Source organism: Blautia sp. St.27G3, assembly GCF_059728505.1.
Window position 1 is genome coordinate 807,399 of the sequence record NZ_BAAGFO010000001.1, and the last position, 230,686, is coordinate 1,038,084.

Below are 230,686 nucleotides of genomic sequence, written 5' to 3' on the forward strand. Positions count from 1 at the left end.
GACAAGAGCCATATGAAATCGTTCCTGCATCATCCGCGCAACTGTAGATTTGCCTGCTCCCATAAAACCAATTAAAAATATATTCTGCCGCATTCTGCCTCCTGCATTAAGCTTAAAGTTGTGCCGCCGCAATCTGAAATTCCTTTTCTACGACAGCCTTTTATAACAATAGCCGCAAACCCGCTTTCCGGATCTGCGACTATTTTTGCTTCATTTATTTTACTTCTTTCTTTTTCGCGGATGTTGCACTCTCTGTCTGTACCTCTTCCGTCTCTGTTTCTTCTGTCTTCGCCTCAGTAGACGCTTCTGTTCCTGCCTCAGTCTTAGCCTCGGATATTGCCTCTGTTTCTTCCTCAACTGATGTTTCCGGCTCCTCTTCCGGCAATACCAGGTGATAGTCAAAGGTGATCTTAGCCAGAACTTCGCTGTCAACCGATACGTCTCCGTCTTCCGTCCATTCGGTATAAAGTTCAGAGATACGGTCATTCTTGCGCTGATTTACAATATTCGTCTTTGCATTATCTGTGGCCTCGCGATCAAGCTGTGAAACAAGCTTCACTACATAATATCCGCTTGCTGTCTCAATTGGTTCTTCTACCAGTGTATCATCGGCCAGCCCGTCTGTCGCTGTCACAAGCTCTGTCAGGGAATAATCAGCGCCAAACGTCGTTGTATTTGCTGTCTTACCCATTTCGGTTGCGGTTTCTTCAAAGTCCCCGCCCGCCTTGATTTTCTCAATCATTTCCGCTGCATGTACGCGAGCCCTTTCCTTCGCTGCCGCCGTCTCCGGATCTTCAGTCTCGGTCTCAGCCTCGGTAGCTACTTCCGTCTCGTTTTCTGTTGAAGCATCCGTATCATCAGCCTTGGTCTGTGCTTCAGTCTCGCCATCTGCAGATGCTGTCACGGCCTTTTCTGTCTCGCCTGCTTCAGTTTCCGTCTCTCCAGCCTCGGTCTCAGTCTCAGATGCTGTCTGCGTCTTTGTTGCATTATTTTCGGTCAGAGCTGCTGTCTGTACCTCGGTCTCCGTTTCTGAACCTGTCTGGGCTTCTGTTGTTGCTTCCGTAACTTTTTCTGTAGTGTCCTCAGCGCTTTCCTGCTCCGTTACTGCTTCGGATTCTGTTTCAGATTCCGGTGTAAACAGTACATACTGCACCTTTCTCTGCGCTGCCTCTTCATCGGACACCTCTGTATCGACGTCCGCACACATTTCACGCTCTACCCGTGACTGAATCGTGATCAGTTCCAGATAACGTTCTGCAATTTCCTGCGTAACGCCCATTTCTTTCAGCACTTCTTCTTCGTTCGCCGCAATAAACCCTGCTGCCGCTGCTTTGATCTTTTCTTTGTCTTCATCAGATACCGAAACATTGTAATCACTCATCTTCTGCTCTGCCAGCAGCGCATGCGTCATCTCTGTCGCAAGCTGATTTTTCAGATCCATTCCGATCGTAGTTCCCATTCCGGTCAAATCCTGGTTAAACGGATCTGTAAGTCCGAATGACATATACATGGATTCATATCCTGCCTGATTATAACGTACCGCAAGATTCAACACACCTGCCGAAACCGTAGCATCATTCACCGTAACAGCAGCAGCCTCCGCATCAAAATTGTCCTTTTTGGAGCAGCCCGCAACAGATGTCAGCGCAAGACCGGCGCTCAATCCCAAAACGGCTGCTTTCTTTAAACCTTTTCTCATGATATCCTCCATTCTTCGCCCCGTATATGGTGCAAACAGGTAAATATGCCCTGGTTTCTGGCAGAATTCTCCTGTATTAAATTCATTTTATCATTATATCCGTTTTTTCTGCATCCTGCAACTACTTTATTTCTGTACTGCCCCCTGTTTCTTTGATTCCCAGAAGACCTTGGGACTTACCATTCTGACCTTCCTTCGGCGCTTCTCGCAGATGCACATACCGCCTTTTGCCTCTGTGATTGTCACTGGCTCAGCGTCCGGACTGCCTCCACCAGCTCCTTCACCAGCTGTATCACCGTCTCGCTATCCTTTTTTGTAGTTTTCGGACGCTGATAAAGGAAATACGGAACCGTATCCACTTTGAACTTCAGCCTGCCTTTATACGCTTTGAGCAGACCATCGATCCTGGTCGTATCAATCCGGGCTTTCTCAAACATCGTTATTTTGATTTCGTCCCCCTTCTGCGTCAGCTCGGTCACATAGGCCTCATGCGCCAGTGCGCGCAGCCGGGCAATCATCAGAAGATTCTGCACACAGCGCGGCGGTTCACCAAAACGGTCCATCAGCTCTTCCAGCATATCGTCGTATTCCTCTTCTGTCCGAATTCCGGCAATCCGCTTGTAAATATCAAGCTTTTGATATTCATTTTTAATATAGCGCTCCGGAATAAAGGCATCCACATCCATATCGACCACCGTCTCATACGCTTCCTCAGCCACCGTCTGCCCCTGTAACTCTCTGACGGATTCATTCAAAAGCTTGCAATACAGATCATAGCCTACGGATTCCATATGCCCATGCTGCTCACTGCCCAGCAGATTTCCGGCGCCGCGAATTTCAAGATCCCGCATTGCAATTTTAAAACCGCTTCCCAGCTCTGTAAATTCCCGAATCGCTGAGAGCCGTTTTTCCGCAATCTCCTTGAGCATTTTGTTGCGCCGGTACATTAAAAATGCATACGCCGTCCGGTTCGACCGACCGACACGACCTCGAAGCTGATACAGCTGCGACAGCCCCATCGTATCGGCATCATGAATGATCATTGTATTGACGTTTGAAATATCAAGCCCTGTCTCAATAATCGTCGTCGTCACAAGCACATCAATATCACCGTTGATAAAGTCATACATAATTCCTTCCAGTTCCCGCTCCTTCATCTGACCGTGCGCAAACGCCACCTGCGCCTGCGGAACGAGACGGGCAATCGTATTCGTCATATCCACGATGGAATTCACTTTGTTGTAAACGTAATACACCTGTCCGCCGCGAGACAGCTCGCGGCTGATTGCCTCACGCACCATCTCCTCGTTGTATTCCATAACGTAGGTCTGAATCGGCACACGCTCCTGCGGCGCTTCCTCCAGCACGCTCATATCCCGTATCCCGACAAGACTCATATGCAGCGTTCGCGGAATTGGAGTCGCTGTAAGCGTCATAACGTCAATATCGCTTTTCAGCTGCTTAAGCTTCTCCTTGTGCGTCACACCAAAACGCTGCTCCTCATCAATGATCAGAAGGCCGAGATTTTTATACTCCACATCCTTCGAAAGAAGCCTGTGCGTACCGACCACGATGTCGACCATGCCCTTTTTCAGATCAGTAACCGTCTTTTTCTGCTCCGCAGCTGTGCGGAACCGACACATGAGGTCAACCCGCACCGGAAAATCTTTCATTCTCTGCGCAAACGTATTGTAATGCTGCTGCGCCAGGATCGTTGTCGGAACCAGATAAGCCACCTGTTTTCCATCCTGAACTGCCTTAAAAGCAGCCCGGATGGCAATTTCTGTCTTGCCGTAACCGACGTCCCCGCAGATCAGGCGATCCATAATCTTATGACTCTGCATATCCTGCTTGACCGCCTCGATTGCAAGCAGCTGATCCTCTGTCTCCTCAAATGGAAACATCTCCTCAAACTCCCGCTGCCATACGGTATCTTCACTGTAAACAAAGCCTTCTTTTCTCTGTCTTCTTGCATATAGTGCCACCAAATCCTGCGCAATCACACGAACTGCACTGCGCACACGAGATTTCGTCCGGTTCCACTCCTGCGTTCCCAGCTTATTGAGCTTCGGCGGCTTTGCATCGCTGTCCGCATATTTCTGAATCACATCCAGCTGCGTTGCCGGGACAAACAGACTGCTGCCTCCCGCATACTCAATCTTCATGTAATCCTTTGTAATGTGGTCAACTTCTACCTTTTCAATCCCTTTGTACACGCCAAGTCCGTGATTTTCATGCACAACAAAATCCCCGACTGAAAGCTCCGTAAAGCTCGCAATGTGCTTTCCCTCATAACGCTTACGTTTCTTCTTTTTCTTCTGTTCCTGTCCAAAAATATCGCTCTCGGCAATGACAACAAATTTAATCAGAGGATATTCATAACCCTTTTTGATATTGCCGCACGTGATCAGAATCTCGCCAGGCTGCACATCACGCTCGGGATTTTCCGTGTAATAACTGCTCAGTCCCTCCTGCATCAGATCTCCGGCCAGACGGTTTCCCCTCGTCCTAGAAGCAGACATCAAAATCACGCGGTATCCCTCCCGCTTCCACTGCTTCAGATCTTTCACCAGAAATTCAAAACTATTGTTGTAGGGATTCACAGAACGCACGGTGAGGCTGAATTTTCCTGATACTGAAAAAGGCGCGCGGGCATTTTCCAGCGTACACAGCCCCACTGCATTTCTGCGACAGAGCGCAGCCACTGTTTCCTGGCAGGAAAATAAAAGCCCCGCCTGTCCGGGAAGCACATATCCTTTTTCCAGTCTGTGCTGCATACTTTCCCGAAATTCCAGTTCCGCCGCATCACCCGATTCCAGAAGACGGTTTGGCTCATCCAAGAAAAAAAGCGTGGTTTCCGGGTCAAAATAGTCCAGAAAGCTCGTCTTTTCCTGCACAAAATAATCAATAAACCCTTCCATGGAAAGCGGCTCTCCAAGTTCCTCAATCTGATCCCGGCAATCCTGCAAAAGACTCCGTATCCGTGCAGCCTCTTCCGTCTTTCTTTCCTTACGGAAGATTTTTTCAGACTGCTCCGCCTCTTTTGCGATCCATTCCAGCGCTTTTTCTCTTTGCTCCTCGTCCGGAATCAACTCTGCCGCCGGATAAATCCGCACAAATGCAAGATTCTCGATGGAGCGCTGGCTCTGTACGTCAAAACTACGCAGAGAGTCCACTTCCTCTCCCCACATCTCAACACGGATTGGATTTTCTTCCGTCAGCGGAAATATATCAATGATACCCCCTCGCACGGCAAACTGTCCCGGGCCTTCTACCTGCCCTGTCCGTTCATAGCCAAACAGAACCAGATCTTTTTTCAGCTTCTCGATATCCAGCTCGCAGCCGCTTTCAATGACCATGATATGCTTCATCCAGTCCGCAAAAGCTACCAGGTGATTCATACACGCGGCCATCGTGGTCACAACTGTAACCTGCTGCTTTTCCAGCAGCGCCTTGAGCACTGCGATGCGCTGTTGTTCCAGAAGATTGCTGTGAATATCAGCCTGAAAAAAAATCAGATCCTTTGGCGGAAAATAAAGAATCTCATGGTCAAAAAATTTGAAATTTTCGAATATTTCTTTTGCACGCAAATCATTGTGCGCAATAATAACCGTTGCAAACCGCTTCCCGATCAGCTTCATACGCCGCAGCTGTTCGCCTGCACAGTAAATAAAATGAGGTTTCTGAGAATCAATGCAGCCGGTAACCTGGAGCATTCCACGGTTGCCGGCCAGCCTCTGGCTTATCTCTTCAAATTCCCCCAGCTGCTGCATGGGAGTTAAAAATGCATTCATATAAGAGGTCCTTTTCTTTTTATGTTGAATTCATTCATAACCTGTTCTGTTTCTTCCGTCACAAGACGTGCAGCTGCCATGGCTGCCCGCGAAAACGCGTCTTCCATCTCATCCCGTTCCGCCTTTGAAAAACGGCTCAGCACATAGTCAGCCAGATCAAATCCGGCCGGTTTCTCCCCGACTCCGATTTTGACACGCTTAAATGTCTCTGTTCCAAGATGGCTGATGATACTTTTGATTCCGTTATGGCCTCCGGCGCTTCCTTTCTTGCGGATACGCAACTGTCCCGGCGCAAGGCTGATATCGTCATACAGAACAATGAGTTCCTCTGTCACATCTATTTTATAGAAATCACATGCTGCCCGGATGCTCTCCCCGCTTAAATTCATGTAAGTCTGCGGCTTTAACAGAAGTACCTTCTGTCCTTCAATCACACCGGTGCCGCAAAGCGCCTGAAACTTTTTTGTGATGAGATCAATCCTGTATTTTTCTGCCAGACGCTCCACTGTCTCAAAGCCGGCATTATGTCTCGTGCCAGCATATTTGCTCCCCGGATTGCCAAGTCCTGCTATGATGTACATACTATTCTCTCCGTTCTGTCTGTAATTAAAAAACCGCCGTACTGCCTGCATAACGGTACTGTCGTCCCCGGAGTATCTCCCCGATTTCCACAGTCTCATGCCTGGCTCCCGCCCAGCCATTCCACGACCTTCTCAAAATGCATGGAATGCGACGCTTTTATCAGAATCGTATCATCCTTCTTCACCAGCCCCGGCAGCTCCCGCAAAAGCTGCTGCAAACTGTCCATTTGAATGACCTGTATTTTGGAATTTACCCTGGAAATCCCGTCTGCCAGCTCTGTCATCAAAGTACCGACACAGATACAGCAGTCAATATCCAGACTTCCGGCAAATTCACCGACCTCCCGATGCAGCGCACGCTCTTCTGGCCCAAGCTCCGCCATATCGCCAAGAATCGCAACCTTCCGGCCCAGACCATCCTGCAAAACCTCAAGTGACGCTTTCATGGAGACCGGATTGGCATTATAACAGTCGTCAATTATCGTATAGTCCTCTGTATGCACAATGTGGAACCTGCCGCTTACCGGCTGCAGGCTCTCAATCCCGGCGCGAATCTGTGCGGTCGTCAGCCCGTAGTGCAATCCAACCGCCGTACCTGCCAGCGCATTCAGGACCATATGCATACCCGGTACGGGAATCTGGGCGGTAAAGCTGCCCTTTTCTGTATGAATCTGGCAGGAAATCCCGTCAAATCCCTTTTTCTCAATCCGGTCCGCATATACCGCATTCTCTTTTCCAAATCCAAAAAACACCGGACAAATCCCTTTGACCTGCGTCAGTTCTGACAGCTTATCATCTTCTCCATTTAATATAATATGCCCATCCGGACGAAGAAAATCAAAAATTTCTGATTTTGCCCGCAGCACACCGTCCCTGTCCCCCAGAAATTCCAGGTGACACTGCCCGATATTTGTGATCACACACGTATCCGGCTTCGCAATTTTTGCCAGGCGGTGCATCTCACCAAAATTGCTGATGCCCATCTCAAGAACGGCAATTTCATCCTCCTCGCAAAGCCGGAAAACCGTCAAAGGAAGTCCCAGCTCATTGTTAAAATTGCCGGCCGTTTTCAGCACACGGTATTTCTGTGAAAGCACAGCAGCGATCATTTCCTTCGTGCTTGTTTTTCCGACACTGCCTGTAATCCCCACGACCGGAATCTGCAGCTGCTCCAGATATTCTTGTGCAATCGCTTTTAATGCCTCAAGCGTAGATTCCACCAGAATATAATTGCCTTCTGCATTCGAAAGCTCCTTCTCTGAAAGCACGCAGAGCGCTCCCTTTTCAAACACGGCCGGGATAAAATCATGGCCGTCCACCCGCGCGCCTTTGATTGCCGCGAACAGGCCTCCCGGCTCCGCCTTCCTGCTGTCTGTCGTAATAGCGCTTACCTCCCGCTGCGCATCCTCTGCCCTGCCCACGTACGAACCCGCACAAACCTCGGCAATACGCTGCAATGTCAATCCCTTCATATCTCTTTCCTCTCGTCCTGTTCTTATTTTTGATGTTTCCGCAATCCTTCCATCAACTCTGATGCTTCATTGATACCTCAATCAGCAGCTCGCACAGATCTGCAAAGCTCATCCCAAGCGCTGCCGCTTCCTGCGGAAGGAGGCTCGTCGGCGTCATACCCGGCAGCGTATTTGCCTCAAGGCAGTACAGATCTCCGTCTTTCCCCATCATAAAATCCATCCGCGCGTAGCATTGCAGTTTCAGCGCATGGTACGCCATCTCCGCATACCGCTGCATCCGGGCTGTCGTCTGCTCATCGAGCTGCGCCGGGCACGTCTCGATCGTCGAGCCAGCCTGGTATTTGTTTGTATAATCATAAAATCCCACCAAGGGTGCAATTTCGATAACCGGATAGGCCTTTCCTTCCACAACGCCTACCGAAAACTCTCTTCCTTCGATATACTGCTCCACAACAACTTCTTCTTCATATCCAAAAGCCATTTCCAGCGCTTCAGAATATTCCTGCTGTGTATGTACAATCGCCACGCCTACGCTCGAACCTCCGCAGCACGGTTTCACCACGCAGGGCAGCCCCACCCCATTTTCTAAAGCTGGCAGCCTTTCCTGCGTCCGGCTCAACACGATCCCTTTTGCAGTCGGGATTCCATCCTGCGCAAACAGCTTTCGCGAAAGCCCCTTATCCATGGCAACGGCGCTCCCAAGATGGCCCGATCCCGTATACCGGATTCCCATCAGATCAAAAAACGCCTGCACCGTTCCGCCTTCTCCGTCTTCCCCATGAAGCGCCATAAACACAAGCTCCGCTTCCTGGCAAAGTTCCAGTACCCCTGGTCCAAAAAACTGTCTTCTGACCTTTTTCATTTCCGGAATTTTATCATTGAAGCCACGCATATATGCCGCTGCTTCGTCCACATCATACCTTTGTGCTGACCAGATATCCGCCGCTTCTTTTCCCTCTGTATGTGAATTACTCTGCGCTTCGACTTTTTCTCCTGTCTCTGCCGTCCGGACCGTATTCCCGGGCATTCCCTGTACTCCGCAGTAAACATCCACCAGAACTGCCTGATGTCCCTTTTCCCTCAGCGCCTTGCAGACCATCGTCCCTGATGTAATTGAAACCTCACGTTCTGTGCTGATTCCTCCTGCCAAAACTACTATTTTCATTCGAAATGCCCTCCTGAAATCCTTATAAATATTCTTATTCCGCCAGATAGAAACTCTGTCCCGTCACCAGATAACGGTCTCATCGTTCCCGCTCCCTGACCACTCATCCTGAATCGTAATCGGAAACTCCGAACCGGACTGTGAAATCCCGTCCCCTGCATTTCCTGAACCAGATCCCCCGATCTCCGTCATTCCTGAATTTGTTCCACCGATATCGATGATCTCTGAATCAGTTCCGCCGATATCCATGCTCCCTGAATCGGTTCCACCGATATTTGTCATTCCTGAATCAGTTCCGCCAAGATCTACGTTCCCTAAATCCGTTCCTGAAATAACTACATTCCCGTCTCCTGCCGTGCTTCCTGCTCCTGTCTGCCCGTAATCATAACTCGTTTCGGAGCTGTAGCAGATGATCGGGGTGCCGACCTCGATATTCTGGTAAATAATTGCCGCCTGCGCGGTCGGCGTATTGATACAGCCATGGGAACCGCTCCACATGTAAATATCGCCGCCATATGTACTGCGCCACGAGTCCGCATCATGAATTCCGACACCTCCGTAAAACGGCATCCAGTAATCGACCGGCGTCTTGTAATCCTCCCCAACCAGCGTTGCATCCTCTTCTTTGCCCACCAGACAGAATACTCCTTCCGGCGAGGCCGTTCCTGCACTCACATTGCCGGTAACGACCGACGTCTCCACTAGCAGCGCACCATCCTTATAATACCACATTCTCTGATTTGTGTAATCAATTTCTACATATGTATTTCCAATATCATTCGCTCCGCGACTCCATGCACCTTCCAGCCAAACCGGAACGCGCTGCGCACTTGTTCCGGTCAGAAGCTGCTGATACAGCGCTTCTGTCTCTGCTTCGCGGTCCATCTGCCAGCCATACGTGCGGGATTCCGGATAAACCGTCTCGCCATTGGAAGTCACAAATGGCAGAAAAGCCCCAATCGTATCATACTGATCTGCCAGCTGATTCACCCAGGCTGCAACCGCCTCCCGGTTAAATACAGGCTGTTTGTTTTCATCCAGTGAAAACCATGACGCCACAGTCTCCGCTTCGAGTGTTTCTGTAACTCCTCCACCCATCTGATACGTGATTGTAATGGTACTGTAACGGTTATAAAGATCTGCCTCTGTCTTCAGACTCTTGTCATCTGCCCGTACGGCCGGCTTTACGTAGCAATCTGTGGCCACAAGATCAACCGTCTTTCCTCCGTTTTTTACCGTATTTTTCAAAAGATCCTCGACCTTCCCGTGGTCAAGCTGACTTCCTTCCTGCTCCGGCACAATCACATACGTACCGCTCTCCTCGCGGGTCAGATAGGCATTTTTCGGCGCAGCCTCTTCACCTGCCTGCATACATGCAAGAGCCTTTGCCGCCCCAATCAGCTTCGCCTCATCGTAGGTAACAGAAGCTTGCATCACATACTCACTTCCACTGCCAAACGAAGCCGGAAGCCATGCAAAAAAATTCTGTTTATCCAGAAAACCCTGCACCTCTCCTTTGGAGACAAACTGATATCCGATCTCGTCTCCCTCGATAATCTCAACCGTGCCGTCCTTTGTCCGGACCTTCACGCTGTAATCCTCCGCCTGATCTGCAATCAGCCCCTCGGCTTCCTGAACCGTCAGATCTGACACATCTATCCCATTGATGGTCGTATGTTCAAAAAAATGGGTCCGGTAATGTATCCCTATGGCAGTATATGCACCCACGGCGCCTAGGATTAAAATAATTATAATTGCCACAATCGCTGCTGTTCGTTTTCTCATAGGTCAGTTCTCCCCTTCGCTCTCCTGCTTGTCGTATTTTCTATCTCCAGTCTAAAGCAAAGAGGCTGGAAATAAAAGAAAGTCCCGGTTAAAACAATCTTGCTTTTTTCTTAAAAACGAACAGCGGCACACTGTTTTTCTAAATAATTCCAGCCCTGTCGCCTGGCCAGTCCCCTTTTTCTGCAACCAGTACAACGGCCGAGGTTCCCTGCAAACGCACGGACACTATCCCCGAATAAACAGGATAAATCGCCGGTTCCTCCGTAAATCCTTCCGGCCCGGTCGCAAATACGCGGCGCATAACCTGCTGTTTTGTCACTCCGATCTCCCACACTGGAACCCGGATTTCCTCCTCATACGGGTTATTATTAAAAATCACAGCAATCTGGCTCTCGCGGCTGAAGCGTCCGTACGCGAGACAGTTGTAGGACCCATACAGAAATTTCAGAGAACCATTCGTAAACACCGGGTAGCGTTTATGCAGTGCAATCACCCGTTTGTGAAAGGCAAGCATCTGCTGATCCTCCTGTCCCCATGGATAGGTCCGGCGATTATCCGGATCGGTAAAGCCACATACTCCGGCCTCATCTCCATAATATACCGTCGGTGCTCCCGGCCAAGTCATCTGCATCACAACAGCCTCACGCATAACCTCCGGATGGATTCCATCTTTCGCAGCACTGCCTCCCAAAGTTTCCACTCTGCCGACTCTGCCATTTGTCCTTGTCAAAAATCTGGAATGGTCATGATTCGAAAGCTCATTCATCGCCACCTGCTGCGAAGGCGCCATCATGCAGGCCATATGGTATTTCATGGCTCCGATGAAACTGTCTGCATTTCCAAGCATCCCCTCCCGGAACTCATCGCTGTGCTTTTCCATACCTGTAAAAAACCAGGTCAGCGGCTCCATAAAAGCATCGTAATTCATCACCGTATCCCACTGATCTCCGCGTAGCCATCCCGACGCGTCTCCATAATGCTCAGCCAGAATGATTGCATCCGGATTTGCCTCCTTCACAGCTCTGCGGAATTTTCTCCAGAACTCATGATTGTATTCCAGCGAAAAGCCAAGATCCGCCGCCACATCAAGTCTCCATCCATCGACATTGTACGGCGGCGATACCCATTTTTTTGCAATTCTCAGAATATATTCTTCCAGCTTCGGAGAATCCTCATAGTTCAGCTTTGGCAGTGTATCATGTCCCCACCAGCCGTCATAAAACGGATTATACGGCCACTCGTGTTCATTCTGAAACCGGAAAAAGCTCCGGTACGGACTGTCTGCCGAGACGTAAGCTCCCTTCTCATAACCGTTCTGGTTCTCATAAATACGCTCCCGATCCATCCATTTATTAAATGAACCACAGTGGTTAAACACCCCGTCCAGAATAACCCGCATCCCTCTTTTATGCAGCTCTTCGACCAGGGATATAAAGAGCTCATTGCTGGCTTCCAGATTATCCAGCCCAGTCACACGGTTAATATAGCGCGTCGCCTGCCGGTTATCATGTTCCCCGTCGCGCACAAGCGCACCCGCATCCCTGACAATCTTTCCAAAATGCGGATCAATATAATCATAGTCCTGAATATCGTATTTGTGATTGGACGGCGAGACAAACAAAGGATTAAAATATACCACATCAATCCCGAGTTCCTGAAGATAATCAAGCTTATCCATAACCCCCTGAAGATCTCCCCCGTAAAATTCACGGACGCCCATAGCAGCGGGAAGCTTATTCCAGTCCTGCACCTGTGTTGTATAGTCTCCGATGTAGACATACTCTTTATCCAGCACATCGTTTCCCGTATCTCCGTTGCAGAAACGATCTGTAAAAATCTGATACATGACCGCTCCCTTTGCCCATTTCGGAGTGGCAAACCCCGGGGCGATACAAAACGATTTGCTCTGCTGCAAATCCCGTGACACCCCGCATTTATTATAGAAGCATCGAAACTGCCCGTTCTGGATTTCAAAATAATAATAAATCGGTTCCGTTCCTGCTTCCATCTCAATCATATAATAATCAAAACGACTCTCACAGAACTCTAACGTCATCTCCTTTTTCAGCGCACCGCTGATAAAATAGACACAGTCCACATTGTCCTTCTGCGTCCGGAGACGGATTCTGATCCGGTCGCCGGGCTTTGGTTCCATTGGCGTCACATAATTTTCCGTCTCATCACTGAACAACGCATTCATATTAAAAACAGGGCGCATCAGCATCGCATAGCGCAGCTTTTTCATGACAGTTTTTGTCTTCTGGTCCATACATACCTCCCCGGGCAGACAGAGCTGTCCCAAAAATCTCCATATATTCTACGCTATTTTCAAGCTTTGTACAACCCAGCATTTTTCACCTGACTTCACTAATTTTTCTCTCTCATAATTACATATTACGACAGACCGCTTCCCTGAACTGATTTTTGTGCTACAGGGAAAACCCTTTACTGCAATAGAAAACGATAACATGAAAAAAGGATATCGAATATGGAATACTTTTTTTAGAAAGGCCATATCCGAAATCCTTTATTTTTCATGCAGCAGCTTCAGTTCTTACAAAAACAAATAAAATTTATCTTCGTTTCAACACGCTTGCATAGTCCGACTGCGGTCCGCCAAATACATAGCGCAGATACGCGACGGAATTCTTTGCGTCCTCGTCGAGCTGTGCATCAGATGCCCCTCCGCTCAGATCGCGCCATATTTTAATATCATTGCCTACGCCTCCGCCGCTCTTTACAAACGGCTCCATTACCACATTTTTATCGTAACCGATGGCCCGCAGCGCCATACCGATCTCATACCATGGGAAGCCTCCCTTTCCAGGCACGCGTCGGTTGTTCTCTCCCACATGGAAATGCCCCAGCTTATCGCCTGCCAGCAAAATCGCTTCCACCATGCTGTCCTCTTCAATGTTCATATGGAATGTATCCAGCATAATTTTTACAGCGTCCACGTCAACCTCTTCCACAAATCTGCGGCACTCTGCACACGTGTTCAGCAGATACCCTTCAAAACGGTTTAATACTTCCAGACAGTAATCAACGCCGCATTCACCTGCAATCTGGCCTACTTTGCGGACATTTTCCACGCTTCTGCGCCAATCTCCTTGCTTGTCAATCGGCTTTGAATAATCGACTGGCCAGTAGGAGTAGATACCCCCGCCTAGGGTATGAATATCCAGAACCTCAAGTTTTTTCAGAATATCTGTGTAAAATGCAAGCGCATGCGCTACAACAGCAGGATCACTGCTTGCCAGGTTCTCCTGTGCATTCGGCCCATATCCTGCGGTGAGTGTCACGCCCGAATCCTCCGCCATCTTTCGCAGTTCCGTAAGCTCCTGCGGCGAAATCTGCTTCAGCATCGCACAGGAAATTTCCAGAATATCAAATCCAAGCTCTTTTACCTTCGGAATATACTTTTTCTGGTCCACACCCCATTCCTGCTCCCAGTATGCAAAATAAATACCATATTTCATCGTATAATTCCTCCATTCTCATTTTTAGAATTCCTTGCTGAAATGATTGCTTCTGAAATCATTTCAACACATTTCCATACAAAATGCAATGGAAACTTAAAATGCTGCAGTTTTCTTGATCCGAAACCGCAGCATCTGTCTTTATCTTTTCACACCCCTGAGTTTAAGAAACTTATTCCTCCACCAGACAAATTTTTCCGTTAATCCTCATTTTTTCTATGATCCCCATCCAGTTCTCCTTCCCACAGATAATCGGAATCCTCGATCGGCAGACGTTTTTCCATTGGAAGAATCTCCTCAAACGGTCTGTGCGGCTCTGTCTGATACCAGTATGCGGTGGATGACCAGTCGTCGCTGCGATGATTTGCGTGTCCATGCTCAATCGTCACACGAATTGATTTTTCAAACATGACCGGATCTGCAATATGATAACGATAATAGCTGATCTTGCCCTTCCAGTTATCCTTTCCGCCCAGAATCAGCCCATGGTATGGCGCGCAGTATTCCTGTGTCGGGCACCAGGCCATGTTCACATAGTCCTCTGTTCCGGTCCCGTGAAGCCTTGGCGGCCACAGCTCTCCGTCGATGAACATCATATCGTCGCCCTCGCCCGGCCAGTCCCAGAGTGCGTTTTTGTGAAGGTTGTGGATGTTGATATTACAGCCCACGTAGTGGCCTCTTCCTTCGGCCTCCATGATGACATAATTCTCATCCCCGGTCATATTGACGCCGCCGAAGCACCATTCTCTGTGCGTCTCAAAGTTCTTCTCCGGCTGCCCCTGTGTCGGAAACTCCCTGTGCCATTTCGCATGAAAGCGCAGCATTTCCTCCGGAAGGCTTTGGTACGCTTCATAATCCACATAATAGTAAAACAGAAGCTCCCGGTCGCTCTCATTCGTGATCGTCATACGCGCTCCATCCGAAAATGGCATTGGAAACCAGCAGTTAAAGCCCTTACCGTCCTCCGGACTCATCTGCAGCGGCTCGCTGACGAAATTTTTGCTCATTGCATGGCCCATACCGAAGAAATCGCCGACAGGCGCCAGGACGCTCGGCTCCTTCTCGCCATCCCAATAAAAACGCAGCACTGATTTTCTCAGGTAATATTTTACCTCCTCCGGTTCGTGTGCAAGCGTACACCAAAAATGCGTGATACATCCGCACCCGGGTACATCAAAAAATATAAATGTCTCTCCTGGCTGAATATGAATCCTGTCATCATTCCCACCTGTTCTGTCATAACTCGATTCCCTCATCCTTTTTGCATCCCTTGCCAGCGCAATTGTCGCAAGCGACGCAGGTGTGTTCGTATTACTCATCCTCTTCTCCTCCTTCATTGATTCCATAAATTTTGATTCGTTTATCCTTTGATTCCTGACGTCTTAATCCCATCCGTAATGTATCTCTGGAACACGAAAAACAGTATAATAATCGGCAATGCCGAGATACAGGAAGCGGCCAAGACAAGATTCCAGTCTACCGCATTTCCGGTCTTAAAATTCGCAATCGCGATCTGTACCAGCCATATTTTCTTATCCTGCGCCACAATCAAGGGCCACAGGTAATTATTCCAGTTTGTTAGGAAAAACGAGACGGCCAGTGTCACGGAGATCGGCTTTGCCAGTGGCAGTACGATACGACGGAACACGCCGAAATAAGACGCACCGTCTATGTATCCCGACTCTTCCAGCTCTTTGGGGATTCCCAGAAAAAACTGATGGAACAGGAAAATACCATACGCATGTGGAATCATGGGAATGATGACACCCCACAGATTATTCACAAGGCCCATTTTCTTTATCATAATAAAAAGCGGGATCATCAAAACAGAAAACGGCACCATCATGGTACTCAAAATCCAGCTGAAAATCAGCTTTCTTCCGCGAAATTCCAGCCGTGCAATTGCATAACCGGCCATTGCGTGGAAAAACAGTGCAACTACCGTAACGATCGTCGCTACAAAAAATGAATTGCCAATATACGTTCCGAAACTTTCCTTGCTGAAAACTGTCTTGAAGTTATCGAGCGTCAGGGACGAAAGCGGCGGAAAAATATTCATGCCAAAGATGTCCTCCGGCTGCTTTAGCGCGCTGATCACCAGCAGATAAATGGGAAATGCGATAATTACTGCAAGCACCAGAGCCAGAGCAATCAGAATCGCCTGTCGTATTCTTTTTTTCCTCATACTCTCACCCTACCTTTCCTTCTTTCTTGTCAGTACCATCTGCAAAACAGTCAGCACCATAATCAGCAGGAACAGCACAAACGCAAGCGAGGACGCATAGCCCATCTCGTACGTGGAAAAGGCCTCTTTGTAAATATAGAGCACGGATGTCGTCGTCGCACTTGCCGGTCCTCCCTCTGTCATAACCCTGATCTGGTCAAATGCCTGGAACGAAGAAATTGTGCACGTAATCAGCACAAAAATCGTCGTTTCTTTGATCAACGGCAGCGTAATGGAAAAGAATTTTTTCACTGGTCCGGCACCGTCTAGCTCAGCCGACTCATAATAGTCCCTCGGAACATCCTTGATCGCAGACAGAAACAAAATCGTATTATAGCCAAGCACAAGCCATACGCTTACCGCCACAATCGAAGGCAGCGCCTGCGTCGGCGAGGCCAGAAATCTCTGTTTTTCAATACCTGCAAACACGAGAATCTGATTCAGAAATCCCTGCATGGGATTATAGATAAAGGACCATACGATACCGGCAATAACCGTGGAAATCGCATAAGGCAGGAAAAACATGGTCCGGAAAAACGTCTGAACCTTTTTGTGCAGCGCACTCAGCAGATTCGCCATCATCAACGCCATGAGAAAAACACACGGCACGTACATGAACGCATATTTCGCAGTCACAATCAGACTCTTGCGAAACATCCGATCCTTGAACATTTTAAAATAATTTCCAAAACCAATAAAATCCATGTCAGACAGCCCGGTCCAGCTGTGCAGACTGATATAAAACGCATAAACAATCGGAATAAATACAAAAACCAGCAGTCCAAGCACGTCAGGCAGCAGCATTCCGTATGCGGTCAATACCTCTCTGCGCTTTTTGGGACTGATCTGTTTTTTCTTCTTCATAAAATGGTTTCCCTCCTTTTTTAACACCGGAATTTTCTTTGAAAAAGGGACGCCCGGAGCAACCCCGAATGTCCCTTTCTCATTCTCCTGCGTCAATCAGTTTTACAGTGCCCCGTCATATGTGCTGAGGAAATCATTTACTTCTTCTTCTGCAATTGCAATCGCATCCTCTACGCTGATGCTGGTATCAAAATAAACCGTTTGCAGCAAATCCTGCAACGTATCAGAAATCTCTGCCGGAAGTCTCAGCTCCGGAATCTCTGTTCCGAGAATATTATCCGTAAATACGCCCTTCAGACCTTCATGGTAGAATTCTTCATGGTCAGCGGTTACTGATTTTCTCGGTGAATAAGCGAATTTCACTTCTGTGCACCATCTAGCTGTTTTGGAATTATCCTCTGAACCAAACATCCATACCACAAACTTTGCCGCTTCCTCTGCATAATCGGAATTGGCATTTGCACAGAGCTTCCATCCACCTGCAACCGTTGTCGGTGTGCCGCCTTCGCTTACCGGAATCGGTACTACGCCAATCTTTTCTTCCATTTCCGGATATCTGTTTTTAATCTGTGAAATTCCCCAGGTTCCCATCAGCTGCATTGCCGTCTCGCCCTCACACAGCATTCCGATATCTGTGTTGCTTCGGCTCGGGTTGATATTTGCATAGCCTTCTTCAAACATTTTACGTTTCAGTTCAAAATTTTCGATTACGCCCGGCTCGTTCAGTGCAAGCTTGCCATCCTTAAATACTTCGTTTCCGGTCATCCACAGGAATGGGTACCACTCAAAGAGCTGATGTCCGCCCTTTACCGTTTCCATCGTGTAACCATATCTCGTATCTGTCGTGAGCGCTGCAGCTGCATCATACAGCTCCGCCCAGGTAGTCGGCGGTTCAATACCAGCTTCAGCCAGTACTTCCTTGTTGTAATACAATCCAACCTGCTCCAGCTCATACGGGAGAGCCAGAATCTCGCCGTTTACCGTACACGCATCAATGGCAGGCTCCAGAAAATCATCCAGAACTGCAGGATCAATATAATCATTGAGTGACTGCATGGTACCTGCGCTCGCATATTTCAGGAACATTCCCGGATATGAATAGAAAATATCCGGGCCTTCGCCTGATGCAAATGCGGTTGCAAGTTTTGCACCACGATAATCATCCTGCGGCATCTGCTCCAGTACGATTTCCACTTCATCCTGAAGTTCATTGTACTCTGCTATACAATCCTCAAAAAACTCCAACTCCAGATTCTCACTGAATACTGCGAATTTCAGCTGCTTTTTCTCACCTTCAGCCTGAACACTCACACACGGAACCAACATCGCTGCACATAACAACAGACTTATCGCTTTTCTTTTCATACACTTCCTCCATATTCTTTGTACTCATTTGAATTGGATGAGAACTGGCGCCTTTTCACTTCATCCCTTTCGGATAACTTTATTATACGGTACAAAAACCCTGAATTCCATTTCAAATACCTTATATTTATTATAATGATCCTACTTTTTTGTCAATATCCACAAAAGAAACCAAAATTAAAAAGAGAAACTATCATATTACACGGCAGTTTCTCCTCTTCCTTTTCTATTCTTTGTCTATTTTTTATTCTGACATCTTTCGTATTCTTCCAGCGATCGTATGCAACAACCCTGTAATTTTCTGTTTCTGACATGTATCAGTGCACCGTATCGGATTCCGTTAGGCATTTTCTGTACTCCATGGGGGTAAGTCCGACCTTTTTCTTGAAAGCTGTCACAAAATACTGTGAGTTCTGATATCCGACAAGTTCCGCAATCCGGTAAATCTTCTGATTGGAATGCAGCAAGAGCTCCTTCGCCTTCTCCAGCCGAAGCTGTCCCAGATAATCCGTAAAATTCATGCCTGTTTTCTGTTTAAAATAGTTGCCAAGATAACCTACGGACAGATTTACATGCTCCGCCACATCCTCTAAAGAAAGATTCTGATTATAATTTTTCTGAATATAACTCAGAATCTGATCAAGATAAAACGAATTCATTTTCCGTTCCGCAGCAGAAGCCGTCTCCTGCGCCATCTGCCGCAAATTATCTTTCCAGAACTCCAGAATCTCCTCAAAATGATTCACCTCTTCAATATTTCTGACAAAATCTAAAAGCACCTTTGCCCTGCTCCGTTCCATTCCCAGTTCTTCTGAAAGCATATCAATTCGTTTCTGTAAAAGCAGCAAATGCCGTTTCAAAAGCAGAATATGGCAGGCATTTTCCCTATAATAGCCAAGCAGCGTTTCTGTCATCTGCTCCGTGCGCTTTGCATTCCCAAGCCGGATTGCTCCAAGCAGACGATCACATACCTCATCCGGGAAAACCAGCCTTTCACTTCCGGCCACCTTTTCACTGAAATACAGTCTCTGCTTTTTGTTATAAATATGCTGCTTTACTGCATCGAGCGCCTGAAAATACATTTTTCGGAATTCCAGGCATCCCTCCATTTTCCGACTGATACCAAGATAGACGGCCCCTCCCAGATCTTTTTCCAGCTCCCTAAGCGCTGTTCTCAGCGCAGTTTCCTCCGGTTCCGTATTCCATGCAAAGACAATCTGATACTCAAAACATGTAAAGATATATTCCGGAACAGGCAGCCCGGCCTGCTCCGCCAACTTTTGTGGCTCAATCCCTGCCCGGCACACTGCTGGTATATCGCCCAGATCAAAAATGCCCACGCGGTACGTTCCTTTCCGGTCATACAGACCAAGCGCTTTCAGATGCTTTTCCTCCGCTTCTTTCTCACCGCTTCGAATCAGATGAAAGAAACAGTTGTCCTCCATACTCTCTGCTTTTGTAATACGGCTGTTTTTTCTTCTCTCAAAAACTCCGTCCAGCGCCTCATACAGTTTTTCCGGCCGTAGTGGTTTCAGCAGAAAATCAAACACCTGATACTGCAATGCCTTTTTCGCATACTCAAAATCACCGTACCCGCTCAGAATGATGAAGTCCAGATTGTGATACCGATGCTTGAGATAATAGATCAATTCCAGCCCATCCTGTTTCGGCATACAGATATCCGTCACGATCACATCCGGAATTGCCTTTTCCAGAAATCCAATGACGCCCTCTGCATCCGCACAGCTTCCCATAAGCTCATACTTGTCCGGATATGCCTCAATCAATCCGGAAACGCCACGCCGCACCTTCGGTTCATCATCCACGACCAATACTTTTAACATCCTTCTACCCCCAAACTATACTTACAGCGAAAGAGAGGTTTTCGGAAAACGAAGCATCACCGTTGTACCCTTTCCTTTTTCACTGTATATCTGCAGACCGTACTCTTCTCCGTACAAAAGTCTGAGTCTTTGATTAATATTGCTGATTCCCACGCGGTCACTGTCCATGGAAAGAATGTAAGAAATCCGTTCTTCCGATATGCCAACTCCGTTATCTTCAATGCATATCACGGCCTCATCATCATCCAGTGTCCCCCTCACCTCCAGCGAAGCCTCATTTACATTCTGTTCAAAACCATGTACAATGCAGTTTTCCACAATCGGCTGAAGCAGCATCTTAAACGTACGATACGGATAAATCCGCTTGTCAATCTCAAAACTGCAAAACTTTGCTTCATACCGTTCCTCGTAAATATTCAGATAATTACGAATACAGCTGAGTTCCTCCTCCAGTGTGACAACACTCTCCTTTTTACTGATGGAATAGCGGAGAATATCCGAAAAAGAGGCGATCAATCGACAGATATCGGGGGCCGGAACTGCCATTGCCATCCACTGCACAGTATCCAGCGTATTGTAAATAAAATGCGGATTGATCTGCGCATTCAAAACCTGCATCTGGTATTCTTTTTCTTTTTTGTTCATTACAGCAGTCTTCTCAATAAAACGTTCCAGCCTGTCATTCATCTCATTAAAACTGCGGTAAAGCAGTCCGATCTCATCCTCCTGATTTGTGGAAAGCTGTACACGCACAAGCTCATTCTCCGGTGCATTCATAGCAGCCGCAAGCTTCTGAATCGGATGGAGCATGTAGTGCTGTATAATGTACGCGCCCAGCACTGTTGCCAGCAAAAGCAGTATCAGCTCTACTGCAATCAGCAGTAGCACCCAATTTGCTGCCTTCAGTACCTCTGCCTTGCTCTTCATAGAGATATAATTCCACCCATTATACTCGGACCGCATTCTTGTGACAATGCACGTATCGTCCCGATAGCGCTGCTCACTGTATGGCTTATCTGCTGACTGCACACACGCAAAAAAGTCCAAGTCCAAAGTTGCCGGAAATGTCTCGTGATTACTCCAGATGATGTTCCCGGCATCATCTGTGATCAAATACGTCGTCAGATCGTTTTTCTGACCAAGCAATTCAAAAAGCTCATCAAAAAATGAAACATTGATATTTAATACGAGAATCCCGAGCGGCTTCCATGCAGATGATTCTAGATCTTTCACAAGAACGCCGCATGACAGATAACGGTAGATGTTTCTGCTCGTGGTAATCATAAAAGTCGGTATCCAGGTAATGGCCCCGTTTTTCAACTGAATCTGTTCTTCCCATGCCGGATTCTCTTTATACATTGACATGTACCTTTCCGTCGTCGTAGCATCCTGTCTGAAATTCTCACCGTCTTTGGCAAAAAAATACGTGGAAGCAATCTTTTCATTGTCGCTGACAATATCACGGAAATACTTTGTAATCTCAACATAATCAAGCAGGCTTCTTTCTTCGCGCGCAGTACGAAGCCTTCTGGCACAGTCTTCATTCTGATAAAAACGATAAATTACTTTTTCGTATTCCTTCAGTTGAAGTTCCGTTGTCTTTAGAATATTCCCTAGCTCATTCGACTGATTGCTGTACTCCTTCTCACGCCAGTTTCCGCTAACCTTCGTATAAATCCAGGCCGACAACAGACACGCAGGAATCAATGTAAAAACCATCAGAATCAGAAAAAGCTTCCTTTTTATGGAAAGTGTCCGAAATTTCATGCCTTTTCCTCCCTGATTCCTTATTTTTGACCGAAAAATAAATATCTTCTTTTCATTATACAATCATTTTTTATAAAAGTACAGTCTGCCTTGTGTTCAACTTCCGCAATTTCTATTCCTATAAATTCAGTCATAACCACTCGCGAAACAGGGATTTCTGTTTACTTTGACACAACGAAAAGAAGCAGTCGCACGCGACTGCTTCTTTTGGAGAAGGTATTTCTCAAATTGGGGTGTAGCAAAAACTATATAATGTATTGGGGGGTTTTACGATAATTATATTACCATAGTATGCCAATTAAGTGTGCATAAACTTCACAAAAAATGCCTTTCGTTTTTGTGCACATTTACACCCTGCTGCATTCCATACATAAATTTCCATCAGCATATTTTCTCCTATCTGCTGAAAAAGCTGCCATGCCTCTTTATGCTGTAAACAGAGTCTCAAATTCCTCACGTCCGATCTTCTCTTTCTCGATCAGAAGCTTCGCACACGCATGCAACACTGACTCATGTTCAGATATCATTGTCTTTGCTTTTGCATAAGCATCGTCAATGATGCGTTTTACCTCCTGATCAATCTGCGAAGCAATTTCCTCCCCGTAGGAACGTGTATGGGCCAGATCACGTCCAATAAAAACTTCATTGTCATCATTGTCATAATTAATCAGGCCAATGCGTTCTGACATACCAAACTTTGTGACCATCGCACGTGCCACTCCGGTCGCCTGCTTGATATCCTGCGACGCGCCTGTCGTCACATCACCAATTACAAGCTCCTCTGCCACACGGCCTCCAAGGCTCACAATGATATCCTGCAACATCCGGCCTTTCGTATTAAACATCTCATCTTTTTCCGGCAACGGCATTGTATACCCAGCTGCACCGCGCCCTGTCGGAATAATGGAAATCGTATGAACAGGCCCCACATCTGGCAGAAGATGAAACAGAATTGCATGACCCGCTTCATGGTACGCTGTAATCCGTTTTTCTTTTTCTGAAATGACCTTGCTTTTTTTCTCAGCGCCGATTCCAACTTTGATAAACGCACGGTTGATATCAGACTGTCTGATATAAGCTCGCTGCTCCCGGGCTGCCAGAATTGCCGCCTCATTCATGAGGTTTTCCAGGTCTGCTCCGGTAAACCCTGCTGTCGTCCGCGATATCTCCTCCAGATCAACGTCGTCCGCAAGCGGCTTTCCGTTTGCGTAGATCTGAAGAATCTCCTCGCGCCCTTTGACATCCGGCCGTCCCACTGCTACCTGGCGGTCAAAACGTCCCGGCCGCAGAATTGCCGGGTCGAGAATATCAACACGGTTCGTCGCTGCCATGACAATGGTACCTTCGTTCACACCGAAACCATCCATCTCCACAAGAAGCTGATTCAGTGTCTGTTCCCGCTCATCGTGGCCTCCTCCCATACCGGTACCCCTGCGTCTTGCAACTGCATCAATCTCGTCAATAAATATAATACACGGATGGTGCTTTTTCGCTTCCTCAAACAAATCCCGCACACGGGAAGCGCCAACGCCGACAAACATCTCCACAAAATCAGAACCGGAAATACTGAAAAACGGAACTCCTGCCTCACCTGCGACCGCCTTCGCCAGCAGCGTTTTACCAGTTCCTGGAGGGCCCACCAGAATTACACCCTTCGGTATCCTTGCGCCCACCTGAAGAAACCTTGCAGGCTCTTTCAAAAAAGAAACAATCTCCTCCAATTCTTCCTTTTCTTCCTGCAGTCCTGCCACATCCTTAAAAGTCACGCGTCCAGCCGCCATACTCATCAGCCTGGCGCGGCTTTTTCCGAAATTCATCATCCTAGCATTACTGCCTCCAGCCTGACGATTCATCATACTGAAAACGAAAAACATCAGCAGGCAGATGAGCAGAATCGGAAGAATCGACGTCAGAAATACGCTGTCCCGCGTCACATCGCTGACTTCCATACTCACAGACGGATACGCTTTTAAAAGCTCCTGCACCGCCCTGACATCCGTAACATTTACACTCTTCACCTCTCCCGATGTGGTGGTTACCCGCAGTACGCCAGTAGGCACCTCCCGGTTCTGTGTAATCGCAACCTTTACTACCTTGCCTTTTTCAAGAGCTTCTTCCAGCTGACTGTTGTTCCATGCCTGACTTGCCTCAAGCCGGTCACGAAACGTCGTTACCAATAGGAAGATCACCAGAATCGCTGCGAGATAAAAAACAATTCCCCTAAAATTCCTGTTCAATTCCTGTCTCCTTTCGCATTACCTTTCCCTTTTCTCATATTCTAGTATTCCCTCTGTCTTGTTCTTTTTCCGTTTTTCCTCTACTGCTTCCGCCTTTCTTCCCGCAACCTTTTACACGTTTTCTAGTCTTCGACAAATTCTACAATACCGATAAACGGGAGATTGCGGTATTTCTGCGCATAGTCCAGGCCATATCCCACAACAAATTCATCCGGAATATTGAAACACGTATAATCCACTGCCACCTCTGTCACCCGACGCTCCGGCTTGTCAAGCAGCGTACAAAGCCGCAGAGATTTCGGATTTCTTTTTTGAAGAATCTCAAGAAGGTAACTTAAGGTACGCCCGGAATCCACGATATCTTCCACTACAAGCACGTCTTTACCGTCCAGTGGTTCATCCAGGTCTTTGATAATTTTCACCACGCCGCTGGATTTCGTATCATTTCCATAACTTGTCACAGACATAAAATCCATGGTCACCGGAACGGTAATCCGTTTGGCCAGTTCGCACATAAAAAAGACGCTGCCCTTCAGCACACAAATCAGATGTACCTCCCGGCCCGCATAATCGCTGCTGATTTGCTTTGCAACCTCAGCAATTCGTGCATTTACGTCCTGTTCCTGCAAAAAAATCTTTACTTTCTCTTTCATTTCCTTTTCTCCTTCAACTGTATTTTGATCACTTTTTCTGTTGTTTTTGTAACTTTCGCCGCCTCGCTGATCCGGTAACCTGCCACCCAAAGCACATGCGAACCGTCTGCGAGAAGCCAGAGCCGATCTCTTTGCTCTCTCGGGACTTTACAGTCGATCAGGTAATCCTTCAGTTTCTTTTTTCCACCCTGCCTGTTTACGACCAGATAATCCCCTTTACGCCTCGTGCGAAACACAATAGTATCTTTTATTGTATCATATGAAAGCCATTTCGTATACTTTTTTTCTTCGATAATCTCCTGTTCAGAAACACGGTTCTTCTGTGAAAACGCTATGCCGACCTCCCAGTCCGGCGTATCATAAGTGCCGGCAGACGTAAGCGCAAATTCCTGCTGATATGCACATCCGTCATTCTCCTTACCATTCAGCTCCGCGCAGCACCCAGCGTCTTTGCCCTGGTCCTTCTGCACTCTGTTTTCTTTTCGATCGCCCCTTCTGACAAAACAGAGTTTTTCATTCTCCCGCACCGCCCGTATTCCGCCCGGCAAACAGAGTTCTTTTCCGCAATCCATACGTGCAAGCGCCATGAGCGCCTCTATATGTACTGCCCCGATATCCCTCTGTCCTTCGCAAAGCTCCAGCACTCTTTTCAAAAGTTCCTGCTGAATCAGTGCATCTTCCTCAAAAAAGACTGGAAGCCGTACACTCCATTTTATGGTTTGACCGTGCGTCTCCTGCACAATACAAGCCTGTTCCGCCCTGAGCGTCACCCGGTCCAGATATTCCTGCACCTGCAAAAGACGTCCCGCAGCCTGAGCGATATGAGCCGTAGCCTGCCTGTTCAGTTCCCGCTCCATTTGCGGCAAAACGGAGAGCCGAATCCTGTTTCTTGTATATTCCTGTTCCAGATTCGTCCGGTCTGTGCGCCAGGAAATGCCTGCGGCGCAAAGAATCTGTTCAATCTCCTTTCGCTCCAGATATAAAAGCGGACGAACAATATTTCCCCGTACCGGACGAATCCCGCAAAGTCCTCTTAAGGAGCTTCCCCTTGCCAGATGGTGCAGAACCGTCTCCGCCTGGTCATTCTGATTGTGCGCCACTGCGATGCGCTGCGCCCCTTCTTCCTGCCTGATCTCCTCAAAAATTCGGTATCGCTCCAAACGCCCTGCCTCTTCCTCTGAAATCCCCTGCGTTGCAGCAAGCTCACGTACCCTGATCCGCACAGTACGGCACAAAATTCCCCATTCCCGGCATAATTCCTCCACAAAACGCGCATCTTCAAGACTCTCCTCCCCCCGTAGCCCATGCTCCACATGCACCACAGTACATTCAAACGGAATCTTTTTCTGAAATTCTTTCAGCGCGTACAAAAGGCAGACTGAGTCTGCCCCGCCGGAAACTGCCGTGATCACACGTGAACCTGCTTCTATCATATGATACGCTTCTATGGTCTCAAAGATTCTGCGCATTCTGTACCCCTTCCTCTTTCGTACCGTTCTTTTATTTTTCCCAGATGCTCCCGACAAGAATCGTCATATCGTCCCTTGCCCGAAGCTCCTGCATCAGATACACCTTTTCCATCAGCCTGCGCGCATGTTCTTTTGCATTGCGCGTCGCGGTTCTGCCAATCAGCTCCACCATCTGCTGCTCCCGGTTCTCCTCCGGTAACGCTTCCAGCACACCGTCCGTCATCATAATAATCGTGCTGCCGGAATCGAGCTGTCTGTGCATACTCTCATAATCTGACTGCTGCATCACACCTGCCGGAAAAGCACTTCCGCCGATCACTTCAATCTCATCGCCTCGCCGAATAAACGTCGATACAGCGCCTGATTTCATGATATCACATGTTGCATTATATAAATCAACCATACATAAGTCAATCGTTGAAAACATTTGCTGATAATTTTGAAGCAACATACATGAATTAATCATCCGCACCGCTGTCTCCTGCGGAAATCCAGCATCCAGAAACTGTTCCAGAAGTTCAATGACCTTTTCACTCTCCTGGCATGCTCCGGCACCGGACCCCATTCCATCCGCAAGACTCATAACCACCTTTCCCGTATCCTTCTGCAAAAATGCATAATTATCCCCGGACACCATTTCTCCTGCTTTTGTAATCCTTGAAATCCCACAGAAAATCTGAAACCGTGTGTCCGGCACAAAATGAAAGCTGGCCATCTGTTCTCCCACCGCTGCCTGACAGTTCCACGCCGGTCTCATTTTCTGTCCGCAGCATCCGGAAAGCACCTCTGCAACTGTCTTTGCCGACACACACGTATGCTTTTTTGCCCGCAAAAACAGATAAATCTCTGTCCGTTCCCCCTCACACGCAAAGACCCGGACACTTTCCACCTCAACACTGAGATATTTCAATTCACGGCGCAGCCTTTTCCCAATTCGCTGTTCCTGTTCCGGTGAGTTCGAAAACCCTGACGCTACCTGGCGCAGAAGTTCTGCTGTCTGGAAGATCTGCTCTCCGGCCGCCATTCTCTGCTCCATCATGCGATTGCTCCACATCAGATTAATCCTGGCCTGTCCATATTCTTCATGCAACGATTGCATAATCGGTTCGGTTCTTCCACAGCGTTCCCGCAGCATAGCCTCCAGTTCCTCTGATATAACACCGTCATATTCCAGCTCAGCCGCCATCTCATACAAAATGCGACAGCTCTGAAAATAATCCCCTCCCCAGCATTTTCCAGCCTTTCCACAGTACGCACAGACCCGTTCCCGTACACGGTCAAAAATAAGTTCCAGGTCCGCATCCCCTAACCGCTCTTTTTGGCAGGGCATTTTCTGAAACAGCTTTGACAAACCATAGAACGCTTCTGCGTATCGTTCCAGCTGTTCTTTTTCCGGCACCGGATACATACTGGTCTCCATTTTGTTCTGCCGTGTCATCTCCCTGTTCCCCAAAAGATGCGGCCTGCCTCCCGACAGCAGCGCCGATGCAAATAAATCTCCCATATCAGTTCCTCCCCTTACTCTGTCACTCTATGCCTCACGGCTTATTGACTACTATATATCATTTGCGATGCGAGATCTGTCAAAATCAATCGAGGCTGTAACAAAAGTGTGGATTGCAAAAAATAAAGCTGCTGTGTACAGATAAACTTATCTGTTCCACAACAGCCTTCTTTCGAAGTATATACTTACACTCGGAATCATCCGTGATATTTTTAACAGCAAATTGCAGCTCCTTATCCTTCCGCTACGAATAAAATCTCATCACTGTACACAAGTCCCAGCTTGTCTCTGGCTACCATTTCAATGTATTCCGGAGAATTCACATAATCCTTCAGCTTTGTGATCTCCTCCGCACGTAATTCTTCGTCTCTTTTCTGCTGCTCTAACTCAGCCTTGCGGGCCTCATATTTTTCATTTTGCGCACTTAAATTCTGACTTTGCACAAGCAAACTAAGCAGCAGTACCATAACGACTGCTGCAATCGCAACCATTCCCCTACGGTTGCTTCTGCTTGGCCGTCCCCTTCTTCCTGCCATAGCGTTTTCCCCTTATTCTTTCATCAACTTCCTTTTTCGATTTTTTCTTTTTCTTATCTTCCTTTAATGAGTTATTTCCCTTTTTTCCCCTAAAAATATTGTAAACTCTTTTCCAAACAAATTCAATCAGTTTTTTCCAAAAGGCACAGATTTTTGTCAGCGGTTTTGACAATATCCGACACCCAAATGAGATGACGCGCGCTCCCCCACGCAACATCCCGGCAAGTACACCAACCACCAGAGCACTCAGCGAAACATGATACAAAACAGCTCCGATCACAATTCCGACCGCCACATAGCCACGAATTACCCCATCTGTCCAGAAAAAAGTAAGACAAAAGGTAAAAAATGCCGCAACAAGCCAAAACAGAAAATCTTCCACTGAAACTGCCACCGTGCTGTGATGAAATGCCCGCCGCAGCGCCCGCAACACATCATACCCGAGTGTCAGGATCACACCATGCAGAACCGAAAGAAAAAATACGAGCGTCTCCTGGCGGATGACATCGCTCATCATCGGAACATCCTCTTGAGCATACTGCCCTTTTTCGCAGGACTCTGTCCGGAATATACCGCACTCTCGATCTCGCCTTCCAGCTCTACCTCCCCTTGGTCCAGCAAAAGTCGGCCGACATGCATATCCTTTCCCTTCAGAGTAAGCATTCCCTGCTCTGTCTCCAATACAACACAGCCATCGTCAAAAGAAACAACATCCGTAACTCCTGTCACGCTCCCCTGTTTTCGGTCCTTCCACATGATACTGTGCGGTTTTAAATTTTTCTTTTCTTCCATGCCACGCTCCGCAGTCTTTCCATTACTCTATTGTATGAATCCTCCGGGCGCCATATGACTGGTTCCCGTCAAATATTCCTCATACAATCCTGCCATCTGTGACACAGACGATGCACTACAAATAACGGTACATTTCAGATGCAGCCTCTTTTTTGACGGTCTCCTGCACATTCAACACTTCTACTTTCACTGCCTTACTTCCAAACTGAATTTCAATCTGGTCTCCTGCTTTCACTGCAACCGATGCCTTGGCAGGCTTTCCGTTCACCAGAACACGTCCAGCGTCACATGCTTCGTTTGCCACTGTGCGACGTTTAATCAAACGTGATACTTTTAAATATTTATCGAGACGCATTGACACTCCTTTCCTCTGTTCCCCGCCCATTACACACGACAAAGGAATAAATTTCCATGCGCACCTTTGCGCAAAAGAACCCCCGGAACTTCCTGTGAAATCCTGGGGGCTTTATTACAAATCTTGTAATCACTGAATATTCTGAATTAGTTTAATTCATCCTTCAGAGCTTTTCCTGCTTTGAATTTCGGTGTCTTGGAAGCTTTGATCTGCATTGCCTCGCCTGTCAGCGGGTTTCTTCCCTCTCTTGCCGCACGCTCAGATACTTCAAATGTTCCGAATCCAACAAGCTGTACCTTCTCGCCATTTTTCAGCTGCTCTGTAATAACGTCAGTAAAAGCCTTCAGCGCTTTCTCTGCATCTTTCTTGGATAATTCTGTCTTTTCTGCAATAGCAGCCACTAATTCTGTCTTATTCATTGTAGTTTCCTCCTCTGGATTTAATCTGCAATGTACAGTTCGATTCCTGTACAAAACCAAATGCAGATTCTGTATTCTGAATCTTTTCCATATAAATATGGCCCTGCTAATATTTATATAATGTTATTCTTTGTTTGTCAAGGTTTTCCTTGCTTTTTCCCCGTGCCCTTTGCATGGGAACAAAGATGCGCAATTGCCCACGAAGCGGCTGTGCCAAAAGCCTCTTTTTCGGCCCGTATTTCCTCCAGTGTTTTGCTCTTTTTCTCCGCTCGTTTGATCTCTTCCCACAGTCCCGGAACCTCCCCGGCACATACAGGCATAGCAGAATCTGACGCGAATCGCTCCTCTTCCGTGTGACTTGCACTTTGCGCCGGCACAGACGAATTGTCCTTCGCACTTCCGAATACATGTGGATGACGGCGGATCATTTTTTGGGAAACACCGGCTATCACGTCTTCTATGGAAAACAGTCCCTTTTCCTGTGCAATCTGTGAAAGAAGCGCCACCTGAAGAAGCACATCCCCCAACTCTTCACAGAGGTTTTCCGCTTTTCCGGAACTGTAATAGAGATCAATTCCGGCCAGAGCCTCGGTCATTTCATTTACCATACATGGTTTCAGACTCCCAAAGGTCTGCTCCCGGTCCCACGGACATCCCTGTTCTCCCCGCAAAGTCGCAATAATCTGACAAAAATCCGCAAACAGCCCTGCCGCATCGCGGCTGGCACTGTTTTTCATTTCCTTTTTTTCCCGCATCTCCATAAAATATCCCTGTCACGAAAACCTTTCACCTGAAATTCAGAAATATCTTTCCCGAAAAGGCTGTACATGAATCGTATCTTACAGCATTTTCTGAATCATTTCCAGCACCTGTTCGCCGAGCGCTGCCGATTTTTCTTCCGCATCTGCAAGGGAATTTCCCTTGATTCCGTAATAGAACTTTACCTTCGGCTCTGTTCCGGACGGACGAACACACAGCCACGCATCGTCAGACAGATCATAGTAAAGTACATTCGAGGACGGAAGTCCGGTCGGCTTCACTTCACCCGTCTGCATATCGCGGATGGTATCTGCTTTGTAATCACGCGCAGATAAAACCTGATAACCACCGATCTCTGTCAGCGGGTTTTTGCGCAGTGTCTCGAGAATCTCCTGAATCTTCTTGAGTCCTTCGATTCCCTTCAAAGTAATCGTCTTAATATCATCCTTATAGTATCCGTGCCGCTCATACAGATCCAGCATTGCATCCCAGAGCGTCTTGCCCTGCGCCTTGTAAAATGCAGCGGCTTCAGCCAGCGCCATGCTCGCTACAATCGCATCCTTATCCCGCGCATGCGTACCGATCAGACAACCATAGCTCTCCTCGAATCCAAACAGGTACGTTCCTCTTCCCCCATTCTCAAATCCAAGAATCTGCTGTCCGATATATTTGAAACCAGTGAGAACCTCGATCAGGCCTGTCCCATAATATTTTGCAATGGCATCTGCCATATTCGTTGTAACGATCGTCTTAATCAGAACGCCGTCCTCCGGCAGCCCCTGCAACGCTTTTCGCTGTCCGATCTCATAGTCAGCCAGCAGACAGCCGGACATGTTGCCGGTCAGCGTATGGTATTCGCCTGTTTTGGAATCTTTCACGAGCACACCCAGCCGGTCTGCATCCGGGTCCGTAGCAAGAATCAGATCTGCATCAACCTCTTTCGCCAGCTTCAGGCCAAGCGTAAATGCTTCCTCTGACTCCGGATTCGGATAACCGACCGTCGGGAAATCTCCATCCGGAAGCTCCTGCTCCGGAACAACGTATACATGTTCAAAGCCAAGCTCCTTCAGCACACGGCGCACCGGGATATTTCCTGTTCCGTGAAGCGGAGTATAAACAATTCTGAGATTTTTACTCTCCTCGCGGATCGTCTCCGGATGAAGCACCAGCTTTTTCAGGCTCTCTATAAAAGCGTCGTCAAGCTTTTCGCCGATCACTTCGTAAAGGCCTGCTGCCTCCGCTTCTTCTTTAGTCATTGTCTTTGCCGCAGTATAGTCCGTGATCGCCTTTACCTCTGCCATAATTCCGGTATCATGCGGCGGCGTAATCTGGGCGCCGTCCTCCCAGTAAACTTTGTAGCCATTATATTCAGGCGGATTATGGCTGGCTGTGATGTTGATTCCTGCGATACAGCCAAGTGTCCGTACTGCAAAAGAAAGCTCCGGTGTCGGACGCAGGGACTCAAATACGTAAGCCTTGATTCCGTTTGCCGCCAGGGTAAGCGCCGCAAAATCTGCAAACTCCGGCGACATTCTTCTGGAATCGTATGCAACTGCCACGCCCTTTGCCTGACCGCCTGCCTGAATGATATAATTGGCAAGCCCCTGTGTAGCCTTCTGTACCACATACTGATTCATGCGGTTTGTCCCTGCGCCTATAATCCCGCGAAGACCTGCTGTACCAAACTCCAGCTCTGTATAAAACCGCTCTTTTATCTCATTATCATCATGCTCAATGGCTTTCAGTTCTGCTTTTGTCGCTTCGTCAAAGTAAGGGTTAGAAAGCCATTCTTCATAAGCTTTTCTGTAGTCCTCCATAGTTGCCCTCCTGTATTTTTAGATTCAAATTTATGTACATGATAGCACGAAAAACAGGAAAAAGAAACTACTTTTCCAGAAGCCTCACAAATTTGTTCTTCTGCTCTTCCTGACGGTTCAGATTCTCCAGCTTTTCCAGGAAACGCCCGGACACCCATGCTTTATTGCTTCCATAATAATGATTTGCCAGCTTACGGAATTTCTCCGGATACAGCATCCGGATATACAGAAGCTGACGCTCCTGACGCGGAATTGGCCGAACCTGCGCATAATATTCCAGCATGCGCATGCCAAGTCTCTGATTCCAGTCATGTTTTTCCAGAATTTTTCTCATGAACCGGTAAAGATCATTGATCTGATAATCAAAACGGCAGCACTCAAAATTCGTTGTCGCAATGTCGTAGCCCGACATCAGTACGTGATGATGGTTATAATCGCCGTGGCAGACACCCGGATATTTCTGCAAAGCAGCATTCCCGTATTCAGAGAGCGCATCTGCCTTTTGTTCTGCCTCCGCAGCCTGCTCATAATACTGTGAAAAATAATTCAGAAACAACCGCTCAAAATCCTGCTTGGCATTTTTTTTGCGGATAAATGTTCTGATTTTGCGCAGTTCTGCATTTTGTGCCCGGATCTCTTCTGTCGGCGCTGTCGCTGTAAAGTTTTTGCGAAACTCACAGTCCTCACCAAGCTGCATCAGACGATGCAACCGCGCAAGATTTGTAACCGCTGCCAGAATCTCGTTTTCATTTGAGGTATCACATTCCCTTCCCACATACCATTCTTTCACCACATATTTATTCTGTTCCCAGTCCCTGGAAATCAGAGCGCCTTCACGGTTCGGAAGGATCTTATCTACCTTTTCATATCCACCCTCACGGATTTTTTCCATGATACAATTCTGGAACAGCGCTTTATTTTCAGAGCCCGTATAATCACACAAAATCCGAAGCCCCTGCGGTGTCTCACAAATATAGGAACCACGTCCGCGCCTTGTGCTAAGAATCTCAAGATCATACTGCTCCAGTATTTTTAAAGCTCTGTCATTCATACTGCTCCCCCGTTTCTACACGGCCCGGATTCGGATGGATGGGCCGCGTTCTCTCTATCTTATGTACAGGGATTCCAAAATATAACAGCAGAACCATGACACAAAACAGGGCCGCCACACAGTTTTTACACTGTGCAGCCGCCCCATTACAGTTGTAGAAACTCCGGCAGCTCCGATACCGTTTCACACAGCATGGTTGCCCCGGCGCTTACAAGCTCCTCACGCGAGCCATACCCATAAAGCACGCCAATACACGGGATTCCATGCTCTGCCGCGCCGTATACATCGTACTTGCGGTCACCGACCATAACCATCTCATCTTTATGCTCTAAGCCGATCTGCGAAATGGCACACGCGATCACCTGCCCCTTCTGAACAATTCTTCCGTCCAGAGTTGCCCCGCAGATCAATTCAAAATACTGCGCAAGCCCGAAAAGCTCCATGATTTGTTTCGTATAAACCTCCGGCTTGGACGTAGCCAGAATCAGATGCCTCCCGGCCTTCTTCAATGCATCCAGCACCTCCGGAATACCTTCATATACACGATTTTCTTTCCATCCTGTCACACTGAAACGCTCCCGGTAGCACGCTGTCAACTTCAGCGCTTCTTCCTCTGACACGTGATAACAGTTCTTGTAAGAATCCATAAGCGGCGGACCAACAAACGCTTTCAGTTTCTCCCTGTCACTTTCCTGAATTCCGCATTTTTCTAAACTGTAAAGCACGCAATTAATAATCCCCTCCGCCGAGTCTGTCAAAGTCCCGTCCAGATCAAATAAAATATAATGATATGTCTTCACACATACTCCTTTCCCAACAAAACTGGTTCCGTCCTCTTTCCACAAAAGTTCAATCACATATCACAGCTGAAACAGAATCCCTGCCGCAGCTGCCAGCAAAAACCATACCACAGGGTGCAGCTTTTTCGTTTTCTTCCATTGCATCAGTATAAAAATAATTACGCACAGCGCGCCGCTTTTGTAATTGAACACGGAACCGCCCGCCTCTTCTGTAAACAGGGAGACCTGAATCAGCTGGATCACAGCTACTGCAATCAGTGCCGTCACAGCTGGACGGATACCGGCAAATACAGCTTTTACAATACGGTTTTCCTGAAACCCATCCAAAAATTTTGCAATCAGTATAATAATAACCACACTTGGAAACACAAGAGACAGTGTGGAAACCAATCCACCAAACAGTCCCAGAGACCGGAAACCAGCGTAGGTTGCCATGTTTATTCCGATCGGGCCCGGCGTGCTTTCGCTGATCGCTATCATATCGCTGAGTTCCTGCATCGTAAACCACGGATATTTTTCTGCCATATCCATGAGAAACGGAATTGTGGCCGGTCCGCCTCCAATTGCAAACAGCCCGGTCTTAAAAAACTCAAAGATCAAAAGCAATGCCTGATTCATTTTGCACCTCCGATCACCCGGTCGCAGAGAACTCCAACCGCCCCGGCCAGCACAATAATAAGTACGGTAGGAAGCTTCGTGAAAAATGCGAGCAGAAACGTTCCTGCACAGACAGCGATACAAAACGGATTTACAAGGCTTTTTTTAGCCAGCATATAGACCGTATTCAGCATCAGACCGCAGACTCCGCCGCGGATTCCCACCAGCGCATGCTGTACAAGCGGCTCGCCAATCAATGCCTGCAAAAATACTGCTACTACTGTAATAATCAGAAGCGAAGGGCTCACCATGCCAAGCGTCGCGATAATCCCTCCGGAAATCCCCTTCCTTTTATACCCTACAAAGGTCGCGGTGTTTACCGCAATAATCCCTGGCGTACACTGACCAATCGCATAACAATCCAGCAGTGTATTCTCCGTAATCCAGCTCCTTTTTTCCACCAGCTCATATTTCAGCATCGGAAGCATGGCCAGACCGCCGCCAAAGGTCAGAATTCCAATGCGAAAAAAGGAAATATAAAGCTCCCACAATGCTTTCATACTCTCTCATCCTCCTCATCCCCAAATTATGTATTTTCCATGTTTTACCGGAGACATCCGTTTTTTCATTTCGCAATGACCTGAAACTACAGAGACTGCTTATTAATTTTAGCTGCCAGGACCCCTGCGCCAAATCCATTGTCAATGTTCACCACACTCACACCGCTTGCACAGGAATTCAGCATGGACAGCAGCGCTGCCAGGCCGCCAAAATTTGCGCCATATCCAACGCTCGTCGGCACGCCGATCACTGGACAGGAGACAAGCCCTCCAATCACGCTCACCAGTGCTCCCTCCATTCCGGCCACTGCTATGATGACCTTTGCATCCTCCAGAAGTGGAAGCCGGTGCAGCAACCGGTGGATTCCGGCCACGCCGACATCATAAATGCGCTCCACGTAATTCCCATACAACTCTGCTGTCACTGCTGCCTCCTCCGCCACCGGCATATCGCTGGTCCCAGCGGCAACCACAGCAATTTTTCCAAGCTTTGGTACCTCCTTGCGCCCCACAATTCCAATCCGCGCAACCGCATCATAATCCAGTTCCAGCCGTTCCCGCACCCAGTCTGCTTTTTCCTGAGACAGACGTGTAATCATGATATTGTCTGTCTTCCGCTCCTTCATGGCCGAAGCGATTCCCAAAATCTGTTCAGCTGTCTTCCCTTCTCCGTAAATCACTTCCGGCATGCCCTGCCGGATGCTGCGATGCAGATCAATATCCGCATAATTTCCAACCAGCATTTCTGGCTGAAGGTCCACATTTTTCATTGCTTCTTCAGAAGTCAGCGTTCCCGCCTCAACCTGCCGGAATAACTCGTAGATTTCTTTTTGCTCCATTTCCACCACTCCAATATTCTTGTTTTGACTCAATTTATCGGACTTTCTGATACGCAATCCGGGGGCTTCCCGTCTCTGTATAAACGCGGCCGCACCGTTCAAACCCATTTTTCTCTAAAACGTGCTGCATCACGCGATTGTCATCATGCGTATCCATGCGCAGATTTCCGCATCTGGCAAAGCCCCATTGCAGACAAAAGGAACCGGCGCCCTTTACTCTGCCCCTGGAAGCAATCCGGTGGATGACGCCGTACGCCGCTTCGTTTTTCCATACGCCGTCTTCAATCCTTTGATACATCGGATCATCTCCCTCAAAATAAAGAAATACTGTCTCTATTTCCCCGTCTACCTCAGCGACGTAACTGATGCCGCGCCCAATATCCTCCCGAATCAGCTCCTCCCCCGGATATCCCTCCGGCCACTGATGAGGATTTCCGGTCTGCGCCATAAACACGCGCGCCTGCGCATATATCTGCATAATCTCAGGAAGATCCTGAAGCATTGTTTTCCTGATTTTCATAGTCCCTCCTTGATTCCATGTGATATTATGTGTTGCCTAAGCTGCATTGCGACTCCGACATGATTCCCAGACTGCATCGCTCATTCCGGTATGTTTCCCAAGCAATACAATGGCACACAATAACCCGTCATTATTATACCTGCATTCCTTCATTTTGTACACTTTTAAAATTGGCATTAAATTTGACATTAAATTTAATCAGGGGCAAAAAAGAATACACCCTTTTTTGCCCCTGATTTTATGCAATCTGTTCCAATTCTAAGCCACCAAAGCCGCAATTTCAGCTCCGTTTTGTTCTGTTTATTCTGCCATGATCTGATATTTCCGCAGGAATTCATCGGACAGTGTGATTTTGCCGATACATTCTGCGCTGCCGGTCATGCTCGCATTCATTTCCTCATCAACCCGCACTGTCAGCGTACCGCCAGCCATGTGCACATATACACACGGTTCGGTAAGGCCCAACCGGTAAGCTACACCTGCCGCTGCACAGCAACTGCTGCCAGAAGCCAGTGTATAGCCAGCGCCCCGTTCATACACTTCTGTGTAAATATTGTTTTTATCCGCGATTCGGATAATCTGCGTGTTAATTCCGTCAGGGAAACGTTCTGATTTTTCAAGCTCCGCGCCAATTTCACATACGGCTTCTCTGGAAATCTTCTCCATCGGAATAATGCAGTGCAGGTTCCCCATCCACACACACGTACCTTCATACTTTTTCCCCTGGTAGTCTACAGAAACGTGCTCGCTCTTTTCTTTGGAACTTTCAACCGTTTCCGCTTCTTTTTCCAGGGGCTCCGTCTGCCCGCAGTACAGTCTGCCCATAGAGATCGTCATCTCTTTTCCTTCCTCGTTCTGATACCGTACAAAGACCTCACGACTCTGTGTCTGAAGTACAAATTCTTTTTTCACAACGTACCCGGCATCCTTCAGGTATTTTGCAAAAATACAGATACCATTTCCACTGATGGCCGCCTCGCTGCCATCCGGATTATAAATCTTTACACCCTGCTTTCCAAAAATTTGTACCGGTCCAACCAGAATCCCATCAGAGCCTGCTCCGAACTGCCGGTTACAGATGTTCCGGATATCCTCCGGTTTCAGTTCATAGCTGTTTTTCATACAGTCATATACCAGATAATCGTTTCCAAAGCTGTGATACATCCCCAAAGTCAGTTCCATATAAAATCCCCCTATTCTGTTTGAAAAATACGTTGCTTCCTTAAGTATAAAAAACATTTTCAGCAATAAAAACTAATATTATGCTTTATATATTGCAAATAATGCTTTATACTGAATAAAATATACGATTGCAGCGAAACCAGCCCTGCTGAAACGTAATGCAGACAGTTACCAGCTAAAACCGGCAAGCAGCAAAGGAGAATGCCATGCTTCCACCAAAAACAGAGATAGAGAGACAAAAATCAGGATATCTGGCCGAGGATTTTCGGATTTTCTATCTGACCAGTACGGAAAAACGTGATTTTCAGAGTCATTATCACGATTTTCACAAACTGTTGTATTTTGAATACGGCAGTGTCAGCTATTATATCGAAGGCGCAACCTACCATCTGCAGCCCGGAGACATTGTGCTTGTTCCTGCCGGGGAAGTACACCGTCCGGTTATTCACGGCGCCCAGCCTTATCGGCGCCTGATTCTCTACCTCTCTCCTTCCTTTTTTGAACAGTACAAGGGCGCAGATCTCGGCCACTGTTTTTCTCTGTGTGCGGATCGCCGGGCTCATGTAATACGTCTTACAAACTTCCGGAAAACACGTCTGTATCCGTTACTCCGGGAATTACTCTGTACTGTTCAGGCCGGTCTTTCAGGAGAGGTTTCTTTTTCTGTGGAAGCTGCCTCGCTTTATCAGTCCTGTATCCTGCTGCAATTCCTTCTTTTGCTGAATACTCTGGCTGAAGGAACCGGTAGTTTTTTCCCAGCTGCATCCAGAGCCAACCCTCAGATCTCGCAGATTCTTTCCTATCTTAATGGCCATCTCTACGAGGATCTCTGCATTGACCAGATCGCTGACGCCTGCTACCTGAGCCGTTCTTATCTGATGCACCTGTTCCGAAAAGAAACCGGCTATACGCTTGGCATGTACCTTACGGAAAAACGACTTTTCGCCGCGCGCACGATGATTCAGTCTGGAGTTCCTGTCACGCAGGCCTGCATGCAGAGCGGTTTCTCAAGCTATGCCGCTTTTTACCGTGCTTACCGCAAAAAATTTGGAGAAGCTCCGAAAGCTTCCCCAAAATCCAGTACTCCTGTCACCATATTTGCACAGAATCCGCTTATCTCTGCGGAAGATTCCACCGCCGAGGACCTTCCGTAAGCAGTTCTTGCTCCCTGAACAATGCATCCACCGCACAGCGGTATTCTAAAAGATTTTGTGCCTTGCGGATTTTTTTCATATGCTTTTCATGATCCGAAAACAGATGAATCATATAAATCCACATCTCTTTCATCCGGAAAAGCGCATTTTTATCCTCGCCAAAAACGTTACGGTAGCCCTCCAGTACTTCATCATGAAACAAATGTAGGCTTTCTTTCTGAATCGCCTCCCCTGTCTTTAAGTATCGAATCAAACCCGGATTCGCGATAACGCCACGGCCAAGCATAACGGATGTCACCTTTGGAAAGCGTTCACAAAAAGCCCGATAGTCCCGAACTGTCAGCAAATTTCCATTATAGCAGACCGGAAACGGATACGATAAAGAAAGAATCTCCCCGAACGCTTCCTGATCTGGTTCTCCACGATAAAAATCCTTCTGCGTCCTCGGATGCACAATCAGTTCCGAAAGCGGATACCTTCTGTATATCTCCATAAGAGTTAAAGCCTTCGATGCATCGTCTTTTCCAATCCGCGTTTTTACAGAAATCTTCAGATCGACGTTCTCAAATATCTGTTCCAGCAGACGGTCCACTTCATCCGGATATGCCAGCAGACCAGATCCGCGTTTCTTGGAAACTACGGTTCCGGAAGGACATCCCAAATTCAAATTTACTTCCTGATATCCCATTTCCTGCAAAACAAGTGCCGTCCGTTGAAATTCCCGCGCGTCGTTTGTCAGGATCTGCGGCACTAGGTCCGGTACATGATTGTGCTCCGGCAAAACGTCTCTGCGCTCCTTTGTCCGCAAAATCCGGTTCTGATCCGGCGCAATAAATGGCGTAAAATAACGATCCGTACCCGGAAAATACTTTTCCAGCGCATTTCTGTAAATATGTCCGGTAATCCCCTCCAGCGGGGCCAAATAAAATTTCATACCAGTTCAGCATTTCTCCTATTCCAGTTTTCTACTCCAGCTTTTTCTTTCCCAGCCGAACATCCTCCATCAAATCATTCAGATGCTCGTCCAAATGATCAAACAAATAATTTTTGCCCCCCGTCTGCTTTTCCAGGTAATTTTTCCGGATCTCCTGCTGCATCTGCTGCACTTCTTCCAGAAGCCCTGCTGCCGACAGTCTCGTAGCTCCGGCTCCCATGATAATGATCTGTTCCAACGCATCGGAAGTCGCGACGGTCACGTGGTACTCCCTGCTGATCTTCCGCACAGTTTTTTCAATATACTGATCTGCGGTCTCCGCTTCCTTTGTGTAAACGACATGAATATTGTGATACGCAAGCACCTCTCCGGGTCCCCCTGCCACTTTATAGGCATCAAAAACCAGAATCAGATGATTTTTCTTATAGCCCTGATAGTTACACATAATATCCATCAGTTTGTCCCGCGCGCTGTCGATGTTCGCCTTTGCCAGCTCTTTCAGATCTTCCCAGGCAAAAATAATATTGTAACCGTCTACGAGCAAATATTCTTCCTGCTCCTGTCTCGGTTTGGCCCGCGCTCCTCCTGTGGGAGCTTCCACCTGGCGGCTCTTTGTATAACGGTTCCGTTCCCTTGGAACTGCCCCATAGGTCCGTGCAAAAATTTCTTCCAGCTCTTTTTCATTTGTGTCTGGAACACGGTAGCCTCTTCCTGTCTGGCTCACCCTTGGCCCTGAAGGCACCGGACACTCCGGCCCTTCTTCCAATACCTGTTCCTCCTGTTGCAAGGTACGCTCCATATGCATATAATCCGGCACTTCATCCCAACTAACCACAAAACCGGCGCCATGTGCACAGAACACGGACCCTGTGGGATTGTCCAAATCCGCCTCCGAATCATACCCGATCTGTGCAATTACCTCCTCTGCATCATGGCATTCCTCATAGCCTTTCAGCCTGCATGAAAGCCGGCCGCGTCCTTTTGTATAAGAAACCAGTTCCCTCTGATAATCCCGCATCGTGATGACCGGCGCACTCCCTTGAATCACTGCCACCGCTTCATCTATGAAAGGCGGAGCAAAATTTCCATACATTTTCTGAACATCTGTCATGGCACGGCCAGCGCATTCTACCGGGACCTCAAGAGAAAATTCATACACCGGTTCAAGCAGGATACTTTTTGCACATTTTAACCCCTGACGAACTGCACGGTACGTAGCCTGACGAAAATCTCCGCCCTCTGTATGCTTTTGATGCGCTCTTCCGGCCGTCAACGTAATGCGCATATCTGTAATTTCCGCCCCTGTCAGCACACCGCGATGCAATTTTTCCTCAAGATGGGTCAGAATCAGCCTCTGCCAGTTGCGATCCAGCACATCCTCGCTGCACACACTTGCAAACTGCAAACCACTTCCACGCTCTGCGGGCTCAAGCAAAAGGTGTACCTCCGCATAATGACGAAGTGGTTCAAAATGCCCGATTCCCTCAACTGGTGCTGCAATCGTTTCCTTATATACAATACTGCCCGAACCAAACGCAACCCAGATGCCAAAACGCTCATGGATGATCTGCTTCAGAACCTCGATCTGCACCTCCCCCATCAACTGCGCATGAATCTCGCCAAGCTGCTCATCCCACACAATATGTAGCTCCGGCTCTTCCTCCTCAAGCTGCCGCAGCTGTAAAAATACACGGTGCACATCGCATTCCGGAGGCACCTCAATCCGGTAAGAAAGCACCGGCTCCAGTAACGGAAGCTCCGCTTCCTCCTCTGCTCCAAGTCCCTCTCCGGCATATGTATATTCCAGCCCGGTCACAGCACACACCATCCCGGCAGTCGCTTCCGGCACGGCACGAAAGCTGCCTCCGGAATAAACCCGGATCTGATCAACTTTCTGTTCCCAGGCCTCCATACCTTCCCGACCTTCGGTTCCAGACCGCTTTCTGTCTGTCAGTACCTCCTTTACCTTCAGACTTCCTCCAGTTATTTTCATATGGGTCAGACGATTTCCCTGCGTGTCCCTCGTAATTTTAAAAACCCGCGCGCCAAATTTCTGCGGATACTCTGCCACATAGCTGTAATTCCGGATTCCTGCAAGCAGCTGCTCCACTCCCTGCAGCTTCAAAGCAGAACCAAAATAACACGGAAATACCTTGCGCGCAGCAATCAATCCTGCAATCGCATCGTCTGCAATCGCTCCGGTTTCCAGATATTGTTCCAAAAGCACCTCATCGCACATCGCCAGATTTTCCTGAAACGCTTCCCAAACCTCTGCATCTGTTTCAGCTTTTTCAAGCGGCCCAAAATCCAGACATTTTCCATCCAGACGCTTTTCCAGCTCCCGCATCAATGCTTCCCGGTCAGTCCCCGGCTGGTCCATTTTATTGACAAATAAAAACACCGGAATACGGTAGCGTTCCAACAGACGCCATAACGTTTCCACATGTCCCTGTACGCCGTCCGCACCGCTGATCACGAGAACTGCATAATCCAGAATCTGCAATGTCCGCTCCATCTCTGCTGAAAAATCCACATGTCCTGGCGTATCCATCAACGTCATCGCTAGCCCATCCAGAACCAATTCAGCCTGTTTTGAAAAAATCGTAATCCCTCTGGAACGCTCCTGCTCAAAATTATCGAAAAAAGCATTCTGATGATCCACCCGGCCTAGTTTTCGTATACTTCCGGTCAGATAAAGGATTCCCTCTGCCAGCGTTGTTTTTCCCGCATCTACATGGGCCAGAATACCCAGACAGATATGCTTTTTTTGCTCGTTTAATTTATCTTTTGAGGTATCTCCCATGGAAAATGCCCCTTTCTGTTGTTTGTGATCGTATCTTCCTCATCATAGCACAGAAAAAGGCATTCGTCGATAGAGACCCCCTTTTTTCAGGCTTGTATATTTTCTTCAAGAATTACTCGATTCTTTTGTATATTACACAAAAATATGATATACTTGCACTATATTTTGTTTATATACCAGAAAGGTACGAGATATGGTTAACAAAAAACAGACGTATCAAGATGATTTCCGGATGCACTTAAAGTCACTCAGTGTCTTCCTGCTTTTTATGCTGGCCAGTTTTCTCACATTTTTTTGTCTGATTCAAAAAGACGTCACAGAAAACACAGAAGCAATTATTATCAATAATGTAGATCGACAAAGTATTCACTTCACCGACACAATCACTCTTCATTTTGAATATTTGGAAGGTATCGCCAGCCACTTTGCCGCCAGCGATGATCTCCTTTCTGAGAACAATCTTCAGCTCCTGGAATCCGTCAAGGAACAATCCAGTCTGGAGCTTCTGGCTGTCATTACTCCGGACGGGACAAGCACCTACAGCAACGGGATGCAGAAATCCGTGGCCTCACGAAGATATTTTCAGGAAGCAATCGCCGGACACCGGGCTCTCAGCGCCCCGATTATCAGCAAAGTAGACAACAAAACCACTCGGATTATCCTGGCAGTTCCGATCTGCCGTGGTGACAATGTCATTGGTGTCATTGGCGGCTCCTGTGATGTATCATCTTTAAGCAAAATGCTTTTCGGTGATATTTACGATGGAGCCGGTTCTATTTTAATCCTTAATTCAGAAGGGGAAATCATCTCCTGTACGATGGAGAAGGACAATTCCGGTGTACAGCCGGAGGACAATTTTTTCCGTTATTATAGTGCCACAAAGTTTCGGGAAGGAGTCACGCTTGAGACAATTCGTCAGGATTTTTCGCAGTTTCACGAAGGACTTGTTCTTTTCGAAAAAGACAATTCCACCTACTATATGGCATACCGGCCGCTGAAGCTCAGCGATTGGTCCCTTTGCTACATTGTCCCTGTCTCAATCGCCCAGCAGTCCTACCAGTTTGTCCTCGATTATGAACTTATCCTTTTTGGCACCTTGTTTGTCGCAACCCTGCTGCTGTTGTTCGTGATTTTCCGTTCAAACAACAAAAAACAGCAGGAGCTCATTGTTTTCGGACAAACGGACGCTCTGACCGGAATCCTGAACAAAAAAAGTTCAGAAGATCAAATCAATGACTGGCTTGCAGATGAACGCTGCATCGGATATCAGGTCTTCATGATGCTGGATATTGACGGTTTCAAAAATATCAATGACATTCAGGGCCACATCGCCGGAGACGAGATCCTGCGGGAGCTCGGCACTCTGCTTCGCCAGGAATTCCGCGAAACAGATATTGTTGGCCGCATCGGAGGCGATGAATTCTGTATTCTTGCCAAAAATAACACCGTTGAACACACGGCTGCCCTCCGCGCCGACCGTCTGTGCCAGAGCATCCGTTGCCACAAATTCAGCGCGATTCCCTCCGGCAACATCACAATCAGCGTCGGAGTCGCCATTTCCCCAATCCATGGCCGGAGCTATCAGGAGCTGTATGTCGCTGCGGATAAGGCACTGTATGAAACAAAACGGAACGGGAAAGATGGGTATACGGTATTGCGGGATGTTTCATAAGAAAAAAGACAGGAAAGTTCCCAATGTCATTTAGATAAGAATTAAAAAAGAACAGAGCATATGCAGAAATGTGCCCTGTTCTTTTTTTGTAATATTTCAGAAAACAATTAAAGGGCTAAGGCAAATCTGCAACGGATCTGACTATCTAAATATAAAGATAGGTAGGACAGACCTGGGATTTTACTCCATATCTCCCGCAAATTTTTTATACCAATTCGGCACATTATGCGAAATTCTGACCGGATTTCCATTCTTGTATATTGCAAACCTGCGAAATTCTATCGTGTTATCATAGAATGCTGCCAAATCACTTTCCGGCAAAACCTTTTTCAAATTATCAAATGTCTCAATAAATCTTCTTTCTATATCCTGCTTTGCGATACCATGACCACCATGTTTTATACGCCCTGCTACTCTTTCTTTTGCAATATCTGCATTCACTCTCGGTATATCATGCAGAGTTTGCAATGACTCGTACAAAGTTGATTTACCTGCCCCATTGACTCCTGCTATCAAAATATATTTTTTCACTAGAAAAGATTCCTTTCTATTACCTGTCTCTGCTTTTTTTGTAGGAGAAAATCACCAACCATCTCATAAAAATTTCTTTGCTCTTCTGTTTCTGCCTCTAGTACAAGCTGTAAAGTGTCTTCTGGCTGTAGCTTTTGTATATCTTCATAGATTTTTTCATATTTTTTAACATCACACATAACATCACCTCCTTAATTCATATTACATTGAATTTATTATACCCCTAATCTCCTGAAAAGTTAATAAAAACTCCGCAGGAAAATCCTGCGGAGTCCATATACTTGAATCTGTATAATTTTTCTGCTTATCGTTTACTGAACTGCGGAGCACGACGTGCGGCTTTGAGACCGTATTTCTTACGCTCTTTCATTCTCGGATCACGTGTCAGGTAACCAGCAGACTTCAGAGTCGGTCTGTATTCACTGTCTGCCTGAAGCAGTGCTCTTGCGATACCATGGCGGATTGCACCAGCCTGTCCTGTAGTACCGCCACCGCGAACGTTTACAAGAACGTCAAATTTATCAACTGTCTCTGTCGCTACAAGCGGCTGACGAACGATGAGCTTCAGAGTTTCAAGACCAAAATACTCATCAATGTCTCTTTTATTTACAGTAATCTTTCCTGTACCCGGAATAAGATATACTCTTGCGATTGATTTTTTTCTTCTTCCTGTTCCGTAAAATCTTTCTGTAGCCAATGTTTCCTACCTCCTTCTTAGAATGTCAGCGCTTCCGGCTTCTGTGCCTGATGCTTGTGATCCGGACCTGCATATACAAAAAGCTTCTTGTACATCTCTCTTCCAAGCGGTCCCTTCGGAAGCATACCCTTTACAGCGAGTTCAATAACTCTCTCCGGCTTCTTTGCCATCATGTCACGCAGTGTAGTCTCTTTCATGCCACCTACGTAATCAGAATGATGATAATAAACCTTCTGATCCAGCTTCTTACCTGTCACCTGAATCTTCTCTGCATTTACGATGATTACATAATCACCTGTATCAATATGAGGGGTAAAGATCGGCTTGTTCTTTCCTCTTAATACCTTTGCCACTTCTGAAGCCAAGCGGCCGAGTGTCATATCTGTAGCGTCAACTACATACCATTTTCTTTCAATCGTTGCTGGGCTAGCCATATAACTTTTCATTGGTCTTCCTCCTTGAACATAGTGAACTTGCTTCGGACTGACAGAGGCTTATTTCCGTCCTCCCGCTGATTTCCCGTGACGGGAATCTTATGATAAAATGCCTCACCGGGGCTTTGGCTAAAGCATTTATACACATAACTTTCGGGCACAGTTATACAATAAACCGGCCATACCTTCAATATTATAGTACACTCACTCAGGTGTGTCAACCCAAAAATTGCCTGAGGTGCGTACTCAAAAATCAGATCCTGATCTCTTTTAGAGACTGTTGCAGTTTTTGAAAATCATGGCGTTCTTTCACACCATCAAAAACAGGATAGTCAAAAATTTGCAACGCACTGTCCAGTATCACTTTTCTGCTTCTCGGCGTGCGGTTCCCGAGGTCACAGCCCTCATACCACGCCTGAATCCTGTCAAAATACGCGTCACCGTGGTTGGTTAAATTCTCTTTCGAAAACATCCACCGGATCACAGACACATAGCGTCCCAGACGTTCCACAGCCTGCTCTGCCTTGCCATACCGCGCATAGAAACAGGCTGCCTGCATTTGAAATATAGCGGCTGCATTCCCGTCCAGGGCAGCAAACTGATATACTTTGTCAAGTTGATCCACACGCCGGATGGTCTCCTCACAGACAGTAAAATCCGTTTCATGGAGTTCTAAATACATGATTGCATGGCTCACGAGATTAATCAGGTGGCTGAACATAGCATACTGCGTATAACTGACCGCCTTTTCCTTTTCTCCTGCCAACATGTATGCCTGAATCAAAACGCCCTCGCTTCGCCCTGTCATCCGATACGGACTGATCGTCTCTTCCAGAGCTTCGATTACAGCCTCCGCTTTGCCAAGCTGCAGATCAATATATGCCTGAAGCATGACCGCATCACTGCTGAGTGCCGTTTCCTTACATTCATTACAAATATGCCGGCAGAGCTCGCGTGCCTCACCAAGCACTTTCTGCTGCACGTCCGGACTGTCCGCCAACATAAAATGATTCAGCCACAAAAGACTGATCTGAAACAGAAACGTGTAGCAGGAATAATATTGCTTCACAAGCTTCCGGCTCTTTTCCATCACCTCTTCAAATGGATGCCTGGCAAAATCAGCCGCAAGTTCCTGGTATATTTTACGAATCTGCTCTCTATCAAGCTGCGCCTCATACCCGATTAGTTCGTCAATACTAACATCAAAAAACGCTGCCAGTAATGGCAGCAGTGAAACGTCCGGCATGCTCTGATGATTTTCCCATTTTGACACAGAACCTTTCGTCACCCCGACAAAATCGGCCAGCGCCTCCTGCGTAACTCCTCTGCTGTGACGCAGTCGTGTAATATTCTCCCCTATGTTCAATTTGTTCATCTTAAAACACTCCTTATTAAGATTAAGAGAATTTTCATCGCCCGAACTGGCGCACTGCCGCTTGAAACAACCGTCCGATCGTATGCAGGAATAATTGCCGCCGCTCCCGTTCCAGCCGGAAAAGGCCTGCCAGGACCCCGCCTAAAATCGAGACCGGTTTTTTAAAAAGTTCCCCTACATCTGAGACATGTGTATCACGAAGCAATTTATATAAAGTATTTACAAACTCTGACCTCTGGCGACGGCTCAGCGAATTGATCCAGCTATTGAAAACAAGTGTTTTGCGGATACTCCGTTTTCCCAGTTTTTTGCAGTACACGAACCGTCCACTTCGAATTTTCCACTGCATCAGATCATGCTGCCATATGCTGCTTCTTTTATAACTCTCAATGACGCGATATTTTCTGTAATTTACAAAAAGTCCGCCAATCAAAGACTGCTCCGGCATAATTTTACAAAGACGGTCTTCCATCTGTATAAACCCCGGCTTCTCATAAAAACCTCTGCGAAATCCCGGCCCGTCAAAGCTGTATATCCGGCGGATTCGTCTCTGAATCTGCTTTGGCGCATACGCAGCTGCATAGACAGCCAGATTGCCCCCCTTGGAATGCCCTCCAAGAATCATCCGGCCATCTGTAAACCTGGCCACGCCTTTTAAATATGCAAGCGCGCTGTGCTGCGACGGAACCTCCCTCATACAGCTCATATTAAAGTCTTCTTTCCATCCCACAAGGGTCTCATCCGTGCCACGAAACGATACAAAAACACTGGTCGGTCCCAGTAAAAATGTCACAGCCGCAAACTGTGCTTCCCTTCCTTCATCAAACCACTCTTTATAATAATTGACCCGAACACTGCGGTATCTCCTGCTGCCAAGCACCAGGTAAAATACGCGGCGGTGCTGTTTTCCGTACAGCGGATCTGTAAACATCTTTTCTACTTCCGGATGCTGCGCCATCTCTGTCCATCTAACGCCCTCACCCTTTCGAAAGCCCGGAACAATCCCCTGCATTTTCAGATAGGAAAGCGACGCAAACAACAGCGCGTCAACCTCCGAAAACGGACACTCCTGAAATGTTTTCCCGCCGTATTCTTTTAGATACCGTATCAGATTCGCTTTCAAATGCATGCCTCCGTCTGCTACTTTTGAAAATGTTCCAGATCACTGTTTTCACCGACCACAATCAGTTCAATTCCCGCCTTCATCGGCGCGCCTGGGTCCAGCTTGACCGTCACCTGATCTCCATCGCGAATGCCGATTACATTCAGGTTATACTTTTCACGGATCTGCAACTCGCTAAGGCTTTTGCCGACCCACTTATCCGGAATATCCAGTTCCACAAGACTGTAATACGGCGATAACTCAATCCAATCTGTAAAGCTGTCTGCCACAAGGTACTTGGCTATCCTACGCCCCATTTCCACTTCGGGATAAATAATCTTGTTCGCTCCGACACTTTTCAAGATTCTCTCGTGCAGACTGTTTTTTGCTTTCGCAAGAATCCGCGGAATGCCGATCTCACTGCACTGCATTGTCGTCACGATACTTGCCTCCAGATTCTCTGCAATTGCAATAATAGCGCCGTCGAGATTGCGAAGCCCCAGATTTTCAAATACATCCGGGTCCTCCACATCCGCACAGATCGCATAGCTGACATCATCTGCAAGCTCCTGAATAATTTCCGGATTACGATCCACCACAATCACTTCACAGCCAAGCGACTGCAGCGTCACTGCAATACTCCGACCGAATTTTCCTGCTCCAAATACCACATACTGCTTTTTCATATGGTGCCATCCTTTCTGAAATCAAACATCCCTATCCTACCATAATCCGTTCCTCCGGCAGCTTTCTCCCGGCTTTTGTTTTCCCGATTTTCCCTGCAAATAAAAGTACCAGAGTTGTCGGGCCAATGCGCCCCATATACATAAGAAGAATCACGACCAACTTGCTTGCCGAAGACAGAGACGGGGTAATCCCCACAGACAGTCCCACTGTTCCAATGGCAGAAGTCACCTCATACAACGCATCCATAAGTCCGACCGGCTCGAACAGCAAAATAGCCATCGTTCCGCCGAGCAACGCAACAAAAGCAACGATCACCACAGAAAAAGCGGTCCGCACATTCAGAGCCGGTATTTTTCTGCGGCAGTACTCCGTATCCGGATTTCCTTTTAAAACAGACCAGCAGGTCAGAAGCAAAATCATAATCGTCGTTGTCTTCACTCCTCCGGCCGTTCCTCCCGGAGAGCCTCCGATAAACATTAAAATGCAGGAAAGAAAACGAGACGGTTCATAAAATGCGCTCTGCGGAATTGAAAAAAACCCCGCTGTCCTTGTTGTCACAGACTGAAACATCGCCGCCATCCATTTCTCGCCCATCCGAAACGGCCCCAATGTAGCGGGATTTGAATACTCCATACAGAAGAACCCGATGGTTCCGCCCAGAACAAGCACCAGCGTCATCAAAAGCGCCAGCTTTGTATGCAGCCGCATTTTCTGCATGCAGCGCCCAAAAGAAAATTCACGTCCACGAATGCGCTTTCCGGTCAGCAGCAAATCCTGCCAGACCGTAAATCCAAGACCGCTGGCTATAATCAGTCCGATTGTCGTAAAATTTACCAGCGGACTTGTCTGATAAGCCTGTAGACTGTTCTCTCCCAATATATCAATCCCGGCATTGCAAAAAGCCGAAATCGAATGAAAAATCGAATACCATACGCCCCGGAAAAATCCAAACTGCGGCACAAACTGCAGTGCATAAAAGAAAGCTCCGATTCCCTCTGCCAAAAAGGTTCCGCACAAAACAAATTTCAGCATTACAACGAGGCCGCTTAATGTATTCAGATTGTAGCTTTCCTGAATCACCACACGGTTCCGGATTGTGATCTGACGCCTGAGAATCAGAAATGCTCCCATTGTACACGCTATGATTCCAAGCCCTCCAAACTGAATCAAAAGCAGAATAACCATCTTTCCAAGCAGTGTAAACTGTTCTGCCGGAACAACAGTCACCAAGCCGGTGACACAGACAGAAGTGCATGAGGTAAACAATGCATCAATAAAATTCAGCCATTTCCCATCCGCATTACAAATCGGAAATGACAACAAAATTCCTCCCAACAAAATAACAGCCGCAAAGCCAAAAACCATCATCTGGGAAGCCGTCATATGTTGTCCCATTTTCCGGGTGATTTTTTTGATTCGTTTCAACTGCTTCATTTCTGTATAATCCCTCGCTACTCTTTCCTGCCTGCTCCGTATATTCTCTGACGCACGATTTCGTATGCCAGCACGCCGGCTGCCACGGAAGCGTTCAATGAATCTATATTCCCTTTCATGGGAATTGATGCTGTAAAATCACACTTCTCTTTTACGAGACGGCTGACGCCGCTTCCTTCATTTCCGATTACAAGCCCGATCGGCCCGGTCAGATTCTGGCTGTACATCGTCTCAGCTCCCATATCTGCGCATACAAACCAGATTCCCTCTTTTTTCAGCTCTTCAATCGTATTGCCAAGATTCGTTACACGTGCCACCGGGGTATAATTCAATGCACCTGCTGAGGTTCGCGCTACGGTCGCCGTCAGCCCTGCGGCATGGCGTTTCGGTATAATGACGCCGTGTGCTCCTGCCAGATTCGCGGTTCGGATAATTGCTCCGAGATTATGCGGATCTTCAATATCATCCAGTAAAAACAAAAAAGGCGCCTCATCCTTTTCTCTGGCAGCATTTAAAATATCCTCCACAGAGACATACTCGTATGCCGCAGCCATCGCAATGACCCCCTGATGCTTTCCGGTTTCGCTGAGCTGATCAAGCCGCTCCTTAGACACAAAATCAATCAGCGTATCGCGCTTTCTTGCCTCCCGCTTGATCGTCTGAATTGGACCGTCCTGACACCCGTCCTGGATCAGAAGACGGTCGACTGCCTTTCCGGAACGGAAAGCTTCCAGCACCGCGTTGCGTCCTTCTACTACACGTCCCTGTGCAGCTTCCCCCTCCTGTACGTTCGGCAGGTTATGATAGGATCTCTCTTTCCCGATTCTTTTCTTTTCTTTGTTCGTATATTCTTTGTTCCTATATTCTTTGTTCCTGTATTCTTTGTTCTCGAATTTCATAGTTCCCTTTCTCCTGCGCACTGCTCTTATCTAAAACGTTTCTTCAGCGTCTTTCCATTCGCTCCGTAGCCCATCATTTCTGTCCGTTATATTTTTCCCAACGCCGCAAGTCCCACAGCCACCAGCTCATTCATCCGGGCAAACTCCCTTTTCAGATACAGATAGCCGATCATCGCCTCAAAGCCCGTGGCTTCCAGATATTCTGTCATACTCGCATTTTTAGCTTTCGTATAAGGCTTGGAATTGCGGCCGCGGCGATACACTGCCGCCTCCTCGTCCGTTAAATGCGCCTGCAACGCTTCTATCATGTTCGCCTGCGCTTTCGCACTGACACAGGCTGTTACCCTCTGATGCAGCTTTTGGGGCTGACAGTTTCCTTTTTTTACAAATATTGTTCTTATGATAAGCTCATACGCCGCATCCCCTATGTAAGCGAGGGTCAGCGGCGAGTACATATTCCAGTCCTTTTCAGAGAGCCTGAATGTTTCATTCAGGCTCTCGTCAAAAGATATTATGCTCTTTTCCATTTTACTCCTTCTCTCGTATCAAGAAGCGTAATTCCCTTTTCCAGCAGTTCCTGCCGGATCTCATCGGCGCGTGCAAAGTTTTTGGCCTTTCTCGCTTCCTGTCGTTCCTCGATCAGCTTTTCGATCTCCTCATCCAAAAGCTCCTCCTTCACCTCTGCAATGATTCCGAGAATATCACACAGGCGAATAATCTCATCGCGCACAGCGTTTACAAAAACTTTTGTGTTGTCCGTATGCACACTGCTGTTCGCATATTTTACAAGCTCAAACACTGCGGCAACTGCATCTGCTGTGTTAAAGTCATCATCCATTGCCTCGTCAAACTTTGCTTCAAAGCCTTTCACATTTGCCATCTCAGCCTGCTCGGACGGCGTCATCTCTTTGTCAACTGCCGTTTCCGTCATATAGCCCAGATTTGATACGGCATTCCGGATACGCTCCAGAGCGTTTTTCGAGGATTCCATCAGCTCCGCGCTGAAATTCAGCGGACTTCTGTAATGCGCGCTCAACATGAAGAAACGCAGTACCTGCAGGTCGTATTTTTCACCGATCTCACGTACAGTAAAGAAATTGCCCAGCGATTTCGACATCTTACGGTTATCAATATTTAAAAACCCGTTGTGCAACCAGTATTTTGCAAAAATTTTGTTGTTACAGCACTCGCTCTGCGCGATTTCATTTTCATGATGCGGGAAAATCAGGTCTTCACCGCCTGCGTGAATGTCAATCTCTTCACCGAGGTATTTTTTCGCCATCACAGAACACTCAATATGCCACCCCGGACGCCCGTCGCTCCACGGAGATTTCCAGTAAGGCTCTCCCTCTTTTTTCGGCTTCCACAGTACAAAGTCGAGCGGGTCCTCTTTCTGATCCTCCCCGGTTACGAGCAAAGAACGGTTGCCGGAGCGCAGATCTTCCAGATTTTTATGCGACAGCTTTCCGTATTCGTCAAATTTTCTCGTCCGGAAATAAACGGTGCCGTTTACATTGTAAGCGTAGCCTTTCTCAATCAACGTGGAAATCATCTCAATCATCCCGTCGATCTCCTGAGTTGCCAGCGGATGCGTCGTAGCCGGTTTTACATTCATATCCGCCATATCTTTTTTGCATTCCGCAATATAACGCTCTGAGATCTCCTGCGCCGTCACGCCTTCCTCGTTTGCCTTCGCAATGATTTTATCATCCACATCCGTGAAGTTTGATACATAATTCACTTCGTATCCTTTATGCTCCATATAGCGACGCACCGTATCGAATACAATCATCGGGCGGGCGTTTCCAATGTGAATAAAATTGTAGACCGTCGGTCCGCACACATACATGCTCACCTTCCCCGGTACCAATGGTACAAACTCCTCTTTCCGCTTGCTCTGCGTATTATATACTTTCATCCGCTTTCCTCTTCTTTCTTAAACCGCCCCGTCCAGACTCCGAATATGCGCTGGATCTGTAGATGCCGGCAATGCATCCTCTTTGTCTTTGCAGGCCTGATGCGGTTTCCATTTCTCTGATTCTAAGTCTATGCAAATTCCGGTTCTTTGTCAATTCTTTTCTGACGCGCCCGTATTCCCCTCCTGATAATGCTTTCTGCACAGCGTCGTATAGCGGTCGTTGCCGCCCATAACGATCTGTTCTCCCCTGTAAATAACCTCTCCTTTTTCATTAAGCCTCGCGTTGCATACGGCTCCCTGTCCGCACCAGCAGACAGTTTTCAACTCCTCCAGCACATCCGCCCACGCCAGAAGCCACTTACTTCCTTCAAACAGATTCATCTGAAAATCCGTACGCAGCCCATAGCAGATAACCGGAATTTCCAGATCATCCACAATATGAAGAAAAAAACGAATCTCTTCTTTTTGGCAAAACTGCGCTTCGTCTACAATCACACAGTCATACGCACACAGTTCCCCGTCCGTCATCCTGCACATATCCTCCACAAAGATGCATGCGCTCTCAAGCCCTATTCTGCTCCGTACCACCGCGCCATCCCGCGTATCAATCCTCGGCTTGGCCAGAATTGCTTTTTTCCCTCGCTCGTTATAATTGTATTTTACCATCAGTGCATTAGCCGTTTTCGAGCTTCCCATCGCCCCATACCGAAAATACAATTTCGCCATCCTGTTCTCCTCGCGTTACCTTATTTAGATTTAGATTATTTAGAATCAAAACAGATAAAGTCTCATACAACTTCATTTATATATACTCGGTCAGCATCCCAATCACTACAAAAAACGCCTCCGCACGGAGCCTTTCCCATGAGAAGCGGTTTCATTTGTATCTCCTCCAGGAATAATTCCGGCTGACAGCCAAAGACTTTGCAACCATCCTCTGTTCCCACATACCGCAGGAGCGCCTCTGTACCCGCCTTCATGTACTCCGGGGCCAGAATCACTTCCCGCAGCTCCAGCTGTTGACCATCCTCGGCAGAGGTACAAAAGGTTCCGATGATCTCCACGCCCGGTGTCTGCATTTCGTTCTGTGCCTCCCTCTGATTGGGATTTCCTATTCCATCTTCCTTTTTATGAATAAGAATCATCACATTGCCGCCCTGACACTTCTGTTCCGCACTTAGCCGCTCATAATAGGCTGCATCCCGATAGATAAAAACATCATACTGTTTTTGCAGTATTCCATTTACAAAATCTGCCAAAGCCGCATATTCCTTCTGCTGAACCGGGCGGCAGCAAACTTCTCGCGGCTCTTCCGGTTCGCAAACGAACCGGTCCGCTTTCTCCGCAAAAGAATGCAAATCTGCCGCCAGAATACGCATCTTCGATGACAAAGCCCCCCGCAGTACCCCGCACCGCTGTCTGCTGAAGAAGCGATATCCAAGAGGCGCATAAATCTGTTCAGCCGCTGGCATCAAAAATGTAAAACATTCGCCGTTTTCTGCCATGTCCTGTTCGGCCAGCTCCAGAAGCGCTCTCATCAGGCCCCGGTGCCGATACGGTTTTCGCGTAGCCACTGCCACAATATAATGCAGCCTCTGCACCGTTCCTCTGACCCATACCAGAAACGGATTTGCATGCACCATGGCCTGAATTTCCCCTCCATCCTCTGCCACATAGATACGGCTGTCACGAATCTTCCATTTATAATAATAATCTACAAACTTCTTATCATCCTCTGAAAATACTTCCTCATACAAGCTCCGCGTTTTTCCATGCTCCCATGGCTCCAGCCGTCTGATTTCCATGATCCTATACCTCTCTACGTCAAATTTCTGTCCCCTCTAAGTCTGAATGCGTGATCTTTACTCAGTGATCCTTCGAACAGCCATCACAGCCTGCGCAGCCCTCCGGCTGCATTCTGCTGTCTGCCACTGCGTCCATAAGCGGCTGTAAAAGGCAAACAGCCTGCGCTGAAATTCCTTCTCCCGTTCCGGTAAACCCGAGCCCTTCCTCCGTTGTAGCCTTGATATTTACACGGTCTTCTGAAAGAGACAACGCCTGTGCAATGTTCGCACGCATCTGATCCATATATGGAAGCAGCTTGGGGCGCTGTGCAATCACAGTCGCATCAAGATTCTCAATCACAAAGCATCGCTCCTCCAGAAGTTCTGCCACCCGTTTTAGAAGCACCATGCTCGAAATCCCACGATACTGCTCCTCATGATCTGGAAAATGCTTTCCAATATCGCCGAGCGCAGCCGCTCCCAAAAGCGCATCCATCACTGCATGCACCAGCACATCCGCATCTGAATGCCCCAGAAGCCCCCGCTCAAACGGAATTTCCACCCCGCCAAGAATGAGCTTTCTTCCCTCTGTCAGTCGGTGCACATCATATCCCATACCTACACGCATAACCTTTTTCTCCTTTTCTCCCGTGTTACCTTTCCTTCCTGAAAGGATTTGATTTCTTTGTAATAGAATACCCTGTTCTACCGTTTTTAGCAACCAAAAACCCCGCAAGACCTATTTTAACGCATCTCTGTCTGTTCCCCACACGACGCCATTCTTCGTGCAGATTGGTTTTTTCTGTTTCGTTTTCACCATAATACGGTTAAAAGCCCTGCGTTTCTGTTCGTTTCTGTCTTGCCCGTTCCAACAATTTTTACGCATAATTTTTTTCCTCCTTCTCAAGCCGGCATGCATTCCAATCTTTTATGTCATCATCATAAAACAGCCCCAGATATCTCTCAAGCCTCCCGAAAAGCTCATTTCTGAATTTCGGAATGCGAAATGCATCAATCTGTCTGAAAAGTCGTACTGCCTCCTCTTTGCTTACCAATCCATCCTCGTCCGAATCGCATATATCAAAATACAATTTCAGCGCCTCATATCTGTCTCTTTCTGTAATTTTCTGTTTTGTAGTCACATATTTATTCGTATAAAATCCTTCCTTTGTCATCTTTTCCTCCGTTCTTCTGCAAACAATCATAAAATTTTCATTTTGACGCAAAAATGTCCATCACGCTGCAGCTCGTAATGGACATTCCCTCTTTTGAGTATTCTTTTATTTATTTTTTTGACTTTCATCTTCTGAAATATGCTCGATATAGGTTTTGACACCGAATCTATCTTCCATATACAATGTATATCTAAGTCCCCGCACCTTGCAAAACTCGATCCGCTCTATCGCATCCGTGTGAAAGGTGTAGCTCTGTCTATGGTCTAAATAGATTCGGATTTGTCTTTTCCCTGAGAATCGTTTATATCTGCCCTGCAAGACTTTTGTTCCACTCACAATTCTTAAATTGACATTTTGCAGCCTTTCCCATACATGCAATCCTGCCAAAAGCCGTTCTCTCTGCATTTCATCCATCCACGCGTCCCTCTTTTTTCGAACGTTTGTTCTTTCTGTGTTATTATTATCGCACCAGAACATACGTTTGTCAACAGGCATTTTTCTCGCTTCCGTCTGACTGCTTTTTCCTGAAATACAAAACAGCCGCAAAGTTTGTACTCTGTGCGGCTGCTCCCATTTTCTGTTCTATTTGTACTATTCAAAATATCCTTTGTATTTTCGCATTTTATTCCACTTGGCGGTCTGTGTTTGAGGCAGCCCGTATTGACTATAAATTTCTTTGCCCTTTTCCGTTTTCATAAAATACTCAAAATCATCTACTTCGTTTTCTTTCATCGCAGATTTGCATGCGTTTACAAAGCCACTGTCAAACAGCATCGTTGTGCTCAGATTATCTTTATAGCCCGGCAATTTTTTAAATCGCTTCAGTCGGCTTGCTATGATATCTGCGTTTCTTGTTTTTCCAGATGCCTTGTCCGCCTGTGCATTTCTCTTAATCGGTAAATTTCCGACTAACTTTTGTTTTTGCCCGCTGACCAGTTCATACTCGTAGCATTCAGCAGAACTCTCACATAAATCAATAAAATTGCTCGTAACCTTGATCTCTCTGCCGGTACATAACCTGAGCGTTTTTCGCTTTCGATCAATATCCTTTTCCGACATAGAAAACAGTTCGCAATAATCTTTTCCTTTTATGCCGAGATAAATCGCTTCCAGTATCAGCCGGTCGCATATATTGATTAACCGCCTTTCATTTTTCTGCAGCTCCTCATACGTGATAATTTCCGGGAGCGCTGTTAATCTCTTCTGCATTTCGTTTACAGAAATCTGTACTAAATCTGTGGCTGGTATCAGAAAAGCATCCATACACCACTTCATATATTTCCGAATTACAGTATAACATCCCTGTGCTGTCGTCAGCTGTACGATTTCCATCTGTTCGATCAAATCCAACAACTCTTCTCTGTCAAACTCGCACAGATCCTTTCCTGTCAAAATTTCCGGTTCTTCTGAAGCAACAAAAACTCGGTTTGCTCTGCCTGTCTCCGCCTTATCCTTCAGCGTTTCCAGAAACTGCTTTTTTCTGTCCTTGTTATACATAATAATAACTGTCCGACCCCTCATTCCATATGTATAACAATTTTATCATGAGTTTATATCCCTGTAAAGAAAACATTCCATATGGTAATACTTTCCAGATCCTGCAAACCGCTTCATTTCATCAACAAAACGAGGAATAAACTTTTCTTTTTCTGCCCGCCGGACCATTTGCCTGAAAGGTACCCCTCAGTCTTAATGCGTACTTTACAGGCCTCCCGAGCAAACCGTTCTCTGCTATATACTGTGTCAAAATCTCGTAAATTGGTCCGCTGTCGAGACGCTCCCGTCTCCATCTTTCTGACTTTCGCCTGTAAACAAGCACATCAATTGACTTGCCGTCCGGATAAAAATTCAAATCAATGCACATCCACGGCACGCCCCGATATGTTCCATACACTGCATTTTTCGGCATCTCCATACCAAAACGCATAGATCCGTATCCTCTGACCCGATTGACAATACATTTTCCATCCATAAATCCACCCCCTGTAACTTTTCAAAAAACTTCAAAGCCTGGTTCCATGCAGCGCCTGCCTACTCTTTTGAATAGGACTTACCTTCCTGTATACGGTCGGTACAAAAAGTACCTTGCAGATTTCAAACTGCCTCCGATCATTTTCAAAGTGCGTTTCTTTTCTATGTTCGTTCTTTCGGAACTCTTGTTTGAAAGAAAAACTGCTTAAGAAAAAATCCCAAAACCATTCTCCGGCAGCTTTTATTCGTTCTTTCGGAACTTTTATTTAAAATATCATACCTTAAACCAAATGTCAAGTAACTTTCTGCAAATGATAATCACATCAAAAATAAAGTACCTCAGGTGCAAACAAGCACTTGACAGCTCTATCCTTTCATGATACAATGCCAAACACGGAACGTATTTCGCACATATGTTCGTACAAAAAACTTAATAATGAAACCATTATTGAGGTGAGTCTCCGAAAATGAGGCTCGCCTCTTTTGCGTCCCTGAATAAAAGGAGGGCCAGATAAACTATCTGCCTCCCGACACACGCAAACGCACATTGACAACTGAAGTGGTTCGTCAGCCGGTACCGGGGAAACCATGCGAAGACGCCAAAAGCCGAGCAGGTCAGGGTAGAGGCTGAACTTTCCAGAAAAAGTGAAGGAGCTAACTTCTCAATGAATTATTTTCAGAAAAGGAGATTTTGCCTATAAGTAGAGGACTTTATATCGCTTCGCTGGACGCAAAGGACCTGATCCTTGCGGCTGCCAGTGACAGAGGTAACGGATATTCTCTTATGAGAAAGGATGGAACTGTCAACTACAGAAAATTTACCAATGTCTTAGACCACAGCTTGGAATCTATCAAGCTGCAGGAAGTCTATCAAAAAGCATATCGCAATTCTAAAATGACTTTCACGCATCTGGGGAAAGAGTTTACCAGATGTATCATCAATGTAACTTTCAAATATAACGTATATGAATATAACCGTGTAAACGCTGACACCTACGTAAAGTATGGATACAACGTCAGCGATCTTACATTTGAAGACAATGTCTGTGTCAGGAACGGAGAACTGGCAGGCATTCGCATCGGGCAGGAAGTACTTTCTCCCGTTGATGACAGTTTGCTTGGAAAAAGTTTTTGTTACACCAGGCGTAATGGGGAACCCACTGGCATATATGAGCTAAAAAGCGGCATCAAAACAGTTTATACCTGCGCACAGGCCAGGAATCTGTTGTACCAAAATGGTTTTACCTGTGATGGAATCCATTATGTACGGTTTAAACGTTCTTCGGGGTCAGCCAGAGTCGGGAAATGCCTGTTTATTGATGAAAAACTTTATGCGCGCATGCACCGGTGGGAATGCTGCGGGCTAAAAATCCGCAAAGGGCAAAAAATTGACCTGGCCGCATGGGAATCCTATATTTCTCTTACTTCGAGCAGTATCATTGATACGCTTCAGATTCTTCCGGAAAATATTTTAGTCATCCATGATTATAAAAGTGTATTTGAAGACGATGTCGTCGCTACGAGAGCTGTGGATGGAAATCTGGTTACAAAAGAAGAACATGTTACAATCTCAAATAACATCTGGGACGGTCAGTCTCTGATTGATCAAACACTTATGGGCATGTATGACTGCTACGGTATGGTTCTTCTGAGAAACCGTTTTTTCAAATCCTGCTGTTTTAACACTAATATTCAGCAATGGTTTGCCGACCACAACATAACAAAACTTTCTCAACTAAACGGATACACGAGGGCAACCCGTATTGAGGACGTCAAACTGATTACCACTCCAAGCAGCATTAAATATCTGAAATTCGGGACACTCGATCAATGGCTTGATCACCTTGAACCGACCTTCGGTGTAGTAAAACACGAGAAGCCAACACACTATTTTAACGGAAAATTTGTACAGACACATTATCAGCTGATCAATACCTTGCAGCTATCCGAACGGGAAATGGAAGAGCTTCTGGCAGAATCACTTGAATACGCAAGACTGCTTCGTACAGATGTGGCAGTCATGCGGCACCATCTCAAATTCAACCTCGATTCTGAGTTTGAAAACAGCTATTCCCCTGTCCAAAATAAAAACGATATTGTATTTCGGATGCTCGATCTGAATGATCAGTTTGAACACACCAGAATCTATGAAGATTTTAAGAAAAAACTGATCAGCGCATATCTGAAAAATATCCGGTACGGACACATCCTTGTCCGCGGTAACTACGCTACCCTGCTTGGCAATCCTGTTGAAATGCTTCAGCATGCTATCGGGCGTTTCACCGGGGAGAGTCAGATCGGCATCGGAAATATCCATTGTAAAAACTTCGCATATGGAAAGACGCTGCTCGGCTCTAGAAGTCCTCATGTCACAATCGGAAATATGTGGCTCCCCACAAATCAGCAAAATTCGCTGATAGATACCTATTTTAATTTATCAAAGGAAATCTGCTGTATGAATTCGATTGGTGAAAATGTACTGAACCGTTTGAGCGGATCAGATTTTGACTCAGACGCAGTAATGCTTACCGATCATAATATCCTCATACAGGCCGCCAGGAAAAATTATGACCATTTTAAAGTGCCGACAGGCCTTGTATCTGCCGACAAAGCCAACCGATACTTTACAGACGAACAGAAAGCAGACCTTGATGTGAAAACATCGGTAAACAAAATCGGAGAAATTATTAATTTTTCTCAGATGCTGAACAGCCTGCTTTGGGACAATCTCGCTCACGGTCAGTCCATTGAAGATAATACGGAATTATACTGTGACATCGCACAGCTCGATGTTATGTCGAATCTGGAGATTGACAAAGCCAAAAAAATTTTTACGACAGACAATGCGGTAGAGCTGCGGAAAATGAAACAGAAATACAAATGTGTATTTCAGGATGCAGACGGAAAAGAGGTAAAACCAAACTTCTTTTTACATCTGGCCAGAAAAAAAGGCTACTATATTCCATCTGCCAAAAACTACCGGAGGCACCAGACGTCCATGGATTATCTGCAAAAAATCATAAATTCCTACCGCATCCGGACTGTACAGAAAAAAGAATACATTCCTTTCAGCGATATTCTTGATAAATCACAGTACGACAGCTCGCTCGTGAACTACCACCAGATACGCCGCATCACGGATCTGATTCGTGATCAGAAGGATTCCATCCGTCAGATCTATGCAAAATCGGAAGAGGAAATGGACCGCCAGACAAAATATTTCCTCAGCAGCGAGATCAAACGCGCCGTTCTGGAGGAGCTTTCCAAAATGAAATTCACCTACAGCACTGCGTACGCTCTAATGAAACGCATCGAAAGTGAAGAATATGCCGATATCCGCTCTTCCACCTTCTTCGCTCTCATGGGAATTCCAAACAAAACCTTTTATGATGCATTCCTGAAAAGTAAGTCTGACAGGGCTTATCTGACGGCCAGCGACACCGGGAACGTAATCCTGTATGGCATGAATTTTGCAAAAGTTTACAAAAAAGCGTGTTAAAATTCCGTACTTCTCACTTCGAGGCCTGTTTTTCCCCGTAAAACAGCCATTTGTGCGCACCGCTTAAGGAACTGTTATGGAGGGGAGAAAGAAAAGACAGCACAATTTCTTTTTCATTATTTCTTTTTGACTGTGCGCTGACACTGCTTATCCAGCAACGTCAGTGCACATACAGACCACTCAGAAACCCAAAACCATCAATTTGGAGGAATTTTTATGGGATTGTCACAGGAAGAACTCCTTGAGCTCCGGAAATTCAAAGATTACCCGGATGATGACAACATACGTTTCAAGGAAATCATCAGGCAAAAACTATGTGCCGACAAACGCATTATTCACGTATTAAATCATCCAACTCTGGATGAAAACGCTCCGGATGAATACCTGGGGAAAGCTCTTTTTCCATATTATGTGGTTCCTGGCGTAGCCACGGATGCCAAAAACTATATCTGTTTTGAAACCGGTTTTTCTGAGACAAGCGAGCAAAACCGGCTTATCAAATATGGAAAAATCATTTTTTATGTTCTGTGCGACCAGAAAACAATATTTGATACAGAAACTGAAATCAGCAGACATGATCTGCTCGCAGCTCTGATCAGGGATGTTTTCAACTGGACAAACTGTTTTGGTCAGCAGGTCCATCTCGTCAAAGAAACAGCTGGCGTCACAGAAAACCAGTATGCGCTTCGAACGCTCGTTTTTGAACTAAAAACGCCAAATGCTGTTTTAAAAACCAGGAACAATCAGACAACCATTGTAAATAACAAGGTGGTGAACTAATTGGATCTGACCGATTTTGATGAATTAAAACTGTATTTTGCCGAAGACTACAAAATCAACGATAAAATCACGATTCATCAGCCTACCATCGGGGAAATTGTTGCGTTTGGAGAGCGAAAATATTTTAACGCAATCTACACACTCTGTTCGATTCCATCCGATATGAAATCTTATCTGCTGGATATCTGTAACATCGACTACATGGAAATTGATGACTTTGAATATTTCATCCTGATCTCCCGCAGCTTTACCCCAAACGAAACGGGACTATTTCTCGGTAAAATAGATTTGAGCGCCTTTGTTCCACTGATTGACCGAAGAAACAATGAACCCGTTTTGTACGACGAAAAAAATGACATTACGATTGACCGGCTGATTTACCTGAGAATCGTTTCTTATTTACGAAAAATGCATGGTATCAAACCAAAAATTGAACATGCCGCCAATAAGACAACGCACGATATCTTAATCCGGCTTGACCGGGAGCGCATTGAAAAGCAGAAAAAAGCACCTTATAAGTCTTATCTAAAAGAATACATCTCTGCCATGATGCGATATCCCGGCTTCAAATACAAAAAAGACGAACTGAAACAATGCGGTTACTATGAATTTATGGATACCGTTATGGGTTCACAGATCTATGTATCCTCTACCGCTTTGCTCAAAGGAGCTTACAGTGGAATGATTGATACAAGCAAAATAAACAAAAAAGAATTTAACTGGATGAGAAGCCAAGGCGATGAAAGCTGAGGCTTTTTCATATACAAAAAACACAAAATATGGAGGAAAAAAACTATGGCATTTAATATCAACAATTTCGTAATCGATCATGTACTTCGTGGAGTTATGACTTCCGCAGATGGTTCCTACCTCTGGTCTATCAACCAGATTACAGAGCCGTCACTCAACATCACATCCGAAACAGCAGAGGCAGTCGACGCACTCGGTTCCGCTATTGCTACGTTTAACCGCGGCAAAAAGGCTGAATTCTCTGCCAGCAATTCTCTGTTTGACCTGAGTCTGTTCGCTGCACAGAACGGCGTGGACAAAGCAGTGGCTTCCGCCAGCGCAACGATCAGTACGCCGGCATTTGAAACTCTGGAAATCGCTGCCGGCGACACAACCAAGACCCTGGCTCATACTCCGCTTGAAAACATCACGGAAATCTACCAGCTGAACGGCGACGGCACACTTGGCACAAAATACGTAGTGGGTACTGAAGCATCTGAGACACAGTTTGTATACGATGCAGAGTCCGCTTCTGTCACACTTCCGACCAAGCTGGCAGCAGGTACACAGCTTCTCGTTATGTACAATTACGCAGCAGAAAATGCAGTTGCAGTCACAGGCGACGCACTCAACTTCCCGAAAGCCGGTAAATTTGTCATGGAGGTTCTTGGTACCGATACCTGCGATCCGACTACGCTGATCCACGCCTACCTTATCTTCCCGAACGCAAAGCTCGACGCAAACGTGGATATCAGCTTCACAACCGACGGCAAGCATCCGTTCAAGCTGATCTGCCAGCAGAACTACTGCGATTCCAAGAAGGTGCTCTTCCAGATCGTCGTTCCGGAAGAAGCGTAAGCCACATGGCAAGAGCAAACCGCACCTGCAAAGTGTGCGGTAAAAAATACTACTACTGCCCCTCCTGCCCGGACATTGCCAAGCCATCCTGGTATGGGATGTTCCATGAGGAGAACTGTAAGAATATCTTCTATATCCTGATGGATTCCTTTCTCGGCAAAATCACAAAAGCCAGCGCACAGGAAAAGCTGGAAACATGCGACTTAAGCAATCTCACATCCTTTGATGCAGGAATCCAAAAGCAGATAAGGGATATTCAGCAGTAGTTTTACAGACAATCAAATACCCTGGGGGTGTTGCAAAATTCATTTTCATAGACAGATTTGTATTTTTGCGGCACCCCCTGTTTTTTTTGTGGTGGGAATGCAGGCGGGTAGTCTGAAAAAGTTCCTAATTTGGAAAAGCGGTTCATTTTGTACTGCGTTTTGTATTTATTTTTCAAACTGCAGGTTGCAAAAGATGAATGTAAAATGTTCTTCAGAAACAGCCCCCTGGTGGAGCATGCAAAATAAGGGGTGACTTGTTTGCTGGAACCCCGTTTTTGTATGCTCCACCAAAAGGCGTCCGCTTCCCACACATTTTACCCCCACCCATGAATGATAGAAGGAGGAAACAAGAATGGAAAACACAAAACTTACTGTGTCTGATTTTGTCGGAAAATATGAGGCCTGCCGCTTACCGCAGGAAAAGGCTGATCTGTGGGCCGGTATTGGACTTCGGACGTATGTGCCATATGGGACAAAGACCAAGGTGGCGTCTGAGGTCATCCGGCGTTATTTTATGACAGAGTATCAGACTGTGGAAAGGAATGCTCCACTGCTTTATGTCCTGAACCGCATATGTACGGTCGAGTTGTACTGTCCTGGGCTCGCGATCAGTTCTGAGGATGCATTGGCGGATTATGACCGGTTGATGCAAAGTGGCGCTTTACATGATATCATTGCTATGATTGGAAAAGATGTGTCAGAATTTGATGCTATTTTCCATATGACATACACCGACCTGATTGAGAATACTTCTACCCCTCAGGCATTTTTAAATAGGCTCTCTGATGGGCTGATGAAAATGCTGGATAATAATGCAGACACGCTCACGGAAGTTTTACAGAGAGTAAGCTCTGCTTCATGAAAGAGGTGACAGCTTATGGCGAATAACAATTATGATTATCTGGTCAAGCTTGGCGTTGACCAATCGGAAATAAACCGGGTCATAACCAATCTGGATACGGCCTTTGGGAAACAGTATAAATTAAAGGTGGATACGAGCGATCTGTTGGAGGTTAGCCAGGTTCTGTCGAATCTGACAAAAGCTATGGACTCTGTAAAGACCTCACTGCCTGAGGTTTCAAAAAGTCAGGAGAAAACGGCTGATTCGGTGAGTAAAGCAGAGATAAACCCTAGTTCAGGTTTTGAAAATCTCGTAAACGCAGCGAAGGATAGATATAATCAAGCCAAGGAAGTAGTCGAAAAGGCGCAAGGTCTTGGTGAAACTATATCAAAGTTATCAGGTACATCTTAACCCAAAATCATGGGTTCGTTTATTGCAACGAGGATAGCGTAGATAAGAAAGCATTGAAAATGGTAATGCCGACAAGTCTATGAGCACAAGCCTGAATAAAAAAATTGTGAGGGGTATATGCTGGGAAACTGGTTAAAACGGTCAAACGAAAGCGGAATTCAAAAAGAATAAACGTAAGCGTTGCGAAAGCAGAAAAAATTGATCGGATGACATATGGGAATCCATAAGCCTAAGTGTCACGCTCGAATGAGCAGATAGGATAACATCAGCAGGACGGGAATGTAAAAGGTCTCATCCCCAACGACTACCCACCCTCCGAGTTGCCGCCGCCTCAGAGCGGCAGCTTGTATTGTATAGTCTATTGTACAGGAACTTATCTCCTGCTTTGTGGTACGCTCCCTGTCAGCGTTGATAAAAAGACAGGAAATTTCTCTAGTTATTATGGCTCCCAGCCATATCCGCACTTTTGACAGAAGTTTTTCTGTTTCACAATTTCAATATTATGATCACGTTCCATTCGATATTCACTTGGCAACATTGCTATTTTGATGCAACCACATTCGGGACATACCACTTCAGCCAAGACACGCGCATTTAAAATAGCATTCAATTTTTCATCCAGCGGTGAATCGCTCTTCTGCTTTTCTATAACTGCTCCTGCAATTATGAGTTGCTGTATGAGTATATCCGCATTTTTTTCCGTTAATCCATCAAGCAAAAGAGCTGGACAATTATCAATAATTCTGTTTATATCCTCTTTTGGCTTCATTACCAAAGTCAGCCGCCCTCTAACGGCTTTAACAGCCTCACTATATTCAATACTATCTATCCATTTGGATTTTCCTTTATCTGGAAGCTTTGCTAAAATAAGTTTAAATGTATTCGCATTTTCAAAACACATTTCCTCTAGAGGATAGCCACAATGAATACACACCTTTGCTTTGTCAGATATTTTTCCGCCACATTCCGGACAAGTAATAAGTGCCATAAATCTACCACCATTCGTTTTTTATTTACTATACCACAAAGTAATTTTTCTGTCCATTTACAATGTCAACTGCAATAACATCTACTATGAATCTTGTTCATAGTTTTGCAAATACTGATTTAACCTCTTTTTCAAATATATTAACGGTACTTAAAGAACAATTTCCTGATTTATCCAATGCTTTTACAGATACCTTAAACAACTTCAAAACCGCCGGCAATGGGTTAAAAACCATATTTACAGATCTTGGTTATATTGTGTCTTCACATCCTATTGGAGCCGTAGTTACTGCACTTGCTGCTGTAACAATCCCCGCGGTAATTTCAGTGTTTGATGACTACATTCACAAGACAGAACGTTTAATTGAGGCAGGACAAAAGGCGAAGCAGACAATATCTAATACCATCTCTGATTATAAAAATAAACAATCTATTGTAAATAATTCCGGAGATCGTTTCGACGAACTGCGTATCGGTGTGAATCAGAAAACCAATCAAAACATTTCTCTCACGAATGATGAATATGCTGAATATCTTACGCTTTGTAATGATATTGCTGAAATTTATCCAGAGCTTGTTATAGGCTACGATTCTCAGGGAACTGCTATTTTGAATCTCGGTAACAATGCAGAAACAGCAAAACAACAGCTCACAGAACTGCTTGAGGCCGACCGAGAAGTAGCAAATATTAAAATTGGCAACAATCTGCAATCTGCTTTTAAAGGTACGAAAGCCCAAGTTGATAAAATCGAAAACAAAATCAAGGACCTCGAAGAAGCAGCTACTGCCTATCAGAAAAATACAGATACTCTAGACAATATAGCCAGTCTGACAAGTTCAAATGATTCATCTAATAGATCTGATTCCCAGGATGTTAATGACATACTAAAACAACAATTAGATGACCTTCAAAATGGCGAAACTACATATTTGGATCTTGAATATAACAAATACCAATATTTTATTGATCAAATAGAACAAACTTTTCGAAATGCCGGTATTACCTTAGAAAAACAACTTAATGATCTAAACGGCGATGGTGATTTGGATCAGATATATTTCTCTTTAAAAGGAATGCCAGGCGACGACCAAATTAAACAGGCAGCCATTGAGCTTAAAAACTCTCTACCCGTCACAAAAAATAATTTAGTTCAAACATTCTCAGATAAAAGTTCCGAAAATCTGTTTGAGATATCTTCTCTTCGTAAAGAAGCTGACGCATTGTGGGATGAACTTCTGCAAGTTTTTAAAGCAGAATTTGAAACAAATCCTAATTTTAATAACCCAGAAATGGGAGATGCTGTCCGCTCCGCCATCTTGAACTCAATGTCAAATATTGATTGGTCCGGGCTTCCAGCTGATGTAAATATAGAAGATTATTTGAAGCAAACCTATTTATATCCTCTTTCAGAAGTGTTCAATAGTGAAACTCAAAAAGATCTTCAAAATTCAATCAATAAATTTTTCTCTTTAGATTTATCCCGTTTAAGTGTTGAAGATTATAAAGAAAATATCAATACTTTATTATCGCCACTGCTAGATTATTATATAGAGAACTTAGGGTTAAAAGCGGGCAAAGAAAAATATCATGAATTCTTGCTTAATTTTGGAATACAAATGAAAAGCGTCAAACTACTCAGCAGTGGGGAAAAAGTAACGCAATACCAGAACTATGTAGAATATATTAGAGATTTTATTGCTGAACAGATCCTAGATAAAGAACTTTCGTCTCAGACTTTCACGCTACCTGTAAAAGCAATATTGGATATTTATGAAACATCCCAAAATGATCCTTCAAAATCTTTTGAAACACTTGTTCAAGATTATATTAAAAACACATTTTCTAAACCTAATTCTGTCAACCAGATTACTTTCTCCTCCCTTTTCCAAAATGATGATGGATCTGAATCTGATTTTAGCAAATCTATTGATGCATTTCAGGCCGATATTTCTGAAATTCAATCAACAATTGCTAAATTAAACAATGGAGAAAAAGTTGATTTAACTGACCTCGTTCAACGTTTCCCTGAGCTTGCGGGACAAACGAATCATCTGAATAAAGCGCTTTCGAATCTAAAAACGGATCAATTATCACAATTCATACGCTCTTATAATGAGACTGTCTCTGCCATAGCTGACCCCAAAGAATTCGTAAAAGCCAAACAATTTTTAAGAAATCTGATTAATGATATAGAATTTTCTAAAATTGATGTCTCCCAGCTTGAATCCCAGCTATATGCAAACCTTGGGGTAGGTTCTGTATTAGGAGCGAACATACGCGCACGAAATATCTTAAACGAATTTAAACAAGAGTTTGGATCTGAAACCGATAGAAAAATATTGTTCAAATTTGTCGTTGATACTACAAATTTATCTGGCACACCAAAAGAAATCCGTGCTCGTTTTGATTCATTTAAATCCGAATTTTTAGATGATTTCTCATTTGAAAATTTTATAAAGGATGGAAGTGAGTTATCGGAAACCGTATCTGCCTACACTTCCGAAATGCAGACTCTTACCTCCGCCAAGCAGCAGCTCACAAAAGCCGGGGGAATACTGGATGAAAAACAGGTTGGGGAACTGTTGAAAGCCTGCCCTCAGCTCGCTTCCTATCTCGGAGACCTCGAAAGCGGCGTTGACAGCTTAATCACTGCCGCAAACAATGAGACCTTTGATTACTTTACGCAGCAAATACAACATCTCAGAAATATCGGCAAGGATGCCGATGCAGACGCGCTTGAGGCTTATGCGCAGTCTGTGATTGATTCTGCAAATGAAATCGAAGGAACCTTTATCCGGATTGGCGGACTGAAAATCGATACGCCGAACCTCGCGGAATGGGAAAACAGCAAAGAAAGCCCCGGAAGCACGTACGACAAAATGCTTTCCGGATATGAAACGGCAAAGAAAGCTTATGAAAGCAATCAGATCGGCGATCCGAATTTCAAGGCTTTTGCCAAAATGATCAGCCCGACCGGTTCCGACGATCCTTTGAATTTCAGTGAAAATATGGCGAAGTTCGAGCGGTATTTCCAGGATGGCTCTGACGGCTGCCTCAACTTTTTGAACGATCTAGAGGCCCTCGGCCTGGCGGAAAAGGAAAACGGACAATGGACCTATGAGCTCGGGAACAGTATGGACGAGCTGAAATCCACTGCCGAAAAGCTTGGTATTGGTTTTGAGCCAATGATGGCAATCTTCGGTCAGCTAGAAACCTACGGATTCCACAACGATTTTTTCACTACAGAAGAAGACGGCGTACAGCATGTCGAAGATCTGTACAGTGAACTGGCTGCTGAAAAAAGGCATCTTGCTGAAATCCAGGCAAATCCGAATACGGAGAATTACGAAAGCGCCGTAGAGGCGTCCAAACAGAAAATTGCAGAGTATGAAGAACGGATTGCACAGTGCAACGAAACCCTTGACAATATGTCTGCAAACAGTTCAGAGGAAATCGCAGCTAAAGCAGAATACGCCAAAGAAGTGGCCCGGGATTTGCTTCAGCAGATGGAAGATACGGATGATCTTTCGTTAAAGGAATCTTTGCAGGAGGAATTAGACGACTTTGCCCGGGATTACCATCTCGTTATCGGAACAGACGATATCGTCTCGCTCGACGAGGCTGTCTCAAATATTGACGGTATTGAAATTGATTTTGGCGCAAAGGGGGACGAACTTAACGGTGAAATCGACCAGCTTTCGGAGAAATTACAGGAATTAAGAGAAGCAGATCCTGCGACTGCTGACACGACCCAGATTTCTTCCATAGAAGCCGTACTGGAATTTCTAATCGCCAAAAAGCAGGAACTGGAAGCACCTGCTGTGATGAATATCAGCGATGAGCAGCTAAGCGGTGTGGACGCACAGTTAAGCAATGCGATTTATGCAATCCGAGGCTTTCAGCAGGCATACAATGAACTGGAACAAGCACAGACTCATGGTCTCAATATAGAAGAGGCACAGGCAAATCTCGCTCAGGCAAGAGAAGCGATGGATCTCATTGATGAAGATACGCAAAAAACGCTTGGTATTACCGTTGTGGGGATTGACGACGTAGAACTTGTGCATCAGATCGCCACAATGGATTTGTCTTCCTTTGACGGTATCAACAAACTGTCCTATGAGTTTCATTTCGTAAATGAAGAAACGCTCGATACAATACAGAAAAAGGTAAACCAACTGCCGAAAGAAGTAAAAACAACTGCGTCTGTGACGGATAATGCTACCAGCGTTCTCTCCTCCGTTGAAACCCTGCTTGATGAATTAAACGGAAAAGTTGCGCAAACTTATATTAATATAACCAGAACGGAAACTACAAGCCCGAATCTGTTCAGCGGCCTTCCTCTTCCCTCCCCTACTCCTTCCGGCAATTCTGTCCCAAAAGCTTCACCCGGTTTTATTGCAGGAGATTCCGACGCGTACGGCTCCCCCGGAGAACTGCGCGATACGGTTGCGTTAACCGGAGAACTCGGGCAGGAAATGGTCGTAAGGGGAAACCGTTATTTCACCGTTGGCGATCATGGCCCGGAAATGGTTCACCTGCAAAAGGGCGATATCGTATTTGATCATCTCCAGACAAAGGATCTTCTTTCCAGAGGGCACACCAGCCGGCACGGAAAGGCTCTGGTACAGGGAAATGCCAGACGAGGCACCGGTCCGGACATCCCCTCCGGCAGCACTTCCAAGACTACCGGTTCCACCTCCGGAACCACCGGGAAAACAGGCACTAATATCTCAAAAGGGAACGGCGGCGACCGGGATTCTGTAGATTGGATCGAAAAACTCTTAAAACGCATTCAGCGCGAAATCAAAAATCTCAAGCTAATTGCCGACAGCGCATTCCAGACATTTACGGCACGAAATAAAGCGCTCGCGTCTGAGATCTCAAAAGTATCATCGGAAATAGGCAAGCAGGCAAAGGCATACAATCGCTATATCGCAGAAGCGGAAAGCGTAGGTCTGAGCTCTGATTTGAAAGAGAAGGTTCAGAACGGCACAATTGATATTGATAAATACGACGATAAGACGAAGAAGAAAATCTCTGAATACGCATTATGGTACGAAAAAGCCCTCAGCTGTAACGATGCGATTGCCGAACTGAATGAGACTCTGTCCGAGCTGTACAAACAGCAGTTTGACAACATCATAACCAAATGGGAAAAGAAGCTTCAGGATCTGGAGCACGCGGCAAAGCGAACAGACAGTGTCATTTCCAGACGAAACGACTATGCCAGCGACCATGTCACAGCAGATCAAAGCCGCAAAGCGTCCGAACAAAACATTAAAGATTACCAGAATCTGATCAAAAATAATCAGAGCCAGGTTAACCTGAAATCCAAAGAACTTGCCGAGTTGAAAAAATATCTGAATACCGGCAAAATTCCAGAGGATACCGAAGCATGGTACGACGCGCTAGCCCAAATCCAGTCAGTCGAATCAGAAATCGACGGTCTGAACGCGGACATTATCCGGGCTTCCAATGACATCTCGGAAGAATACGTAAAAATATTCGACAGTATCAGCCAGGAATACCAGAACAAGCTCTCTCTGTCTGAACATATCTCCAATGAGTACGACAACGCGCTCGCACAGGCCGAGGCCAAAGGACTCGCGGCAAGCGCCGGTTATTATCAGATGCTTCAATCTGTTGAACGTGACAATATCAGTGTCATGAAGCAAGAACTGGCAGATTTACAGCAGGCCCTGTACAACGGACTGGCGAGCGGTGAAATCGAACAGGGTTCTCAGGACTGGTATGATATGACCAATAAAATAAACGGTGTGTCAGAAGCAATCCAGAAAGCAGAAACACAGGTGATTACTTTCAGCAATTCCATTCGTGAAATCAGTTGGGAACGTTTTGATTCTTTACAGGACCAGATCTCCAAACTGACAGAGGAAACCGATTTTTACATTGACCTCATGGCAAACTCAGAACTGTTTGACGATAACGGTATCACAGATGCCGGCCAGGCAACACTTGCACTGCATGGCCGGAATTATGAGATATACCAAAATCAGGCTGACCAATATGCCGAACAGTTGAAACATATCAACGATGAACTTGCCTCCAATCCGGCTGACACGAAACTGATCGAACGCAAAGAAGAATTGCTGGAATTACAACGCAAATCTATTCTGGCTGCTGAAGACGAAAAACAGGCAATCAAAAATCTTGTGAGCGAGGGAATTGACGCAGAGCTGGACCGCCTGCAGGATCTCATCGACAAATACACTGACGCGCTGGACAGCCAGAAGGATCTGTACGATTATCAGAAAAATATTTCAAATCAAACCCAAAAAATAGCTGCGCTCCAGAAACAGCTTTCTGCCTACGAAAACGACAGCTCGGAAGAAACGAGATCCAAGATCCAAAAAATCAAAGTCGAATTGGACGAGGCCAAAGAGCAGCTTCAGGAAACTCAGTACGACCGGTACGTTTCTGACCAGAAACAGCTACTGAGCGACCTGTATGACGAATATGAAAAAACATTAAATCAAAGACTGGATGATATCACGATCCTCCTTGAGCAGGTATTTCAGTCCATTGAAGAAAATGCCGGGCCGATTTCCGATACCTTAAACAACCTGGCAACAGACGTTGGTACGAACCTTTCCGAGGCGATGAATCTGCTCTGGACAAACAACGTACAGGCTTCCGTTGACTCCATCAAAGCTTTCATGGAAAACCTTTCTAAGAAAGCGGATGAAGAGGCAGAGCTGGCGAAAAAGAAAATAACAGAGGAAGAAAATCAAAAAAAACAGGCAGATGAAAAGGCCGGTAAGGTTGGCGCCTCCAACCCGGAAAACACCAAGCCTGCCGCAAAAGCCGCTACGGGAAATTCTTCATCAGATCAGGCTCCGTCAAATGCGGACAAGCCTGTTAATCCTCCAAAACCTGCTGCGCCTTCAAAATCTCCCCAGGGCGACGGAAAAATTCAGGTTGGCGACAAGGTAAAATACGTAAGCGGCGAGTATTATAATGACTCTTACGGCGGAAATCCACATGGCCACAGCAACCGGGGCGGATACGTATATATCACAAAAATCAACACAAAGGGGACTTACCCGTATCATATCAGCACCGGCAAAAAGCTGGGAAGCGGCGACCGCGGATGGCTCAAGAAAAAGCAGATCAGCGGATATGCCAGGGGTGCAAAGCGCATCGCAGAAAATGAACTCGGATGGACCAACGAAAACTGGAAAACGGACGGTTTTGAAACGTATGTCCGCAAAGCAGACGGCGCAATTCTGACACCATTATCAAAAGATTCCCGGATCTATAATGCAATGGCATCCGAAAATATGTGGAGAGCTGCAAACGACCCGTCCGGTTATATCCGGCAATATTCCGGCAATAGCGGCGTTGTGGTGAAAAACGTTCCACAGGCAACTCAGAAGACACAGATTCAAATGGGAGACAGCCAATTCAACATTACGCTTCCATCTGTGAAAAACTATGACGAGTTCAAAGCCGCCATGCAAAAAGATAAAAGTTTCACCCGCTTTATTCAATCGATTACCATCGATCCGATCGCAGGTAAAAGCCTTAACCAGAAAAACCGATTCAACTTTTAACCACTCCGCTGTTTCGAAGCTGAACACGCTTTGGAACAGCGGTTCTCATGCCAGGAGGAATCATCACATTGAATATTTTTAAACAGTATGAAAAACTGAAGCTCGAAAATGAAAAGCTCAAAGAAAAAAACAGAGAATTAAAACAGAAAAATACCGCCCTGCGCGATCTGGTTCAGTCTATTCAGACTGACACTGCCGCAGAGCGCAGCCGCGCCCAGCATATCCTTCTGGAATGTGCCGCTATCCGGCAGCAATGGGAAGATGGAATCTCTGAAGCAAAGGCTGCAAGGGATGCGTATCAGAAACTATACGCTCAGTGCTGCCAGTTAAAACGAATGCTCAAATAATCACGAAACGGAGGGATAACATGAGAGCCACAGATTTTGAATATGACGGTCTGTACCTGTCTGATTTTGGATGTATGATCTGTACGTTTGACGAAAATAACATCGAAAATATTGCAGCAGGCTCACAGATTACCTTCAACAAAACGCAGACACAGCGCGGCCAACTCCACATGCTGGCCAGCACCAGTTATGATGACTGTATCGAAACTGAATTCAGCATCTGCAAAAATCCATGCACATGGAACAATAACGAAGATCTGTATTTTACACTCCAGGAACAGCGAGAGCTTACACGCTGGCTGAACCGCCATCAGTTTCTCAAATTCAAACTGATCGATGATGAGTACAGTGATCTTTACTTTGAAGGCAGCTTTAACATAGAAAAAATAGAACTTCACGGAAATGTAATCGGGATGCATCTGTTTCTCACCACCAACCGCCCCTTTGCCTTACGCGAAACTCAGATCATAACCTTTGACATCTCCGTCCCAGACGGACAGTATACCATTTATGACACTTCGGATGAAATCGGTTCGTCCTGCGCTGAGGTCGAAATCACATGCAGACAAAGCGGAGATCTGATCATCACCAACAGTCTGGACCAGCGCACGACTGAAATCAAAGGCTGCACGGAAGGGGAAACCATTACTTTGAAGGACCTGATCATAGAATCTTCCTCTGCTTCGCACCAGGAGACAATTATGAATGATTTTAACTTTCATTTTATACAGATCACAAACTCGTACAAGACACGTGCCAATACGCTGACCTTCTCTCTCCCCTGCTCTGTTGTTTTGAAATACAATCCTTCGATGAAAGTGGGGATTTAACGTATGTCTACTATAAAAATATTATTTGATCCGGACCACAGACCAATAGAACCGACACTTATCCTTGCAAACAAAAATGGAAAGCGTCTCGGGCAGCTGCGAAACGTAACGGATCTTTTTGTCTCTGATCATCTGAATGACACTGCAGAACTCACCTTTAAAATATCCAAAACAGATAACACCGAAACGCCCGTCTTTTTATGGGATAAACTGGTCGATTTCAAGCTGATCTACTGTCCTGAGTGGGATGCGTGGTTTGAAATAAATGTTGAACTGTCGGATGGAGCTAGCGTTACCAAAAGTGTTACTGCCAAAGGTCTGTGCGAAGCGGAATTGTCTCAAATTTTAATCTTCGGTACGGAAATCAATACAGAAGACGACATTGCACGGGATGATTACGGCAAGCCTGCCACTTCAGACCATGGCGGAGAACCGGAAGACACCTCTCCTCAGGATAAAGTCACTGCTACAATTCTATATAATAAAGACCATCCGGAAACTTCCCTCCTGCACCGCATCCTGGAAAAGGCCCCCCATTACAAAATTGCTCACGTTGACTCAGAACTGGCTGGACTTCAGAGAACCTTTTCCTTTGATAACATTTCCATCAAAGATGCACTGGATGAAATTGCGGAAGAAATTCACGCGCTCGTTGTTTACGGGAATGAAAATGATCCGGATACGAATTGCCCTGCACGTACGATTTCTTTCTATGATCTGGAACAGACATGCCAGGCCTGCCATTACCGCGGAGAATTTACGGATGCATGTCCAAAATGTCAAAGTACGGACATCCGCTCCGGTTACGGCAAAGACACCACAATTTTTATCACAAAGGATAATCTGACCGACGAAATTACCTTTTCCACTGATTCGGATTCTGTAAAGAACTGTTTCCGTCTGGAAGCTGGGGATGATTTGATGACGTCTACTATTCAGAACTGTAACCCAAACGGTTCCCCCTACCTGTGGTACATATCTGACTACGTAAAGGAGGATATGCCACAAGAGCTATGTCAAAGAATCAAAAATTATGAAAGCCTGTACCAGAGTTATGAAAAGAAGCACCGGATAGATTTTGACCCGGAAATTCTTGACAGCTATAATGCGCTCATTGAAACATACCAGCCGCATCGCGACAGCCTCTGCAAAATTTCTCCCCCAGTCATCGGATATCCTTCACTCATCCGCATTCTTTATGAAACTATTGATTTTGAATGGTTCCTGAGTGACAGCTTTATGCCGGCCCCATCCATGAGCGATACCTCCGCTGCACAACAGGCAGCCCTGCTTACACAGCAAAACCTTTCTCCAGTCGCTGTATCAAACCTGTCCTCTGTCTCAGAAGCTACTGCAGACAGCAATGTGCTCTCTGTAGCTAAAATCATCACAGACAACCGTTACCAGGTAAAAATCAAAGAATCCTCGTTCGACAAAACAACGCTTACCTGGAGCGGGGTCTTCGCTGTAACCAATTTTTCAGACGAAACGGACTTTGCAGACAGCGCGAGAATTGCGGTCAAACTTGCGGATGATTACGAAGCTTTCCTCCGACAGAATATCGACAAAGCGCTGCACAAAGAAGATACCGAAGATTACAGCATATCCGGTCTGTTTCAGAAAGAGATCACTTCCCAGGGCGGAACCTTCCAGGGGGCTTTTGTGGAATCCCTGAGGCAATACAGCCTTGGCATGTTAACAGTGATTCACGACTGCTGTCAGGGATGTATTGAGGTGCTCAAAGAGCTCAGCTTAGACGATTCCGCAGCCAAAAATCTCACGGACCCGGAACTGTACAATTCGTTTCTTCTGAATTACAGCAACCGCTTGCAGGCAATTGAAGGGGAAATGGCGCTCCGCGAGCAGGAGCTCGAAACAATTGCAAATCTGTACCATGCAGCCTTGCAGGAACGCATCCGCATTCAGAAAGCGCTTGACTTTGAACAGTACCTGGGAACTGACCTTTGGAAGGTATTTTGCAGCTATCGCAGAGACGATGTTTATTCCAACAGCAATTATATCTCCGATGGCCTGAACAATGCCGAATTGGTACAAAAGGCCACAGAGTTTATTGAAACAGCCGAAAAAGAAATCTATAAATCCGCTGCCTTACAGCACAGCATTTCCGCAGCCCTGAAAAATCTCCTCGCGATTGAAAAATTTGAACCCCTCATTCGCTATTTCCAGGTCGGAAACTGGCTCCGCATTCTCGTTGACGGTGAAATTTACAGGCTCAGACTGCTGCAATATGAAATTGACTATAACAGTCTCGAAACGATTCAGGTTGCTTTCTCCGACGTCACCACAATCAAAACCGGAATATCAGATGTCCGAAATATCCTCGGACAGGCCTCCTCTATGTTTTCAACGTATCATTACGTAGAGCGGCAGGCCTCTCAGGGTCAGAATGTATATAACACAGTAAAGAGCTGGACCCGCGACGGCCTCGATGCAACGCTGACCAAAATTGTGAACGATGCAGGCAGCCAGGATATTGTTTTTGATAAAAACGGCTTACTGTTCCGCAAATACAACGACGTTACAGACAGCTACGAGCCGACACAGCTGAAAATCATAAATTCCACCCTTGCAATCACAAAGGATAACTGGAATACGCTTCAAACCGCAATTGGCAACCTTCTGTACCGCAACCCCGAGACAAAAGAACTGTGCGAAACCTACGGAATCAACGCAGAGGTCCTGATCGGCCGGCTCATCCTCGGTGAAAACCTCGGAATCTATAATATGGCCGGCTCTCTGAAGTTTGACAAAAACGGACTTCTCGTATCGAACGGCATCAATGTATTTCAAGTTGACCCGAATAACGAAGATTCCATCCTGACAGTATCAAAAGGCAGCAGAAACGTCTTTTGTCTAAACTCAGACGGCGATCTTGAACTGACCGGCAAAGTCACTGCAACCTCCGGGCACATCGGAGGAGAAAACGGCCTGGAAATCGGTTCTGCCTGCATCCGAAGTGGAACCATCTCAAATGTAACCAACACTACGATACCCGGCATTTACATTGGAATCGACGGTTTCAACGTATCCGGAGGAACGCCCGCCACCACCTCATACTTCACCAAAAACGGAATCAATATCGGAGGAAAGCTGGTCTGGAACAATGGTCTTCTTTCTGTGGACGGCAAAATAACAGCCAGCAGCGGAACTATCGGTGACTTCAATATTTATGCCGACTCCCTCTCCACGCCTTACTGCGGTATGAGCGGAGGCACTTACGCCACAAGCTTTGAAGGCGAGGAACAGCTTGTTTATCCAGGCATACGCAGTTCCGATCTGAGTACCTATGACCACTGGGTATTCTGGGCCGGGAACGGGAACTTTAAAGTTAACCGGGACGGGCATGTGTGGATGAAGAAATCTTATATTAAACAGGATCTGAATATGTATGTCAACGATGGCGAGGAATCCCGGATTGCGTTAAAATCATCTATTAATTCCTATTCTGGATTTTATATTTTAAACATTGGATCTGGATTTGAACAGATACTAGTGGATAATACACTCATAATCCATGACGGTGCTTCCATACAAAACGGTCTGCTTGTTGCAGGATTTAGTGAATTTAATAATGATGTATTGTTTGATTCTACTGTTAGATGTGCTAAAAATATTTATTCCAATGCAATTATTCTTGCAAATGAAAAATTTGGCTACAATTCAGACTATACAACTCAAAAACAATTATTCTGCCAATGGGCAGATGGCGAAAACCACAATATTGTCCAAGTAGATAACGGAATCAACTGCTGCTACGGCTGGAATGGCTCTGCTGACTATCAAACCAAAACCATCCTGCGCGGCCAGACCGTTTTGCTGAAAAATACTTCCGGCAGCGCCGTCACATCGGATGAACGTGTGAAAAACAGCTTCAAATCTCTCGATGAATTTGATGATGTATTTATGGACATCGAAACCTGTGCCTTCAAATATAATCAGGGGGTATCCGGGCGTTATCATTTTGGCGCAAAAGCCCAGCAGGTACGGGACGCTTTTCTGTCTCACGGATACACCACGCAGGATTTTGCCGGACTGGTGCAGACAACCGATGACCCGGAAAGTGAGGATTACTGCGGCGTAACAGACCCGTGGAGCCTCATTTACACAGAATTCACGATGTGGAACACACATATGATTCAGAAATGCCTCACTGAAAATGCCACCCTTCGCGCACAGAACCAGAAACTCAGCGAAAGGTTGGATGCTCTGGAACAGGCAGTAAATAATTTCGGCAACTCATGACAAAATATTCAAATAATGGAGGATGGAAATGGAAAACAAAACAATCAACAAGCCGCTCACCGTGGCACGCGAAGAACTGGTTACCGGACTGACAAATCTGATCAATCATTCCAATTTACCACCTATCCTGATTGAACCAATACTGGCCAGTCTGTATGCCCAGGTGCAGCAGGCTCTTGCCCAGCAGTATGCATCGGAGAAAGCGCAGTATGAAAAAGCGCTGGCCGAAACAGAAAACTGCGAGACAGATAAAGAATAGGGTGATCTTAGATATGTGGTATATGACGGAAAAAAAGTATAATGAAAAAATGCTCGACCTTCAAATCAGAAACCGGCAGATTGAAATACGTCAGAATCTCAAAGCAGAAAAAAACAAATACCGGAAACCTTTCAAATTGCCGCCAACAAGCAAATTAGTGCTGTTGGCGGCAATTCTACTTTGTCTTGAAATTATTGTTTTCTGCGAGTACGCAATGCTCCATTCCGGGGACATGCGCGCCATGTATGTACTGGCAGGACTGCCGGTGGCTCTGGCGCTTGTGATTTGGGGGTATTACGGTAAAGCCAAAGCGGAAAATACGGTTGGGGGGATTGTGTATGAGGCGGTAATGAGGGAGGGGACGGTGTCTGAATAACAGAGGACGCCCAAGGCGGGCAACACAAAAACGGGGTTCCGAACAAACAAGTCACCCCTTATTTTGTGTTGCCCGCCTTAGGCTGACTTTGTATAAGCGGATACGTCTACTAAATTTAAAAACGGCGCTCGAAAGGAAACTGCGCATTTCTCACTTCGTGCGCTTCCCCTTGGCGCTAATTTTTATAAACGGCCGAATCTTATAGATATACAAAATACCGCTCCAAAGAAAATAAAGTATTTTCTGTGTATTCTCCCCCTGGAGCTGATTTTGTATAAATAAGTGAAACCTGATAAATACGGGAAATGGAGGTACGTATGAATATGTTAAATGGAATTCAAAATTTTTTACAGCTGATCAATGCTAATTGGACGACGATTCTGGTCATTCTGGGGCTCTCTGTTGGTATCGTTCAAAAGATACAGGATTACTGGACGAAATCGGATGAGGAAAAAATTGAGATTGCAAAAGCCCAGATAAAAGAGACGCTGCTTACATTGGTTTCTGATGCTGAGATGGATTATGGGGAATGGAACAAAACTGGAAGTATCAAACGTTCTCAGGTCATAAATGAACTGTTTGACAAATATCCCGTTCTCTCCAGAGCGCTCAATCAAAAAGAACTCATTCAGTGGATGGATCATGAAATTGACAGTTCTTTACAGACTCTTAGGGGCATCATTGACAAACAATGGAACTGACGACTTTATATTTTATAGGTTTGCTGCGTAAGCGTACTGTTCTGTAGAAAAATGTATAAAAATATTGTTTATGCGGCAGGCCTTCTTCTATAAACAAAGGAGTGATTTTTATGACACTGATTGAAAAAGAAAAAAACGTGGAAGAACGGGTGTGGAATTATCTCTTCTCTAAACTCAAAAATGCTTACGGCGTTGCCGGATTAATGGGGAATTTGCGTGCAGAATCAGGACTTATTTTCAACCGTGTGGAAATTTTATGTTTAAAACGGCTGAAAGAACACGGCAAAGTTTACTCGGACGCATCTTATACTGCTGCAATTGATAATGGAAAGATTTCCCGCTCTGAATTTCTGAACCCCCTTCCGGGAAAACAGTATGGATACGGGCTTGCGCAGTGGACAAGTCCAGGGCGAAAGGCAGGGCTTTATGATCTCGCAAAAACGAAAGGAGTATCGATTGCTGACGAAGAAAATACTCTGGATTATCTGATGAAAGAATTATCGACATCCTACACTTCTGTCCTGACAGCATTAAAAACAGCAACATCTGTCAAGCAAGCTTCTGATATCGTTTTAAAAAGATTTGAATGTCCTCCGGATACCGGAGCATCCGTACAAAGCATACGGGCTAAATACGGCCAGGAATATTATGATAAATTTTTCAAACCAGCATCTAGTACAGACAACATAGCTTCGGCTCAGTCATCCATCGCTCAGGCGATTGACAAAGTAATTAATATTGCTGCGAATGAGCTGGGGTATCTGGAAAAAGCGACCAATAATCATCTGGACAGCAAAACGGCAAATGCAGGAAGCAACAATTACACCAAATACTGGCGCGACGTCTATCCGGCTTATCAGGGACAGGCCTGGTGCGCTTGTTTTGTTTCGTGGGTATTTATGAAAGCCTTTGGAAAAGATACTGCAAAAAAAATGCTCGGGCACTGGCCATACGTCTACTGCCCCACGCTTGGAACCCTGTTCACAAAACATGCGAACCCGAAAGCCGGTGATATCGTAATCTTTTACAGAAATGGCACCTTCGTGCATACAGGCATTGTCACAAAGGTTTCCGGAGATAAATTCTGGACCATTGAAGGAAATACAAGCGGCGCCTCAGGTGTGATTGCCAATGGCGGCGGTGTATGTCAGAAATCCTATTTCAACAGCAAGCTGCCGGGAACTAAATTTTGCAGACCGGATTATACACTGGTCACTTCTCTTCTTTCTAATCTCCCGTCTCAAAAGCCAGACACAGCAGACTCAAACGCAACTAAAACTGAGAATCCCTCAAATACAGTAAGCACAAAGATTGACCCTGCATACTCTTTTTCCAAATCACTTGCCGGTACCTATACCACTACAACTGCGCTTAACCTCAGAACCGGTGCCGGAACGGATAACACCAGACAAAAAATCCAGTGCGTGATCCCCTGTGGAGGAACCGTCCGCTGCTATGGATATTACACAGAGGTCAATCATACAAAATGGTATCTTGTCGCTTACCGTTCCTACACTGGTTTTGTTTCAAGTAAATATCTGAAGAGGTAAAAATGATGGACACAAATTCTGTATGGGAGATTTTATACCGTATTCCGATTGGCACTGTACTGGCGTGGATTGCAGTAATCTGCGCTATTTTTACTGCAGCTGGAATTGGAATCGGAAAAGCATATACAACATTTGAAAAAACAAAAAAAATCAGAGATGCCAAAGAAACAACCCAAAATATGGTCACACATCATGAAACTCAACTGAATGAAATCAAAGAACAACTCTCTGTCATTATTCAGCGGCTCGACAAACAGGACAAATCTGAATTTAAAAAACTGCGCCACTCCATTGTCCGCGCTGGTGAAGAAGCTATATCAAACGGTTACATTACAATCCGAAGCCTCAAATCACTCGAAGAATTGCATGATGATTATGCAAAAGAGTATGACGGCAATGGGTATGTGGATACCCTGATGGAAAAAGTGAGGAAACTAAGGGCCGTCGGAAAGCTCGATGAAAATAACAGGGATGTTGATTAAAAAGGAGGTATTTTGTGCAAGAAATTATGGTTTATGATTTAAATGGAAACTCTTTATCCACGCTTGTTCAGTGGGATAAAAATGTGGGTGTACAATTTATTGGAATTGAAATAAACGAAACGGCACGCGTGCATTTTTTTACAAACGATATGGAGGAGGCTTATGTTGTTGTCCCGGAAATTATTTCAGATCAGGTTCTAACTGCCAATATTCCAAATGTACTGCTCACGCAATACAAAACCATCACTGGTTATGTAAACCTGACCAATCAGGAGGAAATAAAAAGCATTTATGGATTCCGGATTAATGTTAGAAAGGCCCCGAAACCATCCAATTATATTTATGACAATACGCCAGACTATATCAGCCTGGAAACTGTGCTCGGGGAATGCCGTGAATATGCGCGCTCTGCTGATCAGAAGGCAAATGACGCGGCCATCAGCGCTGAAAATTCTGCAAGAGCTTCCGCGGCTGCAAAAGAATCTGAACAAAATGCTGCTGCAAGCAAAGAAACAGCGGTAAATGAAGCAACAAAAGCTGCTGCAAGCGCTGCCTCTGCCAAAAACAGTGAGAATGACGCTCAGAGTTACTCTTTGCAGGCAAAAAGCTATGCAGTCGGAACAGACGGCGCGGTCAGAGAAGACGACAATTTAGACAATGCAAAATATTATTTTGAACAGGCCTCACGTGTAGCGCAAAGCCTGAAAGGTGCTTTATTGCCCATGGGCACTATTACATTTGCTGAATTATCTGAATTAGCACAGGAAATGAAAAAAAGCGGATATATGTACAATATCAGCGATTCTTTTACAACAGATGAAACCTTCAAAGATGGGCCCTCATGCGTTTATCCTGCGGGAACAAATGTATATTATACTGTGGATGGCTATTGGGACTGTTTAGCCGGTATGTTTCTTACACCAGAAAATTTTGAAGAAATCACAGACGAGTATATCGACGGATTGTTTACAGTTTAAAGCCCCTTATTTTTTACTGTAACATTCCTTTTTTATCAATTGAAATGAGGTGAAGTTTTTTATATGCAAGAAATTAACTATTTAGGAAAGAGCGGTACAAAAAAATTAAAAGAAAATTTGATAAAATATGTGGAAACAAACCGCTGCGATGTGATTACTGCCGATGACATCAATCAGTGGTATGATGAAATTTCTCATACGGAATCTATTAAAATTCCAGAGGAACCAGTCTGAGCATTCACAATGAAACTTACGTGCTTTCTCTGAACTCCGAAATGCCATATATATCAAACATAAAAATTTCGGTTATAGTATTAACAACACGCTGCTTCATCCTGTCTCAGGACCGGCTCGTTTTAACTGCCCTACGGCTTTTTCCAGAACCCAATACAGTTCTTTCTGTCGCAGACGAAACTGGCCGTAAGGATGTCGTATCATCATTAATCCTGGAAATAATATTTTTTCCATTGTTACAATCTAATCTAGGGATTGTGTAGTGTGACTGATTAACGCTTTCGTAAGGTTCAGCCAACAAATTAATCAAAGAGTCTAAATTTACAATTATAGTCCTTATGTAATTCATATGCGTGTATACGACAGGACTGATTGATATGCTGTTTTAAAAACAGACTTTACAACTCACCTCCCATTTTCTTCATAACAAAATTTTTATTTGGTTATAGAATGAAATGTAGACGAATCGATACTTTCATCACTATTTATGCTGTCAAACAAAAGGCAGCGGATTGGAGATTTAAATGAGAATAGAAAAAAATGCAATTAAAAGTTTTATTTATCGAATCAAAAAAGACATAAACAGTGTATTTACAGAAGTAACAACCTTAAGTACACAACTGGGAAAACTGTCAGATCTTAAGACTGTAAACAAAAGCAACTTGGTTGCGGCAATTAATGAACAAAACACGAATATGTTTGTCACAGGTGCCTTCTCTGGAAGCTGGCTTCCGGGTTTTTTCATCAACGGAATGGGATTTACTGTAATAATCCCAAAACACAGCAAAAAACATACGCTGACTATAACATCAGCCCGAATTTTCACGCTGGAGGGTGGTTGGGTAGATACGGCGATATCAACAATAGCTGATATGCCGAACTGTTGGAGGGTTATTTTAAAAACAGATGCAGCAATGAAATTGACAAGCGGATATGCTTATATTGCTGACCTGGCGGGGCAGATAAAATAATAGCTATCCTACCTTTGACTTTAGGGGACAAATAACACTCGATGGAATAGTACAGGTAATCATCTCGTCCTGCCTGACGATTTTTATCATATGCGTGTTTGTCATGACAAGCACACAAATGACATTAAATACGTATCGGCAGATGCTGAGTTGACCGCCCATAACTTGCAGGCCAATCCAGCGCCAGTGCTAAGATATGGGGATGCAACAGCTGCGTAACCGCCTATGTTATCTGCTCGGCACCCTCCCAAAGGTATAATAATTTTTGCACTTTGAGCGATTGCATTTTTACTGATATCAGCCAACGCGTAATATCCACCAAGCGTACCAGCGGACTCTTTGGTCGTAACAGATATACTTAATATATCTACCTGTTTAATTGCAATCTTCGTGTTTTGCCTCGGCCAGCAGGTGAATTGCTGATTTAATGCCTGTCTCCATCAGCATACACGCAAAGTATTCCATCCGTTCCTTAGTTTTATTTTCCGGCTTTTTAACGTAAGCGTCAAATAAGATAGTGGATAGAAAAATAACCACCAACCCTCTATACTAAAAGGGCAGTGGTTATCGACAACGTTCCTGTACCATGGGATCCCATGGCAGATAATCATCCAGATATTCCGGATTTTCAAGAAATGTACTCCCCGGCATATCTGATAGGATATATTTGATATATTTCATTGCATCCAGTCCATTGGCTTTCGCTGTCTCGACCAGGGTGTAGATCCCCCCACTTGCGGCAGCACCTTTCGGGCTTCCCGCAAACAGCCAGTTCTTACGGCCGATCACAAACGGACGGATACAGTTCTCCGCTAGAGAGTTGCTGATGGAACAGTTCCCATCCTCAAGATAGTTGAAGAACTCCTGCCGGTTGTTCAGGGCATAATGGAAAGCGGTATGGAGTTTCGACTTTGGCTGTTCTTCCTCCCTGGTTCCATCAGCACTTGTACGCGGGTTTCATCAATGTGCAGATACTCCTGTTTTAGAAGTTCCTGCCTGAGATGACCGACCACATGGGAAAGCCAGTCCCGATAGACGACCATGAGCCAGTTCGACATCGTCGCCCTGCTTAATGACAGTCCCATGGCCTCCCATTCCTTTTCCTGGCGGTATAAGGGGATACCCAGTTCAAACTTCTGGTGGATGAGCCACGAAATCGTGGAAGCAGATGCAAGGGAGTGCATGACCGGGGGACAGGGCACCGGAGACTTCTCCATATAAGGTGTTCCGTTTTTTCGGCATGCCCTGCATTCATAAGTTTCCCGGTAATGATCGACCACTTTTAGGCTGGCAGGAATGAACTGTACTTCAGTACGGACAAACTCCTCACCGACTTTTACCATGGCGCTCCCGCACCTTTCACAGATCTGTTCACGCTCATCGATCGTGTGGAGCACTTTGCTGCGGGGAATGTCTTTTATCAGCTTCTCCCGCTGGCCGGCATATTTCCTTTTACGCAGATGTTTTTCGACCTCCACCAAATCCGGCTCATGGGCATCCGGATCAGCACAGGATTCCATTTCATTAAAAAGAGACATCTGTCCCTCTATTTCAAGGGCAGACGTCTTCTCTGACTTTGTCCCATAAAGTTTACGGGTAAGGAAATCAACCTGCTGTTCCAGTTCTTTGATCTGCTTTTTGTACTCCTGTGCTGTATCCGGCATGGGCTGAAAACCTTCTTTTTTCTGATAGGTTCATTATACCATAAAACAGCAGGATTTTCCAGCACTTATAAGGAATTCCCGGTTTTTCCGGGCTTTGTAGGAGCCCATTTGCGCACTGCTTTTGGCTGTTCCGGGTTCAGACCCTCCAGCAGCCAGCGCAGCTGCTGATGGGAGATCTGTCTGGCTTCTTCACCTGTGCGCGGCCACTTTAGACGGCCGTTTTCGTAGCGCTTATAGAAAAGGCAGAAGCCGTCCCCTTCATAGTGGACTGCCTTGATCCGGTCCGCACGCTTCCCGCAGAAAAGGAATAAGGAATTGCTGTAAGGATCAAGCTGAAAGCTGTATTTTATGATATCTACCAGGCCGTCCAGCTGTTTTCTCATATCCGTGTACCCGGTGTGCAGATAAATTTTTTCCACCCCGGAGAGGTCTCCTAACATGACCGCACTGCTTTCAGGACAGCCTCCAGCAACTCCCGGGGAGTATCTTCAAAGAGTTCAACAGTCACAGTACCGGTATGGAGCACTGCTGCAGGAGTGGCGCAGAAATCCTGTCTGCCGCGAAGGGATACTTCCGTAAATTCCGGAGCCGCATCCGGCATCAACGCAGTCTGCTCCATTACCGGCCTGCATCCATGACTCTTTCGGGGCAGTTCCTCAAGCGCCAGCTTCCGAATCTTTGCGATCCAGTAATAATAGCTTTTTAAAGAGATATCATGCTGTTCGCACCATGCCTGGTTTGTCAGGCCGGAGGCTCTGCATTGCCGGATCACGTCCAGCCAGTACTGAAGTTTTACCTGTTTATCAGGAGTTAAAGATGAAATATCCATGGGTTCGCCCCTTTTTCTTAGATTTAGAGTTTCGAGAGCGGACTCTAAAAACTCTAACCCTAAGTTTACAAGAGAACGCCAAATATTTCACTACACGTTCTTATTTGACGCTTACTTTTTATGCCCGCCTTCGTGCAGGCATTTTTCGTTTAATACAGAGCCGCAGACACTCTTTTCTGTAAAATAAAAAATCAGAAAGCTTTGTGAAAAGCTTTCTGATACTTTCTTCAATAGCGGAAGGGAGATTTGAACTCTCGACACCACGGGTATGAACCGTGTGCTCTAGCCAACTGAGCTATTCCGCCATAGCGATATATATGGGGCCTATAGGGCTCGAACCTATGACCCTCTGCTTGTAAGGCAGATGCTCTCCCAGCTGAGCTAAGACCCCATGTAATGCGAGCTGTTTCTCAACTCGCTTTGCTATTGTAATATAGTTTTCTTTAAAAGTCAACCCCTTTTTTCAAAAATTCTACAAATTTTCTAAAAAAGTTTTTGATCAAATTCTGCGAATCTCTGTCTTGGCTTTTCTTCGTGCCAATTCTTCACGCCATTCAACCCGATAGACAAGGCCGTGAATCACAAAGCTCATCATAACACCACAGACTACATCAATGACAGAATGCTGATCCAGCATCACGGTCGAAGCGCAGATTAAAAGCATAATCACAAAATGCACAGTGATCGTCAGCTTTCTGTGCTTTAGTTCTTCAAGACTGCACACAGCTTGGAAAATCATAACTGTATTCATTACATGAATCGACGGACAGACGTTGGTCGGTGTATCAATCGCCCGCAGCATGCTGACCATATTGTAGAAGAACCCGGTTTCATGTGGGCTGGATGCCAGCCGCAGGTTCAGCCCCGTCGGGAATACATAATAAATGACCAGGCAAATCGTCAGTCCGGAAAATATCATGGTACAGAGTTTAGAATAATCCTTCCATCCTCTGCGTTTAAACCAGATAAAAGCGCCACCGACGTACGGAAACCAGAATACATACGGTATAATAAATGCTTCACAAAATGGAATCATCTCATCCAATTTACAGTGAATAATATATTCCGGCTCTACATTTTTCTCAAGCCAGAAGAATACACTCATGTAAAATACCAGGTACATGAGCGCCATCACATACGGATGTTTTTTAAACCAATTCCTGATGCTCTCTGTTCTCATACTGCTTCTCCCCATTCAGTATCGGCCTATGATGGAAACCACTACCCTTTAACGGCTCCCATCATAGCACTTTTTATTTTACCTATCAACCGCAATTATTTACTAACTTTTCCGAGTTTTTTACTTTTCTTTTACATAATGACCAATTATCGGAGAATCTGATGTGTCATAATCCTCCTCGCTCGTGACATCAACATCCAACAGATCATTGTGAATCGTGAAGATCACGACATGATGATCATCCCCATAGTACACAGCCTGGGATTCTTTGATGTTCGCAATACCCGAGATTGTCGCCTCTGCAAATGAAAAAGAAATTTGGGTGTCGTCAAGCTTCTTCAGCGTAACCGTTTCGTTCTCCCCAACATACGTACCTGACCAGCCGTCATTTACCTCTGTACTTTCCTCTTGGGCCGGATCGACCGGATCATTTTCTGCTGATGCAGCATCCTCATCCGAAATCACGTCTCCAAGCGGCTCACTTTCATTTGCCACTGAACCATTCGCTCCGGCAGTATCCTGCGTACTGCTTTCCGACTGCCCAGTTCCCTGTGTACCGCCCGCATCTTCTCCTGAAAAAACATCCTGATCTCCGGTCGTATTCGATGTCTGATCAGATGTAATCTGTCCGCCTGAAGTTTGTGTACCTGTTCTTGACTGCGCACCCGGATTTGTATTTTGTACACCAGATGGCTGCACACTGCCCTGTTCAGAAGATGTACATCCAGCCAATACTATCATTCCTGTAATTGCAAGCGCAAGCGTCAATAATGCTTTTCTTTTCATAGTCAAAATCTCCTTTCATGTTACCTGAAAGCAGGTTCCCCGTTGCGTGTATTCATTCTAGCACGTTTCATTTTCTTTGTCATAGACTTTTGTTTTTCTTAAGAAAAACATAGGTTTTCCCTTGCTTCTGTATTCCCTGCCTGTGGCCAAACACTTCTTATAAGACACAGTATGATAACGCTGCAGCTTCCGGCGCGCCGTTTCCTCATTTTCGGAAAAATACGAAAGCAGGTGCCGGCAATTTACTATTTTCCAGTCATAATTTCCAATATAAGTCATATAGCTGCTCCACCAGTAATCACTGATTCTGTGTACGTATCCTTTTTCCAGGGGGATTCTGTGAATCTGACGGCAACTATCCGCAATTTCGTCCAGTGAACCAAGTTCTGCTGTGATCTCTTCGCCAAAAGCCGGAACTGGAATACATCCAAAACGTCCGGGAGCCTGATGGTACAGATATACATAAGAGCGTTCCGCTCTGTGCATCCCGTCCAGTACAATCTCCTGACACGGGGCCTCTATAATAAAATATGCCTGTTCATCCATAATACAGAACGCGTAAATCTGCCATTCTTCTTTTCCCTGAGTCTCTGCAACAACATCCAGAAATCTCTTCTTGTTCCTCTCATCCGAAAAAATATAACGACTTCCCTGCACAACATGATAATAAACTTTCTCAGAAATTTCTTCTTTTGTCATTTTAACTCCTTTTCTTTGTTGCATTTTTCTTTGTAAACCTTTTCCTGTTAGACCAATTCCGGATTCGTTCTGCCGCAAATGCTACCATATCTGCCTCCTCCCTTCAACAAAAATTGACAAAGAGTGTCTTAGTCACACATTCTAATATAGTTCCCGGTAACGACCACATTGCAAAAAAACGGAATGCAACAAATCTGTTACATTCCGCTCTTCCACAACTTTTTCCCTGAAATTTTATTTCATCTGCTCTACAACTAAGCTCCGTTTAAACCGTCAGATGCCTGAAAATGCTGTCCATATGCCTCACTGTACTTATTCACACGCCCAATAATTCGGTCAGCCTCTGTGCCATCGACCACGGTAGGCTGATAATTATTATATCCATCCACAGAACTGATCTTACACGGAATAATCTCCACATTTTGATCTGCTATAACTTGATCCTGGCCTACCCTGAATGTCTGACGGAAAATCATGGTGTCTGTATCTGACGGCGAACTGTTGCCGCCAAAACAGAAATTCCCCAGGCTGTAGACAATGTATTTGCCGTTATAATACTCAATTCCCTGGAGCACATGCGGATGATGCCCTACCACCAGGTCCGCACCACAATCAATGGCCAGATGCGCCAGTGCCTGCTGCGTATCATCCGGCTCAGTCGCTTTCTCACTACCCCAATGAAAGGCTATAATTACAAGCTGGGCGCCGCCCTCTTTTGCGGATGCAATTGTTTCCCTCACCTGATTTTCTCTGGCCATTCCATCATTCAAAACATAAATGCCAATAAATGCAGTCTGAATACCATTGATCTCACGCAAAACAATCTCATCCCCAATACAATAATCAATACCAGCTTCCGTCAGATAACGCTTTGTATCAGAAAGACTTTTTGCTCCATAATCACTGCTGTGATTATTTGCCAGCGTGACAACTTCCACAGAACCACTCTTCAAAATCTCTGTATAAGAAGGGTCGCCTTTGAATGCATACTGTTTTGCCTCCCTTGTCGTCTCTGTGGTAAGCGTTCCCTCCATATTGGCAAATGTCACATCATCATTGTCCAGAACTTCCTTTACATTTCTGAAAAAGTATGCATGCCCGTTTACCGTATCAAACGCATTAAAGCTTGTTGTTGTATTAAAATTTTCATCTGTGCCAAGCGTACAATCTCCAATCGCGCTGATTGTGACGGTCCGCTCATTACTGACCTCTACCGTGCAGGAAGCTGATGCTACTCCGTCTGCACTGACTGTAATAACCGTCGTTCCTTCCCCTACTGCGGTTACAGCACCTGCACCATCCACCACTGCTACTTCCGGGTTTGCACTTTCAAACCTTAAATTATTCAGCAAAGCGCCTGCCGGACTCTCCTGATACGGCAAATAACGTGTTTCTCCTGGGAAGCATGACAACCTATTTGTCTGCAACGTTAACTCATGGGCTGCCTCTGTTGTAGTCTCCAAAATGGTACTCCTGTTTCCAGCCTCATCTTGCGCATAAAAATAATAGGTCGTATGTGGTTCAAACTGGACAGGTTCACTGTATTTATGATAAATAGGAATTCGAAAGTAATCATTGTCCTTTACCGAAGCATAAAAGACCCCGGAAACACCTGATCTTGCATCTGCAGCCATCACTTTGATCAATGCATCTTCTCTAGTCACATTCACAGAGGGCGCCTGTGCATCCAACATTGGCACCTCGATTTGTGCCGTCAGAACCCCTTTCTCTGTCGTAACCTCCGCTTCCAGCAGATAATCGGATGTCTCCACAGTAATCTGTCCCTTCTCATCCGGTATGTATTCTTCGCCCCCGATCAAAACGCTGGATACAGATGTCCCTTTTGCCCGAACCGAAAGCACGATCGGGTAAGAATTGCTCCACGTCTGCGGCTCACTTTCTACAGTGACCACCAATCCGGATTCCGCAGTAACATGCTCCGATTTTCGTTTCTCTTCCAGAAAAGAACGGATTCCATTTATCACAAGCAGTACCATGAGCACAACAAAGATCAGTCCGGTCCCAAGCATAAACAACTCTCTTCGGCTGATTCCCCTTTGTTCCAGGTCTTTCATAAACGAGGAAACTCTGCCTCCTGACTGTTCTCGTGTTGCCTTTATCTCGGGCTTTTTCTCCAAATCTTCCTCAAGTCCCGCTCTATCTCTTTCCCCGGAAGATATGTCCGACCGGCCTCTGCCAAGCAAACGGTCAAGCACCTGCTCATCCGAAGTTTTTTTCTGCTTTTCTGAAACGCTGTCGTCTGTCTCAAATGACTCAGAGGACATATGTTCTGGACTAGCTGTTTTTTTGACTCCTGTTTTCAGTTTCCGTTTTTTCTGTTCCTGTTTGGGTTTCTCTTCTTTCTTCTTTCGCAGACCTGACAAAAGTTCAGACATCCTGTGTGCACCTTCACCCAAAACCTTCTGCACTGTCTCTAGCTTCCGCCCCGTCCGCTTATCCGTATTTTCCTTTCGAACATGGCCTTTTTGACCATCTGCGTCTTTCTCCGCAACCTGTTCTGCACTTTCGTCCAATCTTTTCTTACGTGTCTCCAAAGGCTCTTCTATCTCTTCTTCTGAATCCAGCCCTGCTCTCTTTTTTGCTCTCGTTTTTTCAGCATCTGCCTTCGGCTCTCTGCGTGTACGCGGCTTTCTGTCCTTTTGCCCGGAATGCGGTTTCGGAGAGTCCGCCTCTGGCGTACTCTCCGCTTCCCGTCTTTGCAGCGCTTCTTCCGGCTCTTCGCCGTTTTGAACCGCTCTTATGATTTCCAGCAACTGGTCGGCATTCTCTGCCTTTATCTTCTTTTTCATTATTTAAAGTATGCTACTCCTGACTCAAAAATTTTCAGGTCCTGTTCTCCGTAGATGTTAATTGCCACGGACTCTCCGCGCCGCTCCGAATGTGCCATTTTTCCAAATACACGTCCGTCCGGGCTTGTAATGCCCTCAATTGCAAAATAAGATCCGTTGATATTCCATTCTTCCTCGCCAGCACAAATATTGCCGTCCGGATCACAGTACTGCGTTGCAACCTGACCATTTGCAAACAATTTTTGCAGCCATTCTTTGTTCGCCACGAAACGGCCCTCGCCATGAGAAGCTGCATTCGTGTATACGCTGCCAAGCTGTGCACCGGCCAGCCATGGAGATTTGTTGCTCACTACTTTCGTATATACCATTTTGGAAATATGGCGTCCGATCGTATTGAACGTCAAAGTCGGTGAATCTGGTGTCTGCCCTGTAATTTCCCCGTGCGGTACCAGACCAAGCTTGATCAGGGCCTGGAAACCGTTGCAGATACCGAGCGCCAGACCGTCTCTTTCATTTAAAAGCGCCATAACCGCTTCTTTTAGCTTCGCATTCTGGAATGCTGTTGCAAAAAACTTTGCAGAACCGTCCGGCTCATCACCCGCGGAAAAGCCGCCCGGGAACATAATGATCTGCGCCTGGCTGATTGCCTTCTCAAATTCTTCCACAGACTCACGGATGTCCTGCGCGCTCAGATTGCGGAATACACGGACATCCACCTGCGCTCCGGCCCGCTCAAATGCCATCTTACTGTCATACTCACAGTTCGTACCCGGAAATACCGGAATAAATACATGCGGCTTTGCCACTTTATTTTTGCACACATAAATCTGATTGGTACAGTATGTGCCGTCCTGTGTTTCCACCCGGTTTTTATCATCTTTAGAAGCAAACAAATAAGAAACAGCTCCGTCTGCCGGTTTTCCGTCAATATCCAGTCCGCCGCCTACTGTTGGAATGCCGGATTCTGTTTTGAATACGCGCTCCAAAGTTCCCTTCCATGCCAAAAGCGCTTTGTCCACAGGAATTTTCACATCCCTGTATTCAAAAATACCCTGGTCTGTCACTTCACCTATTACCGTATACGTAATCGCAAGCTTGTCTACTGCTCCGTCCGGTACCTCTGCGACAATGTCTCCAAAGCCTGCCGTAAACAGGTCGCGCTCGTCCACATGATGCTCCACCCGAAGCCCCATTCCATTTCCAAACGCCATCTTGGAAATGGCAGCTGCCAGTCCTTTTCCATCCAACGCATACGCAGAAATAATATTTCCCGCCTTGATATCCTGATGGAATTTCTCATACTGTTCTGTAATCTGACTGTATACCGGCAAATCGTACTCATCTTTTTCGATTCGCAGCAGAACGAGTTTGCTTCCTGCCTTTTTCAGTTCCGGCGTAATAATTGTCTTATCGCTCGCAATATCCACTGCAAAGGACACAAGTGTCGGCGGCACATCAATTTCATTGAAGGAACCTGACATACTGTCTTTGCCTCCAATGGACGGCAAGCCAAAACCAAGCTGTGCGGAATACGCGCCAAGCAGTGCCGCAAACGGCTGGCTCCACCGCTTCGGGTCCTCTGTCATCCTGCGGAAATACTCCTGGAAGGTAAAGCGAATCCGCTTGTAATCGCCGCCATTTGCCACAATCCTTGCAACGGATTCCAACACTGCATAAACAGCTCCGTGATACGGGCTCCAGCTTGACAGATACGGATCAAAGCCATAGCTCATCATCGTAACCGTATCTGTTTTGCCCTCCAGGACTGGAAGCTTCGCCACCATAGCCTGTGTCTCCGTAAGCTGATACCGGCCGCCATACGGCATAAACACAGAACCAGCTCCAATAGAACCGTCAAACATCTCCACAAGGCCCTTCTGGGAACAGCAATTCAGATCACTTAAGGTCTCCAGCCATTTGCTGCGAACATCTGCAACCTCTTCTCTTACAAAATACTTTTCCTCGCTGGACGGCATTTCTACTGTAACTGAGGTCTCCTGATGCGCACCGTTCGTATCCAGGAATGCTCGGGAAATATTGACAATCTCCTTATCTCTCCAGGTAAGAACAAGCCGCGGCTCCTCTGTCACTACAGCGACCTCTACTGCCTCAAGGTTTTCCTGCGCCGCATACCCCATGAACTCCTTCACGTCCTTCGGGTCCACGACAACTGCCATCCGCTCCTGCGATTCTGAAATCGCAATCTCCGTGCCATCAAGGCCCGCATATTTCTTCGGAACCTCATCCAGACAGATCCGAAGTCCCGGCGCCAACTCGCCGATTGCCACTGATACGCCGCCTGCACCAAAGTCGTTACATTTTTTGATCAGTTTGCTGACCTCCGGACGGCGGAACAATCTCTGAATTTTCCGCTCCGTCGGAGCATTTCCTTTCTGAACTTCCGCACCGCAAACTTCGATGGAGGCCTCTGTGTGCACCTTCGAGGACCCGGTTGCGCCGCCGATTCCGTCACGTCCAGTTCTTCCTCCAAGCAAAATAATGATATCGCCCGGGTCTGAATTTTCACGGATTACGGCGCTTCGCGGAGCCGCTCCCATAACAGCTCCGATCTCCATACGCTTCGCCACATAATCCGGATGATAAATCTCTTTTACATAGCCGGTCGCCAAGCCGATCTGATTTCCGTAAGAACTGTATCCATGCGCAGCCTCACGCACCAGTTTTTTCTGCGGCAGCTTTCCTTTGAGCGTATCTTTCACAGACACCGTCGGATCAGCCGCACCAGTCACGCGCATCGCCTGATATACGTACGTACGGCCAGAAAGCGGATCACGGATTGCGCCTCCCAGACAGGTAGCGGCGCCGCCAAACGGCTCAATTTCCGTCGGATGATTGTGCGTCTCATTTTTGAAATTAACAAGCCACTCCTCTGTTTTGCCGTCAACTTCCACCGGAACTACGATACTGCAAGCATTGATCTCATCCGATTCTTCCTGGTCCTGCAATTTGCCTTCCTTTTTCAGTTTGCGCATTGCCATCAGCGCCAGATCCATCAGGCAGACAAATTTATCCTCTCGCCCTTTGAAAATCTCCTCACGATCAGCAAGATACTGCCTGTACGTACCCTCAATCGGTTTCTTATAATACCCATCCTCAAATGTTACATCTTTCAGCTCCGTCGAGAATGTCGTATGACGGCAATGATCTGACCAGTAGGTGTCAAGGACACGGATTTCTGTCATTGACGGATCACGCTTTTCTTCTTTATTGAAATAATTCTGAATATGCTGGAAATCTTTGAAGGTCATGGCCAGATTCAAAGAAGTATAGAGTTTCAAAAGCTCTGCCTCCTCCATCAATCTGAATCCGTCAAAAGTAATGACATCTGCCGGCTCTTCAAATTCTGTCACCAGAGTCTCCGGCTTTACAAACCCTGCTTCTCTTGAGTCAACGGGATTGATGCAGTGGGTCTTAATGGCCTCAAACTCCTCTTCTGAAATATTTCCTGCCACTACGTAAGAGGTTGCAGAACGAATAATCGGCTCCTCATCCTCTTTTAAAAATCTTACACACTGTACAGCAGAATCTGCCCTCTGATCAAACTGTCCAGGCAGAAATTCCACTGCAAATGCCTTTTCATTCTCTGCCATCGGAAACTCTTCTTCATAAAGAACATCCACCGGAGGTTCAGAAAATACAGTACGGCATGCATCTGCAAACACCGTATCTGAGATATTTTCTACATCATACCGGATCAGTACCCGGACATTCTCAAGCCCTTCCACGCCGAGATAACTCCTGATCTCGTGCGCAAGCCCTTTTGCTGCTACTGCAAAGTCCGCTTTTTTTTCGACATAAACTCTTCTTACCTTACTCATCCATAACCTCCTGGCTTCCGCCTGTGATTTGTTGTCTACGCGAATTTTAACACAAGTGACACAGTCTGACAAGTTTCATGCGCAGTTTCTCGAAAGTTATTACAAGAACTATTTTGTAATTTCTCTTTTGTTATTCCTGGAATCCTTCGCAGTTTGTTGAAAAGGACAGGGATCATACCTGCCGTTTCCAGAAATGTTCCGCCTTCCCGCGCACTGACCTTAACGTACAGTAATCAAAATTCTCCCACTCAGCCGGAAACATGCTTCGGTAACGGGACGACTGAAACCGCTCATCCAGCAGCAGAATGACTCCCCTATCTTCCTCCGTACGGATCACACGGCCGGCAGATTGCAGAACCTTGTTCATCCCCGGACAGAGATATGCATAGAAAAAACCATCCTGTCCACGCCGATCATAAAACTGTTTCAGTATTTCCCGCTCTCTGCACACCTGGGGCAGCCCGGTGCCCACAATAACAGCCCCAATCAGACAATCGCCGCGCAGATCAATTCCCTCTCCGAAAATGCCGCCCATCACGCAAAAGCCTGCCAGCCCACGCTCGTGCGGTTGTTCAAACTGTTTCAGAAAATCTTCTCTTTCCGTCTCATTCATCCCTGTTTTCTGACAGAGCAGACAAACCGGATCACCTTTTTCCTCTGTCAGCGCTTCAAACTGTGCCGCCACCTCCTCCATCATCCGGTAGGAGGAAAAAAAGGCCATGTAATTGCCACGCTTCACCTCAATCAGCGCCAAGATATATTCCGCCATTTTGCGGTATTCCTGAACACTCCGACTCGTATATCGGCTGCTGGTGTCCGTGCCGATCATGATCCGCCTTCTGTCCGTGGAAAACACAGAATGCGCATAGATCGCATAAGCATCCGGATTTTCACTCAGCAGGCTTTTATAATACTGAATCGGCAAAAAGGTTGCGGAAAAATAGATCGTGCTTTTCCCCTTATCCAGACATTTTTGAAGATTTTCGGAAACATCTACACAATATAACCGGATTTGAAAACGTCCGTCCTCGCACAGCTCCGTATAAATAACGTAATTCTCGTTTAAAAGGTCGCAAGTATCCAGAAAACGCCGCACCTGAAAATACAGTTCCAGCGTACGTTCATTTAAGGAGGTATCTCTGGAATCCTCCAGAAAATCTTCCATTATACCGCACAGATTCATCAGATAAATCGGAAATGTCCCAATATCAGAACGGATTTTTATCTCCTCACATTCCCGCTTCTGTTCCAAAAGCCAAGTATTACACCGATTAAGCGCGCGAGACATCTTATGGCTGTGCGGTGCGATCACTTTTTTCAGTGCCAGAAAATCTTCCTTATATAAAGCAGCTGAAAACATCTCCCTCGCGCGCTCCACGAGATTATGTGCTTCATCAATCAGAAACAGATACTCTCCTTTTACGCCCTCTCCAAAAAAACGTTTTAATTTCGCCCGGGGATCAAAAATATAGTTATAATCACAGATAACCGCGTCTGCCCAAAGCGATACATCAAGGCCAAATTCAAACGGACAGACCTGCCACTTCTGTGCATACGTTTCAAGCACAGACCTGTCAAATACTTCACAGCCCGAAATCAAGTCGAACACTGCGTCATTGACGCGATCAAAATGCCCCTTTGCATACGGACATGCGTCCGGATTGCATTCCGTTTTCCCTAAAAAGCAGATTTTCTCTTTCGCAGTCAGTGTAATTGACTTCAGCCTCATCCCCTGTTCGCGCAAAATCGCATACGTATCCTCCGCCACCGTTCTTGTGACAGTTTTTGCAGTGGCATAAAAAATCCGCTCTGCAAGCCCTTCCCCAACAGCCTTCACTGCCGGAAAAATCGTTGATATTGTTTTCCCGGTTCCGGTCGGCGCCTGAATAAAAAGCGTCTTTTTGCGCAGCATCGTGCGATAGACAGAAGAAGCTACCTCCTTTTGTCCTTCCCGCCACGGGAACGGAAATACAAGCTTCTTCAGAGATTCCTGCCGCACTTTCCTCCATTCTTTCTGAAGTTCCGCCCATTTCTGATACCTGCCTGCCACATCCAGGAACCATACCTCCAGCTCTTCCACAGAAAAATCCTGCCGAAAGCGCTTGATTTCTTCACTTTCCAGATTGCAGTAGGTCATCTGTACTCCTATTTGCAGGAATGCTTCCTGCTTTCCATGAATGTACGCATAACACTTCGCCTGCGCCAGATGAAGCAGCGCCGGCTCCTGCATGAGAGTTACATCGCGGTATACGCCCTTTATCTCATCAATAACGGTATAGCTTCCTTCGCCACAATGATCTGCCTCTTTTGTGCTTTCTTCCGTAAAAATGCCATCTGCCCGCCCCTCCACAATAAGCGTATAGCCATCTCCCGGGATCTCTATGGAAAGCGGAACCTCTGCCCGGTAATTGCTTCCCATTCGCCCCTGTATTTTCCGGTGGATGCGGCTTCCGGCCTGCATGGCCTCCTTCTCCGCAAATCCGCCCCGCCGGCTGTCGATATCGCCCGAGCGCAGAATAAACTCTACCAGATTTCGGACAGAAATCCGGATTTTAATTTCCTGTTCCATCAAATCCTGCTTTCCTCTCCTGCGTTGAACCAATACAAATCTATAATAAAATTTTCAACTAGGTATGTTTTCCTACATTGTAGCCATCTACTGTAAAAAAAGCAAGTAAAGGAACTGAAACAAATCCGATTCCTGTTGCTTTCCTTTCCCTAAGAACAAAAGTGTGCTTCGCACACCTCGCGAGTCAATAAATTTCAGAGCACAGCTTTTGTTCCGCGCGCGAAGCTGCGCATCCTGCCGGGGGCTTTTATCGTATAGGAGACAAAGTTTCCTATACGATAAAAAAGAGGCTTCCGGCCTTTATGGCTTCGGAAACCTCTAAAAATTTATGCAACAGCAAACTTATTCAGCACATGTTCGATGGAGCAGTCCTCCTGTGCATATTTCACTGTCAGCGTCTGAGTCAGATCAAGGCTCATCACACCCATGATCGATTTCGCGTCAATAACCACGCGGTTGTAAGATACATCTACGTCATACTGACACTGTTCAGCCGCTCTCACGAATTCTGTCACATCATTTACCGCATTCAGTCGGATTTTTTTCTCCAACATCCAAATCCCTCCTTGTGATGAAAACCCTTCAGATCAGCTAAATATCTTAGACCGCTCTGTTCCTGATTGATTTTCCATATTATTACATAACCAATTTTTCCCGTCAAGAAGCGATTTTATACATTTTCCAAACTGAAAATTATATTTTTTGTGCTTTTCGCAGACAAATTTTTCTCGTTTGTGCAGATAGCCTTTCCAAAATGCCTTTATAGCGCGGACATTCGTCTTTCTGCCGTTATCCCTCCGTCATCCAGCGGCGGAATTTAAGCGGCCAGAACTGGCGCTGCAATCCGCGGTTTTCCCTGGCCTCCACAGAAATACTCCTGCAAAATCCTTTCCAAAGCTCCTGCATCTCCTCCTCCCGAACTGCAAGCTGATCCTTCGCCACCTCGTCAGGACTCGTATCCCGCAGAATAAACCAGGGCCTTTGTTTCCCGTGAATCAGGCAGTCGTTGTGTCCATTGTCGTAAATCATAAAATTCTCATTCGGAAAACGGTCGGAAAAATGCTCCCCGATCAGAGGTAAAACCTGATTCTCTGCCTGAATCTCAGAAAACAGGACGCCGCTGTCCAGCTCCCGAAACCGTACAAACTGAAAGTACCGGTGCGCCTCATTCCCAACCTTGCGTGAAAGTTCAAAAACGCGACAGACATCCCTGCTTTGCAGATTCCATATGACATTCTGCGCCTCATATTTTGTGACATTTGCGGACATGCCATGCACAATCACGCGATAAATACAGTCTGCCTTCTCCGGATATGCTGACAATGCTGCCTGATAAATCACCCGGTAGGCATCCTGCCCCATTTTAGAGCGGACAGAACGCGCCACTTTCGCTGCCTTCTGCGCATCTGTTTCCACCTCCCGGTATTCGACAAACAACTCCAAATCCATCTTCTCCCTGAGACGCAGCGCCACAGCCTCATGCCCGATTCTGCTGTCCCATGCATCATATACGCCCGTAAAGATACCATCCACACTATCCTCACACTGAAAAATCACCATGTAAAGTCCCCCCTAAAATCTGTACTCCCGCATTTCCCGGTTAACGCACTTTTTCATACTGCCTTTTCTTACCTGCTCTACTCCAAATTTTACTGCCAAAACGTACTATCCCACGTCTTTCCTACTACTGGGCATCCCTCTGACTATACTCCTCCGATTCACGCGAAATGTCTCCGTTTCACACACCAGCCTGCAAAAGCTGCTGCGGCACTTCTCCGAACACCCGGTCATCATCAAACAAGGAAAGCTGACGGTAAGTGACTGTCTCCGCCGGAGTACGGCTCTGGCTGTACATCAGATTCCGCAGAATAAAATCTTCTTCTATTTTTAGAGGATACATCTGCCTGCCACTGCATGTAATAAAGTAAATGGCCCGCTTCAGCACCACACCCGCTCTCTTTAAATCCGCGAAATCCAAACTGCTGATTCTCCTCGCCTTTATTATCCGCTGTGCGGACTTCGGACCGATCCCCGGTACGCGAAGCAGTGTATAATAATCCGCCCGGTTGATCTCCACCGGAAACTGCTCCAGATGAGAAAGCGCCCAGTCACACTTCGGGTCCAGAAACACATTAAAATTCGGCCGCTTTTCACTGAGCAGTTCTCCTGCTCCAAACCCGTAAAACCGCAGCAGCCAGTCTGCCTGATAGAGCCGGTGTTCACGCAGAAGCGGCGGTCCTCCCGGCAAAGCCGGAAGCTCGGCGTCCTGATTTACCTGGACGAAAGCAGAGTAAAATACTCTTTTCAGCTCAAATTTCTGATAAAGCGATTCTGCGACAGATAGAATCTGATAATCATTTTCCGGCGTGGCCCCGATAATCATCTGCGTGCTCTGTCCGGCAGGCACAAACTGAGGCGCGTTTTTAAATAACATCAGCTCGTTTTTATGCTCTTTGCGTGAGAGCTGTACCTGTCTCATAGGAGCCAGAATCTTTTTCCGCGTCTTATGCGGGGCAAGTCTGCGCAGACTCTCCGCAGTCGGAAGCTCTAGGTTCACGCTCATGCGGTCTGCCAGGAACCCTGTCTTTTCAATCAGTTCCTGCGGGGCTCCAGGAATCGCCTTCACATGAATATACCCCTCGAAATGATACTCATGGCGCAGCTTATAAAGCGTCTGATACAAAAGCTCCATCGTATAAGACGGGCTCTTTAAAATCCCGGAGCTTAAGAATAATCCTTCAATATAATTCCTGCGGTAAAACTCAATCGTGAGACGACAGACCTCGTCCGGGGTAAAAGCTGCCCGCTCCACATCATTGGAAGAACGGTTCACACAATATTTGCAGTCAAACACACACTCATTGGTAAATAAAATTTTGAGCAGCGCGATACAGCGTCCGTCTGCCGAAAAGCTGTGACAAATCCCTGCTGCCGTGCAGTTGCCCATACCTTTTCCGCTGCCTTTACGGTCTATGCCACTGGAAGTACATGCAACGTCGTACTTCGCCGCATCTGACAGAATTTCCAGTTTTTTATAAAGGTCCATATTTTTTGCAATTTCCATACTGCTACGCCCGCCTTTTTTTCGAATACACGTTCGAGAACGTCTGTTCTAATTATAGCACAACAAATGAATTTTGCAAGCCCCAAATATTTCTAAATACGTTTGCATTCTCTATTTTTCTTCTCGGATTTGATTCCGGTACTCCGACGGAGCCTGCCCAGTATACGACTTAAATGCTCTGGAAAAATTTTTCATATCCATGTATCCCAACTCCTCCGCGATCTTACTCATCTTAATATTGGAACTGCAAAGCAACTGCTTCGCCCTGCGCATCTTATACTGCAACACATAATCCTTGAAATTAATGCCTACCTTCTCTTTAAACAGAATACTCAGATAGTTCTTATGAATATTGCAGGCATTTGCCACTGTATCGAGAGAAACATTTCCGCAATCCTGCGCAAGCATTTTGTCTGTAATATACTGCACCGAATCGGCACTGCCCGCCATCGGCCGAATCCCCTCCTTTTCCATACGTATATCGGCAAAAATTGCGCTCTGTTCCAGAATCCTCTGTTCAAACTCCTCGCGCCTGATATTTTCCAGCTCCTGCTTTAACAGCCCCACAAATTCCGGTTGCTTGATCGGCTTGAGTACATAGCTAGAAACACCAATGTTGATTGCCTCCTGCGCGTAATGAAATTTGTCATAGCCGCTGATGATGATCATATGCGGATGATAGGTCTCACGAAGCCTGCGGCAAAATTCCAGCCCGTTCATTTCCGGCTTCTCCACATCTGCAATGATCAGCATCGGTTTTTCCTTTACCGCATATTCCAACGCGTCAACAGAAGAGGTAAAAACAACGCGCTCCAAACTGCTGTCAACCATCTCAATCAGCTTTCCAAGCCCTTCCAATACCCATTTGTCATTATCCAGAACCAGTATTTTCATCATGCGCCTCTCTTTCTGTCAAGTATCCGGCAAAATCTGCTGTGGCAGGTATACCCTGGCCAGGAGTCCCTTCTCCTCCTGATTTTGCAGCGTGATTCCATATTTTTCTCCGTAAATCAGTTTGAGCCTCTCGTCAATATTTTTCAGGCCATACCCGTTTGTACTGGAATTCATGCCCGATACCGGCACCTCTTCTTTTCCGTAAGCTGAAATGCCAGAACCATTATCTTCCACCGTGATCATCAGAAACTCCTTTTCCGCAAACACACGTATGACCAGATGCAGCTCGGAGGACACAAACCCATGCAAAATTGCATTTTCTACAATGGGCTGAAGAATAATGCGCGGAATCACTCCATCCGAATACGCGTCATTTACCTGTATCTCATACGAAATTTTATCATTATAAATAAATTGTTCCAGCATCAGATAATATTCCACCTGCTCCAGCTCATCCTGAATCGAGTGAAACAGCTTTCCCTGATTCAGAGTCAGACGGTAAAACGCAGACAGGCTGTGAATGATATCGCAAATTCTGTCTGTTCCGGAAAGGTAGGCCATCCAGTTAATCGAATCCAGCGTGTTGTACAGCATATGGGGATTGATCTGGGCCTGCAGCGAATCAAGCTCAATCTTTCTGTTCTGATCCTGCGCCTCCATATTTTCCCGAAACAGCGTGTGGATTCGAATCCCCATCTCATTAAAATTCTGGGCCAGATAAGTCAGCTCATCTGAGCCGGTTAACTGTATCTCTCCATTTTCAGCCGGAAGTTCATCCTGCTGCATAGCCGTCACGAGCTGATTAATCGGCCGTATAATGGACTGCGATACAAAAAACGTCACTAACACCAGAATAACAACAAGAATTATCCCAATCAGAATACACAGATAAATCTTTTGCGTCAGTTTGGAAATCATGCGGTCATAATTCGTAAAGATCATCAGGTTCCATTCCAGAGGATTTGTGACAGATTTTGAGACAAGATAATTCGTGCCGCCGATCTCCAGTACGCCCGCTTCCTGATCCGGCAATTCTTCCAGCACTGTTCCGAGTGTCTCCTGTTCTTCCGGGCACAGCTTGGCGGACACCAAAAAATCATCTGCTGTGCGCACCACGATATTATAAAGAGACTCATCTAATCCCATGGCAATCTTTTCGATAAACAGCTCCGGATCAATGGATACAAAAAGCGATCCGATCACATTGCTGTACAGCTTTGACTTAATCTGTACGCCAATGACGATTTTTCTTTTTTCCTCTTTCTGAAGTACCGTATTGTTCTCCATCACACAGTTTCCGAAGCTGACAATACGCTTCCCCGACTCCTGCATCCGCCTCATAAACTGGCTGCTTTCCAGTTTTCCGGAGGTAATATTATCCGGGAAAGAGATAATGGAAGACTCCGTGCCTGTCAGCTCAATCGAATATAAATCATGATTGTCCGCAAAATATGAAAATATATCGCCCGATATCTCCGTAGAATAGTGGGACCAGTCATTTGTCGCAATTACTTTATTGTAATTGTTCACGGCAGAGACAAGCGAGGTTTTTGTGCTGAGCGCATTGAGCGGCGTGATAATTGATTCAAGATATACGTTTAAGTTATATTGAATCATACGCTCAACCATTTCCACATGTTCCCGCTCACTCCCTGTAATTGTCGAATACGCGGTAATACTCAGTAACAAAATAATAAAAAGACAGGTAATTGCAGGCAGCGCAACCGAGCTGATCAGCAGCCGTTTCGTAAGGCGGACCTTTCTGAGAAGCACTGTAATTCGTTCCTGTATCCATCCCGTAAAACCTGCTTTTTTCATGCTCATAACCTCCCCGGTTTCTTCCCATTTTATCAGAATCTTTTTGGATTATCCAGAAACATAGTCACATAAAGCCAGGACGGATGCAAATTGCAAGAGCCCTGCAATATTTGCATCCGTCGTAAGCAGCCGTATTTTAACAAATTTTTATTGCAAAAACTCTTTCACACCGTTTACAATCCCGTTGTGATCTAACTGATAATACGCAAGTAGCTCCTCGTAATCCCCGCTTGTTTTTGCATAATCCAAAGGCAGGCCCATCCGTTTTACCATAACATTGGCCAAATCGGACAATTCCTCCGTAACAAGAGAACCCAGTCCGCCGCAGACATAATGTTCTTCAACGGTAATCACCCTGCCTGTCTTTGCCGCAGATCTGCGAACAAGCTCCCGGTCAAGCGGCACTACGGTCGGCATCCCGATCAGCTCGGCTGAAACTCCCAGCGCCTCCAGCTCCAAAACCGCTTTTAATGCGCTTCCTGTTGTCGAGCCTGTCGTAACAATTGTAACATCCATACCTTCCCGCAGCAGCTTTCCCTTTCCGATTACAAACGGTTCCTGCTCAAAGATCTGCGGTATTTTCGGATTTCCGATTCTCATATAGACCGGCCCTTTGTAGGCAAGCATCGCTTTTACCGCTTCCTGAATCTCTCCCGGATCAGAAGGGGCTAGGATGGTTATTCCCGGTATCAACCGCATCAGACCGAAATCATCCAGGCTCTGATGCGTGCTGCCAAGATCCGAATACGTAATTCCGCAGTTACGTCCCACCAGCTTTACATTCTGGCGCATATAGCCGATATCATTGCGGATCATCTCATAGGGACGGCAGGTCACAAAGGGAGCAATCGCGCAAAATACAGGAATTTTCCCGGTCGTGGCCATTCCCGCGGCAGCTCCCACGACGCCCTGCTCCATGATTCCGCACTCAAAATAACGTTCCGGATACTTTTTCATAAATTCCCCGAATCCGGAACTTTTTCCGCTGTCTGCTGAAAAAACAACCACGTCCGAATTGCTTGCCGCCGCTTCTGTGACGGCCTTTCCGAATTCCTTTCTTGGGTCAAATAATTCACCAATCATTGTTTCATCTCCTCCAACTGTTTCTGCAGCCCTGCGATACGCTCTTCCATTTCAGCCTCCGCCTGCCGCAGCAGCTCTTCTGACGCATTCCAGAAATGGAAATCCGTCTGATTTTCCCCGAACGAAAGCCCCTTGGCCTTTACTGTTTTGCAGATAACTGCCGTCGGTTTTCCCTTTTCCAGAGGAAGCTGTTCCAGTACGTTCAAAATCTGCTCCATGTCATTGCCGTCAATTTCCGTAACAGCCCAGCCGAAGTCACGGAATTTGCAGTCAATCGGTTCCATGCTCATAACCTCCGTGACGGCTCCGCTGATCTGCAGGCCGTTGTTATCCACAAATACGACCAGATTGTCCAGGCCGAATTTTGCTGCAACCGCCGCGCCTTCCCAGTTGGAGCCTTCCGGCAGTTCTCCGTCTCCGGTCACTACAAACACTCGATACGCTTTTTGGTCAAGTTTGCCCGCCATGGCCATGCCTGCCGCAATCGAAATTCCATGTCCCAGCGCTCCCGTATTTGCCTCAACGCCGTTTAGCTTATGCATATCCGGATGTCCCGGAATCAGACTGCCCAGTTTGCCGTATGTATCTAAAATTTCTTTCTCAAAAAAATCCTTTTCTGCAAGCACGCCATACTGTGCCAGACATTTATGGCCTGCCGACAGAAGGAACCGGTCGCGGTCCGGATTTTTTGCGTCGGCCCCGTCAATGTTCATTGCATGGAAATACAGGGCCGCAACAAGATCAATCGCCGAAAATGCGCCTCCAACGTGACCATGTCCTCCTGCCCGGATCATACGGATTACATTTTCTCTGCACCGTTCCGCTTTTATCATCAGTTCTATTGCTTTTCTCTTGTCAGACATGTTACACCATTCTCCTCATACTCATTGATACGCGCTACTTTTGCGGCCGAGCGGCTGTTTGGGTCAAACGTTACGCTGAGATATTCTTTTACCAGACATTTCGCAAGCTCAATGCCAATCACCTGCGCTCCCATGGTAATGACATTCGCACAGTTGCTAAGTTGCGCACGCTGCGCCTGATAAACGTCGTTTACCAGAGCCGCGCTGACCCCCTTTACTTTATTCGCCGCAATACACACGCCAATTCCTGTCCCGCAGATCAGAATTCCTCTGTCACACTGGTGTCCGGCAACTGCTTCGCCCACGCGAATTGCAGTGTTTGCGTAAATCACGTCGTCGCTGCCAAAATCCACGGTCTCATGGCCGAGACTCTCTACAAATGGAATTAACGCTCTTTTAAATTCCTCCGCATTCGGGTCACATCCTATTGCAATTTTCATTGCATTTCTCCTTTCTGCTCCTTCCAGTCTCTTATGAATTCTTTATGGCTCCTCACATACGCTTCCGCCTTTTCCATAAAGCTTTTCCCGCAGGCCTGCACCGGCTTTCTCGGCATTCCTCCGTGATAGCCCATGAGATTCATGACTGCCTTTACGCCCGCTACGCCTGCCTTTCCACCCGTTTCCTTTGCAGCTTCCTTCAACCGCCGCATAAAATCCTCCGACGCCGTCTGATCCGCTTCCCGGATGACCCGGTAAAATTCCACACACGTTTCAGGAAAATAATTGGCCGCTGAAAGAATCCCGCCTTTTCCCCCTCTTTGCGTGCAGAGGAAGAAATTATTCAAAGATCCGGCCAGAACCTGAAAGTCATCCCGTCCGCCCACACAGCCCATGTACGCGCTCATCATATCCGGCGAAGTATCTTTGATACCCGCAATATTCGGATGATCTGCCAGAATGCGCAGCGCTTCCGGCGAAATCCGCACGTCGTTTACAAAGCCCGGCGCACAGTAGATCAGAATCGGATATGGGCTGAAATCGGCAATTGCCTGATAGTAATCGATCAGCGCATCGTCGGTCATCAGGTTTTTAAAATAGCCGGGCGTCAATACGGATAAATAATCAACCGCTGTCCGGGCGTCTGCCACGCGCCGGATAAACGCAAGCGTCTGATACAGAGATTCTCTTCCAACCCCCGCGATCAGAATTTTATCCGGCGCTTTTACCTCCGCTGCCGCCTGTATGACTGCAAGCGCTTCCTCATCGCTTAAAGAACGAAATTCCCCATTGCTTCCCAGCGCCATATATCCTCCGACGCCTGTCCCGTTCAGCTTCTCATAGTTCGTCTTCAGCCAGTCCAGCCTAAGCTCCCCCGTTTCGTCAAACGGGGTGACGCAGGGGACAATGATTCCTTCCATTTTTTTCATCCTGCTTTCCTCGCTCTCCTGCCTTCCTGATTTCTGTTCCCATCATTCCGGCATTTGCTTTAAAATCGGATCACGGCCTTTACCACTTCATTCTTTTTGTTTACCGAATCCTCAAATGCCTGCTGAATGTCTTCGAGATCGTAATCATGAGTCGCAACCTTCTCAATCTCAGCCAACCCGCTTTCCACTACGGCAACGCTTGCCGGAAACAGATTCACATACCGGAACAGGGAACGGATCTCAAGCTCTTTTGCCATAATCTGCCCGAAGTTAAACGTAATTTCCTCCTCCGCAGACATGCCGACCAGAACAATCCGCCCGCCGCGTTTCGCAATATGCGCTGTCTGTGCAATCGTAAACCTGCTCCCGGCTGTCTCAAATACCACGTCCGGTCCTTTTCCCCCGGTCAGCTCGCTAATCTTTGCAAGAGGGTCCTCGTTCCTGCTGTTGATCACATGGTCCGCGCCGAGCTCCCTGGCCTTTTCCAGGCGGATATCCTCAAGATCGCACACAATAATCTTCCCTGCGCCTCTTGCCTTACATGCCAGCATAGTCATCAGGCCAATACAACCGCTTCCGAGAATGACTGCCGTGCTTCCGGCCGTAATTTCTGCTTTCTGCGCCGCATACATACCGGTGGCAAACGGCTCGATCAAAGCGCCCGCCCGTGAGCTTACGTGCTCCGGCAAACGGTAGCAGAGATCCGCCTTAAACGGAACGTATTTCATATAACAGCCCTGTACAGGGGGCGTTGCCCAGAACACAACCTCATTGCAGAGGTTATATTTTCCGGATTTGCAGTACTCGCACTTCCCACAGGTTACACTCGGTTCACAGCAGACCCGGTCGCCCTTTTTCAGATGTGTGACCTTGCTTCCCACTTCCACAACCATTCCGGCGCATTCATGCCCCAGCATAAATGGAATATCTCTGTCCTCCCTGACTTTAAACGTTCCGCAGGCGCCGTCATGAAAATAATGCACGTCCGAACCGCACACGCCCACATATTCCACCTGAATCAGCACACAGTCCTCCGCCACGGGAAGTGAAACCTCCAGCTGTTTTCTCATTGCCTGCTGCATGGCAGGATCTTTTACTATCTGTTCGATATTATTCTCGTCTACGACCACCATCTTCCCGATTTCTGTCATAAACGCACCTTTATTCAAATACTTTTTTTCTGACATCCGATCACTCCTCACCTTTTATAGCAAAACCTTTGCTTTATTACCGCAGGTTCACCCGATTATACGGGATCTCCCCATTCATCACGCACACTGCTGTCTCCGCGGCTTTGCGGTGCAGCATATCGGCAGCCTCCACCGTATTGTAAGCGACGTGGGGCGTAACAATAATATTGTCGCACTGATACAAAGAATGCGCCGTATCGTGAATCGGTTCCTGTTCCACAACATCCAGAGCTGCTGCTGTGATTCTGCCGCTCTTACAGCCTTTTATGAGTGCGTCCTGGCTTATGATCGGCCCCCTGGCCGTATTGATCAGCATGACGCCGTCCTTCATTTTTGCGATTGCCGCGTCGTCAATCAGATGATGCGTTGCTTTCCTATACGGAACATGTACCGAAATAACATCCGCCCTCGCATACAGCTCATCCAGCGTTACCCGCTCACATCCCATACGCGCAAAACAGTCCTCCGGAAGAAACGGGTCGTATGCAATCATCTGAATACCAAGGGGCCTTATCATGCTGTACACGGTTCTCGCGATATTTCCGAAGCCGATCAATCCCATCGTAAGACTGCTCAGCCTGTGAGACGGATAACCGTACGCAACGTTCCATTCCCCGCGCCGGCAGCTCCGGTCAAAGAAGGTGATCTTTCTTGTGAGATCCAGCAGCATGGCCAGCGTCAGGGACGCAACGTCCTCCAGACAGTAATCCGGTTGATTGCAGCAAAATACCTGGTGCCTCGTACACGCCTCCACATCCACGCAGTCGTATCCTACACCGTAACGCACCACTGCCTTCAGGTTCGGAAGGCTGCCAAGAATCTCCTCTGTAATCGGCAGATAGACAACCCCGATTACCTCCGCATCCTTTGCAAATTCCATGATCTCTTCCGCGGTATGGCAATTTCCTATTTCCGCCGTATATCCGGCCGCCTCCAGGATTTCCTTCTCCTGGTGGAAATCACTGTCCGGATAAACATAAGAATCTAAGATACAATATTTTTTCATAATCGCTGTTTTCCTTTACATATAATACTTTGCCAGCTCTACATTTCCGCGGATCGGACAGTCGTCCACCACGTCAAAAGCCATTCCCTGATAAAAACGCTCCTTCAGGCGCAGGTAGCTTTCTGTCGCCATACCTCCGGAAATTTTTACCGTTCCCTTAAGCTTTGTGACCTGCTCTGCCCGGTCAATCGCCGCAGTCATCACCTGCTGAATGCCAATCAGATATGCGACCAGAAGGTCTTCTCTTTTTGTGGCAAGCGTCAGTCCATGCCAGGCTCCCGTTCGTTTTTCCAGGCTCTGGCGATCGCCTGCCAGATAGGGATCAAATGTCACTTCCAGCTGGCCGCTTTGCAGATACTGTTCGATCGCACGTTCCTCAAAGGCATAAAACTCCTCCTGGGACAGATCCTGACAGAACTGACTGTAAAACCAGTCGACTCCAAATCCGCCGCACGTTGTCACGTAGATCTGCCAGAGGCCGGGCAGCGCTGCATTCCTGAGATAGTAATCCGGACTGGTCTTTGGCCGGTCTGTCAAAATTGACACCATCTCAGAAGATCCTGTCGTATTCATGATTTCTCCTGCGGTTCTGTTCCCCGCGCCCATCTGGGCGGCCGCCACATCATTCGTACCCACGCAGACCGAAATCCCGGCCGGCACGCCAAGGCGGTGTGCAACCTCTTCTACCAAAGTTCCATGCACCATGCCCGGACTGTAAATCTCGCCAAACAGATCTTTTCGAAGACCAAATTCCCGGATCAGCTCCTCCGACCAGCCTCCCTGCGTCGTTGTCTCGTACATACCGATCATGGATGCATTCACAAAGTCCACCATCCATTTTCCGGTCAGTTTTTTATGGATATATGTAGGAAGATGGCCTACTGCGTACGTTTTGTCCAGAATATCCGGCATATTCTGGCGCATCCAGAGCAGCGTCATCGCAGAGCAGCCGCCCGGGAACGGATAAATTCCGGCAATCTCCATATAACGCCTACTTCCGAAAACGCGGTCGATATATTCAGTCTGCGCTCTGCTGCGCCGGTCCAGATGCGTAATGATGTTGGGATATACGAGGCTGCCATCCTGATCGAGAAAAACAGGGGAAGGAGAGAAGGTATCATAACAGACCATTTCGACCTTTTTCAGCAAATCCTGATTCAGCCGGGACGCCGCTCCATAAAACGCACGGAACAGATCTGCTTCGCGAAGCTCATTTTTCTCTCCCGGAAAAATCTGATAATGATACGCTTCCTTACTCCAGCATTTCGTTTCCAGTTTTTCATCCATCAGAGACATTTTTACTGCTGAAGTCCCGAAATCTATGGATAAAAACAACATCTTTCCATTCTCCCTTCTATTCCAGCGCATACGCCCGGACCGGCGAGCCGTCCAGATTCTTCAGCTTTAACGGAACTGCATGAAGCTCTACCACCGGTTTTGTTATGGCAGACACATGCGCAAGACTTTCCACAATTAATATATTTCTTTTCAGAAGTTCCTCATGGACCTCCTGATGCCGCACCGGATGGACAGAAGGCGTCTCCAGACCGATCAGGTGAATCCCCTTCTCCTCCAGCAGCAAAGCCACCTCCTCATGCAGGCCTCCGTAATCCTGGAAAAATACCGCGGTACCGAACTTTTTCTCCCAGCCTGTTTTGAAAATCACTGCGTCGCATGCATCCAGCATGTCTTCGTATTTCAGGCAATCCGCCCTTGTAATTTCACCCTCATGGCCGGTGAAATCCAAAACAGCAGTCTGCCATCCGATATACTGCTCTACCTTAAGATCCGTGATTGACCGGGTCTCCGGCAGTTTATGTACCGGCGCATCTACATGCGTTCCACTGTGCGTTCCCATAATAATCTGGCTCACAAAATAACCGTTTTTATAACAATGATGCTTTAAAATCCCAACCGGAGGGTCCGCCGGAAAAACCTCCATCGCATGTTCTACTGTATAAGACAGATCAATTACATTTCGGCTCATGTTTCACTCCATTCGGATATAAGATAATTTTGCACGCATCATCCGTGCGGTTCTGCATCATATCCACCGCTCTCTGAAAATCTTCCGTACTTTCAAGCGTCATTCGGTGGGAAATAATATTCTCCACATCCAGCCTTCCGCTTTCAATACAGGAAATCACGAAAGGCCACACATTCGGACTTCCCAGAGAACCGCGGATATCAATGCTGTTCGTGCTGATAAAGTCCCAGTTGCAGTCAGCCTTCGCACTGTCAAAAAAGCCGCAGATGCTGATACGTCCGCCCGGCGCCATCACGTTCTCACAATCCCGGAAAACACCGGAGGTTCCCGCAGCTACCACCACTGCGTCAATTCCATGGCCTCCTGTTTTTTTCAGAACGACCTCTTTTAAGTCTTCCTTCCGGATATTGACTGCCGCGTCTGTATACGCTGCCGCCCTTACCAGGCGCTCGTCTCTTGTTCCGGAAATAATCACGCATTTGGCACCGCAGATTTTTTTTGCAATCTGCGCCGCAAGAAGCCCGATCGGTCCGGGACCGATCACCAGTACGTTATCTTCCGGTTTGATATCCGCCCGTTTTACGGCCTGCATCGCAATGCCTGCCGGCTCCACAAGCGCGGCCCAGTCCATACTGATTCCGCTTACCCGGTGAAGGCTTGCTGCCGGAAACGTAATGTACTGCGCATATCCGCCGTCCCGGTTCATCACTCCCGTCTCTGTCCGGTTTTCGCATAAATGCGGCCGTCCCTCCTGACAATACGAGCAGAACCCGCACCGTACCGTACACTCTCCTGTAACCTGATCTCCGACCTGAAATTCCTTTACGCCAGGTCCAACTTTCTCCACACATCCGGCCCACTCGTGCCCCGGGACAATCGGAAGCTTTGCCTGGCCCGTTTTGTAATACTGCATCTCATTGCTGAGTATTCCGTAATCCGTTCCGCAAAGTCCCACTGCTTCAATCCGGATCAAATCCTCCCCCGGACCCGGTTCCCTGACCGGTATTTCTTCCATCCCATACCGGAATGGCCCTCTTACCACAATCGCTTTCATTGAAAAGCCTCCTGTCTCCTACGTCATCAGTAAAGATTAAACGCCTCATGCCCTTCCCGCAATGTGCCGTCCTTTTTGATAAAACACATATTGCCCGGGTACGGAGACATTTCCATATGGATATCTGAGAAATCCATATGCTCCTTCCAGCCAACCGGACCGTCCACCGGATCATGCAAATCCGCTACCCGACTGTAATGAAGCGCATGCGCAATAATTCCAATGCCACGTTTTGCAAGCTGCGGCATCGTATAATGGATGTTATTCAGTCTCCACTCATTGATCATAGAGCCCCACAACGTCTCCGTGGCAAGCAGCTGCTTGTTGCTCTTTTTCGAAACATCCACATAATCATCCAGAAACTTTTCAAATTTGGCGCGGTCTTCCTCATTGTCCACTGCCGGCCAGTAATACGGATGAATCATCAGAACATCGCAGACCGGCTCCACCCGCTCAATACCCGGTTTGCCGTCGTCCGGACGAAGGCTCATTCCGGCCGGCGCAATCGCTTTTATTTCCTTGATCTGCCTGTAAATACCGGCAAGCCACTGGAACTCATACTCCTCAATCATCCCGAGATTTTTGATTTCCGTTGTATAAGAAAACGGCTCATTGACAATATCCCAGGCAATGATCCTTTCATCCGCCTTGTGCGCTCCAACGATATGATCCACATACCGTTCCATCAAATACGGCTGGTTCACATGGCTTGCTCCCGGATAAAAACAGTCAATGTATTCTCCGCCATTATCGAGAGGATCTGCATGCCAGCGGTTTAAAAGAACCGGCACAACCTTAATGCCAAGTCCGTCCGCAATCTGAAGTGTCTTCTCAAAATTGTTTTCAAATTTTTCCTGATCTCTTGTCCATGCATGCATATCCAGCCAGATCCGGACCGTATTAAAATTCGGGAAATAGAACTTTCCTCTTCGAAGCTCCAGCTCCACTGTATCCGGCCTGTAGTACAACCAGTTTTCAAAACTGGAAGAGCCATAACTCGGCTGATAATTAAACCCACGTACCTTTGAAAAATCTGTCATGTTATTCACGCTTCCTTTCTTTTATCATGGATATAGAAAATTAAAGTTTATTCTTTTTCTGTTCCTTTTCTTTAGCCTTTTACAGCCCCCGCCGTAAGTCCCTGAACAATATACTTCTGTGCAAATACCAGAAACAGTGCCGCCGGTACGGTCGCAAGCGTCGCTGCGGCCATCATTGCACCCCATTCCACGGAAAACTGCTGCGAAAACTGACTCAGCCCCACGCTCAGGGTCTTTACCGCATCGGACCGGATAAAGACACTGGCAAGCATGTATTCATTCCAGGAATAAATAAATGCAATAATCCCCACACTGGTCAGTCCAGGCGCTGAAATAGGAATCACCAGGAGCAAAAACGCCTTGAACTGGCCGCAGCCGTCCATCACTGCAGATTCTTCGATCTCATAGGGAATCGTTGCAAAAAAGCTCTTCATCATATAAATACAGATCGGCAGATTGATTGCCGTATAGGCGATCATCAAAGACGGCAGCTTATCGTATAAGCCAATTTGCCTGATCACCATAAACAGCGGCATCAAAAGAAGAATTGCCGGCACCATCTGTACCATATAAAGCAAAACGCTGAACAGTTTCACCGGCTTTCCGCGAAATCTCGTCAGCGTATAACCGGCAAGCGCTGCCGCAATCACGGAAATAATAGTAACAGCGCCGCTTACAATTACACTGTTTACAATATTCGTCACAAAATCTGTGTTTTCAATCACATATACAAAATTGTCCAACGTCGGATTGTGTGGAAGAAAAGAGACGCCCCCGTACAATTCCGCATTCGTTTTAAAAGACGTTGTCACCATAGACAATATTGGCAGCAGCAACACCGTCAATGCGATGCAAAGCACCACATAAACCCATCCATTTTTCTTTTTCATCTGCTCAGCGCCTCCAATCGTCTTATTTCAGCACGGGCCGAAACCACTTTCATCGTTGAGTAACACAGTACAATCAAGGCAATCAATACCATCATCAAAGTTGCTATCGCAGAAGCATAACCGATCTTTCCACGGTAGATCGCAGTATAATAAGAAAGAATAGACACCACATACGTACTCTGCGACGGACCGCCCTGTGTCAGAAGGTAGATATTGTCATAGGAAAGACTGTTGAAGGTCCAGAGAAGCTGGAGCGCAATTCCCATCATGGACACCGGACGCAGCAGCGGCAGTGTGATATAGCGGAACACCTGAACAGAATTTGCCCCGTCCATATAGGCCGGCTCATACATATCTGTACCAATCGACTGCAATCCTGCAAGCAAAATAACCATCATAAACGGATACGTTTTCCACACGCCTGACATAATAACCGTTACCCTCGCAAGCTGCGCGGAAGATAAAAACAGAATCGGCGAATCAATCAGATGAATACTCATGAGAAACTGGTTTACAATACCAAACTGGTCATTCAGAATCCAGCGCCAGCACTGCGTTGCAACCACGGTGGGAATGACCCACGGCGCAAGTGCCAGGGTTCTGAAAATTGCTCTTCCTCTGATGTTCCTGTTCAGCAGCATGGCCAGGGCCAGGCCCAGCATATAGCTGACCATGACAACAACACCTGTGTAAAACAGCGTAAATCCCATGATTCCCCAGAATTCACTGTCCTGAAAAATGTCGATAAAATTGCGAAGCCCCACAAACTGCCCGCTCTTGGGCTTTGTATAATTTTTGTTCGTAAACGACAATACCAATCCATAAACCAGCGGGAAGCCATTAATCATCAAAAATAAAAGCGTTGCGGGTATCAGCATGTAATATCCCGTCAGTTCACGTTTTGCTATTAATTTCTTACTCATATTTTGTACCAAACCTTTCGGGCATTTCTGCATTGCCCATTCTCGAATCATGAAGCAGAAATACTCCACAGCAGGCCAGAGCATAAAACCTGTATGTACAGCCAGACTGCGGAGTATTCTCTTTATGCTTTCACTTATTCTGCATCTTCGAATGCCTGCTGAATCAGAGTTCCAATTTTTTCTTCAATCGCTTTATTGTCTGTATTTCCTGTTACAACCTCCTGCAATGCCATGCCGAGATAATTTTCTCCTTCAATGACAGACCATGCCTCATACAAATTTGCATTTGGCCATACCGGAACCGTTCCGCAGGGAACCGCATTGTCCACGCAGCTCTTGATATATTCTTTTGACTGATAGTACTCATCGGAAAGCATAGATTTCACGGAAGGATAACCGTTAATTCCGCCTGTCGTAAAGAGCGGATTCATATGCTCAATCCACCATTTGATAAATACCTTACACTCTTCCGGGTATTCCGTCTGACTGTATGCCACAATCGGATTTACCCACATCAGTGTACGCGGCTCTGCTCCCTGCGCGCCTGAAATACACGGCATCACGCGAAGCGTATCAGCGACCGGATCGCCTGAATTGTACACGGTTGTTCTGAGCGCGCCGTAGCACATCGCTGCTTTTCCGGACAACAGCATAGAATCCACATCGGATTCTCCGAAGCTTGCCGTTGATTCTGCGATATATCCGTTGTCATACAGGGTGCGGATATAATCCAGAACGCCGTCCACCTTTTCATTTGCAAAATCCGGAACTGCATGCTCATCCGTGATACCCACGCCATTTTCAAACATCATGCTCAAAAATACCTGTGCGCCGTCTCTGTCGCCAGAGAACACAAGCGGAATCATATCAGTTTCTGTCTTGATCTTTTCACAGATAGCCAGAAATTCTTCCCAGGTTGCAGGCATTTCTTCAATTCCAAGTTCCTCGAACACATCTGCCCGATATGTAATACAGCGCGGATCACAGATCCACGGAATTCCCGCCTGTATGCCATCATACTGGTGGAGTGCGATGCTGCCCTCCGGAAATTCATCAAGGAATCCCTCCTGCGTCCACTCATCCACGATCGAACTCAGATCCACAAGCTCCTCCATAGCTGCATACTGTGTGGACTGTGAAAATCCTCCGGTACTGATATCCGGAGCTGCCCCGCTTGTAACGGCTGTCAGGAAATTCTGATAAAAATTGTCCCACGGAATCATCTGTGCGGTCACGTGAATATCCTCATGCTCCTCATTAAACTGTTCCACCAGTTTATTCACAGCCGCCGGATACAAGTCGCTTCTTCCCCACATCATATCCCAAAACACCAGCTCTGCCGGTTCACCGACCTCCGCCCACACGGAAGTTCCTCCCAGCATTCCCGCCAGAAGCCCTGCGCAGACCATACTTCCAATTACCTTTGCTCCTTTTTTCATTTCTTACCCTCCTTATATAGTTTTGCTTTTTTTGCAAGATGTTCCATATCTGTTTTCGTCATTTTGTATGAATATCATCCTGCTGATACTATTATTATCATGGAATCTTTCCTGTTTTTCCATCTGCTTTTTTTAATATCATTATGCATTTTTTAACATTTCCCAGGCAAAAATCCACTGTTGCCCGTGAAACTCACTGCAACACAAAGGAACGCCTGCTCACAGTCCTTTGCATAGAAAAAAGCTGCCGCAGAATCATCCACCATTTGGTGAACAATTCTGCAGCAGCTCTCATCGCTTTCTCTGACTCTTTTTTGTATCTGCTCTTTATTTTCTTTATTTCTCCATTGCTTCCAGAAATGCGTTCAGTCTTGCCAGAAGTACCTCCAGCTCAATGCCGTGTACCATCGCAGCTTCTTCCAGTGTCTCCATCTGAGAAGACGGGCATCCTACGCAATGCATTCCGCCAGCCATCAGCACCGGGGCAAGTCCCTCATTGATGCGCAGAATCTCGCCAATTGTCATGTCCTTCGTAATCTGTACTGCCACCTTGTGTTCCTCCTTTAATCCATGATGCCCTATTATAATCCCTTTTTTCTTATTATGCAAGGCGCCATATTTTAATTCTATTTTTCTTATTTCACAATGCATCACAAAAGAAAAACACCCGGAAGTTTCGTCACGAAACGCCGGGCGTTTTTTAACTGTTCTTTAGTCTACATACGGATTATATTCAATGCCGTCCGTCTCCTGATTTCTTGAATACTGTTTCATGAAATCCCATGCCAGCTTCGCATACTCCGGATACAGTGCATGAACCAGCCCTTCAGTATAATGAACCGCCACCATCGGAACGCCAGCTTCATTATTTTTGTACCATGTCGTGTTCCGATACTCGTTGTTCAGCAGAACATCCACAGTTCTGTCTGCTTCATATCCAATCAACGGATTTGCTTCAAAATCGTACGTTACCGTTTCAATCCCATTTGCCTGCATAAAGCGGTTCAGCATCTCCTGGTAATCATCCGAAATCCTGTGCTCTGCCTGATTGAAGGACCCTGCAAGGTCAAACTCAGACGTGGTGAACATGATCGGAAGATCAATGGTGTCATACTGCGCCCAGTCCTCTTCTCTCGGCATACATGCGCCCCACGGTGTACCGTCTGACATCGGCACAGCTGCCGCAAACAAAGAAGCGTCTCCGCCAATGGCACGGATCGCTGCACCTGCTCCTCCTGAATAGCCGGTTACATAAACGCGGGAAGGATCAAGTTCCGGATAAGTTTCCAGCATATACGTAACAAGTCTTGGAAGAACTTCCGGAAGAATATCATCCAGCCAGCCGAATGTCGGCTCCAAGGTAGGAATGGTACCAATGTACTGATGTTCCGGCGCAACCATAGCAATGCGCTCTTTTCCTGCTACATCCAATAAGCCGACCTCATCGACGAACTGATACGGATCATCAGAAGTTCCGTGAATTGCCAGAATAAGCGGAATGCTGCCTGCCGGAGCCGTGTGATTCAGCACTTCTTCCGGAAGGAACTCTACCCATGTCTCAAGATATTCGCCGTCTTCCATCGTCGTGTCTGCGAAGCGGTCTTCCTGATGCCACTCGACATGAATGCCATCCTCTGTCACGCCGTCGATCACAGCATTGCGGTCACTCAAGGAATACGGCGCCTGGTCAAAGCTGTAGCCCTGATACGGCGTACCTGCCGTATACAGACCACGATCCGTAACCGGTATACGCATCGCTTTGATGAATAAATCATAATATGCATCATGGATATATTCCGCAGGAGTTTTCTCCTCCTTTGCCACAACTACCTTCTGAAGCGGCAGCGCCTGGTTGTAATAGCATGCGGTTTCTTTTGTGATATCTGATGCATCCGTCGCATTTGCGCTCTCATATTTTGCAATCACATCCTCTGATGCATTTGCCAGATACACCGGTACCTGAGCAGCCACTTCCCGGATCGGCGCCATATCGCCATTCACCAGAAGCATACCTGCAAGGCGGCTCACGAAATCAAAATTGCTGGACACATAATTATTGAGGAATGTTGCGCCGCCATCAATACCGATCGCATAAATATACCCAAATCCGCCGTAGTATTCTCCATCTGCATACGTTACACGGTTTCCGTCTGCATCTGTACCGCTCTGTTTCAAAGCACAGACAGCAGTCTGCATTTTATAATAATTATTCTGATCTACCAGGCCAAATCCCGCCTCAGGGTCAACCGGTGTTACCAGAATCACACTGCCGATCGCCTGATCAATGATATCAATCACGCCAAGCTCCTGTAAATATGCCTTCGCGTCATCCTTATTCTCAAAATGCTTGTCCGAGAATACGAATATATTCGTATTTAATCTTGCTGCAGCACGTCCTCCATGCAGGTTTGCAGAACGATATACATAGGAATTTTCTCCCACATAATCATCCAATACCGGATGCGGAATAAAAGAACCGCCCACATTCAGTTCCAGATCTTTTACGCCTTCCGGACTGTTTGCATGAGCTTCCATCAGCGTATCAAAAGTAGCCTCATTGTTCTGCCTTCCGGAATAACCCAGGGCAAATGCCTCCGTGCCTGCCAGCAATCCAGAAGCCATCGCTGCAGCCATCACTAACGCCAGTACTCGTTTTGTCCTCATATTCTTTCCCCTTTCATGTTTAATAATACAGGCGTCAGAAGATCGTTTGACGCCTGTATTTTCTATTCCCGCTATTTTACATAAGGATTATAAATTACTTCTCCTGTTTCCAGATCACGGCTGAAATGTTTTGCATAATCCCAGCAAATCCGGCCAAATTCCTGATACAGACCGTGTGGCAGATAATCTGTAATGTTCAGACCAACCATCGGAACGTCATTCTCGTTGTATTTATACCATGTACGGGACATGTATTCATTGTTCAACAGAGTTTCTGTATACTCATCCCCGCGGAAACCAGACATCGGATAGTTCACGAAATCATATTCCACAGTATCTATTCCGTTCAGGGTCAGATAATCGTTGATACGATTCTGATAGGAAGTATTAATATGTTCCGGATCGTACGGATCTTCCGGATTCGGAACTGCCGCATGGCCAGAGATTCCGCCATAACCACAGAAATCATACGTTGCAGTCGTAAAGAGAATCGGCAGATCAAGGTCGTCTGTGTTTACAACTTCATCTTCTGTGTTAAAGATTGCTGCTGCATTCGGGCAAGCTGCTGCAAAGTACTTCGCATTGCCGTTGATTGCATGTAAGGTTGCTCCGCCACCCATGGAATAACCCGTAACGTAAACGCGGCTCGGGTCCAGAGACGGATATTTATCTAAGAAATATTCTACTACTGCCGGCAATACATCAAAGCCAACCGTGAACATAGCGCCATGGATCGGAGCGATCATTGCAAAACGCTCCTCGCCAGCCAGTGTCATAAGTCCCATCTCATCCAGGAACTGAAGCGGATCATCTCCGCCGCCGTGAAGCGCCAGCCACATCGGAACGGTATGCTCCGGAGCTGTTCCATTCTTCACTTCTTCCGGAACTACTTCATACCATGTATCAATGTAAGCTCCTACTTCAGCAGGACGTCCAAACAGACCAATCGTTCCTTCTTTAATGGTATAATCCTGGAACGTATCCTGGCCTACAAACTCTTCAATAATCAGACCGTCTTCTGTCTCATAGTTGAAGAAAGCGTTACGTTTGCCCAGAGAATACGGCGCGGAATCCCAGTTACGGTCCGTATAATCATGTGAATAAGAATGCAGTCCTGCAAGAACTACCGGAACACGCATGTTCTTAATCAGCAGATTATAATAACCATAGTTAATTTCGGATGCCAGATCTACCGTTTCGGTGTTCTTTACAAGCACCTTCTGCAGCTCCATATCCTGATTAAAATAAACGTCTACATCCTTGATATAGCCCTGACGGTTCGTGTCATTTGCTTCCTGATACTTTTTCAGAGCCGTTTCAGACGGATTCACCATGTATACCGGCACAACGCCCGCTACGTCATGAATGCGGTCCATCTTGCCGTCAATAAGAATCATACCTGCAACGCGGGTAATATCATCAAAGGTAGGTGCAATGTAATTGTTGATAAATGTTGCTCCATCGCCGATACCAATCACATAACGATACGTTGTACCGCCGTAGTAAGCACCTTCAGCACAGGTAAAGCTCTCTTCGCCGATTGTCGTCTTACCGCCCAGGTTGCAGGATGCTGCCTGCATCAGGTAATAAGCGCGGGCATCTGCCTTGGAGAAGCTCTCACCAATCGGATTCACGAGGATAATACTTCCCTTCGCTTCTTCAATGATATCAATCAGGCCAAGTGACTCCAGATAACCCTGTGCAGCCTCTTTAGACTCGAACTTTTCGTCCGTATAGACCTGAAGAACCGTATTCTTACGATATCCGGCACTCGTAGCCGACCAGCGGGCAGAAGAACGGTAGATATAAGTTGTCTCAGCAGGATATTCCTCCAGACATGGGTCTGAAATATACGCCCCACCCAACTCTTCTGCCATTGCAGCAGGACCATTTACACAAGCCTCTTCAAACGTCTCAAAGCTGGACTCGTTCGAAGAGAACTGCACCTGTGCAAAGGCAGTAGCACTCATCGTGTAAAGCGCCAGTGCAAGAGTAATACCAAACAGTTTTTTCTTTTTCATACTTAATCCTCCTTTTGGTTTTTCCCCGTTGCAGAAATGTCTCCTGCAACCGTTCCATATTGATTTTAACATCAGGTAATAAAATTAAAATGGGAATTAATCAGTAATTAGTTTTATTTTTTCTTTATTTTCATAATACTAATTTTTTTGTTTGATTTTTTTCTGAAAAAGTATGTTTTTTTAATATAATGATCATCCACAGTTTTTGCCAGTGTTCCCATAGAAATACATCTAAAAATCTGCTTTTTTGCTTGTGTATTCGATTGTTTTGTATTAAAATAAAAAAAAGATTCCAAAAGGAATCCAAAACGTATTTTATAAAGGAGGATATTATCATGGCATATGTAATTTCTGATGAGTGTGTAGCATGCGGATCATGTGCAGGCGAGTGCCCGGCAGACGCTATCTCTGAAGGCGATGGCAAGTACGTAATTGATGCTGATGCATGTCTTGACTGCGGTACCTGTGAAGCATCCTGTCCGACAGGCGCAATCTCTGCTGAATAATCAACATATACAGCAAAGCATAATACTTAACTTTAAGACGCTCCCCCTGAAGCTTTATCGCCTCAGGGGGAGCGTTTTTGTTGTATGTCTATTGCTTAAAGCTTTTCGAAATCCTCTGCACCATGCTTACACAGCGGGCAAATGAAATCAGCCGGAAGCTCTTCACCCTCATAAATATATCCGCAGATTTTGCAGACGTAGCCGCTCTTTTCTGTCGTCGGCTGCGGCTGCGGCTTAATGTGATCAAAGTAATACTGATACGTCACACTCGGAACATTGGAAAGTACCGCCGCTTCTGTTACCTCCGCAATAAACAGGGTATGCGTATCGTACTCCTGCGTCTCCACTACCTTACCGGAAATCACAGCATTGGAATATTCCGGAACATAGCTGATCCCATTTGCCGTGCGTGCCTGCACACCGCCATCGGCAAATTTGTCCACATCACGGCCGCTCTGGAACCCAAACTGTTTAAACAGCTTAAACGGCGCCTCCGTCGTCAGAACAGATACATTAAACGCTCCTGTTTTCATAATCATATCATGCGTATAGTTTGCCTTATTTACAGCGATCGCAATTCGTTTCTTAACATCCGTCACCTGCATTACCGTGTTCGTAATACAGCCGTTGTCCTTATCGCCATCCTTTGCTGACAGTACAAACAGTCCATAAGAAAGCTTGAACATTGCGGTCGGATCTACCTCTGCTTTTTCCTGAATAATCTCCTTCTTCTCCTTAGTCGCCATCTGCGCTTTTGCAGAACCCGGGATAGACTCTGTCAGCGCATCCGTCAGTGCGTCAAGCTCCGCAAGCTGCTCACGCTTCAGGGATGAAAGAATCTTGACCGTGTTATCAAGAATCGTCATATTCTTGCATTTCTCAAACTCTTCCCGCATCAGACGGCCGCTCGTCGGAGCCCAGGAACCATTTTCGATCAATGCGATCGTACGGTTCTGAATATTATGTGCTACCAGATCGTAAATCAGAGCCTCCATATTTACAAAAATACCTGCATTGTAGGTTGTCGATGCAAATACCAGGTGACTCCACTTGAACGCTGCTGCAATGATATCCGAAGCCGGTGTAACAGAAACATCGAACATCACGGTCTTTACCCCGCGTTCCCGAAGCTTGCACGCAAGAATTTCTGCCGTATTCTCCGTATGTCCGTAAACAGACGCGTATGCGATCATCACTCCATACTCTTCCGGCGCATAGGAACTCCAGTGCATATATTTTCCGATAAAATCAGAGATATTCTTTCTCCACACAAAACCGTGCAGCGGGCAGATCATCTCAATCTCAAGTGCAGATGCCTTTTTCAGAAGCGTCTGTACCTGGTCGCCATATTTGCCTACAATATTTGTATAATAACGTCTTGCCTCATCCAGATAATCGCGCTCAAAATTCACTTCATCCGCAAACAGCGCGCCATTGAGTGCCCCGAATGTTCCAAAACCATCCGCAGAAAACAGAATCTTGTCCGTCGTATCATAGGAAACCATAACCTCCGGCCAGTGTACCATCGGCGCCATCACAAACACAAGATTGTGCTTTCCGGTGCTGAAGGAATCGCCTTCTTTCATCAAAATCGCACGGGAATCAATGTCAAAATCAAAATACTGCTTAATCATAGAAGCAATTTTCTGATTGCAGATAATCTGAATATCCGGATAACGCATGACCAGTTCCTGAATAGCCTCGGAATGATCCGGCTCCATATGATGCACTACGAGATAATCCAGCTTTCTGTCTCCAAGCACCTCTGCAATATTTTCAAAGAAAATTCCTTTTACCGCCTTGTCTACTGTATCAAACAAAACAGTCTTTTCATCTATCAGCAGGTAGGAATTATAGGAAACTCCTCCCGGTACAGAATATACGCCTTCAAACATCGCAAGGCGGCGGTCATTGCTACCTACCCAGAAAAGGTCTTCTGTCACTTTTCTATAACAATACATGAATTTTACCTCCTACTTGTTTTGCCCAAAGTATATCATTCTTTTCCCGAAACATCCAGAGTAATCTTCTATATTTTATTTCCGAAAATAATAGAGCATTTTTTGTTTATTTCGTCACAATAACATAAACCATTTTCAGGTAATAGTATGCTCCGTATTCAAAATTGTATGCCTGAAAAAACACCTTGACTGTACAAACCCTGTTTTCAGATCTTTTAATTTTTTAAAGAAAATATCAAGAATTCTGATACAACTTTTATACAGTTTTTCCACAGTGAAAACACATTTTTCTATTAAAGTATTAGTGTCGACAAAACAATTACAGAAAGGATTTGATAAAATGAAAAGAAAATTTGCAACAATCATACTTGGTCTTACACTGGCAGTTACTTCCATGGGTGTATCCGCATCAGAACCTGTTAACAGTCAAAACGTCCAACAAGAAATCACAGCAGAAAAGACACTGGGAACCGTGAGAAAAGTTGACGGTAAAACCTTATTCATTGCTCTCTCGGAACCAGATGAGATACCAGCGCAAAATCCAGAAATCGTCGAAGAAAAGAAACAGCAGGAAAATTTTAAAAACAACGCCAATGCGGAAAATATGGAAGATGAAAATGCGAATCTTGAAGAAAACGCAGAAAACACAAATGTCGAGATAAACGCGCAAGATATACAAAATGAAAATCAGGATATCGAGAACTCTGATTTAACAATGCTCGAAGTGGCAGATGACGCCACGATATACAGCGTGCCAAACACAGAAGACGGAAATGCCCTGATGAAAGAATGCGCCACACAAGACGTCGAGCTTCCAAAGCTTGAAACGCTCGACATTTCAGCCATCAAAGAGGGCAATGAAATCTGCATCTGGCACGATGAAGAGGGAAAAGCTGTACTTCTTCTCGTACTTGATCCAGATACAGAAACGGCTGCAGAGCAGTAGGACATAATTCCTACTTTGTCATTTCCCACCAGATTTCATCTCCATTTGAATATGCAATGACTGTCCCGATTTCATCGGTGCGGTAAACAGTCACTCCGTATCGGGATAAACGTTCCAAAGTCTCCCAGTGCGGGTGGCCGTACTCATTCTCCTTTCCGCAGCTGATTACTGCGAACTTCGGTTTTGCTTCCTGCAAAAATTCTTCGCAGGTGGAGCTAGATGAGCCATGGTGGCCCGCGCAGAGTACATCGCTTTCCAGCTTGAGCGAGGAGGCACAGACAGCCTCTTCGCTCCCTTTTTCTGCATCTCCCATCAACAAAAAACTGTTGTCTTTGTTTACAATACGAACAGCCACAGAATTATTATTGGAATCCTCTGTAATCTCAGAAGGCGCAAGCACCGTAAATCCGGCATCTCCCAGTGTATACATATCGCCCGGCGACGGATGTTCCACTGTAAGTCCCTGGTTTGCGACTGCATCCATGAAAGATCGGTATGTTTTGGAATCATGTACATAATCCGGACCAATCACATGTTTCACCTCAAAGTTATTCAACGCACCAATCAGTCCGCTGATATGATCCGCATCATAATGCGAAGCAATCACATAATCCAGCGTATAAATCCCCTCATCTCTCAGATAGGAGACTACAAAAGATGAGACATCCCGGTCCCCGCCGTCGTAAAGCATCGCATGCGTATCAGAACGCACCAACACAGAAAGCCCCTCTCCGACATCCAGAAAATGAATCTCAAAGTTCTCCGTCCCGGCCGTATTCTGTCCGCGGCGCATTCCCAACCGGGAAGTAAGCTCTCGAAAGACAGGAATATCATCTTGCAGCTCGCCAAAAATTGTTCGCGACTGCTCCGGAAACATCCAGGATAGCAGACACAAAAGCAATACAACCGGAAGCGGCACGCGGCGCAGCCATCTGGAAAATGGTGTGTTTCTTTTTGACGTTCTTCGATATTTTCTCTTACGTGCCATAATAACCTCTTTCCTTACTCTTGCGTTATTTTTTATATTATACGGAAAGAAACGGCCGGGTTCAAGTCTGTCCTGATAAAATTTAAATACACGCGCAGCATCAAACCAGGCTCCTAAAATGAATAAAAAACTGAAAAATTATCAGATTCTATGATTTATTATATTGAACTGAGGGAAGCTACCTGCTACAATTTCAAATGATTTATATTCAATTCTTATTGTACAGAAAGGGAAAATTTATGAAAAAATCAATTTTAACATTGTGTGCACTCCTTTTATGCACTGCAGCAGGGACTGCCGTTTCTGCACAGGAAACAGAACTCTCCACAGAAGAAGCTGCAGTCAAAGAAGGCTGGATGCTTTACACCTCTGCTTCCAGTGAACTCTATACGATAGAAGTGCCGGATGATTATATTGAACTGAGTGCAGATACGCTTGATACGCTGATGGACACAGTCGGGGAAGATGTTTTTGAAAACGCCGGTCTTGATCTTTCCATTCTTGGAAGCATTGATTACTCCAACACAGATTACCTTTACAGCGCAGATATGCTGAGTAACCTGAATGTGCAGATTTCAAAAGCTTCCGGTCTCACACAGGATATGATCACATCCATGAAAGATGATCTGGATGCGCAGATGGCTGCTACCTATATGGCTATTGGCGTGGCGGAGGAAGACTGTGAACCGATGGATGTGGAACAGATTGGTGAAAATACTTTTTACCGCTACACGGTAAGCATGATGGATTCTACCATGCACCAGTACATCATCTGCAACGAAGACACTGACATGTTTACGATTACTTTTACGAACTTTGATGAAGAAATTGAAAAAGAAATCATTGAGTCATGGAAACTTCTGTAAAACCGGCATTCATACAAATGAGTGTCTCTTACACACCTTCTTTTGCAGTATAAGAACATAAAAAGGCAAAATTTTAGGGCTATCTGACTTTCTCGTCATCAGATAGCCCTTTTAATGAATAATTTCCAGTTTCACTTCATAACCTCCTGTTCTTTTATTTTGAAGCCTCCCTTATGGGTCCCTTCCTCCCATTGGCGTCCCCTCCTTCAAGTGCTTTTCGCTTGTATCAGAGATTTGAATGAACTATGCCATTGGACCGTCCTCCTAATAATTTGTCATTTCCTTGTTGTTATCATTATTATAATGTTATTCTTCTGTTTTGTCAATAGTTATTTGTTATTTTTTTATAAAAAATAATATTGTCTGAAATAATAAGAATTTTCAGACAATATTCTCATTTTATTCTCTGTACTTTTCCCCGCGTGAATAGACTGCCACCTTTTTTCCTGTCCGGCCATACACCCCACGCTCAAATCAAAGTCCCATACGCCTGCATACGATCCAGTTTGCGAACGCAATGAATACACATCGAAACAAGATATACACAGGCAACGCTCCAGGCTGCCTGATCGCAGCAGCAGATAGCCAGATACCCGTACACCGGAGTAAACCCAATTCCTACAATACTGCGCGCCGCCATTTCCAGCACACCTGCAAATACAGCACGGCCGGAAAAACCAAGTCCCTGAATCGCCAGACGGCATATGTTCAGAATTCCAAGCGACCACAGAAAATAACCGATGTACCGCAGATACTGTCCGGCAGCATCCAGCACAGCTGCGGAATCCTTTGACACAAACAGACAGGCAAGATCTCTTCCATAAAAAATCAGAACGATCCCTGCGGCAAATCCATAGGAAATTGCAATCAACAACCCATCTTTTATTCCACGGCGCACACGGTCCATCCGCCTTGCTCCCAGATTTTGTCCGCAAAACGTAGATACCGCTGTCGCGAAGGCATCAAACGGGCAGATAAAAAACTGTTTCAGACGCATTCCCGCCGTAAAACCAGTGACATAAACGGTTCCAAGCCCGTTATTGGCTGACTGCATGACCATACTGCCAATCGCTGTAATCGAATACTGCAGCCCCATGGGCAGTCCCATTAAAAGAAGTCTTTTGACATAAGCTGCTTGCAGTAATCTGTGAGACCGTTCCATATGCAGCAGCGGCACCTTCCGGAACATATAAATAAGACACAGAATGCCGCTCATGGCCTGCGAAGTGATGGTTGCCACGGCCGCTCCGGCAACGCCCCACTTTAAAACCAGAATGCAGAACAAGTCCAGAACAATATTGAAACAGGTTGAAACCGCGAGAAACAAAAACGGCGTCCTGCTGTCTCCCACTGCGCGCAAAATACCGGACAGCAGATTATAGAGAATATTAAAGGGGATTCCCAGGAAAATAATCAACAAATAGATATACGCCCCACCAAAAATATCCTCCGGTGTTGAGAGCACTTGCAGGATTTTTGTGCAAAGCAGCACACACACCACAGTCAGAACCAATGCTGCCACCGCAGAAATCACCATCGCATGATACACATACCGCTTCATTGCACCGTAGTCCTCAGCCCCAAACCTCTGCGCCACGGGGATAGCAAACCCACAGCAGATACCAATACAAAAACCAAGCACCAGAAATTGTACGCTGCTTGACGCACCCACGCTGGCCAGCGCATCCGAGCCCAGAAACTGCCCGACAATCGCAGCGTCCACCGTATTATACATCTGTTGAAACAAATTCCCCAGAAGAAGCGGCAATGCAAACTGTAAAAGCAGCCTGAGAGGCTTTCCTTCCGTCATACTCTTTGTCATAATATCCCTCCCATCTGTATCAATGCTATTCATTTTTACAAATTTCTGCAACCTCTTTTTGAAGTTTTACTACTTGTCTTTTTCAGTATAAGAACTCTTTCCGGCAAACTATTTTTCACATCTTTTTACACAGATACTTGTAAACCACAGTCGCTGCCAGATACTGTACAACCGCAGCCCCGGCAAGAAGTCCTATTATTAAAGGCTCCGAATGCAGCAGTGCTGCCACAAAAGCACCGATAAAGCATAACACCATTGTCCCTGCCCAGGTAATATAACCTGCCCGGTTGCGAAGCTGTATTTTTCTTTCATCTTTTAAATAAATCTCCTGACGGCGCGTTTTCTCGCGGTACGCTTCTATATTTTCCGGCCTTGTATGGTAATAATGCCGGATAAACTGGGATACAGCGCTGCACGTAAGCCCAAATCCCATCGCAAAAATCAGCGTGGAATAATAATCAACCGAAATCCGAACCCCTGTTACCATCAAAATGACACCAATCAGTATGTCTCCTGCAAGCAAAATCTTATCCATCTTTTTCATGCTTCTCCTCCTCATAAATAAATATTTCCTCAATCTGCATTCCGAAATACCTTGCGATTTTAAAAGCCAGCAAAATTGATGGGTTATACCGCCCATTTTCCAGAGAACCAATTGTCTGTCTCGATACCTCCAGCGCATCTGCCAGCTCCTCCTGCCGGATTCCTTTCTGTTTTCTCAGCTCCTCCAATCTGTTTTTCATAGATGTTTTCGTTATCCCGCCTTTCTGTATTCATCCGTTCTCCTAGTGTACTGTATCATTTATAATTCGCAGAATTACTTGCCTGAATTTCCATCTGCGTAATTTTACTGAAAATGAATGATACAGTATACTATTTTTTATGGAAAGTTTGCTTTCCATACCCTTATTATACAGTATCTCCCTAAAATGTCAAGTTTACTTTCCATAAAAACAAAAAGGGGTGCCGTACTAAGCTTTGACATACAAGATACAATATTACTATCTCGCCATATTTCACGATATCTTGTATATCATTACCTTAGTGCGACAGCCCCGGTGTAAGGCCTCTTGTATTTTCAGTATTCCCGCAGCACCAACTCCGTAATTCCCTGATTATATCCGCCCACGATCCGTTTTATCCGCGGTTCATGCCATATCCTAGTTCATCCTTTTACTTTTCATTCTCGCGCAATTGTCCAAGTGTTCCCCCCGGATGCCACTTAACATACTGCTGCGGTGTCACTTCCTTGTCCGCCTGCAATACCACACTAAGCGCCTGAAGTACAACCGTCTCTGCCAGAATTGACATTCTCGGAGCCCGCCCCATCGGTCCTCCCTCCTGTGGGATTCCTGCATACAGATGTACTGCGCTTTCTTTCGCAAGCCAGGAATTTCGGTTACTGCTGACGCCGATTACCTTACACCCGTTATTTTTCACTGCCGTTACGGTAGCACGCATCTCTGCCGTCTCACCGCTGTTGGAAATAAAAATCACAATATCTCCCGGAACAAGCTGTCCGCATGAACCGTGCACAGCTTCTGTCCCGTGAAGAAAATAAGCCGGATTCCCGGTCGACGACATCAAAGATGCGATATAACCGGAAATATGTCCAGGCTTGCCGATGCCGGATATATGTACCCGCCCGCCCTTTTTCTGTGCTTTCAGGATCAGGTCTGCCGCAGCTTCAATCTCAGCATAGTCTATATTGTCAATAAAATCATTCAGGTCATCCCCCACTGTGTTGAGGAAAAATGAGCAAGCTTCTTCACATTTTACATTCACAGTATTTACCTCCTCCAAAACAAAACAATACCTATTGCGCTTTCAACGCTGATGTATCCAAAACCGTTCCCGTTCTTTCCTTCAGAAACTTCTCAACACGTGCAAGCGATGGAAGGGACGGCATTACCCCCATACCGGAGACAGTCAGGGCCGCTGTATGATTTGCAAACTGAAGTGTCTCACCGTATCCCCAGCCGCAGCCAAGACCTACGGAAAAAGCCCCTACAAAAGAATCGCCTGCTGCCGTCGGGTCTGCCGCCATGATGTTTTCCGCGCATGGACTATAAAAAATCCCATCCTTTTCCGTATCCAGAATCGCACCAGCCTCTCCCAGCGTAACCAGAACATTCTTTACCCCTTTTGCTTTCAGTGCTGCTGCAGCAGCCCTCGCTTCCTCCATATTTACACTTTTACCTTCATGAGAAATCCTGATTCCAGTCATATCATAGGCCTCATGCTCGTTTGGAGAAATATAAGTAAGATGACACAGCAATTCGTCAGAAAGCGGCGCGCTCGGAGCGGAATTAAGCATTACAGGAACTCCTTTTTCATAAGCATAGGCTGCTACCAGTTCATTGATCTCCATTGGAATCTCCAGCTGAAGTACCACCAGGTCGTACTCTGCAATCTTTTCTTTCAAAAATGCGATTTCTTCCGGTTGTATGCTCATATTGGAACCAGGAAGGACAATAATGCGGTTCACGGTCTGTTTTCCCAGTACAGTCTGGCCTTCTCTCGGAAATATCGCGGTAGTCGCAATCTGATCCATCACAAAACTTCCCACCACAAGAATTTTAGGTTTTTTCATACTTTTATCCCTCCACCGCAATGTAAAAACGTTTCGACAAACAGTAGAAAAACTTTTCTTCTCCATTTTGTTCACTGAATCCCCGTACATTTTTACAGCCATCGGCAGGAATTAAATTTTCCCCACCGAATGACGTCTGATAAGTTCTACATCTAATACTACCTTTTTGGGGTAAACCGTTTTCTCATTTCTATTGATAATGTCCAGTAATTTCATCATCCCGATCTTCCCCATCATTGCTGTTTCCTGCCTGACCACCGTGATATCGGGCTCAAGGAGCTGGGCAACCTCACTGTCATCAAATCCAGTAAGCGAAATATCCTTCCCGATCGTTATCCCCTTTTCCCGAATTGCTTTAATGCATCCGATGCACAAAAGGTTGTTGGCTGCAAAAATTGCGCTGGGCGGATCTTCGCGCTCCAGAAGTTCCAGCGTGCTCCGATAACCATGCTCCTGATACCAGTTGCCAATCATTTCATTCTCAGGCCGGACTTCAATACCGTAATTTTTCAAAGCGTCACGGTATCCTTTCACACGGTCCATTCCGATATTAAACTCCTGCGCACCAGAAATAATTGCAATGTTTCTATGTCCTGCCAAAATCAATTCTTCTGTCAGCAGATAACTAGCTTTATGGTTGTCTATGACAACGGCATGCATATCACTGCCAGATACGTAACGGTCAATAATCACCACCGGTTTCGAAATATTTCTGTAATAATCCAGTTCATCATAAGCCGGAATGATAATCGCTCCGTCAATCGCTCTGCCAAGTTCTCCGGAAAACAGCTTCTGCTCTCTCCTGTGCGAATCCTTGGATGAGAACAACATGGTGTAATAATCCTCCTGGCTGGCAATTTCCTCCACCCCCCGAACCACTGCAGTATAATACTCATTAATGATATCCGGAACCACAACAACGATGATCCGGGACTTGCCGGACTTCATAGAAGCTGCGAGACTGTTCTTCACATACCCCAGCTCTTCTACGGCCCTCTCAACTTTTATTCTTGTTTCATCACTGACGCGATCCAGCCCATTGAGTACACGGGATACCGTGGAGATAGCCACTCCGGCATGCTCCGAAACGTCTTTAATTGTTACTACATGATTCGTTTTCATTCTATCTTCTTTCATCGTATTCCCTTATTGTCGAAACGTTTCTACAAAAATTAAATCATAATCCAAAGGCAATGTCAACAAAAATTTTCTGCTATTCTGCACTCAGTATTCCCGCAGCACCAGCTCCGTAATTCCCTGGTTATATCCGCTAACGATCCGCTGAATCCGCGGCTCCAGGCCATAGCCTAACTCTCTTCGGATCGCATCGCGGATTCTTGTCCCGCCATGAAAACCGTGAATGACCCGAATACGGTAAACGCCGCTGCCTGCACCACTTAGTTTCTTTTCAATTGCCTGTATTGCATCCTCTGCATTCAGACCATGCACATCTATTTCTAAAATTCCAGCCTGCATTTCGTACCTTTCCGGAATAAGGCTTCCAGACTCAGCCTTTCCAAATTTATCGAATGACACTTATTTCCGCCAAACAACGGGCCAATCAGCCATGCTGAGTGCCCTGTTGGTATGCATGGACATTTTACTTTCTTGAGCATAACATAAAACCTTCTGCCTTTCAACTAAGGTGCCCTCCGGGAACACAGAAAATCCCTTCGACTCAGCCATAACCGCCAAGCCGGAGGGACTCCCCTTACATCATGCTACTTTTAAACGCTGTCTTATTTCCAGAGAATATTATCAAATACATCTACAATCAGCTTTCTCCAGAGTACCCAGTCATGTCCATACGGGTAATTCATGGAACGGTAGCTTACGCCTGCTTCATTCAGGCCGTACATATATTCCCAGCATGCGCCTTCGTTTTTGTTATCGTAAAGCTGTACCGGATTTCCGTCTGCATCCATAGCCTGTTTGTAAAGGCTGCGCGTTGCCACGAAATCGTAATCTCCGTAGCCGAAGAAAATGTTCTTTTCTTTCAGTGCCGGGTTCTCGTAATCCGGTTCCACATCGCCTGTGAATGGCGGGCTGAAGAGAATAAATGTATCAAAATCATCTGTATTATGGAACATTGCATATCCTGTGGTTGCACCGCCCATGGACAGGCCCGCGAACGCACGTCTTGCCGGATCTGCGGATGCATTGTAGTCTGCTGTCATATGCGGCAGAACGGTGTCTGTAATAAAAGCAAGGATTTCCGGACGATTCCAGCGGAATCCGGCGTCACTCGGGAAATCAGAGCCATTTGGCGTAACAACGATGGTCGGCTCCATGCGGCCTTCTGCAATCATATTGTCCAGAATATTTACCAGTCCGTTCGTCATCCAGCTTCCATCGTAGCCGCCGCCACCGTGGAAGAGAACAAGAATCGGATACGCTTCTTCGCGCGCCGCATCAAAGCCGTTCGGAAGATAAATACCATAAGAAGTGTGGATGCCGCTCTCTGTTGTTGCTGTCTCAAAAAGAACCGTACCGTTTTCTCCGTCTCTCGGTGCTTCCTCATCGTGCCGGATGGTAGCTGCCTGCTTTTCCTCATCATACGGAACGTAAACAGCTGTCAACGTCTGCTCTCCCCCCAGGTTTTCGAGATCTTCATCCTCTGCAAGGTAGTTCACATTTGCCGGGTCCGCAACCATTTTCGCATCAGTATAATCGGTCAGCTCTGCACCTGCCGCCCCGTCTACATAATAGCGGTAAGCCCAAGTTCCGGTCGGAAGCGGAATTGTATAGGACCACACGCCAGTCTCCTCATCTTTTTCCATCTCAGCGGTTGGCCAGTTATCCGTTTTCCATACCGTATATCCATCCTGCCACTCTTCCGGCGCAGCATTTTGACTTGTAAAATAGCTTGCGCTCTCAATATCAGAAAAACGCCATTCTCCGTAGATGCGGACTCTCGATGCATCCGGGTCTTTGTAACGGAAAGTCACATAATATCCGGTCGGTGAATCCTCGGATTTTACTACGGTTGTCTGCTCCAGGGCTGCAAATTCCTCTTCTGTGTAGCCCTCATAAGTAGCTGCCATCGCTGAACTGCCTGCCAGCAGCATTCCCATTGCAGTCATCGTTGCAAGTATCGTTGTTGTACGTTTCATATGTTTTGCTCTCCTTTCGCATCGGGCGCTGTCCATTTCTCAAACTGGCACCGAGCCGTCAGCCCCGTATTTTTGCTTGCAGATAAATAGTATAAAAAGTGTTACGAAAAAAACAGCTTCAAATTTTGGACAGTTTGTGTTTTCCTTGCTTTTTGCGATGCATTATTTTGCGAAGCATATAATATCTTGACAAGTTCGGTTCTGGCTTCTTTACAAAGGGGGGAGGCATTTGGTAAATTTATTTTGTGGGAGTGGCGGATGTTACGGAATGGGGGAAATGAAATGAAAAAATCTATCGCTCTTCTTGGCGGTTTTAGCCTTGTGTTGCTGATTCTTTCTGTATGTTTCTTTTATCAGCCGGTCTCAGGAATACCGAAAGATCTTCCAAGATATGCCTGCATTGTATGTGCGCCGGAGGAGGGGTACTGGGGTAAGGTTAAGGAGGGAATTCGGCTTGCGGATGAGGATTTTCATACTTCTACGCGCATCAGTGGTTTTTCGATTCTGGACTCGGCGAGGCAGGTTGAATTATTGCAGGAAGTCGAGTATTTGAATCTTGACGGTGTGATTACGGTCGGTGACCCGGATATTTTAGAATTAAATACGATCATCAGCCAGATGGAATCGGACGGCATACCGGTGGTTTTGATTGATACCGATTCTGCACAAAGCGGGAGAAGCTGTTATATCGGAACAGATAATTATGAAGCAGGCAGGCTTGCAGCAGAAGAGATTTTAAACAGAATTGATGGGGACGTACACGTTGCGGTCCTGGCCACCGGAATGGAAAAATCTTATCAGGCAGAACGGCTCCGGGGATTTCAGGCTGCTTTGGAGGATTCCGGACGCGCGGAAATTCTCGAAGTCTGTGTGAATGAGCAGGACAAGTTCAGTCTGATGGAACGTATCACCTATCTCACTGAAACGTACGATTCCATGAATGCCATGTTCTGTGCAGAGGCCTCAACCACTCAGTATATCGGACTTGCCGGTAACAGCCTGGCTTCTCTGCGGGATCTTGTCATTATTGGCTTTGATGATCTCGACGCTACCCTGCAAGCCATACGAAATGGATTTCTTGACGCCACGATCATTCAGGATGCACAGGCGATGGGATATGAAGCTGTCCGTTATCTTTCTTCGCACGCCGGACATCGTACAGGCCGGACAGAGACACAAAACAGTGACCGTTTTGAGCCAATTGCTGCCGGGAATCTGTATACAAAAATTCAGATTGTCACCGCAGATAATGTTGATACATACAAAATACCGTAATACACGGGAAATTCGTTCCCGAAAACCAGCCTGAAAGGGAGATACCAGATGCCACATGCAAACCCAGCTACTTTATTTTACAGAAAAAATCCGTTATTCAGCCACAGAAAATCTCTGAAACTTACGGAGGAAACTACGACAAAAGAACGGTTATCCGCCTTTTACGTTCTTCTTTTTGGCGTGACGCTGATTACTGTGCTGTTTACCTTTCTGATCCATACGGCAGACAGCAGACAGTATCAGCGCGTCATTCACAAAATGGTTGTGCTGAACGAATTTTTCGAGTCCAACGAAAAAGTATTGGCACAGATCAAAAGTTTTGTGACAGCAGAAACCACAGCGCCTGCTGATATCGTAAATCAAAACCTGGACTCTATGGAAGCCTGTCTTGCCCTACTTCAGAACTCGGAACAGGATCTCCGGATATTCCGGGAACTGCAGGACTGTGCAGATATGACCGATGCTATCCGCACAAGGACAGCCCCGCTGTATCATGCAATGGAATTATACAAAAACAAAAATGCCAGTTTTGAAACCTTACATTCCGGCAGCAGGGAGATTTATGCCATCTCAGAAGCACTCTCCTCCCGTTACAACATCATCAGCAAAATGCTGCTTGACAATATCCAGCAGTCTTTTCAGGCAATGCAGACGCGCACGCATGCCTTTTTCGTGGTTTTTCTGATTATGACCGGAATTCTTTTCTTTTTTCTGTTGTTTCAGATTCATGAGCTTTCCAGAGCCGTATCCGGCCCTGTGCAGGCATTGACACAGGCAGCAGAAAAGATTAAAAAAGACGGAATCTGCAATAGCATTTCCGTCTCTGTGTCTGCAAAAGTGGACCGGGATCTCAGAATCCTCACCGAAGTATTTCATGACATGCTCCTCCAGTTGAAACGGCAGATGGAAATTATCACAGAAAACGCCCGCATTGCGCAGGAGCTCGAACGCGCTCATCTGCGCGAATTACAGTTGCAGATCAATCCGCATTTTATGTTTAATACGCTGAACATGCTCTCCGACACAGCATACCTGGAGCATGCAGATCAAACAGCGCAGCTGCTCGAACAGGCTGCAAAGATGTTTCGTTTCAGCCTTGATTACGCCGGAAAAAAAATCACGCTATACAAAGAACTTGAGGAGCTTGGACGCTATGTGACAATACAGGAAAAGCGATTCGGAGACAGAATCCGTTTTCTGTTTGAACTCGACGAATCTTTTCATTTTATTGAAATCCCGGCACTTATCCTGCAACCTCTTGTAGAAAACGCCATCGTACACGGTGTGGGCATGTACACTGAAAACGGACGGATTACCATCCGAACCCGGTATGAAAAGGAGACTGGCACAGGCTGGCTGATTGTGGAAGACAACGGCCTGGGGATGTCGGAAGAAAAAAGAATCCATATTCTGCACGATATCCACCAATATGCGGACAGCGGTCTGAAAATCGGCCTTGGAAATGTATACCAGAGGCTTCGCATGACATTCGGCGACCGTGTTTCCGTGGAAATCGCAAGTGCAACAGAGCAGGGCACAAGGGTGGCTTTTGCAATCCCTTTGCCGGACATGCCGCTTCCAGGCTCAACGTAAAAAATTAGGGCAAGCATGAAATCGGAGGAACTGATATGAGCAGAACTTACCGCATCCTTATTGCTGAGGATGAACAAATTGAACGACTTGCATTAGAGAGTAAAATCCGTGAAATCGGCAGTCATATCCAGCTAATTCCAAGCGCCTGCGACGGTTACAGCCTGATACGCAGCGTTGAAAAGGAGCATCCGGATATTGTGATTGTGGATGTAAACATGCCCGGCCTGAGCGGGTTAGACGCCATTGAAATACTGAAAATGAAGCATGTGGACATGAAGATCATCATCAATTCTTCCTACAGCGATTTTTCCTACACGCAAAAGGCACTAAAGCTCGGAGCCAGTGATTATCTGCTCAAGCCAAGCAGCAAAGACGAACTGTACAGCGCCATTCAAAAAGCCTGCCGCACGCTTGATGAAGAGCGCAGCCTCCACGATGAACAGGAAAAAAACCGGCAGGCTGCCAGCGATCTCTACCCCATTGCCGCAGAAAAATGGATTTATTCCCTCTTATGTGGCCAGATAGACGACCGCTGTTATCAGCTGCTCAAAAAGGAGACGCCTGCCCTGGAACGCGGCGGTATGTTCACGTTCTGGAAGCTTCTTCCCGCAGACGGACCGGAAGCAGCCGATACCACCGCTTTGTCTTTGCCAGCACAAAAACGAATATCAGAACTGCTTATCAGATATATTGGCCAGTACTGTAAATTTTTTTCTGCGGAGCATCACGGCATGCAGATTGTATTCCTTATGGCTGATTCCTTCTCATCAAAAGAAGAATTGGAACATTTTCTCCACGAAACTATCGAATATACCTACCAGCAGTTAAAAAATAACGGCTTTCACGTCTTTGTCGGCGTCAGCCGTTTCCAGGGTAATCCCCTGCACTATGCAAACGCGCTTCAGGAAGCACGCCTTGCTCTGATAGAGCGAAAACGCCCCGGCATTTCCCATTTTCAGTATCTTCCTGGGAGCCCAAAAACCTGCGCCCTTACGGAATTACCGCAAAAAATCCTGCCTTTGTTGCGAGAAAACAAAAAATCAGATGCGCTTGCACTTATCGAGTCCACCCTCCGGAAAGATCTCAGTCGGGTTGATTCTGATTTTGACTATTTAAAAGCGCAGTCTGTACTCTTTTTGCTGCGCCTAGAAGAGCTCACGTTCCGTTATCATTCCTATGCAAAAACCGGCTGGCTGATCTGGGAAAACTTTTATGAAATCAAAAACGGACCGGAGCTGCTCGCCTGGCTTCTCGGCCGGGCAAATATGTTTGCCGAAAATTCCGAAAAAGAAGAAAGCATGTACATCAAAAAAGCACTGCTCTATCTGAATGAAAATTATGATAAGAATATTTCTCTTGATGAGGTCGCTGGACAGATCGGTATCAGTCCATTCTATCTCAGCCGGCTTTTCAAGCAGGAAAAAGACCTGACCTTTGTCGAACTCCTCACGGACCTGCGCATCCGAAGAGCTGTTTCCATGATGGCAGACAGTGAAAAAACCCTGCGCGAAATCAGCATCGCCACAGGGTTTTCCAGTCTTCCCTATTTTTACCGCGTCTTTAAAAAGACGACTGGTTTTACGACCGGTGAAATACGCCAGTATCTTTAAGTCAGTTTTACAGAATACGTTACTGCCTTCAGTATTTTACTATTTTTTCTATTTCATCGCTCAGTTTTTTATCGGCCATACGTATTCCTGTTTTTTTCTGTTCCAGCCAGGTTTCATTGGTTTGCACTTTTTGCAGCGCAGACCGGAGCAGATTTTCCATTGCAGTAGGCCCTGTTCCGCCCGGTATGTCTCTGACATAAATGAAGCGCAGCGGGTCCAGACAGTTATGAAACGGGGCAAATGCCATATCAAAAGAACTGTCGAAATATTCTTCATATGCTTCGGTGAAAAAATCTTCGGTGATATTTTTCAGATTAAAGTTCTGTCGTTCCGCCTTTTTCACCATGTGCGACACAAATCCATGCGCTTTTCGAAAAGGCACGCCGCAAGCCCGCACCATTTCATCTGCCAGTTCTGTTACTGTAGAAAAACTTTCGTACGCCCTCTTTTCCAGCAGCTCCTTATTCACCTCTGTCGTGGCCAGTACGGCATTGAACAGTTCAATACTCTCCTCCAGCTTTGTAAACGCTGCGTCCAGTGTATCTTCTACATCCTCATGGTCTGAAACATCACCGTAAGGACATTTCAGAAAAGCCGTATGCACCGTGTCCGCAAGCCCTTTGATAAGCGAAAGTGAGCCGCGCAGATGCTCCAGCGCAATAGGATTTCTTTTCTGAGGCATAATGGAACTCGTTGAAGAATAACCGTCTGCCAGAATAATCATTTTTTCTTCTTCCGTAGACCAGAGCAATAAATCTGTGATAGTCCTTCCCAGGTCAAGCGCACACAGAGAGATTGCGGAAGCCGCTGTAAAAAAGTGATCAAAATTACCTATGGCATCGTAAGAACACTCAATTGTCTTATCGAACCCCAACAGTTCACATACGCGATCTCTTGAAATCGGAAATCCAGTCGTTGTAGCAGCCGCAGCCCCCATCGGCGACTGATTGGTCGCGTCATATGCAAAGCAAAAGCGTCCGATGCAGCGGTCAATCACATCCGTAAATCCAAGAAAGTAATGTCCGAGCAGCCCCGGCTGTGCATGCTGCGTATGCGTATGAATGACATACACGGTAGATTTATGCGTTTCTGCAAATAACCGGACTGTATTCTGAAAATGAATCAGTTTCTCGATCAGAGATATCAGATGTTTGCGAACGCCAAGCCTTGACCACGTCATGCTCATGTCATTGCGGCTTCTGCCCAAATGTAGATTTCCACCGGCTCCCCCGCTCATGTCAATGATCTGCTTTTCCATCTGAAAGTACAAATCCTCAAATTCTCCGCTGTATTCCATCCCGGGATAAACAGAATAATCAATTTTCTCAATCGCCCTCATAATCTTTCCGGCATCACTCTGTTTCACAATTCCCTGCTCGCTGAGCATTACCAGATGCGCTTCATTTACATTTTTTATGTATGGCAGAAGGCGGTCGCGAAAACGGCAGAAAGCCGGCTTGGAATCAACCTGCGCCAAAATAACAGAAGGATAATGATTCCCGTTTTTCTTCATCACTTCTTCCCGCTCTTCCAGATAATCATGATTGAGTCTCATCCCCACACCCCTTTCCTTAATTTACAGTAACCCGGTATTGTTCCAACTGTTCAAAATCAATTTCGATTCCAATACCCGGGTGATCCGGAGCCTTGATAAAACCATCTTTATCCGGTACGATTTTCTCTGTGAACATCGCATGCAAAAGCCCGTTCGTATTACTGTCATAATACTCGGCAATCAGTCCGTTTGGCACCGCTGCAACAAGCGGAATATGGATTTCCTGATCGCCGTGCGGCGCGACCATAATATGCGCGCTCATCGCCAGATCCGCGACTTTTTTCCATTCTGTAATCCCGCCCAATATCTGCGCGTCCGCATTGAGAATATTCGCGGCGTGCTTATCTATAATCTCTTTGAATCCCCATTTCGTATACTCATTTTCTCCAATGGCAATCGGAGTAACCAGTTTCTCTGTCAATTCAGCACAGCCTTCCAGATCGTCCACATGAAGGGGTTCCTCAAACCAGAAAATATTCCGCTTATCCAATTCCCGCCCGATTTTCAGGGCTTCTATTCTCGAATAAGCATTGTTGGCGTCCACCATAATATCAACGTCTTTTCCAACAGCATCTCTTACGGCGTCTATTCGTTCGAGATCCTCCGAAATAGAAGCGCCGCCGATTTTCATCTTAACGGCATGTACGCCCTTTGCAACATTGGTACGCATTTCATCCTGCAATTCTTTTATTCCTTTTCCAGGAAGATAATACCCTCCGGCTATGTAAACCGGTACCGCCGGGCGATACCCGCCCATCATCTGATACAGCGGCCTCCCTGCTGCCTTCCCGATAATATCCCACAGTGCAATATCCAAGCTGCTGATTGCATGCATTTCCATCCCTTTCCGGCCATATACCTTCGGAAGATACATTTTCGCCCAGATACGCTCTACATTAAAGGGGTCTTCCCCCAACACCCGGTCTCTCAGATTCCGGATCGTGTTTACCACAAGATTGGTGGTGCCGCAGGTTCCTCTCGTCCAGCCATATCCTGAAATTCCATCATCTGTTTTTACTTCGCAAATAATAATCTCTGTTCCGTCATAAGTATACAGTCCGTTTGAAATAGGCTTCTCATGCGACGTATAATAAGCATGCGCTATAACATCCGTGATTTTCATATCCTTTTCTCCTCCATTCGCACATCATGAATCCGCCTGCATGCAACAAAATGCCCCGGTCTCACTTCCTGAAGTTCCGGCCTGCCTTTTTTACACAGTTCACACGCATAACTGCATCTGCTGTAAAAACGACATTCTTCCGGCAGATTAACTGGAGATGTAATTTCTCCTTTAATCAATATCTCCTCTTCGTTCTCTGTTATTTCCGGCACCGGTATTGCCGAGAGAAGCGCTTGCGTATAGGGATGCATCGGGTGATCAAACAATTCTTTTACAGGCGCTTTTTCCACCAGAGAGCCGAGGTACATAACGGCAATCTCATCTGCAAAATGATTCACCACAGAAAGATTGTGTGTGATAAAAATATACGTTAACTGCAAGGAATTCTGCAGTTCCTTCATCAGATTCAAGATCTGTGCCTGTATGGAAACATCCAGCGCAGATACCGGTTCGTCGCACACAATAAATTTCGGATTCATTGCCAGCGCCCGCGCAATTCCGATTCTCTGGCGCCGTCCTCCGTCCAATTCGTGCGGATAGGAATTATACAATCGTCTCGCCAGTCCGACTGTGTCCATCAGCTCCAATACCCTGTCTTCTATCTGTTGTTTGCTTCCCCTGCCCTTGTAAATCTTGTTCACAACCAGAGGTTCCGCAATCAACTGACTTACCGTCATTCTCGGATTCACCGATGAAAATGGGTCCTGAAAAACAATCTGCATATCGCGCCGCAGCGCAGACAACTGTTTTTTATCTGCCTTTGTCACATCAATACCCTCAAAAATCACTTCCCCGTCCGTTGGTTCCACCAGCCTCAGGATCGCTCGCCCTGTCGTCGATTTTCCGCATCCGGACTCACCTACAATGCCCAGCGTTTTCCCTTTTTCTATAGAAAAACTCACGCCGTCAACTGCATGGACCGTTCCTTTTTTGGTTTTAAAATATTTCTTCAGGTTCGTTACCTTCAAAATCGCTTCCTGCATAGTTATCCCTTCCTTTTAATGTGGAATTCTGCATCACGGTATGCAGTGCACCATACGCTGTGTCCGTCCTCATACGTTTTGCGAGCCGGCTGTTCCGCATAACACGCCTGCGCGGCGTAGGGACACCTTTTTGCAAAGGCACAGCCCTGCGGCAGATTCGCCGGGTCAGGCATCAATCCCGGAATCGACTTTAAGGAAGCCACGCGATTATGGATATTCGGCAGAGAATTAAACAGACCTTCTGTATATGGATGAAGGGTTTCATTAAAAATCTGTTTCAGTGTTCCCTGTTCCACAATCCTCCCTGCATACATGACCGCCACCTCATCACACATCCTGGCAACTACGCCAAGATCATGCGTAATCAAAATCATGGAGGTTCCGTATTCTGTCTTTAGCTGTTTCATCAGTTTCAGAACCTGTGCCTGAATCGTAACATCCAGAGCCGTGGTAGGTTCGTCTGCGATCAAAATTTCAGGCTTACACGCCAATGCAATCGCAATCCCCACACGCTGTCTCATCCCTCCGGAAAACTGATGCGGATACTCGGATGCTCTTGAGGAACTGATTCCAACGATCTCCAGCATCCTTGCCGCCCGTTCCATTGCCTCCTTTTTCGACACACGGCCGTGAAGCATAATGCTTTCGGAGATTTGCTCCCCTACTTTCATCACCGGGTTCAAAGATGTCATCGGGTCCTGAAAAATCATGGCAATCTCATTTCCTCTGATTTTGCACAGTTCCGCAGCGCTCAGTCTCTGAACATCTGTCCCGTTTACATAAATATGATCCGCCTCCACAACTCCGGGCGGCGTTTCGATCAGATTCATAAGAGATAGCATACTCGTCGTTTTCCCGGCTCCGGTTTCCCCTACAATCCCGAGCGTAACTCCCCGTTTCAGCTGCAAGTCAATCCCGTTTACTGCCATTACAACTTCGGATGATGTCTCATAACGAACCCTTAAATTCTCTACGTCTATCGCATACTTACTTTGCTTTTTCTCTTCTTTTCTTTCCGCACTTACGTTTCCGTCATAGAACATACAAACACCTTCCTATCGTTTCAATTTCGGATCAAGCGCATCCCGCAAGCCGTCACCTACCAGATTAATGGACATCACTGTAATCATGATCGCAAGCCCCGGGAAAAAGCAAAGATAGGGAGCCTGTATAATAAACTGCTTGGAAGCTGACAGCAAAGCGCCCCATTCCGGTGTCGGCAGCGCAACACCCAGCCCGATATAGCTTAAACCGGCAGCGCTGATTATGTTTGTCCCCATACGCAGCGTTGCCTGTACCAGAATCGGAGAAAAACAGTTTGGAATAATATATTTTGTTATAATATAAAAATCCGAAGCGCCGATTGCCTTTGCGGATTCAATGTACTCATTGTACCGAACCGTAAGAACGGAGGCTCTCGTAATCCTGGCAAAAATAGGAATGGTGCTGATCGCCAGCGCAATCATCAGATTAAGCAAACTTGTTCCCAACACAGTAACCATCAGTATCGTAAGCAGAATGCTCGGAACAATTGAAAATGCATCAATCATACGCATGATAATCGTGTCATATCTGCCGCCCAGATAACCGGCGGAAGTTCCGATCGGAACCCCTACAAACAATCCGAAAAGCACTGACACTGCGCCGATGACGAGAGAATACCTGGCGCCATAGCCCACTCTTGCAAGCATATCTCGTCCATAATTGTCTGTGCCAAACAGGTATTTTGTTCCTGGCGAAATCATCCTGTCTGCAATATTCATTCCGATTACATCGGTCTCATAATCCCATATAAAATCCGCAGATACTGCAAGCAATATAAGTGCAGCCGTAATAATCAGGCCTATCATCGCTCCTTTATTTCTGCGGAACTGCCTCCATACCGCCAACGCCCGATTCTGACGGACTCCGGCACTGTTTTTACATGACTTTTCTACCCTGTCCATATGTTCAACTCCTTGCATATTCTGCTTTGATTCTCGGGTCCATAAACGCATATATGATGTCTACCAATAAAAGAATCAATGATACCACTACCGCTGTCATAATCACAAAGCCAGTTACTACCTCATAATCGCTTTTCAATATAGAATCAACCAGATAACTGCCGATTCCCGGCCACGCAAAAACACGTTCCGTTATCAGCGCGCCTCCGACCAGCGTCGCGCACTGCGTTCCGATCATAGTAACAATCGGAATCTGTGCGTTTTTAAACGCATGGCGGATAATAACCAGATGTTCATTTAATCCCTTCGCTCTTGCTGTCCGCAAATAATCCTGCCGCAAAACATCCAGCATCGCTGACCGTGTCGTGCGTGTCAATGCCGCCATATTTCCCGTCCCACATGTGATCATTGGAAGAATAAGGCTTTTCCATCCCGCTCCTGCTCCGCTCGACGGCAGCCATCCCAGATGAACCGAAAATAAAATAATCAGCAGCAGGCCAATCCAAAAATTAGGCATTGCAAGGCCAATGAAAGACAGCGCCGAAGCTCCCGTATCCACCCATTCATTTCGTTTTACCGCAGCTAATATACCAAGCGGTATAGAAGTAATCACGGTCAGAATGACCGATGCAACTGCAAGCAGAAGCGTATACGGAAGTTTTGAGAAATACAACTGCCAGACATCTTCGTTATTGTAAATGCTTTTTCCCATATCGCCGCGCAGCAACCCTCCAATATAGTGCGCATAACGGACAACTATCGGTTCATTCAAGCCATGATCTTCCCGGTAAATTTCAAGCTGCTCCTCCGTCGCTTCGTCGCCCAGAGCGGTTCTTGCCGGGTCTCCCGGTACCAGATCCATGACGCAATACACGACAAAAGAAACAAAAATTACAATGGGAATAATCATCAGAATACGTTTTGTGATATATTTTGCCATATCTTGCATACTCCTTTTTACAAATTCGGCATACTGTTTCAGATGAGCAGTATGCCGAATGAGAAATCAACTATTTGTTTGTATCATCTATCCTTTTATTCTGTTACGTACACCCCTGAAAAATCAACGTCATACGTTTGATTCCCAAGATTCACACCGCCAAAATTGCTGCTTCCGATACACCATAAATAGGTCTCACACAGCGGAATCGCCGGAATCTGTTCCGCTAGATGCTGCTGCAGCCCAGCATAAGCATCCAACATAGTGTCATACGAAGTACACTTTCTGGCTGTATCCAGTAATTCATCAAACGCAGGATCTGCATAGAACATACAGCTTACCGTAGAACCAGTTTCAAAGAAACGGCTTGCAATATTAAGAAGTCCGCCTGTTGATGACGTTGCATTAATAAACATATCATACTGACGGTCATCCCTCAGATTCCCCGTGAAACCAGACTGAGACTGTTCCCGAATTTCCACATTAATTCCGACCATGCTCAAATCAGCCTGAACCACCTCCGCAACCGGAATATACTTTGCAAAAGTGTAAAGAACCAGTGTTGTCCCGGTGAGATCATTCTCTTCCAGCAATGCGCGGGCTGCATCCAGGTCATACTCCACATAATCCACCTCTGCATACCCCGTCGATACCTCGTTGATGATATTATAAGATGGTTTTGCACAGGCGCCGCCCTCATAGCATGCATTCACGATATCATCGCGGTTAATCGCCATAGCAACTGCCCTGCGAAGTTCCGGACTCTCCCCCGGCAATCTGTCCATGTTAAATCCGAGATACACATTCGCCAGATTATCAGCCTGGAATACATTGTAATTACTGTCAGCCTGGAATTTCACAATATCTGATGCATTTGCTTCAAAAATAGCGTCCACATCCCCTGACTGAAGACTCAGCGCCCGCGTACTGGCGTCCGTCACAACCTGAAACGTTATATTTTCTGTAAGCTCCGGTTCGCCCCAGTAGCCGTCAAACCTTTCCAGCGACCATGATACGCCCGATTCCTGCGCTTCAAACTTATAGGGGCCCGTACCAATCGCACAGCCTGCTTCTCCCATCGTATCAACCGCCTGTTGAGACATAATCTTCTGCGCTGCATACATCAGCCAGTCCGGAGAGCATGTATTTAATTTGAATGTTACGGTCAAATCATCCTCCACAACAATCTCGTCGATCAAATCCGCTCCTATAATCGGCCATTTAACCCCCGCATTCTCAGATGAACTTGCATATGCCCATGTAAACTTTACGTCTTCTGCCGTAAAATCACTGCCATCGTGGAATTTTACATTCTCTCTCAGATAAAAAGTCCACTCTGTGCTGTCCTCATTTGCCTTCCATTCTGTAGCAAGCTCCGGAGTCGCATTGCCCTCCCGGTCCACATGCACCAATCCGTTAAAGGTCGAATTCGTTGTGATGGATGTCTGCGTATTTGAATTACCGTACGGTGCGTTTGACGGCAGATCGCCTGTCGTCGCAATTTTGACAGAAGATTTGTAATTTTCTGCCAGTACCGGAGTGACGTTTGAAAAAACCATTACTCCACACATAATTGCTGCAATCATTTGTCTCTTCATTGATTTCCTCCCAATCATTATTATTTTTCTTTATATCCATTGTGCACAACAAAGCTCAACTATTTCTACGATTTTCCCATCAGTATGCTTGTTTATTTTGTATGATGAAATATTACACCATCATTATGCACATGTAAAATACTGCTTTTATATATAAATTAGTATCTTATAAATTTTCATTATAAGATACTAACTGAGAACAAATCTATCAAATGATTGCATTTTTGATCTTTTGTCATTCATTTAAGATATCGCGGATCAAAGAAATCAGTGTCCGCTCCTCTTCATTTAAACCTTTTCTCTTCACATAAAACATACCGTATTCGAGCATAATCGGGTCCTCTATTTCTATGTATCTGATACCCGGATTGTTGCAGTAAATCCGATGCGGCAACAATGCCACCCCCATGCCAAGGCGTATCAGTTCCTCCACTACGCTGCTCTGTGAATAGTATTTACTTTTAATTTTATACCCTTTTTGATTCGCCCAGTCATATATCGCCATATTGGTCTTGGAATCCGGCTTCAGAAAAGTCAGTATATTTTCATTGACAATTTCCTCCAGAGCAACCGTTTTCCGGTCAGCCAGTAAGTGCATGGGCCCCACACAAAGCTTTGCGCTTTCTGTCATTAATGGAATATATGCCAGCTCTGGTTCCTTCTTTTTCATACCCTTTCCAAAAGCCATTGTTGTTTTACCACTTTTCAGCGCCTCAAATTGTTTGTTGTAATCACATTCCACCATCGTAACATCCACATTGCTGTGTTTCTTCATAAACTTTTCCACATGAATCATCAGTAATGGAACAATCTGCTTGGACATGGCCGGAGAAAAACCGATTCGGATTTCATACCTGTTATCAGACATACTGCGCATCCGCCCCGTAAGCCGATCAACCATCCCGAGAATTTTTTCCGCTTCTTCCACAAACTGCTCTCCCGCTTCTGTAAATTTAATGCCGCCCGTATTTCGCTCAATCAGACAGATTCCAAGCTCCTTTTCCAATTCCTTGACAGACACCGACAAGGTCGGCTGCGCAATAAAAAGCTTTTCTGCCGCTCTGTTCATACCGCCATATTTATGGATTGCTACAATATATTTCATCTGGCTCAATTTCATTTTATCGTCACCTTCTTCACACTATTTTGAAACATAACCTCTTTTGATCTGCAAAAACCTATATAAAATAATTATAAGTCATCACATTGGTTTGACAAGTGTCTGTTTTTCCCAGATGATTAAACAGACCTTTCTTTTGGACAAAATAAAAAAGGCAACCCACAGAGCTTCCAGTCCAGCTTTTTATCAAGAAAAATATACTATAATTTTTAAAACAATTAAAACTTCCCGATAAATATAGCACTCTAGCGAATCCACCGCCGAGCTCATTTGTTTTCTATCTCTAAATCACATGTATGAGCTTTAATATGTTCCTTCAATATCAAATTTATATACTGACTAAAAGAACGATCCTCATCTTTTGCAAACAGTTTTATTTTCTCAATAATATCCGAATCTAATGTGATGCTCACTTTCATTTTTAATTGAGCCATGCTGTCTCCTCCTTTTTCCTACAATATTAGTTTATCCCAAAATTATATTGACTATTCATATAAAGTAGGATAAGGTAGTATTAACTAAAATTAATTATGGAGGTTATGAGTTATGAAAAATTTAAAAAAAGTTTTGGCATGTATTTTATTATCACTTTGCATGACCATGGTCGTATCATCTGATTTACCGGGGCTAAATGTGATCTCTACAGTAGAAGCTGCATCCAGGGTAAAGATTAACAAAACAAAGGCCAGTTTAGTAAAAGGCAAAACATTGCAGCTTAAAATTTCAGGCACCTCAAAAAAGATAAAATGGTCTTCTTCTAAAAAGTCTGTTGCTACGGTTTCTTCCAAAGGCAAGGTTACTGCAAAAAAGAAAGGAACGACTACTATAACAGCAAAAGTAGGCAGTAAAAAATATACTTGCAAAATAACAGTAAAAGAACCAACCCCTAAACTTAGCAAGACATCGTTGACTTTAAAAGTTGGTCAATCGTCAACATTAAAATTAACCGGTACATCTAGCAAAATAAAATGGTCCTCCTCCAAAAAATCCGTTGCTACAGTTTCTTCTAAAGGCAAGGTTACTGCAAAAAAGAAAGGAACAGCTACTATAACAGCAAAAGTAGGCAGTAAAAAATATACCTGTAAAGTCACGGTTAAAGCAGCTCCTGCTTCAACGCCAGCGCCTACACCTACCCCAGTGCCGACACCTACTCCAGACCCTACACCTACTCCGGTTCCGACACCTACTCCAGACCCGGTACCAAGCGAACCAACAATAGCTGATAATTATAAGGCACTTAAAAACTACATTCTTACTTATGGCAGTGTAAATTCTTCTGGAAATAAGTTTATCAAATTAAATAAAAATTATCAAAGTGATACTTATTCATGGGGAATTGTATACGAATTGGCTGCAGACAAATTAAACTTTATTTATACAAGTAATACAATAAACCCCAAAACACAGTCCAGCCTTAACATGTATGTAGATTTACAGAATTCCAATATAGTTACGCCTAAGTTTACTTTTGTAATGTACAGCCCTCAGATAGGATTTCAAACAACCGCACAAATTGTAGCGTCAAATTATACCGGAAATCAGGATATATATTTTAGTATCATTCAAACCATAGGAAGCGCCTCTTCAAGCAGTATTCAGAAAATATGTAATTCAGATCTTCAACTAGCATTTGTTGGATGGGAAGAGCTCTTAGCAGGAAAAACCGGACTGACGCTGAAAAAACTTGGATTTTTGGCATATTCGGCAAATTAATAAAAAAATAGGAAAGGGGATTCTTTATGCCATGTTATGGCTTTGGAATCCCCTTTTTATGTATCTCTTCAATCTTCTTATGGCAAATACCTGACTAATATTTATTATTTTTTCTTTTCTCGAACTTATTTTGATTCTGTCTCTAAATCATATACATGTACTTTTACATATTCTTTTAGAATCAGATTTATATACTGGCTAAAAGAACGATCATCTTCTTCTGCAAACAGTTTTATTTTCTCAATAATATCCGAATCCAGTGTGATACTCACTTTAGTTTTTAATGGTTTCATACTACATACTCCTTTTTGCTACAATATAACAGGTTGTCTTGATTTACATTGACTCTTCCTATTAAGTAGGATAAAGTAGTATTCAAATATATTTTATTTTTGGAGGAAACCGATATGAGAAGAGTATCAGACAAACGCCCTACATGAAGAAAAAAACAATGTTACTATCGTGGTAAATGTTGATTTCATCATGAATATCAAAAGGAGAAAATGGATATGTTAAAAAAATGTCAAATCTTAGGATTTTTAGTATTTGTTCTGGGAATTATAGGAAGTTTTTATGTAGCATATGAATTTGGCAATGTTGTTGATTTTGAATATTCTGGCCGAGTTTTTTATGAAAGAGATTGGAATTTAACCTGTGCATATTTTGCAACAGGATGTTTTTCATCTATCTTACTCTGGACAATTTTTAGTGGCATGGCTGAAATCATTGAAAAACTTGACAACATAATCAACCAGCAAAAGAATATGACGAAGTAATCTCCCAACAGAGAAGCTAGTGGATGCGGTTATAGGGCCGTTTTCCCAAAAAATGCGTGTGTAAAAACAAAATTTGACTCTGAATCTATTCCAATAGCTGGCCAAGCAGGAACTGTTTCCAGCTGCCTGATAAAATGTTAGGCAGCTGGACAATCTCAGAAAAAAAGAAAAACACCGGATTTATAAAAAACCCGATGTTTTCGCCCCTGCCAAGGAGTCGATGCGACAGGATTTGAACCTGCGACCTCTGCGTCCCGAACGCAGCGCTCTACCAAACTGAGCCACGCATCGTTTCAGCTTGTTCAGTATAGCACTATATTTTTAAAAATGCAAGAGGATTTTTGTTTTTTTTTAATTTCCCTATATTTTGAGAATTTTTTACAATTTTCTGAAAATTCCCCTCCAATGCTACGTCATACGCCATCCCTGATGGTATTTATTTTTCAATGTTCCATTCACCAGTTTTCCCCAGCCAAGCGGGTATCCATTCACACACACAAGCTGCCAGCCTTTCTTTCTTGCCGGGTGGCAATCGTCAACTTCCACTGTTTCTCCACAGAGATAACGGCGTACCCGCTCATCTTCATAATGAAAATCAATACACGAAGCGTATCCTGTAGAACATGCTGTTCCAAACACCCCTGTCTCACCAGAACTGCTTCTCTCCAAAGCCATCGCCAGAGATTGTGAAGGTTCAAACCGCCCACGGCGGATTTCACCGAGATACAGTCCATTTCTCAGGAATGGAATACCGCCCTGTATCTGCGGCGGTTCTGGAAGAAAATATGCCTGGCCGCCGCGTACCTCTGTCTGTTCCAGACTCCAGTCCATCCGGACATCCTGCATAAATTCCAGCAGCGCCCGCTCTTCTTCCCTGGACGCCCTTTTTCCGCGTAAGCCAGTCCTGGAATGCATACCGCAACACTCCCCCTTCTTCTTCAAAAGCGCAAGGAAGTGCCCTTCACCGCCCATCTTATGTGGAAAAATCCGAACACATTTTTCCAGCTCCGGGCAAAGATCTGTCGCATTTCCTGACACAAAACCCTCTTGCCACGGGATTTCCACAAGCTCCATTTCGGGGCAACGCACAAGCAGCTCTGCGATCGTCCCTTCATTTTCCTCCAGCGAAAACGTACAGGTGGAATACAGCATCCATCCACCGGGACGCAGCATCTTAACCGCCTGCTGCGTAATGTCACGCTGGATTTTGGCACACTCTTTTACTTTCTCCAGACTCCAGGCTTTTGCATTTGCAATATCCTTTCGGAACATTCCCTCGCCGGAACACGGTGCATCCACAAGAATCTTGTCAAATGCCTCCGGAAACTGTTCCGCAAGTCTGGCCGGTACTGCATTTGTGACAAACGCATTCTTTACGCCAAACACTTCCAGATTTTTGAGCAACGCCTTCGCCCTCGAAGCGCTGATATCGTTCGCAACCAGAAGTCCCCGCCCCTGCAGCTTTGCCCCAAGCTCCGTTGCTTTGCCGCCAGGCGCTGCGCACAGATCCAGAACATACTCCCCTGGCGTAACCGGAAGTACACTGGCCGGAGTCATCGCGCTCGGCTCTTGTAAATAGTAAAGCCCTGCATAGTAAAAAGGATGGCGCGCCGGATCATCCTCTTTCTCATAATAAAAACCATTGCTGGTCCACGGAATCCTGGTCAGATGAAACGGAGCCAGACGTACAAACTCTTCCACGCTGATTTTCAGCGTATTTACACGGAGGCCAAATTTCCTTGGTTCGTCATACGAGGCCAGAAACGTCTCGTATTCATCTCCCAGCATTTTTTTCATCTTTTCTGTAAACTCATTTGGAAGCATCACCATACGTATCTCAGACCTCCCAGCGATACTTTGTCAGCTCGCCCTGCAACTTCATCTGCGCAAAACCATTCTGACGGAGTGCTTCGTACAGTACAATCGCAGCAGAATTGCCAAGATTCAGAGAACGAGTCTCTCCGATCATGGGAATCCGAATCGCTTCTTCCGGATGCTCTTTTAAAATTTCCTCCGGAATCCCTCCGCTTTCCTTGCCAAACATAATATAACAATCCGGCTCATAGGAAACCTCTGTGTAAACCCTTCGTCCCTTTGTCGTCGCCATATAAATTTTTGCTCCTGGATTCTTTTCCAGAAAATCCTGATAATTCACGTACCGCTCCACATCCAGCTGCGGCCAATAATCCATCCCTGCCCGCTGCAATGCCTTCTCTGTTAAATGAAATCCGAGTGGCTCAATCAAATGCAGCCTGGTTCCGGTCGCCACACAGGTCCGGCCAATATTTCCGGTATTTGCCGGAATCTCCGGCTCATAAAGTACAATGTTCAATCTGGCCATACTGCCTCCTGTCAAATCCCTATCCTCATTTTCTCCTGACTCATCTCACGGTGCCTCTCTTTCAGCCTCAGTAACAGTCCCTTTGCCTCAGTCACCGTTTTCCTGCTTCAGCTTCCGAATAAATCGTTCGATCCTCTCAAGCGCAGTTTTCAGCGCTTCAATCGAATATGCATACGAAATCCGCAGGAATCCCTCTCCGCACGGTCCAAATGCCGTTCCGGGCACCACAGCCACATGCTCTTCCTCAAGAAGCCGCATCGCAAACTCATCGGAAGTCAGGCCAAATTCCTTAATACACGGAAATACGTAAAAAGCGCCAAACGGCTCGAAACATTTCAGTCCCATCCGGGCAAATTCGTGCATCAGAAAACGACGACGTTGATCATAGGATTCGCGCATTCTTGCAACATCCTCATCGCCGCATCTCAGTGCATCCACGGCCGCATACTGGCTCGTCGTAGGTGCACACATGATCGCGAACTGATGAATCTTTGTCATCTGCGCAATCATTTCCTTCGGTCCGCAGAGATAACCGAGACGCCACCCTGTCATCGCATGCGATTTTGAAAAACCGTTAATCGTGAGTGTTCGCTCCCACATGCCCGGAAGGCTTGCAATTGACACATGCTCTTCCTGGTACGTAAGCTCTGAGTAAATCTCATCTGAAAGTACAAACAGATCTTTTTCAATAATAACCTCTGCGATCGCCTCCAGATCTTCCCTGCGCATAACGGCGCCGGTCGGATTATTCGGGAACGGAAGCACCAGAATTTTCGTTTTATCCGTAATTTTCTCCAGAAGCTCCTCCTTTGTGAGGCGGAACTCATTCTCCTCTTTCAGTTCGATCGTCACCGGTACCCCGTCTGCCAGAACCACACACGGCAGATAAGACACATAGCACGGCTGCGGAATCAAGACCTCGTCACCCGGATTCAACATAGCACGCATCGCAAGATCAATTCCCTCGCTGCCGCCTACCGTCACAAGAATCTCCTGCAACGGGTCATAGTCCAAATGGCACCGACGCTTCAAATAACGGCTGATCTCCTCGCGCAGCTCTTTCAGCCCCGCATTTGACGTATAAAAGGTACGCCCCTGCTCCAGGGAATAAATTCCCTCATCGCGGATATGCCACGGCGTATCAAAATCAGGTTCTCCGACTCCAAGAGAGATAACTTCCTCCATCTCGCTTGCAATATCAAAGAATTTGCGGATCCCGGAGGGCTCAATCGACATAACTTTTTCTGATAATGGATTTCTCACAGTGTCACCAGCATCCTTTCATCCTTTGATTTTTTCCCCATAATGGTTCCGTAGTCCTTGTATTTTTTCAGAATAAAATGCGTGGCAGTGCTCAGCACCGTATCCAGCGTAGACAGTTTATCGCTGACAAAAGCAGATACCTCCCGAAGTGATTTTCCCTGTAAAATAACGAGAAGATCGTACGCACCGGAAATCAGATACACGGACTGTACCTCCGGATAATTGTAAATACGCTCTGCGATTGAGTCAAACCCCTGTCCTCTCTGCGGCGTCACCCGCACTTCAATCAAAGCCGTTACCTTTTCAGAAGACGTTTTTTCCCAGTCAATCAGCGTATGGTAGCCACAGATTACCTGCTCCTGCTCCATCTTTGCCACTTCATTTGCTATAATTTCCTCACTGGAACCAAGCATGATGGCCAGTTCGGCCAGATCTATTTTGCTGTTCTTTTCCAGAAATGTCAAAATCTGTTCTCTCATTCTTTCCCTCCAAATCTGCGATACCATTCATCCTGCTGCGGGCGGTCGAGGAAACGCACTTCCTCCCCATTTCGAATGATACGGTCATTTCCGTCTGTTACCCGGCCGATGACTGCGGCAGGTATTCCATGCCCGATAAGCGCCTGAACCAAAGCCTCCGGCTGCGACGTCCCGACAAGCAAGGCACCTGCTGAATACAGTCCATACGGGTTTATATCAAAATACTCACAAATTTCCACGGTCTCCTGTCTGATTGGAATCCTCTTTAAATCCACTTCCAGTCCGACACCCGCGCGCTGCGCCATCTCCCAGAGCGCACCGAAAATACCGCCCTGTGACAGATCATGCATGGCGCATCCGTCTATTCTGGATGCAATCTGCGCATCGCGCACCACAGACAGCTGCGGTTTCCACGCCTTTGCCTGATCGGTCAGAAATAGCGGAAACCTTGCATGAAGCTCCTCCTCATGTGCTTCCGCTAAAGCCACTGTCCCGGCAAGCGCAATCCATTTCGTCACAACCAGTGCCTGCCCAGGGCACAGCTTTTTCTGTGTCCAGCCTGCCCCTGCCTGCCCCTTGTTCTGCTGCCAGCCGACATTACCTGAAAATCCCAACATCGGCCTCTGATTTGCATCCTCGATGCACACTTGCCCGATTCCCGTCATCTGATACAGCGGACGGTCCACTGCATCGGATACCTCTGTATGGCCACAGATCACCTGCATGCCACATACTTCCGCTGCCTTTACAAGCTCCTTCATTGCCTTTTTCAGTTCGTGCTCTTCAAATGAGGGCGGCAAAACCGCATGGACCGTAATTGCCTGCGGTACAGCTCCTCCGGCAGCAAGATTATTGGCTGCTGCCACTACTGAAACTCCGGGCTGATTTCCAAAACCGGGAATTGGACCAACGGCAGTATAAACCGTAACCACATATTCGGGCCGTTGTATCGTCAAGCCAGCTGACGTCTGCCTGTCATCCATACCATCTTTCTTTGAAGAAACTGCGCAGCCAAAGGCCGCGCAGTCTGCACCATACTGTTCCAGGCGTTCCGGCAGCTCTGCATATAATTGTCCCAGAACCGAACGCATTAACGCCGATTCCGGCAGTTTCCCAATCCTCATGAATACTGTCCGTCAACCTTCCTGTATACAATTCATATTGTCATGTTGTATCTTTTGAAACCAACTGTTTTTTGCTTTTACTGTACAAATTCATCCGGCTCCGGAGGGTCCATCGTCTCCCCTGGGTCCGTTGTCGCAGGCGGGTCTTCCACAACCGGTGGGTCTACGACCGGCGGCTCCGTTACAGGCGGATCTACCACGACCGGTGGGTCCGGCTCCTGCGGTACATCTATCTGCGGCGGCTCTGTCGCAGGCGTCTCACTTTCCTTGACGCCGTTTGCCAAAATAGACTGAACCTGGCTCAGATCGTTTTGTCCAATTGCTGTATATAATGCTGAGGCAAGCGCCTGATTGCTCGTCACAACACCGATCTCATAAATCGCCGGAGAGGCCTGATAGTTGCTGCTGTTTACCTGAATCGTCTCCGAGAGTACACCATCGTAATAAATATTTTTCCAAAGACATGCGGACAATCCCTGATGCGGAGACTGTACCTGGGTAAAATATCCGACGTTCTGGTCTGTTTTTGCCACAAGCTTGATATTGGAAGAAGGGTCTGTCTGACTTAGCGTCTCGCTGATAAACTCAATAGAACGATTTGCAGGCCGCGTCTCCACGCCGAAAATCGTAAAATTGAGTGTACCTGCGTAAGCAGAACCTGCAATATAAACCGGATTTTCCAGTGTATTGGTAAACACAAGGTCCATCAGACCTTCCGCAATCGCTGCATCCTTCGACGGATCTACGTAATTAACCAGCATGGTATGATTCGAACGCGAATTCACCTGAAGCTCTGCTTTCAGCACTGCATTATACAGTGTCGTAGACACCTGACAGATACCTCCGCCATAGGAATCCACTACCTGTCCGGCTTCATAGGAAGGAGCCAGCTCATAGCCGTTCTCCGCGGTAAATGGAACCACCACTTCCGTCACAGAATAACTCTCTCCCGGCATGAGCAGCTTGCCATTGATCTTTGCCGTCGCAGTCTCAACATTCTTTGCTCTTCCCCAGGACGAAGCAGAATAATCGGTCGTCGCAGTCCCAAGCACATTGTTCATTTTTTCCAGCATTTCCGCTGTCAGAACAGGAGATGTGCGCTGCACCGAAGCTTCTATGACAGTATCCCCGGCCTCATAATCCTTCAGGTGCTCCTTCAGGCTCACAAGCGTCGCGTCCACATCCAGCTTCAGGCCATCCGTTCCGCCCTCCACATGCAACCTTCCGTCATCCCCCATATAGCAGGAACCCTCCACCGGCTCAGAATTGAACTGCACGCAGGAATCTACAAATGCCTTCTGTGCACTCTCATCCATCGTATATTCAATCTCAAACCGTGAGCTCTGATTTTGAAGATCCTTCTGCTCCTTATAACGACGCACAATATTTCCTGTCGTGCCAATCTGGCTGACCTCATCCACCAGATCCTTATTTTCCCATTCCAGTCCAAGTTCCTTCCAGGTCTTTGTTACCTGAGCGTCACCCATCTGAATCGTAATCGCAGAGCTGCCAAGCTTCTCTACTTCGCCTTTCACATAAGCCTTTGCTTCATCCGGCGTCATACCACTGACGTCTTTATCTCCGATAAAAACACCGTCACTGATCACTTCCTGCTCTGCCGCCGAAACGACAAACAAGCTGCCTGCCGCAATCAAAAATGCCACAGCCACCCCTTTTAAAAATTTTCTTTGCATAAGTTTTCCCCTTTGACTCATTGCCTTCAAAATAGAATATATCCTTACAGAAGCGCCGGAATAATCGTTCCAGCTACCATAGCAAGCACGATCAAAATCACGATTGCCGCTGCAATCCGCTTCTGTGTCTTGGAATTATTAAAATTCATCATAGCCTGTCACCTCACCATTTTTCCATATTGTGAAATAAGATTGTCTATCATCCGCGATGCTTCATTTTTAGTCAGCATCTCAATTTTTACGTTACTCTCTATTTTATGATATTTTAGCAAATCCCGCAAGTATACTTTTTGTGAATTTGTGATTGTGAAAATGTCAATATTAAATGCGACACTTTTTTAAATTTTTTTCACCCGATTTTCTTAAGCTCTTCCTCGAAGAGTTCCCCGGCAGAACGATAGCCATGTATGCGGCGGGGATAGTTGTTTATCCAGTTTTCCATTTCCTCTACCTCTGCGTCTGTCATGCTGTCAAAATTTGTCCCCTTTGGAACCTTTCGCCGTACCATTTTATTAGTAACCTCATTTGTGCCACGCTCCCAGCTGCTATACGGGTGGCAGTAATATAGCTGTGTCCGTTTTCCCTCTCCCAGTATAGAACGTTCCAGCTCTTCACAATATGCAAACTCGCTGCCATTGTCTACGGTTATGCTTTTAAAGACTTGCTTAAACATAGCGCCCCATTTTCTTTCCAATGCGTCTAAAGCATCTACTACCGCCTCTGCTGTCTTGTCCGGCAACTTAAATATGATCTCGTCCCGCGTCTTTCTTTCCGTCAGTACCAGCAGGGTATTTTTAGATTTCCCCCGCTGCCCTATCACGCTATCCATTTCCCAATGCCCGAACTCTTCCCGCTTGTCTACCTCTTCCGGGCGCTTTTCTATACTTGTACCCGCCGCCGCCCTTGCCTGCTGCCTCTTCACTTTCTTATAGTCCCTCTTCTTATTTGCCTTTACTGGTAAATCCTTATTTGTAAGCTGTAGAAAGATACCTTTATCAATATAGCTGTAAAGCGTCGTTACGCAGATCGTGACGGAAAATTCCCCCTCTTTCCCCTGCGCCTTAAGCTCCCCCAGAACGGCAGCCGGACTATATCCCTCATTTACTATTTTATCCTCTATATAATTTGCTAACTTAATATCATTGCCGATCTTAAGCACGCCGCCCTTGCTTTTCAGATTCTCCCTGTACTTATCGTCTGCAATATCCGGGCTGTATCGTTCTTCCTGTGTAAGATCAGAGTTAAGCGCGGTATAAACTCCCCGCTTTATTTCCCGGTATATTGTGCTGCGGTGTACATGCAGCATGTCTGCGATCTCTTTTTTACCATGCCCCGCCTTTAGTAATGCCTCTAATTTTATCCGATCTGCCTTTGTCAGATGCTTACCCATTTCCCTTACCTCTCTTTTGTCCCATATACGACGAAAAGCCGCAAACTCTTTTACAAGTCTGCGGCTCGCTATTTTTGCCTCATTTACAGCATTTCTTACAAGCTGTATACTTCTTTTTTGCTTGGCTTAGTGGTATGCTCTTTGGGTTTTTCATTCCAGAACATGTAGGCTTACTATGGTACTTTTTGCTGCTACGGTCTATATATACGATTGTCTCGCCTGCTGGCTGCGCTGCGCGGCTTTTCTTCTCTTCTATGAGAACGTCAAGCTCTATATTACAGCCAAACGTTTGTACCCCCCCCCGGAAATTTCCAGTATTTCTGCGGTGTATCGGGCTTGCGGGTATTTCCGCGCTAAGTCCTTTGCCAGCTCTGCTGATAGATTCCCCAGTACCTTATTGCCCCACTTGATGCACGCGGCAGGCTCTCCATTGTATGTATATTTTTCTACCGTTATATCCTCGTCACCTGTCATAGTTCTTAATATGTCCTGGCGGTTCTCCCCGTCCTCGTTATCAAAAGTCACGCCTACTAATTTCGTGCGTATAGTTTCCGCAATCCTGCTGCCAGATGCAGCGGCAGGCGTTCCCGTTTTCCTCGGCTCTTCCTGCTGCCCGGCTGCCTCTTTCGCTGGCTTGCGTGCCAGCAGAAAGCATACGGCAGCAATTACTATGCAGCCGATACCGCCCGTAATATTTCCAGACGGTAGCGCTATAACTCCACTTACTGCGAATAATGCAGCCACAACATATAAAATGATCTGTTTCTTTGCCATAAATAAGCCCTCTCTTTCGCCTTTTACTTTAATTCTAATATTTCATCAGCAGAGGCGTTAAGCTCCCTGCATATTTTTATAAACATTTCCAATGTAGGCGCGTGCGCCCCATTTTCCCAGCGGCTTATATCCTTTTGGTGAACTTGCAGGCGTTCCGCAAGTTCTTTTTGTGAAACGCCCGCCGCTTTTCTCGCTTTTCTTATATTATTTCCGATCATGCGTTACCTCTTTTCTCTTTAGCTCTCATTATAAGGGCTATGCAGAGTTTCACCGTTCCTACGGCTACCAAAAAAATACCTAATTTCAAAATCATGCTCTTTACTCGGCTTTGGGTTTATGATATATTTTTTATAGGCGGCGGGCTTTCGCCCGCCTATAGGTCTAACCTATGTACTTGTCGATAATGATAAGTATTATGCCTATGATTAAGTCTATCAGTGCATTGACCGTCAAATCTTGCCACTTGATAGGCTTTTTCTTTTGTTTCTTCTTACCCATTTCCTGCCGTTTCTCCTTTCCAGTGCTTTACACTTATTTTTCTTTTCTCCTTTCTATGCTTTAATTATATACCAACTTTGGTATATTGTCAATCAGATTTCAAGAAAATTATGGTAAAAAAATAAAGGGTATGCCGCCCATGAACGACATACCCCAGCAGATACATTATAATCTTGTACAATAGTCCAGCGATACCCAGCCGTCCCTATTCTCTTCATACGCTTTCAGCAGCCCCCAGCCTGCGGCGCTGCCCTCTCCGGCTTTTACCTCTACAATGGTAAATACTCCCACGCCTGTATACTTCCCCGTCTTTTCAAAATCCGTGCCTGCGCCCGTCCTTATTCTAAGATCGGTTATATCTACTTTTACTTTAAAGGGAACCTGTACCGCCTCTGTCTTTCCCTGCTCTGTGTTCCCGCCTGCCCCGGTTCCTGCGGCGTACCTGTCGTAATACTCCTGCCCGTATGCTGCCCGGCGCTGTTTTACAGCCTCGCTCTGATCTGCGGGTTTTTCGTACCCGGTCAATACTGCATCAGAGGCAGCCCGTACCGACGTTGCAGCCATAAGCGCGGAAATAACGCCCTTGTAGCCCTGTAATTCCTGCCACAAGAAAGAAAGCTGCATATCTAAGCTGCCGATAGACGCGCCCACCGATCTTACAAAGTCAAGTAGTGCCTGCTTACGGCTGTAATACGTCCACTGTGCAAGCCCATAGCCCGCGCTGTCCCTCACAAAATTTGTATAACTGCCGCTGTCTACAGCCGCCGTATATTCTGCGTCCGTCATTCCCAGCCGCGTATTAAAGGAATTTTGCAGATTGCATGAATTAAGCCCGCTCTCTGCAAAAAGGTTTCCCATAAGCCCGGCAGCTGCATAGGCATTTAAGCCCTTGCCCGTCAGAAAAGACCAGATCATGCTTTCCGCGCCTCCCGCTGCCGTCTGCTGTTCATTGCCTGCAAAAACGCTGTATACCGCCTTTCCGTCCCAGTCATACACATTATAGCCAGCAATGCAGGCTTTCTTTGCATTTTCCAGACTTTCAAAAGCGCCCAGCTGCCCGGCTGCATCTTCCCAGCTTTTCCGCACGCGGTAAAGTTTCTTTTCGCTGTTTCCGGCAGATACAGCCCCGCTGCTTATCAGCCTTTTAAACTCGTCCCATGTATGCGCCGTGGTATTATATACATACGGGTTAGGGCAAATTTTCCCGGTAACGTCGTAATGCCTTATGACATGATCGGCAGGCACTCTGTACTTATCCATTAAGTACCTTGTCAGCTCTGCCGCCGCCTCTACCGTCGCGTCCTCAAAATACCAGTCTTTATCTGTCGCGCCCTGGCTGGCGGTGTTCCTCTTCCTTACGCATAATTCAATGCCTATGCTGTTTGCGTTCCGGCACTCCCCATGCTTATAACTCTTTGCGCCGCAGTGCCACGCTATGTTAGCATCTTCCACGCACTGCCAGATTTCCCCATTATGATCTACAAAATAATGCGCGGACGCATTTCTATTGCCGCCCGCAAAATATTTGCAGTTCGCCTGCGCCCCGCTCAAACCGCCCACATAATGAATCACAATGTACTTGATACGGGAAACGCTGCCCGGATTGAAATTGTACCCGCTTATCAGCCTGTTAATGTTCCTCATGCTTTTACTTCCTTTCTGCAATGAAATAAGCGCCTACGGTTTCCCGTAAGCGCCCTTTGCCGCTTTTCCTGTCTGATCTCTTATTCTTATCTTTCCTGCTGCTTATGCCCCTCTACGCTGCCCGTGGTGCTGTCCCCGTCCAGTTCGTCCGTGTCCGGCAGCTCGTCCGTATACTTGGAAAGAAAGCCCCTCACGCTCGCCCATACCTTTTTTACAGGCAGCCCGCACAATGCCATATTCTTAAAAATGCTTGTGATCTCATAGGCTATGTAAAGCAGGCTGAAAAACTCCGCTACGCCTACTGTCTTAAGCCCCAGATACCCCCGCGCCGTCTCCGGGATAAACCCGATCAGATTGATCTTGATAAGCATATCAACCGCCAGCATGAATACAAGGGAAATCAGCATTGCCACTTTCCGTATTGCGCCGTCAATCCCTGCGCAGCTGTTGAACTTCTTTTCTTTCACTGCCCGCAGTACCCCGAAAACAGTATCAAATACAATCGCCAGTATTACCAGCTCGATCACCTTATTGTGTGCCGCTGCGTCGATAAATTCCATTATTTTCATTTCCATAAATCCTGCCTTTCTGCTTTCTGCAAATTTAATGCCCGCTCTTTCAGTTCCGCGCCGTCGTACCCTGCTACGCTCTCCCAGTTTTCCAGAGTGGCGGTTAATTCAGCAATAAGCCTGCTCTGCTTTTCAATAGCTAGTGTTCCTTAGATACGCTAAGCCTGTAATGCTTTCACCAAATCACACGCCCCGCGCACGCCGATATTCGTGTTCACGTTCCACGGGTAATTGTTGCAATTCACGGCACGCGCGCCCGCGTGAACGCCATTGTTCCAGTTACCGCCCGCGATCAGCGCCGCCAGAGGGCTGTAATAAGCGGCTGCCCCATATAAAAAGCTACTTTGCAGCCTTTACCTCTTCTATGATCTCGCCCAGCATAACGCCCAGTTCTGTAAGTTTCCTGCCACACTCCCCGTAATGCTGCTTATTCATTGCGCTGTATTTCAGATCATTTGCCAGCCGCAGCAGCTCCTTACTCTGCTGCAATGCCACATCTGCCGCGTACAAGTGGCTTTTCGTCGCCGTTTTCTGCCACTTTATAACGTCTTGCAGCATTTCCAGCACGGCGTTTCTGGTTGCCGTCTGCAAGCTGAATTTTTCATATTTGGGGTACTTACTTAGCAGGGGATATATGTATACCAGAAAATCATATATTTTCTGGTGTAGTATGTCGCCTTTATCTCTTATTGACATTTTTATCCGTCCCCCTGTAGCGGCTGGGCTTTCGCCCGCCTCTACATAGAATCACACGCCCCGCGCACGCCGATAGCCGCGTACACGCTCCACGGGAAACCGCTGCAAGACACGGCACGCGCGCCCGCGTGAACGCCATTGTTCCAGCTACCGCCCGCGAACAGCGCCGCCAGAGAATACGCGTAATACTGGTAAATGTTGCCTACGTCGTACTTTGTGGCATTATCCCTTAAAGGGCTTTTCTTATCCCAGCCCCACGCCGCCGTAGGGTGGTATTCTGCATTTGTGGCGTGTTCTGCCCGTGTAATCAGATCATTAAGCCATTCCCAGACACGCCCCACGGCATCAACGCAGCCCACGGCAGAAACGGCATTTACCACGCTGCCCGTAGTCCCCCTGCCCGTGTTCGTCGTCGCCGTCCATGCGTTTGTATTTGCCCCGTCAAGCCCCTGCGGGCTGCCGAAAGCATAAGCGCAAAATTCGCTGTAGTCCGGCATACGCTTACCGCTTTTCATAAGCCTTTCCGTGAACGTGTACCAGTTCATGCCCTCTGTGCCTGTCATTGGCGCACAATTATATTCTGATTTCAAGCCCTGCGCGCCGTCGTCAGAATTAAGGTAAATGTCTACCCATGTGCCACCGCCCAGATATACCATACCCTCCGGGCTGCATTTCGGGCGGTGTCCCAGCGTCCATACGCTGCGCGGCACAATCCCGTTGCTTACCGCGCTTTCCCAGCCCGTACCGAAAACAGCGCCGCTGCTGTTCACGGGCTGCAAATTGCCATTGATCTTACGGCAGCGCCCGTAATGAAAGCCGCCGATCTTGCGGCTGTTGCTGGCGTTCCACCCGCTCGGATATGTAGAGTTAAGGGAAATAATATACTGCTCGTCCTGTGCGTCCTGCCTGCTGTCGCAGATATAAACGTAATAGTCGCAACCCACGGAAAAAGCCGCGCCTACGTCCAGATTAGAGGCGTTAAGTACCGTGTTTCCCGTCTGGAAGATACCAGCGCCGCCCACGGCAATTACGCAGCCCTCTATTACGGTGATCTCATTCGCCCCGCTTGCGTATAAATACTGGCTCGTCGGCGCTACAATGTCGCTGATTGTCGCCAGCTTGTTTACATTCAAAAGCGCCCTGCGGTCTGTCTTTGTCACATCATCAACAAATATTCTACTCATACTGTTTTAACACTCCTTTCAGCGCTGTAATGTCGTCTGCGGTCATTCCTGCCACTGCTGCCGCTTTTTCCAGCCCTATAGCCGTATTATCTGCGGCAATGCCCTTTGACAGTGTTAATACCGTCCTGTCGTTTCCCGTCTCGCCTGCTGCCGCCGCGTCGTCCGTCTGGGTGTGCGTTACCGCCGTGACCGTTCCAGAAATGCCGCCAGCCGCAAAAGCCATGCCCGGCGCTGCCTCGTCGCAGTAATATACTGTCACTGCTTTCTTTTCCTCTGCCACCGATACAATAGCGCACTGTATGTAGCGCTGCTTTTCCAGACTTTCAATTTTTGCCAGCAGATCAGCCGCCGCCAGCTCCCCGGCTGCCACCATAGCAAGGCAGTTGTAGTAATCGTCTTTTGTCTTTAATGTTTTGGGAAATCCTTTCATAATCTGCCCCTTTCCTTAAAATGTATTTGCAAGATAGGAATTGCCGATATATGCAATTCCTAACACCGCCGTTTCCTCTGTTCTTTCGTAATGCTGGCACATGTAGGCAGCTCCCAGATAGCATAAACCTAAAACGGCATCATGCTTATAACTTATGTTCCAGCCGTTTTCTACCAGCGTAAGCCGCCTGTCAAGCTCTGCCAGTGTCTCTGCCGTCTCCGCGCCGCCCGCCTCTGCCAGCTGCCGCAGCTGTTCTACCTTGTCTGTCAGCCCGTCTATTTGCAGTTGCAGGCTGCCTGCAATGTCCCCGCCCAGCTTTTCCTTTATGTCCTCAAACCATGCGTTAAACTCGCTTTCTGCCTCTGTCTGGAAAAGCGTAATTTTCGCCATGAAAGCGGTATAGGCTTTCAATAGCTCCGCGTCCCAGCCGTCAAGCGTACTTTCAAAAGAATTGTACCGCTCGCTGAACTGGTTCTCGTACTGGTTAAACAGGCTTTCTGTCATGGTTATGTAGTTCTCATAAATGCCCGCGATCTCACTTAAATACTTTTCCATATCCTGCTTATATATGCTGAACTCGTCCAGCACTGCCTGGCTGTAGGTTTTGAAAAAGTCATTAAACTGTTTCGTCAGTACGCTTGCGTCGATCTCTTCTATTGTGCCTTTCACAATGCCGCACAAGGCACTGTTAAACCGCTGGTCTGTAATATCCTTTGTCTGAATCTTTGTTACGCCTTTCCCCACGTAAATATCAGCTATGGCAAGCTCCCATATTTCCGTATTCCGGGTTAAGGCTGCTGCCGCAGGCTTTGCAGACGGCACGCCCTTTAAGACGGTCAGATACATGTCCCTCTGCGTCAAGTCCCAGCGTATAATTACCCGGTCTATGCGGTTAAGCGCCCCCTCTGCTGTGCTTAACGTAATACCCATGCTTACAGGGTTTCTGAAAGCGTAACCATTGATAAACGCATACCCGGCGTTTACCTTGATTTCCATTTTGTCATAGGCTATAACCTGTAGCCCGTCGCTGGGTTTCGGGAAAACGCCGTTTGCTATGAACGTGGCAAAATACCACGCCCAGTCCTCGGCTTTATATACCCTGTCGTATTCTTCATCTACCAGAATGGCATTGAACGGCAGACAATCAGCCATGCTTTTTACCTCACTTTCCTTATCTGGTCTACCAGCGTAGGCAGGCTGTCCCCAAACGTCGCCTCTATTTCCTCTGCGCCTTTCTGGTATGTCTCTGTTACTTCTGTTATCCGTGCATCAATCTGTATGCCCCACTTTGTTTCCTTGCATGTGATCCTGTCCCCTAAATCAAAGTCCTGCTTAAACTTAAGGTTAGAATTTGTGTTAATTGTGCTTACAAAATTTATGATCTTTCCGTAGTTTTCCAGCTCTGCCGCCGCCCTCGTCTTAAGCATCTGCAAATAGGTATTAAGCGGTATTGTTACCTCTGTTTCCCCGCTCTGGTATTTCCGGGCTATGTCCGTCGCGTCGCAAAATACCTCTGTCAGCTCCAGACCAGACGCGCCCTCTCCGTCTACCGTCGTCACTGGCTGGCTGCCGTTGTCGTCTGCCGCTCCCTGTATGTAAATGAAATTCCCGCAGTTTTCTATACTTGCTGTATATTCCTGCTCGTTTATATTGTCAAAATCCCGCGAAAAAATACAAGGCGTGTTTCCCTCGCTGTTTTTCGCGGTAAGGTCTTTGCCCTTATACAGATAAAAGCCGTACTGCCGCGATCTCTCGTTAATCAGAATGTCATAGCCCAGCTTTCCTGCCTGCGCCCTCGCCTTTACTTCCTGCCCCAGCTTTGCGTATACCTCGTTTGCGTACTCTACCGCGCTGCCTGCTATGGTTTCCTGCGCCAGCATGATAAAGCGCGGGAAACGGCGCTTTGTACCCGCACTGCTGCCGCAGTTATTCTTTACCATTGTGTTTATAATGCTCTGGTTCGTCGCCGTCGTTACGATCTGCGGGCTTATGCAGCGCTTGTTAAGCCACTGGCTAAGCATGTAGCCCTGTGCCTCTATCTGCTCTAACCCGTTCTCATCTTTGGTAATGTGTACATAGGTAATCTGCGCAGCCCTGCGCCAGATACCGCCCGCCGCGTCCGTCACTTCCCGCTTTCCGTCATGCTTTACAATAATATTGCCCTCGGTAAGCAGCCGTTTGTTATTGTCCGTGATCGGCGCAAGCAGATTGAACGTGCCTACATCAAAATACTTTACATGCCATAACAGGCTTGCCATTTCGTCGATCAGTCCCAGCGGCTCTACCGTCTCGTCAAATACTCTAAGCTCCATGCGTCATACCCCCAGATATTCCCTGTCATAAAAAATAGAGACTTCCATAGAATTTACGCCGCCCTCTGCGTCATACCGAAAATTATTGTCGCCTATGTCAAGCTGCATAAATGTACTGTCAACGTCCACTTTACGGAAATAATCATACTTTACCCCGTCCCGCGTCAGTGTAGCTCCCTTGCTGCCGTATTTTGTGTTTACCTCGATCACGTCCCCGGTCTGCATGGTAACGTTCAGCTTTATAAATTCCTCTGTGTCTACGTTTAAAATAATCGGGTTTGTAACTGTCCCCAGCGCGGTAAACCTCACCCGCATACCTGTTGAAACGTCCCCCTCATTAAAGCAGTCTACAATTACGCTTTCAGCGCGATACCCAAAAATCATACTTTTGCTGTTGTCCTTTTCGATCACGCAGGGAAAATGCCAGGCAGCCACCCAGCTTGCTATATCTTCCTTTTGCTCGTCCTCTTCCCGCCAGAACGGGTTAAGGCAGTCCAGCTGTAGGCTGAACTGCTGCAAAACGCTTTTTCTCCCTACGTCCGGCTTTCCATGCAGGCGGCAGTTAATAATACGCTTAAAGCTGCCGTATTCATAGGCAAGCGTGCCGCCCAGCTCCGGGTTAAAAATCTTAAGCAGCCTGCGGCGCAGTTCGTAAGACTGCTGCTTGTCCTTTGTATTGATATGCCCCAGTATGTCAACGTCCCGCGCCTCTATCCGCTGCCCTACATAGGTATCTCCATGCTGCCCCATACTGTTTGTGCTGTATACTGCATTTGTCACGCCTGCTATGCCGTCTACGTCCTTGCTTACGTTGCAATGGTACACACTGCCTACGCTAAGCTCTATGCTTTCGCCCCTCTCATTGGTATAAACCAGCTTTTCATACATCATGCTAACACCGTCCTTGCTGCCTGCTTAAACTGCCGCTGCGCCTCTTTCTGCTGCTTTGCGTAGTCCGTCGTATTGGCGTATATATTCTGTGTGATATGTACTACCGGGCTGCCTGCTGCCCCGCCGCCTTTCGGCTTTGGTTTCCACGGCTCCCCGTCTATGTCGGCATCAGAGAAATTGACTTTTGCGCCTACGTCAAACTCCTGCGGTATGCTTTCCTCGATCTGCTTATTTACTTTTTTCATTTCATCAGAAAAGCCCACGCCGATACCCTGTGCCAGATATACGCCTACTTCGTCACGCATCAGCCTAGACGGGCTATTTATTCCAAAAAGCCCTTTTAAGAAGTCCGTAACATTTCCTACCCAGCCGCTTATTTTATTCTTTATCCATTGCGTGCCATTGCTTATGCCGTTCCAGATGCCAGAAACAATATTGCTGCCAATATCTGCCATAGTGCTACCGATACTGCTAAATGCGCCCGTTATGCCGCTTATAACATTCCTCATGCCCTCTACCGCTTTATTTTTTACCTCTGTACCCCACTGGGCTACTTTGGATATTGCGGCAGAAATGCTATTATAGATTTTCTGCGGCACTTCTTTTACAATGTTCACAATGCCAGTAACCATGCTATTCATTACCTCTTTGGCTTTGGTTAGCATATTACTGCCCCACGTAGCCACTTTGGTAACTGCGCCTACTATTGCGTTCCAGATTTTCTGCGGTACTTCTTTCACAATGGTTACAATGCCAGCAACCATGCTATTCATTACCTCTTTGGCTTTCGTAAGCATATTGCTACCCCACGTAGCCACCTTTGTAACCGCTCCTATGATACAGTTCCAGATTTTCTGCGGTGTCTGCGTTACAATGTTCACGATTGCCGTAAGCATGGTATTCATTACCTCTTTGGCTTTGCTTACCATGTTCGCGCCCCACGTCGCTACCTTTGTCACCGCTCCTATGATACAGTTCCAGATTTTCTGCGGTGTCTGCGTTACAATGTTCACGATTGCCGTAAGCATGGTATTCATTACCTCTTTGGCTTTGGTTAGCATATTACTGCCCCACGTAGCCACTTTGGTAACTGCGCCTACTATTGCGTTCCAGATTTTCTGCGGTACTTCTTTCACAATGGTTACAATGCCAGCAACCATGCTATTCATTACCTCTTTGGCTTTCGTAAGCATATTGCTACCCCACGTAGCCACCTTTGTAACCGCTCCTATGATACAGTTCCAGATTTTCTGCGGTGTCTGCGTTACAATGTTCACGATTGCCGTAAGCATGGTATTCATTACCTCTTTGGCTTTGCTTACCATGTTCGCGCCCCACGTCGCTACCTTTGTCACCGCTCCTATGATACAGTTCCAGATTTTCTGCGGTGTCTGCGTTACAATGTTCACGATTGCCGTAAGCATGGTATTCATTACCTCTTTGGCTTTGCTTACCATGTTCGCGCCCCACGTCGCTACTTTGTTTACCGCTCCTATGATACAGTTCCAAATTTTTACAGGCGTTTTTTTCACAATGGTTACGATATTTGTAAGCATTGTGTTCATTACCTCTTTCGCTTTGGTCTGCATATTCAAGCCCCATGTGGCTACTCTGGTAACGGCATCTACTATACCGTTCCAGATTTTCTGCGGCAGCTCTTTTACAACGTCTATAACCTTTGCCACAAACTCTGTAATGACAGTGCCGCCCTTTTCTTTCATGCTTGCGCCCCACTCGGCTATTTTTTCCACGCCTGCCGCTATCGCCTGCGGTATCCGTGCTGGCAGTTCCTTTAACTTGTTTAAAATCGTCGTCACAAGCTGCCCTGCTGCCGCCACGATTTTAGGCAGCCCCGTTACCAGCCCCTCTACAATGGCTACTATAATCTGCGGCACTGCTGCAATAAGCAGCGGTATTGCATCTATAATGCCGTCCACAAGCGCTGCTATAATGTCGCCTGCGCTCTCCAAAATAAGCGGTATGCCCTCTACCAGCGCATTTATTATGCTGGTTATAATCTGCGGCAGTTTCTCTATGATGACTGGCAGCGCCGCTATAATCCCGTCTGCAAGCCCCGTGACAAGCTGCAAGGCTGCATCTATCAGCATAGGCACGTTGTTTATCAGCGTATCCACTATGGTAAGCACTGCGTCTATTACGCTTGGTATCAGCTCTGGCAGCGCCTCCCCCAGTCCTTTTGCCAGCCCCGCAATAATCTGTACTGCGCCCTCTGCCAGCGACGGTATCAGCTCCACAATGCCGTTAATCAGCGTTGTTATTATCTCCGTTGCGCTCTCTGCCAGTGTCGGTATCGCCTCTACAATGCCGTCCACAAGCCCCGTAATCATTCCTACGCCCGCCTGCACGATTGCTGGCGCACTCTCTACAATGCCGTCCACAAGCCCGCTTACAAGCTCTACGGCAAAGCTGGTAATCTGTGGCAGCATTTCTGCCAGCCCGTTTACCATGTTTCCTAATGCGTCGCCAAAGCTCTGCGCCATTTTCCCCATATCGCCGCCCGCCTCTGCCGCACCCTGCGCCAGCTCGTTTGCAAACTGGCTGAAAATCGGTAGCGCCTGCTCGCCTATCGGCATAATAAAGCTGGTCTGTAGTATCCTGCCTGCGCCCTGCATAGCCTCTGAAAATGTGTCATATTTTACGGCGTTAATCTTCCCCATAGCGTCCGTGGTCTTGCTTATCTGCCCCTCAACGTCCATAAGCGACGTGCAGGCATCAGCGCCCATATCTTCCCACATAGTACCCATTAAGCCCACGCCCGCCGTATACTGTAGGCTCTTGTCGTCGCAGTTTCTTAAGCGCCTCGCTTACTTGGCTCATAGCCTCTTTTGCGCTGTCGCCGCCCTTTTGGAATTTCCCTACTACCTCGTCTGCATTAAGCCCCAGACTTGTAAGGTATTCGTTTGCCGTCCCGTCATTCATGTGGATACTAAATTCCTTAAAAGCGTCGCCCATCTTGTTTATGCTCCATACGCCAGTAGCAGCGCCGTTAGCGATAGAGTTAAACATATCCTCTGCGCTTAGCCCTGCCTGCGAATACTGGTTACTGTATTCGTTAATAACGTCCAGCAAATCCCCGTTCTTGTTAAGCCCGTTCTGTGCGCCCTGCGCAATAAGGTTATATGCCTCGTCAGATGATAAGCCGAATTTCTGCATAAGCTGTGTGGCGGCTCTGGTGCTTTCCGCTACGTCAAAATCAAACGTATCACGCAGCGCTAATGCGTTGGTCGTCATTTTTTCCAGCTCGTCTGCCCCTAAGTCGCCTGCCTGCTGCCGTACCTCTGCCATAGCTGCCGCTATGTCCTCAAAGCCCTCGCCAAAATTAGCGTTATAGATGTTCTCCATAACCTGCTTGTACTGCCCTGCGTCCTCTGTAGCCGTCCCCGTGGCTGCGCAGAAATCATTTAAAGCGCCCTTTGCCTCGTCCGCTTGGCTTACGGCATAGCCCAGCCCCGCCACTACCGCCGTACCGATTGCAGCCGCAGCCGCCCCCACTGCCGCTATGCCTTTTGCCATGATGCCGCCCAGATTTCCCATAGCGGACGCAAGCCCGTTATGCCCCTGCTCGGTTTCTGCAAGCTGGTTTTCCACGTCGTATAGGGCGGCTCTTTCGTTGTGCAGCTGCGTTTCAAGCTCCTGCGCCTCGCTGCTGGTTTCCCCGTACTGCCTTACCATGCTTTCATAGGCTCTTTCTGTTTCCGCTACCTTTTTTGCCTGCTCGTCATACGTCCTTTTAAGGATTTCCTGCTTTTCAGCCACGGCTTTTGCGCTGTTCTCATTCGTCTTGTATTTTGCATTTACTTCCTGCAATTCTGCGCCCAAAAGGGATAAATTTTTATCTATCCCCTGGCAAGCCGCCTCATACTGGCGCTGTGCCTGCACGCCCTCTGATAATTCATTTTCTACAGCTTGTAAAGCTGCCTCTGCGTCCAGCAGCGTAGCCCGTTGGTTATTAAGCTCTGTTTCTAGCTTTCTTGCCTCTTCGCTGTATTCCCCGTTTTCTTCCTTGCATTTTCTTAGTGCCTCTTCGGTTTCATTCAGCTTTATTCCCTGCTCATTAAAGATTTTTGCTAAAATTTCCTGCTTTTTCCCTAATGCCTCTACGCTGGTTTCATTTCCTTTGTACTCCGCTGCCACCACCTTTAATTCAGACGATAGCTGTGTTATATTTTCATTTATCTGTTTGCAATGTTCTTCATATTGCTTTTGGGCTAATGCTGCTGCGCTGGTTGCTTTTTCTGCCTCCTGCTGCTGTCTTGCATTTTCTTTTAAAGCATTATTTGTATTTTCTAAAGCTGCTCTTTGGTAATTTAACTCTTTCTGTGCTTTTTGGATTGCATCAGCATTTTGATTTTCAGCGTTTTGGTATTCTTGTAATACTTTTTTAGCCGCCTCAACTTTCTTAGCCTGCTCGTCATATGTCTTTTGTAAAATCTCCTGCTTAGCCTTTAGCGCCTCAATGCTGTCTGCATTATCCTTGTATTCAGCCGTTACAAGTTTCATTTCCGAATTGAGTAGCGCAAGGTTTTTGTTTATATCTTTGCAGGCTTCTTTATATTCTTTTTCACCGCTTATACCTACTCTGGTTGTCATATTTGCATTTCTGTCAGCCATTTGTTACAATCCCCCTAACGCTATGTCAATGTCGTCCAGTCCCTCTGCCGCCTGCGGTACTGCTGCCCGCTCCTGCCTAAAAATGTGCGGGTTATATTCCTTGTGGTATCCGAATAGGGTTACAATCTGGTACGGCGTTTTTCTCCACGCCTCACGCTCCCTATACCCCAGCAGCACCATAGCGATATACAAAAGCCGTGCAGTGTCTAACTTTCCTGCACGGCTTTCATTTCCCCCGCCTCTTCGTCGTCCTCTGTTTCAGTATCCCTGCTGCTTTCCTCGTCGCCTGCCGTGCCTGCTGCAAACGACGCAAAAATAGCACGCTGTACCTCTGCCAGATTTCCCATGTGTATCAGCCTGCCTATCTGCTGCTCTGTGAAAAGCTGGGCGTTTTCGTCCTCTTCCAAAAGTCCCTCATTGATAAGCATTGTAAGCAGCCATTTTGTATCTTTTACCCAGTCTGGGTTACTCTGGTTAAAAGCCTCTCCCAGCTTGTCATAACCGCCGAATTTCGTTTGAATTTCGTCTAATGCGTTAAGTGTAAAAAGAAGTCTGTACTCTTTCCCTTTCAGCGTTACTGTATAGCCACCGTCTTTAATTGCGCTCATATCAACAAATTAAGGCGCAGCCATGCGCTGCGCCTTTTCTCCTTTCCCTTTATTCTGTTTTTATGCCTCTGTTATGGTTTCCGCTGGCTCTGGCACTTCGGTAAACCATGTTTTAGCTGCTGCGCTGTCCTCTGTGCCTACAAAGTCAGCTTTCCAGCGTCCATCACTCTTCCTTGCCGTAAAGTCTGCCTCAATGTCTGGCGTGTTAAACTTGATGCTCTCACCTTTGGTTTCATACTTTTCAGACGGCACTTTAAACTTAGCCTTAAGCAGCCATACATAACGGAAACGCCCGCCCGTTTTCTTTGCCCTAAAGCCGATAGCCACATATGGCGGCTCGTCGTCCTTTCCAGCCCATACTACCTTATTCTGGTCTACCATCTGCCCCAGTACCTCTGCCAGCACTTCCGGCGTAAGGTCTTTTACGCCCAGCTTAAGCGTGCCGCTTGCAAACTCGGATACGCTTTCACTCAACGTATCATCTGCATACAAGCTGCCGTCTGCCGTCTTTACGGATAAGTCAGCCGTCATAGCCTCTGCCATTTTCTTAGGCGTTCCGTAAGTTTCCACGCCGTCTGCCTCTGTGCATACTGCATAAAATAAATCTCTTAATCCCAGTGTCATTGTTTTGTCACTCCTTTAAAATTTCGATTGTGATAGGCACTAACCAGTACCCCGTTTCTGTTTCGTAGTTCTCTGTGTCAACGCTGTTAATGTAAACGTCTGCCGCCCGCAGCACTTCCAGAGTTTTGTTAAGCTGTGCCTCATAGTCGCCTTTATGGAAAAGCGTTACCCTATACATTTCCCTGCTTTCACTCTCTGTATCGTCTGCGCTTACGGCAGCGCCGCCATTCAGCCGCAGGAAAGTATAATAGGCTTTCGGCTTGCATCTGCCAGTATATACTCCCCGCTGTGCTGGCAGCCCTGCGCTCTCTAAAATCTCTTTTATGCTGCTCATTTTCCCTGCTCACGCTCCCATACTTCCAGCTCTGCGTCTATTACTTTTTCATGTGCCTTTTCGTTTGCAACGGTCATATATGGTCGTGCCTGCTGGCTGCTCGTCCCGTATTCTGCTACAAATCCGATAGTAGCATTGCGCACGTTGCTTTTGTCGCCTTTTCTGTCGTTTCCATGTTTTGCCCTGCCCTGCGGGTAAACGTCTACATATTTCTCGGTATCGTTTCCCTTTACGGCAGTTGCTTTGATTGATTTCACAAAGCCGCCCGTTTCATTTAATCCCATAGCCAGCGCCTCTGCCCTTTGTGCCTCTACCAGTACGTCTGCACCCGCCTTAAGCATTTTAGGGACTGCTGTAACTGCTGCCTCTTCCATTCTCAAAAACGCTTTTTCTACCTCTTCCAGCCCTACCGTAGTAAACTCTGCCATTTTATTTGCCCCCTTTCTGTTGATTTTAAATCGACATTGCTCTATAATTTTCTTTAAAACGATAGAAAGGTTGTGTTTTATATGAAAAAGAAAACTATAGTCTTTTCCTGCCTTGCCGTCCTATTCCTTTTATCCGCTTTTAGTGGATTTGCGGGCGGTCTTGTTTCTGGCGGCGTTGGCTGCCTTGTTATCTGCGGCGTTTTTGCATTTCTGGCTTTCCGTTCCGCTAAACCAGTAGTAGAAACAAGTAGCGAAACGCCACAAGCTCCAAACCGTTTTACCCCCCCCTGCGAACAAAAGTTCTGTTCCTCGTCCCTTACAGGATAATAATACGGTAAATCCCAATACAGTAGAAACGCCCGCCGCAGTACCAGTACCCAATATCCCTGCGCCACATATTGCAGAAACAGCCCCCACTATTTCGCCCGTTTCCACAAGTGAAGATAAAACGGCGGCTATCCAATCTGCTACTGTTTCAGATGCGCCAGACTTATCAAAACAATTTGAATATCTGGAAATAAAAGTAGCTGGTGTTACATTCAAAAACGAAAATGGACCCACACGGCAAACTATTTTACGCAAAATACATTTTAACGACAAACCTTTTGACGAATACGTTGAGCTTGGTCTGCGTGAGTATGAATTTGACGGAAAGCCCGCTTTCGGCGTTTATGCTAACAATATGCAAATAGGCAATATCCCTGCCGATTATGTGCAGTTTATAATTGATAATGATGCACGCTATGAGGGAATATGCGGTATTAATGTATATGGCGGTGGTCGTAACGAAAACGGTTATGCTATTTCTTATGGTTGCAAAATCACATTGAAATACCGAAAATTAAATAATGAATAATTTTAACGGCGGGAAAACCGCCGTTTTTATTCCCCACTGTCCTTATGCCGCAAATCAGTTAGCGTAAGCTCTATGGTATCGTCGTCTATGTCGTAGGTCTTAAGCACGAAAAAGCGCCGCCCGTCCATTTCTATTGTGTCCTCGCCCTCATAGTCTGCCTTATGTACCTCGCATTTTGCCTCTACCACTTTGCCCGTCTGCTGGCTCTTAAAATACTCGCTGTAGCCTACTTTCTTCTTGTTGCAGAAAACAGTGCGGGCGCTCTCCTGCGGCTCATTCTCAAAGCCCCCAGCGTTTACCCTCTCGTCTGGCGGCTGCTGGCTGATTATTGTAAGCTCGTCTGCCCATGCTGCCATATCACTCCCCGCTTTCTGCGCCCTCGGTGTCCGTTTCGGACACGGGCGGCGCTGTGTTGTACTCCTGCGACAAAGCAAGCCGCATTTTCAGCGTGTCGTATGACTGCCTAAACTTCTCCGCTTTGTCGTTGTAGCCAAATTCTGCCTTGCAGTAAAGGGTAACTGCCCTTATAATCAGTGCGTCGCCCTCGTCAACGGCTTTTACCCCGTCGTTTGCAAGGTCGGCTTTGCAGGCGGCTATACAGTCCTCTATTTCTGCCGTTATCTTCTCGCTGGTGCTGCTGATACGCAGCGCCGCCCGCATTTTCTCTGTTAATGTGGTGGCATCTGCCGCCATACGCTGCACCCTCTTTCTGGTTATCCCACAATCTCTGCCACGCCTGCTGCCGCCAGCTCTGCCGCACGCTCCCTGCCTACGCTGTAAGCCTCGCCTGCGTCCTTAATCTGGTTAAGCTGCTTGTCTAAGAACCTTGTAACGGCTTTTACCTTAACCAGCCCTGCTGCCTTTTCTGCCTCTTCCTGCCGTGCCGCCTCTGCCTCAAAAAGCGCCTTTTCCTCTTCTGTAAGCTCTCCCTCTGGTACGTCTACCTCTACTGCTGCAATTCTGGCTATAATATCCTCTGCCTTTCCAGCAGCGCTTACGCCCATATCCTTTGCCAAAGCCTGCAAGCTCTTATAATCCATGCTTTTCAGCTGTTCTGCATCTAAATGTCCTTTCATGCCCTATACCTCATTTCCGGCAGCCAGCGCAGGAAACGCCAGCCGCCTTATTGATTCCCGGCTTACGCCGCTTTCAGTTTCTGGATAACTACCAGACTGTTTTTATCAACTACTTTGCCGTCTGCCAGCATGATACCCTTTGTTACGGTGTCGTCGGTGTCGTTGTCCTCATACCGCTTTACGCCCATAGCATAATTGGTATTCAGCACATAATCCTTGAAATTGAAGAGGAAAGCAAAAGCCGTGCCTGCTGCCAGTGTTGCCGCATAGCTTTTTACATAATCGCAGCACACTACAGGTCTGCCTAAAAGCGTCCGCTCCGGCTTTCCGGCGATCCCGTAATTTACCCTGCCGATCGGCTGCCCGTTGGCATCTGTCAGCCCGTAATACTGCATGAACGTCTTTTTGCTCATGCACCATACCGCCCCGTTTTCGTATGCCTGCGGTAACGCCGCCTCTGCGTTAATCAGATCAGCATAGGCAGGCGCGTCGCTGTCAATGGTCTGCCCGTCTGCGGGTGTCTCCTGTAAAATTCCTTTCGGTTTCCCTGTCCCGTCGCCGTCAATGATCGCCTGTTCAATCGCCTTTGTCATTGCCTCAACAATATTGTTGATAAGCAGGGTTTCAAAAGCGCTCATTGCCATTGTGTCAACTTCCAGAGATACGGCTACCGCGCAGCGCAGCTTATGGTATGCAAAAGTAATCATGCCGTCTTTCTTGATGTCTTTTTTCTGCTTTTCGCTGCCTGCCCCCTCATTTACCCATGTAGCCACGGGCTTTACCGTGGAAACGGGAATACCCACGCCGCCCTTGTACGCCGTTCTGGTGACAAGGGCTAAGATCATGCCCGTGCTTTCCAGCTTTTCTACGATCTGGTTCAGCACGGTTGTAGGAATAACCGCGCCTACGTCCGTGGTCTTGCTTACTGCGTCTGCCCGGTACTCTGCCGGGATTTTCGCGCCACGGCAGACATACTGCATAAACGCCTTTCTGTATGCCATGCTGCCGTATCTGTCCCCGGTGTCGTCGGTATGGTCTGCGGGCTTGAAATTGCGCAGCACGGTTGCGGGCGCTGCCTCTCCCCCGTCACCCTCTACAGGCTCGCCGTTTGCGATCTTTTCCAGTAACGCCTTGCGCTTTTCTGCCGCCGCCTGTAATGCTGCCCGCTCTTCCTGCAATGCCGTTACCTCTGTTTCCAGCGCCGCGATCTCTGCCTCTGTCAGCTCTGCTGCCCTTGTGGTAAGCTCGCCCTTGATCTGGGCTAACCTTGCCTCGATTTCTTTCAATCTGTTCATTTCCTGCAATCTCCTTTTCTGTTTTTTATAGACTGGCTCTGATCTTTAGTAGCCTCGCCCGCTGTAAAAGCCGCTCCTGCCTCTCTGCCTCATAACTCCTATGCGCAAAACTGCGGGCGCTTATTTCAGTACCGCCGTTTGCTGGTATGCTCACGGCTGATACATCATAAACTTTTTTGATCTCCAATATTGTCCTTGTATGTGTTGCCCTGTCGTAGCTGTCCGTTTTCACGGTGAAAGCCCACGACATTTTAGTTATCATGCCCTGCTGTATGTCCTGATACAGCCCCCGCGCTAAGTCCGTCCTGCCTAAATCGGCTGCAATCAAAAGCCCCTTATGGTCTGGTATCAGAATAAGGGAACCGTTAGACTGCCTGGCAAATACGCGCCCCTCATGGTCATACTGCATAATTACGTCGCTCATGTCTGCCCCGTCCAGCGCGTGCGCGTCTATTCTTTCGTAAAACTTTGTACCCTCGATCTCGTAAAGCAGATACGGGCTTTCAAACGTCGTCGCGTAGCCCTCAACGTAAAAATCCGTGTCTATCCGCTTTGCCGCCGCCTGCGCCGACAATGGCGCTGCCAGCGTCCTATACTCCCTGTCCTGCTTAATCGGCATCTGTTACACCCTCTTTCTGTCCCTTATCGTCCGGCGCTGGCTCTTCCCCCGGCTCCGTCCCGTCTGCCTGCTGCCCCGGCTGCGGCATCTGCTGTATAATGATCGGCTGCTTTTCCTCGCTTTTTCCCAGCTGGCTTACTTCCGTGTATTCCTTGCGTATGTAATACTTTTCTCCGTCCTCTACGTGCGGCATGTTCCATATATCCATTACGCCGTTACGGTTAAGCAGCGCCCGGTCAAAAAGCTGTGTGCTTACTTGCAGCTTTGTAGCATTGCTGGCATATTGCAGGCGGTTAGAAGAAAACGTGATCGCGTTCCCGTGTGCAAGCTCCCTCTGTGAAAATGCCATGTTTGACATAACAAGCGATAGCTGAATTGCAAAAGGTTCTATTTTCCCCTCATAGTAGGCGTTCCATGTTTCCTCGTTAAACTTGTTTTGCAGAATATCCATGTTTGTACCAAAATGTGTGCATACATTATCCTGTATCTGCTGCATTTGCAGCGCGTTTGGTGTATACGGCTTGCTTTCCACCTGTTTCACATCAGTAAACTTGTTATCATAAAGAATCATGCCGCTTTTATTGTCAGCGCTTAAATTGTCCTCTGTAAATCTCTGCCGCTCTGCCCTTATGTCCTCCGGCTTCAGCATATTTGCTATTTTTGCCATAAAGCGTATGCTTGCTGAATTTTTCACGGCGTTAATAATGCCCTCGTTCTGGGTATGTATCAGCTGCATTGTGGGCTTAAGCGTGCTGTTATCCTCTCCGAAAAGGTCGTCGCTGTATTCAAAGTCAGTCATTATGCCGACTTTTTCAAACTCAATCGCCCCATACTCCCCGTTTGCGAAAAGATACCGCAGATACACCCGCCCGGCAGCCTCTACCACTTCGCAGCGCTGCGCCCGCAGGGGATAAAAGCCGCACAGGTTCCCTGCCTCGTCCTCAATAGGCACAATAAAAGCGGTATGTTCTACCGCTAAGATCGTCGCCAGACGCTTTATGAATTTTGTTGTGTCCATGAAATAGTTAGGCTTATACTGCAATACCCTTTCCAGATGCTTTAGGGCGCTACCCTCGATCTCCGGCTTTAGCTTGCTGCAATGTGTGGCAAAACTGTTGATCGCTACCCGCGTCAAATCCATTTCGTATACGCCGCCGTTAAAGCTCGTAAACGTCGGGCTGTAGCCGTTCAGCATTTTAAAATAGCTGTCTATCATTTGCAGCTTTTTCCCGTGGAATAAATAGTCAAAAAATTTCACTCCGCTTACTCTCCTTTCTATGCGGCATTTTTCAGCAGCTCGCCGCACTCTTCCCAGTATTTCTGCCGTACCGTCATTGCATCAATGACAGATACAAAACCGTCAATATGCGCCCGCTGCTCTATCTTTACAGGTCTGAATTTCCTTGTTTCCATGTTGTGCTTAAGCGCAACATTTAAGAAATGCGTCTTTTGTAAACTGTTTTCCGCGATCTTGAAATTGCCGTCTTTAATGATTCCCTCAAATTCCCGGATAACTGGCGTTAAGTTCTCGCCTTGATGTACGTCGTCCATATGGAACCCGTAATTTTTCATATCATTTACAAGATACTGGGCGCTGTATCGGTCATATCCGATTTTCAGCGGTCTTATTCCGTACACTTCCAGCAGCATAATAAACCAGTTAAAAACGTCGTGGTAATCGACGTAATTATCACCGCTTAAAGTTATCAGCCCTTTCTTTACAAATATGTCATACGGCACGCCGTCCGTGGCTTGCAGGCTCTCTATGCGGTCTTTCGGCATAAAGAACTGTGTAAAGGAATACAGCACGCCGCCCTTTTCGATCACAACACTTGCCGCCGTTAAGTCCGTAGTCTGGCTAAGATCAATGCCGCCCACCGCGTAGCAGTCCCGGAAATCCTCTAATGTCTTTTCTACCCCTGCCCGGTCTACGGTCATATATTCCAGCCATGCAATAGAACTGTTTTGCTTGATATTGCAGTATTTACATAAAAACTCTGCTTTCTTGCTTAAGCTACCCTCTGCTACGGCTATTTCATCAATGAAAAAGCCCTCTTTTACAGAAACGCCCATATTCGGGTTAGCTTTCTTAAGCTCTTCTATGTCGTTCCACTTCTCTACGTCGTCTATCATGTAGATAAACGGTAAAAGCCTGCGCTCTTTGCTGTTTCCCTTTAAAAAGCTGGTACTGCGTTTCATAAGCTCGTCGTATATGCTGTCATTCTCATAACCTGCTGTGCTTATGCTTAAGATCATTGGCTGTGTACGCGCTCCTAAAGCAGACTTCATAACCTCATATTGCTTTAGCCCTGCGTCGCCTCTCCATGCCGCCATTTCGTCACATACTACCAGCTGCGGGTTAAATCCGTCAGACTTCTTGGCATTAAAGGCAATCGGCTTAACAAAACTTTCCGTTTCCTCAATGTAAATATCGCTGCGCCGTTTCCGCGCCAATTCTAAAAGCTCCGGCTCTGCCTTTACCATTTTGTGAAATCCGTCATATACCAGCGCCGCTTGATCTAACTTAGGCGCTAAGCAATAAATTTCCTGCCCGTATTCTGGTTCTAAAAATGCCATGTACGCAATAAGGGCAGAGGCAAATAAACTTTTTCCGTTTTTTCTGCCGATAACTATAAAAATTTCGCGGAAAACGCGCACTTTTTCTGCGTCCTGTATACCAAAAATGACAGAAATAATAGCTTTCTGCCATAGTTCCAGCTTTATAAGATCACTGCGCCCCTTGCTGTGGTGACAGAAATTTTCAATAAACTTGATCGCCTTATTTGCCGCCTTTGCATTGAAAAAATATTCCTGCTTTTCCAGCCCGTCCACAATGATCTTGTAAATTGCCTTTATCCATTTCCCCGCTACGATCTCGCCGCTTTTTATTTTTGCGTGGTACTCATAGATATAATTCTTATAGGGCAGCACTGCCGCCTACTCGTCCCGCAGGGCAGCCAGCCTGCTTGCCTTTCTTTTTGCGGCTGGCACTAATTCTGTCAGCTGCTTAATGACTGCCGCATAGTTCTTGCTTAATGCTATGTATGTCTCTGCCTCTGGGCTTTTTTTCGTGCCGTACTGGTTTTCACCGTTCTTGTACTCGCTCGTCCAGCCCTCCTGCTCTATGGTTTCCTGCAAGTCGTCAAGTTCTATGCTCATAAAAGCAGCCTTTTCTATCAGCGGCGTTACTAAATTTCGCTTATTTTCTTCAAGCTCTGCAAATATCTCCTTAAGTCTTTTTTTCTCGTCCTTGATACGGTTTTCTTTTTTCTTTTTCCGCGCAGCCATTCCCTCTACCTCTCTTTCCTGCCGCCTGCTGCCGCTGCCAGATCACCCCACCACACCCCCTACACCACGTATGCACGCGCCCGGAGGGTAATTTTATGGTATCCCCCTCGGTAATTTCCCCCTTTATTTTTTGTTTTCGGATAGGGGGGATATGCCGCCCGTCGCATCAAACTTATACCGCAGGCGCGGCTTGCGTTTATGATGCTCTTTGTTATGGCAGTCCTGGCATAACGCCTCTAAATTGTCCCAGCTTAGCGTTATGCCCGCGTCGTTAATATTCTCTCTGGTTAAGTAGCGCTTATGGTGCGCTATCTTTGCAGGCTCCCCGCAGCGCTCACATATATAGTCCTGTGACATTAAGTAAGCGGCTCTGGTATTCTCCCACGCCTGCGATAAGTAAAAACTCTTAGCCCATGCTTTCATACTGTCCCCGCTCCTTTCTGCAATACCCAGCGCCCTAGATTTCATGCGCCGGGTGGAGGCTAAAGAAATAAAAAAAGAGCAGGCTACTGCTGCCGCGTCACGGCTAAGCTACTGCCTACTCTTTTCATGTTACCATTATACAGCTTTTGAAATACCATGTAAACACCACGATTTTACCACGATATTACCAGCCCGGCTGCTGCTACAGCCTCGCCCGTTCTTCATCAATGCCCCATAACAGTACAGATAATTCGTTTATGATCGCTGTCACCCAGCGTCGCGGCGTGTTCTTCCCGGTTTCCAGTTTCTCTGCGATCTCCGCATACTCCATGCCCTGCATGAAATACAGTTCAAACGCTTTATACTCTACCTCTCTGCCTGCTGCCCTGCGCCTGCGCTCGATCTCTTCTACTGCCGTGTCTATGTGTGCTGTCATAATCAGCGTTTTAAAACGGCTGCGTCTCACGCTTTCCAGATATACCCGCTGCTGCTCTTCTGTCATTCCCTTAAGCTCTAACTGCTCGCCGTCGCTTACTGCGTTCTGGATATGGAAAACTGCATCACGGTAACATTTCATAAGCGTGAAAGTATTATGGTATTTGTTCTGCCGCTTTTCCTTTTCTTCCTGCTTTCTGTACTCCCGCACTGCTGCCCTTGCCGCTTTCTGTATCAGCTCTTCAAATTCAGAGGCGGGAAGTGCTACCCGGCTTTCGCCTGTTTCCTCTCCCCCTGCCACGATCTCTGCGCCTGCTGCCTTAGTTTCTGTTTCCTGCATCTTTTCTACTCCTTTCTTTGAATCCGCTGTCAATCCGTCCGAATATTGCCAGCAGCAAAATAATTATGACTGTCAATAAAAAATCCGTCACTGTTCGCCCTCTCCTTTCTGGCATGGTGGAAACGGGCAGCTGTCACAATCCGGCTTTTCACATTTCCCGCCGTTATTGTCCCGCAGAATATCCCGTATCAGTATATACGGCAATATCCATACAGGCGTAGAAAGAAGAATAAGCCCCTTTGCCAGCAGCCCAGTATGTATATTGCTATTTCTCCCACCCATTCCATATACGTCCTTACTGCCCCTGTAAGCACCTCTGTGATCTCGTCCATAAACTTTATCATGTATGAAACGCCCCGCTTTCATATGCCGTAATGACTGCTGCCCGCAGGCTGTCTACTGCATCATTCCTGCGCCCTATCCTCTCCGGGCTTACACGCCTTAAATACTCTAAATGATCGCTTTCCATGATCTCCGCTATCTTTTCCGCTGCCTGCTGGCTGTGTGTGATTGCTCTAAGCTCGTCAGCGCCGCCCAGTGCGTTTATCTCGTATACTGCATAATGACTGCTGCCGTATTCCCTCGCTTGCCAGCTGAATACACGCCCCTTAATTTCCAATGGTTGTATATTGTCCGCTACATTCCTGCATACCGTCCCCGCTGAATCAAAAGCCCCGCCCAGCCCCCGCATAAAAGCCGCTGCTGCATTTGTAATAGCCTCTGCTGCTCTTGTGGCTACAGCTGAAAAGTCAATACTGCTTATACTCTTAACTGCCTTTCTTGCAAGCCTGCGCTGTCTGCGCTTATCCAGTTCTAAAGGCGGGTTTACTCCATGCAACTTTTTATATCTCTTTTTCCACTGTCTATAATTCATATCCCTATTTCTGCCCTTTCTTTATCGCTTAATATTCTCGGCTCATTTACCGTAGTAATGCTGGCTCCGTTTCCTAAATCCCAGCCTACATACGCCTTTATATAAATCTTTTCTTCTGTGCCGTCTGCGTACTCTAAAGGAATTTCTAAAACAATCTCCCTCATGCCTCTACCTCGCTTTCCTGCTTAATCACAATACGCCTGCTGCCCGGCTGCTGTATGATCGCCTCAACATGCAGATAGGCAGGCAGCACAATAACGCTGCCCGCTTTTAACTGATACTCTATGCTCTCCCGCATTTTTCGGTATTCCTCTGCCTTTGCTGTTTTCTCGCAGCCTACAACGATTGTAACCGCCCGCTGCTTATCCCTCTTTTTCCTCTTCCTGCTGTTCATTGCCTGCCTCACTTTCCGGCTCTGCTGCCTGTCCTATCTGGTAATCTTCAATGCTCATTTGTCCCGGCAACTGGTCTGCCCCCGTGTCCGTTTCGGACACTTCCCCGCTGTGTGCGGTAACATCAATTCCCAGAATACAATACCCCTCTTCCAGCCCTGTATAATCTTCCAGCATATAAATAATATCTGCATCTATTGTGCGCCCTGTGTGCTTTCCGTCCTTAAATTCCAACATTTTAAGGCTGTCGCCCACCTTGTACCCTCTGTCATTCTTCCGCAGCTCAAACTTTTTCTTGCCGCTTACAATATCCCCATAGTAAGAAACGGCTATTTTTACCTCATGCGTTTTGTGATCTGCTTTCCCGTCGCTCGGCAGTTTCTCCATTTTCTCCCGGTCTGCCTGCTCCTGTAATTTCTTCTTTGTGTCCCGGTCTATTTTGTCCTGCTCGTCGCTATAACGCTGCTCGTCCGTCTTTTCTGCCTCTGCCTTGTTTATGTACTGATCGCACTTTTCACAAGTCCCCGTTTTCACATTGCAGTCTTTATACCGCTGGCATGAATAGCACAAAGAGGTTATGCTTTCCGGGTGCGGCGTTTCGTAGTCGTCGCCCGCCTTTTTCTCTGCCACCTTTGCCGCTATTTCCTTTGCCCGTATACTCTCGCCTGCTGCCGCCTTTTCTGCTATGGCTTTCTGCTCTTCTGGCGGCAGCTTTGCTGCCTCGTAAGCCGTTGTTACCCCTATATTTCCCTTTGCAAACTCTTCCTTGATCTCCGGCGTGGCATTGTTGTTAATGCTATCCATACGGGCTATATTTGTGGGGCTTTCGTTCATCAGCTCTGCTATAATGTCCCGCAGCTTTCCCGTGATCTCTAACCCGTCCTCGTCTTTCGCCCTTAAAAGCGCCTCTTTCAACCTCTGCGCCTGCTGGGTTTTCTCCCACGCCGTAAGCTCCCTGTTATATGCGTTGCCGATCAGCAAAGACAATTCAAACATTGCCCCGGTCATATCCTTGTACAGATACCGCACTTTCTTAAATTCCTCATGCCCCCGCTCAATGTTCAGAATGTTTGCAAGGTTCCTGCGGTGTCCGCTCACAATCTTAAATTCACCGTTTACCCTGCCTAATACCGTGGGCTGCTGTTGCCCTACGGTCAAAAAGCTGTCTGCCAGCTCTTCTATGTTCTCCTGTGAATAGAAATTGCTTTCAGAGGGCTTTACATCATACGGGCTTAACCAGATTTCCGTATACTCGCTTACATTGCCTATGCCTGCTGCCCTGCTTTTCGCGTTCATAATATCCGCAAAACCAAATTTTGATTTTCCCATTTCCCTTACCTCGCTTTCCCTGTGTATCTGGTTACGAATTTCTTATAGTCCTGCGCAGCTCCGCAGCACGGGCTATACTCATAAATCGGCTTGAATAAAAACGTACTCTCTGCCACTTTCCCGGAATATCTGATAACGCCCAGTAAAGAATAGCTTTCTTTTTCTGCCTCTAACCACTCCCGCCCGGCTGCCTCTCCGTCCGTGTTCTGATATGCCGTAACCAGAACACCCAGCAGACGCAGCGCCGGGTTAAACTGCCTTGCGTCCTCTATCTGATCTGCCAGAATGTCTAAACCCTCTAACGCCCACTCGTCTATTTTTACAGGTACTATAACCTCGTCCGTGATCGTCAGCGCATTTACCACGTTAAGCCCTATGTCGGGCGGGTTATCAATAATGCAGTAATCGTAATAAGCGCCTACTGCGTCCAGCTGTGCCAGCCGCTTATACCGTTCTATCTGGTTCCCCGTTTCTGCCGTTGTCAGCTGCCACGTAGCGCCCATAAGTGACATATTTGCAGAAACAATGTCTATCCCCTCGTAATCTGTCCGCTGTATCAGCTCTGCTGCCGCCTGCCATTCCCCGGAAAGCAGTTTCGTGATCGGCGCTACGCTCTCTGCATCATATCTGCCGTATGCCTTGCTTAAATTCCCTTGCTTGTCGTTATCCAGCAGCAGTACCTTATAGCCCCTGCGGTACAGCTCATATGCCATATTTACCGCTGTAAAGGTCTTTGCTACCCCGCCTTTTAAATTCAACAAACTTATAACTTTCATTCTCTGCCTCTCTTTCTTGCGCCCCTTTCTGTCGTCTATGCCGTTCCAGTATTCCCAGTTCCTCATATCCTCGCTGGCATGTGCTATAGCCACTGCTGCCAAGCACATTACAGCACCCATAAGAACCAGAAACACCACGCCCACGCCTATTACCACAATCCGTACATACTGCATCTTATCCCCCCTCTCCCTCTAATTTGACTAATGTATATCTGAAATACCCGTAGCCGTAATATTCCGGGCTATGTACTCCCTTGCTTATGCTGTCCTTGTCAACGTAATATCCCTTTATCGCCCTCGGCTCTGCCTTGAACCATTGCCGATCTGAAATTATCCGTATTTCCGGCACTGGTCTTACAAGGTTCTTGCTGCTATTCCAGCGCTTACCCTGTAGCGCCTCGTCCTCTTCTTTCCTGTGCTTATCCGTGTACTTAATCAGATAAGCCGCCAGATCAGCATAGTTGCCGCTGTCGTCCAGAGGAAAGACTTTTACCCGGTTATGCCCCTCATATGCCTTGTACCAGCACTGCTGCAATATCTTTGTATCTATCTGGTTTATAACTAAGTGGTGGTGTCTGGCTCCCTTGTCCCCGATCTCCATAACATGAATATACTTAAACTCTAACCCAGCCTTTTTATACTCTTTCCGGCACTCCCTTAGAAATATATCTATGTCCTGCCGCATCTGCTCTTTTGTCCGTGGCGGCTCTCCCTTTCTGCGTATGTAGTCCAGCACTAAATGATAGTCGCCATAGCCATAGTTTGCATTTATCAGAATACGCAGCTTTCTTTCTGCCTGCCTTGTATTGATCTTTTGCTGTTGCTCTGTGGTGGGCTTTACCTTATCCCCCCTCTTTATCCCCTGCTTTTTATATCTGCTTGTAAAATATCTCTCTACCTCTATGGTCTTACCCGCCCTTGTTATCCTCTCAACGTATGGCATATATTTTTTACTCCTTTTAGGTCTATCTGGTCGGAAAGCTAATTGTTTTATCAAGTGGTAAAACGGGCTTGCGCCCGCGTATTACTTGACATTTCGCCATACAGTGATATACTGGATATAGGTTGTAAAAAGCTGTATAGCTTAGCCCCTATGGTATTCCCGTACCGTAGGGGCTATTAAATTATTCTCATTTAATGCGAATCTACAGGGCTGCTGCTTTCCGCGCCCTCTTAAGGCTCCCGATCTGCGCCAGCAGTCCCTTTTCTTTCTGCGCAAGTTCCTTGTGCTGTTTCAGCTCCTTGTAGTCGTCCCAGAGGCTACGGAAAATAGCAATGCTTTTCCCGTTTCTCCCGTGGCGGCTCAATCTGTTTGCCTCATGCCTTAATACTGCGCGTCTTAATTTCCTCATTTCTCTTGATCTCCTTTACAGTAAATTTGAATGTTTCATTGCATATTCAAAAGCCTTGTTATATGGCTCCCTGCAATCGTAACCAGTACAGCTATGTAAGCGGCTGCCTATGCAGAAATTACAGGCGCATACTTTAGCGTAGTCCCACGCTTTAGCCTCTGTCTGCCGTTCCTTACATTTCATGTAATAGCGCAGCTTATCTGCATTTACTACCTCAATCCCCAGTACATCTGCCGTCTGTATTTCCCGGCTCATGCCCTCGCTTATCCCGTACTTAACGCCCGCGATCACAAAATCGCATTTTTCCAGCAGCGCTAAGCCTGCTGCCATTCCTGCCGCCCGTTCCTGCGGCTTGTCCTCATTTAAGCATTGTGTCATGTATAAATGCGGCGTGATCGGCGCTAAGCCCGCCTCTATCGCCTGCTTTGTAAGCGCCTGTGCATACTCTATGTGCCTGTCAAGCTCCGCGCAGTCCTTTGCCCTGTACGGGCTGCATATGTATACTGTCCTCATTCCTGCCCGCCTTTCCCCTCTGCCTCCACTCTGGCAAGCTCGTTTTCTACCAGATGCTCTACCATGTGCATCAGATCATTTGTACTTTTCTCCGTCATAAATCCGCACAACTCGCAGCATGTAGCAAAACCGCAAATTATATGGTAATGCGTTACTACGTCCTGCTCTGTTTTCATGTTTTTAAGTCCGGCTATAAGGGAAGTTAAATTTATGACTGCCCGCTGCCCCAGTTCGCCGCCTGCGCCCTCTATCGGTATTTCTATGCGCGTCGCCTGCCGCTGCCCTTTGCTATTTATGATTGTTTTTGATCTCATTTCCTGCCTCTCCTGTCCTTTTCATTAAATCTGTCATTGTGTCCTCTGTTAAAAATCTGCACTCCCGGCAGCATGTTATATATCCGCAGATCATGTAACAATGCTGAAATATATCGAATCCAAAAAGATCAGCTATATCTTTAGTTTCCCGTATATCCGACATTCTTTCTGCCATTTCCTGCCGCTCCTGTCCTTTTAATGAAACTTACTGAAATCTCGTAAGCCGTCCTTACTTCCCTGCCCGCCTCTGCGTCTTTCATATATTCCCGGCTCTGGCATCTTCCCAGCAGTTTAACCTTATCGCCCGGCTGCCAGTTCGCTACCTCGTCCGCGTTCTCCTGCCAGCAGATACACGGAATATAGCAACTTGTCCCTGTAAGCACATTCTCAACCTCTACGAAAATATCAGAAATACGCTTGCCCCTCGGTGTCTCCCGGTATGTCGGCTTATGTTTCAGCTCACCCACAAGCGCTATTTCATTTTGCAGCATTGCTTTAGGGCTTAAGCCTATGTACTCTGCCAGAATGAATACCAGCACTTTACCGCTCTTAAAATCTTTAAGCGCCTGCTTCCGCCCGGATATTAAAAGCCTGCTGCCCGGCAGGAAATAACTTTCAAGCCGCAGCCCGTCCCCGGTCTTTCCCCGGTCTACTGCTGCCTCTGTAAAGGCTACTACTACCTCGTCAATAACTCCGCTCGGTCTTTTCGTCTCGATCTTTGCCAGATAGCCGTTAAACCGCAGCCCGCATATGTCCTTTACCTCTTCCAGCTCCGTAAGCTCTCCCGCCAGTCCTGCCGCGTTGCTTATCCTGCCTCTTTCCGTCAGATCGTCCAGAATCCCTGCGTTAAGGTCTGCCAGAAAGTCCGGCTTTTTATCCTGCCCTTTGTTCCGCTTTTTGCTCATACTTTGCGTGATCTCCTTTCCCGCCATAACTTATCAGTATTTCTATTGCCCGCTTATAGCAGGCTGTTTCTGTATCTTCTTTCACTTTGCAGATACAGCGCCCGCGCCTCTCTCCTGCATACTCCCAGATTTCAATAAGGTTATTGCCGTATATATCAAAATGGCTATGCTCTCTTAAGCTGCGCCTCTTCTGTAATGCTCTGTATATCTGGTAATATTCGTGTATAAGTGCGCTGCGTTCCTCGTCGTTTCCGTCCATGCCCTGCCCTCACTTTTCCGGCATCTGATATAAGCGCGGTATCACTGCTGCCATAGGCGGCGTAGCCTCGCTGCCTATCAGAAAGCCTGTATTGCCCGGCGCATATAAATACTGCCCGCATACGCCCTGTATCTCGTCTATGATCTCTAAACAGCGCTCTTTGCTCTCATACTCCCCCAGCTTGCGGCATCCCCCGCTACTGAAATATAGGAAAATACAATTTTTCCCTGTCTGCTTTTCGCTTTCCAACAATGGGGATAAGAAAAAACTCTCTTCCTTGTCCTGTGTGCTGTATCTAATCCCCTGCGTATTGTCGAAAATATACAGCCCGTCTTTTTTCTGGCTGCGTATGTAAACTTTACTCATTGCCTGCCCCGCTTTCTATTCTTTCCGTTTATGCTTAGCCTTTCCTTTTCCTCTTCCCAATTAAAAGAAGTACACGCTATACAGCGCTTGCACTGCTCTATAAGCTCGTCGTCAAACTGTTTCCCAATTCCCAGACAAGTACCGTCTGCGTCCTTGCCCGCCTCGCCGCATTTCTTTTGCAGACTACATTTTTCTATGCGCCTGCTTATACGGCAGCTTTTACATATAATCTTTTTGCCCGTTGTGCAGCCCTCTTCCCGTGCAAAGTACGCCGCCCAGCTCCTACTTACACCAATACCGGGGCTTTTCCAGCCTATGACATACTCGCCGCATATGTCACAATATACTTCTGTGCGCACTTCCCTAAATATTGCCATTTCTCGCCCCGCTTTCTTCCGTCTCTCCCAGAATCATTTTTCTGAACAAACTCTCAAATATCGTTACTGGTATACTATTTCCTGCCTGCTTATACAGCGGCATTGTATAGCGCCCTACTCTTTTATGTACTGCTGCCGCTGCGTTAAAATCTGCATCTGTATAACCCTGCAAGCGCCAGCACTCTAATTCTGTCAAATACCTATAACGCCCGTTTCCCATATCTATTACCTGTGCTGGCGTTCTGTCCTGCCTTGCAGTAATAGTAAATGCGTAGTCCTCTATTACCGTCGCCCGCCGTATTCCCTTTTTGCCTATTGCCTCTAATACGCTCGGCTGTGTTACGTCATATACTGGCGGCGCATCTTTTAAAAGAAATCTGTCAATACTCTGCATAGGCGTTTTTATCAGATCATCAAAACAAAATTTCTCATTTCCCAGTACCGACACTGTAAAAACTCTTTCCCGTGCCTGCGGCAGCCCGAACTCTCTAGCGTCCAGTATTTCAAAATTGTTGCTATACCCCAGCCGCTCCATTTCTGATAAATACCGATTGAAATTTACCCGCATGTAACGGCTTAATACATTTTTGACATTTTCCCAGATAACGTATTTAGGTTTCCATTCTCCCATTTGCTCTATAATGTGAATTGTTTCCCACATAAGACTTGAACGCGTCCCGCTGCCCTTGTCTGCTCCCTTTCCACGGTTTATACGTCCTGCCTCTGCCGTCGCTTTCCCTTGATGTCCCGCTATGCTGAAATCTTGGCACGGGCTACCATGTATCAGAATATCCGGCTTTAAATTCCAGCCTACTACGCTCTGTGTCTTATACTCCAATTCATCAGAAAACATAGCATTGTAAGAACGTACCGCCTTTTCGTCTATCTCCACATAATCAATAGCTTTTACTGGTATGCCTATATTGCGCAGTGCGCAGCGCGGGCTGCCTATGCCGCCGAAAAGCTCTAATATCTGTACCATTTCTTTTCTGTGTCCCTCTCTTTCGTTTCCCGGTAAAAATCATTCGCTAAAAGCATTTCTTTAGTGAATACCAGATACAGCCCCAGCGGTACTGTAATGATCGCTATTGTTGCGTCGCCGCCTGTCGCCATAACCGCCAGGGCGGTAAACACCAAAAGGAATACGCCCGTTAAGCGCTGCTTAAGGAAATACTGGCGGCGCTGCCGCCGTCTGCGTTCCCTCTGTCTGTCCCAGCGGCGCTGCTGCATGTAATCAGCTATAGCCGCCTCGCTGGTTGTATCTGTGTAAATAATCACTGCATACCTCATGCCCTGCCGCTCTCCCGCTTTCTTTCAGCGGCAGCCATGTTATGCCTGCTGCCGCTGCCGTGATATATTCCTTGCCTTGCCAAATCCCTTAAACTCTTCCTCCGGGCGGCGCTCTCTGTCTCTTCAATGCTGCCGCTCTCCTGTTCTGGCGTAGTTTTTACCGTATGGGCGCTTTTTCACCTTAAAAAAGCTGCTTAAAAACTTGTTGACCGTCTACATACTCTCTAGCTGGTATGACCGCTGCTATTTTTCTACGGTATACAGATAACAGCTTTTCGCCTGCTGCATCTGCCGCAGGCTCGCCATGCCTGCTACAAATACGCCCTGCTGGAATCGAACCAGCGCCCCCGCTGTATGCCCGGCTGCGGTATTCTCCCACTGAATTAAAGGCGCTTAATGGCGGCAGCGCCGCCTATAAGAAATCAAATACTGTCATTTGCGCATCTTGCCAGAATAGATTTTCTTCTATTTCGTGAATGCTCGTCCTGTTTCTCGTGTTCCATACGTCGCCTATTATGTCTGGAATCTCTTCCAGCCTTAGTAATTCGTTCCATAGTTCTTTATGATTATTTCTTAAATGCTTTAGCTCTTGTATGCTTGCGTTAGGACAGAACCAGCAACCGCCCCTTGTGCTGTATTCATAACACGGACTTAACAGCCCGTACTCTTCCGCTTTCTCCCTAGCCATTTCCTCTGTGTAGTTGTATTTTGCAAGCAAAGATACTTTACCCTCGTCCAGTCTTGCCAGCCTCTTTGGTTCGTCTATCGCAATCCCTATGTACTGTGTCAGCTCTGCTGTGTCCTTTGTGGCTATGTAATCCTTTATAGCCTTTACTTTGCAATCTCGATTTATCGCACATTTTCCAGCCATAGGGAATCCAGCCTTTTTACCTATCCGCTCTGGGCGCTTACTTTTTTTTAAAATGTGATGAAACAAATCTAAATAATTCTTCTCTGCCCGTAAAATCTTTGTTTTATATCCCCAGCTTTCAAATAATGGAAAAGCCACATTTTTTACAAATTCTATATGCTCTGGCAGCTCGCCGCTTATAGTTTCACTATACATAACCTCGCTGAAAATTATTTCATTAAGCGGCTCTCCATGTTCCTTTGCCAGTATTATTGTTGCAGCGCTATCCTTGCCTCCGCTAAAGCTCGCTATGTACTCCATGCTCTTCCTGTCCTCTCTTTGGTTAAATCGCCCGCTGTGCCAGTTCTGCGCTGTACTGCTGCCGCTTTCCGTTCTCTGCCCCGCCTCTTTGCAGCTCCCGGTATAAAGTGCCTCTGTGTACGCCTACCGCATCAGCTATAGCCTCTGCATTGCTGCCAGCCTTACACATAGCCTCTATTCTCTTCCTGTCCTCATAGCTTAGCCTTTTGTACTTCCTTGCCATTGCCCCACGCTCCTTTCCTATTTTTGGATAAAAAAATAGTGCGATAGAGTTTTTATGCTCTACCGCACTATGCTTTTACTATTATCTACCGTAAAAAATAAATGCGGCAGAGGCTTTAATACCTCTTGTCGCATTTAATTTTAAAACTTATCGTGAATTTGTGATTGGCCCTTCCTTTTTGACCTTGAATACAAGCGGCACGGCCTCGAACAGATCCGGACGTTTTTCTCCGAATTCCTCCAAAAGCCGTTCATACAGCCTCGCTGCCGTCAGTGCGTCGTCAAGCGCCCGATGATGCTGTTCCTGGGGAATCCCGTAATGCGCTGCCATTTTATCCAACGATTTTTTTGGAAGTTCTGCCAGACAAATCCGTGAAACAGCCAGCGTATCCAGCCCCTTCCGCTCATAGGTACCGCCCAGGTTCATGACATTGCGTTTCATAAAGCTGTAATCAAATAAAATATTATGGCCGAGCAGTACATGATCGCCTGAGAATTCCAGAAATCCCTCCACAGCCTCACGGATTCCGGGACTTCCCGCTACCATTTCCTGCGTAATCCCGGTCAGCTCCGTAATGCGCGCCGGAATTTCCACACCGCTGTCAATAAACGTCTCATATGTACCGGTCACTTCGCCGCATTCGATCTTTACCGCTCCAATTTCCAGAATCTGATCATATTTCGGCCGAAGACCTGTTGTCTCCAGGTCAAACGCCACATAACTTCTCTCCATAAATCCTCCTGCCACCGTATACGCTACACAATTCCTATGTCATAAAAAAGATTCCATACGTAACTGCCGCGCCTAATCAGATCTCGACCGCTGTAACCGCCGCATCTCCTGTCAGTGCATCTCTGTGCTCATAGTCAAACAACAGCCACAACTCTTTCTTCTCCCCGGTTCCGGTCACATCGTACGTAAAATGTTCCAGATGCGTCATCCGCATAACCTGCTTCCACGTATACGCATCGTATACAGACGAAGCAAGGTAGCTCCTTGCCTTCTGCTGATAAAAACAGACCTTCTGCTCCACGCAGGCTCCCGGATCTTCTGACCACAGAGGGCGGCTCTTCGCATTCTCCCGCAGATAAAAATCCAAAGTCAGAAGCTCATCAAAATAATACAGATCCGCCCCTTTTACCTGAGCGATAAAATTCCGCAGCAAGGTATACCGCTGCATTCTCGAACATGATTTTCCTTCCGCATTCTGCTCTTTATAAGAATCCGCAAGTGCCTCGTACATCGCAAATGGCCGCTCAAACAGTCCTTCCAACGCCTCTATGGTATAACGGAACTGCTGACTGTTATAATAAACCTCAAGCATCTCCTCTACTTCTTTCAGGCGAAGCAGCTCCCCACACGAAATCCAGCGCGTCTCAAGCACCTCATAGGTCGGCCTGCTCCGATACACAAGCCCATATTCCTCTGCCCGCACATGCATCTCTGACCCCCGGAGCACTTTCAGGAAACCAAGCTGAAGCTCCTGCGGCTTCAAACGATACACATCATCAAAAGAATCCCGGAAACTCTCAAAATCCTCGTAAGGCAGCCCCGCGATCAGATCAAGATGCTGATGGATGTTATGACTGGCCGAAATTTTCTGCACCCGGTCTGCAATCCGTTCAAACGGAGCCTTCCTGTGAATCGCATGCAGAGACTGCCTGTTTGTTGTCTGCACCCCAATTTCAAGCTGTACCAATCCCGGTCGCATGTTTGCCAAAAGCTCCAGCTCTTCATCCGTCAAAATGTCCGCAGCAATTTCAAAATGAAAATTTGTGATGCCATTGTCATGCTCCTGAATGAACCTCCAGATTTCCGTTGCATGCTTATGATTGCAGTTAAACGTCCTATCTACAAATTTTACCTGCGGTACACTTTGTTGCAGTAAAAATCCAAGTTCCCGCTTCACAAGCTCCGTACTGCGAAAACGCACATTCTTATCAATAGAAGAAAGACAGTAGCTGCATGAATACGGGCATCCCCGGCTGCTCTCATAATAAATAATCCGGTTTGCAAAATCCCCTGGACTGTCATAAACAAACGGAAGCGCATCCATCTGTATCGGCTCCGGCAGACACTGTGTGCGAATAATCTGCTCTGACTCTCCTTCTTCTGCCCTGCATGCACCGCGAACCCGGTATACAATACCCGGTATTTCCTCCAGCGACTTGCAGCCTTCCACATAATGCTGCAACACCTGGAAAAAGCTTCGTTCTCCCTCTGCGCACATCACACCGTCAAAAGCTTCCTGCTCCCGCAAAAACGCTTCTGCATCATAGGACACTTCCGGTCCTCCGGCCCAGATTACCGTCTGGGGAAGTACTCTGTGAAGGTTCTCGGCCAGTTCCAGGATCACACTCCGATTCCAGATATAGCAGGAGAAAAAAAGCAGAGCAGGCCGTTTCTGATAAACCGCACGAAAAATATCATCTGTCTGATGATTGATCGTAAATTCTGCAAGCTCCACCTGAGGCTCGTATGCACCGGCAGAAGCCTTCAGACTGTAAACCGCCAAATTTGAATGAATATACTTTGCATTGACTGCAACCAGCAATATGTTCAAGTTTTTCCTCCCGACTGCCCTTTTATAAACAAAATATCGCAAAATTCCATGTTACCAGGCTTCGTCCGTATTTTGTATTTTGTATTTTTTATCATCCGCTGTTTTTATAAAAGAAAGCCGCCACACAATTCAAAATTTAAAAATATGAATCGCATGACAGCCTCAAGAAAACGATTTTAAAGTACCATTTTTGCTGCTCCGAAAATTCCTGCGTCATTTCCGAGCTGAGCCAGAGCAAATTTCGTATCACGGCAGGCCGTAAATGCATATTTGCGGAATGGCTTCATAATATAATCGAGCAAAATCGGACCCGCTTTTGAAACGCCGCCGCCGATTACGATCACCTCCGGATCTGACACAGTTGCAAAAACAGCCAGAGTCTTGCCAAGATATGTACCAAAACGCTCTGCGATCTGAATCGCCAGCGCATCTCCTTCTTTTACCGCATCCCAGACACTCTTTGCCGAAATCCGGCTTCCCCTCAGCACAGACGGTGTATCCGATGCTGCGACAGCTTCCTTTGCCAGTCTCACGATTCCGGTCGCGGATGTCAGCTGTTCCAGACAGCCACAGTTTCCGCAGTTACACTGATCTGTAACCGCATCTTCCACATGCGCATGTCCAATCTCTCCGCCAGCGCCGTGTGCGCCTACCACAATCTTATCATCAATAATAATACCGCCGCCGACACCGGTCCCGAGCGTCACCAGAATCATATTGTGGCAGCCGGTTCCGCCGCCCTGCCAGAGTTCGCCCAAGGCCGCTACATTAGCATCATTTCCTGCCTTTACCTTCAGTCCTGTGAGACGCTCCATATCGCCCACAATATCCACATAACCCCAATGCAGATTCACCGCACAGGGAATCTCTCCCTTTTCGTTAACCGGTCCCGGAATGCCAATTCCGATCCCAGCCACCTCATCCTTGTCGATACCTTTCTCAAGGAGCTTCTTTTCAATCGTCTCTGCGATATCCGGCAAAATTGCAACCCCATTGTCCTCAACCCGCGTTTTAATTTCCCATTTATCCAGCACATCGCCTTCTACCGTAAACAAACCGCATTTTACGGTCGTGCCGCCCACGTCGATTCCAAAACAATACTTTTCCATAACTCTAATCCTTCTTTCCTGCATTTTTCATTAAACTGTTCTGTACACGGTTGTAAAGTTCCTTTGCCGCATTATATCCCATTTTCTTCTGACGGTGGTTGACAGCTGCCGACTCTACGATGACTGCCAGATTCCGTCCCGGACGAATTGGAAGAGAGTGACAGACCACACGGTTCCCGAGAAACTCCGTATATTCCTCTTCCAGTCCAAGGCGGTCATACTCTTTATCTCGGTTCCACTCTTCTAGCTTAATCACAAGATCAATAGACTGTGTATTTTTTACACTTTCCACACCGAACAGTGTCTTTACATCAATAATACCAATACCGCGCAACTCTATAAAGTGCCGCGTAATATCCGGTGCAGTTCCGATCAGCGTCTCGTCACTGACCTTTCGAATCTCCACCACATCATCGGTCACAAGACGGTGGCCCCGCTTGATCAGCTCCAACGCGGCCTCGCTCTTTCCGATTCCGCTCTCGCCCATAATCAGAACGCCTTCACCGTACACATCCACCAGTACCCCGTGGATTGAAATGCACGGAGCCAGCTCCACGTTCAACCAGCGGATCACCTCTGCCATAAAATCCGATGTCGTCATCTTTGTCGTAAACACCGGAACCTCATATTCTTTCGCCAGAGTGAGCATATCCTCATCCGGTTCTGTCATCGTCGTGTAAATAATACACGGAACATGATACGATAAAAATTTCTCATAAACCGGAAGCTTCTGCTCACGCTTCAGATGTTCCAGATACGTATACTCCACGTACCCGATGATCTGTACACGTTCCGAGTAAAAATGATCAAAATATCCCGTAAGCTGAAGCGCAGGACGGTTGATTTCTGAAGTTACGATTTTTTTCCCTTCCATGCTGATTTCCGGAAGCACATTCGTAAGCTTCATCTTCTCCGCCAGCTTCTCAATCGTGACGCTGCTCGCCATCTTATTATCCTCCTGAATCCTTCCACCAAGGTCCGGAATCGTTCCCATTTTTCCGTACCTTACGCCAAAAGTCCCTGTTTCATTGTATAACCGATACAATCCCCCGTCAAGCACAATTCCTTATCGTTCCGTCAAACCAGGATGATTCCGATTCACTGTTACTCTTCTGTTACCTCTACCGCTTTTTCCTGCTTGCCACTGTGAAAAAATTCATACACCTGCTGCGCACTCTTCATATTCATCGACGGCGCATGCGCAAGCTCATCAAGGGACGCGTCTCTTACCGCTTCCAGCGATTTGAACGTCCGCATCAACGCCTTCCTTCTCGCAGGTCCAATTCCCTCAATATCATCCAGAATGGAATGTACCTGTCCTTTGCTGCGCAAGTTCCGGTGATACTCAATCGCAAACCGATGCGCCTCATCCTGAATCCTTGTTACCAGCTTAAAAGCCTCTGAATGCGTATCAATCGGAACCTCTTCTCCGTTGTAATAAAGCCCCCGCGTCCTGTGATAATCATCTTTTACCATACCGCACACGGCAATCGAGATCCCCAACTTCTCCAGAACACGGAGCGCAACGTTCACCTGTCCCCGTCCTCCATCCATCAAAATCAGATCTGGAAAACGGCTGAAGCTTCCCATCTCGTACTCCATCCCCTTTGCGTCGAGCTCCCTTCGCTCCTCCAGCCCGTGCATAAAACGACGTGACAAAACTTCCTCCATGCTCGCATAATCATCCGGTCCCTGGACCGTTTTAATCTTAAACTTGCGATAATCACTTCGCTTTGGCTTTCCTTTTTCATAGACAATCATGGAACCGACTGACTCAAAACCACTGATATTTGAAATATCAAATGCCTCCATCCGATACGCACAGTCGATGCCGAGAAGCTTCTCAATCTCGTGTACCGCTCCGATTGTACGGCCCTCCTCGCGCTTAATCCGTTCACGGTCCCGCTGCAGGACAATCTCCGCATTTTCATGTGCCAGCTCCACCAGCTTTTCCTTTGTTCCCTTTTTCGGAACATGCAGGTATACGCGCTGTCCCCGTTTTTGTGTCAGCCACGCTTCCACAATCTCATGATCTTCAATGTCAGTCTCCAGCATCAGCTCCCGCGGCACAAACGGCGTCCCCGCATAGTACTGTTTAATAAAGCTGTTCAGGATTGCGGCTTTTGTATCGTGGGGGGCCACCCGAAGATAAAAATGCTCCCGCCCGATCATTTTTCCGCCGCGGATAAAAAATACCTGTACCACCGCATCCATACCATCTACAGAAAGTGCCAGGACATCTTTGTCCTCGCCGTCCTCATGCGTAATTTTCTGTCGCTGTGCCACCTGGTTGACACTGCGAATCAGGTCACGGTACTCAATCGCAGACTCAAACTCCATATTTTCGGAAGCCTCCTGCATTTTTTTCTCAAGCGCTTCCAGAATCGGCGCATGGTTTCCATTCAGAAAATCGAGCGCCTCACTAATTGATTTCCGGTATTCCTCTTTGGTAATTTTCCCCTGGCACGGCGCATTGCACTGTCCGATGTGATGGTAGAGACAGGGGCGTTCTTTGCCAATATCCCGTGGCAGATTCCGGTTACAGCTGCGCAGCCTGTACAGTTTTTTAATCAAATCAATCGTATCTTTTACGGCGCTGCCGCTCGTATAAGGCCCGAAATACTTGGACTTATCCTTTTTCATTGTATGGGAATACAGGACTCTCGGAAATTCCTCGCCGAGTGTTACTTTGATAAACGGATAGCTCTTGTCATCCTTTAGCATCGTATTGTATTTGGGATGGTGCTCTTTAATCAGATTGCACTCAAGCACTAATGCCTCCAGCTCCGAATCTGTCACAATATACTCGAAGCGGCGAATCCGTTCTACCATCTGCTGAATCTTCACACTTTTGCCACGGCTGCTCTGAAAATACTGCCGTACGCGATTTTTCAGGCTGATCGCCTTGCCCACATAAATAATGTCGTCCCGTTCGTCGTGCATGATGTAGACGCCCGGGCGGCCCGGCAGTTTTTTCAGTTCTTCTTCTATATGAAACATTGATTCCTCCGACCTTTTCCACCTTCTCCGGCTGTTTTTGAACAGCCTTTTTGATTCCTAAATAATTTTTTTCTTTTTTCTTTAGGTTTCTTTATTTTTCTTTCAGTATTCAGTCACCATTTATACACATTTTACCAGTATACTGTCATCATACAAAACAAAAGAAGTCATCACGATACACGGCGCGTCTGTATTGAGCGTGGCTTCGCCAAACAACTATCTTAATTTCGGTTAAGTTTTCATACATTTTTCTCTTTCCTAGCTCAGAGATGAGCTCTGAAGCAGCCGGAGGCAGGAGCGGAAGTTTCTTTCGCAAATCGCCGCCCGGCTGTTTTTCGTGGTTCCCCTCAAAAATATCATCTTCTGTGAATGACGCGCGATCCAAATCCGTTTCTTCTTTTTCCGCACAGCAGGACACCTTTTCACGCCCGGACATGTGTCAGGATACCTGTGTTTTTCCCTCCTCGCTGCCCCGCATAATTCTTCGAAAATATAGCGCAAACATACACGCTGTTGTGGCTACGGCCAGGAAATCTGCCACCGGCTCCGCCATAAATACAGCCATCGTCTGATTATCCGTGAAAATGGCAGGCATAATATAAATGAGCGGTATCAGCAGAATAATCTTCCGAAGGAGCGCCAAAAACAGCGAATTTTTTGCATTTCCAAGCGAGATAAAGGTCTGCTGACACGCAATCTGTATGCCGAAAATCCCCGTCATACCCATATACATTCGGATTGCAGGCACGCCAAACGTCACCAGCTCCGGACTGTTATTAAACAGCCGGATAAATACCTGCGGCATCAGCATTACCAGAGCCCACAGCGTCATCGAATACGAAACACAGGAAATGAGCAGAATCCGAAACGTTTTCTTCACACGTTCCATCTGGTGTGCGCCAAAATTGTAACTGACAATCGGCTGCGCCCCCTGCGTCAGGCCCTGTAAAGGAAGCAGAGAAAACTGCATAATACTCGATGCAATTGTCATTGTCCCCACTGCCAAATCACCGCCGTATTTCAGCAAAGAAGAGTTGAAACACACCGACAGCAGGCTTTCTGTTGACTGCATAATAAACGGTGAAAGACCCAAAGCAACAGCCGGAAGAATAATCGGAGCCGACAACCGCAGATTTTTTCTGCGAATACGCAGCACCGTTTTGTCCCCGGTCAGAAAACGAAGAATCCAGAGCATGGAAATACACTGCGAAATGATGGTTGCAAGCGCAGCTCCGGCCACGCCCATCTTAAATCCAAAAATCAGAATCGGGTCAAGAATAATATTGCAAATCGCTCCGATCATCACAGTCAGCATACTTGTCCTGGCAAACCCCTGCGCAGAAATAAACACATTCAATCCAAGCGTAAATTGTACAAACAGCGTCCCGCAGCTGTAAATACGCATATACTGTACCGCGTATGTAATGGTATTTTCACTTGCTCCAAACATCAACAGAAGATCTTCTGAAAAAATAAGAAACACCACGGTCAGAGTGACTGCGATCAAAGACAACAGCGTCACAGAATTTCCAAGCGTCAGCTCCGCCTTATCCTTTTTCCCTTCCCCGAGAAAAATGGACGCCCTGGGTGCACTCCCCATACCGGCCAGCGACGCAAAAGCTGAAATCAGCATAATCAGCGGCAAGCACACGCCGACTCCCGTCAGCGCCAGCTGTCCAATCCCCTCAATATGCCCGATATAAATACGGTCTACCATATTATACAAAAGATTAATGATCTGTGCCACAATCGCCGGCGCCGCCAACCGAAGCAGCAGCGTTCCCACAGGCTCCTTTCCCAACGCCTCCGTCTGTGCTTTCGTTCCTGCCTGTTCCATCCGCTTTCACTCCTTTCGCTTTTTTCCCTCTATCTGCTTTCCTGATCCCGCATTTTTCAGCAGCACATCCATCTCTTAAAAAGTTCTCAACTTATCCTGGCTGTCATCCTGCGTATTTTCAATTGACCGTATTTCCACATAGTATCCGTACTGATCATTTACCTTAATATAGATGCGGTCGCCCACCCTGTGTCCGAGAATCGCTTTTCCAAGCGGAGAATCAATACTGATCAGACCATTCAGAGAACTTCCCCGCACCGTTGTCACAATCCGGTATGTCTCAGTCTCATCATCCTCTTCAAAATACACCTGCACCGTATTATTAATTCCCACTTCATCCTCTTTGGAATCGTCCGAGATCACCTTCGCGGTCCTCACCATCCGCTCCAGATAACGGATTCTGCTCTCGTTCTTGTTCTTGTCCTTTTTCGCTGCATAGTATTCAAAATTTTCGCTCAGATCTCCATGCGACCTCGCTTCCTTGACTGCCTCAATGGCCTCCTTGCGCACCACAAGTTTGCGGTATTCGATTTCCTCTTCTATTTTTTTAATATCGCTTTCTGTCAGTTGATCGTACATAGTAACCTTCCTTCCGATATATGATATACCCACCACATAAACTAACAAAAATGCTATCGCATTTTTCCGGCAATGTCAACTTTCTGCAAATCTTTTTTGGCTGATTCGTCTATCCTGTTATTTCCAATCATACATATAAAAAAAGCTTTCCTGGCAGGTATATCTCTATGCAAACCTACGTTGTACAGCCCGGTGACAGTGTTGACCGCATCGCCTCTGCATTTCAGATTCCCGCACAAGATATTATTTTCGTAAACCAGCTGCTTCCGCCTTATGCGCTCGCAGTCGGTCAGGCGCTTCTGATTGAATCCGCTGAAGAGATGGATGCTGAACAAACTTCCGGACCAAACCTCATTTCTTTCGGTTACGCCTATACATACATCAGCCCCTGGATTCTCCGGCAGACCCTTCCCTATCTGACGGACCTGCACATTTTTTCCTATGGATTTACTACAGAAGGCGTTCTCATTCCGCCGCCTCAGGATGATACCTGGATGATCGCCCTATCACGCTCTTTCGGTGTTCGCCCGATCCTCACCCTCACACCGTTCGGCCCGGATGGCCTTTTTAACAACACACTGATTCATTCCGTTGTTCAAAATCCAACCAATAAAGAAACTCTGATTCAGCAGCTGCTCTCTGTCATTACTCAAAAAGGCTACCGAGGTGTGGATATTGATTTTGAATTCATCCTTGCTAGTGACCGGGACGCATTCACCACCTTTGTTCTGGACGTCACAAGTGCACTCCATGCACAGGGCTACACCGTCTCCGTTGCCCTTGCCCCTAAAACCTCCGCCGCTCAGCAGGGGCTTCTCTATGAGGGAAAAGATTATGGCGCACTGGGCGGGATTGCAGACTCCGTGCTTCTGATGACCTATGAATGGGGATACAAATACGGTCCCAATATGGCCGTCGCTCCGCTCAACCAGGTGCGCCGTGTTGTTGAATATGCGGTCACAGAAATTCCGGTCGCCAAAATCTGTCTCGGCATCCCGAATTACGGCTACGATTGGTCCCTGCCGTTTGTCAGAGGCGTCACAGAAGCCGTTACGATCGGAAATGTGGAAGCCATACAGATTGCTGTTCAAAATGAATCTACCATTTTCTTTGATGAAACGGCGCAGTCCCCATTTTTTCAATATTATGAGGGACAGGTACAGCACGAGGTCTGGTTCGAAGATGTCCGCAGCATTCAGGCCAAATTTGATCTGATCAAAGAATTTCGTCTGCGCGGCGCCGGTTACTGGCAGCTCATGCACTGGTGGCGGGCAAACTGGCTCTTAATGAAAGGTAATTTTATCATTCAAAACACCTTCTGAAAATCCGAAAATTTAAGAAATTCTTTTGCCCCATATCGTTTCATACTTCGCTATAATGAATAAAAGAGTAAAAATAAATTCCACTCGGAGGATACAAATGACAAAACAAGGGATTATTCTGGCAGGTTTTAGTTTCGCACATGAATTGACCGAAAAACAAGCGCTGACCATTGTCCGCGTCACAGGAATTCTGTCTCTCCTCGCACTGGCTGTCTGTGTGTTCCGCATGAGACTGACGCAAAAGAGAATGGAAAACAGCAAAAACAGGACAAAAAACAGTTCCCATTCCAAACCCAGTATTTTCAAACGGTTTTCCCCGTTCCTTCTATGCGCCCTTCCCCTCATTCTTGGCCTTTGTATCTGGTCCGTTAACCGCACAAACCGCATTCCGCAGGAGCTTCTTGATATGAAGGTCAGATATCCTGAAACTGCGGATTTTGTTGATCATTATCCTGAAAACAAAGATAAAACATGGACGATTGATCTGAGCACTGAAGTACATCCCGGCTCTATCCCGCTTTTTCTTCAGTGGGACGAGCGATGGGGCTATGAATCTTACGGGAACACATTTCTTGCCCTGACCGGTTGCGGTCCCACCTGTATCTCGATGATAACCTGCGGACTTTTAGGCGAATCAACATGGAATCCATACGAAGTCGCAAAATTCAGTGAACAGCAGGGTTACTATGTGCCCGGAGAAGGCACTGCCTGGAACCTGATGACAGAAGGCGCCCAGCTTCTCGGACTGAATGCTTCCTACGGAGATATCAGCGCTGATTTCATTTACAACAACCTAAGTCCTGGCCATCCCATGATCTGTTCCATGTGGCCCGGTGACTTCACAACCTCGGGGCATTTTATCGTGCTCACTGCAATCGACAACGACGGAAACGTAATCGTCAACGACCCGAACAGCAAACGGAACAGCGATAAGCACTGGACCATGGATGTCCTGCTCCCGCAGATTCGAAGCCTCTGGATTTATGGTCTGTAAAGACAGGGGCCGCTGCAAAACAATTTTCTCATACAGACAGTTTCAGGGGCTGTTGCCGAAGGATTAGATCGGATATCCTTCGGCGACAGCCCCTGAAAATCGGTTTGCATGGCAAAATTTACTTCTGCAGCATCCTCTGTCTTTGTTCTGCTTTTTATGATCTACTCTTTCGTTCTTTATCCTTCGATCAGGTCAATTCTCTTCTGATGACGCTCCGCGCCGGAAAATTCTGTGTGCAGGAATGTATCAACGATCTTCACTGCCAGTCCCCCGCCCACAACACGGCCGCCAAGTGCCAGAATGTTTGCATCATTGTGCTGTCTTGTTGCCTCTGCACAGAAACAGTCCGTGCACAGAGCTGCCCGAATACCAGGTACTTTATTGGCAGCTATAGAAATCCCGATGCCCGTTCCGCAGATCAGAATGCCCTTCTCACAAGATCCATCCAAAATGGCAGCTGTGACTTTTCTCGCATAAATCGGATAGTCCACTGCTTCTGTACTGTCGCAGCCAAAATCCTTGTATGCAATCTGCTCCTCATCTAAATATTTCAAAATTTCCTGCTTTAATTCATATCCGCCATGGTCACATGCAATTGCTATCATACGATTACCTCTTTTCTCCGCCTGTTTTAAACGGCGCACCTTTCTTTTTCATTCTTCGTTCTTTTTCATTATTTCCAGTTTTTTATTTTTCTGATTCTTATTTTTTATTTTGCACTTTACTGAATACCAGATTTTATCACTCATACGCGGTATATTCATTCATTATTTTTACAAATTCCCGCGTTTTTTCTGCTGTTTGGGTTCCAAAAACAGCGGAACCAGCCACACAGATATTGGCGCCTGCACCCAGGACCTCCCGGATTGTATCAGCGTTGACGCCTCCGTCTACCTGAATATCTGTTTCCAGCCCTCTCTCGATCAGCTTCTGACGCAGCGTCTGGATTTTGCCTGTCATCTGCGGAATGTATTTCTGCCCGCCAAATCCAGGATTGACAGTCATAAGCAAGATCATATCTGTCTCCTCAAGTACATAGTCCAGAACGGAAAGCGGTGTGGACGGATTCAGGGCTACCCCCGCTTTGACGCCGCAAGCCTTTATCTGCTGCATAACCCGGTGCAGATGCTTTGTCGCTTCTGCATGAACCGTAACCGAATCAGCTCCGCATTTCACGAACTCTTCAATATAACGTTCCGGCTGCTCAATCATCAGATGAACATCAAAGAAACAGTCTGTAGTTTTCCGGATAGACTGAATCACCGGCATTCCAAAAGAAATACTCGGAACAAACATCCCGTCCATCACGTCAATGTGCAGATATTCTGCTCCTGCCTCCACCGTCTGCTGTATATCCTGCTGCAAATGATTAAAATCTGCCGCCAGAATTGACGGCGCAAGTATGTTTTTTCTCATAATTCCCCCTGGTATTTATATTTTCGCCTCTTCCTGATACAGGTCCGCACCTTCTTACACGTGCAAACCTGACCAACATCGGGCCCCAATTTACTTGACGTTCCCGATAAATCGCAGGAAGGCTGCCTGCCCTTCTTCTGTCCGTTTATAAACACCGGCATGCTCCAGCACCTTGCCAAATACAAGACCGACTTCATCCTGCACCACTTTGTCAATGGTTTCCTTATCAAAGGAACCGTATTTTTTCTTCAGTTCTTTCACCCAGTCTGCATGCTTACTAAGCTCTTCATCATCTGAAATATCTCGGTTCTCCAGCATCGCTTGCTTTAAATGCTCCAGCTCGTCTTTCAGTCTGGCAGGGAGCACAGCAAGTCCCATCACCTCAATCAGCCCGATATTCTCTTTTTTGATATGATGCAGCTCTGCATGCGGATGGTATACGCCAAGCGGATGCTCTTCTGTCGTAATATTATTGCGCAGCACAAGATCCAGCTCAAACCTGTCGCCGCGTTTTCTGGCAATCGGTGTGATCGTGTTATGCGGTTCACCGTCAGTCTCAGCAAAAATAAATGCTGCTTCGTCCGTATAACCGCGCCATGTGCCAAGGATTTTATCTGCCAGATCCACCAGACGCTCTATACTTGGACTGCTAAGGCGAATCACCGACATCGGCCATTTGACGATTCCGGCCTCCACGTCCTCATATCCGGCAAATGAAACCTGCCTTTCCACCGGCGCTTTTGCCATTGCAAACTCATAACAGCCTCCTTGGAAGTGATCATGACTTAAAATAGAACCACCAACAATTGGAAGATCTGCGTTGGACCCCACAAAATAGTGCGGAAATTGCCGAACGAAATCGAGCAGCTTTGCGAACGTTGCCCGTTCAATCTTCATCGGAACATGCTGCGAGTTGAACACAATACAGTGCTCATTATAATATACATACGGCGAATACTGGAATCCCCACTGGCTTCCATTGATTGTGATAGGAATAATGCGGTGATTCTGACGCGCCGGGTGGTTCAAGCGTCCCGCATAACCTTCGTTCTCAATACAGAGCAGACATTTGGGATAGGAAGTCTGCTTTGCCAGCTTTGCCGCTGCAATCGCTTTCGGGTCTTTTTCCGGTTTGGAGAGATTGATCGTAATATCAAGATCTCCATATTCTGTCGGCGCCACCCACTTACGGTCGCGGGCAATCCGATAGCGGCGTATGTAGTCTGTATCCTGGCTGAATTTATAATGGAAATCGGTCGCTTTCTTCGGGTCCTCACGATACAGCTCCTGAAAACGCCGGATTATATTGGAAGGCCGATCCACAAACAGGGCCATAACCTTTGTATCAAACAGGTCTCGGTACCCGACTGAATTTTCCTCAAGAATCCCATTATCATATGCATAATCACAGACAGAATCAAGAATTTCCGGCAGCTCTTCCACGATTTTTTCATTGCCTGTTTCATAAGAAAGCAACGCTGCTTCTGTTTCTTCTTCCAAAGAATCCAAACGCAAAAGCTCCAAAATACGGTTAGCCGTATAAACTGCATCCGTCCGCTCAATCAATCCTGTTTCCAGACCATACTGAACCAGCTTTGCAATACTGCTTTGAATCATTTTTTCTCCTCCTGACCTTACGCAAAATTGGCGTTTCAGCGATTCTGTAGAATACGTCCTTTTCATCTTATCACAATTTGCATATTTACAAAACCCCTCTTGTTCCAGTTTTACAAATTCTTATGTGTTTCTCATCCGTTACAATGGTTCAATCTTATAAAACGCCGCTCTGCAGCCAGGTTCAAATGCCGCATTTACCTCATAATTCGTCTCATATCTCTCATATCTTCTCGTAAAAGCATACATTCCATGATTGATGAAAATTTCCAGAAGCGAATTATCCAGATAGACGTCCAGTTCTTGCAGGTCTGTTTCAAGCCCACATGTTTCATCATCCATAGTGATCTGAATACGGTTCTTAGAAACCGTTACGGACACCCGGCCCGATTCAGAGCCCGCAAATACGGCAGTGCCGGAAGGCTCCTCTGTAAAATCAAAATGTAAATGCCCCCGCCCATCCTTTAGCGTAAAAGGGCCAGTGAAACACGCCTCTTTTGTCTCGGCAAGTACAAGCTCTTCTGTCGGATAGGAATATAACCGCTCTTCTTCAATCCACAACTTTCTCGGCAAACTCATTGCTCCATTGGATCTGCACAGTTTTTCGATATGATATTCATGCCGGTCATTCACCCAGGCAATCAGGACTGCCCGTTCCAGACCAGCAAAAATCTGCGCCGCATAAAAATCTTTTCCGTAATCAAGCAGACCTTTGTGCTCCACATGAAATCTGTAATTCTCGAATGAGCCGATATAATATACGGTATCACGGCGTATTTTCTCTTTTTCTCTGTTATGATAGCCGACAATCAGGACATACTTTCCGGATATTTTTATAATGGACGGGCATTCTGCGCGCAGATATCCGCGTTCTTTTTCTCTGTAAAAAATCCCCCTATATTCCCATGTCGTCAGATCTTTTGACCTGTGAATAGCGATCGCCGCTCCTTCCGGCGTTTCGGTTCCCGTCAGCATCAACCATTCGTCCCCTTCGCGCCAGACCTTGGGATCTCTGAAATTTTCCCCCAGCTCAGACGGAAGATCCTTCACGATTGTCCGCTCCTCGGAAAAAGAAAAACCATCCACGCTGTCCGCCGTTACCGTGTACTCCATACAGTGTTTTTTTTGCAGGTCTCCCACATGGCGTGTGAAAAACAAATGCAGCCTTTCCTGCTCCACCAGCGCGGTTCCGCTGAACGCCCCTCCGCGGACCAGGGGGGTGGAGATAAGCTCCGGCTGCGGGCAAAATACGACAGGATGCTCCCTCCAATGTAACAGATCGCGGCTCGTTACGTGTCCCCAATGCGCATCTCCCCACTTCTGGGAGGCCGGATTAAACTGATAGAACATATGGTATAAGCCGTGATAAAAACACAGCCCTACTGGATCATTGAGCCACCCCGTAGGGGCCGAATAATGAAAAACATTTTGATTTTTATAAACAACAGACGGAGTATCCTCAGCGCCGTCCTTCAGGTTGATCTGTTGTATCGGAGCAGAAGAGCCCCTTTTGAATAAATAGCAGTAACAAACCTTCACATCCTGCATAGAGATCTGAAATGTTTTTTCTTTTTGGAGATCAACGGTAAACAACTCACATTTGCTGTACCGAAATTGTTTGTCCTTTACAAAATTCCCGGAGCGAATGCAGATAACCCCGGGAATCTCCTGTGCCGCAGATGCAATGATCGTGATGCAATCATACGCTCCGCTGTTTATGTATGTTTTATTTTTCATAAAGTCTGATATTTCTCCACTCGGTATTTCCATTATGTACGTACAGTTTTATTTCGGACCCGGGAGTTTCCGTCATTCTGACATTCAGGGCAATATCATTCACATATAAGACGGCAATATCGTGATCCACGATAAGCGAAACATGAAACTTTTCCCCTGGCTGTACCGGAAACGGCCTGGACAGGCCTCGGTTCATACACCGGAACCACGGATAATTCGGCGTTTTGTCAAACAGAAATCTGTTTTCCCCCGGCACAAAATGAAAATCGTACCCCAGATCCGCATCACTGTTTTCATAAATCTTGATACCAAACCCAAAGGTCCCGGCATCATAGCTCACATCCGCCTCCAGGCGGAATATATCTTTTGCATGCGCTTTCAGGACAGTTTCCACGCCCCCGTCAACACGCGCGAGGGCGAGGCTGTCTCTTATCCGCACATCGCTTTTACAGATCAGCTGTGAAAGCTGTTCCAGCATTTTCACGCCCAGCGTCCCGTCTTTTCGCTGGTATATTTCATGCTGAACCGCGTTTCCGCCCCAGATCCACATGCCCAGATCATCATCGTTCTCTCTCGTCGGATTCCAGCCGAAAATAATTCGCTTCTGCTTTGTTTCCACCGTCCGCGCCGCGTAAAAGCATCGTCCATCCAGGCAATCGTCCTTTGGAGCCTTCCATGGACCAAACATGCTTTTACTCATGCGATACCGGGTTCTTCGCATATCATCCAGCTCGGAAAACAGCAGATACCACCAGTCTCCGATTTTAAACAAATCCGGCATCTGAAGCAGAAAATACATATCCGGGCTGCAGAAAACACCCTCATAATTCCAGTTTTCCAGATTCATACTCGTATAATACAGGAGAACCCCTTTTCGCTTCCGGGGGCCGTTTTTCTTCTGCGCGCATACCAGCATGATCCATTTGCCAAGCTCCTCGCAGTAGCATACAAACGGGTCTCTGAAATAATCCTTTTCAAATCCTGCCGGGGCAGAAAAGCTCAGTTTTTTCTGCTTTTCCCATTTTATACCGTCATCGCTTACGGCCAGCATCAAAACCTCTTTCGGAGGCATATCCGGGCGGTTCAGATAATATTTGCATTCGCCCGTATAAAACGCCCTGAATTTTCCCAGGGCATGTATCACAGACCCGGCATAAAGACAATGTTCCCTCGAGCCATGCTCTCCCTTATAAAGTACCTCCCCGTAATCTCTGAAACTGACAAGATCTTTCGATACTGCCAGGGACCAGCCAAATGGTTCCCCGTTTGGAAATGGTTTCGGCTCTCTCCTGTCACACTGGTAATACATATAATAGCTGCCGTCATGATAGCATGGCATACAGTCTCCTACCCACGCCTGTTCCGGCCTGAAAAATATTTCATTCATATTTCTTTTCCTCTCACCTTATTCTATAAGCTTTAACTCTTGACAGCCCCTTCGCTGAGTCCGGACTGCATATATTTTCCAAGAAACATATACACAAGAAGCGTCGGAATTACAGTTACCACAATTGCTGCAAAAGTCGGACCCCAGTCTACCAGGCCTTCCTCGCCCACGAAAGCATTTAGCCCCAGCACAACCGTCATCATTTTTTTTGAGCTGATAAACGTATACGAAAAAATATACTCATTCCATGAAAAGATTGCCCGAAGCGTAGCTACCGTGATGATAATATTCCGGCAAATCGGCGCAACGACGCTGATAAAAGCTCTTCCTATGCTGCTCCCGTCGATCACCGCGGCTTCGATAAGCTCTTCCTCAAAATCCTTGAAAAATGCAAGAAACAGCTGTACCGCCATGGGCATTCCAAATGCAACCTGGGGCAGAATCAGAGAAAAATAAGTATCCAGCAATTTAAATTTTGCATAAGTAAGATATAGCGGAATCAGGATTACCTGGTAAGGTATCATAAGTCCCAGGAGAAAATATATTTCTGCAATTTTTTTTCCGCGGAACCGGAATTTAGAAATTGCAAAAGCTGTCGTCGCGGATAAAACGACTGTGAAAACCACCACAAGTACGGCAATCACCACGCTGTTTATAAAATACCGTATAAAATCACTTTGAAAAACCTTGACAAAATTACCAAAAAACACCTTTGCAGGCAATGCATACTGTGGACTGGAGGTAAAATCATCATACGTTTTCAGTGAATTAAGAACCGTATAGATAAGCGGATACACGAACAAAAGAAACACCAGAACAGATACGACTGTGACCATAACATTCCGGATCTGTTTTTTCATACTCCTCTTACCTATTTTTGCTTCAACGTGTTTCATAGTTCCATTCCTTTCCAATTATTTTATCTTCCGCCCAGTTTTCTTGATGATGAGATCCATCTGATAAGTATGGCTAAAATAAGAGATTCTGTAACAATAAACATGGCCACTGTACTGCCATATCCGTATTTCTGACTGCTAAAAGCCTGTTTATACATATACATGGCCTGCAGCTGGGAGGAATTGATCGGGCCGCCTGCCGTCAAAAGCTTTGCGATATCAAAACCGCGAAGCGAACCGTTCAAAACGAGCAACAGATTGGCAAATATTGTGGGACGAATGTGCGGAATTTTTATTTTTGTAAAAATCTGGAAAGAATTCGCCCCGTCAATCTTAGCCGCTTCTACAAGTGAATTCGGAACGGTCAGAAACGCCGAATAAAAAATCAGCATATAGACCGGCATATTTTTATATCCCGCAACGGCCGTAACCATGGCAAGCGAGCTTTTGACATTTGTCAGCCATTCGATATGCCCCCATTTCGGATTAAAATTCGAAAGAATCTGATTTACGAGGCCTGCCGGAACCACGCCGAACATTTTTTTAAACATCTGACACAGAGCTACGGTAGATATGATAACCGGCAAATAGTACATCACCTGCAACGGTTTTCTTAACACAACGATGTTGGTGAGAAGTACAGCCAGGAGCAGTCCTCCGCCGATCTGTAAGACAATCTGGCCAATCGCATAAATCAGCGTATGGACGACGCTGTCCCAGAATTCCGTATCCCCCATCAGTCTTTTAAAATTATTAATCCCTACGTAAGTAATTTCTCCATATCCGTTCCAGTCTACCAGGCTGTAATAGGCCGACCATATAATCGGAATTATGACCGAAACCGTATAGATCACTACTCCGGGCAGTAAAAAGCACAGAATTGTCCGTTTATTTCTAAGCAATTTATCCATAAGTACCTCCGGAAATGAACACCGGGCTTTAATTTTCATTAAAGCCCGGTTAATCGCTGCCTTATATTGGATCAGCCGTTGTTCTCCACAAGAGCTTTATCAAAGATCTCACAATATTCCTCCGGTGTAATCGTTCCGTAGCACAGCTGGGCCGCGGCGTCTCCCACCGTTGTTGTAGTTGCAGCCGTCAGTTTGTCATCCCAGGAGACCCAGGAGACGGTCTGTTCTTTCATTTTTGTTCCGATATCTGTCATAAGCGCATTCAGCTTTCCTTCCGGAATACTGGAATTGTACCAGGACAATGCGCCGCAGTCATAGGAAACCTCATCAATGTGGTCAAAATAGAATTCCACAAAATCCTGCAGTACAGGGTCATTGTCATACGTGTCTTTATTAAAGGCCCACGCTTTTCCTCCGTGTGTAGGAATTGTGGATCCTGTTCCCTGAACATTTTCAACAACCGGAATTCCGAACCATCCGATCTCGCCGGCGTCATACAGATCGCTCAGTTTGGACGTATAATTTGCGTTTGCGTACATGATCGTACCAACCCCGGACATAAACGTATCCACAACGTCGCTTAAGGTCATGTTATCAAATCCCGGTACAAAATATCCGCCTGCACCAAGCTTCTGCAACAGCTCCGCCGCATACATCCCAAGCTCGCTTTCACCGTATGTATAAGCTCCACTTGTCAGTCCTTTGATAAATTCTCTGCCTTCTGTCGTCCAGGTCGGGAAGGATGCAAACCTGAGATACTGCACATAATCTGCCCCGCGCATCACGTATGCATACTCGCCATTATCTACCAGAGTCTGGCATACCTCCAGGAAATCCTCCCACGTCTCCGGCTCTTCCAGACCGTATTTTTCAAAAACAGCTTTTCGGTAAACGAAAAACTCTCCGCTAAACGTTGAAGGGATCATATACATCATTCCGTCTTCTGATGTATGGTAATCTACCATAGACGCCGCAACATCCCCCATATGACCGTCTGCTTCCAGGATCTCTGTCAGATTCACAAGCTTATGATTGCTGATCATTTCTTCTGCCAGCGTACCGTTGCTGATTGCAAAGATATCCGGCAGGGTATCCGCTGTATAATACATCTGCAGTTTCTGCCACAGATCAGAGGTCGCGCTGATCACTTCGTACTCCACCTGAAAGTCTGAGTCCACCTCATTCTGATACTTCATTACGACGGCATGAAAAACATCATAAGCTGCAACACCTTCCCCGGAACCTGAAAGAACTTTATAGGTCTTTGCTTCTGCTGTTGACACACCCCCGCAAACTGCAAGCATCATCCCCAATGTTAATACAGCTGTGATTTTCCTTTTCATCATATTTCCTTCTCCTTTGATTTAAGATTTCGAATCGTAACTTTACAATAGCAGCATTTTATTATAAAATCAAATATATAGAAATTATATATGTATAAATATATTTTATACATCAACCAGAAAGGGACTTGAAATGAATCTTGAAATGAAATATATTTACCAGATTTATCTTGACGGCAGTTTTTCAAAAGCCGCGAGATCTCTTTTTATTACGCAGCCGGCGCTGAGCATGGCTGTCCAGAAAGCGGAGGCAGATCTCGGCATATCCATTTTTGACCGTTCCACCAGGCCGCTTTCCTTAACGCAGGAGGGCCATATCTACATTAATACCATCAAAGAAATCATGCTGCTGGAAGATAATCTGCACAAGCATATTCATGACGTCCAGACCATGAATTGCGGTTCCCTGGTTCTCGGCGGAACCCACTACATCAATGCGCACATCCTACCGGATATTATTCTCGGTTTTAATTCCAGATATCCGAATATAGACGTGAGAATCCTGGAACACGGTTCCTCCGTGCTGATTCATATGCTGGAGGAACATCAACTGGATTTTTACTTCAGCTGTGACCCAAAACTGATTTCCAATTTTCCCGGATATAAGGTTTTCACTGATCAGCTTCTTCTTGCTGTTCCCAAAAGCTACGCAATCAATGACGAGCTGAGACCGTATTCTTTTTCGGCATCTGATATCTGCAAGCTTGCTCATCTGTCGCCGGAGCATCCAGCCATTTCTTTAGCTATGTTTAAAAATCTCCCTTTCCTGCTGCTCTTTAAAGGCAGTAATTTTTATGAGAGGGCTACCAGCATGTTTCAGGAAGCGGGATTGGTACCCAATATCAAAATGCAGTTATCGCAGTCCGTAACCGCTTTCCGTTTTGCTGCTGCTGGACTCGGAGCTACCTTTGTCGTTGACCGCCTTGTGCAGGAAACCGACGATCAGCTCAGATACTATAAAATTGATTCTGCTTTCGTAAAAAGGCATAATTATCTGCTTCACCCCAGAAACAAATACGTTACGGTCGCAATGAACGCTTTTGTTCAGTATATATCTGAACATTTGTCCTGAAAACCAACCTTTCCCTGCCTGAATATGACAATTTTTTTGTATCTGTATAGACATTTTTTTTGGTTTTTGATATTCTGTTTTTATCGGGAGGGCGCAATGATGAATGAACTGAAATTATACCGGAAAAGAATTATTCCGGAGGAATGTATTTTGCTGGAACATGATAAGATTCTCTATCAGGATGCCGAGGTTATTGTCACAAAATGGAATACCATCCGTCCCAAAAAGACGCTGCATCACGGCTATTCTTGCTATTTCCTCGAGCGTGGGTTTAAGGTCAGTAAATTTTACGATCACGAAGGGAATCTGATCAGCTGGTACTGCGACATCATTGATTATACCTGCACGGAAAACGGTCAAACTTATATTTTTACAGATTTGCTTGTAGATGTGATTGTTTACCCCGACGGCTTTGTACGGGTAGTAGATTTGGATGAGCTGGCCGACGCCGCGCGCGATGGCCTGATTACACCGCAGCAGCTCCAGCTTGCGCTGCGCAGGACGGACAAGCTGCTCTCCATTATCTATAAAGGCGCGTTTGAAAAGCTGCAGAAGTTTATTGAAGATTATGAGTAATCATTACGAATAATCCGGATAACAGATTTCTACCAGCGTAAGTCCGTGCGCACGGGCAGTGTCGCCTGCACGGCTTCGGTTTTTTGCGGCCAAAATTTCCGGAATTTCATCCGGCTGCATCATGCCGCTGCCCACCCGCAGAAGCGTTCCCACCAGAATGCGCACCATATTGTAAAGGAACCCGTTTCCGCGCACGCGCACCGTAATCATATCTCCCTCGCGCGTCACCGTAAAATCATAGATTGTGCGCACATGATTCGTGATTTCAGGCTTATGCGTGCAAAAGCTTGTAAAATCGTGCGTCCCCTTCAGATAATCCGCAGCCTCCTGCATCCTTTCTGCATCCAGATCCCAATAGTAAAAAAGCGAATACAGCCTGCTGCATGGGTCAGGAAAACGACGGTTGCAGATCTTGTATTCGTAGGTTTTTACCGTTTTACAAAAACGCGGATGAAAATCAGGCGGTACCTCACAGGAATCCTGAATCCTGATATCCTCCGGAAGCCGCGTGTTCATCGCATAAGAGATCTTATCTGCCGGCATCCTGGCCGTTGTATCAAACACAGCCACATTCCCGTATGCATGGACGCCCGCATCGGTCCGGCTCGCTCCGATCACATGGATCTCCTCTCCAAGCAGCTCACTTAAGTGTTTATTCAGTTCACTTTCTATCGTTACCCCGTTTGGCTGCACCTGCCAGCCACAGTAATTCGTGCCATCATAGGCCACGATCATTTTCACACGTTTCATCTTCGAACATCCCTGCAAAATCCATTCCAGCTAATTAAAACAGCCCTGCAAAAAATCCGATTCGGTTTATCAGAAACATCAGCACCAGATACAAAAGCAGGGTCAAATAGGCAATTTTATCTCTGCCCTTGTAAACAAGCGGTTTCATCTTTGTCCGACCCTCACCGCCGTGATAACCGCGCGCTTCCATCGCCATCGCCAGGTCATTGGCGCGGCGAAACGCTGAGATAAACAGCGGCACAAGCAGTGGAATCATATTTTTGGCCTTTTGAATCAGACCACCTGACTCAAAATCCGCGCCTCTTGCCATCTGCGCCTTCATAATCTTGTCTGTTTCCTCGAGAAGAATCGGTATAAAACGCAAGGCAATTGACATCATCATTGCAATCTCGTGCACCGGGACCCGTATCCTGCCAAGCGGCCGCATCGCCTTTTCCAGTCCGTCCGTCAGATCATTGGGCGTTGTTGTAAGTGTCATGACCGATGAACCAATAATCAGATAAATCAAACGAATCGCCATAAAAAAAGCGGTCTCAATTCCTTCCTCTGTCACAGACAAGAAGCCAAGGCGAAACACTACGGTTCCTCTTGTCAAAAAAAGATTAAACACTACGGTAATCATCATCAGAAACAAAATAGATTTAAGGCCCTTCAGCATAAACTTCAGCGGTACTTTTGAAATGCGAATCACCGCTGCCAGAAAAAGCGTCGCACCGATATACGCCTCTGCTGACCGGAACGCAAAGAGCGACACAATAAATACCATTGTGCCTGCCAGCTTCACGCGCGGATCTAATTTGTGCAAAACCGAATTGGCCGGATAGTACTGGCCCAATGTAATATCTCTCAGCATACGTGTGTTCTTTCCTTTTTTAATATCGTTTCACGATTACCAGACGTCTGTTACTTACAGCTGTTTTCCCTTTTATAAATTTGCAGACGCATTTCAGGCTTTCTGCAGATACTCTAAAATCGCCCCGGCCGCCTCCTCCACCGTTGTGGCGTCCGCCGGCACAGCCCAGCCTTTCTCCTGCAATCCATGCATCAGGTACGTTACCTGAGGCGCTGCCAGGCCAATTGCTTCCAGCTCCTTATAATGCCGAAATACTTCCCGCGGCACATCATCAAACATAACCTGTCCTTTATTCATCACGATAATCCGTTCCACATAGCGCGCTACATCCTCCATGCTGTGGGATACAAGAATCACCGTTATTTTCTTCTCATCATGCAACTTTGACACCTGATCCAGTATGTCATCGCGCCCCTTTGGGTCCAGACCCGCTGTCGGTTCATCCAGAACCAGAACCTCCGGATTCATCGCCAATATCCCTGCGATTGCCACGCGCCGTTTCTGTCCTCCGGAAAGTTCAAACGGAGAAACCTTATAATACTTTTCCTTCAGTCCGACTAACCGCAGCGCCTCGTACGCTCTGGACTCCACCTCTTCCTTGCAAAGTCCGAGATTTTTCGGTCCAAAACAGACATCCGTAAACACATCCGCTTCAAACAGCTGGTGCTCCGGGTACTGAAAAACGAGACCAACGCTGCTGCGCAGGCGCTTCATGTCAAAGCCTTCCTCATAAATATTTTTATCGTTATAGTATACAGCTCCTGAAGTTCCTTTCAATAGTCCGTTCAGATGCTGAATCAGTGTAGATTTCCCGGAACCGGTATGACCGATCATTCCGATAAACTGACCTTCCGGCAAATTCAGATTAATATCCCGCAGAGCATGCTTCTCAAAGGCAGTCCCTGCACCGTATATATAATTTAAATGTTCTATCCTGATCGCCATGAAGCTGTCCTCTCTCATTTTGCAATTGCATTCATTCGAATCCGCTGTCTATCTGTGTTTGTTTTCTCTCCTGCATTCAGGAATCTCATACCTGTTTTTTTAATAAATTCTGTAATTTATCTTTTATTGCGGTAGACTTCAAGGGCTTCAATGAGCTCCTTATTTGACAAAATTCCATCCGGCAATGGAACACCCGCTTTTTGCAGTTCATATGCCACCAGTGTTGCCTGTGGAACATCAAGACGGAAACGCTTCAGCTCCTCCACATGAGAAAAAATCTCCCGCGGAGTCCCCTGCATCACAATTTTGCCCTGATCCATGACAATAACCTTATCTGCATGAATCACTTCTTCCATATAATGTGTAATTAAAAGCACTGTCACATGCTGTTTGCGGTTCAGCTCCTGCACCGTACGGATCACCTCCCGGCGTCCGTTCGGGTCCAGCATAGCAGTCGGTTCATCCAGAACAATGCATTTTGGCTGCATCGCAACCACCCCCGCGATCGCCACTCGCTGCTTCTGTCCCCCGGAAAGCTTGTTCGGGGAATGTGAACGGTATTCCCACATGCCGACAGCCTTCAGACTCTGCTCCACACGCTGCCAGATCTCCTCCTGCGGAACTCCCATATTTTCAGGCCCAAACCCGACATCCTCATCAACAATCGTCCCGATAATCTGATTATCCGGGTTCTGAAATACCATACCTGCCGTCTGGCGAATCTCCCATAGTTTTGATTCATCCTTCGTATCCTTGCCATCCACAAAGACCGTACCTTCTGTCGGCAGAAGAATCGCATTGATATGTTTTGCCAACGTGGATTTCCCGGAACCGTTGTGGCCGAGAATCGCCACAAAATCTCCCTCGTGCACATCCAGGTCAACATCGTCGACTGCACGTGAGCGTGACTCTACCTGCCCTTCCTCATCCATCCTCAGATAATCAAATGCAACATGCCTTGCCTTAATAATTCCCATCTATACCACCATCAAAGTTCCCTCGTTGATTTTCCAACTACAAGCTCTGCCTCAAAAATCTGGCGTCTTTCTACCGGCTTTTTCTTAATCAAATCAAACATTAACTTGATTGTCGCCTCAGCGATTTCTCTGCGCGGCTGACGAATGGTTGTAATCGACGGCTCATAAAACGCTGACACCGGCAAGCCGTCGTACCCGGCCACTGAATAATCCTCCGGCACACGTTTTCCTGCGTCAAACAACGCCTTGCAGGCGCCGATTGCCATACTGTCCGAAATCGCATAAATGCAGGTAAATTCGTTTCCGGACTCAAGAAGCTTCTTCGTCAGAACGTAGCCGTTTTCCATAGAGTACGTCGGTAGTCCGTTCTCTGTCCAGGCCACAAGCGCATCATCGTATGCAATCCCATGGCGCTGCAAAGCGCGCTGATACCCTTTCAGACGAAACATTCCGATGCTGGCATCGCTCTGTTCTGCGGTCAGAAGCGCGATTCTTTTGTGTCCGCAGTCAATCAGATAATCCACCATTTTTTCACTTTCGCGCACGTCATCTACCGTCACAGTTGCAAATGGCTGTGCCGCCTCAGAGGTATCTACCGTACTGATCACAAAAGGTACGGTAAGCTGTTCCAGCTTCTCTCCTGTGTGATTGGAAAGTCCGCCGAGAAATACAATTCCCTTCAGTCTTTTTTCCTTTTCCAGCTGTATCGCCACGTCTACCTCGTCCTCAAACTCCTCCACATGCTGAAGGACAAATGTATACTTTTTGCGGTTAATCTCCCGCTCAAAAATCTGAATCATATCCGCAAAAAACGGATTGCTGATACCTTTAATCAGTACCGCAATGGTATTCGAATCCGAACGCTTGAGATTGCGCGCGCTGTTATTCGGTACATAATTATATTTTTTAATCGTCTCCATAATCATCTGCTTCGTTGCAGGATTGATATCCGGATGATTATTGATCGCCCTTGAAACTGTACTGACGCCGACGCCGCACAGCTTCGCGATCTCTTTTATAGTAATCTGTTCCATGTCTATTTCCTCATCAAGCCCTGTACACTGTGTCAAATTATAGCAACTAGTTCCGCAAAATGCAAGTAAAACGAAAGGCCAGAATAATTCTGACCCTTCTCTTGCATCTACCTTTTCACTTTATGTCTGTTTTCTCTTCCGTACAGTTCCGTCATTCGGCTGATTTTCTGCGCCAGTTCATCGGTAAATTCCCCGGCCCCCATCCTCCAGCGCCAGTTTTTTCCAAGCGTGGAAGGCTGGTTCATCCGTGCCTCAGCTCCACGGCAGAGATAATCCTGCATCGGGATGATCGCCGTATCGGCAACACTGCCAAGTGCCAGCCGGATAAAGCTCCAGACCATGCATTCCCGGCTACATTCGTCCGGCAAATCAAGATAGGCTTTTGCCTGTTCCCGATCCTCCTGCGTCAATTCATCATACCAGGCCGCCAAAGTCTGATTATCATGGGTTCCCGTATAGACCACACAGTTGTGCGGATAATTATACGGCAGATAATTCCCCGCCTCTCTCGAATCAAACGCGAACTCAATCACTTTCATATTCGGATACCCGGTATCTGCCACAAGTTTCAAAACACTGTCTGTCAGATATCCCAGGTCTTCCGCTATAATGGAAACCGTTCCAAAATACTCCTGCAATGCCCGGAACAGCTTCATGCCCGGACCCTTCTGCCAGCAGCCGTTTGCTGCCGTCTCATCCCCATAGGGTATGGCGTAATACTCGTCAAAGCCCCGGAAATGATCGACACGCACCACATCATATAGCTTGAAGCAGCGTTCCATGCGGCGAATCCACCAGGCATATCCTGTTTTCTCATGGTAATCCCAGTCATATAGAGGATTACCCCAGAGCTGTCCGTCCGCGGAAAATGCATCCGGCGGGCACCCAGCTACCTGAACAGGACGCCTCTCTTCATTTACCTGAAACAATTCCGGATTTGCCCAGCTGTCAGAACCGTCAAATGCCACATAAATTGGAATATCGCCAATGATTTGGATTCCCCGGCTGTTCGCATATACCTTCAGCCGTTCCCACTGTTTCATAAACTGATACTGCAAAAAGCAATAAAACTCGATTTCTTCTTTGCAGAATCTCCTGTACCGTTCAAGCGCCTCCGGCTTCCTCAAACGAATATCTTCATCCCAGTCTCCCCAGCACTTTCCATTAAAACGATTCTTCACTGCCATATAGAGACTGTAATCACAAAGCCAGGCTTCCTCTGCCTTACAAAATTTCTGAAAATCTGCGTCCCGCTCCAAATCAGCCCGTATATATGCTTTCCATAAAACAGGAAAACGATACTCATACAGCTTGGCATAATCTACATCCTGCTCATCCTGACCAAAATCCAGCTTCTGATATTCCTCCTTTTTCAGAAGTCCCTCCTCTGCCAGGGCATCCAGATCAATAAAGTAAGGATTACCTGCAAAAGCAGAAAACGACTGATAAGGGGAATCGCCATAGCCGGTTGGTCCCAGCGGAAGGATCTGCCAATAAGTCTGTCCCGCCTCAGCCAGCCTGTCAATAAATTCATACGCTGCTGTAGAAAAGCAGCCGATTCCATACGGAGACGGCAGACTGGATATCGGAAGTAAAATTCCACTCGCTCTCATACCTCTCCTCCTTCATTTCCTTATAATCCGCCGCACTGGCCGGGACCTTTCATCCCGGCGCCGCGATCCTGTTCATGCAGCTTAGCCCTTTACAGCGCCCGCCACAACACCTTCAATAATATATTTCTGACATGCAACGTAGAAAATAATAATCGGCACAATCGCCATAACAAGAACCGCCATCATAGCGCCCCAGTCCAGCTGTCCGTGGCTCTGCTTCAGATACTGTACAGCAATCGGAATGGTCCTGTATTTGTTCACATTCAGTACAAGGCTCGGCAACAGGTAGTCATTCCATACCCACATGGCTTCCAGAATCGCAATCGTCACAGTGGTCGGTTTCAGAATCGGAAATACCACGCGGAAAAAGGTCTGCAACGGACTACATCCGTCAATCATGGACGCTTCCTCTATTTCCAACGAAACACCTTTGATGAATCCGCTGAACATAAAGACAGCCAGCCCCGCTCCAAATCCGAGATACACCACGATAATTCCCCACGGCGTAGCCAGATGCAAAATATTCGCAAACTTTGACAGCGTAAACATTACCATCTGGAAAGGTACAATCATGGAAAACAGACAGAGTGTATAGATCATCTTCGTCATCTTATTCTTCACCCTGGTGATATACCAAGCGCACATGGAACAGCCGATAATGATCACAAGCACAGAGCCCACTGTAATAAACAGCGATGTCCCGAAGCAATTGAAAAAGTCTGTCTTTTTCAAAGCATTGCCGTAATTCAGCATACCGCACATGGCCTTCTCAACACCGGCAGCCCATGCTTCGATTCCGTCAAAAATCGACTTGGTGCTGATACTGAACGGATGCTTGAAAATATATGCTTTTCTTTTAAAGGAATTCAGAAAAACGATAAGAATCGGCGCAATCCAGGCAATACTCAGAACAATGAAAGTACCGGTCAGGATGCCGCCATGCTTCGCGCGTCTTACACTGTTTACCGATTCATTTTGCTTTGCCATCAGCTCTGCACCTCCTTACTCGTAGTCAGTCTGTTCTGAAGTACTGCAATGACAGCTACCAGGATAAAGAAGATCACAGCCTTCGCCTGACCTACACCCTGCCATCCTGTGGTGCCGTACATCGTGTCATAAATATTCAAAGCAAGCAGCTGTGACATTTTGCCTGGATTACCGCCAGTCAGCGCCAGGTTCTGGTCGAACAGCTTGAAGCCATTTGTCAGAGTCAGGAACGTACACGTACTGATTGTCGGCATCAACATTGGCAAAATGACGTATCTAAGACGCTGCTTTGCGCTGGCTCCGTCAATCATGGCCGCCTCAATCAATTCACCCGGCACATTCTGAATACCGGCAATATAGATAATCATCATATAACCGATCTGCTGCCAGCACACGACGATAATCATGCCCCAGAAAGCAAACCATTCCGTGGAAATAATTGTCTTGGAAAAGTTTGCAAGTACGCTGTTGAAAATCATCAGCCAGATATAACTAAGTACAATACCGCCGATCAGGTTCGGCATAAAAAATACGGTACGGAACAGATTTGTTCCTTTGATTCCCTTTGTCAGCAGCATAGCAATCGTAAAAGCAATTACGTTGATGACTGCCATGGATACGATCGTGAAAAGAGCCGTATACCAGAGAGAATGCAGGAATGTCGTATCCAGTTCCCCGTTTACAAAAAAGATTCTCGTGTAATTCCGAAATCCCGTCCACGTCCAGTCCGTTACCGTGGTAAATTTACAGAACGAAAGAAAGATACCATAAGCAAATGGAACGATGAAACCTATAATAAAGGCCACCAATGTGGGAAGCACGAAGATCGGAAAATACTTTTTAATCGCTTTCTCCATAATGATTCCTTTCTTACAAAAAGGGGTGAGTGAACGGTCACTCACCCCTTATGTTTATCAATAATTTATACTTCTTGAACTATTCATGTTCAACAAAGAATATCGCTCGTTGTGTCATTAAGCCTCTTCGTTTGCAAGAGCCCACTGTGCTGCCCATCCATCAACGAATGCAGATACTACGTCGTCCCAGGAACCGCTTCCATCTGTGTAAGCTGTCATAGCGGATACAACGCCTGCTCTCCAGTCATCTACGTTCGGAGTAGCGTTGAAGCTCCATGCTACAGAAGTTCTGCCAGCTGCTGCCAGCTCGTTTGCTGCCTGTGCAAGTACGTTGGAGGTAGCGAAATCATCTGTGAAGGTATCAAACGGAGCGGTAAGACCGATCTTGTTTGTCATTGTGTCGCGTCCCTCGTCAGATGTGATAACCCACTCAAGGAAGTCAAGTGTTGCCTGAATGTCTTCTTCAGAAGCCTGGCTGTTTACTGCCCAGTAGTTCTCTGTACCAACTGCAAGGCCTTCGTGCTCATCGTCTACACCGAAGTAGATCGGCATCATACCGATTTCATCACCGCCTACCAGGTAACCATTCTCTTCGTTTGTGAATGCGGAATACTCCCAGTCACCATTCTGATAGAATACAGCTTCGCCCATTCCGAATTCTGCCTCTGCGTTCAGCGCGCCAGATGCCAGTGTCTTCGGGTCTGCGGAAGAATTGTTTACATACAGATCCCAAACGTTCTTGAAGTTGTCAAGGTATGTGCCGTCGATCGTAGCTTCGCCTGCTGTCAGGTCGCATCCGTCCTCTTTGAACTCATAGTACAGAGCCAGACCTGCAAGGTGTCCGGAGAATCTCCAGGAAGAACCGCCGTCCAGACCTGCGGAAGCAAATGCGCCGGTAAGATCTGTTCCAAGCTCTTCGTTGATCTCGTCAACGCGTGCTGTGATATCTTCTGCTACTGCTTTCAGTGTGTCAAAGCTGTTGATTTCGTCGATAGAGGAAATAACTGCTCCTTCCATTCCACAGTAACCTTCCAGAATTGTCTTGTTATAAATAAGACCGTAGCACTCGTAGCAGTTTGCAACACCTGCAACTTTGTCGCCGCTTGTAAGTACCAGGGACTTATCGGTCAGGTGATTGTAGATTGCGCTGTCCTTCAAATCATATGTGTAATTGTCCCATGTAGCTGCTGCGGAAGAGTTTCCAACGTTGAAGATTGTCGGAGCTTCAGACTTAGCCATCTCAGCCTGCAGTGTTGTATTGTACTGTCCCTCTGCAGCTGTCAGGACTGTAACCTCTACGCCTGTCTGCTCTGTGTAAGTAGCTGCCAGATCCTGCCATGCCTGATCTGCTTCCGGTTTGAAGTTCAGGTAATATACCTTTCCGCCTTCTGCCTGTGCCGGAACTACTGAAAGACCTGCTACCATTGCTGCTGACATTGCTGCTGCAAGATACTTCTTGTAATTTCTCATTGTTCTACCTCTCCTTCTCATGAAAAAATTAACCAGTTTGCAGGGAACGCCCCGCACCTCGGTATCGCTTTGGTACCGTTATCGGTAACGTTTCCATTTCGTAATTTCATACTAGCACAGAAAGAGAAGATACGCAACTGTTTTTCATTGCCTTTTTACGATTTCGTATACTATCTACAATTTCGCTCTAACGTTTTTGTATATTCTGACTACTCCACGCCCACTTTATCACAGTTTTCATGGTCAGCACCGAAACATTTCTGAATTTGGATTCGCCATTCCTGTACCGTCCCATCTGTCTCACATATCGCTCCAAGCCTTCGTGCCAGCCGGACTGACGCCTCGTTGTTTGAATGAATGCGCAGCCACACCTGCGTCCAATCTGTCCTGGCAAATACGTAATCAAGTACAGCAAAACACATCTCTGTGCCAAATCCCTGCCGCTGATATGCCCGGCTCAGCATATACTGCAACTCCAGCCTGTATGTGCCGTCTCCCGCCCGCACATCGGCCAGCCCACAGCACCCGATCAGCGTACCGTCCTTTTTACAGACGCTCCATAAACCATAACCCTGCAGCCGGTATATCTGCACAATATAGGCCTGGAACGTCTCGCATTCGAAAAAATCCCCGTTCAGATTACTCTGCACATACTCCATGCCTTCCTGCCTGCTGATTTCCTGCAACGCCCCTCTGTCTGATTGGGTCATTTCGTGCAGAATCAGACGCTCTGTCTCCGCTATCTGAACAGGCCACCCATTGCAGTGAAATAAATATTCTTCCATTTCTTCCAGGCCAAGCTGTTCCGGTACATCCGTCACCATACCTGCCCCCTCAAAATAGCCGTCTGCTTCCCTGGCACAACCAATACAGGCAATCCCGCAGTCTGCAAATCTCTGAGCTTCTGCCATCTGATCTGTTACCACCAGAACCTGTTCACGCAAAACCTCATCGGTCAGCCTGCCATCGTGCCAGACACACAGTTTTCCACCGGAAAGCGCCTGGTCCCAAAAGACATTCGTTTCGTTTTTTTCCAATATTAAAACAGGAATATTTCTGCCGCGCGCTGTGCCTGCCAGTATCGGTTCACAGCCCTTCCACTTTTCCGTAAGGTGCAGTATCAGCAAACCCAGTCTTTGTTCTCCCTGTTCCTTTTTTTCCAGTCTTCTCTGCATACGATTGCCCGTCCCCAAAGCCGTCAAACCACTTCTCCGGCCGTTCTCTTTTCACTTTTACGCTTCTGACTGCATTGATATCTGCGCTTTTAAAGCTTTCTTCAGATACTCGTAACGAAGCCTTTTTTCTTCTTTCGCAAAGTGTACCTCCCGGAACTGCTCCGGGTTATCCTCATAATTCAGGATTTCCTCCCCAAACTGCTCGCTCGTCAGGTCAAAACAGCAGTCTCCGATAACATTATAGCAATGATAATTTCCACCTGGTCTCAGGATTCCAAAAACCTTGCCTCCAAAAATATCCTGTGCCAGAAATGCAGTGATAGAACACTGGCCCAATGTCTTATTTTCAACAGTCCATTCATGACGCATCCTTGGGGCGCAGGTCTGCGCACACCAGATCTCTGATAATGCATGATACAGATCAATCGGTGTTTCTATTCCCTTATATTCTTCTGTGACAGCCCGCGCATCTGCATGTTCCCAACCATAAAATTTGTACTCTTTCATTTGTATTACCTCTTATCCTGTCTCTTTTTTATTGATCTATTATACTTTATTGACGGTTAACAGTTCAATCAATATCGTGTATTTTCTAATATTGTTACCAAACTGAAATCAGGCGAGATTTCGCTGCTTGACAGACTCCATGATCCTGAATAGAATTGACAGTACAAGCCTCTTAAGATCAATGAGGAATACTTTTATAACCAATCAGAAAGGAATTACATTATGGCACAGAATCCAGTTATTACCATAACGATGGAAAACGGCGATGTTATAAAAGCAGAGCTGTATCCGGACATTGCACCAAATTCCGTAAACAACTTCATCAGTCTTGTAAAAAAAGGCTTCTACAATGGCCTGATTTTTCACAGAGTTATCAACGGTTTTATGATTCAGGGCGGATGCCCGGACGGAACCGGTATGGGCGGCCCCGGCTACACCATTCCAGGCGAATTTGCTCAGAACGGCTTCTCTAACAACCTGAAACACGATGCCGGCGTACTTTCTATGGCTCGCGCCATGCATCCGGATTCCGCAGGCAGCCAGTTTTTCATTATGCACAAAGCCGCACCGCATCTTGACGGCGCTTACGCTGCATTCGGAAAAGTTACGGAAGGGATGGATATCGTGAACAAAATCGCTGACACGGACACCGATTTCCGCGATCGTCCCATCACAGATCAGAAAATTGCTACTGTCACAGTAGACACCTTCGGCACAGATTATCCTGAGCCGGAAAGGGTATAACGAAACACCCTCGCAATCATACGTCAAAAAAGAGTCAATAGAAAAAGGCTGTCTTAATGCGACAGCCTTTTTTATGTTCTGTTAAAATCCAAATATGTGCAGACTCAATATTGCTGTTACTGTCCGATCTCGATTGTCCACGTAATCTCATAATTCTCTCCTGCATCAAGCCCGGTCAGATCTGATTGACAGGATAACTCTTCCACAATCCCATCACGGGACGGAAGCGCACTCCACGGCTCAATACAGACGTAAGGAGCCTCGCTTTTGGGCTTATGCCAGAAACCAATATAGGGAAAATCCGGGTACCTCACTGTAACACTGCGTGTTCCTTTCCCGCTTGCCAGGCGCACCTGGTGTGGCATATGTTTCAATACCACTGCATCCTCATCAAAAAGATCATGGCGCAGTAAAATTTTTGACCCTTGCTCAAGACAGTATTCTTTGTCCTGCCCATTCAGAAAACAGGTGTCTGTAAATCCAACGCGATATGGGTGGGAAACCAGATCAAATTCCAGATAATAGTCCTCAAAGGAAAGTTCCTTTTCCAGCGGTACGCAAAACCCAGGATGGCCGCCCACTGCAAAATACATTCTACATGCTCCTCTGTTTTCAACTCTTGTTGTTGTAATCAGGATGTTATCTCTCAGCTGGTACGTTTGCCAATACGTAAAATCATACGGATACTGCTTTTTTGTCTCTTCATTGCTGTCGAGGCGAAACGTGATACTGTCCTGCGTCTGTGTTTCTGCCTGGAGCGTCATGTATTTTATAAAACCATGAATCTTCATTTCATATTGCCGCCCCTTGGCCGTATACTTTCCATCTGTCAGCCGCGCGATATACGGAAAAAGATTGGGTGCTCTGTCCTCCCAGTATGCCGATTCGCCCTGCCAGAGATATTCTGTCCCGTCCGTACTTTTCACAGACTGCAGTTCTGCACCTGCATCACTGATCTCCACAGACAAATACTGGTTTTTAATTGTGTAATTCATATTCTGCTTCCTTTCAGCCAGTGGCCCGGAAAAGTAAAACTCCTCCGGGCCACACATGTTTTGCTATTTTACGTTGAATTTCCTCAATCCTTTGCCTTCGGATATTCATTACACAACAGACGATACGGCGGCTCGTCCTCCTCAATTTTGGGAAAACGTCCCATTTCCTCATAAAAACGATTGTCTGTATTGTCGTCGTTGCACATGGATACCTCGCCAATCAGAACATCACCGGTACCTGGTTTCACATCAAAATCATGATACTGATGAGGCCAAAGCGTGATACTCTCCCCCGGTGTCAGCTCCACACCGGTACCTGCTGGAACATAATAAGAACGTCCATCTGCATTGACAAGAACATCTGTATCTGCTCGTTCACCGTTTCCATCATCATTCCATACATGGATGATTAAGGTTCCGCCACCACGGTTAATGATATCTTCACTCTTTGTCCAGTGAAAATGAAGCGGGGAATGCTGTGTCTCTTTGAGCATGAGTAGCTTCTCTGCATACACTTTTTTGTATTTCGGATTATGCTGATTGCCGTTTCGGATTGTCAGAAGCGCAAACCCGACCTTTTCCCAGTCTCCAAGACCGTAATCCGTGATATCCCATCCAAGCATATTATCACGAATCTCATCATACTCATGTCCTTTTGTCTCCCATTCCTCCGGTGTCCATTTAGCAAA

At 46.6% G+C, this 230,686-nt stretch carries 220 protein-coding genes, 4 tRNA genes and 2 pseudogenes (2 of these 226 only partly in view); 34 read left to right on the forward strand and 192 right to left on the reverse strand.

The genetic code is table 11. The features are described from left to right. From AC6I2O_RS03730 to dapF, 33 genes are all read right to left on the reverse strand, one after another. Window positions 1-93, reverse strand: partial view of a shikimate kinase gene (locus AC6I2O_RS03730; RefSeq protein ID WP_120392639.1) — the start only. The gene continues 423 nt to the left of window position 1, outside the view; only the first 93 of its 516 coding nucleotides appear in the window; the start codon lies at window positions 91-93; the stop codon falls past the left edge of the window. Window positions 94-214: 121 nt separating this feature from the next. Then, complete coding sequence (locus tag AC6I2O_RS03735; protein ID WP_497741842.1) at window positions 215-1,699, reverse strand: hypothetical protein; 1,485 nt, start codon at window positions 1,697-1,699, stop codon at window positions 215-217. A 242-nt stretch (window positions 1,700-1,941) separates the two neighbouring features. Continuing rightward, on the reverse strand, window positions 1,942-5,493 hold the full coding sequence (gene mfd / locus AC6I2O_RS03740; RefSeq protein ID WP_497741843.1) for a transcription-repair coupling factor: 3,552 nt from the start codon (window positions 5,491-5,493) through the stop codon (window positions 1,942-1,944). Further along, window positions 5,490-6,074, reverse strand: coding sequence for an aminoacyl-tRNA hydrolase (gene pth, locus AC6I2O_RS03745; protein ID WP_120392758.1), 585 nt, complete (start codon window positions 6,072-6,074; stop codon window positions 5,490-5,492). Before pth ends, mfd begins: the two co-directional genes overlap by 4 nt. 95 nt (window positions 6,075-6,169) lie before the next feature. Then, complete coding sequence (locus tag AC6I2O_RS03750) at window positions 6,170-7,546, reverse strand: UDP-N-acetylmuramoyl-tripeptide--D-alanyl-D-alanine ligase (protein ID WP_497741844.1); 1,377 nt, start codon at window positions 7,544-7,546, stop codon at window positions 6,170-6,172. A gap of 52 nt (window positions 7,547-7,598) precedes the next feature. After that, on the reverse strand, window positions 7,599-8,711 hold the full coding sequence (locus AC6I2O_RS03755; RefSeq protein WP_120392635.1) for a D-alanine--D-alanine ligase family protein: 1,113 nt from the start codon (window positions 8,709-8,711) through the stop codon (window positions 7,599-7,601). Between the two features lie 63 nt (window positions 8,712-8,774). Then, window positions 8,775-10,496 (reverse strand): L,D-transpeptidase family protein, encoded by a 1,722-nt coding sequence (locus AC6I2O_RS03760; protein WP_497741845.1) that lies wholly within the window; start codon window positions 10,494-10,496, stop codon window positions 8,775-8,777. Between the two features lie 139 nt (window positions 10,497-10,635). Further along, complete coding sequence (locus tag AC6I2O_RS03765; RefSeq protein WP_497741847.1) at window positions 10,636-12,765, reverse strand: glycoside hydrolase family 13 protein; 2,130 nt, start codon at window positions 12,763-12,765, stop codon at window positions 10,636-10,638. Window positions 12,766-13,069: 304 nt separating this feature from the next. Beyond that, the gene (locus AC6I2O_RS03770) at window positions 13,070-13,975 is read right to left on the reverse strand and encodes a D-psicose 3-epimerase (protein ID WP_120392633.1); all 906 of its coding nucleotides are present in this window, start codon (window positions 13,973-13,975) and stop codon (window positions 13,070-13,072) included. A gap of 200 nt (window positions 13,976-14,175) precedes the next feature. Continuing rightward, on the reverse strand, window positions 14,176-15,294 hold the full coding sequence (locus AC6I2O_RS03775; protein ID WP_497741849.1) for a glycoside hydrolase family 172 protein: 1,119 nt from the start codon (window positions 15,292-15,294) through the stop codon (window positions 14,176-14,178). Window positions 15,295-15,335: 41 nt separating this feature from the next. Next, window positions 15,336-16,160: a carbohydrate ABC transporter permease gene (locus AC6I2O_RS03780; RefSeq protein ID WP_120392631.1), complete on the reverse strand. Its 825-nt coding sequence runs from the start codon at window positions 16,158-16,160 to the stop codon at window positions 15,336-15,338. A 9-nt stretch (window positions 16,161-16,169) separates the two neighbouring features. Next, window positions 16,170-17,063, reverse strand: coding sequence for a carbohydrate ABC transporter permease (locus AC6I2O_RS03785; RefSeq protein ID WP_147412299.1), 894 nt, complete (start codon window positions 17,061-17,063; stop codon window positions 16,170-16,172). A 102-nt stretch (window positions 17,064-17,165) separates the two neighbouring features. Next, window positions 17,166-18,428, reverse strand: a complete 1,263-nt coding sequence (locus AC6I2O_RS03790) for an ABC transporter substrate-binding protein (RefSeq protein WP_120392629.1) — start codon at window positions 18,426-18,428, stop codon at window positions 17,166-17,168. 317 nt (window positions 18,429-18,745) lie between these two features. Then, window positions 18,746-20,272 carry a response regulator gene (locus AC6I2O_RS03795; protein ID WP_497741850.1) on the reverse strand — a complete coding sequence of 509 codons (1,527 nt, stop codon included), beginning with the start codon at window positions 20,270-20,272 and terminating at the stop codon, window positions 18,746-18,748. Between the two features lie 21 nt (window positions 20,273-20,293). Then, window positions 20,294-22,039, reverse strand: coding sequence for a cache domain-containing sensor histidine kinase (locus tag AC6I2O_RS03800; protein WP_120392627.1), 1,746 nt, complete (start codon window positions 22,037-22,039; stop codon window positions 20,294-20,296). A gap of 425 nt (window positions 22,040-22,464) precedes the next feature. Continuing rightward, entirely contained in the window at window positions 22,465-24,276 is a 1,812-nt protein-coding gene (gene ftsH, locus AC6I2O_RS03805) for an ATP-dependent zinc metalloprotease FtsH (RefSeq protein WP_497741851.1), read from the reverse strand. 122 nt (window positions 24,277-24,398) lie between these two features. Continuing rightward, window positions 24,399-24,929 carry a hypoxanthine phosphoribosyltransferase gene (hpt, locus tag AC6I2O_RS03810; protein WP_497741852.1) on the reverse strand — a complete coding sequence of 177 codons (531 nt, stop codon included), beginning with the start codon at window positions 24,927-24,929 and terminating at the stop codon, window positions 24,399-24,401. After that, window positions 24,926-26,398: a tRNA lysidine(34) synthetase TilS gene (tilS, locus tag AC6I2O_RS03815; protein WP_120392624.1), complete on the reverse strand. Its 1,473-nt coding sequence runs from the start codon at window positions 26,396-26,398 to the stop codon at window positions 24,926-24,928. The genes hpt and tilS overlap by 4 nt, the downstream gene beginning before the upstream one ends. Window positions 26,399-26,429: 31 nt before the next feature. Then, window positions 26,430-27,902 carry a SpoIIE family protein phosphatase gene (locus AC6I2O_RS03820; RefSeq protein ID WP_497741853.1) on the reverse strand — a complete coding sequence of 491 codons (1,473 nt, stop codon included), beginning with the start codon at window positions 27,900-27,902 and terminating at the stop codon, window positions 26,430-26,432. A 233-nt stretch (window positions 27,903-28,135) separates the two neighbouring features. Next, entirely contained in the window at window positions 28,136-28,438 is a 303-nt protein-coding gene (locus AC6I2O_RS03825) for an FtsB family cell division protein (protein WP_497741854.1), read from the reverse strand. Continuing rightward, a complete protein-coding gene (gene yabQ, locus AC6I2O_RS03830; RefSeq protein WP_120392621.1) occupies window positions 28,398-28,955 on the reverse strand; it encodes a spore cortex biosynthesis protein YabQ in 558 nt (185 codons plus the stop codon). The genes AC6I2O_RS03825 and yabQ overlap by 41 nt, the downstream gene beginning before the upstream one ends. Further along, complete coding sequence (locus tag AC6I2O_RS03835; protein WP_120392620.1) at window positions 28,952-29,230, reverse strand: YabP/YqfC family sporulation protein; 279 nt, start codon at window positions 29,228-29,230, stop codon at window positions 28,952-28,954. The genes yabQ and AC6I2O_RS03835 overlap by 4 nt, the downstream gene beginning before the upstream one ends. Window positions 29,231-29,345: 115 nt before the next feature. Continuing rightward, the gene (locus AC6I2O_RS03840; RefSeq protein WP_120392619.1) at window positions 29,346-29,585 is read right to left on the reverse strand and encodes an RNA-binding S4 domain-containing protein; all 240 of its coding nucleotides are present in this window, start codon (window positions 29,583-29,585) and stop codon (window positions 29,346-29,348) included. A 146-nt stretch (window positions 29,586-29,731) separates the two neighbouring features. Beyond that, the gene (locus AC6I2O_RS03845) at window positions 29,732-30,004 is read right to left on the reverse strand and encodes an HU family DNA-binding protein (protein WP_120392618.1); all 273 of its coding nucleotides are present in this window, start codon (window positions 30,002-30,004) and stop codon (window positions 29,732-29,734) included. Window positions 30,005-30,141: 137 nt separating this feature from the next. Next, window positions 30,142-30,765: a MazG nucleotide pyrophosphohydrolase domain-containing protein gene (locus tag AC6I2O_RS03850; protein ID WP_497741855.1), complete on the reverse strand. Its 624-nt coding sequence runs from the start codon at window positions 30,763-30,765 to the stop codon at window positions 30,142-30,144. A gap of 78 nt (window positions 30,766-30,843) precedes the next feature. Further along, entirely contained in the window at window positions 30,844-32,580 is a 1,737-nt protein-coding gene (locus AC6I2O_RS03855; RefSeq protein ID WP_120392617.1) for a phospho-sugar mutase, read from the reverse strand. Window positions 32,581-32,647: 67 nt separating this feature from the next. Then, window positions 32,648-33,631 carry a CotS family spore coat protein gene (locus AC6I2O_RS03860; protein ID WP_120392616.1) on the reverse strand — a complete coding sequence of 328 codons (984 nt, stop codon included), beginning with the start codon at window positions 33,629-33,631 and terminating at the stop codon, window positions 32,648-32,650. 146 nt (window positions 33,632-33,777) lie between these two features. Then, a complete protein-coding gene (locus tag AC6I2O_RS03865) occupies window positions 33,778-34,431 on the reverse strand; it encodes an HAD family hydrolase (protein WP_497741856.1) in 654 nt (217 codons plus the stop codon). Between the two features lie 60 nt (window positions 34,432-34,491). After that, window positions 34,492-35,049: a chromate transporter gene (locus tag AC6I2O_RS03870; RefSeq protein WP_120392615.1), complete on the reverse strand. Its 558-nt coding sequence runs from the start codon at window positions 35,047-35,049 to the stop codon at window positions 34,492-34,494. Beyond that, window positions 35,046-35,588, reverse strand: a complete 543-nt coding sequence (locus tag AC6I2O_RS03875) for a chromate transporter (RefSeq protein ID WP_497741858.1) — start codon at window positions 35,586-35,588, stop codon at window positions 35,046-35,048. Before AC6I2O_RS03875 ends, AC6I2O_RS03870 begins: the two co-directional genes overlap by 4 nt. Window positions 35,589-35,674: 86 nt before the next feature. Continuing rightward, entirely contained in the window at window positions 35,675-36,427 is a 753-nt protein-coding gene (gene larB / locus AC6I2O_RS03880) for a nickel pincer cofactor biosynthesis protein LarB (protein WP_497741859.1), read from the reverse strand. 34 nt (window positions 36,428-36,461) lie between these two features. Continuing rightward, the gene (locus AC6I2O_RS03885; RefSeq protein ID WP_497741860.1) at window positions 36,462-36,947 is read right to left on the reverse strand and encodes a GNAT family N-acetyltransferase; all 486 of its coding nucleotides are present in this window, start codon (window positions 36,945-36,947) and stop codon (window positions 36,462-36,464) included. Window positions 36,948-37,247: 300 nt separating this feature from the next. Beyond that, window positions 37,248-38,129, reverse strand: a complete 882-nt coding sequence (gene dapF, locus AC6I2O_RS03890) for a diaminopimelate epimerase (protein ID WP_120392612.1) — start codon at window positions 38,127-38,129, stop codon at window positions 37,248-37,250. Between the two features lie 206 nt (window positions 38,130-38,335). On the opposite strand from dapF, the gene AC6I2O_RS03895 reads away from it, so the two are divergent. Further along, on the forward strand, window positions 38,336-39,283 hold the full coding sequence (locus tag AC6I2O_RS03895; protein WP_120392611.1) for an AraC family transcriptional regulator: 948 nt from the start codon (window positions 38,336-38,338) through the stop codon (window positions 39,281-39,283). Here AC6I2O_RS03895 and AC6I2O_RS03900 read toward each other — a convergent pair. Further along, on the reverse strand, window positions 39,243-40,217 hold the full coding sequence (locus AC6I2O_RS03900) for a tRNA dihydrouridine synthase (RefSeq protein ID WP_120392610.1): 975 nt from the start codon (window positions 40,215-40,217) through the stop codon (window positions 39,243-39,245). The two genes, AC6I2O_RS03895 and AC6I2O_RS03900, sit on opposite strands and share 41 nt — an antisense overlap. Window positions 40,218-40,248: 31 nt before the next feature. Beyond that, window positions 40,249-43,020: an NYN domain-containing protein gene (locus AC6I2O_RS03905; protein WP_497741862.1), complete on the reverse strand. Its 2,772-nt coding sequence runs from the start codon at window positions 43,018-43,020 to the stop codon at window positions 40,249-40,251. 193 nt (window positions 43,021-43,213) lie between these two features. On the opposite strand from AC6I2O_RS03905, the gene AC6I2O_RS03910 reads away from it, so the two are divergent. Beyond that, the gene (locus AC6I2O_RS03910) at window positions 43,214-44,692 is read left to right on the forward strand and encodes a sensor domain-containing diguanylate cyclase (RefSeq protein ID WP_120392608.1); all 1,479 of its coding nucleotides are present in this window, start codon (window positions 43,214-43,216) and stop codon (window positions 44,690-44,692) included. A gap of 180 nt (window positions 44,693-44,872) precedes the next feature. Here the strand turns inward: AC6I2O_RS03910 and AC6I2O_RS03915 are convergent, their stop codons facing one another. The 19 genes from AC6I2O_RS03915 to AC6I2O_RS04005 form a co-directional block, all read right to left on the reverse strand. Beyond that, a complete protein-coding gene (locus AC6I2O_RS03915; protein ID WP_120392607.1) occupies window positions 44,873-45,223 on the reverse strand; it encodes a hypothetical protein in 351 nt (116 codons plus the stop codon). Further along, window positions 45,223-45,402, reverse strand: coding sequence for a hypothetical protein (locus AC6I2O_RS03920; protein WP_004078250.1), 180 nt, complete (start codon window positions 45,400-45,402; stop codon window positions 45,223-45,225). Before AC6I2O_RS03920 ends, AC6I2O_RS03915 begins: the two co-directional genes overlap by 1 nt. Window positions 45,403-45,527: 125 nt before the next feature. Then, entirely contained in the window at window positions 45,528-45,920 is a 393-nt protein-coding gene (rpsI, locus tag AC6I2O_RS03925; protein ID WP_120392606.1) for a 30S ribosomal protein S9, read from the reverse strand. Between the two features lie 17 nt (window positions 45,921-45,937). Then, window positions 45,938-46,366 (reverse strand): 50S ribosomal protein L13, encoded by a 429-nt coding sequence (rplM, locus tag AC6I2O_RS03930; protein ID WP_120392605.1) that lies wholly within the window; start codon window positions 46,364-46,366, stop codon window positions 45,938-45,940. Between the two features lie 241 nt (window positions 46,367-46,607). Beyond that, window positions 46,608-47,729 carry a helix-turn-helix domain-containing protein gene (locus tag AC6I2O_RS03935; RefSeq protein WP_120392604.1) on the reverse strand — a complete coding sequence of 374 codons (1,122 nt, stop codon included), beginning with the start codon at window positions 47,727-47,729 and terminating at the stop codon, window positions 46,608-46,610. Window positions 47,730-47,763: 34 nt separating this feature from the next. Then, window positions 47,764-48,852: an Mbeg1-like protein gene (locus tag AC6I2O_RS03940; protein ID WP_497741863.1), complete on the reverse strand. Its 1,089-nt coding sequence runs from the start codon at window positions 48,850-48,852 to the stop codon at window positions 47,764-47,766. Between the two features lie 17 nt (window positions 48,853-48,869). Beyond that, window positions 48,870-49,517 carry a potassium channel family protein gene (locus tag AC6I2O_RS03945; RefSeq protein WP_120392602.1) on the reverse strand — a complete coding sequence of 216 codons (648 nt, stop codon included), beginning with the start codon at window positions 49,515-49,517 and terminating at the stop codon, window positions 48,870-48,872. Between the two features lie 31 nt (window positions 49,518-49,548). Continuing rightward, entirely contained in the window at window positions 49,549-50,952 is a 1,404-nt protein-coding gene (locus AC6I2O_RS03950) for a TrkH family potassium uptake protein (protein ID WP_497741864.1), read from the reverse strand. A 17-nt stretch (window positions 50,953-50,969) separates the two neighbouring features. Continuing rightward, complete coding sequence (gene rlmB / locus AC6I2O_RS03955; RefSeq protein ID WP_497741865.1) at window positions 50,970-51,851, reverse strand: 23S rRNA (guanosine(2251)-2'-O)-methyltransferase RlmB; 882 nt, start codon at window positions 51,849-51,851, stop codon at window positions 50,970-50,972. Window positions 51,852-51,937: 86 nt separating this feature from the next. Beyond that, window positions 51,938-52,378, reverse strand: a complete 441-nt coding sequence (locus AC6I2O_RS03960) for a Mini-ribonuclease 3 (protein ID WP_120392600.1) — start codon at window positions 52,376-52,378, stop codon at window positions 51,938-51,940. Beyond that, the gene (cysS, locus tag AC6I2O_RS03965; RefSeq protein WP_497741866.1) at window positions 52,363-53,769 is read right to left on the reverse strand and encodes a cysteine--tRNA ligase; all 1,407 of its coding nucleotides are present in this window, start codon (window positions 53,767-53,769) and stop codon (window positions 52,363-52,365) included. Before cysS ends, AC6I2O_RS03960 begins: the two co-directional genes overlap by 16 nt. A 150-nt stretch (window positions 53,770-53,919) precedes the next feature. Further along, window positions 53,920-54,495 (reverse strand): thymidine kinase, encoded by a 576-nt coding sequence (locus tag AC6I2O_RS03970; RefSeq protein WP_120392598.1) that lies wholly within the window; start codon window positions 54,493-54,495, stop codon window positions 53,920-53,922. Window positions 54,496-54,557: 62 nt separating this feature from the next. Beyond that, window positions 54,558-55,574 (reverse strand): GNAT family N-acetyltransferase, encoded by a 1,017-nt coding sequence (locus AC6I2O_RS03975; protein ID WP_120392597.1) that lies wholly within the window; start codon window positions 55,572-55,574, stop codon window positions 54,558-54,560. Between the two features lie 61 nt (window positions 55,575-55,635). Then, entirely contained in the window at window positions 55,636-56,181 is a 546-nt protein-coding gene (gene ispF / locus AC6I2O_RS03980) for a 2-C-methyl-D-erythritol 2,4-cyclodiphosphate synthase (protein ID WP_120392596.1), read from the reverse strand. A gap of 111 nt (window positions 56,182-56,292) precedes the next feature. Next, complete coding sequence (locus AC6I2O_RS03985) at window positions 56,293-56,439, reverse strand: hypothetical protein (RefSeq protein WP_497741869.1); 147 nt, start codon at window positions 56,437-56,439, stop codon at window positions 56,293-56,295. Further along, a complete protein-coding gene (locus AC6I2O_RS03990; RefSeq protein WP_147412297.1) occupies window positions 56,432-56,728 on the reverse strand; it encodes a hypothetical protein in 297 nt (98 codons plus the stop codon). Before AC6I2O_RS03990 ends, AC6I2O_RS03985 begins: the two co-directional genes overlap by 8 nt. A gap of 105 nt (window positions 56,729-56,833) precedes the next feature. Continuing rightward, window positions 56,834-57,142 carry a hypothetical protein gene (locus AC6I2O_RS03995; RefSeq protein WP_497741870.1) on the reverse strand — a complete coding sequence of 103 codons (309 nt, stop codon included), beginning with the start codon at window positions 57,140-57,142 and terminating at the stop codon, window positions 56,834-56,836. A gap of 177 nt (window positions 57,143-57,319) precedes the next feature. Further along, window positions 57,320-58,225: a phage lytic cycle repressor MrpR family protein gene (locus tag AC6I2O_RS04000; protein ID WP_497741871.1), complete on the reverse strand. Its 906-nt coding sequence runs from the start codon at window positions 58,223-58,225 to the stop codon at window positions 57,320-57,322. A gap of 121 nt (window positions 58,226-58,346) precedes the next feature. Next, a complete protein-coding gene (locus AC6I2O_RS04005; RefSeq protein ID WP_497741873.1) occupies window positions 58,347-58,700 on the reverse strand; it encodes a hypothetical protein in 354 nt (117 codons plus the stop codon). 690 nt (window positions 58,701-59,390) lie between these two features. Here AC6I2O_RS04005 and AC6I2O_RS04010 point away from each other — a divergent pair. The 5 genes from AC6I2O_RS04010 to AC6I2O_RS04030 all read left to right on the forward strand — a co-directional run bounded on the left by AC6I2O_RS04010 (window position 59,391) and on the right by AC6I2O_RS04030 (window position 64,831). Continuing rightward, window positions 59,391-62,198: a hypothetical protein gene (locus AC6I2O_RS04010; RefSeq protein ID WP_497741874.1), complete on the forward strand. Its 2,808-nt coding sequence runs from the start codon at window positions 59,391-59,393 to the stop codon at window positions 62,196-62,198. A 216-nt stretch (window positions 62,199-62,414) separates the two neighbouring features. Further along, the gene (locus AC6I2O_RS04015; protein WP_120392589.1) at window positions 62,415-62,978 is read left to right on the forward strand and encodes a YomW family phage-derived protein; all 564 of its coding nucleotides are present in this window, start codon (window positions 62,415-62,417) and stop codon (window positions 62,976-62,978) included. Continuing rightward, window positions 62,979-63,728: a hypothetical protein gene (locus AC6I2O_RS04020; RefSeq protein ID WP_120392588.1), complete on the forward strand. Its 750-nt coding sequence runs from the start codon at window positions 62,979-62,981 to the stop codon at window positions 63,726-63,728. 45 nt (window positions 63,729-63,773) lie between these two features. After that, window positions 63,774-64,565 carry a YomU family phage tail tube protein gene (locus AC6I2O_RS04025; RefSeq protein WP_120392587.1) on the forward strand — a complete coding sequence of 264 codons (792 nt, stop codon included), beginning with the start codon at window positions 63,774-63,776 and terminating at the stop codon, window positions 64,563-64,565. A 5-nt stretch (window positions 64,566-64,570) separates the two neighbouring features. Then, window positions 64,571-64,831, forward strand: coding sequence for a hypothetical protein (locus tag AC6I2O_RS04030; protein ID WP_497741875.1), 261 nt, complete (start codon window positions 64,571-64,573; stop codon window positions 64,829-64,831). 2 nt (window positions 64,832-64,833) lie between these two features. Here the strand turns inward: AC6I2O_RS04030 and AC6I2O_RS04035 are convergent, their stop codons facing one another. Next, window positions 64,834-65,142 (reverse strand): hypothetical protein, encoded by a 309-nt coding sequence (locus AC6I2O_RS04035; RefSeq protein ID WP_497741877.1) that lies wholly within the window; start codon window positions 65,140-65,142, stop codon window positions 64,834-64,836. A gap of 41 nt (window positions 65,143-65,183) precedes the next feature. On the opposite strand from AC6I2O_RS04035, the gene AC6I2O_RS04040 reads away from it, so the two are divergent. Together AC6I2O_RS04040 and AC6I2O_RS04045 are read left to right on the forward strand one after the other, a co-directional pair. Further along, window positions 65,184-65,693 (forward strand): hypothetical protein, encoded by a 510-nt coding sequence (locus AC6I2O_RS04040; RefSeq protein ID WP_497741878.1) that lies wholly within the window; start codon window positions 65,184-65,186, stop codon window positions 65,691-65,693. Window positions 65,694-65,708: 15 nt separating this feature from the next. Further along, complete coding sequence (locus tag AC6I2O_RS04045) at window positions 65,709-66,083, forward strand: hypothetical protein (RefSeq protein ID WP_497741879.1); 375 nt, start codon at window positions 65,709-65,711, stop codon at window positions 66,081-66,083. Between the two features lie 439 nt (window positions 66,084-66,522). On the opposite strand, the gene AC6I2O_RS04050 is transcribed toward AC6I2O_RS04045, so the two are convergent. Next, window positions 66,523-67,071, reverse strand: coding sequence for a zinc ribbon domain-containing protein (locus AC6I2O_RS04050; RefSeq protein WP_497741880.1), 549 nt, complete (start codon window positions 67,069-67,071; stop codon window positions 66,523-66,525). Between the two features lie 257 nt (window positions 67,072-67,328). Between AC6I2O_RS04050 and AC6I2O_RS04055 the strand changes: the two genes are divergently transcribed. The 12 genes from AC6I2O_RS04055 (at window position 67,329) to AC6I2O_RS04110 (ending at window position 85,638) form a co-directional block, all read left to right on the forward strand. Then, entirely contained in the window at window positions 67,329-74,648 is a 7,320-nt protein-coding gene (locus AC6I2O_RS04055) for a hypothetical protein (protein WP_497741881.1), read from the forward strand. A 68-nt stretch (window positions 74,649-74,716) separates the two neighbouring features. Then, window positions 74,717-74,995: a hypothetical protein gene (locus AC6I2O_RS04060; RefSeq protein WP_497741882.1), complete on the forward strand. Its 279-nt coding sequence runs from the start codon at window positions 74,717-74,719 to the stop codon at window positions 74,993-74,995. A gap of 20 nt (window positions 74,996-75,015) precedes the next feature. Continuing rightward, entirely contained in the window at window positions 75,016-75,825 is an 810-nt protein-coding gene (locus tag AC6I2O_RS04065) for a phage tail domain-containing protein (RefSeq protein ID WP_497741883.1), read from the forward strand. A 3-nt stretch (window positions 75,826-75,828) separates the two neighbouring features. Further along, window positions 75,829-80,088, forward strand: a complete 4,260-nt coding sequence (locus AC6I2O_RS04070) for a tail fiber domain-containing protein (protein WP_497741884.1) — start codon at window positions 75,829-75,831, stop codon at window positions 80,086-80,088. A 28-nt stretch (window positions 80,089-80,116) separates the two neighbouring features. Further along, the gene (locus tag AC6I2O_RS04075) at window positions 80,117-80,347 is read left to right on the forward strand and encodes a hypothetical protein (protein ID WP_497741885.1); all 231 of its coding nucleotides are present in this window, start codon (window positions 80,117-80,119) and stop codon (window positions 80,345-80,347) included. Between the two features lie 13 nt (window positions 80,348-80,360). Beyond that, the gene (locus AC6I2O_RS04080; RefSeq protein ID WP_497741886.1) at window positions 80,361-80,723 is read left to right on the forward strand and encodes a hypothetical protein; all 363 of its coding nucleotides are present in this window, start codon (window positions 80,361-80,363) and stop codon (window positions 80,721-80,723) included. A 317-nt stretch (window positions 80,724-81,040) separates the two neighbouring features. Further along, window positions 81,041-81,424 (forward strand): hypothetical protein, encoded by a 384-nt coding sequence (locus tag AC6I2O_RS04085; protein ID WP_120392577.1) that lies wholly within the window; start codon window positions 81,041-81,043, stop codon window positions 81,422-81,424. A gap of 110 nt (window positions 81,425-81,534) precedes the next feature. Continuing rightward, a complete protein-coding gene (locus AC6I2O_RS04090; RefSeq protein WP_497741887.1) occupies window positions 81,535-82,974 on the forward strand; it encodes a phage tail tip lysozyme in 1,440 nt (479 codons plus the stop codon). A 2-nt stretch (window positions 82,975-82,976) separates the two neighbouring features. Next, window positions 82,977-83,456, forward strand: a complete 480-nt coding sequence (locus AC6I2O_RS04095) for a hypothetical protein (protein ID WP_120392575.1) — start codon at window positions 82,977-82,979, stop codon at window positions 83,454-83,456. Between the two features lie 14 nt (window positions 83,457-83,470). After that, window positions 83,471-84,433, forward strand: a complete 963-nt coding sequence (locus AC6I2O_RS04100) for a hypothetical protein (RefSeq protein WP_497741888.1) — start codon at window positions 83,471-83,473, stop codon at window positions 84,431-84,433. A gap of 63 nt (window positions 84,434-84,496) precedes the next feature. Then, the gene (locus AC6I2O_RS04105; protein WP_497741889.1) at window positions 84,497-84,667 is read left to right on the forward strand and encodes a hypothetical protein; all 171 of its coding nucleotides are present in this window, start codon (window positions 84,497-84,499) and stop codon (window positions 84,665-84,667) included. Between the two features lie 524 nt (window positions 84,668-85,191). Continuing rightward, entirely contained in the window at window positions 85,192-85,638 is a 447-nt protein-coding gene (locus tag AC6I2O_RS04110; protein ID WP_497741890.1) for a hypothetical protein, read from the forward strand. 564 nt (window positions 85,639-86,202) lie between these two features. Here AC6I2O_RS04110 and AC6I2O_RS04115 read toward each other — a convergent pair. The 32 genes and pseudogenes from AC6I2O_RS04115 to AC6I2O_RS04270 all read right to left on the reverse strand — a co-directional run bounded on the left by AC6I2O_RS04115 (window position 86,203) and on the right by AC6I2O_RS04270 (window position 123,319). After that, window positions 86,203-87,302, reverse strand: a pseudogene (locus tag AC6I2O_RS04115) (IS66 family transposase). A 65-nt stretch (window positions 87,303-87,367) separates the two neighbouring features. Next, window positions 87,368-87,721 carry an IS66 family insertion sequence element accessory protein TnpB gene (gene tnpB, locus AC6I2O_RS04120; RefSeq protein ID WP_497741891.1) on the reverse strand — a complete coding sequence of 118 codons (354 nt, stop codon included), beginning with the start codon at window positions 87,719-87,721 and terminating at the stop codon, window positions 87,368-87,370. A 14-nt stretch (window positions 87,722-87,735) separates the two neighbouring features. Further along, the gene (gene tnpA / locus AC6I2O_RS04125; protein ID WP_497741892.1) at window positions 87,736-88,131 is read right to left on the reverse strand and encodes an IS66 family insertion sequence element accessory protein TnpA; all 396 of its coding nucleotides are present in this window, start codon (window positions 88,129-88,131) and stop codon (window positions 87,736-87,738) included. Window positions 88,132-88,362: 231 nt separating this feature from the next. Continuing rightward, a tRNA-Met gene (locus tag AC6I2O_RS04130) sits at window positions 88,363-88,436 on the reverse strand. 13 nt (window positions 88,437-88,449) lie between these two features. Further along, window positions 88,450-88,522: transfer RNA gene (locus tag AC6I2O_RS04135), tRNA-Val, on the reverse strand. 108 nt (window positions 88,523-88,630) lie between these two features. Beyond that, the gene (locus AC6I2O_RS04140) at window positions 88,631-89,311 is read right to left on the reverse strand and encodes a phosphatase PAP2 family protein (protein WP_497741893.1); all 681 of its coding nucleotides are present in this window, start codon (window positions 89,309-89,311) and stop codon (window positions 88,631-88,633) included. Between the two features lie 120 nt (window positions 89,312-89,431). Then, window positions 89,432-90,097 carry a hypothetical protein gene (locus tag AC6I2O_RS04145; protein ID WP_120393873.1) on the reverse strand — a complete coding sequence of 222 codons (666 nt, stop codon included), beginning with the start codon at window positions 90,095-90,097 and terminating at the stop codon, window positions 89,432-89,434. A 57-nt stretch (window positions 90,098-90,154) separates the two neighbouring features. Continuing rightward, entirely contained in the window at window positions 90,155-90,796 is a 642-nt protein-coding gene (locus AC6I2O_RS04150) for a transposase (protein WP_497741894.1), read from the reverse strand. Window positions 90,797-91,050: 254 nt separating this feature from the next. Beyond that, entirely contained in the window at window positions 91,051-93,606 is a 2,556-nt protein-coding gene (locus tag AC6I2O_RS04155) for a CapA family protein (RefSeq protein ID WP_497741895.1), read from the reverse strand. Further along, complete coding sequence (locus AC6I2O_RS04160) at window positions 93,606-97,445, reverse strand: phosphoribosylformylglycinamidine synthase (RefSeq protein ID WP_497741897.1); 3,840 nt, start codon at window positions 97,443-97,445, stop codon at window positions 93,606-93,608. Before AC6I2O_RS04160 ends, AC6I2O_RS04155 begins: the two co-directional genes overlap by 1 nt. A gap of 172 nt (window positions 97,446-97,617) precedes the next feature. Further along, window positions 97,618-100,014, reverse strand: a complete 2,397-nt coding sequence (locus AC6I2O_RS04165; RefSeq protein WP_497741898.1) for an ATP-dependent DNA helicase — start codon at window positions 100,012-100,014, stop codon at window positions 97,618-97,620. A 326-nt stretch (window positions 100,015-100,340) separates the two neighbouring features. Continuing rightward, the gene (locus tag AC6I2O_RS04170) at window positions 100,341-100,568 is read right to left on the reverse strand and encodes an HPr family phosphocarrier protein (RefSeq protein ID WP_120392373.1); all 228 of its coding nucleotides are present in this window, start codon (window positions 100,566-100,568) and stop codon (window positions 100,341-100,343) included. A gap of 235 nt (window positions 100,569-100,803) precedes the next feature. Then, complete coding sequence (locus AC6I2O_RS04175; RefSeq protein WP_497741899.1) at window positions 100,804-101,574, reverse strand: TIGR03915 family putative DNA repair protein; 771 nt, start codon at window positions 101,572-101,574, stop codon at window positions 100,804-100,806. A gap of 178 nt (window positions 101,575-101,752) precedes the next feature. Then, the gene (locus AC6I2O_RS04180; protein ID WP_120392375.1) at window positions 101,753-103,078 is read right to left on the reverse strand and encodes a putative DNA modification/repair radical SAM protein; all 1,326 of its coding nucleotides are present in this window, start codon (window positions 103,076-103,078) and stop codon (window positions 101,753-101,755) included. 111 nt (window positions 103,079-103,189) lie between these two features. Next, on the reverse strand, window positions 103,190-103,975 hold the full coding sequence (locus AC6I2O_RS04185; protein WP_497741901.1) for a response regulator transcription factor: 786 nt from the start codon (window positions 103,973-103,975) through the stop codon (window positions 103,190-103,192). A gap of 15 nt (window positions 103,976-103,990) precedes the next feature. Continuing rightward, window positions 103,991-105,790 (reverse strand): sensor histidine kinase, encoded by a 1,800-nt coding sequence (locus tag AC6I2O_RS04190; protein WP_497741902.1) that lies wholly within the window; start codon window positions 105,788-105,790, stop codon window positions 103,991-103,993. A gap of 147 nt (window positions 105,791-105,937) precedes the next feature. Continuing rightward, entirely contained in the window at window positions 105,938-106,873 is a 936-nt protein-coding gene (locus tag AC6I2O_RS04195) for a transketolase family protein (RefSeq protein WP_497741904.1), read from the reverse strand. Further along, window positions 106,870-107,736, reverse strand: a complete 867-nt coding sequence (locus tag AC6I2O_RS04200) for a transketolase (protein WP_120392379.1) — start codon at window positions 107,734-107,736, stop codon at window positions 106,870-106,872. The genes AC6I2O_RS04195 and AC6I2O_RS04200 overlap by 4 nt, the downstream gene beginning before the upstream one ends. Beyond that, window positions 107,712-108,176, reverse strand: coding sequence for an RpiB/LacA/LacB family sugar-phosphate isomerase (locus AC6I2O_RS04205; protein WP_497741906.1), 465 nt, complete (start codon window positions 108,174-108,176; stop codon window positions 107,712-107,714). The genes AC6I2O_RS04200 and AC6I2O_RS04205 overlap by 25 nt, the downstream gene beginning before the upstream one ends. Beyond that, a complete protein-coding gene (locus AC6I2O_RS04210; protein ID WP_497741907.1) occupies window positions 108,173-109,105 on the reverse strand; it encodes a dihydrodipicolinate synthase family protein in 933 nt (310 codons plus the stop codon). Before AC6I2O_RS04210 ends, AC6I2O_RS04205 begins: the two co-directional genes overlap by 4 nt. A gap of 59 nt (window positions 109,106-109,164) precedes the next feature. Then, complete coding sequence (locus AC6I2O_RS04215; protein ID WP_497741908.1) at window positions 109,165-110,292, reverse strand: NAD(P)-dependent alcohol dehydrogenase; 1,128 nt, start codon at window positions 110,290-110,292, stop codon at window positions 109,165-109,167. Window positions 110,293-110,332: 40 nt separating this feature from the next. After that, window positions 110,333-111,301: a C-terminal binding protein gene (locus AC6I2O_RS04220; protein ID WP_497741909.1), complete on the reverse strand. Its 969-nt coding sequence runs from the start codon at window positions 111,299-111,301 to the stop codon at window positions 110,333-110,335. Between the two features lie 15 nt (window positions 111,302-111,316). After that, window positions 111,317-112,639: an FGGY-family carbohydrate kinase gene (locus AC6I2O_RS04225; RefSeq protein WP_497741910.1), complete on the reverse strand. Its 1,323-nt coding sequence runs from the start codon at window positions 112,637-112,639 to the stop codon at window positions 111,317-111,319. 16 nt (window positions 112,640-112,655) lie between these two features. Further along, window positions 112,656-113,288 (reverse strand): cyclase family protein, encoded by a 633-nt coding sequence (locus AC6I2O_RS04230; RefSeq protein ID WP_497741911.1) that lies wholly within the window; start codon window positions 113,286-113,288, stop codon window positions 112,656-112,658. Beyond that, window positions 113,269-114,342: a zinc-dependent alcohol dehydrogenase gene (locus AC6I2O_RS04235; RefSeq protein ID WP_497741912.1), complete on the reverse strand. Its 1,074-nt coding sequence runs from the start codon at window positions 114,340-114,342 to the stop codon at window positions 113,269-113,271. The genes AC6I2O_RS04230 and AC6I2O_RS04235 overlap by 20 nt, the downstream gene beginning before the upstream one ends. Window positions 114,343-114,368: 26 nt before the next feature. Beyond that, on the reverse strand, window positions 114,369-115,382 hold the full coding sequence (locus AC6I2O_RS04240) for a glycoside hydrolase 5 family protein (RefSeq protein WP_497741914.1): 1,014 nt from the start codon (window positions 115,380-115,382) through the stop codon (window positions 114,369-114,371). 71 nt (window positions 115,383-115,453) lie between these two features. Then, window positions 115,454-116,272, reverse strand: a complete 819-nt coding sequence (locus AC6I2O_RS04245; protein WP_497741915.1) for a carbohydrate ABC transporter permease — start codon at window positions 116,270-116,272, stop codon at window positions 115,454-115,456. Further along, window positions 116,269-117,195, reverse strand: a complete 927-nt coding sequence (locus tag AC6I2O_RS04250) for a carbohydrate ABC transporter permease (protein WP_497741916.1) — start codon at window positions 117,193-117,195, stop codon at window positions 116,269-116,271. Before AC6I2O_RS04250 ends, AC6I2O_RS04245 begins: the two co-directional genes overlap by 4 nt. Window positions 117,196-117,329: 134 nt before the next feature. Continuing rightward, complete coding sequence (locus tag AC6I2O_RS04255) at window positions 117,330-118,634, reverse strand: ABC transporter substrate-binding protein (RefSeq protein ID WP_497741917.1); 1,305 nt, start codon at window positions 118,632-118,634, stop codon at window positions 117,330-117,332. Window positions 118,635-118,970: 336 nt separating this feature from the next. Continuing rightward, on the reverse strand, window positions 118,971-119,159 hold the full coding sequence (locus tag AC6I2O_RS04260; RefSeq protein ID WP_497742489.1) for a DUF1858 domain-containing protein: 189 nt from the start codon (window positions 119,157-119,159) through the stop codon (window positions 118,971-118,973). Window positions 119,160-119,345: 186 nt separating this feature from the next. Then, window positions 119,346-121,298 (reverse strand): alpha/beta hydrolase family protein, encoded by a 1,953-nt coding sequence (locus AC6I2O_RS04265; protein WP_120392390.1) that lies wholly within the window; start codon window positions 121,296-121,298, stop codon window positions 119,346-119,348. Window positions 121,299-121,369: 71 nt separating this feature from the next. After that, the gene (locus tag AC6I2O_RS04270; RefSeq protein ID WP_497741918.1) at window positions 121,370-123,319 is read right to left on the reverse strand and encodes a prolyl oligopeptidase family serine peptidase; all 1,950 of its coding nucleotides are present in this window, start codon (window positions 123,317-123,319) and stop codon (window positions 121,370-121,372) included. A 335-nt stretch (window positions 123,320-123,654) separates the two neighbouring features. Here AC6I2O_RS04270 and fdxA point away from each other — a divergent pair, with 335 nt between their 5' ends. Next, a complete protein-coding gene (gene fdxA, locus AC6I2O_RS04275) occupies window positions 123,655-123,825 on the forward strand; it encodes a 4Fe-4S ferredoxin (protein WP_120392392.1) in 171 nt (56 codons plus the stop codon). Window positions 123,826-123,920: 95 nt separating this feature from the next. Here the strand turns inward: fdxA and AC6I2O_RS04280 are convergent, their stop codons facing one another. Further along, entirely contained in the window at window positions 123,921-125,786 is a 1,866-nt protein-coding gene (locus AC6I2O_RS04280) for a flavin reductase (protein WP_120392393.1), read from the reverse strand. A gap of 340 nt (window positions 125,787-126,126) precedes the next feature. Here AC6I2O_RS04280 and AC6I2O_RS04285 point away from each other — a divergent pair, with 340 nt between their 5' ends. Further along, window positions 126,127-126,732 (forward strand): hypothetical protein, encoded by a 606-nt coding sequence (locus AC6I2O_RS04285; RefSeq protein WP_497741920.1) that lies wholly within the window; start codon window positions 126,127-126,129, stop codon window positions 126,730-126,732. Window positions 126,733-126,742: 10 nt separating this feature from the next. Here AC6I2O_RS04285 and AC6I2O_RS04290 read toward each other — a convergent pair whose 3' ends face one another. Next, window positions 126,743-127,720 carry a ComEC/Rec2 family competence protein gene (locus tag AC6I2O_RS04290; RefSeq protein WP_497741921.1) on the reverse strand — a complete coding sequence of 326 codons (978 nt, stop codon included), beginning with the start codon at window positions 127,718-127,720 and terminating at the stop codon, window positions 126,743-126,745. Between the two features lie 239 nt (window positions 127,721-127,959). Here AC6I2O_RS04290 and AC6I2O_RS04295 point away from each other — a divergent pair, with 239 nt between their 5' ends. Then, on the forward strand, window positions 127,960-128,586 hold the full coding sequence (locus tag AC6I2O_RS04295; RefSeq protein ID WP_497741923.1) for a hypothetical protein: 627 nt from the start codon (window positions 127,960-127,962) through the stop codon (window positions 128,584-128,586). Between the two features lie 469 nt (window positions 128,587-129,055). Here AC6I2O_RS04295 and AC6I2O_RS04300 read toward each other — a convergent pair whose 3' ends face one another. The 8 genes from AC6I2O_RS04300 to AC6I2O_RS04335 form a co-directional block, all read right to left on the reverse strand. Continuing rightward, window positions 129,056-130,408 carry an MATE family efflux transporter gene (locus AC6I2O_RS04300; RefSeq protein WP_497741924.1) on the reverse strand — a complete coding sequence of 451 codons (1,353 nt, stop codon included), beginning with the start codon at window positions 130,406-130,408 and terminating at the stop codon, window positions 129,056-129,058. Between the two features lie 115 nt (window positions 130,409-130,523). After that, on the reverse strand, window positions 130,524-130,952 hold the full coding sequence (locus AC6I2O_RS04305; RefSeq protein WP_120392399.1) for a hypothetical protein: 429 nt from the start codon (window positions 130,950-130,952) through the stop codon (window positions 130,524-130,526). Further along, a complete protein-coding gene (locus tag AC6I2O_RS04310) occupies window positions 130,936-131,151 on the reverse strand; it encodes a helix-turn-helix transcriptional regulator (RefSeq protein WP_120392400.1) in 216 nt (71 codons plus the stop codon). The genes AC6I2O_RS04305 and AC6I2O_RS04310 overlap by 17 nt, the downstream gene beginning before the upstream one ends. A 430-nt stretch (window positions 131,152-131,581) precedes the next feature. Next, window positions 131,582-132,193: a KpsF/GutQ family sugar-phosphate isomerase gene (locus tag AC6I2O_RS04315; protein WP_497741925.1), complete on the reverse strand. Its 612-nt coding sequence runs from the start codon at window positions 132,191-132,193 to the stop codon at window positions 131,582-131,584. 31 nt (window positions 132,194-132,224) lie between these two features. After that, window positions 132,225-133,001 carry a PfkB family carbohydrate kinase gene (locus AC6I2O_RS04320; protein WP_497741926.1) on the reverse strand — a complete coding sequence of 259 codons (777 nt, stop codon included), beginning with the start codon at window positions 132,999-133,001 and terminating at the stop codon, window positions 132,225-132,227. Window positions 133,002-133,112: 111 nt separating this feature from the next. Then, entirely contained in the window at window positions 133,113-134,138 is a 1,026-nt protein-coding gene (locus AC6I2O_RS04325; protein ID WP_497741928.1) for a LacI family DNA-binding transcriptional regulator, read from the reverse strand. An 87-nt stretch (window positions 134,139-134,225) separates the two neighbouring features. After that, on the reverse strand, window positions 134,226-134,537 hold the full coding sequence (locus AC6I2O_RS04330; protein WP_497741929.1) for a Smr/MutS family protein: 312 nt from the start codon (window positions 134,535-134,537) through the stop codon (window positions 134,226-134,228). Window positions 134,538-134,740: 203 nt separating this feature from the next. Then, window positions 134,741-136,114, reverse strand: a complete 1,374-nt coding sequence (locus AC6I2O_RS04335) for an alpha/beta hydrolase-fold protein (protein ID WP_497741930.1) — start codon at window positions 136,112-136,114, stop codon at window positions 134,741-134,743. 282 nt (window positions 136,115-136,396) lie between these two features. Here AC6I2O_RS04335 and AC6I2O_RS04340 point away from each other — a divergent pair, with 282 nt between their 5' ends. Genes AC6I2O_RS04340 through AC6I2O_RS04350 form a run of 3 tightly spaced genes read left to right on the forward strand, consistent with a single transcriptional unit; the run spans window position 136,397 to window position 140,592 of the window. Next, entirely contained in the window at window positions 136,397-137,389 is a 993-nt protein-coding gene (locus tag AC6I2O_RS04340) for a sugar ABC transporter substrate-binding protein (protein WP_497741931.1), read from the forward strand. 48 nt (window positions 137,390-137,437) lie between these two features. Continuing rightward, window positions 137,438-138,982 carry a sensor histidine kinase gene (locus AC6I2O_RS04345; RefSeq protein ID WP_120392405.1) on the forward strand — a complete coding sequence of 515 codons (1,545 nt, stop codon included), beginning with the start codon at window positions 137,438-137,440 and terminating at the stop codon, window positions 138,980-138,982. A gap of 35 nt (window positions 138,983-139,017) precedes the next feature. After that, the gene (locus AC6I2O_RS04350) at window positions 139,018-140,592 is read left to right on the forward strand and encodes a response regulator transcription factor (protein WP_497741932.1); all 1,575 of its coding nucleotides are present in this window, start codon (window positions 139,018-139,020) and stop codon (window positions 140,590-140,592) included. Window positions 140,593-140,620: 28 nt separating this feature from the next. Here the strand turns inward: AC6I2O_RS04350 and argH are convergent, their stop codons facing one another. The 9 genes from argH to AC6I2O_RS04395 form a co-directional block, all read right to left on the reverse strand. Further along, window positions 140,621-142,147 (reverse strand): argininosuccinate lyase, encoded by a 1,527-nt coding sequence (gene argH, locus AC6I2O_RS04355; RefSeq protein WP_497741933.1) that lies wholly within the window; start codon window positions 142,145-142,147, stop codon window positions 140,621-140,623. Between the two features lie 16 nt (window positions 142,148-142,163). After that, complete coding sequence (locus tag AC6I2O_RS04360) at window positions 142,164-143,270, reverse strand: mandelate racemase/muconate lactonizing enzyme family protein (RefSeq protein ID WP_497741935.1); 1,107 nt, start codon at window positions 143,268-143,270, stop codon at window positions 142,164-142,166. Next, entirely contained in the window at window positions 143,267-144,253 is a 987-nt protein-coding gene (locus tag AC6I2O_RS04365) for an ABC transporter ATP-binding protein (RefSeq protein WP_120392409.1), read from the reverse strand. The genes AC6I2O_RS04360 and AC6I2O_RS04365 overlap by 4 nt, the downstream gene beginning before the upstream one ends. A 2-nt stretch (window positions 144,254-144,255) precedes the next feature. After that, complete coding sequence (locus tag AC6I2O_RS04370; protein ID WP_497741936.1) at window positions 144,256-145,296, reverse strand: ABC transporter ATP-binding protein; 1,041 nt, start codon at window positions 145,294-145,296, stop codon at window positions 144,256-144,258. Between the two features lie 12 nt (window positions 145,297-145,308). Beyond that, window positions 145,309-146,199, reverse strand: a complete 891-nt coding sequence (locus AC6I2O_RS04375; protein WP_120392411.1) for an ABC transporter permease — start codon at window positions 146,197-146,199, stop codon at window positions 145,309-145,311. 4 nt (window positions 146,200-146,203) lie between these two features. Next, the gene (locus AC6I2O_RS04380) at window positions 146,204-147,139 is read right to left on the reverse strand and encodes an ABC transporter permease (RefSeq protein ID WP_497741937.1); all 936 of its coding nucleotides are present in this window, start codon (window positions 147,137-147,139) and stop codon (window positions 146,204-146,206) included. A 95-nt stretch (window positions 147,140-147,234) separates the two neighbouring features. Further along, entirely contained in the window at window positions 147,235-148,737 is a 1,503-nt protein-coding gene (locus tag AC6I2O_RS04385) for an ABC transporter substrate-binding protein (protein WP_497741938.1), read from the reverse strand. A gap of 235 nt (window positions 148,738-148,972) precedes the next feature. Continuing rightward, a complete protein-coding gene (locus tag AC6I2O_RS04390) occupies window positions 148,973-149,857 on the reverse strand; it encodes a LysR family transcriptional regulator (RefSeq protein WP_120392414.1) in 885 nt (294 codons plus the stop codon). A 266-nt stretch (window positions 149,858-150,123) separates the two neighbouring features. Beyond that, the gene (locus AC6I2O_RS04395) at window positions 150,124-150,291 is read right to left on the reverse strand and encodes a DUF6364 family protein (RefSeq protein ID WP_120392415.1); all 168 of its coding nucleotides are present in this window, start codon (window positions 150,289-150,291) and stop codon (window positions 150,124-150,126) included. A gap of 112 nt (window positions 150,292-150,403) precedes the next feature. On the opposite strand from AC6I2O_RS04395, the gene AC6I2O_RS04400 reads away from it, so the two are divergent. Beyond that, a complete protein-coding gene (locus AC6I2O_RS04400; protein ID WP_497741940.1) occupies window positions 150,404-151,570 on the forward strand; it encodes an Ig-like domain-containing protein in 1,167 nt (388 codons plus the stop codon). Between the two features lie 125 nt (window positions 151,571-151,695). Here AC6I2O_RS04400 and AC6I2O_RS04405 read toward each other — a convergent pair whose 3' ends face one another. Then, entirely contained in the window at window positions 151,696-151,863 is a 168-nt protein-coding gene (locus AC6I2O_RS04405; protein ID WP_120392417.1) for a DUF6364 family protein, read from the reverse strand. A 216-nt stretch (window positions 151,864-152,079) separates the two neighbouring features. Here AC6I2O_RS04405 and AC6I2O_RS04410 point away from each other — a divergent pair, with 216 nt between their 5' ends. Continuing rightward, entirely contained in the window at window positions 152,080-152,346 is a 267-nt protein-coding gene (locus tag AC6I2O_RS04410) for a hypothetical protein (RefSeq protein WP_497741941.1), read from the forward strand. Window positions 152,347-152,563: 217 nt separating this feature from the next. On the opposite strand, the gene AC6I2O_RS04415 is transcribed toward AC6I2O_RS04410, so the two are convergent. The 63 genes and pseudogenes from AC6I2O_RS04415 to greA all read right to left on the reverse strand — a co-directional run bounded on the left by AC6I2O_RS04415 (window position 152,564) and on the right by greA (window position 203,822). After that, window positions 152,564-152,637: transfer RNA gene (locus tag AC6I2O_RS04415), tRNA-Pro, on the reverse strand. A 117-nt stretch (window positions 152,638-152,754) separates the two neighbouring features. Continuing rightward, window positions 152,755-154,176, reverse strand: coding sequence for an RsmB/NOP family class I SAM-dependent RNA methyltransferase (locus tag AC6I2O_RS04420; RefSeq protein ID WP_120392419.1), 1,422 nt, complete (start codon window positions 154,174-154,176; stop codon window positions 152,755-152,757). Window positions 154,177-154,183: 7 nt separating this feature from the next. Next, window positions 154,184-154,687, reverse strand: a complete 504-nt coding sequence (locus tag AC6I2O_RS04425; RefSeq protein ID WP_120392420.1) for a tRNA (cytidine(34)-2'-O)-methyltransferase — start codon at window positions 154,685-154,687, stop codon at window positions 154,184-154,186. A gap of 87 nt (window positions 154,688-154,774) precedes the next feature. Beyond that, the gene (locus AC6I2O_RS04430; RefSeq protein ID WP_120392421.1) at window positions 154,775-155,950 is read right to left on the reverse strand and encodes a pyridoxal phosphate-dependent aminotransferase; all 1,176 of its coding nucleotides are present in this window, start codon (window positions 155,948-155,950) and stop codon (window positions 154,775-154,777) included. Beyond that, window positions 155,947-156,429: an Lrp/AsnC family transcriptional regulator gene (locus AC6I2O_RS04435; protein ID WP_120392422.1), complete on the reverse strand. Its 483-nt coding sequence runs from the start codon at window positions 156,427-156,429 to the stop codon at window positions 155,947-155,949. Before AC6I2O_RS04435 ends, AC6I2O_RS04430 begins: the two co-directional genes overlap by 4 nt. Continuing rightward, entirely contained in the window at window positions 156,426-157,553 is a 1,128-nt protein-coding gene (locus AC6I2O_RS04440; protein ID WP_497741942.1) for an AIR synthase-related protein, read from the reverse strand. Before AC6I2O_RS04440 ends, AC6I2O_RS04435 begins: the two co-directional genes overlap by 4 nt. A 77-nt stretch (window positions 157,554-157,630) precedes the next feature. Next, complete coding sequence (locus AC6I2O_RS04445) at window positions 157,631-159,247, reverse strand: VanW family protein (RefSeq protein WP_497741943.1); 1,617 nt, start codon at window positions 159,245-159,247, stop codon at window positions 157,631-157,633. A 349-nt stretch (window positions 159,248-159,596) separates the two neighbouring features. After that, window positions 159,597-160,637: an IS30 family transposase gene (locus AC6I2O_RS04450; RefSeq protein WP_172523894.1), complete on the reverse strand. Its 1,041-nt coding sequence runs from the start codon at window positions 160,635-160,637 to the stop codon at window positions 159,597-159,599. A 270-nt stretch (window positions 160,638-160,907) separates the two neighbouring features. Beyond that, window positions 160,908-161,411, reverse strand: coding sequence for a hypothetical protein (locus tag AC6I2O_RS04455; RefSeq protein ID WP_497741944.1), 504 nt, complete (start codon window positions 161,409-161,411; stop codon window positions 160,908-160,910). Between the two features lie 23 nt (window positions 161,412-161,434). Next, entirely contained in the window at window positions 161,435-161,629 is a 195-nt protein-coding gene (locus AC6I2O_RS04460) for a helix-turn-helix transcriptional regulator (protein ID WP_103240978.1), read from the reverse strand. A gap of 445 nt (window positions 161,630-162,074) precedes the next feature. Continuing rightward, window positions 162,075-163,553 carry a phage tail tip lysozyme gene (locus tag AC6I2O_RS04465; protein WP_497741945.1) on the reverse strand — a complete coding sequence of 493 codons (1,479 nt, stop codon included), beginning with the start codon at window positions 163,551-163,553 and terminating at the stop codon, window positions 162,075-162,077. 86 nt (window positions 163,554-163,639) lie between these two features. Beyond that, entirely contained in the window at window positions 163,640-164,128 is a 489-nt protein-coding gene (locus AC6I2O_RS04470) for a phage holin family protein (protein WP_172523892.1), read from the reverse strand. A gap of 333 nt (window positions 164,129-164,461) precedes the next feature. After that, a complete protein-coding gene (gene avd, locus AC6I2O_RS04475) occupies window positions 164,462-164,818 on the reverse strand; it encodes a diversity-generating retroelement protein Avd (RefSeq protein ID WP_497741946.1) in 357 nt (118 codons plus the stop codon). A gap of 41 nt (window positions 164,819-164,859) precedes the next feature. Beyond that, window positions 164,860-166,002 (reverse strand): phage major tropism determinant, encoded by a 1,143-nt coding sequence (locus AC6I2O_RS04480; RefSeq protein ID WP_497741947.1) that lies wholly within the window; start codon window positions 166,000-166,002, stop codon window positions 164,860-164,862. Then, a complete protein-coding gene (locus AC6I2O_RS04485) occupies window positions 165,995-166,432 on the reverse strand; it encodes a hypothetical protein (protein WP_497741948.1) in 438 nt (145 codons plus the stop codon). Before AC6I2O_RS04485 ends, AC6I2O_RS04480 begins: the two co-directional genes overlap by 8 nt. 15 nt (window positions 166,433-166,447) lie before the next feature. After that, window positions 166,448-167,584, reverse strand: coding sequence for a hypothetical protein (locus AC6I2O_RS04490; RefSeq protein WP_497741949.1), 1,137 nt, complete (start codon window positions 167,582-167,584; stop codon window positions 166,448-166,450). 5 nt (window positions 167,585-167,589) lie between these two features. Further along, complete coding sequence (locus AC6I2O_RS04495; protein WP_497741950.1) at window positions 167,590-168,744, reverse strand: siphovirus ReqiPepy6 Gp37-like family protein; 1,155 nt, start codon at window positions 168,742-168,744, stop codon at window positions 167,590-167,592. A gap of 3 nt (window positions 168,745-168,747) precedes the next feature. Further along, window positions 168,748-169,635 (reverse strand): phage tail family protein, encoded by an 888-nt coding sequence (locus AC6I2O_RS04500; RefSeq protein ID WP_347282639.1) that lies wholly within the window; start codon window positions 169,633-169,635, stop codon window positions 168,748-168,750. Then, complete coding sequence (locus AC6I2O_RS04505; protein ID WP_497741951.1) at window positions 169,632-172,400, reverse strand: phage tail protein; 2,769 nt, start codon at window positions 172,398-172,400, stop codon at window positions 169,632-169,634. The genes AC6I2O_RS04500 and AC6I2O_RS04505 overlap by 4 nt, the downstream gene beginning before the upstream one ends. Further along, window positions 172,369-174,267, reverse strand: coding sequence for a phage tail tape measure protein (locus AC6I2O_RS04510; protein ID WP_497741952.1), 1,899 nt, complete (start codon window positions 174,265-174,267; stop codon window positions 172,369-172,371). The genes AC6I2O_RS04505 and AC6I2O_RS04510 overlap by 32 nt, the downstream gene beginning before the upstream one ends. Window positions 174,268-174,270: 3 nt before the next feature. Continuing rightward, window positions 174,271-174,459: a hypothetical protein gene (locus tag AC6I2O_RS04515; protein ID WP_147413252.1), complete on the reverse strand. Its 189-nt coding sequence runs from the start codon at window positions 174,457-174,459 to the stop codon at window positions 174,271-174,273. Window positions 174,460-174,473: 14 nt separating this feature from the next. Next, window positions 174,474-174,875 (reverse strand): hypothetical protein, encoded by a 402-nt coding sequence (locus tag AC6I2O_RS04520; RefSeq protein ID WP_120436412.1) that lies wholly within the window; start codon window positions 174,873-174,875, stop codon window positions 174,474-174,476. Window positions 174,876-174,935: 60 nt separating this feature from the next. Next, on the reverse strand, window positions 174,936-175,499 hold the full coding sequence (locus AC6I2O_RS04525) for a major tail protein (RefSeq protein WP_497741953.1): 564 nt from the start codon (window positions 175,497-175,499) through the stop codon (window positions 174,936-174,938). 7 nt (window positions 175,500-175,506) lie between these two features. Continuing rightward, window positions 175,507-175,833: a hypothetical protein gene (locus AC6I2O_RS04530; RefSeq protein ID WP_172510346.1), complete on the reverse strand. Its 327-nt coding sequence runs from the start codon at window positions 175,831-175,833 to the stop codon at window positions 175,507-175,509. After that, entirely contained in the window at window positions 175,830-176,261 is a 432-nt protein-coding gene (locus tag AC6I2O_RS04535; protein ID WP_120436406.1) for an HK97-gp10 family putative phage morphogenesis protein, read from the reverse strand. Before AC6I2O_RS04535 ends, AC6I2O_RS04530 begins: the two co-directional genes overlap by 4 nt. 129 nt (window positions 176,262-176,390) lie before the next feature. Next, window positions 176,391-176,843 carry a hypothetical protein gene (locus AC6I2O_RS04540; protein ID WP_497741954.1) on the reverse strand — a complete coding sequence of 151 codons (453 nt, stop codon included), beginning with the start codon at window positions 176,841-176,843 and terminating at the stop codon, window positions 176,391-176,393. Between the two features lie 300 nt (window positions 176,844-177,143). Further along, window positions 177,144-177,473 carry a hypothetical protein gene (locus tag AC6I2O_RS04545; RefSeq protein ID WP_497741955.1) on the reverse strand — a complete coding sequence of 110 codons (330 nt, stop codon included), beginning with the start codon at window positions 177,471-177,473 and terminating at the stop codon, window positions 177,144-177,146. A 1-nt stretch (window position 177,474) separates the two neighbouring features. Further along, entirely contained in the window at window positions 177,475-177,810 is a 336-nt protein-coding gene (locus AC6I2O_RS04550) for a phage head-tail connector protein (RefSeq protein WP_497741956.1), read from the reverse strand. A gap of 20 nt (window positions 177,811-177,830) precedes the next feature. Further along, window positions 177,831-178,193 carry a hypothetical protein gene (locus AC6I2O_RS04555; protein ID WP_497741957.1) on the reverse strand — a complete coding sequence of 121 codons (363 nt, stop codon included), beginning with the start codon at window positions 178,191-178,193 and terminating at the stop codon, window positions 177,831-177,833. 62 nt (window positions 178,194-178,255) lie between these two features. Further along, window positions 178,256-179,482 (reverse strand): annotated as a pseudogene (locus AC6I2O_RS04560) (phage major capsid protein); the annotation flags it as partial. 31 nt (window positions 179,483-179,513) lie between these two features. Next, window positions 179,514-180,107 (reverse strand): HK97 family phage prohead protease, encoded by a 594-nt coding sequence (locus AC6I2O_RS04565; RefSeq protein WP_497741959.1) that lies wholly within the window; start codon window positions 180,105-180,107, stop codon window positions 179,514-179,516. Continuing rightward, complete coding sequence (locus AC6I2O_RS04570) at window positions 180,097-181,365, reverse strand: phage portal protein (RefSeq protein WP_172526945.1); 1,269 nt, start codon at window positions 181,363-181,365, stop codon at window positions 180,097-180,099. Before AC6I2O_RS04570 ends, AC6I2O_RS04565 begins: the two co-directional genes overlap by 11 nt. Before the next feature lie 17 nt (window positions 181,366-181,382). Further along, window positions 181,383-183,038, reverse strand: a complete 1,656-nt coding sequence (locus tag AC6I2O_RS04575) for a terminase large subunit (RefSeq protein WP_334632703.1) — start codon at window positions 183,036-183,038, stop codon at window positions 181,383-181,385. Window positions 183,039-183,044: 6 nt separating this feature from the next. Beyond that, window positions 183,045-183,395 carry a hypothetical protein gene (locus tag AC6I2O_RS04580; RefSeq protein ID WP_172526943.1) on the reverse strand — a complete coding sequence of 117 codons (351 nt, stop codon included), beginning with the start codon at window positions 183,393-183,395 and terminating at the stop codon, window positions 183,045-183,047. A gap of 123 nt (window positions 183,396-183,518) precedes the next feature. Further along, window positions 183,519-183,818: an HNH endonuclease gene (locus tag AC6I2O_RS04585; protein ID WP_334632701.1), complete on the reverse strand. Its 300-nt coding sequence runs from the start codon at window positions 183,816-183,818 to the stop codon at window positions 183,519-183,521. Between the two features lie 202 nt (window positions 183,819-184,020). Then, window positions 184,021-184,593, reverse strand: coding sequence for a hypothetical protein (locus AC6I2O_RS04590; RefSeq protein WP_303661638.1), 573 nt, complete (start codon window positions 184,591-184,593; stop codon window positions 184,021-184,023). 87 nt (window positions 184,594-184,680) lie between these two features. Continuing rightward, window positions 184,681-184,875 carry a hypothetical protein gene (locus AC6I2O_RS04595; RefSeq protein ID WP_497741961.1) on the reverse strand — a complete coding sequence of 65 codons (195 nt, stop codon included), beginning with the start codon at window positions 184,873-184,875 and terminating at the stop codon, window positions 184,681-184,683. Between the two features lie 58 nt (window positions 184,876-184,933). Then, window positions 184,934-185,467: a hypothetical protein gene (locus tag AC6I2O_RS04600; RefSeq protein WP_497741962.1), complete on the reverse strand. Its 534-nt coding sequence runs from the start codon at window positions 185,465-185,467 to the stop codon at window positions 184,934-184,936. Beyond that, a complete protein-coding gene (locus AC6I2O_RS04605; RefSeq protein WP_172526939.1) occupies window positions 185,464-185,631 on the reverse strand; it encodes a hypothetical protein in 168 nt (55 codons plus the stop codon). The genes AC6I2O_RS04600 and AC6I2O_RS04605 overlap by 4 nt, the downstream gene beginning before the upstream one ends. Further along, the gene (locus AC6I2O_RS04610) at window positions 185,628-185,861 is read right to left on the reverse strand and encodes a hypothetical protein (RefSeq protein WP_172526938.1); all 234 of its coding nucleotides are present in this window, start codon (window positions 185,859-185,861) and stop codon (window positions 185,628-185,630) included. Before AC6I2O_RS04610 ends, AC6I2O_RS04605 begins: the two co-directional genes overlap by 4 nt. Then, a complete protein-coding gene (locus tag AC6I2O_RS04615) occupies window positions 185,830-187,188 on the reverse strand; it encodes a ParB/RepB/Spo0J family partition protein (RefSeq protein ID WP_497741963.1) in 1,359 nt (452 codons plus the stop codon). The genes AC6I2O_RS04610 and AC6I2O_RS04615 overlap by 32 nt, the downstream gene beginning before the upstream one ends. Window positions 187,189-187,193: 5 nt before the next feature. After that, window positions 187,194-187,964, reverse strand: a complete 771-nt coding sequence (locus tag AC6I2O_RS04620; protein ID WP_497742490.1) for a ParA family protein — start codon at window positions 187,962-187,964, stop codon at window positions 187,194-187,196. Window positions 187,965-188,139: 175 nt separating this feature from the next. Continuing rightward, window positions 188,140-188,907, reverse strand: coding sequence for a rolling circle replication-associated protein (locus AC6I2O_RS04625; protein ID WP_497741964.1), 768 nt, complete (start codon window positions 188,905-188,907; stop codon window positions 188,140-188,142). Between the two features lie 202 nt (window positions 188,908-189,109). Continuing rightward, window positions 189,110-189,316 carry a hypothetical protein gene (locus AC6I2O_RS04630; RefSeq protein ID WP_172526932.1) on the reverse strand — a complete coding sequence of 69 codons (207 nt, stop codon included), beginning with the start codon at window positions 189,314-189,316 and terminating at the stop codon, window positions 189,110-189,112. A gap of 15 nt (window positions 189,317-189,331) precedes the next feature. Continuing rightward, a complete protein-coding gene (locus AC6I2O_RS04635; RefSeq protein WP_172526931.1) occupies window positions 189,332-189,829 on the reverse strand; it encodes a DUF7768 domain-containing protein in 498 nt (165 codons plus the stop codon). Beyond that, window positions 189,826-190,143 carry a hypothetical protein gene (locus tag AC6I2O_RS04640; protein ID WP_172526930.1) on the reverse strand — a complete coding sequence of 106 codons (318 nt, stop codon included), beginning with the start codon at window positions 190,141-190,143 and terminating at the stop codon, window positions 189,826-189,828. Before AC6I2O_RS04640 ends, AC6I2O_RS04635 begins: the two co-directional genes overlap by 4 nt. A 140-nt stretch (window positions 190,144-190,283) precedes the next feature. Continuing rightward, window positions 190,284-191,048, reverse strand: coding sequence for a single-stranded DNA-binding protein (locus tag AC6I2O_RS04645; protein WP_497741965.1), 765 nt, complete (start codon window positions 191,046-191,048; stop codon window positions 190,284-190,286). Beyond that, window positions 191,017-191,307, reverse strand: a complete 291-nt coding sequence (locus tag AC6I2O_RS04650) for a hypothetical protein (RefSeq protein ID WP_497741966.1) — start codon at window positions 191,305-191,307, stop codon at window positions 191,017-191,019. Before AC6I2O_RS04650 ends, AC6I2O_RS04645 begins: the two co-directional genes overlap by 32 nt. A gap of 9 nt (window positions 191,308-191,316) precedes the next feature. After that, on the reverse strand, window positions 191,317-191,673 hold the full coding sequence (locus AC6I2O_RS04655; RefSeq protein WP_172526928.1) for a long-chain fatty acid--CoA ligase: 357 nt from the start codon (window positions 191,671-191,673) through the stop codon (window positions 191,317-191,319). Next, window positions 191,670-192,050 carry a hypothetical protein gene (locus AC6I2O_RS04660; protein WP_172526927.1) on the reverse strand — a complete coding sequence of 127 codons (381 nt, stop codon included), beginning with the start codon at window positions 192,048-192,050 and terminating at the stop codon, window positions 191,670-191,672. The genes AC6I2O_RS04655 and AC6I2O_RS04660 overlap by 4 nt, the downstream gene beginning before the upstream one ends. Further along, window positions 192,037-193,032, reverse strand: coding sequence for a DNA cytosine methyltransferase (locus AC6I2O_RS04665; protein WP_172526926.1), 996 nt, complete (start codon window positions 193,030-193,032; stop codon window positions 192,037-192,039). The genes AC6I2O_RS04660 and AC6I2O_RS04665 overlap by 14 nt, the downstream gene beginning before the upstream one ends. Further along, complete coding sequence (locus tag AC6I2O_RS04670) at window positions 193,017-193,340, reverse strand: hypothetical protein (RefSeq protein ID WP_497741968.1); 324 nt, start codon at window positions 193,338-193,340, stop codon at window positions 193,017-193,019. The genes AC6I2O_RS04665 and AC6I2O_RS04670 overlap by 16 nt, the downstream gene beginning before the upstream one ends. A 318-nt stretch (window positions 193,341-193,658) precedes the next feature. Next, a tRNA-OTHER gene (locus AC6I2O_RS04675) sits at window positions 193,659-193,733 on the reverse strand. A gap of 19 nt (window positions 193,734-193,752) precedes the next feature. Continuing rightward, window positions 193,753-194,511 carry an adenine nucleotide alpha hydrolase family protein gene (locus tag AC6I2O_RS04680; RefSeq protein WP_497741969.1) on the reverse strand — a complete coding sequence of 253 codons (759 nt, stop codon included), beginning with the start codon at window positions 194,509-194,511 and terminating at the stop codon, window positions 193,753-193,755. Window positions 194,512-194,533: 22 nt separating this feature from the next. Continuing rightward, on the reverse strand, window positions 194,534-194,734 hold the full coding sequence (locus tag AC6I2O_RS04685; RefSeq protein WP_497741970.1) for a helix-turn-helix domain-containing protein: 201 nt from the start codon (window positions 194,732-194,734) through the stop codon (window positions 194,534-194,536). A 147-nt stretch (window positions 194,735-194,881) separates the two neighbouring features. Next, a complete protein-coding gene (locus AC6I2O_RS04690) occupies window positions 194,882-195,466 on the reverse strand; it encodes a 3'-5' exonuclease (protein WP_497741971.1) in 585 nt (194 codons plus the stop codon). Between the two features lie 76 nt (window positions 195,467-195,542). Further along, window positions 195,543-197,297, reverse strand: coding sequence for a B12-binding domain-containing radical SAM protein (locus AC6I2O_RS04695; protein WP_120392426.1), 1,755 nt, complete (start codon window positions 197,295-197,297; stop codon window positions 195,543-195,545). 176 nt (window positions 197,298-197,473) lie between these two features. After that, a complete protein-coding gene (locus AC6I2O_RS04700) occupies window positions 197,474-198,406 on the reverse strand; it encodes an ROK family glucokinase (protein WP_120392427.1) in 933 nt (310 codons plus the stop codon). Window positions 198,407-198,410: 4 nt separating this feature from the next. Further along, window positions 198,411-199,352 (reverse strand): HPr(Ser) kinase/phosphatase, encoded by a 942-nt coding sequence (hprK, locus tag AC6I2O_RS04705; RefSeq protein ID WP_120392567.1) that lies wholly within the window; start codon window positions 199,350-199,352, stop codon window positions 198,411-198,413. 158 nt (window positions 199,353-199,510) lie between these two features. Next, the gene (gene uvrC, locus AC6I2O_RS04710; RefSeq protein WP_120392428.1) at window positions 199,511-201,406 is read right to left on the reverse strand and encodes an excinuclease ABC subunit UvrC; all 1,896 of its coding nucleotides are present in this window, start codon (window positions 201,404-201,406) and stop codon (window positions 199,511-199,513) included. Window positions 201,407-201,554: 148 nt separating this feature from the next. Beyond that, window positions 201,555-201,842 carry a hypothetical protein gene (locus AC6I2O_RS04715; RefSeq protein ID WP_120392429.1) on the reverse strand — a complete coding sequence of 96 codons (288 nt, stop codon included), beginning with the start codon at window positions 201,840-201,842 and terminating at the stop codon, window positions 201,555-201,557. Window positions 201,843-201,845: 3 nt separating this feature from the next. Next, window positions 201,846-203,243 carry an MATE family efflux transporter gene (locus tag AC6I2O_RS04720; RefSeq protein WP_120392430.1) on the reverse strand — a complete coding sequence of 466 codons (1,398 nt, stop codon included), beginning with the start codon at window positions 203,241-203,243 and terminating at the stop codon, window positions 201,846-201,848. 75 nt (window positions 203,244-203,318) lie between these two features. Beyond that, entirely contained in the window at window positions 203,319-203,822 is a 504-nt protein-coding gene (gene greA, locus AC6I2O_RS04725; protein ID WP_120392431.1) for a transcription elongation factor GreA, read from the reverse strand. Between the two features lie 167 nt (window positions 203,823-203,989). On the opposite strand from greA, the gene AC6I2O_RS04730 reads away from it, so the two are divergent. Next, a complete protein-coding gene (locus AC6I2O_RS04730; protein WP_120392432.1) occupies window positions 203,990-205,144 on the forward strand; it encodes a glycosyl hydrolase family 18 protein in 1,155 nt (384 codons plus the stop codon). 97 nt (window positions 205,145-205,241) lie between these two features. After that, on the forward strand, window positions 205,242-206,138 hold the full coding sequence (locus AC6I2O_RS04735; RefSeq protein WP_497741972.1) for a C39 family peptidase: 897 nt from the start codon (window positions 205,242-205,244) through the stop codon (window positions 206,136-206,138). A 176-nt stretch (window positions 206,139-206,314) separates the two neighbouring features. On the opposite strand, the gene rpiB is transcribed toward AC6I2O_RS04735, so the two are convergent. The 8 genes from rpiB to AC6I2O_RS04775 form a co-directional block, all read right to left on the reverse strand. Continuing rightward, window positions 206,315-206,743 carry a ribose 5-phosphate isomerase B gene (rpiB, locus tag AC6I2O_RS04740; protein ID WP_120392434.1) on the reverse strand — a complete coding sequence of 143 codons (429 nt, stop codon included), beginning with the start codon at window positions 206,741-206,743 and terminating at the stop codon, window positions 206,315-206,317. 136 nt (window positions 206,744-206,879) lie between these two features. Beyond that, window positions 206,880-207,554 carry a ribulose-phosphate 3-epimerase gene (rpe, locus tag AC6I2O_RS04745; protein WP_497741973.1) on the reverse strand — a complete coding sequence of 225 codons (675 nt, stop codon included), beginning with the start codon at window positions 207,552-207,554 and terminating at the stop codon, window positions 206,880-206,882. 90 nt (window positions 207,555-207,644) lie between these two features. After that, window positions 207,645-209,171 (reverse strand): UDP-glucose--hexose-1-phosphate uridylyltransferase, encoded by a 1,527-nt coding sequence (gene galT / locus AC6I2O_RS04750; protein WP_497741974.1) that lies wholly within the window; start codon window positions 209,169-209,171, stop codon window positions 207,645-207,647. 138 nt (window positions 209,172-209,309) lie between these two features. After that, the gene (locus AC6I2O_RS04755) at window positions 209,310-210,905 is read right to left on the reverse strand and encodes a glycoside hydrolase family protein (protein WP_497741975.1); all 1,596 of its coding nucleotides are present in this window, start codon (window positions 210,903-210,905) and stop codon (window positions 209,310-209,312) included. Further along, window positions 210,895-212,292 (reverse strand): glycoside hydrolase family 32 protein, encoded by a 1,398-nt coding sequence (locus tag AC6I2O_RS04760; RefSeq protein WP_120392438.1) that lies wholly within the window; start codon window positions 212,290-212,292, stop codon window positions 210,895-210,897. The genes AC6I2O_RS04755 and AC6I2O_RS04760 overlap by 11 nt, the downstream gene beginning before the upstream one ends. 32 nt (window positions 212,293-212,324) lie before the next feature. After that, complete coding sequence (locus AC6I2O_RS04765; RefSeq protein ID WP_497741976.1) at window positions 212,325-213,152, reverse strand: carbohydrate ABC transporter permease; 828 nt, start codon at window positions 213,150-213,152, stop codon at window positions 212,325-212,327. 59 nt (window positions 213,153-213,211) lie between these two features. Continuing rightward, complete coding sequence (locus tag AC6I2O_RS04770; protein WP_497741977.1) at window positions 213,212-214,099, reverse strand: carbohydrate ABC transporter permease; 888 nt, start codon at window positions 214,097-214,099, stop codon at window positions 213,212-213,214. Window positions 214,100-214,170: 71 nt separating this feature from the next. Next, window positions 214,171-215,445 carry an ABC transporter substrate-binding protein gene (locus tag AC6I2O_RS04775; RefSeq protein ID WP_120392441.1) on the reverse strand — a complete coding sequence of 425 codons (1,275 nt, stop codon included), beginning with the start codon at window positions 215,443-215,445 and terminating at the stop codon, window positions 214,171-214,173. 130 nt (window positions 215,446-215,575) lie between these two features. Between AC6I2O_RS04775 and AC6I2O_RS04780 the strand changes: the two genes are divergently transcribed. Continuing rightward, on the forward strand, window positions 215,576-216,514 hold the full coding sequence (locus AC6I2O_RS04780) for a LysR family transcriptional regulator (protein WP_120392442.1): 939 nt from the start codon (window positions 215,576-215,578) through the stop codon (window positions 216,512-216,514). Window positions 216,515-216,610: 96 nt separating this feature from the next. Then, on the forward strand, window positions 216,611-217,090 hold the full coding sequence (locus tag AC6I2O_RS04785; RefSeq protein ID WP_497741978.1) for a DUF402 domain-containing protein: 480 nt from the start codon (window positions 216,611-216,613) through the stop codon (window positions 217,088-217,090). A gap of 3 nt (window positions 217,091-217,093) precedes the next feature. Here the strand turns inward: AC6I2O_RS04785 and truA are convergent, their stop codons facing one another. The 11 genes from truA to AC6I2O_RS04840 all read right to left on the reverse strand — a co-directional run bounded on the left by truA (window position 217,094) and on the right by AC6I2O_RS04840 (window position 228,258). After that, window positions 217,094-217,840 (reverse strand): tRNA pseudouridine(38-40) synthase TruA, encoded by a 747-nt coding sequence (gene truA, locus AC6I2O_RS04790; RefSeq protein WP_497741979.1) that lies wholly within the window; start codon window positions 217,838-217,840, stop codon window positions 217,094-217,096. A 34-nt stretch (window positions 217,841-217,874) separates the two neighbouring features. Further along, window positions 217,875-218,693, reverse strand: coding sequence for an energy-coupling factor transporter transmembrane component T family protein (locus AC6I2O_RS04795; protein ID WP_120392445.1), 819 nt, complete (start codon window positions 218,691-218,693; stop codon window positions 217,875-217,877). A gap of 93 nt (window positions 218,694-218,786) precedes the next feature. Then, complete coding sequence (locus tag AC6I2O_RS04800) at window positions 218,787-219,638, reverse strand: energy-coupling factor transporter ATPase (RefSeq protein WP_120392446.1); 852 nt, start codon at window positions 219,636-219,638, stop codon at window positions 218,787-218,789. 116 nt (window positions 219,639-219,754) lie between these two features. Then, window positions 219,755-220,615 (reverse strand): energy-coupling factor transporter ATPase, encoded by an 861-nt coding sequence (locus AC6I2O_RS04805; RefSeq protein ID WP_120392447.1) that lies wholly within the window; start codon window positions 220,613-220,615, stop codon window positions 219,755-219,757. An 11-nt stretch (window positions 220,616-220,626) separates the two neighbouring features. Continuing rightward, window positions 220,627-221,649 carry a LacI family DNA-binding transcriptional regulator gene (locus AC6I2O_RS04810; RefSeq protein WP_120392448.1) on the reverse strand — a complete coding sequence of 341 codons (1,023 nt, stop codon included), beginning with the start codon at window positions 221,647-221,649 and terminating at the stop codon, window positions 220,627-220,629. A gap of 107 nt (window positions 221,650-221,756) precedes the next feature. After that, on the reverse strand, window positions 221,757-223,262 hold the full coding sequence (gene malQ, locus AC6I2O_RS04815) for a 4-alpha-glucanotransferase (protein WP_497741980.1): 1,506 nt from the start codon (window positions 223,260-223,262) through the stop codon (window positions 221,757-221,759). 81 nt (window positions 223,263-223,343) lie between these two features. Then, window positions 223,344-224,249, reverse strand: coding sequence for a carbohydrate ABC transporter permease (locus tag AC6I2O_RS04820; RefSeq protein WP_497741981.1), 906 nt, complete (start codon window positions 224,247-224,249; stop codon window positions 223,344-223,346). Next, entirely contained in the window at window positions 224,249-225,106 is an 858-nt protein-coding gene (locus AC6I2O_RS04825; protein WP_497741982.1) for a carbohydrate ABC transporter permease, read from the reverse strand. The genes AC6I2O_RS04820 and AC6I2O_RS04825 overlap by 1 nt, the downstream gene beginning before the upstream one ends. Window positions 225,107-225,223: 117 nt before the next feature. After that, a complete protein-coding gene (locus AC6I2O_RS04830; protein ID WP_497741984.1) occupies window positions 225,224-226,576 on the reverse strand; it encodes an ABC transporter substrate-binding protein in 1,353 nt (450 codons plus the stop codon). Between the two features lie 209 nt (window positions 226,577-226,785). Next, window positions 226,786-227,751, reverse strand: coding sequence for a GNAT family N-acetyltransferase (locus tag AC6I2O_RS04835; RefSeq protein ID WP_497741985.1), 966 nt, complete (start codon window positions 227,749-227,751; stop codon window positions 226,786-226,788). Window positions 227,752-227,808: 57 nt separating this feature from the next. After that, window positions 227,809-228,258 (reverse strand): YunG family protein, encoded by a 450-nt coding sequence (locus AC6I2O_RS04840; protein WP_120392450.1) that lies wholly within the window; start codon window positions 228,256-228,258, stop codon window positions 227,809-227,811. Between the two features lie 222 nt (window positions 228,259-228,480). On the opposite strand from AC6I2O_RS04840, the gene AC6I2O_RS04845 reads away from it, so the two are divergent. Next, window positions 228,481-229,002, forward strand: a complete 522-nt coding sequence (locus tag AC6I2O_RS04845; protein ID WP_120392451.1) for a peptidylprolyl isomerase — start codon at window positions 228,481-228,483, stop codon at window positions 229,000-229,002. A gap of 116 nt (window positions 229,003-229,118) precedes the next feature. Here the strand turns inward: AC6I2O_RS04845 and AC6I2O_RS04850 are convergent, their stop codons facing one another. After that, window positions 229,119-229,997, reverse strand: coding sequence for an aldose 1-epimerase family protein (locus tag AC6I2O_RS04850; protein ID WP_497741986.1), 879 nt, complete (start codon window positions 229,995-229,997; stop codon window positions 229,119-229,121). An 83-nt stretch (window positions 229,998-230,080) separates the two neighbouring features. Continuing rightward, window positions 230,081-230,686: the 3' portion of a D-lyxose/D-mannose family sugar isomerase gene (locus AC6I2O_RS04855; protein ID WP_120392453.1), read on the reverse strand. The gene runs 78 nt beyond the window's last position; only the last 606 of its 684 coding nucleotides appear in the window; its start codon lies off the right edge, out of view; its stop codon occupies window positions 230,081-230,083.

Coding starts and splice junctions, on each gene's coding strand:
- AC6I2O_RS03735 (WP_497741842.1), bottom strand. CDS start 1,699: ATGAGAAAAGGTTTAAAGAAAGCAGCCGTTTTGGGATTGAGCGCCGGT.
- mfd (WP_497741843.1), bottom strand. CDS start 5,493: ATGAATGCATTTTTAACTCCCATGCAGCAGCTGGGGGAATTTGAAGAG.
- pth (WP_120392758.1), bottom strand. CDS start 6,074: ATGTACATCATAGCAGGACTTGGCAATCCGGGGAGCAAATATGCTGGC.
- AC6I2O_RS03750 (WP_497741844.1), bottom strand. CDS start 7,546: ATGAAGGGATTGACATTGCAGCGTATTGCCGAGGTTTGTGCGGGTTCG.
- AC6I2O_RS03755 (WP_120392635.1), bottom strand. CDS start 8,711: ATGAAAATAGTAGTTTTGGCAGGAGGAATCAGCACAGAACGTGAGGTT.
- AC6I2O_RS03760 (WP_497741845.1), bottom strand. CDS start 10,496: ATGAGAAAACGAACAGCAGCGATTGTGGCAATTATAATTATTTTAATC.
- AC6I2O_RS03765 (WP_497741847.1), bottom strand. CDS start 12,765: ATGGACCAGAAGACAAAAACTGTCATGAAAAAGCTGCGCTATGCGATG.
- AC6I2O_RS03770 (WP_120392633.1), bottom strand. CDS start 13,975: ATGAAATATGGTATTTATTTTGCATACTGGGAGCAGGAATGGGGTGTG.
- AC6I2O_RS03775 (WP_497741849.1), bottom strand. CDS start 15,294: ATGAGTAATACGAACACACCTGCGTCGCTTGCGACAATTGCGCTGGCA.
- AC6I2O_RS03780 (WP_120392631.1), bottom strand. CDS start 16,160: ATGAGGAAAAAAAGAATACGACAGGCGATTCTGATTGCTCTGGCTCTG.
- AC6I2O_RS03785 (WP_147412299.1), bottom strand. CDS start 17,063: ATGAAGAAGAAAAAACAGATCAGTCCCAAAAAGCGCAGAGAGGTATTG.
- AC6I2O_RS03790 (WP_120392629.1), bottom strand. CDS start 18,428: ATGAAAAGAAAAGCGATAAGTCTGTTGTTATGTGCAGCGATGTTGGTT.
- AC6I2O_RS03795 (WP_497741850.1), bottom strand. CDS start 20,272: ATGTTAAAAGTATTGGTCGTGGATGATGAACCGAAGGTGCGGCGTGGC.
- AC6I2O_RS03800 (WP_120392627.1), bottom strand. CDS start 22,039: ATGAAATTTCGGACACTTTCCATAAAAAGGAAGCTTTTTCTGATTCTG.
- hpt (WP_497741852.1), bottom strand. CDS start 24,929: ATGAAAGAGAAAGTAAAGATTTTTTTGCAGGAACAGGACGTAAATGCA.
- tilS (WP_120392624.1), bottom strand. CDS start 26,398: ATGCGCAGAATCTTTGAGACCATAGAAGCGTATCATATGATAGAAGCA.
- AC6I2O_RS03820 (WP_497741853.1), bottom strand. CDS start 27,902: ATGGGAGATTTATTTGCATCGGCGCTGCTGTCGGGAGGCAGGCCGCAT.
- AC6I2O_RS03825 (WP_497741854.1), bottom strand. CDS start 28,438: ATGGCAGGAAGAAGGGGACGGCCAAGCAGAAGCAACCGTAGGGGAATG.
- yabQ (WP_120392621.1), bottom strand. CDS start 28,955: ATGATGAGCGATGTCATCCGCCAGGAGACGCTCGTATTTTTTCTTTCG.
- AC6I2O_RS03835 (WP_120392620.1), bottom strand. CDS start 29,230: ATGGAAGAAAAGAAAAATTTAAAACCGCACAGTATCATGTGGAAGGAC.
- AC6I2O_RS03840 (WP_120392619.1), bottom strand. CDS start 29,585: ATGCGTCTCGATAAATATTTAAAAGTATCACGTTTGATTAAACGTCGC.
- AC6I2O_RS03845 (WP_120392618.1), bottom strand. CDS start 30,004: ATGAATAAGACAGAATTAGTGGCTGCTATTGCAGAAAAGACAGAATTA.
- AC6I2O_RS03850 (WP_497741855.1), bottom strand. CDS start 30,765: ATGGAGATGCGGGAAAAAAAGGAAATGAAAAACAGTGCCAGCCGCGAT.
- AC6I2O_RS03855 (WP_120392617.1), bottom strand. CDS start 32,580: ATGGAGGACTACAGAAAAGCTTATGAAGAATGGCTTTCTAACCCTTAC.
- AC6I2O_RS03860 (WP_120392616.1), bottom strand. CDS start 33,631: ATGAATGACAGAGCTTTAAAAATACTGGAGCAGTATGATCTTGAGATT.
- AC6I2O_RS03870 (WP_120392615.1), bottom strand. CDS start 35,049: ATGAATCAGGCATTGCTTTTGATCTTTGAGTTTTTTAAGACCGGGCTG.
- AC6I2O_RS03875 (WP_497741858.1), bottom strand. CDS start 35,588: ATGAAAGCATTGTGGGAGCTTTATATTTCCTTTTTTCGCATTGGAATT.
- larB (WP_497741859.1), bottom strand. CDS start 36,427: ATGGAGCAAAAAGAAATCTACGAGTTATTCCGGCAGGTTGAGGCGGGA.
- AC6I2O_RS03885 (WP_497741860.1), bottom strand. CDS start 36,947: ATGAAAATCAGGAAAACAATGCTTCAGGATCTTCCTGAGATTATGCAG.
- dapF (WP_120392612.1), bottom strand. CDS start 38,129: ATGGAACTGACTTTGGGGATGTATCACAGCTTTGGAAACGATTATCTG.
- AC6I2O_RS03895 (WP_120392611.1), top strand. CDS start 38,336: ATGCTTCCACCAAAAACAGAGATAGAGAGACAAAAATCAGGATATCTG.
- AC6I2O_RS03900 (WP_120392610.1), bottom strand. CDS start 40,217: ATGAAATTTTATTTGGCCCCGCTGGAGGGGATTACCGGACATATTTAC.
- AC6I2O_RS03905 (WP_497741862.1), bottom strand. CDS start 43,020: ATGGGAGATACCTCAAAAGATAAATTAAACGAGCAAAAAAAGCATATC.
- AC6I2O_RS03910 (WP_120392608.1), top strand. CDS start 43,214: ATGGTTAACAAAAAACAGACGTATCAAGATGATTTCCGGATGCACTTA.
- AC6I2O_RS03920 (WP_004078250.1), bottom strand. CDS start 45,402: ATGTGTGATGTTAAAAAATATGAAAAAATCTATGAAGATATACAAAAG.
- rplM (WP_120392605.1), bottom strand. CDS start 46,366: ATGAAAAGTTATATGGCTAGCCCAGCAACGATTGAAAGAAAATGGTAT.
- AC6I2O_RS03935 (WP_120392604.1), bottom strand. CDS start 47,729: ATGAACAAATTGAACATAGGGGAGAATATTACACGACTGCGTCACAGC.
- AC6I2O_RS03945 (WP_120392602.1), bottom strand. CDS start 49,517: ATGAAAAAGCAGTATGTGGTATTTGGAGCAGGAAAATTCGGTCGGAGT.
- AC6I2O_RS03950 (WP_497741864.1), bottom strand. CDS start 50,952: ATGAAGCAGTTGAAACGAATCAAAAAAATCACCCGGAAAATGGGACAA.
- rlmB (WP_497741865.1), bottom strand. CDS start 51,851: ATGAAATTCGAGAACAAAGAATACAGGAACAAAGAATATAGGAACAAA.
- AC6I2O_RS03960 (WP_120392600.1), bottom strand. CDS start 52,378: ATGGAAAAGAGCATAATATCTTTTGACGAGAGCCTGAATGAAACATTC.
- cysS (WP_497741866.1), bottom strand. CDS start 53,769: ATGAAAGTATATAATACGCAGAGCAAGCGGAAAGAGGAGTTTGTACCA.
- AC6I2O_RS03970 (WP_120392598.1), bottom strand. CDS start 54,495: ATGGCGAAATTGTATTTTCGGTATGGGGCGATGGGAAGCTCGAAAACG.
- AC6I2O_RS03975 (WP_120392597.1), bottom strand. CDS start 55,574: ATGGAAATCAGACGGCTGGAGCCATGGGAGCATGGAAAAACGCGGAGC.
- ispF (WP_120392596.1), bottom strand. CDS start 56,181: ATGCGTGTAGGTATGGGATATGATGTGCACCGACTGACAGAGGGAAGA.
- AC6I2O_RS03985 (WP_497741869.1), bottom strand. CDS start 56,439: ATGCGTAAAAATTGTTGGAACGGGCAAGACAGAAACGAACAGAAACGC.
- AC6I2O_RS03990 (WP_147412297.1), bottom strand. CDS start 56,728: ATGACAAAGGAAGGATTTTATACGAATAAATATGTGACTACAAAACAG.
- AC6I2O_RS03995 (WP_497741870.1), bottom strand. CDS start 57,142: ATGGATGAAATGCAGAGAGAACGGCTTTTGGCAGGATTGCATGTATGG.
- AC6I2O_RS04000 (WP_497741871.1), bottom strand. CDS start 58,225: ATGTATAACAAGGACAGAAAAAAGCAGTTTCTGGAAACGCTGAAGGAT.
- AC6I2O_RS04005 (WP_497741873.1), bottom strand. CDS start 58,700: ATGGATGGAAAATGTATTGTCAATCGGGTCAGAGGATACGGATCTATG.
- AC6I2O_RS04015 (WP_120392589.1), top strand. CDS start 62,415: ATGGGATTGTCACAGGAAGAACTCCTTGAGCTCCGGAAATTCAAAGAT.
- AC6I2O_RS04025 (WP_120392587.1), top strand. CDS start 63,774: ATGGCATTTAATATCAACAATTTCGTAATCGATCATGTACTTCGTGGA.
- AC6I2O_RS04030 (WP_497741875.1), top strand. CDS start 64,571: ATGGCAAGAGCAAACCGCACCTGCAAAGTGTGCGGTAAAAAATACTAC.
- AC6I2O_RS04040 (WP_497741878.1), top strand. CDS start 65,184: ATGGAAAACACAAAACTTACTGTGTCTGATTTTGTCGGAAAATATGAG.
- AC6I2O_RS04045 (WP_497741879.1), top strand. CDS start 65,709: ATGGCGAATAACAATTATGATTATCTGGTCAAGCTTGGCGTTGACCAA.
- AC6I2O_RS04050 (WP_497741880.1), bottom strand. CDS start 67,071: ATGGCACTTATTACTTGTCCGGAATGTGGCGGAAAAATATCTGACAAA.
- AC6I2O_RS04065 (WP_497741883.1), top strand. CDS start 75,016: ATGAGAGCCACAGATTTTGAATATGACGGTCTGTACCTGTCTGATTTT.
- AC6I2O_RS04070 (WP_497741884.1), top strand. CDS start 75,829: ATGTCTACTATAAAAATATTATTTGATCCGGACCACAGACCAATAGAA.
- AC6I2O_RS04075 (WP_497741885.1), top strand. CDS start 80,117: ATGGAAAACAAAACAATCAACAAGCCGCTCACCGTGGCACGCGAAGAA.
- AC6I2O_RS04080 (WP_497741886.1), top strand. CDS start 80,361: ATGTGGTATATGACGGAAAAAAAGTATAATGAAAAAATGCTCGACCTT.
- AC6I2O_RS04085 (WP_120392577.1), top strand. CDS start 81,041: ATGAATATGTTAAATGGAATTCAAAATTTTTTACAGCTGATCAATGCT.
- AC6I2O_RS04090 (WP_497741887.1), top strand. CDS start 81,535: ATGACACTGATTGAAAAAGAAAAAAACGTGGAAGAACGGGTGTGGAAT.
- AC6I2O_RS04095 (WP_120392575.1), top strand. CDS start 82,977: ATGATGGACACAAATTCTGTATGGGAGATTTTATACCGTATTCCGATT.
- AC6I2O_RS04105 (WP_497741889.1), top strand. CDS start 84,497: ATGCAAGAAATTAACTATTTAGGAAAGAGCGGTACAAAAAAATTAAAA.
- AC6I2O_RS04110 (WP_497741890.1), top strand. CDS start 85,192: ATGAGAATAGAAAAAAATGCAATTAAAAGTTTTATTTATCGAATCAAA.
- tnpA (WP_497741892.1), bottom strand. CDS start 88,131: ATGGATATTTCATCTTTAACTCCTGATAAACAGGTAAAACTTCAGTAC.
- AC6I2O_RS04140 (WP_497741893.1), bottom strand. CDS start 89,311: ATGAGAACAGAGAGCATCAGGAATTGGTTTAAAAAACATCCGTATGTG.
- AC6I2O_RS04145 (WP_120393873.1), bottom strand. CDS start 90,097: ATGAAAAGAAAAGCATTATTGACGCTTGCGCTTGCAATTACAGGAATG.
- AC6I2O_RS04150 (WP_497741894.1), bottom strand. CDS start 90,796: ATGACAAAAGAAGAAATTTCTGAGAAAGTTTATTATCATGTTGTGCAG.
- AC6I2O_RS04155 (WP_497741895.1), bottom strand. CDS start 93,606: ATGAAAAAGAAGATAAAGGCAGAGAATGCCGACCAGTTGCTGGAAATC.
- AC6I2O_RS04160 (WP_497741897.1), bottom strand. CDS start 97,445: ATGAGTAAGGTAAGAAGAGTTTATGTCGAAAAAAAAGCGGACTTTGCA.
- AC6I2O_RS04165 (WP_497741898.1), bottom strand. CDS start 100,014: ATGGAACAGGAAATTAAAATCCGGATTTCTGTCCGAAATCTGGTAGAG.
- AC6I2O_RS04170 (WP_120392373.1), bottom strand. CDS start 100,568: ATGTTGGAGAAAAAAATCCGACTGAATGCGGTAAATGATGTGACAGAA.
- AC6I2O_RS04175 (WP_497741899.1), bottom strand. CDS start 101,574: ATGGTGATTTTTCAGTGTGAGGATAGTGTGGATGGTATCTTTACGGGC.
- AC6I2O_RS04180 (WP_120392375.1), bottom strand. CDS start 103,078: ATGGAAATTGCAAAAAATATGGACCTTTATAAAAAACTGGAAATTCTG.
- AC6I2O_RS04185 (WP_497741901.1), bottom strand. CDS start 103,975: ATGATGAAAATACTGGTTCTGGATAATGACAAATGGGTATTGGAAGGG.
- AC6I2O_RS04190 (WP_497741902.1), bottom strand. CDS start 105,790: ATGAAAAAAGCAGGTTTTACGGGATGGATACAGGAACGAATTACAGTG.
- AC6I2O_RS04195 (WP_497741904.1), bottom strand. CDS start 106,873: ATGATTGGTGAATTATTTGACCCAAGAAAGGAATTCGGAAAGGCCGTC.
- AC6I2O_RS04200 (WP_120392379.1), bottom strand. CDS start 107,736: ATGTCTGACAAGAGAAAAGCAATAGAACTGATGATAAAAGCGGAACGG.
- AC6I2O_RS04205 (WP_497741906.1), bottom strand. CDS start 108,176: ATGAAAATTGCAATAGGATGTGACCCGAATGCGGAGGAATTTAAAAGA.
- AC6I2O_RS04210 (WP_497741907.1), bottom strand. CDS start 109,105: ATGAAAAAAATGGAAGGAATCATTGTCCCCTGCGTCACCCCGTTTGAC.
- AC6I2O_RS04215 (WP_497741908.1), bottom strand. CDS start 110,292: ATGTCAGAAAAAAAGTATTTGAATAAAGGTGCGTTTATGACAGAAATC.
- AC6I2O_RS04220 (WP_497741909.1), bottom strand. CDS start 111,301: ATGAAAAAATATTGTATCTTAGATTCTTATGTTTATCCGGACAGTGAT.
- AC6I2O_RS04225 (WP_497741910.1), bottom strand. CDS start 112,639: ATGTTGTTTTTATCCATAGATTTCGGGACTTCAGCAGTAAAAATGTCT.
- AC6I2O_RS04230 (WP_497741911.1), bottom strand. CDS start 113,288: ATGAGCCGAAATGTAATTGATCTGTCTTATACAGTAGAACATGCGATG.
- AC6I2O_RS04235 (WP_497741912.1), bottom strand. CDS start 114,342: ATGAAAGCGATTGTGGTAAGAGGGCCATTCCGGTATGGGATGGAAGAA.
- AC6I2O_RS04240 (WP_497741914.1), bottom strand. CDS start 115,382: ATGACAGATTTTTCAAAGGTACGTGGGTTTAATTATCAGCCGAGTTAT.
- AC6I2O_RS04245 (WP_497741915.1), bottom strand. CDS start 116,272: ATGAAAAAGAAAAATGGATGGGTTTATGTGGTGCTTTGCATCGCATTG.
- AC6I2O_RS04250 (WP_497741916.1), bottom strand. CDS start 117,195: ATGAGTAAGAAATTAATAGCAAAACGTGAACTGACGGGATATTACATG.
- AC6I2O_RS04255 (WP_497741917.1), bottom strand. CDS start 118,634: ATGAAAAAAGGAGCAAAGGTAATTGGAAGTATGGTCTGCGCAGGGCTT.
- AC6I2O_RS04260 (WP_497742489.1), bottom strand. CDS start 119,159: ATGACAATTGGCGAGATTCTGCGCATCAATGAGGGACTTGCCCCGGTG.
- AC6I2O_RS04265 (WP_120392390.1), bottom strand. CDS start 121,298: ATGAGGACAAAACGAGTACTGGCGTTAGTGATGGCTGCAGCGATGGCT.
- AC6I2O_RS04270 (WP_497741918.1), bottom strand. CDS start 123,319: ATGAAAAAGAAAAAACTGTTTGGTATTACTCTTGCACTGGCGCTTTAC.
- fdxA (WP_120392392.1), top strand. CDS start 123,655: ATGGCATATGTAATTTCTGATGAGTGTGTAGCATGCGGATCATGTGCA.
- AC6I2O_RS04280 (WP_120392393.1), bottom strand. CDS start 125,786: ATGTATTGTTATAGAAAAGTGACAGAAGACCTTTTCTGGGTAGGTAGC.
- AC6I2O_RS04285 (WP_497741920.1), top strand. CDS start 126,127: ATGAAAAGAAAATTTGCAACAATCATACTTGGTCTTACACTGGCAGTT.
- AC6I2O_RS04290 (WP_497741921.1), bottom strand. CDS start 127,720: ATGGCACGTAAGAGAAAATATCGAAGAACGTCAAAAAGAAACACACCA.
- AC6I2O_RS04295 (WP_497741923.1), top strand. CDS start 127,960: ATGAAAAAATCAATTTTAACATTGTGTGCACTCCTTTTATGCACTGCA.
- AC6I2O_RS04300 (WP_497741924.1), bottom strand. CDS start 130,408: ATGACAAAGAGTATGACGGAAGGAAAGCCTCTCAGGCTGCTTTTACAG.
- AC6I2O_RS04305 (WP_120392399.1), bottom strand. CDS start 130,952: ATGAAAAAGATGGATAAGATTTTGCTTGCAGGAGACATACTGATTGGT.
- AC6I2O_RS04310 (WP_120392400.1), bottom strand. CDS start 131,151: ATGAAAAACAGATTGGAGGAGCTGAGAAAACAGAAAGGAATCCGGCAG.
- AC6I2O_RS04320 (WP_497741926.1), bottom strand. CDS start 133,001: ATGAAAAAACCTAAAATTCTTGTGGTGGGAAGTTTTGTGATGGATCAG.
- AC6I2O_RS04325 (WP_497741928.1), bottom strand. CDS start 134,138: ATGAAAGAAGATAGAATGAAAACGAATCATGTAGTAACAATTAAAGAC.
- AC6I2O_RS04335 (WP_497741930.1), bottom strand. CDS start 136,114: ATGAAACGTACAACAACGATACTTGCAACGATGACTGCAATGGGAATG.
- AC6I2O_RS04340 (WP_497741931.1), top strand. CDS start 136,397: ATGAAAAAATCTATCGCTCTTCTTGGCGGTTTTAGCCTTGTGTTGCTG.
- AC6I2O_RS04345 (WP_120392405.1), top strand. CDS start 137,438: ATGCCACATGCAAACCCAGCTACTTTATTTTACAGAAAAAATCCGTTA.
- AC6I2O_RS04350 (WP_497741932.1), top strand. CDS start 139,018: ATGAGCAGAACTTACCGCATCCTTATTGCTGAGGATGAACAAATTGAA.
- argH (WP_497741933.1), bottom strand. CDS start 142,147: ATGAGACTCAATCATGATTATCTGGAAGAGCGGGAAGAAGTGATGAAG.
- AC6I2O_RS04360 (WP_497741935.1), bottom strand. CDS start 143,270: ATGAAAATCACGGATGTTATAGCGCATGCTTATTATACGTCGCATGAG.
- AC6I2O_RS04365 (WP_120392409.1), bottom strand. CDS start 144,253: ATGCAGGAAGCGATTTTGAAGGTAACGAACCTGAAGAAATATTTTAAA.
- AC6I2O_RS04370 (WP_497741936.1), bottom strand. CDS start 145,296: ATGTTCTATGACGGAAACGTAAGTGCGGAAAGAAAAGAAGAGAAAAAG.
- AC6I2O_RS04375 (WP_120392411.1), bottom strand. CDS start 146,199: ATGGACAGGGTAGAAAAGTCATGTAAAAACAGTGCCGGAGTCCGTCAG.
- AC6I2O_RS04380 (WP_497741937.1), bottom strand. CDS start 147,139: ATGGCAAAATATATCACAAAACGTATTCTGATGATTATTCCCATTGTA.
- AC6I2O_RS04385 (WP_497741938.1), bottom strand. CDS start 148,737: ATGAAGAGACAAATGATTGCAGCAATTATGTGTGGAGTAATGGTTTTT.
- AC6I2O_RS04390 (WP_120392414.1), bottom strand. CDS start 149,857: ATGAAATTGAGCCAGATGAAATATATTGTAGCAATCCATAAATATGGC.
- AC6I2O_RS04395 (WP_120392415.1), bottom strand. CDS start 150,291: ATGGCTCAATTAAAAATGAAAGTGAGCATCACATTAGATTCGGATATT.
- AC6I2O_RS04400 (WP_497741940.1), top strand. CDS start 150,404: ATGAAAAATTTAAAAAAAGTTTTGGCATGTATTTTATTATCACTTTGC.
- AC6I2O_RS04405 (WP_120392417.1), bottom strand. CDS start 151,863: ATGAAACCATTAAAAACTAAAGTGAGTATCACACTGGATTCGGATATT.
- AC6I2O_RS04410 (WP_497741941.1), top strand. CDS start 152,080: ATGTTAAAAAAATGTCAAATCTTAGGATTTTTAGTATTTGTTCTGGGA.
- AC6I2O_RS04420 (WP_120392419.1), bottom strand. CDS start 154,176: ATGGTGATGCTTCCAAATGAGTTTACAGAAAAGATGAAAAAAATGCTG.
- AC6I2O_RS04425 (WP_120392420.1), bottom strand. CDS start 154,687: ATGGCCAGATTGAACATTGTACTTTATGAGCCGGAGATTCCGGCAAAT.
- AC6I2O_RS04435 (WP_120392422.1), bottom strand. CDS start 156,429: ATGAGAGAACAGATTTTGACATTTCTGGAAAAGAACAGCAAAATAGAT.
- AC6I2O_RS04440 (WP_497741942.1), bottom strand. CDS start 157,553: ATGAGGATTGGGAAACTGCCGGAATCGGCGTTAATGCGTTCGGTTCTG.
- AC6I2O_RS04445 (WP_497741943.1), bottom strand. CDS start 159,247: ATGCAAAGAAAATTTTTAAAAGGGGTGGCTGTGGCATTTTTGATTGCG.
- AC6I2O_RS04450 (WP_172523894.1), bottom strand. CDS start 160,637: ATGGGTAAGCATCTGACAAAGGCAGATCGGATAAAATTAGAGGCATTA.
- AC6I2O_RS04455 (WP_497741944.1), bottom strand. CDS start 161,411: ATGGCAAAGAAACAGATCATTTTATATGTTGTGGCTGCATTATTCGCA.
- AC6I2O_RS04460 (WP_103240978.1), bottom strand. CDS start 161,629: ATGATCGGAAATAATATAAGAAAAGCGAGAAAAGCGGCGGGCGTTTCA.
- AC6I2O_RS04465 (WP_497741945.1), bottom strand. CDS start 163,553: ATGAGGAACATTAACAGGCTGATAAGCGGGTACAATTTCAATCCGGGC.
- AC6I2O_RS04470 (WP_172523892.1), bottom strand. CDS start 164,128: ATGGAAATGAAAATAATGGAATTTATCGACGCAGCGGCACACAATAAG.
- avd (WP_497741946.1), bottom strand. CDS start 164,818: ATGTCAATAAGAGATAAAGGCGACATACTACACCAGAAAATATATGAT.
- AC6I2O_RS04480 (WP_497741947.1), bottom strand. CDS start 166,002: ATGAGTAGAATATTTGTTGATGATGTGACAAAGACAGACCGCAGGGCG.
- AC6I2O_RS04485 (WP_497741948.1), bottom strand. CDS start 166,432: ATGAAAGGATTTCCCAAAACATTAAAGACAAAAGACGATTACTACAAC.
- AC6I2O_RS04490 (WP_497741949.1), bottom strand. CDS start 167,584: ATGGCTGATTGTCTGCCGTTCAATGCCATTCTGGTAGATGAAGAATAC.
- AC6I2O_RS04495 (WP_497741950.1), bottom strand. CDS start 168,744: ATGGAGCTTAGAGTATTTGACGAGACGGTAGAGCCGCTGGGACTGATC.
- AC6I2O_RS04500 (WP_347282639.1), bottom strand. CDS start 169,635: ATGATGTATGAAAAGCTGGTTTATACCAATGAGAGGGGCGAAAGCATA.
- AC6I2O_RS04505 (WP_497741951.1), bottom strand. CDS start 172,400: ATGGGTACTATGTGGGAAGATATGGGCGCTGATGCCTGCACGTCGCTT.
- AC6I2O_RS04510 (WP_497741952.1), bottom strand. CDS start 174,267: ATGGCTGACAGAAATGCAAATATGACAACCAGAGTAGGTATAAGCGGT.
- AC6I2O_RS04520 (WP_120436412.1), bottom strand. CDS start 174,875: ATGAGCGCAATTAAAGACGGTGGCTATACAGTAACGCTGAAAGGGAAA.
- AC6I2O_RS04525 (WP_497741953.1), bottom strand. CDS start 175,499: ATGACACTGGGATTAAGAGATTTATTTTATGCAGTATGCACAGAGGCA.
- AC6I2O_RS04530 (WP_172510346.1), bottom strand. CDS start 175,833: ATGAGCAGCATAAAAGAGATTTTAGAGAGCGCAGGGCTGCCAGCACAG.
- AC6I2O_RS04535 (WP_120436406.1), bottom strand. CDS start 176,261: ATGGCAGAGTTTACTACGGTAGGGCTGGAAGAGGTAGAAAAAGCGTTT.
- AC6I2O_RS04545 (WP_497741955.1), bottom strand. CDS start 177,473: ATGGCAGCATGGGCAGACGAGCTTACAATAATCAGCCAGCAGCCGCCA.
- AC6I2O_RS04550 (WP_497741956.1), bottom strand. CDS start 177,810: ATGGCGGCAGATGCCACCACATTAACAGAGAAAATGCGGGCGGCGCTG.
- AC6I2O_RS04555 (WP_497741957.1), bottom strand. CDS start 178,193: ATGAAAGGACATTTAGATGCAGAACAGCTGAAAAGCATGGATTATAAG.
- AC6I2O_RS04565 (WP_497741959.1), bottom strand. CDS start 180,107: ATGCCGATTAAGCAGGACAGGGAGTATAGGACGCTGGCAGCGCCATTG.
- AC6I2O_RS04580 (WP_172526943.1), bottom strand. CDS start 183,395: ATGGCTGCGCGGAAAAAGAAAAAAGAAAACCGTATCAAGGACGAGAAA.
- AC6I2O_RS04585 (WP_334632701.1), bottom strand. CDS start 183,818: ATGAAAGCATGGGCTAAGAGTTTTTACTTATCGCAGGCGTGGGAGAAT.
- AC6I2O_RS04590 (WP_303661638.1), bottom strand. CDS start 184,593: ATGCAGGAAACAGAAACTAAGGCAGCAGGCGCAGAGATCGTGGCAGGG.
- AC6I2O_RS04595 (WP_497741961.1), bottom strand. CDS start 184,875: ATGGGTGGGAGAAATAGCAATATACATACTGGGCTGCTGGCAAAGGGG.
- AC6I2O_RS04600 (WP_497741962.1), bottom strand. CDS start 185,467: ATGAATTATAGACAGTGGAAAAAGAGATATAAAAAGTTGCATGGAGTA.
- AC6I2O_RS04605 (WP_172526939.1), bottom strand. CDS start 185,631: ATGAGGGAGATTGTTTTAGAAATTCCTTTAGAGTACGCAGACGGCACA.
- AC6I2O_RS04610 (WP_172526938.1), bottom strand. CDS start 185,861: ATGAACAGCAGGAAGAGGAAAAAGAGGGATAAGCAGCGGGCGGTTACA.
- AC6I2O_RS04615 (WP_497741963.1), bottom strand. CDS start 187,188: ATGGGAAAATCAAAATTTGGTTTTGCGGATATTATGAACGCGAAAAGC.
- AC6I2O_RS04620 (WP_497742490.1), bottom strand. CDS start 187,964: ATGAAAGTTATAAGTTTGTTGAATTTAAAAGGCGGGGTAGCAAAGACC.
- AC6I2O_RS04625 (WP_497741964.1), bottom strand. CDS start 188,907: ATGCCATACGTTGAGAGGATAACAAGGGCGGGTAAGACCATAGAGGTA.
- AC6I2O_RS04630 (WP_172526932.1), bottom strand. CDS start 189,316: ATGAGGAAATTAAGACGCGCAGTATTAAGGCATGAGGCAAACAGATTG.
- AC6I2O_RS04635 (WP_172526931.1), bottom strand. CDS start 189,829: ATGAGGACAGTATACATATGCAGCCCGTACAGGGCAAAGGACTGCGCG.
- AC6I2O_RS04640 (WP_172526930.1), bottom strand. CDS start 190,143: ATGAGATCAAAAACAATCATAAATAGCAAAGGGCAGCGGCAGGCGACG.
- AC6I2O_RS04645 (WP_497741965.1), bottom strand. CDS start 191,048: ATGAGCAAAAAGCGGAACAAAGGGCAGGATAAAAAGCCGGACTTTCTG.
- AC6I2O_RS04650 (WP_497741966.1), bottom strand. CDS start 191,307: ATGGACGGAAACGACGAGGAACGCAGCGCACTTATACACGAATATTAC.
- AC6I2O_RS04655 (WP_172526928.1), bottom strand. CDS start 191,673: ATGAGTAAAGTTTACATACGCAGCCAGAAAAAAGACGGGCTGTATATT.
- AC6I2O_RS04660 (WP_172526927.1), bottom strand. CDS start 192,050: ATGGCAATATTTAGGGAAGTGCGCACAGAAGTATATTGTGACATATGC.
- AC6I2O_RS04665 (WP_172526926.1), bottom strand. CDS start 193,032: ATGGTACAGATATTAGAGCTTTTCGGCGGCATAGGCAGCCCGCGCTGC.
- AC6I2O_RS04670 (WP_497741968.1), bottom strand. CDS start 193,340: ATGAGGTATGCAGTGATTATTTACACAGATACAACCAGCGAGGCGGCT.
- AC6I2O_RS04680 (WP_497741969.1), bottom strand. CDS start 194,511: ATGGAGTACATAGCGAGCTTTAGCGGAGGCAAGGATAGCGCTGCAACA.
- AC6I2O_RS04685 (WP_497741970.1), bottom strand. CDS start 194,734: ATGGCAAGGAAGTACAAAAGGCTAAGCTATGAGGACAGGAAGAGAATA.
- AC6I2O_RS04690 (WP_497741971.1), bottom strand. CDS start 195,466: ATGGAGAGAAGTTATGTGGCGTTTGACCTGGAGACAACAGGTCTTCGG.
- AC6I2O_RS04700 (WP_120392427.1), bottom strand. CDS start 198,406: ATGGAAAAGTATTGTTTTGGAATCGACGTGGGCGGCACGACCGTAAAA.
- hprK (WP_120392567.1), bottom strand. CDS start 199,352: ATGGCGAGCAGCGTCACGATTGAGAAGCTGGCGGAGAAGATGAAGCTT.
- uvrC (WP_120392428.1), bottom strand. CDS start 201,406: ATGTTTCATATAGAAGAAGAACTGAAAAAACTGCCGGGCCGCCCGGGC.
- AC6I2O_RS04715 (WP_120392429.1), bottom strand. CDS start 201,842: ATGTCCGGGCGTGAAAAGGTGTCCTGCTGTGCGGAAAAAGAAGAAACG.
- AC6I2O_RS04720 (WP_120392430.1), bottom strand. CDS start 203,243: ATGGAACAGGCAGGAACGAAAGCACAGACGGAGGCGTTGGGAAAGGAG.
- greA (WP_120392431.1), bottom strand. CDS start 203,822: ATGTACGATCAACTGACAGAAAGCGATATTAAAAAAATAGAAGAGGAA.
- AC6I2O_RS04730 (WP_120392432.1), top strand. CDS start 203,990: ATGCAAACCTACGTTGTACAGCCCGGTGACAGTGTTGACCGCATCGCC.
- AC6I2O_RS04735 (WP_497741972.1), top strand. CDS start 205,242: ATGACAAAACAAGGGATTATTCTGGCAGGTTTTAGTTTCGCACATGAA.
- rpiB (WP_120392434.1), bottom strand. CDS start 206,743: ATGATAGCAATTGCATGTGACCATGGCGGATATGAATTAAAGCAGGAA.
- rpe (WP_497741973.1), bottom strand. CDS start 207,554: ATGAGAAAAAACATACTTGCGCCGTCAATTCTGGCGGCAGATTTTAAT.
- galT (WP_497741974.1), bottom strand. CDS start 209,171: ATGATTCAAAGCAGTATTGCAAAGCTGGTTCAGTATGGTCTGGAAACA.
- AC6I2O_RS04755 (WP_497741975.1), bottom strand. CDS start 210,905: ATGAAAAATAAAACATACATAAACAGCGGAGCGTATGATTGCATCACG.
- AC6I2O_RS04760 (WP_120392438.1), bottom strand. CDS start 212,292: ATGAATGAAATATTTTTCAGGCCGGAACAGGCGTGGGTAGGAGACTGT.
- AC6I2O_RS04765 (WP_497741976.1), bottom strand. CDS start 213,152: ATGAAAAAACAGATCCGGAATGTTATGGTCACAGTCGTATCTGTTCTG.
- AC6I2O_RS04770 (WP_497741977.1), bottom strand. CDS start 214,099: ATGGATAAATTGCTTAGAAATAAACGGACAATTCTGTGCTTTTTACTG.
- AC6I2O_RS04775 (WP_120392441.1), bottom strand. CDS start 215,445: ATGATGAAAAGGAAAATCACAGCTGTATTAACATTGGGGATGATGCTT.
- AC6I2O_RS04780 (WP_120392442.1), top strand. CDS start 215,576: ATGAATCTTGAAATGAAATATATTTACCAGATTTATCTTGACGGCAGT.
- AC6I2O_RS04785 (WP_497741978.1), top strand. CDS start 216,611: ATGATGAATGAACTGAAATTATACCGGAAAAGAATTATTCCGGAGGAA.
- truA (WP_497741979.1), bottom strand. CDS start 217,840: ATGAAACGTGTGAAAATGATCGTGGCCTATGATGGCACGAATTACTGT.
- AC6I2O_RS04795 (WP_120392445.1), bottom strand. CDS start 218,693: ATGCTGAGAGATATTACATTGGGCCAGTACTATCCGGCCAATTCGGTT.
- AC6I2O_RS04800 (WP_120392446.1), bottom strand. CDS start 219,638: ATGGCGATCAGGATAGAACATTTAAATTATATATACGGTGCAGGGACT.
- AC6I2O_RS04805 (WP_120392447.1), bottom strand. CDS start 220,615: ATGGGAATTATTAAGGCAAGGCATGTTGCATTTGATTATCTGAGGATG.
- AC6I2O_RS04810 (WP_120392448.1), bottom strand. CDS start 221,649: ATGGAACAGATTACTATAAAAGAGATCGCGAAGCTGTGCGGCGTCGGC.
- malQ (WP_497741980.1), bottom strand. CDS start 223,262: ATGAGAGCGAGTGGAATTTTACTTCCGATATCCAGTCTGCCGTCTCCG.
- AC6I2O_RS04820 (WP_497741981.1), bottom strand. CDS start 224,249: ATGGCAAAGCAAAATGAATCGGTAAACAGTGTAAGACGCGCGAAGCAT.
- AC6I2O_RS04825 (WP_497741982.1), bottom strand. CDS start 225,106: ATGGAGAAAGCGATTAAAAAGTATTTTCCGATCTTCGTGCTTCCCACA.
- AC6I2O_RS04830 (WP_497741984.1), bottom strand. CDS start 226,576: ATGAGAAATTACAAGAAGTATCTTGCAGCAGCAATGTCAGCAGCAATG.
- AC6I2O_RS04835 (WP_497741985.1), bottom strand. CDS start 227,751: ATGCAGAGAAGACTGGAAAAAAAGGAACAGGGAGAACAAAGACTGGGT.
- AC6I2O_RS04840 (WP_120392450.1), bottom strand. CDS start 228,258: ATGAAAGAGTACAAATTTTATGGTTGGGAACATGCAGATGCGCGGGCT.
- AC6I2O_RS04845 (WP_120392451.1), top strand. CDS start 228,481: ATGGCACAGAATCCAGTTATTACCATAACGATGGAAAACGGCGATGTT.
- AC6I2O_RS04850 (WP_497741986.1), bottom strand. CDS start 229,997: ATGAATTACACAATTAAAAACCAGTATTTGTCTGTGGAGATCAGTGAT.